Origin of the sequence: Halorussus pelagicus (assembly GCF_004087835.1) — an archaeon.
GTDB lineage: Archaea > Halobacteriota > Halobacteria > Halobacteriales > Haladaptataceae > Halorussus > Halorussus pelagicus.
This window is the reverse complement of the sequence record NZ_CP035120.1, coordinates 55,962-282,143: the sequence shown is the minus strand read 5'-3', so window position 1 is coordinate 282,143 and position 226,182 is coordinate 55,962. Positions and strand designations below refer to the sequence as shown.

Genomic DNA, 226,182 nt, shown 5'->3' with positions numbered 1-226,182 from the left:
CGTCGCCGTCCCGGACGACGGTGGCGGTGTCGGCCTCCATCTCCAGCAGTTTGCGCAGGGCGTCGCTGGCTTGGCCCTTCGAGCGCGCTTCGAGGTAGTTGCCGAGCGTGATGAACACGAGGATGAGCGCGGCAGTGTCGAAGTAGTAACTGCCCGCCACGAGGTCCAGCAGGACCGCGACGCTGTAGAAGTACGCGGTCGAAGAGCCGAGCGCAATCAGCACGTCCATGTTCGCGGTCCGGTTCACGACGACAGCCTTGTAGGAGTTCTCGTAGAACTCCTTGCCGAGGAAATACTGGACCGGGGTTGCGAGACCGAACATGACCAACCCGAGCGGAATGCCGAGGAGGTCGCCTTTGAGCAGGTCGTCGAACAGGAAGTGTTCGAGCATGAAGAAGACCAGCGGTGCTGAGAGGACCGCGCCCAGAAGCGTCAGGTTCCGCTGGCGGCGAATCTCGGCCTTTCGGGCGTCCTGGCGTCGGTCGCCCGAGGTCTCGCCGTCGGCGTCCGAGTCGTTCTCACGGACGGGTTCGTAGCCCGCCGACTCGATGGCGTCGTAGAGCGCGTCGAGGTCGGCGTCGTTGGGGTTGTACCGGACGGTCCCCTCGTCGGTCGCGTAGTTGACCTCCGCGCTCACGACGCCCGGCGTCGCTTCGAGCGCCTGTTCGTTGGTCTCCGAACAGTTCGCACAGGACATCCCGGAGATGCCGATAGTGACCTGCTGGGCCACCGGGTCGTAGCCCGCGTCCTCGATAGCCCCGTAGATGTCGGCCAGCGAGACGACTTCGGGGTCGTACTCGACGGACCCCTCGTCGGTGGCGAAGTTGACGTTCGCCGAGTCGATACCGTCCAACTCGCTCAGGGCGTCTTCGACCGTCCCCGAGCAGTTGGCGCAACTCATGCCTCGTATGTCGAGGTGTGCGGTTCGCGCCATAGTGTCCTCCTTGGAAAAATATACGGGTCCCACATTAATGCGATTTGTCCCTAACAAATATCGGTTAGTATCTCCTGAATTCTTTTCTAGCTAGAGTTCAAAGGCATCTCAATTTTTGTTTCTAAACCATCGCCGCAGGTTCGAGAGGGACGCGACCCGATGTGCGAATGATTCGCACTCGCGTGCACCGACCGTCAGATAGATTGCCGGTAGTTGACTGGCTTGAACTGATGAGGACTGTTGCAGCTCGAACCGGTCTCGACGGCGGTCGAGGCGGGGTATTCGGGCGGGGTGTCTGTGCAAGTACCGAAGGGAAAACGAACGGGGAGAACGCCCCGGAGGAGTCGAGATGAGCGGGAGCGACGACGCGGACGACCCCGAACCGGCAAGTTTCGTGGAGTACGGCATCGAGGACAGGCCGCCGCTCGGCGAGTCGATACTGCTCGGGTTCCAGCACTACCTGACGATGATCGGCGCGACGGTGGCGATTCCCCTCGCGCTGGCGACGGCGATGGGGATGCCCGAAGGAGCGACCGCGCGACTCATCGGCACGTTCTTCGTCGCCTCGGGGATCGGGACGCTGGCCCAGACCACCATCGGGAACCGCTACCCCATCGTGCAGGGGGGCACCTTCTCGATGCTCGCGCCCGCGCTCGCCATCGTCGGCGTCCTGAGCGCGCAGAACGCCGACTGGCAGACGATGTTGCTCTACCTGCAGGGTGCGGTCATCGTCGCCGGAGCGACCGAGATGCTCATCGGCTACTTCGGAATCATGGGGTGGCTCAAGCGGTACATGAGTCCGGTGGTCATCGCGCCGACCATCGCGCTCATCGGCCTGACGCTGTTCAACGCGCCACAGATTACGAACCCGAATCTGGGCGCGCCCGGCACGGGGCAGAACTGGTGGCTGCTCGGCCTGACGCTCGCGCTCATCGTCGGCTTCTCGCAGTACCTCGACGACTACAACCGGGCGTTTCGGCTCTTCCCGGTCCTGCTCGGCATCGGAACCGCGTGGGTCGTCGCCGCGGCGCTGTCGGTGACGGGCGTGTTCGCCGAGGGGTCCGTGAGCTACGTCGCGGTGTCGAGCATCTTCGAGACCCGACTCGTCCAACCTGTCGCGCCCTTCCAGTGGGGCGTCCCGAAGTTCCGCCTCTCGTTCGTCATCGGGATGATGGCGGGGATGGTCGCCTCGGCCATCGAGAGCTTCGGCGACTACCACTCGGTCGCCCGGATGGCGGGCAAGGGCGCGCCGAGTAGCAAGCGCATCGACCACGGCATCGGCATGGAGGGCGTCGGCAACGCTCTCGCGGGCGTGATGGGAACGGGCAACGGCCTGACCTCCTACACCGAGAACGTCGGCGCTATCGGCATCACGGGCGTCGCCTCGCGCTACGTCGTCCAAATCGGCGCGGTCACGATGCTGCTCGTGGGCTACTTCGGACCCGTGGGCCAGTTGTTCGCCACGATTCCCGACCCCATCGTCGGCGGTCTCTACGTCGCCATGTTCGGCCAAATCGTCGCGGTCGGTCTCTCGCAGTTGCAGTTCGTGGACCTCAACAGCAACCGGAACGTGTTCGTCGTCGGATTCGCGCTGTTCGCCGGACTGGCGATTCCGTCCTACATGTCTCAAGTCGGGAGCGCCGACGCCTTCCGCGAGGGGATGGCCAACGTGGCCGTCCTCGGCCCGGCTCTCGGCACGGAACTCGTCTCGACCACCGTCTTCGTCATCGGCGGCACGGGGATGGCGGTCGGCGGCATCGTCGCGTTCGTCCTCGACAACACCATCGAGGGGACCCGCGAGGAGCGCGGTCTGACCGAGATGAAGGCGATGACCGAGGACGACAGCGACTTCGAGTCGTTCTGGGACCGATTCGGCTCCGGCGGTAGCGAGGAGTCGGCGCGGCGCGCCGACTGACCGCGACGCCGTCTCTTTGCCATCGTCGGGCGACTGGAGTCCGTTCGAAACTTCGGGCGACTGACGACTATGAAAGTTCGTTTGAATTACTGCAATCCTAGTGGTTTTATCCGGCGCGAGAGCGCAGTGGGAAGCGACATGCAACAGCAGTCGGCACGCCGGACCGCGACGTTGGACGACTCGCACACCGAGACGACCGAGATTCTGATGCCCGACGACACCAACAACCTCGGCCGGGCGCTGGGCGGGTCGGTCCTCCACTGGATGGACATCTGCGGAGCCATCTCCGCCCGGCGGTTCTCCCGCCGACAGGTCGTCACGGCGTCGATGGACCACGTTGACTTTCTGGCCCCCATCGACCTCGGCGACGTGGTGGTGACGGAGGCCTACGTCTTCGAGACGGGCGAGACCAGCATGGAGGCGAAGGTGAACGTCTACGCCGAGCGCCCGAGCGACGAGGAGCGCCGCGAGACGGCGAGTTCCTTTTTCACGTTCGTTGCGCTTGACGACGAGGAGAACGCCGCGGCGGTCCCGGACCTCCGGTGTCCGACCGACGAGCAGGAGGAGAAACGGGAGCAGGCGCTTGCAGAGCGAGCGCGACGGCGCGAGGCGTTGGCAAAGAAAGAGCGATAAATAGGGGGACGGAGATTACCAGTCTAAGGAGCCGCCGGAGCGGTACTCCGTGACCTGCGTCTCGAAGAAGTTCTTCTCCTTGTTGAGGTCGGTCGCCTCGGACATCCACGGGAAGGGATTATCCGTGCCGTAGGACTCGGGCAGGTCGAGTTGCCGGAGGCGGCGGTCCGCGACGTATTCGACGTACTCGGCGAACTGCTCGGGACCCATGCCCAGAATCTCGTCGGGGCAGGCCTCGCGGGCGTAAATCTGTTCGAGTTCAACGGCCTCCTCAATCATCGCGGCGATTTCGTCGCCGAACTCGTCGGTCCAGACGCCGGGGTTCTCCTCGCGGATGGTGTTGATGAGGTCCACGCCGAACGCGAGGTGGACCGACTCGTCGCGCATGATGTACTCGAACTGCTGGCCGATGCCGACCATCTTGTTCTGGCGCTTGAGTCCGAGCATCATGGCGAACCCCGCGTAGAAGAAGATGCCCTCCATGACGACGTAGAACCCGACCAAATCCCGGAGGAACTCGCGCACGTCCTCGTCGGTCCGGAGTTCGAAGTCGTCGTCGAGGATGGACTCGGTCATATCCACGACGAACTCGTCTTTCTGCTCGATGGACGGTACGTCGTCGTACATCCCGTAGACGTAGTCGGGGTCGAGACCGAGCGAGTCACAGCAGTAGATGAACGTGTCGGTGTGGATGGCCTCCTCGTAGGCCTGCCGCAGGAGGTACTGGCGACACTCGGGACTGGTGATGTACTCGTAGATGGCCAGCACGATGTTGTTGGCGGTCAGCGACTCGGCGGTCGAGAAGAACCCGAGGTTCCACTCGACCAGTCGGCGCTCGGCGTCCGAGAGCGCGTCGCCGTTCCACTGGGTCGCGTCCTCGCCCATCGGAATCTCCTCGGGCACCCAGTTGTTGTCGATTCCGGCGCGGTAATACTCGCGCGCCCAGTCGTACTCGATGGGCAGTATCTTGTTCGGGTCGGTTTTGTCGTCGTCAATAATCATGGTTTACTGACAGGCGTCGCAGGTCGGGTCCTCGACGCTGGGAAGGTCGCTTTCGGGGCTATCCTCGTCGTCGGAATCTGCGGCGCTCGTCTGGCCGCGGGTCTGGGTCTTGCCGTACTGGTCCATGTCGAGCGTGGACTTCTCTATCTGGGACGCGCCGAGCGTCCGCAGGTAGTAGGTCGTCTTGATGCCGAGTTCCCACGCGGTCTGGTACACGTCGTCCAGCATCGACCCGTCGGTCGTCGGGAAGAAGACGTTGTGCGAGACCGATTGGTCTATCCACTGGCCGCGGTGGGCGGTCAGGCGCAACTGGTGGCGCGGGTCGATTTCGAAGGCGTTGCGGTAGAGTTCCCGCAAGTCCTCGGGAATCTCTTCTATCTCCCGAATCGACCCGTCGTGGAACTTGATGCGGTCCACCATCTCTTGGTCCCAGAGATCACGCTCCTGTAGGTCCTCGACGAGGTGGTCGTTGATGACGGTGAACTCGCCGCTCATGTTCGACTTCACGTAGAGGTTCGAGTAGACCGGTTCGATGGACGGCGAGGTGCCCGCGATGGTCGAGATGGTCGCCGTCGGTGCTATCGCCATCGTGTTGGAGTTTCGCATCCCGTGGGTCGCTATCAGGTCACGAACAGCGTCCCAGTCGAGGCGCTCCTCGCGCGGCAGGGGAATCTCGCGGCCGCGTTCCTCCTCCAGCAGGTCGATGGTGTCGTGGGGAAGCAGGTCGCGGTCCCACTTCGACCCCTCGAAGGAGGGGTAGGCCCCGCGCTCGCGGGCCAACTCCGCCGACGTGCGGATGGCGTGATAGGCGACGAGTTCCTGAGACTCGTCGGCGAACTCGACGGCCTCCTCGGAGGCGAACGGAATCCGCTGGTCGAAGAGTGCTTCGTGGAATCCCATCACGCCCATCCCGACCGGCCGGTGGCGCATGTTCGAGCGCTCGGCCTCGTCGGTCGGGTAGAAGTTCAAATCGACTACGTTGTCGAGCATCCGCATCCCGGTCTCGACGCTCTCGCGCAACTTCTCTCGGTTCAGGCCGTCGCCGTCGGGGCTGACGTGCTTCGAGAGGTTGACCGACCCGAGGTTACAGACCGCGTGTTCGTCCTCGCTGGTGTTGAGAGTAATCTCGGTGCAGAGGTTCGAGGAGCGAACGACCCCCTCGTGGTCTTGGGGCGAGCGGACGTTACAGGGGTCTTTGAAGGTGAGCCACGGGTGGCCCGTCTCGAAGAGACGCGTGAGGGTGTCGCGCCACAGTTCCTCGGCGTCAACCGTCTCGTACTGGCGGAGTTCGCCCTCCTCGGCCTTGCGCTCGTACTCTCGGTAGAGTTCTTCGAACTCTTGGCCGTAGGTCCCGTGGAGTTCCGGCACTTCGTCGGGGGAGAACAGCGTCCACTCGCCGCCGTCGCGGACGCGCTTGACGAACAGATCGGGAATCCACGCCGCGGTGTTCATGTCGTGAGTCCGGCGGCGCTCGTCGCCGGTGTTCCGGCGCAGGTCGATGAAGTCCGGGTAGTCGAGATGCCAGCACTCCAGATACGCGCAGGCCGCGCCGCGGCGCTTGCCCGACCGATTGATGGCCGCGGTCACGTCGTTCGAAATCTTGAGGAACGGGACGACGCCGGTCGATTCGACGCCGGTGGACTCGATGAGCGACCCGGACGCTCGGACCGGCGTCCAGTCGTTGCCGAGACCGCCGCTCCACTTCGAGAGTTGGGCGTGGCCCTTGTAGGAGTCGAAGATGCCTTCGAGGTCGTCGGGGACCGTCGTCAGATAGCAGGAACTCAGTTGCGCGTGGGTTGTCCCCGCGTGGAACAGCGTCGGACTCGACGGGACGAACCGCAGTGTTGAGAGCATCTCGTAGAACTCGCGGGCGCGCTCCTCGCGCTCGGCGACCGGTTCGCGCAGGGCGATTCCCATCGCCACGCGCATCCAGAACCCCTGCGGGAGTTCAAGGCGCTCGCCGTCGGCAGTCTTCAGGAAGTACCGCTGGTAGAGCGTATCGAGCGCCATGTAGTCGAACAGGCCGTCGCGCTCGGGGACGAGCGCGTCGGCCATCGCGTCGAGGTCGTAGGCCAGCATGCGCTCGTCCAGCAGCCCCGCTTCGACGCCGCGCTCGATGTTCTGGGCGAACGTCTCCCGGTAGGCCGACGCCGCGGCCGCGGAGTCGAGACCATCCTCGGGCGTCTGCCCGACGACTTCGCGGTGGTACTGCTCGCGGAACAGCGACGCCGCGACACCCTTGAACGCCGGGTCGCGCTCGATGCGGGCGGTCGCGCTCCCGATTGCGGCCTCGTACAGTTCGTCGCGGGAGGCCTCCGCGTAGAGGTTGCGCTCGGTCTCGGTCACGAGTTCCGAGAGCGTCTCGTCGCCGACCGACTCGCAGTCGGCGCAGGCGCGCTCGAATACGGCACGTATCGTCTCCGTGGTGGAAGTCGTAGCTTGACTCATAGGTTGCTCCGGACCGAGGAGGACAGCGTCGAACGCCGCCAGTTCGGCAACAGCGTAGCCACTAATCGGCCGATACAGGCGGTCTACGACGGCGCTCTCCTCGGCTGTACCAACTGCTGTTCGTGCGGACCCGGATAAAGTTTTCCAAGCTGCGTTTCAGAAGAGCAATTATAATTGTATTCAGACGACGAGTGGTGAATCTTCTCGTCGCGCATACGGACAGTCTCGAACTCGTCGGCGAGAAGGGTGCACAGGGTCGGCGTCGCCCGCGACCAGCGAATCGACGGCCGACGACAGCACCGCCTCGGCGTCGGAGTCGAACCACCGAGACAGCACGTCGAGGCGGAAAGAGAGAGAGCGACGGAGACGGCGCTCAGACCGCTCCCTTCAGTTCCTCGTACTGCTCCTCGAAGCGCGCCTTGCAGGACGAACAACAAAACTGGTACAGGTCGCCGTCGATGCGCGAGGATTCGCCCTCGCTGGTGACGGAGTTGCCACACTCGTCGCACTCCAACGCGAACTCGACGCCGCGGGGGTCGGGATGCCACGTCGAATCGGCGAGCAGTCGCACGTCGTACTCTCTGATGTCGTCGGTATCCAGCACCTCGTCCAGCAGAGGTTCGACCGCGCCGTCCTGCAAGCGAGCGTGAAAGACGACGTGCCCGTCGGCGGTCACGAAGACGTGTTCGACGCCGTCGATACCCTCGACGCCGCTCCGGACCGGCGAGAGGTGTCCGGGTTCGACGTGGAGGTCCACGAGGACCGCGACGCCGTCCGAGAGCAGCGACCGGTCCAAGTCCACGGTAAATCGCTCGATGACGCCAAGTTCTCGCAGGCGGTCGATGCGGTCCGAGACGGTGGGCGGCGAGAGGTTCACCGCGTCCGCGATCTCCTTGTACGGTCGGCGAGCGTCCGCGACGAGGAGTTGCAGGATTTCGAGGTCGGTTTCGTCTAGTTCTCGCATTATCAGAAGAGTTGTCTGTCCACGATAGAAACACTTTTCGTCATCTTTCGGCCGTGGGCGGTCGAAAGTAGACAACCGAAGACGAACGGGCGGAGTCGCTGACGCTCAGTCGTCTGCGGTCGGCGCTCCGGCGTCGGCGTCGCGTTCGAGCGTGGCCGCCAACGCGGAGTTCACGTCCACGGTCTCGCCGCGGTCGTCGGTGAGCACCGCGACGGGCGCGGGCCGAGAGAGAAGTCGTGGGGCGCTACGAGCAGGTGCATGGCGGAGCGACGACAAAGAGCGACTGACTCCCGACCGCGGAACCGCGCCGTTCGATTCCTCGAAAGGCTGATTTAACAAGCGACCGGGAGATGCCCCGACCATGTTGAACTCCCCAAAGCGAATGACGCTGGAAGCCCTCCCGGTCGCGGCGATACTGCTGTTCTGGAACCTACTGGCCGGAGTCGCGGAGTTCCAAGGCGTCGCCGGGTCGGTGAGTTCCGCGGGCGTCGTGATGGCCGCGCTCTACGTGGTCGTCCGCGGCGTCTCGCTCGCCGAGCAAGTTCGACCCCCGGCGATGGGCCGCGTGGAAACCGTTCTCGTCGAGAACGCGAGACTCGCCGTTCCCGCCGGAGCGTGGTTTCTCGCGGCGGTGATGGCCGCCGCGGTGGAGCGGTACGTCAACGAAGTACTGTGGCTTCTCTCACCGGTGAAGACCGCGCTCGCGGGCGCTGGTCTCGCCGTCGTCGGTCTCTACGCTGTCGCCGCGGGGTATTCAGCCCTCGGCGGCGAGCGCGCGGCGGGCGGCCGCCCGCACGAGGACTGCGACGCCCCAGGCAAGGGCGGATGCGCAGGACGTTCCGAGGACAGACGCGACGACGCGAGGTAGGCGCGTCGGCGACGGTCGGTTCGGCGAACAGCGTTTTACCCGTCGCCGCCGTCCGTTCTTCGGACTATGGCCGAGTACGACTTCGACGGGCGAGTCGCGTTCGTCACCGGAGCGGCGCGCGAACGGGGGCGTTCCCACGCCTTGCGCTACGCCGAGAACGGGACCGACGTGGTGGCGGCCAACAACTGCGAGACGACCGGCGGCATCGTGGAGTCCATCGGCGAAGAGATGGCCAAAATCGCCGAGCGGTCCGCGCCGGAAAACGTACCGGGCGAAATCGTCAGCCCTGCGGAGGTGAGCGCAGCGTTCATGTGGTTATCGAGCGACGACGCCCGGTTCGACACCGGTATGCCGCTCCCGGTCGCCGCCGGACCGACAGCGGTTTGACGGTGGTTGCTCGTGAACTGGAACCAGTTTCTCGACCGCGAGAGAAATCGCGTCGCGTGGTGGCTCTACCTACTCGCGCTGGGGGTCGGCGTCGCCTACGTCGGCTACTCGTTCGTGGGAACGTTCGTGCTGGGCGTGTTCCTCTACTACGCTGCGCGACCCATCTGCGACCGAGTAGGCGGGTTCATCGACAGCGACGGCGCGGCGGCGGCCCTGACGCTTGCGGGCATCGTGACGCCGATTTTGTTGGTCGTCGGCTACGTCCTGCTGGCGGGCATCCGCGACGCGGCGTCACTCTCGGGGGTGCCGGGGTCCGGACTGCTCGCGCCGCTGGTGAACGTCGAGGGATTCACACAGAGCCAACAGAGCTTCGTGGAGACGCTCCTCGAAAATCCCTCGCGGGTCCAGTCGGTGGACGCCGGACGAGTTCGACAGGTGGCGACCGCCGCGCTGTCCGCGCTCGGGACCGTGGTGAACGTCGGTATCGTCGTCTCGCTGGCGTTCGGACTCGCGTTCTTCCTACTCCGGGACGACGACGACATCGCGGCGTGGTTCCGTGACGAAATGGCTCCCGAGGGGTCGGCGGGCCACGCCTACGCCTACGCGGTGGACGACGAACTGGAGACCGTCTTCTTCGGGAACGTACTCTTCGTCGTCACGATGTCGATTCTCGCGGCCGTCGTCTACTATGGGTTCAACTTCCTCGCGCCGTCCGCGCTGACCATCCCGTTCGCCATTCTACTCGCCCTGCTGACCGGCGTGGCCAGCCTCGTTCCGCTCGTGGTCGGCAAAATCGTCTACGTCCCGCTAGTCGCGTACCTCGCGCTGGTCGCCGCCGGACAGGGCGGTCCCGCGATGATTTACCCTATCGGCCTGCTGGTGGTGTCGTTTCTCGTCCTCGACATCCTGCCCCAGACGTTCCTCCAACCGTACATCTCGGGCAACGAGATTCACATGGGAATCATGATGTTCGCGTACATCCTCGGCCCGATGCTGTTCGGGTGGTACGGCTTCTTCCTGCTCCCGCTCTTTTTCGTGCTGGTGATTCAGGCGGTCCGCATCGTGGTCACCGACCTGCTTCACGGCGAACCCCTCACGCCGGACGTGGACGCCGCGCCCTCGCTCGGGGAACGCGACCTCGGGGAACTGGGCGACGAGGACGAAGGCGGCGACGATGCAGCCTCGTCGTAACCCTCTACCCTCGCACTCCCCCTCTAAGTCGCTCACCCGACTCGCTCGTGGACGAACACCGGCGTCCTCGCCATCTCTGAGGGAAGCGTGTGCGCTCCGGTAGTTGACAGTCCAGAACTTCTCGAACGCGAACCCAGTATTGTACGTCCCGTGCAAAATAGTTAAACGCGTGGAGCGCCAACTTCGACGCGATGAGCGAAGACGAACCCGAATCTATCCGCGAGCAGCAGCGAGACGAACCCCTCGGTGAAGAGAGCAAAGAGGGCGAGAGAAATAAGGACAGTGTCGGCGCGAGCGCCGCCGACGCCGAGGCGGAGACGAAGACGAAGACGAACGAGAACGCACCGACCGAGCCAGTCCACGTCGAGAGCGTCGAGCAGTTCTCGAGCGTGACGACCGAGTACGGCGTGGTGCTGGTGGACTTCTACGCGGACTGGTGCGGGCCGTGCAACATGCTCGAACCGACCCTCGAAGCCGTCGCGCGGCAGACCGACGCCGCGGTGGCGAAGGTGGACATCGACGAGCAACAGGGTCTAGCCGCGCAGTACGGCGTCCGGAGCGTGCCGACGCTCCTCCTGTTCGCCGACGGAGAGCAGGTCGAACAGCTCGTCGGCGTGCAGGACGAAGTGACGCTAACGAGGCTCATCGAGCGATACAGCTAGACGACGGCGCGACGACGGCACCGGCACAGCGAAACGGCGACAGCCCAGTCTTGTCTATCTCGCGCACGGCCCAAAGTCGTTAAGGCGGTCGGCCGTCGATTTCGTGACGATGGGCTTTCATACGTTCGACCCCGAGTCGGCGGACAAACTCGAAGACGACTCTCGCTACAGGTATCTCTCGCACGAGGAGTTGGTGGCCGCACTGGCGCTCGACGCCGACGAGAGCGAGACTGTCGCGGACTTCGGGAGCGGAACCGGGTTCTACACCGACGACGTGGTCCCGTTCGCGGGCGAGGTCAGGGCCGTGGACCTACAGGAGGAAATGCACGAGTTGTACCGCGAGAAGGGCGTTCCTGAGAACGTCTCGCTGGTGACCGCCGACGTGGGCGATCTGCCGTTCGGCGACGGGGAACTCGACGCCGCGTTCTCGACCATGACGTTCCACGAGTTCGCGGGAAGTGGCGGCGGCGACGGTCAGAGCGGGGCCGAAGTGGAAATCGCGCGCGTCCTCCGCGAGGGCGGGCGCTTCGTCGTCGGCGACTGGTCGGCGAACGGCAACGGCGAGCGCGGCCCGCCGGTCGCCGAGCGATACGACCGCGACGAGGCCGTCGAACTGCTGGAAGCCGCCGGGTTCGAGGTCGTTCGCGCGGACGAGCGCCCCGAGACGTTCTTCGTGGTCGCCGAGCGGTAGCGCGGTAACACGGTAGCGCGCGACGGCTACGGACTGGCGAGGACGGACCCGAATCCGTAGCCGACGAGCGAGACGACTTGCCCGAGTGCGAACGTTCCCGCAAGGAAGGACGCGAGGAAACCGAGGTAAATCGGGTCACCGAGCGATTCGACGACCGCGGCGACCGGACCCGCGGTGAGTACGGCCGCGAGCGGAGCGAGACCGACGCCGACGGCGGTAGCCACGGAGAGACCGTTCGCACCGCACCATCCCATTTGCAAGTATATTGGCGGTAGCGAGCGTCGTCAGTATCAGTAGCGAGCGTCGTGCAATTCCCCGGTTCTGACCGATCAAAAGTCGAGTATCCGCGTCGGCGTCGCACCGCAGAACTAAGTCCGTGGCACTCGTGTCGAGTGTTGGTAACGATGGGGGAGCAGAATCCGAGAAAGGGTGGCGCGAGCAGAGGTCGAAATCGAGGGGGTTCCGGAAGTAGACAGGGCGAAACCCTCGGAAGTGCGACCGAGAGCGAGCGCCGAGGCCTGCTGTCACGAGCGAGCGAAGTCGTCGGCGAGACGCTGGGACCAGTCTCGCTACGGCGTCGATGGGTCGGCGGAAACCGACCGTGGCGAGTCTCGGAGTCGGCGTTCCCCGAGGGAGGGACGCTCGACGCGCGCGCTCGGTTTCTAGTTCGGTACGCGGTACTGGCACCGTCGAGTCACAACACTCAGCCGTGGCTGTTCACCGTCGGCGACGGCAAAATTCGACTGTTCGCCGACTTGGACCGATGGCTGACAGTCGCCGACCACGACAAGCGCGAACTGTACCTCAGCCTCGGAACCGCGCTGGAGAACCTGCTCGTCGCGGCGGAGTATTTCGGACTGGGCCACGACGTGACCTACCTGCCGGGGAGCGACAGCGCCCACGCGGCGACGGTTCGACTGTCGGATTCGTCGCCAGTAGGCGGCGAATCCGACGGTGTGTCCGACGAACGAACCGGAAAGACTCGCGACGAGGCAAGACTCTTCGCGGCGATTCCGAACCGTCGAACCAGTCGCGGCCGGTTCCGCGACGGGCCGATACCGACCGCGGACCTGCGAACGCTCTATCGCCACTGCGTCGAGGACGACGTGTCGCTCCAGTTGGTCGCCGACCGCGAGACGCTAGCGAGCATCGCGGACCTGACCGCTCGCGCGAACCGCCGACTGTACGCCGACTACGCCTACCGGCGCGAACTCGCTCGGTGGGTCGGCCGGGGCGCGTTCGGCGATTCGTGGCCCGCGGCGAAGGCTGGGAAAGTCGCAGTGTCCTACCTAAACCTGGGTCGCCAGCGCGCCCGGAAGGACGCGCAAGCAGTACGCAAGGGACCAGTCGTCGCCGTCCTCCGGACCGACGCCGACGACCGGCGGTGCCAGATTCGGGCCGGACGAGTGTACGAGCGCCTGAATCTGCTAGCCACCGCGCTCGGTATCGGGACGCAGCCGGTGAGCGCCCCGCTGGAAGTCGAGAGTCTGCGCAGAGAGTTGACCGATCTGCTCGGACGACCGGACCGCCCGGTCCAGCAGGTGTTTCGACTCGGGTATCCCCAGCGAGAAGACCCGCCTCGACCGTCGCCGCGACGACCGGCCGAGGCGGTACTGGTCGATTAACGTTCCAAACGTATTCCATAGCCAAGGAAAGAACCCCACAGTTTCCGCTGTTTGCGAGCGATGCATGTTCTGCCGGACGCACTTTGCGGGCGAGGTAGTTCCCAGCCAATGCGTTTTCCGATAAGCGCGTTGTCGCACGTCGGACAGAAAGAGGACTTCGACGCGATAAACGTCAAAAAAAGGTGGCGTAAGCGAGTCGAGCACGCCCGAAAGAGCGGCCGGTGGATTTGGAACACCACCGTTTCCGTTGTCTTTGCGGGATAGTTTTGCGCGTAGAGAGCTTCTACGTCGGTTTCAGTCGAACGAGGAGGAAACGAGCGTATCGTATCTCTATCACACCCACCCCATCGTTTCCGCTGTCTTGGCGGTCGAAGGGGGAGGGGAGGGACTGGAGACCCTGCCGGTAGGATGGTTTCGAATACCTCGAAAGCGTTCGTCAAGGACGGTCCCACGTCGAAAACACACCCACCCCACTGTTTCCGCTGTTTGGCGAGAAAAGAGATGAAGGGTAATGAGCGCGGTCCCCGAGAAAGAGCTAGAAAGATTTCTATGACTACTTTCTATAGGCTCAGCCTATTTTCTATTTGCAGTGCGGGTATGGTTATCTTGCTATATATATAAATCTTTCTCTCTATAAGACCCCGTCTAAAACTCACCGACCCTTTCAACCGAAAAGCTCCGGAAACAGTGGGGTGGGTGTGTCTTTAAGTCAATCGAAACATCGGAAACGACGCCCCCGTCTTCTCAGCTGCACACGTAAAAGTATCCGGGACAAAAGAAACAGCGGACGCACCAGTGACCATGTGGCTTTATACTCCCGTCTCTCGAACGACCGGACACCGACAATGTCATCGTTCAGTTTTGACCGGGACAACTCTCTCTACAAGAACCGCGACGCGCTGTTGGAGGAGTACACCCCAGCCAATCTCGTCGGCCGCGACGAGGAGTTGGAGGAGTACCACGCCGCCCTCCAGCCGATAATCAACGGCGAGGCTCCCTCGAACATCTTCCTCTACGGGAAGAGCGGGGTAGGCAAGACCGCGGCCACCCGGTTTCTCCTGAACCGTCTCCAAGACGACGCCGCGAAGTACGACGACATCTCTCTCAACGTCATCGAAATCAACTGCGACGGTCTCAACTCAAGCTATCAGGTCGCCGTGAGGCTTGTGAACACGCTCCGAGACCCGTCCGAGCAGATCAGCAACACCGGCTATCCGCAAGCCCAAGTCTATAGCTTTCTCTGGGAAGAACTCGACAAAGTCGGGGGCACCGTCATCGTGGTCCTTGACGAAGTGGACCACATCAACGATAACTCCATCCTCTATCAGATTCCGCGCGCTCGGAGCAACGGCTACCTCGAAGACGCGAAAATCGGTCTCATCGGTATCAGCAACGACCTGTCGTTCCGTGACTCGCTCTCGGCCAAAGTGCGCTCGTCGCTGTGCGAGAAGGAGGTCTCGTTCCCGCCCTACGACGCCACGGAACTCCAGAAGGTCCTCAGCCAGCGCGAGCAGGTCGCGTTCCACGAGGGCGCGCTCGCCGAGGACGTAATCCCGCTCTGTGCCGCCTACGGCGCGCAGGACGCCGGTGATGCCCGACAGGCCCTCGACCTCCTCCTTGAAGCGGGCGACCTCGCTCGGAAGGAGACCGTCGAGCAGGTCACGGACGAACACGTCCAAGAGGCCCGCGAAAAGCTCGAACGCGACCGAATCATGGAGGGCGTCGCCGACCTGACCGAACACGCTCGGCTTATCCTCTACGCGCTCACGTCGATGGAAGCCGAGGAGGAGACGCCCGCGCGCTCTCGGGACATCCGTCCGCGTTACGAACAACTCTGCAACCACGTCGGGACTGAACCGCTCACCAGCCGCCGGATGCGCGACCACCTCGCGGACCTCGCCATGCTCGGCGTCATCTCCTCGACGGAGAAAAACGAGGGCATGTCCGGCGGTAAGTACCGCAAACACGCCCTGAAGCAGGACCTCCAACTCGTTGTCACCGCGCTTGAAGAGACCATCGAGTTCGCTGGCGTCCATCAGAGCATCCGCCCGTACTACCAGACCAACTTCCAAGACAGCGAGAACTGACGCTCCCGAAATCCACTCACCGACTGCTACCCCGCATCGACTGCTATCCCGCATCGACTGCTACCCCGCACCGACTGCTACCCCGGCGTTTCCGCTGTCTTCTCCTCCTACGCTCCCGACCCGCTTCGTTACTGTCCGGCGCTCCCGGCCCTTCTGTCCGTCTCTCCTGTTCGATTCGATGCTCGCCACACCGGGATTTCCGCTGTCTCGACGGCGACAGCCGAGCGTAACGCTATCGATATTTCCGCGATTCCGTGGAACGTTCCACCAAACGGCTACCCCGGCGTTTCCGCTGTCTTTTGTGGAGTAGCGCTCATCTCCCGGTCGAACTCGTCGGAGAGAGCGAGCGAAGCGCGCCGAGCGAGCGGTCCGGTGTCGAGACGGACAGACAACGGAAACGTCGGGGTGGAGAACGCCGTATTCGGTTTCACATCGACCTTTGTGAGGGAGACGGTCCGACGACCCACGCCTGATAAGCGAGACAGCGGAAACGGCGGGGTTGCTGATAGCAGGTCTCGTAGCCGATTCCGCGAGTCGTATCTCCTGCTGAAGCCGGTTTCGTGGGCATGTCTCCCGGCGAAGTCGGTCCCGTGGACCTCATCTCCCGCAGAAAGAATCGACGCGTATCGAACGATTGGGGTAAAAACGGAGTAAAAGCCCGGATGGCGAAACGGTTACTGGTCGTGTTCGACTTCCAGAATGCGGGAGTCGCATTCCGAGCAACTGACCGCGACGACATCCATCGTCCGACAGCAGGACTCGACGGTGTCCTGTTCCATCTGGATCGCACCGCCGCAGTCGGGACAGGTCTCAAGGAAGATTCGGAGACCGCTCAGGACCCGACTCTGGTTCGTGACCGTCAGGTCGTCCCAGTCGGCGTAACTGTCTTCCAGCACCTTCGCGGCGCCGAGGTCGGCGACGAGTGCCGCGCGCGACTCCCACTGTCCGAGGCGGCCGTCGTCGTACTGGGCGACCATCGCCTCGTCGTGTTCCTCGAACTCAAGTTTCTCCTCTTCAACGTCGAGAACGTCGCTCAGGAGGCTCTTCTCGGACCCATCCTCGTTGATGGACTCCATGTTGTCGTGCCACGCGCTGCGGAACGACTCGGAGAGACAGAGGTCGTCCATCTGCTCGCAGGGTTCGACCGCTCCGGCGTCGGCCAGCACCTCTTCCGGTTCGCGCTCCTCCTCGCTGACTTCGACCTCTTCGTCTTCGAGTTTGTCGAACTTCGCAAGCACCCAGTCCGGGAAGTACCGCTTGGTGAGCGTCGGCGTTCCCGGCACGAGATAGCCGCGGAGGTAAATCGCTGCCAGCGACAGCGAGAACGCCATCGTGCCACCAATCGGCGTGACGACGTACGACACCATCGCGCTCCCGACTGCCGCGATGACGACGTTGACGATGGTACACGGCGTACATCGGTTTTCTCCCGTATACTCCGGTTGTCGGAACTGTTCTATCAACCCTGTCGTTTGCGTACTCATATTACGTACGGTACTCATTTAATCCGTATATATCTGTTGTTAAAGGAAATCGATTGTTTCCGATTACTTCTTTCGACGCGCAACTCGACTTCGTTCTGTCGAGTGGGCAAACGGCTTCCTTTCACCACAGATTAAATTATTCCTAATTGACATAGGCCTCCGTTCTCCCAACCAGAACCCTCACGTCTCGTCGGGCGAGGAAATCTCGCGCCACGGCGATAAGTCCCCGGTCGCACGCTGGAGTCGTAGCGTCACCGCACCGCCGTCGGTGTGATAATCCTCGAAAGTGAGTTCGCCGCCGAACTTGCCGACGATCCAGTGCGAGAGCCAAAGCCCAAGACCGCTTCCGTGGTGGAGGGCGGTCTCCTTGCCCTCGGTCAGGACCTCGCGCTCGTCTTCCGGGATGCCCGGTCCGTCGTCCACGACGGTCACTTCGACCCACTCCCCGTCGTCGCCTGTCACGGAGACCGCCACCCGAACCGAGGCGCAGTCGTCGTTGTGTTCGATGGCGTTCTCGACGACTTCGCCGATGGCGGCTTCGAGCGTCTTATCGGCGTAAACTCGCGCGCTCTCCGGGAGGGTCGTCGTTATCTCGGCCTCGGAGTACGTCTGTCGGAACTCCTCGCAGGTCCGCTTGACGCACTCGGTCACGTCAATTTCTTTCTTCGTGCGGTCCTCGCGGTCGAGCGTCTTGCCGACCTCGCGGGCCTTCTCGCTAATCTCGATGAGTTCGCTCGCCTTCTGCTCGATGACGCGGGCCTCTCGCGCCGCCGCCGGGAACTCCTCGACGATGTTCTGGGCGCGACCCAACACGACGTTGAGGTCGTTGCGAAGGTTGTGCCGCAGAATGCGGTTGAACACCTGTAGGCGCTGTTCGCGCCGGACGAGTTCCTTGCGAGTCTGCACGGAGTCGATGGCGTACGCGACGTTGCTCCCGAACTTCGAGAGGACCCGGCGTTCGGTCTCGCCGAAGGAGTGGCGCGCGTTCGACCAGACGCTGAGGACGCCGTAGGCCTGATTTTCGTAGACGAGCGGAATCGCCGCGACCGAGTGGCGCTCGGTCGTGCCGTCGGCGTCCAGTTCGAAGCCCTCTTCGAGTGCCGCGGCGCGCTCGACCTGTACGGACCGCGTTTCGATGGCTTTCCGAACCGGGGTTCGGTCGCCCGCTTCACGTCCGGTCTCGCCGGAAGCGACTTTCACGGTGTCGCCGTTCTCCTCACCGTCGTCGCCTTCTCCGCCTTCGCCGTCTAAGTCGAGCGCCACTACGTCCAGATAGCGTTGTTCGACTCCCGCCGACACCTGCGGCCGGACCGCCCCCGCGTCCTCGTCCACTTTGCCGACCCACGCGAGGACGTAGGGTTCGGACTCGGCGAGTCGGTCGCAGACGGTCTTCTCGATGTCATCCCGCGAGGACGCCTGCAAAACCGCCTGACTCACGTCCCAGATGAGGTCGTTGACCGCGATCTGGCGTTCGGACAACTGTTCGGCTCGCCGCCGGGAGACGGCGTTCTCGATGCGGTTGGCCAACACCGCGAACTGGTCTTTTCCTTCACCTTTCCGGAGGTAGTCGGTGACGCCCGCAGAGATTGCTTCGCTGGCTATCCGCTCGTTTCCGCCGCCGGTTAGCAGGATGAACGGTACGTCGGGATCGCTCTCGCGGACTTCGTCCAAAAACTCCAACCCGTCCATTCCCGGCATCTCGTAGTCGCTGACGATGCAGTCGAACTGCTCCGCTCCGAGCAGCTTGAGGCCCTCACTCGCGCATTCCACCGTGTGTACGTTCATGTCGTAGTCGTCACTGAGAACGCCAGCGGTGATTCTGGCGAAGAAGTCGTTGTCTTCGACGTGCAGGACACGGTGGCGCGCGTCTGCCATTCTACGTCATGTCGGTTTCACGGCTACCTAATAAATGGTTTCGTTCTTTTAACTTCGCAGAGTGAACTATCAAAATTGATGCCTGCCTATCAGCGGTGATTATGCGGCCGATAACGGTCGGCTCACTCTTTCTCGGGTGACTCTGGAACGTGTCCTCTCGAAAGTGTAGGTCCAGAAATAGGTGACGCCCACGAAACGGCGTTTGCGACGACTTTCTGAATTTCCGGGTTATGATATATCGGATACGTTTCGTGTCCGGGTCGGAAATAGAAAATGCGACCCGCGCCGCGGCGGTAGCAACAGCCGCTCCGGAACACCTCGCCGCCTTCGAACCAACTATTAAATACGAGCGTGTCCGGGGCGGGCACGTCGAAATGTTCGCCGTACATCTCGGTCTCAGGCAGTTCGATGGACTCCTCGATGCCCTCGGCAATCGGATGGCCCGGTTCGACCAACCAGAGCCGTTCTCTCTCGCCGTCGTCGCGCCACTTGAGGTCGCAGGTCGTCCCCATCAGACGCTTGAAAATCTTGGAGAAATGTCCCGAGTGGAGGACGAGCAGACCCATTCCCGAGAGGACCTGCTCGTGAACGCGCTCGACGACTTCGTCTTCGACTTCCTCGTGGGCCTCGTGGCCCCACCACGTCAGCACGTCGGTGTCCTCCAGCACGTCCTCGGTCAGGCCGTGTTCCGGTTCGTCCAGCGTCGCGGTCCGAGGGTCGAACCCCTCGTCGGCGAGGAATCCGGCGATGGTCTCGTGGATACCGTCGGGATACACTTCGTGGGCGGCGTCGTTCTCGTAACCGGACGGGCGACGCAGTGTGTGGTCGCTGTCGGAGTAGATTTGTCAGATAAACTCCGGCGCTAGTGGATACTGCCACGCTTTTCCGATGATAGCTTTTGCCGTTGCGATCACGGGAAGGACGAACGTCGAGAGACTGAGAAGGGCCATGACAGCCAGCAGTATCGGTACCGGAATGGCGAAGACGAGTTCGAGCGCGTCCGGAATTTCGACGCGGTTCGAGAGTTCTACCGCGACGAGTATTCCGATAGCCATCACCAGAAAGACCGGAATGAGGAATAACTGCCAATTTAACGCGTTCCGGGCGTTCTCTCGGGTAAAATCGTCTTTCGATAGCAGGTAAATGAGTCCCGGTCCGACGATTCCGGTTGTGAAGCCGACGAGATGCACGAAGATTCCCAACAGCGACCGCTCCGCGAGGAGTTCCGGTCCCGGTTCCGACGAGTCCGTAGCCGCGGTACGTTCTTGTCTTGTCATCGCTCTATAATTTTGTTGTATCGACTAATATTACTTCGAAACGAACTGCCGAGGGAGCCTCCGCCACAGCCCCTCGTCCCGTACCTTCCGAACGATACGCTCCGTAAAGAGGAGGACGAGACAGAGTACGAAGAGATTTCCGGCGGCTTCCCAGAGTCCGTGATTGTTTTGAACCGGAGCGTCGGTCCCAACGAAGGCCATAACTGCTCCGGCACAAAACAACACTAAACTAAGCTGGAACCCCGCGAGAACTAACGTTCTGATACCGGCTGGATTACGGAGTCGAAGAAAATCCCCGAGAGAGAGCGTATCGAGCGGTGTGTCGTGGTCGAGTGCGCGCTTCCCTTCCGGCGATAAGGGCCAGTTCGACTCCCTGTGGTTGATGTAGTACAGCGTAATCGAGTCGGGATACGTCTCCGCGGCGACGACATCGATTTCGTGGAGTTCGTCGAGTCGATTCCGCACCGTTTCCTTGCTCACGTCCGGTTTGACGAGGGCTTCGAGTTGCCGAGTCGAGAAAAATGGGCGTTCCGACGCGAGCATCGTTTCGACGACGTGACGCTGACTCAACTTTCTGTTGAGATCGGCGTCGAGTCGGCTCTCGATCCACTGTGGAGTAGTTGACATCGCTCGGTTAGTTTCTCCGTGGTAGTGGAGACAACTTAAAGGTTCCAGTGATTTGGCGGGCGCCAAACGGGTGTTTGTGTCCGAAAAATGGGTTTACTCCGTGGATAACTCTCGGGAGCGATGCTGAGACGGGATGCGGGTGGATCGCACGAGGGGGGAACCGCTGTTCGCGTCGAGACCGCGGTTTGCGACCGTCAAACGGCGTTTTGCGTCCGCAAAAACCACGGGAGGTTTATTTTACTACCCTTCGTCGTAACGATTGGAAATGAATCGCCGAACGTATTTGGTCACTGCTGGCGTCACTGCATCGTCCCTCCTCACAGGATGCATCGGAACATCGACGAACGATGGCGGAACCGGCGATGGTTCCGGGTCCGCCACGGAGACCAGTAGCGGAAACGAAACCGAGACTACTTCAGCCACGACGAGCGACGAGTCCGACGACGGTACCATGGTCCCGACAGACATCATCGACACGTACCTCAGTGCGGCCAAAGACGAGGACGTGGACACGCTGTCCGAAGTCGTTCACAGTTCGAGTCCGTTGCAGAGCGCGCTCGACGGCGGAAATGTCATGTTCAAGTTCGCCGATAGCGGTCCCCGTACGAGTTCTACGGTCGCGGTCGCGGACGCGTCCGCGTCTGATATACTCGAACTGGAGTTCGCGTCTCAACAGTTCGAGAAGAGCGAACTCGCCGACACTATCGAGGGAAGTGACGTGATGATGGTCGATGTCGAACTGGAGGACGCGAAGTCGAATGCGCCCGGTACGTGGGTTCTTGCGACGGAGAACGGCGACTGGCGCGTCTTCTGGATCGGGAAGAACGAGCAAGCGCCTGCCAACCTCGACGAAATGTTCGACGAACCGATCAAGGACACGGACGGAACGGTCGTCGATAGAATCGAATACAACAGCTCACAGGAGAACACCGTTGACGTTCACCTGACGGAATCGCCCGGCGTCGAGGCTGATATCATCCGCGTCGAATCGACGGTCGAAGGCCACGTCGCCGAGTTCGACGGTTCGTGGTCGGACTCGTGGGTCGCCGTTCCCATTCACCCCGAAGGCGACCAAATCGTCGTGACCGTGGTCAAGGACGGCACCGAAGAGGTCGTTCACCGCGTTCACTTCGAGCCGTAACCGGCTAGCCGCGACCCACCCTCCAACCGTACTGGTTTCGCAACGAACCCGCTGGCGTTGCTCTCCCGGCGGCGAACCTTTCGGTGTCGCCCGCTTCCCACGAAACGCGGGTCGGTGTCGCCGCCGTCATCGAGGACCGAGCCGTACACACCGCGTAGAACATATAAAAATTACAGTTAGGACGCCGTTACTGCCAATTTATTCAGAACACTCATCACTGATACGAACCGATTTGAACCATGAACGATAAACGCACGACCGCGAGTGGAGGAAACGGCATCGTCTCGAAGTATCTCGGTCAGTTACGAACCGGGAGACGTTTGGTCGCCGACTGTCTCGACGTGATGCGAGCACACCCGAAGATGGCGCTGTTCCCGATACTGTCGATACTCTCCAGTATCGTCTTCTTCGCCCTGTTGTTGCTTCCGTTGCTTTACGGTCTCTCTATCGGGAATGGGGCCGAATACGTCGTTCTCTTCGTCCTCTACTTCACGACGACGTTCGCAAGCACGTTCTTTTCGGCGTCGTTGGTCGTCGGTGCGAAAAAAGCCTTTCACGGCGAAGAGATCAGCCTCTACGCGTGTACGACTGAAGTGACTGGACACCTCGGACCGATACTCGTCTGGTCGCTCATCTCCGCGACGGTCAGCCTCGTTTTGCAGATTGCGGACAACAACGACAACAATCTGCTCAACGCGATCTCCGGTGCCGTGTACGTGCTGTTCTCCGCGAGTTGGTCGATTGTGACGTTTTTCGTCGTTCCCGTGATTGTCTTTGAGGATGTTAGCGTCCGGTCGATGTTCAGGGAAAGCCTGCGAACGTTCAAGCAGGTTTGGGGTGAGACGTTCGGTGCGGGTCTCGGTATTACCTTCATCACGGGTGGGATTGGTCTCTTGCTCGCCGTCCCCTCTTTCGGGGTCGCCCGACTGCTCTTCCCGGACGGGAGCGTCTTGCTGTACGCGCTTTTCGTGCTCCCTGCCTTCGCCGTAACGTACGTTTTCCATCAGACGATTTGGGCGATTCTCAAGACCGCACTCTACCTCTACGCAAAGGAGGAGATGAGACCGAGCCAGTTCGAGAACTTCGACTTCGAGAGCCTCGGCGGCCGCACCGAGTCTCCCGAAAGTGCCAATTAAGAAACCCCGGCGTTGGCAGTTGGTACGCCGCGTCGGAATGTCCCGTAGAACCCCGCCATCCGTATTCGCCGACTCGCGCTCGGGGGTGAACTTCCGCTCGGGCCTCTTTATACGTCTGTACCTTCGAAAACCTCCCGACGGTAGCCTCTTCCCACCCATTAAATTTATATACTTAAGAAGTGTATTTTAGAATGCAAAAATGAGTTCAAATGTAAGCTCCCGCAATGACAATCAGTCAACCATTATGGGTGTGGCGGTTCACATCCTCGGACTCTTTTTCGGGATCTTTGGTACCGGGATTGTGTATCTGCTCTCCGACGCGAGATTCACCAAGGCGAACGCCACGAACGCAGTGAACTGGCAAATCTTTGTTCTCGTGTCGAGCATCGTCTTCGGCCTCATGGCGTTCGGTCTCGAATCGGTATCGGGCCTGTTCGTGATCGTCGGCGCTTTCGGTATCCTGATCGTCGGACTGTTGGACCTCGTCTTCTGCGTTTTAGCGGCCTTCAAAGCGTTGGGCGGGGCGGAGTGGAAGTACCCGATAACGCCGACGTTCCTCTAACCCTGCTCGGCGTCGGCATCGTCGCAGTAGGCAGTCGATTTCGATTCGTACGAACCGAACGTTTCGAAAGGCGAGACACCCTCTACGCGTTTCTACAGTCACGCGATCTCTGAACGACGTTGGACTCCGGAACGCAATACCGACGCTGACGATTGAGCCTCGAAAAATATCGATGAGTGCGTCGCCGCACTACTCCGGTTAGGGTTTTGAGCTCACACAGCCGACCTGCTCGACTGTGTGACGGTCCGAGTTACCGGTTCAACTTCGCATGGGGTTGGAGACGGGGTTACAGCTGAACGTCGATGACGGAACCGCTGACGCAGTAGTCCGTGTACTTGACACAGACTTCGGCGTCGATGCTGAGGGTAACGTCGTAGCCGCCGTCCCACGAAGCGTTGGCACAGATGCCGATGTCGAGCGGAACGCTACCGTGCTTAAAGTCAACACACACGTCCGAGTCGTCCTGCTCGACGCCGAACCCACCGACGGAGACGCAGCTGTTGTCGAGACAGACGACCACGTCGAGCGAGACGGACTGCCACGAGAGGGTCGGGACGACCTTCACCGTCACCTCGTCGCCGCCGATGTAGGGGACCCACGAGGGGACGCTGGCCGAGAAGATGACGATTTCGGGCAGGTCCTGAGTCGTGATCTGGTCGTTGTTCTGGGCCACTTCGGCTCCGTAAACTTGGGCCGACGGGGTGTCGCCTTTGGCGACGGCTTCCCACTTGCTGTGGTCAACCTCTTCCCACGAGAAGTCCTTCTCGGGAATCTTCTCGTTGGACGTGTCGGAACCGCTCGCGGAGGCCATCCCCGGAATACCGGCCGCACCTGCGCTCAGGAGGCCCGCGGTCAGGATGGTCTTTCGACGCGGCATGCTTACGTCGTCGCTACCGTCAATGTCGTTGTCTTGGGACATTGCAAATACCACTAATGCCCATAATAAAATTAAATCATTGTCTGGTTGATTTCCGTTGAACTACCAGAGTTACCGTTACCCGGCCATTTGCTCATATCACGAAACGGAAACGCATCGGACAACGTATCGCGGTTTGACGATTCTCGTCGTACCGGCTGTTCGCGTCGAATGCCGACGCACCGAAGGACCGACGCACGACCTCTTAGAAAAAGCGACGCGTCAGTTGACGACCGCTACGCCGTCTTCGTCGGATTCGTCGTGACCGGCGATGCGCTCTCGATACTGCTGGTAGACGCTTTTGCCCCACGAGACCGCTTCGTCGGCGTCGTTCATCAGGACACCCTGTACGCCACCGTTTTCGTACACCGTAATTCCGACGTACGTTTCCTCGGGGCGTTCCATTATCCACAGCGCGTACGGAAGTGAGTCCTCGACGACGTGGAACTGTATCTGTTCGTGGTCTACCAACGCCTCCATTTGGTCGCCTCTCACGTCCGAGAGTGAGTGGAAGACGGCGTCCTCGATGACGATTTCGACGGTGATTGAATGGTTACGAACGACATCGACGAGCGTTTCCGGGTACGAACAGAGCGCGGTCGGAGCGAGTCCGACCATCCGCTCCGAGGAGTGAAGCAATTCGTTGCGCTTGTCGAGTGCCGCGCCGGGTACGTGCGGGTTCCCCCGATGAATCGTCACGCCGTTGAGGAACCTGCTGCTTATCCCACAGTCGCTCGGTAGGTGATTGAGAATTTCACCGGCGTCGTCGAGACTCCCCGTAATCGACGTGTACTCGGTGTGTTCGGCGAGAGCGAGTCGGCCTTTCGTGGTCGGGTGATACTTTCCGTCACGGCACTCGATACAGTCTACGGCTTTGAGGTCGTCAACGCTGCGGTCGATTGTAGACCGGGACTTCTCCACGAGATCTATCAGTTCTGGCTTCGTACACGACCGGCTGGCGAGGACCTCGAGAACGTCATGTCGTTTATGCAGGACATTTCGGAGTCGTCCCCCTGAGTCCGTGTCGGCCATGTCTTCAAACAACTAATCGAATATGATAGTTTTTCCGATTTGATATAGGAAATAATGTCTCTGCGCGTCGCACCTACTGTCGAAAATCGGCTGGTTCGGTGAACGCTCACGGTGCGGTTTCGCGCTGTCGGTCGCAACCTCGATCTACTCGTCCCGTTACTCGAATATCGCGTCGAGGTCGAGGTCTCGCTCCACGAGTTCGTACTCGTCGTGTTCGCCCGCGCCACTCCGGGCGACGACGCCCTGCCGTTCGAGGTGGTCGAGATGCGCCCACGCCTCGCCCGGCCCGTGCATGATGTGGATGTTCGACAGGTCGCCGAAGAGGTCGGCGCTGACGGTCCACGCGTCGGCGGCGTCGCGCTCGCCAAGAACGTCCAGCACGCGCTCTGTGCGCTCGCGGTGGTGGGTCCGAATCTCGCGCGCTCGCGCCGCGGGGTCCTCGATGGGGTCGCGGTGGCCCGGCCACGCGCGGTCGTACTCTGCGTCAGCGATGCGGGCGAGCGAGTCGAGGTAGGTCCCCAGCGGGTCTTCGACGCGGGGGTCCGCGCCGCCGACGTTCGGGGTGTATTTCGGCAGGAGCGCGTCGCCTGAGAGGAGGTGGGTCTCGCCGTCTTCCGCGAACTCGAACCCGGACAGTCCGTCGGCGTGGCCCGGCAGGTGAACCGCGCGGAGTTGCCCGTCGCCGATGTCGAACGTCTCGCCGTTGTCGAACGTCTCGACGGTCGGCGACTCGCCCTGAATCTCGTCGTGAACTTCGAGGAAGTCGAAGAGTTCGGTCGCTTTTTCCTCGGGCATTCCCCACCGCTCGAAGAGGTTGCGCTCCTCGATTTCTGCCCTGTGGTTCGCTCCGTCGCCCGCGACCATCGGCGCGTCGGCCTCGTGGACGTAGACTGTCGCGTCGCTCTCGGCCTGTATCTCGCCAGCGAGTCCCGCGTGGTCGTGGTGCCAGTGAGTCAGCAGAATTCGGTCGAGGTCGGCGAACTCCCGGCCGTACTCGGCCAGTCCCGCCCGGACCTGCTGGCGCACGTCGTCGGTGGCGACGCCGGTGTCCACCAGCGTCGTCGGTCCCGACTCGCGGTCGAACAGGTAGGCGTCGTTGCGCCCCTCGAAGACGGTGTTCCCGAGTTGAATCCGTTTCACGTTCGTACTCGGCCCCTTCCGGGTAAGTCGTTTTCTCTCTCGGCGTTCTCTCCGGGAGCGCCCGCGGAGAAGAGTTTTATTACTTCCGTAGTAAAAATTCATCCGCAACGTTTATCATAGATACCGCTCGCCCTTCGAGTACCCGATGAGCGAACGACTGGAGCGACGCGAGCAGGACGCCGACCCGGTGAACTGGACGCGAACCGACGACGGCGTCGAAATCTACGACGAACGCAACCCCGACGCGTGGGTACGCATGGAGTTCGTCAGCGGTATCGACCCCGACAAACGCCTCTACGGCATCTGCGACGACTGCGGACTGGTGACCGCACAGCGCGCGCTCCCCTCCGCGAGCATGGCCTGCGGGAACTGCGGTGCGGAGTTCGGCGGGGAGTAGGTCGGACGCTCCCGACTTTCCTAACTTTTCTCGATTCTTCCGGCCGCAACTACTCCACTTTTCTACAGCAATCGGTCGGTGAACGAGACGAACTTCGTCGCCTCCGAAACAGACTCTAACGTGTCAAGTGCATCTCCGTCTTCGTCGGGTTCCGCGCCAATAGGTCCGCGTCCGGTCCCGTCACCAGCGTTTTCACGAATGCCGTCGTCGGAGGTCTCATGGCGCTTCCCAAGCCCACGGGACCCCTCGAAATCGGGGCGGTCGCGGTCGGCGCTGTCGTCGCGCTCCTCGTCGTCGTTCCGCTCGTGCCGGTCGTCCTCGAACTCGTACTGGGCACCGTCCGGGCGTTTTTCGACGCCATCGTTCCCGGCGGACGGATGTACGAGTAGCTCTCCGGTCGATTTTCGGCGTCGTGTTTCGACCCGCGAGCGAAACCCGCACGGAACCCTCAGCGCACTTCGTAGGTGTCGTGTTCCGCGAGGAAGCGCCCGAGGTCGGCGGTCTGGCGGTAGTCTGTCGCCAGCAGGTCCGACAGCGACGCGGCCAGTCGCTCGGCGTCGCCCTCGCCCCACTCGGTCGGTTCGCGGACCGGAATCACCAGAAAGCCCCTGCCCGGAACGTGGTCGCCGTGGAGTTCGGCCATTCGGTCGTTTTCGGTGGTCGTCTCCCCATCCACGGAGTCACCAGTCGAGTCGTCCGCTCTGTCGAGCAGGGCCTCGCGGGCGGCGTAGGTCCGTAGGACGTGGCTGGTCGCGCGCTCGCCGACCGGCAGGAGGACGTGGGCCGCGATGGCGCGCAACTCCGCGTCGAAGAACGGTTCCAGTCGGTCGTAGTTGGTCTCGCTCGGGGCGGTCCCGTCGGGCAGACAGCACATGTGTCGATAGCTGGCGAAGAGGTTTGCGACCGCCGGGTCGTCGCTGTAGGCGTCGCCGACGAGTCCGACCTCGTTTAGCACCGGTTGGAGGCGTTCGCCCGCGGCGCTTCCGGTGAACGGAACCCCGGTCTCTCGGCCGCCGTGGACGCCCGGATGGTCGCCGACGAGGTGGAAGTCGGCGTTCGCGTCGCCGTAGCCGAAGACGGCACTGACGCCCGAGTCGCACTCGTGAGGGCAGGGCGGCCGCATGCCGAACGGGTTGCTCGTTCTGTCCGTGACGTTCTTCACGGGGCCGAGTAGGGCAGTTGCGGTTAAATCCGCCCCGGTTTCGTAGTGGTTACGAGTCGCCCGAAGAGCGAGTCCTCGAACTCGTCGGTTACGTCTGCGCTCATGACTCGACCTTGCGACGCGCCACCATTAAACGTTTCACGGCGTCGCGCGGCGGCAACGACCACGGATTTATGCGCTGGACCTCTTAACGCTCGGGCATGGCCATTCGACCGACCGACTCCCCCGACCCCGCCGAGGGCGGGGATTACGACTACCGCGACGAGGATATCGAGCGCCCCGGCCTGATGGCCGACCTCGACGCGCGCGTCGCGGGCGACGTACGCTTCGACACCTACACCCGGCAGTTGTACGCTACCGACGCCAGCATCTACGAGCAGACCCCCATCGGCGTCGTCTTCCCGACCGACACCGACGATGTGGCGTCGGTCGTCTCCTACTGCGCCGAGCGCGAGATTCCCGTCCTCCCGCGGGGCGGCGGCACCAGTCTCGCCGGACAGACCGTCAACGAGGCGGTGGTCCTCGACTTCACCCGGCACATGGACGGTCTCGTCTCGTTCGACCCCGACGAGGCGGTCGCGCGGGCCGAACCCGGCGTCACCCTCGGCGAACTGAACGCCGAACTCGCGCCCCACGACTTGAAGTTCGCGCCCGACCCCGCGTGGGGCGACAAGAGCGTCCTCGGGGGAGCCATCGGAAACAACTCCACGGGGTCCCATTCGCTGAAATACGGCAAGACTGACGCCTACGTCGAGGAGTGCGAGGTGGTCCTCGCGGACGGGACCGTGACGACGCTCGGCGAGGTCGAAGTCGAGACGCTTCGGGAGGACGGCGACCCCGAGGGCGACCTCGAAGCGCGAATCTACGCCGAGGTGGCCCGGATTCTCGACGAGGAGACCGGCGAAATCGACGCGCGCTATCCGGACCTGAAGCGCAACGTCTCGGGGTACAATCTGGACGTTCTCGCGGCGGAAGCCGAAACTGGCTCCGTCAACCTCGCCAAACTGCTCGCGGGGAGCGAGGGGACCCTCGCGGTCGTCACCGAGGCGACCGTCTCGCTCGAACCCGTCCCCGAGACGAAGGCCGTCGCGCTGTTGACCTACGACGACGTTCTCGACGCGATGGAGGACGTTTCGCCCGTCCTCGAACACGACCCGGCCGCCGTCGAGGTGATGGACGACGTACTCCTCGACCTCGCGTCCGAGACCGACGAGTTCCGCGACGTGGTGGGGATGCTCCCCGAGGGCACCGACTCGGTGCTTCTCGTGGAGTTCTACGCCGAGGACGACGCGGACGGCCGTCAGAAGGTCGCGGACCTCGTCGCCGACCGCGCGCCCGGCGCGACCACCGAGACCGACCCGAGCGACGGCGCGGCCGAGCGCACGGCGGACCCCCACTACGCGGTCGCCGCGATGGAGGCCCACGACGCCGAGGAGCGCGCGAAGTTCTGGAAGATGCGCAAGTCCGGTCTCCCCATTTTGCTCTCCAGAACCTCGGACGAAAAGCACGGCTCGTTCATCGAGGACACCGCCGTTCCGGCCGAGAATCTCCCCGAGTTCGTCGCCGACTTTCAGGACGTTCTCGATGACCACGACACGTTCGCCAGTTACTACGCCCACGCCGGGCCGGGCGTCCTCCATATCCGGCCGCTCGTGAACACCAAGACCGAGACGGGCGTCGAGACGATGGAGTCGATCGCCGACGCCGTGACCGACCTCGTGGTCACGTACGGCGGGTCGGTCTCGGGCGAACACGGCGACGGCCGCGCCCGGACCCAGTGGAACCGGAAACTCTACGGCGAGGACCTCTGGCGGACGTTTCGGGACCTCAAGACCGCGTTCGACCCCGATTGGCTCCTGAATCCCGGACAGGTCTGTGGCTACGACGAGTCGGAGGAGTTGCCGCCACGCGCGCCCGAGCGCGCGAGAATCGTAGATATGACCGAGAACCTGCGCTCGAACGCCGACTACGAGTTCGACGCCGGGTTCGCCCCGGAACTCGCTTGGGACAACGACAACGGCCTGCAGGGGATGGTCGAACTCTGTCACGGCTGTGCGGGCTGTCGCGGCGACCAAGAGACCACCGGCGGCGTGATGTGTCCGACTTACCGGGCCGCCGACGAGGAAATAACATCGACTCGCGGCCGGGCGAACATGCTCCGGCAGGCGATGTCCGGCGACCTACCGGACGAAGAACTGTTCAGCGAGGAGTTCGCCGACGAGGTGCTGGACCTCTGTATCGGCTGTAAGGGATGCAAACACGACTGCCCGAGCGGCGTCGATATGGCGAAGCTGAAAGCCGAAATCGAACACGAGCGCCACCAGCGCGAGGGCGTCGGTCTCCGGACTCGCCTGTTCGCTAACACCGAGACCCTGCTCTCGGTGGGGAGCGCGCTCGCGCCGCTCTCGAACTGGGCGACGAAGCTTCCCGGCGCGCGCGCCGCGATGGAGAAACTGGCCGGAATCGCCAGCGAGCGGAGCCTCCCCGAGTTTCGCCGCGAGACGCTTCGAGACTGGTACGCCGACCGCGGGCCGCAAGTCGGCGCGGCGGAGGCCGACCGCAAGGCAATGGTCCTCGCCGACCCGTACACCAACTACGGCCATCCAGAAGTCGGGAAGGCGGCCGTCCGGGCGCTCGAAGCCGCGAACGTCCACGTCCGCATCCCGAACGACGTGACCGACAGCGGGCGGCCCGCTTTCTCCAAGAGCCTCGTGGATGAGGCGCGCGAGACGGCCCGCGAGAACGTCCGGAAACTCGCGCCCCGAATCGAGGACGGATGGGACCTCGTGGTCGCCGAACCCTCCGACGCGGTGATGTTCCAGTCGGACTACCTCGACCTGCTCGGCGACGATGCGCTCGCGCCCGACGCCGAGCTAGTCGCGGCGAACGCCTACGGCGTCTGCGAGTACGTCGATACGTTCCGACTGGACGAGAACGCCACGTTCGACGCACCCGACGAGACGCTGACCTACCACGGCCACTGCCACCAGAAGGCGACCAAGAAGGACCACCACGCGGTCGGCGTCCTTCGGCGCGCTGGCTACCGCGTGGACCCCCTCGACTCGGGGTGTTGCGGCATGGCCGGAAGCTTCGGCTACGAGGCCGAACATTACTCGATGAGTCGAGCTATCGGCAACATCCTCTTCGACCAGGTCGAGGACAGCGACGGCGAGACGGTCGTCGCGCCGGGCGCGTCCTGTCGCACGCAACTCGGCGACCGCGAGGAGTCGGCCGCCGAGCCACCTCATCCCGTCGAAAAGCTGGCCGCGGCGCTCGCCGGGCGGTGACGAGTCGGGCCTGACGAACTGACAGCAAAATCTCGCGGTCGCTCGACGGCGAACGCGACAGAAGTAGAACAGACAGTCTCGAAGAAGGGGTTACTCTTCGTCGTCGTCGCCGCTGTTCTTGATGTCGTTCAACTGGTCGAGAAGTTCGTCCTGCGAGGCGTCGGAGTCGAACGAAACCTCGCCCTCGTGGGAGTTCTCGTGAACGTTGACGCCGTCGTCTTCGTCGAAGTCGTTTTCTTGGTCCTTCTGCTCGGACTCGTCGTAGCTACCAAAACCCATGTTACAACGAATTCCGTACGGATAGTAAAATCAATCGATGTGCCCTTCTGGAGGGCGAGTCCCGACGGCCGACGACTCAGCCCTCGTTGACCTCCAGCACGCGCCCCGCCGCGATGGTCTGGCCCATGTCCCGGACCGCGAAGCTACCTAACTCCGGAATCTCCGAGGACGGTTCGAGCGAGAGCGGCTTTTGCGGTCGGACGGTGATGACGGCGGCGTCCCCGCTCTGGATGAAGTCGGGGTTCTCCTCCTCGACTTCGCCCGAGGAGGCGTCTATCTTCTGGTCGATGGACTCGATGGTACAGGCGACCTGCGCCGTGTGGGCGTGGAAGACCGGCGTGTAACCGTCGGTGATGACGCTCGGGTGTTGCATCACGACGATTTGGGCGGTGAAGGTGTCCGCCACGCTCGGCGGGTCGTCGGCCGGGCCGCACACGTCGCCGCGGTGGATGTCGTCCTTGCCGACGCCGCGGACGTTGAACCCGACGTTGTCGCCCGGTTCGGCCTGCGGGACCTCCTCGTGGTGCATCTCGATGGTCTTGACCTCGCCGCCCACATCGCTCGGTTGGAACGACACCGAATCGCCCGTGTTCAGGACGCCCGTCTCGACGCGGCCGACCGGAACGGTCCCAATACCGGAAATCGTGTACACGTCCTGAATCGGCAGTCGGAGCGGTGCGTCGGTCGGTGGCTCCGGTTCTTCGAGGTTGTTGAGCGATTCGAGGACGAGTTCGCCGTCGTACCACTCCATGTTCCCGCTGCGCTCGATGACGTTGTCGCCTTCGAGCGCGGAGATGGGAATGAAACTCGCGTCCTCGGTGTTGAACCGGACCTGATTCAGCAGGTCTTCGACTTCGGTGACGACCTCTCGGTAGCGACTCTCCTCGTAGTCCACTCGGTCCATCTTGTTGACGGCGACGATGAGTTCGTTGATGCCGAGCGTCCGCGCGAGGAAGACGTGTTCCTGCGTCTGTGGGGCCACCCCGTCGTCGGCGGCGACGACCAGCACCGCGTTGTCGGCCTGCGACGCGCCCGTAATCATGTTTTTCACGAAGTCGCGGTGGCCCGGCGTGTCCACGATGGTGAAATAATACTCGTCGGTCTGGAACTCCTGATGGGCGATGTCGATGGTGACGCCGCGCTCGCGCTCCTCGGCGAGATTGTCCATCACGTAGGCGAACTCGAAGCCGCCCTTGCCCTTCTCCTCGGCTTCCTCTTTGTGCTGTTCGATGATGTGCTCGGGCACGCTCCCCGTCTCGTAGAGGAGGCGTCCCACGAGCGTCGATTTCCCGTGGTCAACGTGGCCGATGATGGCCAAGTTCTGATGCGGTTTGTCTGGCATGGTTTCCCCCACCGTACGACTCTAGATGTCGTCTCGCAGAGTCAATATAGCTTCCGCCGAAAGCGGTCGGAACCTAAACGTTACTCCGCGTCCGGCGCGTACCACGCCAACGCGACGCCGAGGACCGCGACGACGCCAGCGACCATAAACGCCGGTCGGTAGCCCGCGCGGTCGATTATCGCGCCGCCAGCGATGGGCGCGACGAAGGCCCCGAACAGGCCCACGCTGGTCAGCATCGAGATGGCCGTGGTCCGGACCGCGGGCGTCGTCACCTCGGTCACGTAGGTGTAGAGCAGGCCGATAGAGAGTTGGACCGCGAACCCGGCGACGACGACGAGCGCGATGACCGGGCCAACTTGCGAGACGGCGACGAATCCGACTACGGAGGGCACGGCCGCGACGAACGCCAGCAGGACGACCGGCCTGCGCTCCCCGCCGAACAGTCGGTCCGAGATGAGTCCGCCGCTGGTCCGCGAGACGACGCCGACCGCGGGAAAGAGCGCGGTCAGCAGGCCGCTGACCGCGAGCGAGACGCCGAGGCTATCGTTCAGATAGCTCGGGAGCCAACTGTTCAGGAACAGGTACAGCGAGAACGCCAGAAAGGACAGTCCGTAGAGCGTCCACGCTCCTCGGTTGGTGAACAGGTCCCGGACCTCCGCGCGCGAGGGCGTCGCGGTCTGGACGCCGATGCGCTGGTCCCGCGTCGCCAGCAGGAAGACGGTGACGCCGACCACCGCGATGGCCGCGAAGACGGGGAGCGTGGCGGCCCACCCGAAGGGGTCGGCGAGCAGGGGACTGCCGAACTGGCCCAGCGCGAACCCGACCGGCGCGCTCGCGGTGAACACGCCGACTGCGGTCGCGCGAACGTCGGAATCGACGGCCTGCCCCACCAGATTCGCGCCCGCGTTCCAGACCACGACGTATGAGAACCCGCCCAAGACGCGGGAGGCGACCAGCCACCAGTAGGCCCCCGCGCTCGCGGCGGCCCATCCCCACGCGCCCGCCGCGAGGAGCGCGAGCGCGGCGACTGCGACCACGCGCCGAACGCGAACGCGGTCGAGGACGACTCCGACCGGGACGCTGGCGACAACGGCGGTCAGGTACATCACGCTGACCAGCCACGACGCCGCGGTCGGGCCGACTCCGAGCGAGTCCCTGACCAGCGGGAGGACGCTGGCGGGCGCGATTTCGTACGCGCCCGCCGCCGCCGAGAGTGTGAAGAGTCCGGCGACGAGGCCGACGGTCCGGCGGCGGGAGTTCGAGGCGTCTGCGTCGTCGGTCACGAGGTGGTCTTTTCAGGACAGCTATAAAACTCCGGCTGTGACGGAAGTCTCGGGGCCGGTACCGGACTCTCCACAAGACTATCACGGTTTGAACGGATTTGTTGCCGTTTCGAAGCGCGTAATCTCGCCGACCACGTCGAAATCGTCGTCGAAGCTGTACAGATGCTCCAACCCTTCACGGTTCATATACGCCCCGATTGTCGCGTCACCGAACGAGAGACCGTCGTGTCGCTCGAACAACTCGACGGCAGTCGAGAAGTCGGTTTTCGGCGTATGAACTAACTCGAAACCCGCCGCTTCGTTGAGACGCTCGTAGAATTTGACTGCCACTCGATGCTGTTTGCGCTCGTGGAGGTAGTTCAACGTCTCTATCAGCACGTAGTTCGTGACTCGCATCGTCGGCAGGTCGCCGTGGTCGGCCGCATCGACAATAGCGGTTGCCGCGTCGTGATTCGCGTCTCGGGAACTCACGCGAGCGACGAGGACGTTCGTGTCGATAACCGCGACAGCCATTAGCGTCCCTCGTCGTATTCGTTCTCGACACCTGCAACGTCGTGGTCGTTGGCAACGTCTGTTTTGCCCATATCGACGGCCTCGAAGTCCTCGAACGCTCCATACCGCTGTTTGACCACTTCGACGACGAGGTTGCCGTTGTCGGTAACTGCCCAATCGAGTTTGTCGCCCGGTTGAATGTCGAGTCGATTTCGAATCGCCGCCGGAACCGTGACCGAGTAGTGGTCATTAATCGTCGTCTGCTCTCCGTTTGTTGCCATACGTAACAGTTGTCACTCGACCGTCTTAAACCTCATGTGGGGTCTCATGAGCAGGGAGTCCTCACTCGTACGCCTCCCGAATCCGCTCGAACTGGTCGTCCGACAGCGACACCTCTGTCGCGCCCAGATTCTCGTCTAACTGGTCGGGCGTCCGCGCGCCGACGATGGGAATGCATTGGAACTCGCGCTGGTCGGCCAGCCACCGGAGCGACACCTGCGCGGGCGTGGCGTCGATTTCGTCGCCGACCGCGCGAATCTCGTCCAGCACGTCCCACTGACGCTCGTCGAAGCGGTTCGTCCAGTCGGAGAGGTCGCCGCGCGACCCCTCCGGACCGTCGGCGTCGCCCTCGTACTTCCCGGTCAGAAAGCCGCCTTCCAGCGGCGAGTAGGGACAGACCGCGAGGTTCTGGTCCGCGCACACGTCCAGGTAGTCGCTCACGGGGTCGCGGTAGGCCGCGTTGAATCGGGGTTGGGTGACTTCGAAGCGTTCCAGTCCCTCGGCGTCGCTGGTCCAGAGCGCCTTGGTCAGTTGCCACGCCGCCATCGAACTCGCGGCGAGGTAGTTGACTTTCTCTTTGCGTACGAGGTCGTTCAAGGTCCGCAGAGTCTCTTCGATGGGCGTCTCGTCGTCCCAGCGGTGGATGTAGTACACGTCGAGGTAGTCCGTGCCGAGTCGTTCGAGTGTGCCCTCGATTTGGTCGCGGATGTGCTTGCGCGAGAGTCCCCGGTCGTTGGGACCATCGGCGAACCCGAAATAGACCTTCGAGGCCAGCACGAAGTCCTCTCGGTCGTAGTCCGAGAGCCAGTCGCCGATCCACTCCTCGGCGGTGCCGTTGGGGTCGCCGTAGACGTTCGCGGTGTCGATGAAGTTGACGCCGCGGTCCCACGCGGCGTCGAGCAGTCGGTGGGCGGTCTTCCGGTCGGTCTCGACGGTCCCGTCAGTTTCCTTGGCGAAGCGCCATGTCCCGAAGCAGATTTCCGAGACCTTCGTTCCCGTGGACCCGAGTCTGACGTACTCCATGCTCGTCGTGTCGGTGGGTTCAGCCTTAGTTCTGTGCGCCGACTCCGGTCGCGGTTCGCGGGAATCGGCTCACCGGGTTTCGGGGACTCGCCGACCAGAGCCGAATTCCAAACGCAAAAATGTAGATTAGTTAGTGTATCTCCGACTCACAGTCCAAATATTTTTGATTCACCGCTACTCGTAGCGTTACATGGCGGAGACCGAACCCGACGCTCGCGGGGTCGAATCCCGAGCGAGCGGGTGGCGGCAAACGATTCGAGAGTACGTCAAGTACATTCCGGACGGACAGTCCATCCCCGAGGAGATGTGGCGCACTCGCCACCGGCACGTCCTCATCTTCCTCGTCGCGCACGTGCCCGTCCTCCTCGCGCTGGGTCTCTACGAGGGCACTGAGTCGGTCACGGGCGCGACCATCCCCAGCATTCCGCTCTCGTCGGTGCTCCTCGAACTCGGCGTCGTCGTCGCGCTCGCGCTGTTGGCAAACTGGTCGCGGTTCGAGCGGCGCACCCGGACCGCCCTTGCGACGGCCGGACTGGTGTTCTCGTGTTCGTTTCTTATCCACTTCTCGGGGGGCTTCATCGAAGCGCACTTCCACTTCTTCGTCGTGATGGCCGTGGTCGCCATCTACGAGGATTGGGTTCCCTTCCTGTTGGGAATCGTCTTCGTCGCCGTCCAGCACGGCTACTTCGGGATGATCGACCCGAGTCGCGTCTACAACCACGCCGCCGCCATCAACAACCCGTGGGCGTGGGCGGTCATCCACGCGGCGTTCGTCTTGGCGCTCGCGGCGGCGCTGATGACCCACTGGTACTCGACCGAACGCTCCCGTGAAGAGACCCGAGAGCAACTCGAACGGACCCGCGAGAAGACTGCGCAGGTCGAGACCCTCGAACAGAAGCAGGCGGAACTCGAAGCCGCACGGGCGGAAGCCGAAGAGGCCAAGCGCGAAGCCGAACGCGCCAAAGCCGAGGCCGAGACCCGACAAGAGGAGGTCGAACGACTAAACGACCACCTCGAAACCAAAGCCGAAGCCTACAGTGCCGCCATGGCGCGGGCGGCGGCGGGCGACCTCGCCGTCCGACTCGACGCCGACAGCGAGAGCGAGGCGATGACCGAAATCGCCGAGGCGTTCAACGAGATGCTGTCCGAGACCGAGTCCGCGATGGCCGAAATTCAGTCGTTCGCCCACGAGGTCGCGGCCATCAGCGAGGAGGCCGACGCCGGGACCGAGGAGATAGAGCAGGCCAGCGAGAAGGTCAGCGACTCGATTCAGGGGATAGCCACCGGTGCGGACGACCAGCGCCGGATGCTCGAAGACGCCTCGACGGCGATGAACGAAATCTCGGCGACCATCGAGGAGGTCGCCGCCTCCGCCGAGACCGTCGCCGACACGTCCACCGAGACCGCCGCGGTCGCCGACGACGCCGAGGCGACAGCGCGCGACGCCATCGACAACGCCCGAGCGGTCGAGGACGCCATCGACGCGACCGCCGAGAACGTCGCGGCGCTCGACGACCGGATGGGCGAAATCGGCGATATCGTGGAACTCATCGGCGACATCGCGGGGCAGACGAACATGCTCGCGCTCAACGCCAACATCGAGGCCGCCCGCGCTGGAAGCGCGGACGGCGGCAACGACGGGGAGGGCTTCGCGGTCGTCGCCGAGGAGGTCAAACAGTTAGCCGACGAGACGCGCGAGTCGGCTGGCGACATCGAACAGCTCATCGGCGAGGTGCAGGCCCAAGCGGAGGCGACCGCCGCCGAGGTGCAGTCGGCCCAGCGACACGTCGAGCAGTCGGTCGAGGCGGTCCGAGAGGTCGTCGATGCGTTCGCCCGCGTCCGTGAGAACGCTGAGGAGACCGACGGCGGCGTCCGGGAGATACGCGACGCCACCGACGACCAAGCCCACGCTGCCGAGCAGACGGTGGCGACGGTCGAGGAGGTCGCCGACATCAGTCGGACGACCGCCGAGGAGGTCGAAAGCGTCTCGGCGACCGCCGAGCAACAGGCCTCGTCCGCGTCGCAGGTCAGCGCGAACGTCGAGTCGCTCACCGAGTGGGTCGAGCGACTTCAGTCGCTCCTCTCGACGTTTCAGGTCGGAGACGCGGACGCCCCGACCGAGAGCGCGAGCGCGCCGTCGCGGGTCGATTCGGCGTAGGGCCGCCGCGACGGCGTCCGAATCCATCGTTCGCGCGGTTGATTCTACCCCACTATTTAACGGCGACCGAGAGAAACACTCCCGACATGAGAGCCGCAGTCCTGCGCGAGTACGGCGAGCCACTCGAAATCGAGACTATCCCGGACCCAGACCCCGACGCTCACGGCGTCGTCGTCCGGACTGAGGCCTGTGGCATCTGCCGGAGCGACTGGCACGCGTGGCAGGGCCACGGCGAGTGGGCCGACGACCGAGTGCCGACGGGCCAGATTCTCGGCCACGAACCCGCGGGCACCGTCGTCGCGGTCGGCGACTCGGTTGAGCGATTCGCGGAGGGCGACCGCATCGCGGTGCCGTTCAACCTTGGGCGCGGCGACTGCGAAAACTGCCGGAACGGCCGGGGCAACGTCTGCGAGGATGGACTGGCGCTCGGGTTCGAGCGCGATGCGCCCGGCGCGTTCGCCGAACAGGTCCACGTTCCATACGCCGACTACAATGCGGTGGAACTGCCCGCTGGCGTCTCGCCCGTCGAGATGGCCGGTCTCGGATGCAGGTTCGCCACCGCCTACCACGGACTCGCCCACCGCGCCGACCTGACGCCCGGCGACTGGGTGGCGGTCCACGGCTGTGGCGGCGTCGGTCTCTCGGCGGTCCACGTCGCTGACGCGCTCGGCGCGACCGTCGTCGCGGTGGACCTCGACGATGAGAAACTGGCGAAAGCCCGCGATTTGGGCGCTGACGAGACCGTTAACGCCGAGCGCGTCGTGGACGTACCGGCCCGCGTCCAGCGCGCGACCGGCGGCGGGGCGCACGTCTCGGTGGACGCGCTCGGCGTCGCCGAAACCTGCCGGAACTCGGTGGCCTGCCTCCGCAAGCGCGGCCAGCACCTCCAACTCGGCCTGACGACCGACGAGGAGCGCGGCGAGGTGTCGCTCCCGACGGACGCGATGACGATGAACGAGGTGACGTTCCTCGGGTCGCGCGGGATGCCGCCGACGCGCTACGGCGAACTGCTCCGGATGCTTGAGGGCGGCGTCGTCTCGCCCGCCGAACTGGTGACCAACGAAGTCGCGCTCGCCGACGTACCCGACCGTCTCGCCGCGATGAGCGACTACGGGACCGTCGGCATCGAAGTCGTCACGGAGTTTTGAGCAACATTTTGCGTTACTTCAGACAGCTAAACATTTTTCTTACACTGTTCAATCTGGCTCGTTGTCCGTCACCTCGTCGTCGCGCTTTGCGCCGAACCCGAAGTCCCCGCGCAGGTAGAGGTGGACGCACAGTCCCGGCAGGCCGAGAATCCCGAGTCCGAGCGCCCACGCGAGCGGTCGAGGTTTCCCGCGGCGCGTTCGGTCCCGATAGACGTAGATGGCGACCGGTGGTCCAAGCACGAGGGCCGTGGTGACGAAGCGGACGAGCGACCACGAAGCGTCCGGCATCGTGAAAAATTCTGTCACCCTGATAGATATACGCTCCTATCTGCGCTCCGAATCTAGTCACTTCCGGCGCTAAAGGACCCGAACGACGAAATTGAAAGCGCAAACGCTAACGAAAACGTAAACGCTTATGCAAACGCTACGACGACCCCCAGTCCGAGACGCCCAGTATCACGTCGCAGTCCGGGCAGGTCCAGACTTTCGGCGTGCTAGCGGCGTCTGCCTGCTCCAGTCGGGTGGCCCATTCGCTGATGTCGGACTCGCAGTTCGGACACGTCGCCATGCCGTGAGTTACCACGCTTTTCGGCTTGTAGCTTTGGGCAGAGTCGGCGAGGAGAGTCCCGACGAAAACAACCGGAATTCTACCGACGCGACAGGGACAAAATTATAACTCGGCTACGCGCAACACGTCGGTATGGCCGACCTCCTGCCCTCCAGTCCCGACCCCTCGGCCGGTGACGGGGGCGAACCCAGAGTCGTCGGCGTCGATAGCGACGACGCCGACGACCTGCTCGCGGCCCTCCAGTCCGAGACGGCCCGCGACCTCCTCGCGGCGCTGTACGACGACCCCGCGACGCCCTCCGAACTCGCTGAGACCGCCGATACCTCCATCCAGAACGTCCGGTATCACCTCGAACGACTGACCGACGCCGACCTCGTGGAGGTCGCAGATACCGTCTACTCCGAGAAGGGCCGTGAGATGAAGGTGTATGCGCCCGCCGCAAAACCGCTGGTCGTCTTCGCGGGCGGCGAGGACGACGCGCCCGGTCTCGAATCGGCCCTCTCCAGTCTGCTCGGCGGACTCGGAATTTTGGGTCTGTCGAGTCTCCTTGTCCAGCGACTCTTCGGCGGCCCGAACGCGGTCGTCGGCCCTATTGACGCCGATCTCTCTCGGTCGGGCGGCGAGTCGGCGGCCACGACCACCGTGGCCGAGAACGCGACCGCTCCCGGCGACGCCGCGACGACCCGAGCAGCGGCCACCGAGGCGGAAGGCACGCGGACGACGGCCGAGACGGAGACTGTGGAGACCCAAACCGAATCAGCCCGGACGACCGTCGAAGAGGTCCAGACCGGCGCGGACCCGACCGAGACCGTCGAGCAGGCGACTCGGACTGTCACCGAGCAGGCCGCGACGACGCTGACCGACTCGGGAGCGAGCGAACTCGCCTCGGGCGGTCTCCCGCCGGGGCTGGTCTTCTTCGCGGGCGGCCTCGTCGTTCTGCTCGCGCTCGGCGTCGCGTGGTACCTGCGCGCTCGGTGACGAACCGGATTCGATTCTAAACGTCTAGCGCTAAATTTTCCATCAACATCCCCGGACGTGGGGAAAAACGGTGGGTCTTTAATACGATGCCCGGTGAAATACGACTATGGAACAACTGCTCGAGAGTCGGGAGACCAGCACTGACGGCGTAGACCTTTCCCGCGGCGCGGACGACTTCGAGTCCCTGCTGTTTTGCGGGCGATGCGGGGAGCGGTTTCAGGCCGCAGAGGCCACGGACGACGGCTGGTACTACCGATGTCCGAACGACGACTGCGACGCCGAAGGCATTCACGAAGACCTCTATCCCGTGAAAGACGTGCTTCCGTCCACACACTGAACGTTCGGGTACGGTCCGGCGCTCACCACGTCGCCACGGCCCTGACGGGCGACCCGTCTGCTGCTGCCAGCGCGAGCGGATAGGCTCGCAGTTCGAATCGCTCCGGTAGGTCTCCGAGTCCGGTCAGATTCTCCACGACGAATCGGTCGCTCCCGAGCAGTTCCCGATGGGCGGGTACGCCCGCTGGTTCTCCCTCGTTCGATTCGCTCGCACTCTCCACGCCGGTCTCGCTCGGCGACGGATCGGGACTCAGCGCGTCGAGACCGACGTGCCACCCGCGGTCGGCGCACGCCGCCGCGGCGTCCGCGGTCAGATACGGATGGTCGAGGTATCGGTCGGTTCCCCAGTGGGCGTCCCACCCGGTCCGGAAGACCAGCATCTCGATTTCGGAGTTTTCGTTCCTCTCTCCATTCGCCCTACTCTCTTTGCTCTCGTAGTCGGGTACCGCATCTACACCGATGGGTTCGCGCGCTCCCGACTCCGAGCAGTCTACGACTCGCGCGTCGAAGGCGAACGATTCGATATCGAACGCGTCCAGATTTTTCCCGTCCGGTTCGGTGTGACTCGGCGCGTCGATGTGCGTTCCGGAGTGCGTTCCGAGACGTAGTTCCGTCACGCGATAGCCGTCCGACTCGTGGGTCGCCGCGGGAGAACTCTCTACCTCCGGGTCGCCGGGGTAGACTGTCGCGTCGGTGTCGAGCGACTGCGTGAGGTCGCGGGTGGGCATCTGTCGGTCGTCCGTAACGGCCCGAGCGTCTTGTCTCCGGGGGTCTGTCCTCGTCGCCGACTCCTGAGGAGAGACACCGTACCACACGATACGCATTTATTACCCCGAGACCTACGCCTCATTCATGATGGCGACCACTCACGCCCTGTTCGGCGTCGTTCTCGCAACTGCGACGGCCACCGTCGCGCCCGAGTTCGCGCCCGTCGCGTTCGTCGCGGGGGTCGTCGGGAGCGTCTTCCCCGACTTCGACCTCTACGCGGGCCACCGCCGAACGCTCCACTATCCGGTCTACTACGCGGTCGCCGCGCTCCCCGCAGTCGCACTCGCTGTCGTCGCGCCGGTCGCCGAGACGGTCGCGCTCGCGCTGTTTCTCGCGGGCGCGGCGGCCCACTCGCTCATGGACGTGTTGGGCGGCGGTCTCGAACTCAGACCGTGGCAGGCGGAGTCCGAACGAGCGGTCTTCGACCACTACCGCGGGCGGTGGGTCGCGCCGCGGCGCTGGATTCGCTACGACGGCGCACCCGAGGACCTGCTCGTCGCCGGGGTCTTCGCCGCGCCCGCCCTTGCGGTCTGGACCGGGCCGGAGCAGACGTTCGTCGCCGCGGTTCTGGTCGCTTCGGCGGTGTACGCGTTGGCGCGGAAACCGCTGGCGATGCTGGCCGAGCGCCTAGTTCCGCGCGTCCCGCCGACCCTGCGCTCGCGGCTTCCCGAGCGATTCCGGGACGCGGGCGAGACGGTCCCGACGGTCCGCCGCGGCGACTGAACGCTCATTCTCGGTCGGCCGTCTCTCGACACTCTCCGCGCGTCGCCTCTCGATACTGCTCGCGCGAAATCGTGTAGCGATGGAGGTCCCCGACCTCGCCGTCTCGCGGGAAGAAGTCCCGGAGGACCCCGTCGTGTTGGCCGCCGAATCGCTCGACGTACTTCTCGATGGCCCGCCGGGAGCGTTCGTTTCCGCTTCGGTGGGACGCGCCCACGAGTTCGAGGTCGAGTCGGTCGAACGCCAACTCCAGCAGGGCGGCGGCGCGCTCGCCGGAGTACCCCCGGCCCCAGAACCGCCTGCGGAGCCAGATGCCGAGTTCGGCCGACCGGCGCTCCCAGTCGATGTCGAGGTTCGTCGTCCCCACGAGTTCGTCGCTGGCGCTTCCTTCCTCTCGCTCCTTATTCTCCTCCTCGTCCTCGCGGACGAAGATGGCGTAACTGGCCCGCTCGTGGTCGTCCCACTGCTCTTCGACGCTCACGAGGAAGTCGTGGGTGTCCTTGGGCGTCTCGTGGGGGTCCCACATCGCGTACTCGCTGACCTCGTTCATGTGGGGTGCGCCCGCCCGCATGTGCTGGTAGAGTTTCGGGGCCGAAACCGTGGCCCGAGAGAGGCGCACGAGTCGCAGGCGCTCGGTCTCTATCTCGTGGGGAAACACGACCAGAATTCGGTCTCGGAAGACATGGGTGCTTCGGCCTGCGAGACGCTCGGCCGATATGTGCGAACAGCGTCCTCACGGGACCGCTCGGTAGTCGCTCGACTCCGCGTCGAGGTCGGCGTCGTCGCGCGAAAAGCCAGTTTGGGTGGGTAGTTGTTACAGGATACCAGCCTGGGACGCCAGACACTGACTATCAATCAGGTCGGCGTTCGCATCTTGGTCTCGATAGTTATCAAACTATGCCTTCGTACAAAATTAGACGCACTGGCGAGTTGAAATCGCATGTCCCGGCAATTCGACGGCCACTTTTTACTTTCACTCCGCTTGGCTCACGGCTTTACGCGTGGCCGCCGTGTCCTCGAATATGGCCAGTTCAGCCGCGCCCGCGGGGACCACCGAACTGTTCGACCGACTCTGTGAGGCCATCGCCCGCGAGCAGGGCGGTGCCGACGTGTATCTGAAAGCCGCTCACCTGTTGCGCCGGAACAACGGCGCGTACTCGCTCGTCGGGCTGGAAGCGGGTGGCGAGCGCGCGGTGTACCACTACGAGGGCGTGTTCGCGTCCGCGATTCCCTTCGACGCCGCGGGCGTCCGACGGGACGAGGCCGAGACGCTGGCGCGCAACGAGAACGTCCGCGAGGGCCTGCACGCAGTGGCGTACTCGTGGGTTCGCCCGGCGTACCGGGACTTGCTCGACTGACCGCGGACGCTCTCGCGCTCGCCCGAGAATCGTTTCACGCCTCGGAGCCTACGTTTCGGCCCGACGCCGTCCCCGAACCACCTACGACTAAGAGCCTCCCCGCGAACCCAATCCACTAATGAAACTCCAGAACTCCTTCATCGCCGCGAGCGGGGTCGGCGAGAAGACCGAGCGCAAACTCTGGCAGCAGGGCGTCACCCACTGGGACGACTTCGAGGACGACCTCCTCGGCCCCAAAACGGGCCAGAACGTCCGGGAGTTCATCGCCGCCGCGCGCGACAGACTCGACGCCGGGGACGCCGCCTTCTTCGGCGAGAACCTGCCCAGCGGAAGCCTCTGGCGGGCCTACGACAACTTCGCCGACAGCGTCTGTTTCTTCGACATCGAGACCACCGGTCTCGACAGCGCGCGCCACGACGTGACCACCGTCAGCCTCCACCGCGGCGGCGACACCCGGACCTACGTGCAAGGCAAGGACCTCACCGCCGAGGCGCTCCGCGAGGAGTTCGCCGAGTCGAGCATGCTGGTCTCGTTCAACGGCAAGCGCTTCGACCAGCCCTTCTTGGAGGACAGTTTCGACCTCGACGTGAGGACGCCCCACCTCGATTTGATGTACACCTGCAAGCAGGTCGGTCTCTCGGGCGGCCTGAAGAACGTCGAGCGAGAGGTCGGCATCGACCGCGCCGACGACGATGTGGACGGCCGCGAGGCGGTCCGGCTCTGGCACCGCTACGACCGCGACGAGGACGACGCCGCGCTCGACCGACTCGTGAAGTACAACCGCGAGGACACCGAGAATCTGCGGGACCTGCTCGAACACGTCCACGGGAGCCTCCGGGCCGACGTGTTCGACCCGTACGTGCCCTGAGACTGCCCTCGACGGAATGAGCAACGGCGTTAGAACTAAGGCCTTTGTTCCTGTACATGTACACGTATGGGGACGAAGACTATTAGCCTCGGTGAAGAAGCCTACGAGCGTCTCAAGTCCCGAAAGAGAGAGGGTGAGAGCTTTACTGACGTTGTTCTTCGCCTGACCGAAGAGAACGAAGATGTGCTTCAGGGTTTCGGTGCGTGGAAGGATACCGACCTCCGGAACGCGGTCGAAGAGGGACGAGAAGAGTATGATCGAGACTATGAGAAACGCTACAGTGAACTCTTTGAGTGACTTATACGGTCGGACAGCAGGAGAACCCACCGAACAACGAATATGACTTGTTTCGACAGTAGCTTCCTCATTGATTATTTAGAAGGAACTGAGGACGCGCTAACCTACATTGACGCACATCCGGACGATTCGTTCTACGTACCGAACGTCGTCCTTTTCGAGTTGTATCGAGGCGCAATTAGGACTTCTCGACGGAACGCCGTGGCGGAGTTACGTAACGACCTGAGTTGGTTGGAACCACTTCCATTCACAGCGGACGCGGCACTTGAGGCCGCGAAAATCGAGGCCGAATTAAAGCAGGATGGAACGCCTATCGGGACCCCTGACGTACAAATTGCTGGTATCGTTCGAAATATCGGTGAGACACTTGTTACCAGAGACCGTGATTTCGACGAAGTCGAAGGACTGAACGTGGAATCGTATCCATAGCGTGGCCTTTGTCAAGATATCCTGACGATTGGGGAAGTACGTAACCAACCTACCGGCGCGGGATTGTTCAGACCAAACTACACCCAGTCACGCCGTCCTTTCTACCTGCTCGCCGTCCACACCGTAGAGTCGATACACCACCTCGTCGATAGCCTCTTCCAGCGCCGCGATTCGCTCGTCCAACTCCGCGGCCCGCGCTCGGACCTCTCGGTAGCGCGCCACGTCGTCGGCGACGCGCTCGGGGTCGGGCAAGGTCAGCGCTCGCAGGCGGTCCAACAGCGAGTTGGTCTTGGTCGCCTGCTCGCGGAACCCTGCGAATCCGCCGCCGCGCTCGACGGCGGCCGGAACGAACGCCTCGACCAGCGTACGCTCGGTCGCGTCGGCGTTCGAAACCACCATCGCGGCCACAGGGTCGGTCTCGACGTACCCCCAGCAGTCGGTTTCTCGGTCCTCGCGCTCGCCGTTTGCGGGCTTGTAGCGCGCCGTCGCGGCGAGTTCGAGCGCGCCGGTGTCGTCCTCACGGACTCGGACCGCGCCGACTCGAAGCCCCTCCCGGTCGGCGCTCGTCTCCGCGAGAATCGAGTCGCCGACGCCCGCGGCCGGAACGGAACGCTCTCCGAGCGTCGGTTCCGCGGCGGTCGCTGGGTCCGTCCTCGTCTTCGTCGCAGTCCCCGTCTCTTTCGCCCCTCCGCGCTCGCCGAGATAATCCAGCACGTCGCAGTTGAGCGCGGCGCGCTCGTCGCGGGCCTCACGGACGCGCTCGGTCAGGGTCGCTATCGCGCGTTCCGGGTCGGAGGGCGAGTCCGCCAGCGCGTCCTCGACTCCGTACTCCGCGACGATTTCGGCCACGTCGTCGCCGCCGACCGGCGCGTCCTCGGGGTCGGGCACCGGAATCTGCTCGGCGAACATCGGCTTAAACCGGAGGTAGTCGCCGCTGACGTGGGTGCCGCCGTACACCTGCCGGTAGTAGGTCGCCACGAACTCGGAGTTGAACACGCCGAGTAGGTAGCGGAGCGCGAGGTCGGATTCGTCCCGCGACTGAACGCTGTAGAGGGTGTTGAGCGCGTACAAATCCGCGTCGTCGTGGACCGCCACGGGCCGGTCGCTGATGTCGCGGACGAGCAACTTCTCGCCCTCGAAGCAGTCAGAGGTCCGGAAGTCGGCGTACTCGCCGCGCCCGACCAGCGACTCGTCGTAGCGAATCCGGGTCCCGTCCCAGTCGAGGCGGTACCGGCCGACCGACGCTCCGCCCGCGATTTTCGGGCGGGCGTCCGAGGCGTCCGTGTCGGCGTCCTCGACCAGCAACTTCTCGCGGACGTTGCCGGTGTGGACGCCCTCGGTCATCGTTACGTGGTCGCCGAGTCGGTCGCAGTCGGCCAGCACGTCGCCAGCGAGGTCGGCGAACGCGGGGACCACGTCGAGGGGTATCACCCGGCCGCCGAGTCGGTCCACGAGCGACCGGGGGACCGCGGTTGTCCGGGCCGCCGAGAGGTCGCGGTCCTCGCCGGGGTGGCGAATCCGGATTTCCTCGTCCGGGGTCTGTGAGTTCCTATCACTGCCGTCGTCGTTGCCATCGTCGCCATTGCTGTGCGACGGCGACTCGCCGTAGGTGACGACCACGGGGTAGATGTCGGCGTCGGGGAACACGTCGAGGTTCGAGGCGTCGAGGACCTCCCGGAGACCGTGGTCGTCGAGCAGACGGTCCCGGAGCGCCCGGCCGTAGTCGGTCGTCGTCCACTTGTTCGGGACGACCAGCGAGACTCGCCGTCCGAGGTCACCCGCGAGTTCCGCGAAGGGGACGTAGAGGTCGTAGGCACCCTTCGCGGTGTCGAACTCGGCGCGGTAGTATTCTTTCAGGTCGTCGGGTAGATTCTGACTCCTGACGTAGGGCGGGTTGCCGACCACGGCGTCGAACCCGGCCTCGCTTTCGGGGAGCGGCCACCCCTCGTCGTCGTAGAACACCTCGGGGAACGAGAGCTTCCAGTGGAGGAAGTCGCGCTCGTCGGCGATTCGCTGGGTCTCCGCGAACCACGACTGGTCGGCGAGGTCGGCCCACGCCTCGGCGTCATCCAGCGCCCGGCCCATGCGCTCGTAAGCCCCGGACGGAACGTCGAGACCGAACCGCTCGGCGGCGTGAACGTTCGCCATCGCGGTGAGTCGCTGCCGGAGGTCGTCGCGCCGAATCTCGGTATATCGGCGTTCCATCTCTTTTACGTCTGCGAGGCTTTCGTTCTCGATGGCGACGAACTCCCGGTAGGCGGCTATCAGGTCGTCGATGGCGTCTCCGGGAACGGAGCGATCGGAGGCTCGATGGACGAGCGTATCGAGTCCACCGGCGTCGGCGCGGGTCGCGCCGAACTCCGCGAGACTCGCGTTCGGGCCGGTGTCGCGCGCCATCTCCTCGACCTCGGCCACGTCGGTCCCGGCAAGCGAGTCGCCGCGCACGAGGTGGTGGTCTAAGAACGCCAGCGGTTGCTCGGCCGCCAGCGTCCGGAGCCACAGCGACACCTTCGCCAGTTCGACCGCCATGCCGTTTTTGTCTGCGCCGTAGATGCACTGCTGGGCGACCTGCCTGCGCGCCCAGTGAACGTCCGGCGGGTCGCCGACCGCCTCCGCTTTTGCGGCGTCGCCCGCGCGCTCGACGTACTCCTGATGGGCCTCCACGACCGCTCGCGCGAGGTGTTCGACCGTCTTGACGAGGAAGTGGCCGCTCCCCATCGCGGGGTCCAGCACCGAGAGGTCGAAGACGCGCTCGGCGAACCGCTCGGGGTAATCGGGGTCGGTGGGGTTCAGGTCCGCTCGAATCTCGTCCATTAGAGGGTCGAGCGTGCGCTCGACGACGTACTCCACGACAAACTCGGGCGTGTAGTACGACCCCGTTTTCTTGCGCTTTCCCGTCTCGGTCGTTAGGTAGACCTCGCCCGAATCGACCCGTTCGACGGTCGATTCCTCGGGGGCGTCCTCGGCCGGAACCCACTCCTGCTCGCCGTCCTCGCGGACCGCCGCGAGCGGCCGGTCGGCGAGTTCGAGGTCGTACTCCAGCAGGCCCTCGTAGATGCTTCCGAGGTGGCGCACGTCGAGCGACGAGTAGTCCACGAACGCCCGGCCCTCGCCGCGCTCGCTCTCGCGCCGGGTGAGCAGTTCGACGACTCGCGCGAGGTACGTATCCCCGACCGCGTGCGAGTCGAGGAACGCGGCCGTCTCGCCCGCGTCGGGGTCCGACGTGAACAGGCCGCCGTTGTAGGCCGGGACGTAGAGGTCCTCACGCGGGATGCCACGGGACTCGCTTCCGCGGTCCACGAGCGCGAACAGTTCGTCCAGTCGGTCCCAGAGGGTCGTCTGCCACGACCGGTAGATGGGGTTCGGACTGTCGAGTTCTTCGGCGACCTGACGCTTGAGCGCGTTGAGGCTGTAGCGCGTTCGATACACCTCGTTGTCGGTGTCGAGCAGGTCCCGGCCGTCACTCTCGGCGTACAGCACGAAGATGAGCCGATAGAGGTAGGTCAGCGACGCCTCGTACACCACGTCGAGGTCCAAATCGAGGGCGTCGTCGGGGTCGCCGTCCATGATGTCGCCGACCCCGGTGTCGCCCTCATCCGTGCCACCGTCGCTCGCGTCCGCGACGAACCCCTGCGCGAGGAGCGCCAGCGCGTCGTAGACGTTCTCTCGAAGGTCCTCGCTCAACTCCTCGGCGAAGATGTTGCTCTCGCGGTGGACGCGCTCGACGAACGGCCGGTCTTCGGCGAGGGCGTTCGCGCCCCGCGCTCGGCCCTCCCCGAGGAACGCCTCGCGCCGGAAGAAGAGGTAAAAATACTTGAACGCCTCCACGTCTCCAGTCTCTAGCAGGGTCGGCAGGTCGATTTCGTAGTACGAATCGAGGCGGTGGCTGGTCGGTCCGTAGTAGAGTCGCCACTTCCGACCGTTCGTGAGGATGCCCCGGTTCAGTCCCGTCGCGTCCAGATAGACGTGAATCTGGTAGCTCGGGTTGGTGAAATCGCGGTCGGTGCCGCCGTCGAGCGAGCGACCCCACCGCTTGGCGTCGGCGACGGCGAGCGCGGCGTCGTGGAACGACCGGCCTTCCGACCGGCGCTCGAAGGCGTCTTCGCGGGCGCGCTCGTCGCCGAACAGGGTGTAGTCCGGCCGGAGTCGTTCGCCGCTGACGGGTTCCTCGACGGCCGTCGTCAGCCCCAGCGTCTCGAAGACGGGGTCGAGTAGGTTCTCGCGGAGTTGCCGCTCGTTGTAGTCGGGCGCGAGGTCGGCCTCGCGCCGGTAACGGTCGCGGATTTCCTCGTAGGCCGCCCGAACGTCGGACTCTTCGACTCCGGTCCAGTGGTCGGTTTCCGGGAGATGGTTATCGAGATAGTAGTTCGAGAACAGGTCGCGGTTCGTCCGGTAATCCAGTGTCGTCTGCATACTTTCTACAATCCGGCCTCGAAATTAATCTAGCTCTGAGCTATCTAACTAAAGTACCTTGTTATCTGAGGCGGAGACAACGGCACTACTCGATAAAAAGACACTGTCCGACCGCCTCGAAGACGCTGACCGTTCGTCTCGACGCGATTAACGTCGCCGCGCGCACGCCGCGGCGCGACTCGGCCGCGGACGAACGCCGAGCGGGAACTCTCGGCGCGAGAAACTGAGTAGCTTCGGGCCGAGAGGTAGCTCTTCGATGTAACGACTCACTGTCAGTAAACGGGGTCTTCGCTACTACTCGCTCTCGTCGTCGGGCACGCGGGACACGCGGACGGTCGGAAGCGACCCGAACAGGTGGTCGATTGCGTCCTCGTTGTCGGGTTTTGGGGTCGCGGCGTCGTCGGTGGGCATGAAACTGCAAACGGTCTACTGCCACTTGAAACCCGATTCCGACCCGTACGTTCGACAACGGAGCAATCAGAACGCTCCCGAGAGCTATCGAGCGCTCCCGTACTCCGCTCGCAGATACACCAACACGTCGCCGGTGAGCGACGAGTCGTAGGTCCAGAACCCGCTGAACTCGTTTGGTGCGCGCTCCTCGGCGAGGAGCGCGCAGTCGCCGTCATCGGGCGCGTCGAAGACCACGAACCACGCCCGCCGAATCTCGGCGTTGTCGTGGTTGTGGACGGTCAGCCAGTCGGTCTCGGGTGGTTGCCAGTCCGGCGTGCCGTAGACGTGAACGTCCACCCCTCGGTCGCCGAGTCGTTCGTAGAGGTTCCACTGGTCGCGCAGCAACGACAGGTGCTGAAAGCCCGAGTGGAGTTCCCCCCCGTCCGCGCGCCACGCCTGTTCCTCTATCTCGCGCGAGGCCAGAATCATCCGGTATTTTCCGTAGGCCGTGAAGGTGGTGTCGCTGACGTGCTTGAGAACGTCGGGCACTTGGGTCTCCTCGAAGCAGGTCGCGTCGAGTAGTCCCGACTCGAAGGTGACTGCGCGCCGGAGCGCTTCGAGGTCGGCGGCCGCGAGGAATTCGTCGCCATCCTGTAACACGACGAAATCCTCCGGTCCCTCGGGGAGCGTGGTCTCCTCGACGACGACGTTCTGGACCTCGAAGTGGCGTTCGAGGGCGGCGACCGCGTCCGGGTTCGTCGGGTCGTAGACTCGTAGCGTCCGCCCGGTCCCCGTCACGCCGTCGATGATTGACGAGAGTGTCATTCGGTGCTCTACACAAGAAGTTGCACTGAGGAGTGTTAAAAGTGATAGGTTGGTGCCCGAACCCATACTCCCGTCGAACACGAGACGAACTCTCCGCAAGCGACAGCTATTACATTACACTGTCCTAAGACCCGATTATGTCTACAGGAGTCGTCCTGCTCAACTTCGGTGAGCCTGCGGAACCGACCCGCGAGAACGTCGTCCCCTACCTCGAACGCATCTTCCTGAACAACGCCTCGCTGGAGGAGGCCGACACTGAGGAGGAGAAACACGCCCGCGCCCGCCAACTCGCCGAGCGACGCGCGCCCGGACTTATCGAGGAGTACGAAGAAATCGGTGGCTCCCCGCTGAAACCCCAAGCCGAGGCGCAGGCCGACGCGCTCGCCGCCGAACTCGCCGACCGGGGCTACGACGCCGAAACCTACCTCGGGATGCAGTTCACCGACCCGTTCATCTCCGATGCCGTCGAGGCCGCCCACGCCGACGACGTGGACCAACTCGTCGCACTCCCGATTTACCCGCTGTGCGGGGCCTCGACGACCATCGCGGCCAACGAGGAACTCCGCGAGGCCGCCGACGACCTCGATTGGGACGTGCCGGTCGCCGAAATCACCGGCTGGCACCGCCACCCGCGTTACAACGAGATTCGTGCGGGCAACGTCCGGCGGTTCGCCGACGCCCACAGTCTGGACCTCCACGACTCGGCGACCGAACTGGTCTACTCCGCGCACGGCACGCCCCGACACTACTTGGACGAAGGAAGCCGCTACGACACCTACGTCGAGGAGTTTTGCGAGGTCGTCGGCCGGAAACTCGGCGTCGATTCGTACTCGCTGGGCTACCAGAACCACGAGAACCGCGACATCCCGTGGACCGACCCCGAGGTCGAGGACGTAATCGAGGAGTTGGGCGACGACGAGTCGGTCGAGCGCGTCGTGGTCGAACCGATTAGCTTCATGCACGAGCAGAGCGAGACCCTCTCGGAACTCGACGACGAACTCCGCGAGGAGGCCGAGGAAGCGGGTCTCGACTTCTACCGCGTGCCGGTCCCCCACGACGACGACGGCTTCAAGACCGTCCTCGGCGACCTCGTGGAACCGTTCGTCGGCGAGTTCGAACCCGGCTACTACCAGTACCGCCAGTGCCAGTGTTCGGACTCGCCCGACGCGATGTGCCTGAACGCACCCGTCGAGCGGATATGACGACGAACGATACATCTCGGGTCGGCATCGTCGGTGGCGGCATCACCGGCCTGTCGCTGGCCCACTACCTCGCCGAGCGCGACGTGTCGTTCACCCTGTTCGAGGCCGCGCCCGACCCCGGCGGCGTCGTCCGGAGCGACCGCGTCGATGGCCACGTCTTGGAGTGGGGACCCCAGCGCGTCCGGCGCACCGACCGCATCGATGGCCTGATTCGGGACCTCGACCTCGATTCGGAGGTCCGTACTGCCGACCCCGACCTCCCCATCTGCGTCTACGCCGACGGAGCCGTTCGGCCCGCGCCGTTCTCTCCGGACGAGTTCGGCGAGACTGACCTTCTCTCCGCGACGGCCAAGCGGCAGGTTCTCGCAGAACCGTACACCGACCCCGCCGACCCCGACGAGAGCGCCGCGGAGCTGTTCACCCGGAAGTTCGGCAAGGAGACCTACCGAAACCTGCTCGGTCCCCTCTTCGGCGGCATCTACGGCTCGGACCCCGCCGAGATGCCGGTCGGCCACGCGCTCTCGGGCCTCGTGAAACTCGAAGCGCGCCACGGAAGCCTCCTGAAGGCGGCCATCGAGCGCACCGCGGGCGGACGCGACACGCCTCCGGCAATCTCGTTCGACGACGGACTCCAGCGACTGCCGGAAGCCCTCGCAGAGGCCCACGCCGAGAACGTCCGCTTCGAGACGCCCGTGACGGGAGTTCGAGAGGGCGAAAACGGGAGCTACGACCTCGAAACCCCCGATGGAACCGAGTCGTTCGACCGCGTCGTCCTGACGACGCCCGCGGACCTCACCGCCGACCTCGTGGGCGACCTCGCGCCCGACTCGGCGGCGGCGCTCCGTGAACTGAACTACAACCCGCTCGCCATGGTCTACCTCGAAACCGACCTCGACGCGGCGGGCGTCGAGCCAGCGCTCGGCTATCAGGTCGGCTTCGACGCCGACCTCCGGACGCTGGGCGTCTCGTGGAACGCGAGCATGTTCGACCGCGAAATCGTCACGGTGTTCCTCGGGGGGATGCACGACCCCGAGATGCTGGACGAGAGCGACGAGACGATGGGCGAGGTCGCGGCCGCGGAGTTCGAGCAGGTCACGGGTGCCGACGCGGAGGTCGTGGACGTGGCCCACCACCAACGTGGCTTCCCGGCCTACGACGACTCGTGGGACGCGGTCGAGCGCGTCGAGGTGCCCGACGGCGTCGAACTGGCGACGAACTACACCGCGCGGATGGGCGTCCCGAGTCGGCTTCGGGAGGCCGAAGCCCTCGCGGACGAACTCGCCGAGACGGCCGCCCGGTCGGCCGACAACTAACACGGCGACGGACGCCCTGTCTGTTCTCCTCCTTTCCTGTCGGAGAGTCGAAGATTCTTTCCCGCCGTTCCGTCTCACACCGAACGATGTCTCCCGACCTCTCTCGCCGCCAGCTTCTGGCCTCTGGTGTCGGTGTCGCCGCGCTCGGCGGTGCCAGCACCCGCGTCGATATCGGCTCCATCGAGTCGTGGACGCCCTCGCGGGGAACGTGGTCCCACGACCACTACGACCTCCGGAATCGCGCCGCGAACCCTCACGCCGAACCGCCGACCGACCCGGAAGTCGCGTGGCGCGCCCGCCCGGTCGAGAAGGTCCAGTCCATCGTCGTCGGTCCCGAGCGCGTCTACGTCGGCGGTGAAATCCACGCTGGCGGGCAGGGTGTCGCGGCGCTCGACCGCGAGCAGGGCCGCGTCGAGTGGACCGCGAGCGTCGGCGGCGCGACGCTGGCGCTCCGACGCGGGACGCTCTACGCCGGAGATAGCCGGGGCAAATCGATCGGTCTCACCGCTCTCGACGCCGTGACGGGCGAGCGACGCTGGCGCTCTTCAGTCGGCGATGTCAAGAGTGTCGCCGTCGCGGACGGGACCGTGTTCGCTGGCGGAAACCCCGACCTCGCCGCGCTTGATGCCGACTCGGGCCGAGTGCGCTGGACCGGCGACGGCAGTCACGAGACGTACCCCGCAATCGCCGAGGGGTCGCTGTTCACCACCGCCTACGACGTTCGGCGATACCGTCCGCGGCGCGTCAGCGACGTACTGACCGGCGGCCCGCCGCCGAAAGACTGGCAGGGCGAGGCCGGAGAACGCACGTTCCGCCCGGTCGTCGCCGAGGGTCGCGTCCTCGTCGGGTCAGGGAACTTCTTTTACGAACCGGAGGGCGGCGCGCTCTCTGCGTTCGATGTCGCCTCGGGCGAGCGTCAGTGGACTGCGGTCGAGGTCCCGGACGCGGAGTCGTTAGTCGTGGTCGGGTCGCCCGCGGTCAGAAACGGGCGGTGTTTCTCGTCGCTCCGCCGCGGGGAGGACAGCGAGCGATACCACGCCGTGGTCGCTCACTCGCTTTCCGACGGGACGGAACGCTGGCGCGTCGAGACCGGCGACTGGGTGAGCGCAGTCGCAGTCGGCGACGAGACAGTCCTCGTGGGCACGTCCGGTGACGACGACACGCCGGGCGAGGCACGAAACCGACTCCTCGGGTTCACGCTCGACGGGCGCGAACGATGGTCGTTCGACGCGGGGAGTGCCGTTCGAAGCGTCGCGGCGGTCGGCGGGACGGTGTTCGTCGGGACCGAAAACGTCCCCGAAAACGGCCGAAACGGTGTGCTGTACGCGCTCCGGTGACGGCTGTTCGCTGGCGATTTCGTCTTTCTACTCCTACTCCCAACTCCACTCTTTCGCCGTCTCCACGAACGCCTGCGCGTTCTCGACGGGCGTCTCGCGGTCGATACCGTGCCCGAGGTTCAGGATGTGGCCCTCGGGTCCCGCTTTCTCGATGACCTCTGCGGTCTTCTCGCGGACGAACGCCTCGTCGCCCAGCAGGTAGCTTGGGTCGAGATTGCCCTGCACGGGCGTGTCGCCCAACTGCTCGCGGGCGTCGCGCAGGTCCAGGGTCCAATCGAGGCTCACCACGTCCGCGCCCGAGTCGGCCAGCAGGTCGAGTTTCCCGCCGGGGTTCCGGGCGAAGACGACGGTCGGCACGTCGCAGGCGTCGAAGATGCGCTGGTGGAGCGGTTGGACGAACTCGCGGTAGTCGTCGGGGGTCAGCAGTCCGGCGTAGGTATCGAACAGTTGAATCAGGTCCGCGCCTGCCTCGACCTGATACTCGACGTACTCGACCACCACGTCGGCGAAGCGTTCGAGCAGACTCCGGAACGCCTCGGGGTACTCGACCCTGAACCTGCGAATCGGCTTCTGTTTCTTGCCCGCCGGTTGCCCGGCGACGGCGTACGCCGCGAGGGTGAACGGCCCGCCCGTGAAGCCGATGATGGACGTTTGGTCGCCGACGCTCCGCTGGAGGCGTTCGAGGAGCGCGCCGACGTAGTCCAGTTCCTCGCGCACGTCGGTGTGCCCGTCGGGGACCTCGGAGGGCCGGGTCACGGGGTTCTCGATGACCGGGCCAGTCCCGCTCTCGATGTGGTAGTCCAACCCGAGCGGTTCGAGGACGGTGAGGATGTCCGAGAACATGACGAGACCGTCCGGCTCGAAGATGTCCCACGGCAGGAGGGTGATTCGCTCTGCGACCTCGGGCGTCGAGATGGCCTCCTTGAACGTGTAGTCCTCCCGAATATCGCGGTACTCGGGGATGTACCGTCCGGCCTGTCGCATCAGCCACACCGGCGGTCGCTCGGTTCGCTCGCCTCGTGCCGCGCGGACCAACAAATCGCTCATTACCTCGGGCTTGGGACGGCGGTGGCTAATGGTTTCGGAATCGCGTCTCTCCGGCGTCGAAAATCGCCCGGAAATGTACGGTGATGGACGAGTTCGAAGACTCCGCGACTTCCCGACTCCACGGTTCCGATGCCCACACGCTCAAGTTGTCGGCCTTCGACACGTTCCCCATGACCGAACCGCTCGCGCTCGACGACTTCTACGACCTGACGCTCGTGACCGACCTCGCCGTCTCGCCCGGCGGCGAGCGCGTTGCGTTCGTCGCCGACGAGTTCGACCGAGAGGACGACGAGCGCCGGAGTTCGCTGTTCGTCGCGCCGACCGACGGCTCTCGGGACCCCCATCGACTCACGCGAGCCTCGGACGCGAGCGCGCCGTCGTGGAGTCCCGACGGGTCGAAACTCGCGTTCACCGCGGCCCGCGAGACCGACGCCGAAATCGCGGTGACCCGCGGCGAGTCGGGCGAGGAGACCGAAGATTCCGAGGAGGGAGCGACCGACGCCGACGAACCGAAGGCGCAGGTCTGGGCGTTCGACCTCGAACGCGGCGGCGACGCGCGCCAACTCACCGACTTCGAGGAGGGCGCGCGAGGCTTCGACTGGGGACCCAAGAGCGACCGCATCGTCGTCGCGGCGCGCGACCCCACTGACGACCAGCGTGAGTATCTCCGGTCTCGGCGCGAGGAGGACGGTCCCATCGAGACCGAGCGCCTCCAGCACAAGTTCGACGGGCAGGGCTGGTTGGACGACGTGAGGACCTACCTCTTCGTCGTGGACTGCGAGACCCGCGAGGCGACCCGCCTCGACGACGCCTACGGCGGCGGCGCGCGCGAACCGGCGACCGGGCTGAGTCCCGCGTGGTCGCCCGACGGCGACCGAATCGCCTTCCTCTCGAACCGGACCGAGCGCCCGGACGACAACTACGTGATGGACCTCTACACCGTCGCGCCCGACGGCGGGGACCTCCGGAAAGTGACCGACTCGGACCTGACCGCGGACCGACCGCGCTGGCACCCCGAGGGCGACCGCCTCGCGTTCGTCGGCGGCGACCCGGAGAACGCCTATCGCCCGGCGGAGGTCTACGTGGCGGACACCGCCGGAGACAGCGCTGATTACCGCTCGCGCTCCGGCGACCTCGACCGGACGGTTTCGCGCCACGGCGCGCTCGGGTGGCGCGGCGACGACCTCTACGCCGCGGTCGGCGACGAGGGACTGACCCGACTCGTGCGATTCGGCGCGGACGGCGACCCGAAGCGGACCTTCGACGCGCAGGGGAGAGGCCGGACCGTCGAAGGGTTCGACCTCCGCGGGGGTCGCGCGGTCGTTCTCCTCTCGGACCCCGAACGCGGCGCGGACCTCCACGCGCTCGACGCGGGGGACTTCTCGGAACCGACCGACCTCACCCGCCTCACCGCGCTCAACGACGACCTGCTCGCGGACCGCCACACGCCCGAGTGTCGCCGCGTCACATTCGACTCGGAGGGCGAGGAAATCGAGGCGCTGGCGTACCTGCCCGCCGACTTCGACCCCGAGGACCCGGACCCGCGGCCCGTCGTCGCGTCCGTCCACGGCGGTCCCGTCTCCTACGACGCCCCGACGTTCTCCTTCGAGTTCTCCTACTGGACCGGCCGGGGTCACGTCGTCCTCCGGACGAACTACCGGGGGAGTTCGTCGTACGGCCGCGCGTTCAGCGAGCAGATTCGCGGCGAGTGGGGACCGCGCGAGACCGCCGACGTGTTGGCGGGCGTCGATGAACTACTCGCGCGCGACTGGGCCGACCCGGACCGCCTGTTCGCCACGGGGTTCTCTTACGGCGGAATTACTACGGGCTACCTCGTCGCCGAGACCGACCGCTTCGCCGCGGCGGCGGCCGAACACGGCGTCTACGACTTCCGGTCGGCGTTCGGCACCGACGATAGCCACGTCTGGTGGGAAAACGACTTCGGCCTGCCGTGGGAGAACGAAGAGGGGTACGACGCCGCGTCGAGCATCCTCGACGTGGGAGAAGTCGAGACGCCCCTGCTCGTCACAGCGGGCGGCGAGGACTGGCGGTGTCCGCCCTCCCAGAGCGAACAGCTCTACGTCAGCGTCAAGAAACGAGACGTGCCCGCGAGGTTAGTCGTCTATCCCGAGGAGAACCACAATATCGGGGACCCCGACCGCGCGGTCCACCGACTCCGCGAACTGTCCGACTGGTTCGAGCGCCACGACCCCGAGAGCTGATTCGAATCGGCTCTCGGACTCACTCGTCGCCGTACAGTTCCCGTTGGAGGTTCCGGCGGTGGTACTGCACGAGGTTGTACTGGGTCACCAGCACGGCCGCAACGACCATTCCGGCGGTGAATCCCGCGATTCGAACGATGGGAATCCCGTGGACGTAGCCGTTGAGCAGTTGTGCGAGGGCGAGAAAGACGGGGACGACGGTCGCAATCGTCGTCCGGACTGGTAGGTCGCGGTACATCTCCCAAAACGTCGCGTTGTCGGTGGCGGCCATTCGGTAATTTCCTCTCGACTCTGCGTTTGGGCACGCCCTGATTACCTTTTCGTGTGTTGATTCCGACCGCTTTCTCGGGGTATTCGACGGTCCCGACGTTCCGCACCGTTTCGGCGGGTACTCGAACCTTACGCCGACTGCGCGGCGGATGCCGACGAGTCCTCACAGTTCTCGGGTTCGTAGACGACGTGGTTGCCGTCGGCCCGGACCTCCACGCGACACCCGTACAGTTCGAAGACGACTCGTCCGGTCGTCCCCGTCTCGCCGACGCCTCTGTCCTCGAACAACCGGTTCAACGCGTCGGGGTCCACCACGTCGTAGAGGATGCACTCGTCGGCAAGGCGGTCGCAGTCGGCGACTTCGGTCACGGCCTCGATAATCGTGGTGCTAACGTCTAATCCGCTCGATACTACCCGGTATGCCGCGCGTCCATCTCGGTCAAGCGACGGCGCGCGCTTCGTGAGGTCCTCGGTATCCCGGTTCATGTGAAACTCAGTCCCACCGACTCCCGTCTCGGCGTACCAGTTTGTATGTGTCAAACTATAAAAATCCTCGGTCGAAACACCGGGAACCATCGGTTCGGTGACGAGGTCGGCGTGTGCCCCTCCGGAAAACGTGACCGTACGGCTTCCGAACCGCCGAGACTCACTCTTTCGTCAGAATCATCGCCGTCTCGTCCGTCCCTTCCTCGCTCGCGCCCCTGTCGCTTGCCGCCTTGTCGTCGCTCGTCGTCTCTCCCACACTCGCCGCGAACTGCTCGGCGTGAAGCGTCTTCAGTCGCGTCAGCTCGTCGTCGGTCAGGTCCATCCGGTCGGCGAACTCCTCCCAGACGTGGCTCCTGACGGCGAGGTAGTAGGCCGTCTCGTCCTGCGTCACGAGTGGGTCCTGATGGAACTAGGTCCGGTACTCGTAGACGAGACCGTCCACCGTGACACCCTCCAACGCTCTCACAACTTGCTGGTGGCGCGCGACGAGTTCGCGGTCGGACTCGTCGGTCAGGTCCGGAAACGAATCGAGCGGGACCGCCATCTCACCACTCCGCGACGCTCCCGTCGTCGTGTCGCCAGACGGGGTTGTGCCAGTCTACCTCGCCCGCGCGCTCGCGGACGACCGACTCGTCGATTTCGATTCCGAGTCCGGGTTTCTCTGGTAACTCGACGTAGCCGTCCTCGTACTCGAACACCGAGGGGTCCGCGAGGTAGTCCAGCACGTCGCTCGTCTCGTTGTAATGAATGCCGAGACTCTGCTCCTGAATCAGGGCGTTGGGCGTGCAGGCATCGACCTGCACGCAGGAGGCCAGCGCAATAGGCCCGAGCGGACAGTGGGGCGCGAGCGCCACGTCGTATGCCTCGGCCATCGACGCGATTTTCTTGACCTCGGTGATGCCTCCGGCGTGGCTCAAGTCCGGTTGAATCACGTCCACGGCTTGCGATTCGAACACCTCCTTGAAGTCCCACCGCGAGTACATCCGCTCGCCCGTGGCGATGGGGGTGGTCGTGTGGGCCGCGATTTCCGGGAGCGCGTCGTTGTGTTCCGGCAGGACTGGCTCCTCGACGAACATCGGCTCGTACGGTTCGAGCGCGGCGGCGAGTCGCTTCGCCATCGACTTGGCGACTCGCCCGTGGAAATCGACGCCGATATCCACCTCGTCGCCGACGGCCTCGCGGACCTCCGCCAGACGCTCCTCGGCCTCCCGAATCTTCGCGGGCGAATCGACCCGCTCCAGTTCGGGCGTCGCGTTCATCTTCAGCGCCGTGAAGCCCGCTTCGACCTGCTCGCGCGCGGCCTCGCCCACGTCCGCGGGCCGGTCGCCGCCGATCCACTGGTAGACCCGGATGCGGTCGCGGGCTTTCCCGCCCAGCAGTTCGTAGACCGGCGCGCCGAAGTGCTTGCCCTTGATGTCCCAGAGCGCTTGGTCGATGCCCGCGATGGCCGACATCAGGACCGGGCCGCCCCGGTAGAAGCCGCCCCGATAGAGCGTCTGCCAGTGGTCCTCGATTCGGAGCGGGTCCTCGCCGAGCAGGTAGCCGTCGAGCAACTCCTCGACGGCGGCCCGGACGGTGTGCGCTCGCCCTTCGACCACGGGTTCGCCCCACCCGACGGTGCCGTCGCTGGTTTCGAGGCGCAAGAACAGCCATCTCGGTGGGACCTCGAACAGCTCGTAGTCCGTGATTTCCATGGCCGAGCGTACGAGACCGACCGATTAAATCTCGGGGGAACTGGCAACGGGGTCGGCACCGCCGTCGGAAGGACGGTCCGAGCGACACCTCCCTAAAAACAGATAGAGTTAACAACCACAAATATGAAAGTTCTACCCGATGGACAAGCTCGACGGCGTCTCCTTCCCGACGCTACGGGACCAACTCGACGCGGCCGAGAGCGCGAAGGCAACCAAGCGCCTGATGGTTGCCATCGCGTACAAGGACGGCGTGTCGGTCTCGGTCCTCTCGGAACGGTACGGTGTCCCGGAATCGACGCTCTACTACTGGCTCGACCGCATCGCCCAGAAACCCCTCTCGGAGGCGGTCGAGGACGACGATCGGCCGGGCCGCCCCTCGGAACTCACTGCCGACGAGCGCGCGGCGGTGTTCGACGCGCTCGCGGACGACCCCGCCGCGTACGGGTTCGAGTCTTCGTCGTGGACGCCCGACCTCGTCCGGGAATTCATCGAGCGCGAGTACGGCGTCTCCTACTCTCTCGGCCACGTCCGACGCCTGATTCGGGACGCCGAGGTTCCGGTCTGAGTCGAGGCGGCGAGATGACGCGTCGAGACGTGTCGCAACGTCTCACCGCGCTATCGCCGCGCCGCGACGAGAAGCGCGGCGAACGCACCGAGCGCGACGAGCGTTGCACCGACGCCGAATCCGGGGATGCCGCCCTCGCTTGCGGTGGCCGTGGCGGTCTCACCCCGTAACGCCTCGTCGGTCGTCTTTCCCGCACTGCCCGCGTCGGTCGTCTCTCCCGCACCGCTCGCGTCGGTCGTCTCTCTCGCACCGCCCGCGTCGGTCGTTGTTTCACCCGCGGTCGCGTTTCCGTTCTCGATCCCTGAGCCGCCGATTTTCAGGAGCCAGCCGTCCTTCCCTCCCGCGTCGCCGCCGGTGGTCTGGCCCGCGAGGAGGTAGCCGTCCCCGTGAGCGCGGATGGCGGGCCACGGTTTGTCCCAACCGCTAGTGCCGTAGTACGTCCGCCAGCGGGTCTCGCCCTCGGCGTCGGTCGCCAGCACGGAGCCGTCAACGCTCCCGTTCGGCCCGGCGTCGGACCCGCCGGTGAAGAGGTAGCCCTCCTCCGTGCGCATCGCCGAGTCGAGCCACTGGAGACCCTCGCCGCCGGGCGTTCGCGCCCACTCGACACTTCCCTCCGGACCGAACTTCACGAGCCACCCGTCGCGCGGGCCGGTGCTGTTGCTCTCGGTCTCGCCAGCGAGGACGAACCCGGCGGCGGCGTCGGCGGCTTCTGCGCTCGATTCGGTGCCGTTCGCGGCGTCTGTCACATTTGTTGTGGCTGTCGCGTCCGCGGCGACGGGCGCGGCGGACGCGGCCGCCCACACGTCGTCTCTGCTCGCGCCGCCCGCGGTGGTCTGCCACGCTTGCTCCCCGTCGGCACCGACTCGGAGCGCCCATCCGTCGTCGCTGTCGCCCTCGATTTTCCCGGCGAGGTAGTAGCCCGCGTCGGTCGGCACGACCGCTCGGACGTAGCCGTCACCGTAGCCCTCCGGCGTCGCGTAGCGCTTTTGCCACGCCGTCGAGCGGTCGGCGTCGAGACCGACCGCCCACCCGTCTCGGTCGCTCTCGCCGCGGGTCCAACCGGCCGCAAGATACGTCGTCTCGTTGCCCGCGTCTCGCCGTTCGAGCGCGTAGAACGCTCCCGCGCCGACGGTCCGGTTTTCGCGGACCGCGCCCTCGGAACCGATTTCGACCAGCCAGCCCTCGGCGCTCCCGTCGGCCGTGGCCCGCCCGGCGAGCAGGTAGCCCTCGTCGGTCCGGACGAGTCCCCAGAGTCGGTCGGTGTCGGGACCGCCGAGGCGCTTCTCCCACTGTTTCTGTCCCTCGGCGTCGGTCTTGAGGACCCACCCGTCTCGGTCGTCCTCGCCGGTCCACCCGACGAGCAGGTAGCCGCCGTCGTCGGTTCTAACCGCGTCGGCGAACGTGTCGTCGCCGCTCGTGCCGTAGGTCTCGCGCCACTGCTCTGGTAAGTCGGGCGGTTCGCGGGTCTCGTTCGTCACTGTCGCTTCTCGGTCGGTCGGGCTACCGGTCGCGGCGGCGGGCAGGGCCGCCGCCACGCTCGCGCCGACGAGAATCACCGCCAACGCCGCTGTGAGTCTCCGCATGCGCGTCTGTCGGGACGCTACTCGCTTTGTTATGGGCCGTCTGTCGTCGCGTAGGCGCTACCTGTCGGCGGGAGAGCAGAAGTGACTGACCGCAAAAATGCCGATTCGACTTACGATTCCCGTCTCCACGCGGGCGGTTCGCGGCCCATCCGTCGGAGCGCCGCCGGGTAGCCGAACGCGACGACGAGCGCCGCGATGATTCGCGGCACGAACCCCTCCACGCCCGCCGTCGCCAGCACGGCGACGAGGGCGAAGTACAGCAACATCATGATGAGAAACTGCGGGAGTAACTGCCGCAACGTCGAAGCCATACCGAACGTGACGGACTCCGGGGAGTTAAGTGCTGGTGGTTCGCGCGACGCACCTCGCGTCGCGCTCGAAATCCGTCCCGCACTCGGTCGAAATCCGCCCGCATTCGGTCGGCGTTCGTTCGCGCTCCGCGCTCACTCGAAAATCTTCTCGCGCTCGCGCGACCGGGACCGCGACTTGGACTTCGGTTTCCCGCCGCTCTCGCCGAGTAGCCGCGAGACGAGCAGGTACGCGAGGTACAGCACCACTGCGGCCACCGCAACCGTGACGAGCGTACTTACGACCCACGAGACGATACCGAGGACGAACGTGACGACTTCGGCAACGACCCACAGCGCGACGAGGGCGAGGAGCGCCCATCCGCTGTATCGGAGTAATTTACCCATGCTGTCGTGTTGGTTCTTCGGGGTCTTTAGTCTATGCCTGCGAAGCGGGACCCTCGGTCGCTACTCGAAGTGCGGCACGACCTCCTCACCCAGTCGCTCGACGCACTCGACCATCCGGTCGGTGCCGATTCCGGGGTGGTAGGTCCGGAAGACGAAGTGAACGTCGTCGCCGAGGGCGTCGCGGTACGTCTCCAACTGGTCGATTACCTGTTCGGGCGTGCCGAAGACGGCCTGCTCTTTCAACTCTCGCTTGCGCTCGTCGTCGAGTTCCGCGACTTCCTCGCCGGAGAAAATCTCGGCGTAACGCCGCTGGATGTAGAAGTAGCCGTCCTTCATCTGCTCCCACGCGTCTTCTTTCGAATCGCCGACGAAGCCGTGTTGGAGGACGTAGATTTGGAACTCTCTATCGAGGTTCTCCTCCTCGCGGACGCTTCGGATGTCCTCGACGCGCTTGCGGACACCCGCCACCGAGAGCGCCGAGGGCGCGCACCACGCGTCGGCGACGCGCGCGGCGCGCCGGACCGCGGGTTTCGCTGACCCGCCGTACATCACGGGAATCTCGCCGTCCGGTTTGGGCGTCACGCTCACGTCGGGCGACACGTCGTGGAACTCGGCGTCGTACTCTAACGGTCCCTCCGACCACGCCGCCCGGAGCAGGTCGGTCGTGTCGCGCATGCGCTCGACGCGCTCCTCGCGGGGGACGCCGAACTCCTCGAACTCCGTCGGGTTCGACCCGATGGCGAGACCGAGCGTGAGTCGGCCGTCCGCCAGCAGGTCCACCGTCGCGGCGTCCTCGGCGAGTCGCACGCCGTCGTACAGCGGCGCGAGCGCGATGCAGGTGCCGAGTTTGATGTTCTCGGTCTCGGCCGCGAGCGCGCCGAGCGTCGGCATCGTCGCCGAGAGGTAGCCGTCCGCCGCGAAGTGATGCTCCGAAACCCACGCGCTGGCGAGGCCCGACTCGTCGATGGCCCGGCCGAGCGTCAGCATCTCGTCGTATATCGCTCCCGTCGTCCGGTCGTCGTCGGGTCGCCGCTGGCAGGTGAACAGTCCGGTCCCGATTTCCATACCCCGAGGTCGGCGGGGAGCGCCTTAGTGTTTTGTGCGTGAGATGTCGTCGCCGACGGTTCGGCTCGCGCTACGTCTCGTCTTTCTGGACCGTCTCTCGGCCGATGAAGCGCGGGCGTTCGTCGATAGCGAGGAAGTTGTTCACGTCCTCGCGGGCCTCCTTGGCCTTGCCCTTCTCGGGGTCGTAGTCGCGTGACCCTTCGCTTCCCAGTGCGTCGTAGAGTTTGTCCACGTCCTCGAAGTAAAGTTCCGCGATACCGTCGAACTCGGCGTTCTCTGGGTCCGTGGGCAGGACGGTGGCGTACCGGACCACGCCGTCGATTTCGCGGGCGATGGGTGTGTGGTTGCCCTGCCAGTAGTCCACGAACTCCTCGTGGCTCATCCCCTCTTGGCGGACGAGGAAGGCTGAGTGTTTGTAGAGACCATCCGTGTCACCGTCTACCTCGTCTTTCTGGACGATTTCCTCGCCGATGAACCGCGGTCGGCGCTTGATGTCGAGGAAGTTGTCAACGTCCTCGCGGGCCTCTTTCGCTTTACCCTTCTCGGGGTCGTAGTCGCGCGACCCCTCGCTTCCCAGCGCGTCGTGCAGGTCGTCTAACTCCTCGAAGTAGAGTTCGGCGATGCCGTCGAACTCGGCGTTCTCGGGGTCTGTGGGCAGGACCGTCTGGTAGCGCGCGACGCCCTCGATGTCGCGGGCGATGGGGGTGTGTTCGTTCTGCCAGTGGTCCACGAACTCCTCGTGGGTCATCCCCTCCTGTCGGACGAGCAGGGCGACGTGCTTGTACATGTTTATCCAAACAGTTGGAACGCTCATAAAACTAGTCGGGAGCGAGCGACTCAGTGCCCGCCCGAGGAGGCGTGCAGTCCGACGATGCCGACGACGATGACGCCGATGAATCCGATTCGCGCGAGGTCGGCCGGTTCTTCGAACAGGACGATGCCGAGCGTCGCGGTGCCGACGGCCCCGATGCCGGTCCAGACCGCGTAGGCGGTTCCGACGGGCAAGTTCTCGACCGCTCTCGCCAGCAGGACCATGCTGACCACGAGGGCGAGGACGGTGGCGGCGGTCGGCACCGGTTTCGAGAGACCGTCGGAGTATTCCAACCCGACTGCCCACGCGATTTCGAACAGGCCCGCGACGAGAAGGACGTACCACGACATGTTCGTCGGTAGCCGACTCGTCGTGCTATGTTTTCCGTTCCGCGTCGTCGGACTCGTCGGACTCGCTCTCGTCGTCGGGAAAGGAATCGTCCTCTTGGGTCTCTGGACGCTTCAGCAGTGAGGCTACAAGTGGAGGATTCGCCTGTACGTCTTCAGCGCGATTCTCGACCTCGTGACCCTCAGCATCGTCTCGCTGATAATCGACGTACTAATCGTCGCGTACATCGTGAGCAATGCCAACCATTTCCGGTAGAATCATTGACTCGCCGGTTCGGTGGACCGCCGATTTGGTGGTCCATCGCCCGGCAGTTCGCCGGTCGCGGCGCTCCCAACCGTTCCTTCTCCGCTGTTACCCGAGTCGCTCCCGAAATAGTTAGCATGACCTCCGGCAGGGAGATACAGCGAGCGACCGATGGACGACTCTCTGGCTCATGTAGACCGAATATCGTTCGCATCCCAAAGCGTTTCGAGCGAACTGCCTGCGTCTTCTTGGCACCGTCGCCTCGACCACAATATTTACTTCTCTGTCATTACTAGCGTGATTCGATGTCCTCCAAGCCTGTCCCTCCTCGTTCGTCTCCTCTCGACACTGGGAAGCGCTCGTCGCGCCCGTCGGGGGTTACGGCTATTTGTCTCGTCGAGTTTTTCGGCTTATTCGTCTCGTACACACGACTGCTCGAGTTGTTAGAGAGCGGCGGCTTCGTCGGGATTCTCGCTCTCCTCGGCGTCGGGTTTCTCGCCGCGGAACTAGTCGTGCTGGTGTGCCTCTGGAATCTCCGATTCTGGGGATACAAATGGGGGCTGTGGGTGTTCCTGTTGAGCGGACTGATCGATATCGTTGCGCTCGCACCGCTCGCGCTTCTCTTCGACATCGCTATTGTGTTCTATCTCCTCAGCAACGTCGAGCACTTCGAGTAGCCTAGTCGTCCGCGGACTCACACCTACTTTCATTACTTCCCTCGGCGTAATCGCGTGCATGGGATTTTATCAACGCGATTTCATGGAGGGCACTCGCGGCACGATGGGCGTCGATTGGGAGGAGCGCATCGACTTCCAGCGCATGCGACGCGAGCGCAAGGAGCGGGCGCTCGAACGCTTGCAGGAGACCGAGATGGGGAGCATGCTCCTGATAGACGACCCCAACGTCCGCTACGTCACCGGCCTCGCCATGACCGGTGGGAGCGGGGCCGACCACTACACCCTGCTCACCGAGGACGGCGACGTGGTCCACTGGGACACTGCCGACCACGCAAGCAACCAGCGGTTCAACTGCCCGTGGCTTGACGACATCCGCTACGCGGTCCCCGGACTGGGGAACGTCCCGCGGGCCTCTGGTCGTGACTCGGCGCGCAACTGGCTCAAAGGCAAGATGGCCGACCTCGTGGTCGAGGCGATGGAGGAGTACGGCGTCCACAAGGAACCGATGGGCATCGACGTGGGCAATCAGGCCCTCGTCTCCGAGTTCGAGAACCGGGGCGTCGAGGTTCGACCCGGCGACTGCGCGCAGGTCATGGAGGACGCCCGGAAGGTCAAGACCCGCGACGAAATCGAGTGTCTGCGACAGGTCGCGGCTATCTGCGAGGCCGGATTCCAGCGAATCAAAGAGACCGCCAAGCCCGGCATGCGCGAGTCGGAGGTCTGGGGCGAGGCGACGAAGGAACTCTGGCGACTCGGCGCGATGGCCCAGGGTGGCTACGTCACCTCCGGGCCGAACACCTGGCCCAAGCATCAGGCCAACACGACCGACCGCGTGATTCGGCCGGGCGACCTCGTTTACGCCGATTTCTACAACATCGGTTTCATGGGCTATCGGTCCTGTTACTACCGGACCTTCAGCATCGGCGAACCCACCCAAGCCCAGCAGGACGCCTACAGGAAGGCCCGCGACGACCTCTACGACGTGTTGGAACGCATCGAACCGGGCGCGACGACCGACGAAATCTGTCGGGGCTTCCCCGACGAGGAGGGCGAACAGATGGACTGGTACGGTGCCGACGAGTTCTGGGAGATGACCACGAACCACTGGGCGCACGGACTCGGTCTCCAACTCTACGAAGTGCCGCTCATCTGGCGCGGTCTCTCGCCCGACCACCCCATCGAAATCGAGGAGGGGATGACGATGGCCGTCGAGACGATGCGGCCCGCGGACCGTCAGGGCGTCCGCGTCGAAGAGATGGTCGTCGTCCGCGAGAACGGCGTCGAGATTCTGAGCCAGTGGCCCGTCGAGGAGATGACGACCATCGAGCACTGACCGTTTCGTCTCCTACGACGCCTCGTCCTCAGTAATTGCGTCGTCTTTGACGCTCGGCGCGCCGACGACCAGCATCCGGCCGTCCTCCAGCGCCTCGAACTGCCGTCACGTCTCGGGCAGAATCACGACCACCTCGTTTCTGTCGAGTTCGAAGGTTTCGCGCTCCTCGTCCTCGCTTTCGACGGTCACGAGGAACTCGCCGTCGAGGACGTAGTAGAGTTCTTCCTGCTCCTCGTGGCGGTGCCGGTTGTTCCGCTCGCCCGCCGAAAACTCCCAGACGCTCGGGCGCATCTCCTCGGGTCGAAGCCGATACCCCCGGCCTTCAGGCCGGGTTCGATGTCCTCCACGTCGCGGGTTTCGAGGTCGGCGAGGCTGGTCTTCTCGTACATATCTCGGCGTTCGACGCGCGGCGGGAAAAGGAGGTGGCGGCGACTCGGCTGCCGAGACGAAACGTTACTCCGACTCCGCTTCGGGCGGCAGTACGGTCGAAATCCGGGCGTTCTCTTTCAGTCGGAGTCCGCCGGGAGCCACCGCGAAGGGGACTCGGCCGAGTTCCGTCAGTTCCAGCGTCGGGTGAAACGCGCCGCGCTCGCGCACCGCGTCGCGGGTCTGGACCCGCAGCGCGCGGTCGGTCGAGAACGTCTCGTTGTACTCCACGAGGTACTGGCCGCCCTTCAAGTGCCACCACTGGTACTCGTCGTCCTCGTCGCGCCACACTTTCTCGTGGACCGAGCAGTTCGCGCCGTCGAGTTCGTCGCCGCCGAAATCCACCCTGCCGGGCGTCTCGACTCGAAGCACCTCGTTGACGGTCAGGTCGAGACCGCGGTCGGTAATCTGGGTCTCCTCGTGGAGCAGGCCGGAGACGAGGGTGGTGAGTTCGCTGGGTCGCATGGTCGTCGGGACCGACGAGCGCCAGCGTGAAAAGCGTCCGCGCTCAGTCGCTCGTCTGCGAGTATTTATCGACCCACTCCTGCAACGTGATACCCATCGCGGACTGGGTGATGGCGTTCGAACTCGCGGAGTTGGCGCTCTTCACTAACTCGGCTTCGAGGGTGCGCTTCGGGACTTCGCCGAGGAAGTGGGGAATCGCGCGCTGGACCGCCAGCGGACACCCGACCTCGTGGGCCAGCGCGTACCCCGACAACGAGTGGGGAATCTCGTCGCTGGCGTACCGCGGGTCGGGGTCCAGCAGTTGCTCGTCGTCTACGTACTCGACGTACTCGTAGCACTTGCCCACGTCGTGGAGGAGGCAGGCGGCCCGAATCACGTCGAGGTCGGGGTCCGCGCCGTGAAAGTCGCGTTGCTCCTCGGCGGATTTGACCGCAATGCGCGTGACCCCGCGGACGTGTTCGACGTTCGTGACCTCGTGGATGTTCCACGCGTAGGGGGTGTTCGACACGTCCCGCCACCCGCCGCGTTCGAGACCGAGCGTCCACGCTTCGACCACCTGCTCGCGCAACGCCTCGTCCTCGATGTCGGCGATTTCGGGGAAGGCGTCTCGAACCTGCGCCTTGTAGTCCGGGGCGTTCGTCATACCTTGCCAATCTGTCGGCCGGACCGTAAGCGTTCGTGTCTCGCAGGTGGGATTTTCGAGGTCGGTGCGCCCGTCGAGACGGTTTTTCGGGCGCGAGCGGACTGACTCGTCTGCAAAACGACGGCTACGCCTACCTCCGGCCCTGACTGAGCGGCGGTCGTGCCTTGGCGTTTTTCACCGCTTACGCTCGCGCTCTACACACCGACCTGTTTAATTGACGCCTTTTTTACCATCTCACGCTAACACAATTCCATGAACGAGAATCTCTACGCCGAGTATCCTGAGACTTACGACGCACTCTACGCGTGGAAGGACTACGACGCCGAGGTCGAGTTCGTTCTCGACAGATTCGCGGAGCGTGACACCGACGACGCCGAGAGGTCCGAATTGGAATCCGGCCGAAAGCGCGCGCTCGTCGTCGGATGCGGTACCGGCGAACACAGCAAGCGACTCAGCGCCGAGGGCTTCGAAGTCGTCGGCGTGGACAAGTACCCCGCGATGGTCAAGCGCGCCCGCACAAAGTCTGACGCCGAGTTCCGCGTGGGCGAACTCCCGGACCTGCCCGTCGAGGGGTCGTTCGACCTCGTTTGGTTCCCCTTCACTGTCGTCCAGCATCTTGACGCCGACGCCGTCGCCGAAAGTCTGCGTGCGGCGGCCGATTATCTCGTTGACGGCGGCCTGCTCGTCTTCGACCAGTTCGCCACCGGCCAAGAGGGCACCGCTCCGCGACTCGTGACCTACGACGCCGACGATGGGACCTACGCCAGACTTACCGACGTTCACGAGACTGGCGACTCGACCTTCCGGTGGGACTCGCTGGTCTTCACGCCTGACGGCGAGTTCTTCGCGGACACCCACCGCCTCTACGACCACGACGAGTCGTACCTCGACGGCGTCTGTGCCGTGCTGGGCCTGTCAGTCGAACGCCACGGCTGGTACGACGAGGCGGCCGAACCGGACGAAGACGGGCGCACGGTCTTCGTCGCGCAGTAGCCTACCCCTGCGTCGTCCCGCACTCCGTGCAGGTCAACTCGAAGGACTCCTCCACGAACGCCATGTCGTGGGTCTTCTCGTCCTCGCACTCCGGGCAGTAGGCCCGCGACTGGAGTTCGTCCCAGTCGTGCATCGCGCCGGGCGCGCCGAGCGCCCATCCTTCGACGGTCGCCTCGCCGTCGTTGTACCCCTTCTGGAACTCGCCGGGCGGGAACCGAATCAACTCGCCCGCTTCCACGACGACCTCCTCGCGGTCCAGTCCGACCTCGAACGTCGCGGTTCCGGACTCGACGTAGAACACTTCCTCTTGGTCGTTGTGCCTGTGAAGGCCGCCCGAGAACGACTCCCCGGCTTCCAACTCGAAATAGTTCATGGCAAAGTGTTCGGTGCCGAGGACGCGCGAGACCGGCTTGCGAACGCTGTGGACCTTCATCGGGTTTCGCTCGTTGTCCACGGCGTCGATGGCGACTTTCTCCATGTCGGATACTTGTCGGACGCCGGGGGAAAAAGTTGTTCGAACGGGCGTTCGGTTTTCGAGAATTCCCACGGGTGTGACCAGTAGTAAGGAGGAACTACTCCAACGGCTCTAGCCCTTCCTCAGCACGGAGCGCGCCGATGTACTTCCGGAAGCCCGTTTCGAGGTCGTACTCCGGTTCGTAGCCCAAGTCTTCCTGCGCGCCGGTCATGTCCAACTTCTGGGTCCACGGGAGTTCGCCCTCGTCGCTGACCTCGATGTCGGCGTCGGGCACAATCGACCGGACGGTCTCGACGGCCTCCCGAATCGTGGCGACCTCGCCCCGGACGTTGTAGATGCGCTGGCGCAGGTCCTCCTCGGGCGCGAACGCCGCCTTCCGGAACGCTTGGGCGATGTCTTCGACGTACTGCCAGTCGATGACTTGGTCGCCGTACTCCACCGCGAACGACTCGCCGACCGCTGGCTTCTCCACGATGTCCGCGAGGAACGCCGACCCGCCGGTCTCGCGGTAGGGACCGTACGCGACGGTCGGGCGCAGGCCGACGTGCGAGACCTCGTGGTCCTCGAAGTACACCTTCGCCTGATGCTCGTTGTACTCCTTGGTCGCGCCGTAGAGCGTGTCGGGGTAGACCAAATCGTCTTCGTCCACCCACTCGTCGTCGTAGTTCGCTGGCGGGGCGTACACCGCCGCCGAGGACGCCCACGCCACGCGCTCGACTTGGTCGTCCAAGGTCCGGGCGGCCTCGAAGACGTTGTTCGTGCCCATGACGTTGACCTCGGCCGCGCCGCGAGGGTTGTCCCGCGCGAGGTTGGTCAGAAGCGCGGCGAGGTGGACGATTCGCGTCGCGCCCGACTCCCGGACCGCCCGAATTACGCTCGTTGGGTCCGTAATGTCGCCGCGCTCGACCGCCACGTCGTCGGCGACGCCCAACTTTTCCAGAATCCGGGTGTCGGTCGAGAGGTCGTAGGCCACCACGTCGTGGCCCGCCTCTACGAGGTCCTGTGCGACGTAGGAACCGATGAAACCGGTGCCGCCCGTGACGAGTACGGTCGCTGAGTCGGTCATCGCTCCCAAATGTGTCGGCAACCGTAAAAAAAGTACAGTACGCTAAGGGGTTGGATGGCCGGTTTTCCCCGCCGTTGCAGAGCTAACTTCAACTTATCGCCTCTACCTCGTGTGTTTTACTGGAGTTGTCGCCAGTCGTTCGTTAGGAACGTACCGCACGACAGTTACACCCGTTCAGATATATTATATAAGTAATATCAAATATAAATTGTTAAGTGCTATCACTACAGCGTTACTCATGGGTGTCGTTCACACGACTCACCCAGTGATTCACCATGTCGCTGAACCCACTTCAGATTTGCATCATCGAAATCAGTCCGTCACCGGGCGTCTGCCTGTAGACGGACTGACGACGCACTGCTCAGAACTCGCCGCGAGTTCCGAACCGACCACCGTTTCCTGCGCCGAATCCGGAAGTGAACACGACCGGCGAACTACGTTCGTTCGTCGTATCGAATCGGCAGTGACTCGACGCCGTAAATGAACGAACTCCGCGTCGGTTGGAGGTCGGCGTCGGACATTTTCACGTTCTCGACGCGCTCCAGCAGTTCCGTGAGCGCGATTTTCGCTTCCAGTCGCGCCAGCGGCGCGCCCAGACAGTAGTGAGTACCGTGGCCGAACCCGAGGTGCTGGTTCGGCGAGCGGTCGGGCCGGAACTCGTCGGCGTCCTCGAACTGCCGCTCGTCGCGGTTCGCCGACCCGAGCCAAACGACGATTCGGTCGCCCTCTTCGATGGTCTCGCCGCGCATCGTCACGTCCTCGGTTGCGATGCGGGTCATCGCCTGCACGGGCGACCGGTAGCGAAGAGTCTCTTCCAGCGCGCTCGTGAGCGCGCGCTCGTCGTCCCGCAGTCGGTCGAACAGATTGCCTTCGGCGTCGGCGAACGACCGGACTGCGTTCGCTATCAGGTTCGTCGTCGTGATGTTGCCCGCGACGAGCAGGAGGATGCACATGCCCAGCGCCTCCTCTTGGGAAAGCTGGCTCCCGTCGCTCAGTTCCGCGGTGGCGATTCGGGAGAGCAGGTCGTCTCGGGGGTTCTCTCGCCGGTCCGATATCATCTCGATGAAATACTGAGCCATCTCCATCTGGGCCTGCTGTTGGCGCTCGGCGTACTCGGCGTCGCCCTCGTCGTCGCTCGCGGCCGAGACGAGCGTGTCGGACCACTGCTTGAACCGGTCGCGCTCCTCGGCGGGAACGCCGAGCAGTTCCGCGATGACCGTCACCGGGAACGGGTACGCGAGATCGTCCACGATTTCCATCTCGCCGCTTTCGCTGTCGTCGCCGCCCTCGCGGCCGTCACCGAGGGCGTCGTCCAGTAGATCGCTCGCCAACTCTCGGAAGTGCGGTTCGCGCTCGCGGAGCGTCCGCGGTTGGAACTGGTCGTCCACGACGCTCCGGAGGTCGTCGTGGCGCGGTGGGTCCTGAAGCAGCATCGTGTCGAAGATGAGACCTTCGCCGGGGTTGTCCGGTTCCACGAAGTCGTCAGCGAGTCGCGGGTTCACCGAGAACGTCTCGTCGTCGTCCAGAATCCGCTTTACGTCCTCGTACCGGAATACGTCCCACGACTTGCGCTTGGCGTCGTACCTGACAGGATTCTCGTCGCGCATCTCTCGGTACCAGTCGAACGGTTCGAGCCACGACTCGCGGCTCGCTAACTCCTCGGGAAACGCCTGTAGGCCTTGCGGGTTGGCGGAACTCATACGCTTACCTAAGAACCTCTCCCGCTAAAGGGTCCGGATTAGACAGGGAAATGATATCTCTGGTCGCGGTCGCCGACCTACTCGTGAAGCCCGCCGACTTCCGCGTAGAACGACGACTGCAACTGCTCGGCCATGTCCTCCTCGCGGTCGATTCGCGCGTCGATAACCGTCGGCACGTCGGCGTCCTTCCCCTTGGCAAGCGCCTCGGCCAACTCGTCCGGCGTCGTCGCCCGAATCCCCTCCGCACCGAAGCCCTCCGCGACTTTCACGAAGTCGGTGTCGTGGAACTCGACGCCAGCGATGTCGCCCTCGGCGTCCTGCATCTGGCGCACCATTCCGAGGCTAGTGTCGTTTAGCACGACGAACGTCGGCGCGACCCCCTGCTCGACAGCGATTTCCACGCTGGTCATCGTCATCGTGAATCCGCCGTCGCCTGCGACGCCGATAACGTCCTTGTCGGTCGTGATGGCGGCCGAGACCGCGGCCGGGGTCGCCCACCCCATCCCGCCGACGCCGCCGGAGCCGAAGTAGGTCCGGATGCCCGGCGTCTGGAGGTAGTTCAGGAGCCAGAAGCGGTTGTTGCCCGAGTCGGCCGTGACGATGGTCTCCTCGTCCACGACGGTCTCGATTTCCTTCACCGCGCGCTGGGGTTTGATGGGCGCGCCGTCGTCCTCACACTCCGGCACGCGGAACGACTCGCGGGCCGACTCGGCGCGCTCGCTGGCCCAGTCGTCTCCCGCGCGCTCGTCGGCGTCCGCAGACGCCGACGAGCGCGCTTCCGCGAGTGCCCGCAGGCTCTCTTTCGCGTCGCCGATGAGTCCCACGTCCGCGGGGTACACCCACCCGGCGTTCCGGGTGTCGATGTCGGCGTGAACGATGGTCTGCTCGTCGGGCCTGATGAAACTCGGAGCCTGCCAGTTCGTGTCCATCGGATTCATCCGACAGCCAGCGACGAGCAGGGCGTCGGACTCGCTGACGACCTGATTCGCGCCCTCGTGGCCGAACGAGCCGATGACGCCGCCCGCGAGGTCGTGGGTCTCCGGAATCGTCGATTTCCCGAGGTAGGAAGTCACGACCACCGCGCCGTAGGTCTCGGCGACCTCCCGCAACTCGTCGTAGGCGTGGGCGGCGTGAATCCCGTTTCCGGCGATGACGACCGGGCGCTCGGCGTCGGCGAAGGCCTCGGCCGCTTGCGCTACGTCCTCGTCGGTCGGCGCGCTGTCCCAGTTGCGGACCTGCTCGTCGGCGTCCCAGACCGGCGGAATCGGGTCCTCGGGAACTTCCTCGGTGATGGCGTCGCCGTCGAGGATGACCGCCGTCGGGCCGGGTCGGCCCGCAGTGGCGTGTTTGAACGCCAACTGGACGCTCCGCAGGGTCTCGGTCGGCGAGCGCGGGAACCAGTGTTCTTTCGTCACAGCGTCCAAGATTTTGGGGAGGTCGAGACCGCCGTAGTCTCCGCGGGACTGCTGGTAGGGCGCGAGCGTCGAGTAGTTACCGCGCTCGCTGGCCTCCGTGAGGACGACCATCGGCGACGACGAGAGGCGGGCCTCCATCTGACCGATAGTGCCCAGACTACCTATCCACGGTCCCTGCCCGGCGAGGACGCCCGGATTCTGGGTCAGGCGGCCATACATCTCGGCCATGACGCTCCCCTCCCGCTCGTCGCGCGGCCGGACGACCTCGATGTCGGCGTCGGGGAGTTCGTCCAGCAGTTCGATAACCCGACCGCCGGGGTAGCCGAAGACGCACTCGACGCCGAGGGCTTCGAGGTCGGCGACGAGCGCCTCGTTGGTGTCGGTCATGGAACGAAATGACTCCGGGCGGAGACTTTGTTCTGTCGCTCCTCGAAGGTGTGTGGTGTTCGTGACGACGACCGCGAAAAGTCGGTGAGTGTCCGTCAGGCCAACTCGTCGTACAACTGCTCGGCCGCGGTCCGGACCGCTTGTGCGCTCTCGCGCTCGGGCGACCAGCCGATTGCGCTGGCCTTCTCGATGGAGAGGCGCATCTTCGGCACGTCGCCGGTCCAGCCCCGGTCGCCGCCGGTGTACTCGTACTCGGGGTCACAGCCGACCACGTCGCTGACCAGTTCGGCGATGCGCGTCACCGAGATGGTCGTCCGCGTGCCGAGGTTGTAGATGTTCGTCGGGTCGTCGGTGTTCTCCACGACGTGTTCCATCCCGGCCACGCAGTCCTCGACGTGGAGGTAGGACTTCTCTTGGCGACCGTCGCCCAGAATTTCGAGGGAGTGGGGGTCGTCGAGCAACTTCTCGATGAAGTCCGAGATGACGTTGTTGCGCTGGTGGGGTCCGACGACGTTCGAGAACCGGAACAGCCACGTCGTGAAGTCGTGCGAATGGGCGTACGTCGAGAGCAGGCCCTCGCCAGCCAGTTTACTCGCGCCGTAGGTGCTGACGGGTTCGAGCGGCGCGAAGTCCTCTGGCGTCGGGCGGGGCGCTTCGCCGTACACCGCCGACGAGGAGGCGAACGCGATTTTCGAGAGACCGACCTCGTCCATGCGTTCGAGAATGTTGTAGAGCATCGCGTTGTTGTGCTCGAAGACCCGCCGGTGGTCACCCCGGTTCACGTCCGAGAGCGCCCCGAGGTGGAAGATAACGTCGAGATCTCCGGTGACGACCTCGGCCACGTCGTCGGGGTCGGTGAGGTCGCACTCGGCGAATGCCGCCGACTCGGGCACCCACTCGCGGTTGCCCTTCGAACAGTTGTCGGCGACGAGTACGTCGTTGTCCGCGGCGAGCGACTCGGTGAGGTGGGTGCCGATGAGTCCGGCACCGCCGGTGACGAGGACCGACTTCCCTGATAACTCCATGCCGGAGATAGCGACAGAGCGACGGATATATCTTTACCTTCGGGGTTTCTGCGGTGCGTTTGGTACTTTTTCTCTCGGTTCGAATCCGGGCCGCTCTCCGCTCGCGGGGTCGGTCCCGATGCCGAACCGACCCTTTTTCGACCTCGACCCCCGACTTACCGACGATGACTGCCATCTCCGACGCGCTCCCCGACGGCGAAACCGTCCGCGAGCGCCTGTCGCTACGGACCGGCGGGTCGGTCGCGCTTACCGGCGACTCCCTGCTGGTCGTCACCGGCGAGTCGTCGGGCGACCCCGACCTGACTCGGGTCGCGCTCGACGACGTGGTCGAAGTGACCGTCGAGAAATTCGACTACTTTCTTGCCGTCCTGAGCATCCTGCTGGTCAGTTACGGTCTCTACTCGGTCCCGAAGAGCGCGCTCCTCGGGGCCGCGTTCGCGGTGTTCGGGACCGCTAGCCTCTACTGGACGTACCGCAAGCGCGGGAAGGCCCGCATCAAGGTCGAAGGGCGCGCGAAGCCTATCTCCGTCTTCCCGGCCGACACCGAGGCGTTCACCGACGCGCTCCGGTCGCTGTTGGACCTGGAGTCGGGCGAGTCGGCGACCGGAGGCGCCGAGTCCGAGTAACTTCTCCCCGTCCTTTCCGGTCCCGCGCTTCCTCCCCTGCCCCTTCCCCGTCGTTTTTGACCCCTGCCACGCAAACCCCTGCCATGACCGACCCGGACCCCGACCGCTTCGCGTCCAGACGCTCGACAGTGTACGCGCCCAACGGCGTCGTCGCCACCAGCCAACCGCTCGCGGCCGAAGCGGGCGTCGAACTGCTCCGCGAGGGCGGCAACGCCTTCGACGCCGCGGTGGCTACCGCCGCCGCGCTTAACGTCGTGGAACCGACGAGTACCGGTCTCGGCGGCGACGTGTTCGCGCTTTACCGGACCGCCGACGGCGAGGTCGGCGGGATGCGCTCCTGCGGGGGCGCGCCCGCCGAGGCGACCATCGAGAACGTCCGCGCGGCGCTGGAAGACGACCCCGACTCCGCGGACTACTACCCCGAGTCGCGGGGCTACGCGACCGACGCCGACGAGGACGCCGGAATGCCCTTCCTCGGTCCCCACGCGGTCACGGTGCCCGGCACGGCTCGCGGGTGGGAAGCCACGGTCGAGGAACTGGGGAACCGCTCGCTCGCGGACGCGCTCGGTCCGGCCATCGAGTACGCGACCGAGGGGTATCCCGTGTCGGAGATTATCGCCTCCCACTGGACCGGCGCGGAGGAGTTGTTCACCGACGACCACGCCCGCGAGGCCTTCCTGAAGCAGGGCCGCGCGCCGGAGGTCGGCGAGCGCATGACTCTGGCGCGACTCGGCGAATCGATGCGAAAGATAGCCCAGCAGGGCGCGGACGTGGTGTACGAGGGCGACATCGCGGAGGAAATCGCCAGCGAAGTGCAGGCGAAGGGCGGGTTTATGACCGTCGAGGACCTCGCGGACTTCGAACCGGAGTTCGTCGAACCGGTCTCGACGACCTACAACGGCGCGGAAATCTACGAACTCCCGCCGAACAATCAGGGTCTCATCGCGCTCGAAGCCCTGAACATCGCCGAGGAAATCGGCGCGGGCGACTACCCCATCGACTCGCCCGAGCGCGTCCACTACTTCGCGGAGGCGACCAAGCGCGCGTTCCACGACGGCCACCGCTACATCACCGACCCCGAGTACGAGGAAATTCCGCCGCTGGCGTCCGAGTCGTGGGCCGAATCTCGCGCGGAGGGAATCGGCGAGACGGCCGACCACGAGGTGACCTTCGGCGTTCCGGATTCGCACGCCGAGGACGCCGACACGGTCTTGCTCACCGTCGCCGACGACGAGGGGAACGTCGTCTCGTTCATCAACTCCCGATTCGCCGGGTTCGGGTCGGGACTCGTCGCTGGCGACACCGGAATCGCGCTCCAGAACCGCGGGGCCTCCTTCTCGCTGGACCCCGACCACCCCAACAGCCTCGAACCGGGCAAGCGACCGTTCCACACCCTGATTCCGGGTCTCGCCAAGTTCGGGGCGGACGACTGGGCCGCCTTCGGCGTGATGGGCGGGTACATGCAACCGCAGGGTCACGTCCAAGTGATATCGAATATTGTGGATTACGACATGCCCCTGCAGGCCGCGCTGGACCACCCGCGCTGGCGCTACCGCGAGTCCGGCGAGTTGGCCGTCGAGGGACGACTGGACGGCGCTACCCAGTCGAAACTCGCCCGGAAGGGCCACGACGTGCGCGTCCTCCCGCCAGTGATGTTCGGCGGTGCCCAACTCACCCGAGTGCAGGGTCTCGACGCCGGAGACCCCGTTATCTCGGGGGCGACCGAACCTCGGAAGGACGGGAACGCGACGGGCTACTGACCGGCCGGGGTGCGCTCGGTGTGTCGGTTTCGAGACGCGCTAAGTGGTCCTCTCAGAAGGCGCGTGCGGGCGCGACGCGGTGTGCGTCGCGCCTATCCGCGCGAGGGCTGAGCATCGGCGCGAACGAAGTGAGCGAGAAGCGCAGGCGGTTGGGGAGGGTGAGGCTGATGCGGTGCCGTGCGGCTAGCGGTATGATTTGCTCAAGCCTGAAGCTAGCTTCCTACTTGTTCTTACGACCATCTCGGCTACGCGACCGACTTTTTGGGGCGGTAGCTAGCTCTTCTCGTAGAAGTGGAACGGTCGTGCCCCCATAAACCTCACTCTACTCCCTCCTGACTTTCTCGCTGGTCTCTTTCTTCTTGTCGCTTCGGTGACGTTCCGATACGCGTCCGAACCATTTCCCTGACCTTCCGCGGCCCGACGAGTGCGATAATAACGCCCAGAATGGTAAAAAGGGTCCCGAGAACGAGGAGAATCAGTTCGAGGTACTTCCGCAGAAACTCTTCTCCTGCGACGATGCCAGCGTCCAGCGCACAGGACGGCGGACACTCGACTCGCAATTGTGCGATTTCGGACACAGTATGATTCGATGTATTTCCAGCGATAGAGAAGTCGTAATCGACTTCCGTGATTATCTCTCTCTTTCCCGTCTCCGGCACGTCCGAAACGACGACCGTGTACTGCACGACCTCGCCCGGTTCTATCTCCTCTAACGCGAACCCATGTCCCCATCTTTTGCCGCCGTCCCAAGAGCTATCTAACGGTTTCATTCCGATTCGATTATCGGTCGGAATCAGCAGGCTCGGACCGATGGCAGACATGTTGTCTTCCTCACTCCCGTCGTGCTCAATGTATACTATCACGTTCCTCATCGCTTGGTCGTGCTGGGCCGGATTAGCGATACAGATCACAAATAGCTCGCTCTCGCCGCGGACGACCTGACGCTCCTGCGGCGCGATGCTGAGTTGCAGAATCGGAACCCCTTGCTTCGACGGTGAAGAGGCCACACCCGTGACCGATTCACCGCATGTTTCGTCGGTTTCGGAGCCGATTTCCGGCGTCGCGCTCGCGGTCCCCGTCGTTCCGAGCGCGGCGACGACCAAGAGCGTAACGAGCGCCGCCGACAGTCGTTTTCGAGTCATTTGTTCACCCAACTTACCAACTACCACTGTTCCTGACGAGTATCTAATCACTAGTTCGTGGCACTAGTCTCGCTGAGAAATCAGGCGGTCTCGATTGATACATCGCGGAAATCGTCGAATCGACCGACGAGATAGCGAATTGTGCGGAGAGAAATCGAGAAGGTCGCCGACCGACCCACGAACCAAACTGACGCCGACCGAACCCTATCGACCGCGGAGGTCGCCGTCGGGGTCACGCCCGAACAGCACCGCCGCGAACGCGAGCGGCGAGAGCAGGGCGATTAGGATGCTCCCGCCGACGGCGTACTCGTTGGCTGACAGGGAGACGCCGCCGGATTCGCTAGCCCCGGACGCCGCCTCGCTTCCGACGACGACTGCGCCCTTCATACCCATGACCTTGTGGGGCGTACAGACGTATTTCGTGACGCCCTCCTCCTCGAAGGTCTGCTCGAAGGTGTGGCCTTGGTCGCCGGACATCTCGCTCTCGAACGACCCGTCGTCGGCCGAGACGTTGTGCGAGCCGCCGTTACCGGTCCACTCCCAGACGACCGTCGTGCCGGGGTCCACCCGGACCGCGGCGGGACCGAACGCGAACGCGCCGTCGTTACCTTCCGCGCCGACCTCTATCGTCACCTCCGACTTCCCGGTCTCGTCCACGATGCCGTCATAGTTCGAGACGCCCTCGAACCACGATTCGAGACCCGAGTTGGCGGTCGCCGACCCCGCCAGTCCGGTCCCAGCGGCGGTGGTCGCGGTCATCGCAGCCAGTCCTCGCATCGCGTCGCGTCGTGACAGATCTTGTGTCATAGCTTATCCCTCGTATCCGGCGTATTCCATCAGTTGCTTGAAGATGTCGGTGTCCATCGCCTCCTCGTAGACGACGCCGCTGAGCATCCCGCCGGGGTAGCTCCGGCCGTTCATGACGTGGTTGACCTTGTGGCAGTGCATCAGGTAGATGCCGGGGTCGGCGTTGGCATCGAACTCGATGGTGTGGCGCTCGGCGGGCGCGATGTTGGTCACGTCCTCGCCGTGCTGTGCGGCCTCCGGAATCGTGCCGCCGTCCTTCTCGACCTTCCGGAAGCGGTGGTTGTGGATGTGCATCGGGTGGGACATGTAGCCCGCGTTGACCATGTGGAGTCGGACCGTCTCGCCCTGCTTGACGATAATCGGCGACCCGTCCTTGGGGTGGAGCGTCCGGGGCGCGGACTTCCCGTTGATGGTGAACACGTCGGGGTTGCGCTTGCGGGGATTGTAGCTCGCGCTCTCGCCAGCCATCATCCGGGAGAGCGACGAATCCCATTCCCGGATGGTCATGAAGTGTTCCTTGTCGGCGGGTTCGTACCCCTTCGGGTCCACGCGCAGGATGCCGAACATGCCCATCTCGATGTGGCGGGGCGTCTGGAAGTGACAGTGATAGAGGTGGGTGCCGGGGACGTTCGCAGGTACCTGATACGTGTGTTTCTCCCCAGCCTCGACCGTGATGCCGGTCGTCGTGGGCACGCCGTCGTTTTTCCACGTCTTCTGGACGCCGTGGAAGTGGACGGTGTGGGGCCGCTTGCCGTCGGTGTTGTCGAGCGTGACCTCCATATCCTCGCCCTCGGTCGTCCGGAGGATGGGTCCGGGGACGCTCGGGGCGCGGTCGTCGGCCTGGAACGCCCAGACCCGCGGGAGTTGGACGGGACCGCCCATCGTGTCGAGGGGGTGGACCTCGTGTCTGGCGGGCGCGGACTTGAGCGTGACTTTACCGCCTTGTTCGTCAACGTTCACTACTTCGGGGGGACTCGTGGTAGGCAGAGAGTTCTGAGAGTTCATGGCCTGCTGTTGGGTCGTCTTGGGGTCCTGACTGCTCGGTGCGGTACAACCGGCAGTGGCGGCCACGCCGCCAGCACCGGTCGCTTTCAGAAAGTCGCGTCGAGACGGGCCGTCGCCGGGTGCGCCGATGTCGGTCATTGTTACAGTTGCGACTTAGAACGACTACTTAAAGAGCGCCGGAGGTGATTCCCAACGGCTGGGACGGGAATCGAACGTGTTCGGTATGAGGTGAGTTCTCACCTCTCGGGAATACGTTCTAGAGCGCCCGCACCACCGAAGTCGAACCAATTATGTAGCGCCTTTGGAAACGTTCGACTAGATGGTTCGAGACCCGGCGGGTATCGAGGACGCCCCCGATCTCCAAACGCTCCTCGACGCGCTCGACGACCCGGACTGCCGGGCCATCGTCAAACGAATCGACGAACCGATGACCGCGAGCGAAATCTCGGACGCGACCGACATCCCGCTCTCGACGGTGTACCGGAAACTCGAGATGCTGACCGAGGCGTCGCTGCTCTCGGAACTCACCGAGGTCCGGAGCGACGGCCACCACACGACGCGCTACGACCTCGATTTCGAGGACGTGAACCTCTCGCTCACCGAGGACGACGAGTTCGACGTGACCGTCACCCGGCCGTCGCGGAGCGCCGAGGAACGCCTCGCGGACATGTGGTCGGAGGTACGAAAAGAAACATGACCGAATATCTGACCTTCGTAACGTCGCTGGTAGTGGCGCTCAAGACCCTCACGCTCTCGCTCGGCGGACTCATCACCTTCTTCGCGTTCAAGGCGTACCGCCGAACCGACTCCCCGGCGCTCCGGGCGCTCGCGCTCGGGTTCGGCGTCGTCACGCTCGGGGCGTTTCTGGCGGGCATCGCCGACCAAATCGTCGGCATCGAGCGCGAGGCGGTCCTCATCATCGAGAGCACGCTGACCGCGGTCGGATTCGGCGTCATCACCTACTCGCTGTACGTCGAGTAGCGCTTGTTCCCCGGCGATTTCTCCCGATTCGACCTCCGCGAACTCTCCTCACTCGACCCCCGCGACTCATCCGAACAGCTCCGACTCCTCGTAGAAGAGATAGAGAGCGAGACCGATGAACGCGACGCTGACTGCGCCCGTCAGCAGACCCATCTCCCGATACGCCATCCCGCCGAGTAACCAGAGGACCCCGAGCGTGGCGACGTACACTGCCGCGAGCAGGTAGACCATCGCGCGCCAGTACCCCGTGAAGAACAGCAGCACGCCGACAACGAACAACGCCGCCACGATGAAGAACTGCTGTTCGTCGCCCACGACCCCGAGGTAGACGTGGATGCCCGCGAGGACAACCGCCAGTACCGCGGCGAGCCAGTCGAACACCGTCTCTCGCTCGCCGTGTCGCACACGTCCGATACTCATGCGTACAGTACGGCCCGACCCGTAAAGTGTTCATTCCCCGCTCACACCGTCGCGCTCCGGTCGGCGACCACCGTGCGCCCGCCGCCCGCCAGCGCGACGACGGTCACTGTCGCCCGGAGTCGGGCGCGCTATCGCTCGACGGCCGGTACGGCGTCGCCGTAGGCAGTTCTTTCTGTGGACGAGGCGACGTTCAGGTTACGCTAGATTTCCGATTCTCTTAGCGCGCTCATCTCAAACACGGGATACGAACGCTCGTTTTACCAAACGCCGGATATCACATTATAAATAATTAAATACATATGTCATAGCGTGGTCCTTCTATCCGCATGTCCGAGAAATCCAACATGTCTCGGCGGTCGTTCCTGAAAGCGACCGGTGGGGCGGCATCGGCTGTCGCGGTTACGGGGACAGTGGCGGGTCAAGAGACGACGACGGGCCAAGACGGCGGGCAGGACGGCGGCGCAGAGGGGACACTCAATCTCATCAACACCGGGACGATGAGTACGCTCGACCCCATCAAGGCGACTGACACCGCCTCGGGGACGGTCATCCAGCAGATGTTCGACGCGCTGATGAACTATCCGGACGGCGCGATAGCGGTCGAGACCCAACTCGCGCAGGGGTACGAGCGGTCCGACGACCTCACGACGTACACGTTCAACCTCAAGCAGGGCGCGCAGTTCCACGAGGACTACGGCGAGGTCACCGCGCAGGACCTCATCTACTCGTGGGAGCGGTTGGCCGCTTCCGAGGAGTCTCGACGGGCGTACTTCATCCTCGACTCCATCGGCGTCGCCCACGAAACTGACGGCGACGGTAACTACCAGCCGGGAACACTCGCCCTCGAAGCGGTTGATGACTACACGCTCCGGGTGACGCTCGAAGAACCGTTCCACGCTACGCTCCCGATACTGGCGTACACGTCGTTCGCGGCGCTTCCGGAGGGAATCCTCGGAGACATTCAGGGCTACGATGGCGAGATGGAGTACCAGACCTTCGCCACTGAGAACCCAATCGGTGCCGGGCCGTTCCAGTTCGAAACGTGGCAGCCCAACGACCAAGCGGAGGTTTCGCGGTTCGAGGACTATCACGGGCAGGCCGCGCAGGTGGAGGCGGTCAACTGGCGCATCATCGAGGACGACAACGCCATCTACACTTACGCGATGAATCGGAACGCGGACTACTTCCCGATTCCGACGCCGTTCTACGACCCGAATAAGGTCAGCGTCGAGAACACCGACGATCAGGGCCGCGAGATAGGGACCTACGGGCCGGTCCGGAACGGCGCGACGGTGAACTACCTCGCGGTAGCGACCATCAACGCGTTTTACATCGGCTTCAACACGGATCAGGTCGAGAAACCCGCGCGGCAGGCCGCCGCGTACGCGATGAACCAAGGGCAGGTCATCGACCAGATTTTCAAGGGTCGTGGAGAGGCCGCGTATCATTTCACGCCGCCGAACATCTACCCCGGCGGCCCGGACGCCTACAACCAGCACGCCCAGCAGAACTACCCGTACGGCTACAACCAGACCCAGATCCAGCAGGCCCGACAGGTGATGGAGGAGGCGGGCTACGGCCCGGACAACCAGTACCAGTTTACCTTCACCATCTACTCTGGGTCAGATACGTGGCAACAGACTGCACAGCTCTTGCGCGACCAGTTGGCCAGCGCGCACATCTCGATGAACGTCGAGAGCGCACCGTTCTCGACCCTGCTCCAGCGGGGCCGCGAGGGGAACCTACAGGCCTACTCGCTCGGGTGGGTCATGGACTGGCCCGCGCCTGACAACTTCCTGCAACTGCTCAACCCGCCACAGACCGACACCTCGCAGGACGCGCCCATCTCCTACGTCAACTGGTCGGACACCGAGGCGGCCCAGCGCGCGACCAGCGCCTACGAGCAGGTTCAGGACAACCCCGCGCCGACCGACGAGGCCGAGGCGGCCCGCAACGAGTCGTACATCCAGATGGAGGAAGCTAACTGGGAGGACGTGGTGTTCCTGCCGGTTTATCACGAGACCGACGAGCGGTTCTGGTACGGCAACCTCGACATCTCGGCGTTCGGTGCCGCGGGACCGAGTCGCCAGATGTACAACACGACGAACATAGACTAACCGGCCTGACTGAATTTTTTCGCGGAAGTACGTAAGTGGGGAGGAGTGCTCCCCTAATCGACAATGGTATGCACGGTGTCAGACGCACGCAGCGGCTGGTATGGGGCACCAGCATTTGTACCGAGGAAACCCACCTGCTTTATCTCACTCACTGGGTAATTCACTCAGCCTTTAGTTACTAATATAAAAATACACCGCTGATTTATATTTCCATTTTGGGTGGTTTCTTGTGGAACGGGTAACTACGTATCGCCATGCGCTCCGGTCCCGCTGACCTTCAGAAGTGCCTTCGCACGCGAAGCCACTTTCTGGCTCGTCTCCGCCACCCTCGCCAGAAATGCGAACTGGCCGACGACCTCGAGGAATCGCGCTCGACCATCGACCGCGCGCTCCGCGAACTCGAAACCGCCGGGTTCGTCGAGCGCGCCGACCGCGGCTATCAGACGACGCTGACCGGCGAACTCGCGTTCGAGACGTATCGGCGGTACGTCGCGCGACTCGACGGACTCCTCGCCGCCAGAGACGCGCTCGTGCCCCTGCCCACCGACGCGGCGCTCGACGGCGCGCTCTTCGAGGATGCGACCGTCTCGCTCCCGACGCAGTGTTCGCCCCACGCCCCCGTCGAGTCGTTCGAGGCGCTCCTCCGTGACGCCGACCACGTCCGCGTGTTCGCCACGGCGGTCATCCCGGCGTACGTTGACATCTTCCACGAGCAAGTCGTCGAGGAGGAGATGACCGCCGAGGTCGTCTCCGCGGAGGGCGTCCTCGACTGGATACTCTCTCGCCGGGAGGACCAACTGGTCGCCATCGCCGGGAGCGACGGCGTCACGCTCTCGGAGAGCAGCGCCGACCGGGCCTTCAGCCTCGTGGTCGCCGAGTGCGAGGACGCGAGCGAGAGCGAAGCGTCCGACAATGGCGGCGCGTCCGAGAAGAATGACGATGCGTCCGCGGGCACGCCCGCGGATGCGTCCGCTCGACCGCCTGAAGCAGCGCGAACGTCTCCGGACGCGCCCGAAACGCCAACCGACGACCTCGTACACACGTCCAACGCCTCCGCGTCCGAGCGCCCGCGCGCGAGCGACGCCGACCGCTCGCGCAAGACCCGTGACCCCCATCACCCGACGAAGCGCGTCGGGACGATGATCTACGACGAGGGGCGACTGGCGGGGTTCGTTCACACCGACGCCCGCGCGGCGGTCGCGTGGGGCGAGGCGGTCTTCGACCGCCTCGCCGACGACGCGACGCAGTTGGGCGCGGCCGTCGAGAGTTGAGACGCGTCGAAGGGAAAATCGTACACTGAGACTCCAGTACAACGAGCGAGACGCGACCGACCGTCTCCACGAGCTATTCGACCGACCGCTACAGCGGGGTCCAATCAGTTCTGAGACCTCGGTCGGGAACGTGCCACCGTTGCTGTGCGTCGTGCTCGTCAGCGTTGGCCGTTCGGAGTTCGATGGCCGCATCGACGGCTGGAACGAGCGACTGGACGCGCTCGGTGTCGTAGTCGCTGGGGAGGACGTAATGGGCCATCCCATTGTTGTCCCGGACGTGACCGCCGACCATGTCGAGACAGCGTCGGACCACGCTCTCGCCGTGATGCTCGACCAGCGGCGTGAGCGAGTCGATGCCGACCCGGAGGTCCGCGGGGTCCAGTCCCCCGGAGTGGTGCGCCACGTCCCGAATCGCCTCCGTGAGTCCCGACTGGAGACCGCGCAGGTGCGGGTCGGCCACGCAGGTTTCCCGAATCTCTGCGAGGTCGGACTGTGCGGCGCTCTCGGTGGTGACCGACCGCGGCGTGCCCGCGTGGTTCAACAGGCGCGTCGTCTCGGCCAGCGGCCGCGGGACCGTCTCGGCGTCGGGTAGTCGCTCGGTGACGCTCTGGGTCGTGGCGTCCGTGACCGCAAGCACCCGGTAGCGAAGCATCTCGGGGTCGCCCAGTAGCTGACTGCTCGCGCGGGTGAACACCTCTTGGGGCGCGTCCCCGACCACCAGCAGGGTACAGCCGGTCGCTTTCAACTCGTTCAACACGTTTCGGAACGCGGTCACTTCGCGGTCGGGCGGCCCGTCGTCGGCCCCTCGTGGAGTGGAGCGGTCCGTCGTCATGGCTATTACCATTTCTGACGTTCTCCCCATCCGTTTATAAATTTACCTCCTGATACTTACTGGATATAATGGCCTTCTTTTCTTCTACCAGAAAATATTTCCGTTTCTAGGCTCGCCGGAATCTCTCTTTCCGAATCGTCGCCCGGCCGCTGGCTCACCGCTCTGACGGGGTAGACGAGTTGGGCGACTCGGGCGGGGCGACCACGTCGGCGTCGGTCACGCCCTGCCCGTCGAACTCGGCGACGAACGCGTCGAGTCGGTCGGGGTCGTCCGCACCCGGAAGTCGCCGGTCCGCCGTCAGGCACTCTGCGTTGACGTTCAACCGGTCGCAGACGTGGTCCGCGGTCGCCTCCGCCATCCGCCGGTACGTGGTCAGTTTCCCGCCGACGACGCTCACGAAGTTCTCGATGCCGTCGTCAGTGTGGTCTAACCGGAAGAACCCGCGGGAGATACCTCGGCCGCCTCGCTCGTCCTCGTCTGGCCCGTACAGCGGCCTGACGCCCCACCAAGTGCGAACCGTCGGCGCGTCGGCGACCGGCGGGAGCATGGCGGCACACTCCGCGACGGTCTCCGAGAGTTCCCACTCCTCGGTCGAGTAGTCGTCGGGGTCTTCGACGCCGACGCTGGTGGTTCCGAGAACGACCTCCGAGTCGTGGGGCACGACGATGTCGCCGTCGTCCGGTGCGCGACACCGGTTCAGAACCGGGCCGAGACGGTCGTACTCGACGGATACCATCACTCCCCGCGTCGGTCGCATCTCGACGCTGACACCGGCCATCCCGGCGACTTGTCCGGCCCACGCTCCCGCCGCGTTAACGACGTAGTCCGGTTCGATTTGGGCGTCCACGGTCCCGCCGACCTGCACCGCGGTGATGCGCCCGTCGGCGACGGTAATTCCTTCGACGGGGGCGTGCGGGTGAATCGTCGCCCCGTGGTCGCGGGCGTCGGCCGCGTTGGCCGCGACCAGTCTGGAGGGGTAGACCACGGCGTCGGGAACCTCCATCGCCCGTTCCACGTCCGCCGCGAGGTCCGGGACGGCCGCGCTGGCGGCTTCGGCGTCGAGGGTCTGGGTCGGAATCCCGATTGCCTCGCAGGCGTCGCGCTTCTCCTCGAAGTACGCGGGGTCGTCGTCGGCGAGTTGGACGAACAACCCGCCGGTGTCGCGGATACACTCTCCGGCGATATCGGTGAGAATGCGGTTCTCCTCGATGCACTCCTCGGCCCCGACCGGGTCGGACTCGGCGTAGCGCGCCCCGCTGTGTAACAGGCCGTGGGACCGACCGGAGGTTCCGCCGGTGAGACCGCCCCTCTCGACGAGCGTGACGTTTACCCCGCGAAGCGCGAGGTCGCGGGCGATTCCGGTCCCGGTCGCACCGCCGCCGATGACGAGCGCAGTCGTCTCCATACGGATACTTCGGGCGCGCCTGTAAGTTTTTGACGGCGTCAGAACCCGCGTCGAATCTCGTCGGCGACGCCCGCGCTCGTCTCCGGGGTCGCCCGCGCCGTCGCGCCGACGGCGACGTACTGGCCGAGTTCTTCGTTGAGCCAGTCGGCCGAAATGTCGCGGTCCTCGTCGTACTCGCCCAGTTTCCGGTCGGCGTATTCGAAGGTGCCGACCTCCTCCGAGAGAACGTACTGGCCGAGGTTCGAGTTCCCGCTCGACGCGAGCGCGTCCTCGAACGCCTCGATGGCCGATTCGCGTATCTGCCGTACATCGGAGGCACTTTTGATGGTCGCGTGGTCGCCGTTGGCGACGCGCTCGCGCAGCGACTCGAACCCGCGGGCGCTGACCAACGTCTCGTAGACCGAGAGGACGACCTGCGCACGCTGGCCCGTCGCCTGTTCGTCTTCGAGTCCGTCGGCGTAGTCCAGTTCCCGATACAGCTCGCCCAGCGCGGTGGCGACCGGAGTCCCCTCGATGTCTCGCTCGACGAACGACGACGGCTCTCGGAGGTTGCCGTCCGGGAGGGCCGCCAGACGGTCTTCGAGGGTTCGGACCAGCGACTCCCCGACGGCGGTCATCTCCGACCGAATCGGGCGCGGGTCGGCGAGCGACGATTCGTACCGGTCGTAGAGATATTCGGCGTCGGCCAGCGCGGCCCGCGCTCCTTCGAGCGCCCCCGCACATTCGCCCACCCGTATCGGATTCTCGAGTCCTCGCCCGTATCGCTCGCCCGCGCTCCCGATTCGACGCCCGGCGAAGGCGACCAACTCCTCGATTTTCCCGTGGACTAGCACCGCCCGAATCGGCTCGTCACCGACGTAGCGCCACCGACCGCGAAAGGTCTCGATAGCGTCCCGAGTTCGGGGAATACGCTCTCGAACGTCTGCGAGCGCGAGTCCGGCGTCGATGGCTTCCCACGCCGCCGCGAGCGCTCGGGCGCTCTCGCGGGCCTCGCGGAGACTTTCCATCGCCTCGACTGGCGAGGGCGCGCTGGCAGCGTCGTCGAGCGCCCCAGTCGCCTCCTCGTGCATCTTCGAAATCTCATTCCGAATCGCGCCGTTGGGAATCTCCGTCGTGTCGAACGGCGTCGGAACCGGTTCGAGGCGGTCACGGACCGCCGCAGTCGTCTCGTCCAGTTGCGATTGCTCGACGGTAATCGGTATCCTTTCGGGTACCGTCGGCGGGACCGTCGAGAGTGCGTCACTCAGCGCTTCACCCTCGATTTCCGGCGATTCGTCTTCCCCGGAGAAGACGCCGATATCGCCGACTCCGTTGCACCCCGCCAGCGTCGCCGTTCCGGCGAGCGCGAGGAACCCGCGGCGGGTCGCGCGGCCCGCGTCCGCGGTGGAGCGGTCGCTCGTCATCGGTTCCCCTCCGTCGTGGTCTCGGTGCCGTTCGTCCCGGTTCCGGTACTATTCGTCGCGGTTCCGGTACTATCCGTCGTGGTCCCGGTGCCGTCCGTCGTCCGCTTCGGGCCGAAGTCGGGCCGGTCGGTCGTCGTTTCGTCGTCCGGTCGCCGTCGCGGGCGGCATCCGCTACTACTCCACCCGGACCCGTGGCCCCGAATTGCCTCCGGGTCGAGTGCCTCCGGGATTCGAATCAGCCACGAGACACCGTCCTTCGCCTCGGCGCGACAGGACGTGTCGGGGTCGCGGTAGTAGCTCCCGTAACTGGTGTCGATTTCCGTCTCGGACCATGTGACCGAGCAGAGTTCGAGGGAGTGACACTCTCTGACCGAGTGATACTCGACATAGATTGTCTCTCCGTCGAAGTCGGTGTCCGCGACGAACTGGCGCGCTTCGGCCGCGCCGTCCACGTCGGCGACCCACAACCGGTCGGCGGTCTCGGCCGACGCGACAACTCCGCGGCGTCGCGCGGCGTCCGGTGGTTGGTCACTTGACGGTGCCGTCGTCGTATCTCGTTGGTCCTCGCTCGGTACCAGAACGGTCGGTTCCTCCTCGGACCGTCGGAGGGCGAAGTGGTCCGGTACCGCCCCGGTGGGTCTCCCCGAGGAGTGGTCCGAAACTCTGGTCGCCGTTCTCTCCGTCGAATCGCTACATCCGGCGAAGCCGACGAGGAGGCCGACTGCGCCGTGGAGGAGGTGTCTGCGTGTGCGGGAAACCATGTCCGTAACTGGTCTGCGAGACTTCCTCAATCCTCTGAATCTGCTGTGTCGTTGAAACGTCGGTGGGCAGTCTTTGGCGGACAAACGACGAACCCCTCGATAGCTCGAAATATTTTGAGACGATTGCGGAGTTCGTCACGTCGTCACGCGCTGGACAGACCGCACTGCGACTCAAAAACTCCTACGACCGCGGAAAAGCGCGGGTGGCGACGGGGCTAGCTGACGGCGGGAAGAAGGCGGCGGAGCCGCTGGTCCAGCGGGCGAAGTCGGTGGCGCTCGCGTATCGTTGCCCGATTAGACAGTCGGAGTGCTAGGTGTCGCCTCGGCGTCGAAAAGCGAGAGAATCTGCTCCGAAGCCTCGACGATTTCGGTCTCCGAAGTCTCGCCGCGGAACGAGATTCGGTGTTCTGACCAGTTGAAGTAGAACTTCGCGTCCGGAGTCGCTTCGATTCGGACGTAGCCCGCGTACAGCTTGTGGTTGCTCTCGAAGTACGGTGAAACGATGTCGCTCTCTCGGAGGTCCCCGGAGCCTTGGAAGTGAATCGTATTGACCTCCGCTACGGTTTCATCGCGGAACCAGACCTGCGTGTACGCGTCGGCGAGTCGTTCTCCGAACTCGCTTCGAAATTCGCCGTCGAAGCTCGGCTTCTGCGATTCGGGTTCTTCTGTCTTCCAATCGAGTGCGTGCCGAAGAAGGTTGTAGATGCCACCTGCCCGTTTGTCGGTGTTGACCCGAATTGCGATTACGTCGCTTTCGGGCCGGAATACGGCGACGGCAACGATTTCCGTGCGCTCCTCTCCCTCGACGGTGAAGTGTCGAGAGACGGGCACGTAAAGGAGCGAATCGGTCAGGACCGACCCAGCGATCTGAATCGTTCCGGTCTCGTTATCTGGCGTTTGTTGGTCGTTTAGCGCGATTCGACCGGCGAACTCGTCTAACGGTTCCGTTATCGGTTCCGCGCTCTCGAAGTAATTGACGCGTTGAAATCCACTGATACCGAACTCGGTCCGGAACTTCGACCACTGACTGTCGGGTATCGAATATCGGACTAGCGTTCCGTTGGTTTCTCTGCTCTGTTCGGCGAGTCCCCACTGGAAGGACTCGTGGAGATACGACTTCTCTCGAAGACAGACCTGAGCCTCAGACATTTTTGTAGGCATATAAAATCAGAGAAGAACAATGATAAATCTTCCTTTAGATGGATTAGACAACGGTATCTCTTCGTTATCCTCTGTCGAATGCGGTCAGGGACGAACAGATTCGAAGGAGCGGCGTCGGCGTCGATTCTCGGGGATATCTACGGATGGCTCCCACCGTTTTTTTCTGATTTTTCGTGCCACGACGACAGCGCGGCCGCAAAAATAAGCCCGTCGAGCGTCGTAGCGAGGTGTAAATTAATACCTTTGACATCCTATCCAATTTTTTTCTATGAAATATTTAGAAAATTAGATAGTTGTCGGCGCTCGATACACATTTGTGATGGCAAAAACCGAAAACCTCACCGAATGGCTCGTGAACAACCCGAAGCTGATGGGCGCGCTCTGGGCGATGATGATTCTACTGTCACAGGTCGGAAATGTGGTTGCCCAAGGAGCAGGCTCACGAATCGGACCTTAAAGATTAAGATAATCTTCCGTCCACAGTAACTCGCTGTCAACTATTACTGGCTCTGACCCGTCTTCGAATGTTTCTTGAAACTCGTTGATGGTTACTCGCTCCCCGGTACCTCTTCCTACTGCAACGTGCTGGGGGTCAGTATGGTCAATGTATGTCCGTAATGTGGAGCCGATGTCATAAATTCGAGATGGGTACGAGCATGTTTCTACTGTTATCTCGTTACCACTGATTTCTTCGTCTGACTCTTCTGTGATATGGAAAATAGTTGGAACACCGGTCTCACACTGTGCGAGCGTCACGCCGGGATCACCGAGAACGACGTACTCTCTCCCGAGCGACGTGTGTTCGCGCACGATGGTCATCGCGTGGCCGATGCTGAATCCGTGATGAAACAGTCGCGCCAGCGTCTCCCCGACCTCGACAGCGCCCTCGTTCCAGAGGTCGCCGAGGCTCACGACGGCCGCGCTCGCGCCAGCCTCGATTAGCGAGACGCCTTGGTCGTGCGAGCGACAGCCGTTGAGAAGCACCGTGGTTGCGCCGGTTTCATCAAGGGTATTTGCGTCGAGAATCCCGTCCGAACACTGGAAACCGAGACCGTCGATGTGGCCGACGAAGTGGAACATGTCGGTGTCCTCGGCGAGCAGGTCTCGGAGTCGGGCAGTCGAAACGTCGAACTCGCAGGTGACGCTGGCCCGCAACTCCTCGCGGTCGGCGTAGATTTCGGCGGCCGAGTCCCACTCCTCGCGCATCTGCTCGTCGTTGCAGACCACCGTGATTTCGACCGTACCGTCCTCCGAGGCGGTCGATTCGTGTTCGAATGCCGGTTCGAGCAGTTTGGTTCCCTCAAGCGGCGTCCGGTCGCCTATCCACGCCTGTTCGAGGGCGTTGGTCTCCGGGAGCGAGATGTAGTCCCCCACGTCCGGCACGCCCCGCGCCGCGGCCGCGTCGGCCTCGCTCTCACCGTCGCAATCGCTCTCGTCGTCTCGTTCGTTGTCGGCGTCCGCCACGCCTTCGCAGTGATTTCGCTTGGTCGAGCGCACGCGACTGGCCGTCCGGACGAAGGCGTCCAGCGCATCGCTGGTCTTCTTTTGGGTCTCCGTCGGCGACCACTCCTCCTCGGGTTCGGGCTTGACCTGCACCAGCGAGAGGTCGTTGACGACGTAGGGCAGGAATCGCGCGGCGTCGGGACCGGGGGCGGTCTCGACGTGCGTGACCCGGTGCCACGGCGTCTCGATGGTCTCGTAGGTCTCGTCGGGCACCGCGAGGTACGCCGCGAGTCTGTCGGCGGGCGAGGCCTCGTACAGCGCCTTGAAGTCGAACTCCGCGACGGACTCCAGCGCCGCGCGCTCGTGGAGTTCGTCCGGGTAGAGTCCCTCGGTTCTGGTCACGCAGTCGAGCAGAAAGACGCGCTTGAGAATCTTTTCGACGGACTCGCCGACGGCGGTCACGTCGTCGCCGAGGAATCGGTCGATGCCCGAGTCGGTCGTCAGACGAGCGCTCTCGCCGGGGACGACCGCCGCGCCGAGGTAGTAGGCCAGCGGCGCGACGGTGTAGACGTGACCGTACTCCGCGGGGACCGAGATTTCGATGCCGGTGTCGGGAGTCTCCAGCGCGTCGGGAATCGACAACTCCTCGCCACGCTCGATTCGCGGCGGGTGGCCTCGAAGAGTGGGCCACGCTCGCTCTGGACTGGTCGTCTTCAGCGCCGAGGAGAACGCGGACACCGCTTGCATCATCGCCTCGGGGTCGTCAGGGACCGTAATCGTCGCCGCGGGGGAACTGTGGTACGACCGCGCGCCGACCGTGACGGCGGTCTCCTCGTCGAACTCGATTTCGACGCTATCGTCGCTCGCGTCGATGGTTATCTCGCCGGTCGTCCGCAGGTAGACTTTGAGAGGTGAGTGGAATTCGAGCAGGTACTCGTCGTCGGGGAACTTCCGCGTGGTCGGCAGGTCGATGGACGCCCGATGGTCGCCATCGGGCGTCCGAACCTCCGTCGGAACCATGTAGGGAAAGCGGAGTCGCCCGGCGCGAATCCGGCACGCCGTCGAGACCGGGAAGGCGAACTCGTCGGGGTCGGCGTCGGTCGGGTTCACCGCCGAGTCGGTCAGCACCGAGAAGTGCCGGGTCTCGATGGGATCGACGATATCGAGACCAGTCTCGTCGGACAGCGGACTGAACGTCGGGTGCATAGACATTAGGTGCGGCCTCCTGAACTGTCCGTTTCATATCGGTGACCCGGTAAAAACCCTCGGTCGCGTCGAGGGGCATTGTTCAGATTGATAGTTGAGCGACACCGTTCGACACCGAATTTCTCCAAGATGGAAACAGTATATGAGAGTGATAATTCAGCCGCATGCAGGTGGATACTGAGCTTCATCAGCGGTTCCGGTGTCGCCTCTCGCTCCACAAAATCGAACTCGATCCAGTCGCTACACTCGTTGAGGCGGCTGAATTCTGGCATAGGAGCCAAGAATTCCAACCGCCTCATCCTTCAATCCATATCTGAACAGTTCCAATACGGTATTTCATTTGCATTTTATCCAAAGTGTGCTCTGCACTAATATTATTCAATTAACATATATGCCTGCCGTCTATCTTCTCCTTCCATGACGGATCCTGTTGAAGAAGTACGATGGACAGACGCTGAACTAGATAAGCATCGTCAGATTGCTGAAAATAATTTCATCGAACAGCGAATGGAACAGGGTGTAGAAGACTATCTTGAGGTCTATCATCAAAAAGAATCTGCTGTGCGTAAGTTCTTCGAGCGAACGGACGATCTACGGAACTTATCCGGTGACCTCTTCGTTCGGAACCCGGACTTCACTACGCCTGCTCGTCACGTTACTGCACCACCGATTAGTCAAGACGACCTTGATACTATCGTTGGTGAAAATATTTCAAAGCGAAAGACCATCCCACGCGACGCGGCTGATGAGGGAGTATGGGTCATTGAACAACTGATTGACCCTGAACGGTTCCCCTGGATCGAAGACGAGAGACCCCCGACAGACGAAGAACGGGAGATTGCAATCAAAGCAACTGCTGGCATTTGGGCAGTTAAACGAACGCAGACGAATCGTAGAAATGACCCCGCACAAGAACAGGAAGAGCACATCTTGGAGACGTTGAAATCCGCTGGGCTACGAGAGAAAAGCATTACGCGAATTCAGTCACGAGAGGAACTGGATCAACTTCCGGCAGGGTGTGTTGCACACCAAGTCTATGTACGGAGTTCAGAGGCAGATATCACGGTGAGGCTACAGGACGGACGTCTTCTAGCAATCGAAGGGAAAGTGTCTAACAGTAGCCTGAATAGCATCAAGAGATTGATTCACGAAGTTGGTGACAAAGCGAGTAATTGGAGAGAAGAATTCGGCGATAATGTCGTCCCAGCTGCTGTACTTTCAGGTGTTTACGACCGAAAACACCTGAAGGAAGCCCAAAACGACCGAGATATCCTCATCTTCTGGGAGCATAATCTAGATTCACTCGTCAATTTCGTGGAACAGACCACATAGAATCAAACGAAGAACTATCGGAGAATCTGCTCTAAGTAGGCGTCAATCTCAGCAACTACCGATTCGGGGTCGGACTCGCCACTTCGAGCAGATTCTCGAAGATGATCAAATAACTGAGCGAGGTCTGTAACTGTTTCAGGGTCTAGTTCACGAGGGTCAAGCACCGGAACGGTTTCGAGTTCATTTGGTTCGATTTTATCCATCCCCGTACTGTAGGTTCGACCGCTCCGTCGCACGACCTCGTCGGCAAATCCACTATTCAAGTACGCTAACAACGCCTTCAACTCAGAATCTTCCAGATTCACATCTTCGTAGATTGCATGTAAGTTATTCAGGCTTCTTGCACAGGTTTCGTTCAGGATAAATCGGCATCCGCCACGAGACATATACGTCACGAGAATCGGTGCTGGATCACGACGGTCAACGACATACCACGGATTACGGTTTTGCGCTAAGTAGCTGTCGTCAGCCTGCACGTCGTCGCTTACCCCGTACTTTAGATACTCGACGACGTTCGGGTTCGAGTGCGGGTTCGGATTCTCTTCTACCGAGGTATCGCCCGTGTATTCGCTTAGACGAGCGTTTCCCTCTGTCTCTCGCTGTTTCTGATACTCTGTCCAATCCCAATCGAGATCTTCGAGATGGTACAACAACCAGACTTCATCACCCTCCTTGCGTTGGCGGTTCCAGTCTTCTTCCTGGTAGTCTAAATACGGAACGCTCCGGGAGTTCCGGATTAGTGGTGACAGATACTCTTCTTCGAGTTCCCATTCCTCAACATCTTCCTGAGTCAAGCAGAAGTAGGAGTTCGCTCCCGTGGCAATCCCACGATTCACCGTTGCGAGTTCCGTCAACGGTGTCAACTGGCCCGTTTCGATATCTAGCGGATCAAATAACTCAGTCCACTTGTCCTCAGCCTCCAATTGGTCTTGCTGTACGACATTCACGAACCCCCACTCAGTTTTGCCTTCAATGCTATCTGTAATCGCGTTCGACAATACCTCTTTTCCGGGGTAGTCATCGACGCGGATGAACCGCGTCAATTCGTCGGACCCTCCATCGCTCTCCCGTTCGAGGAAACTCACGAGACTCGTCGTCATCGCTTCATCGAATACCGAACTCTCGTCTCGGTCGAACAGAACGAGTGCTTTGATGTCGTACTCGTCTATTAAATACTGTTTCAGCGACTCTCCGTACCCCGTTTCCAGAAATTCGCTCGGAGTGATAAACGAGGCACGACCATCCGGTTTCAGGAACTTGGCTGCGTGGTAGTAGAAGTACGCGTACATCGTCGACAACGCACTCACATCTCGCCCGAGTTCCGCTTCGACCTGTGAGTTGATTTGGGTCTTGTACTCGCCAGATAGTTCGTGATGACGCGTGTACGGTGGATTTGAAATGACGCCGTCGACTTCTCGGTCCAAATCGTCCGGTGTAAGATTCAGAAAGTCGCCAGCACGGAGATTATGAGGGCCACCTGGATCAAGTAGGTGTAGCGAGGTGGCACCCATTACGAGCGCCAGTTCGTTCAGGTCCGCGCCATGAATTTCGTCAAGCGTCACCGAATCGGATTTGCTTCGCTTTTGTCGGTAGGTCGCTGTAGATAGTGCTCCGGCACCCATCCCTGGATCAAGTACCTGTTCATCACCTGTCGGTGTAATCCACGCTGCCATCAGGTCCGCAATCGCCGTCGGCGTCCGAAATTGGCCTAACTTCCTTCGGGACTCCTGCGGAGTTAGCGATTCGAAGAGGCCGCCAATTTCCTCTGCAGGTTCATCGACGGCTATTAGCCGGTATCGAGCCTCGACCAAGTCGGCAAGTTCAGTGCGCTCTACAGTCCAAGCGACTTCGTCTAGAACGTACTCGCCGAACGCCGGGTCATCCGTCGTTTCTTCCGCAGTTTGGAACGCCTCTCTGAGGTTCGAATCTAATTCGGGGAGGCGATCACACTGGTGGTACTGTTCGTATATAGTAGCCTTCAGCAGCACGTTGAACGCTGCTTGACGAGCGACGACCACTAGCGGCTCGTCAAGACGGTCAAGCCCTTGTAGCTCGCACCACTCATCTACCTCGCTGTGGATTTCCGGAGGGACCCCTTCATCGAGTTGCTGGTAGATCTTCTTGGCAGCAGCCTCGATAGTCGTTTCGAGGGTGACGGGGGTACTCATTCGTCAGTCGTCTTGTCTTCTTCCCAGTCGTCGAGAATACGATTAATGAGGTCATCGAAAGACTCGTCCATATTCCCGTGAGATTTGAGGCGCTCGTGGGTTTCTTCGTATATTTTGATGTTTTTGTAGTCCGGCATTGGTCCGTTGGGGACTAGTTCGACTGAGGCCCACAATGTATCTTGTCCATCGTTTGTGTGCTGAGTGTGCTGAGCAAACTCCATATTCTAGAGACACCGTATGTTTTCAAGGCTAGAAAAGGTTTCCATCGATACAGCTATGAAATAGATTGATAGAGGGCGGCTGGCTGTACCCCGTCGCTCGATGTCTCGACGACCACGCCCGAGGGCCCGGTCCACTCCACCGCGGTCAGCAAGGACGACATCGAGGTCCGCTACTACGACTCCGACGCCGAGACCGTGTACGTCGAGCAGGTTCTCACGGGCCTGCCGGAGCGAGGGGGACGTGTTGTTGGTTCGGCCGAGACTCGTACAACGGTCATTGCGTCACGGTCTACGCGTATCGGACCGCTGGGCATGGCGGGTGGAACCTCCCGCGGGTGTACTGTCCGGGAAGAACCGCCAGCAACACCTCGACCAACTACTCGCCGTCCGAGGGAAGGTTGTCGGCACCGACCCCGTGTTGCCGTTCGCCGAGGTTGCGGCCTTCCAGTGCACCCATGACAACTGTGGCGCGATTACCTATGCCGAGCAGCCTATGGAAGTGTGGTCCCACCGTACGCCTGCGAGGAGTGCGAGCGGAAGAGACAAGAATCCCAGTAACAATTTTTCGGGAACACCCATGTACTCCTCCTTCTTGAACTTCAGCATAACGCGAATGCAACCCGGCGAGGAGATCACGTTCACGATCAAAAATAAAATTGAGATGGCTGGAGAAGGCTGGGATAGCAACGGAATAGAACACACGATTGTTGCTCCAGACGAAGACCCTGCAGACGATTCGGGCGGCTAAGAATGTCAACGATAATTACGTCGCCACCGGGGTCGGTAAACGGCGAAGGCCTTCGTTTTCGGATGCCTTCCGCAAGGCACAGTTCATCCCAATCTTAACACGACCCGTCGGACGACCCAACTCGCTTACCCGTCGTCGCTCTCGCCGACTGCGCCGTCCCGATCATCCTCGCCGTCTCCATCATCTACTCGCTCCATCTCGACCGACCCCGCGGGCACGCGATATCGCCGGAGGAGTCGCTTGGACGCGTCGGCGGCGTCCACGCTTCGGTCAACGGCGTAGGCCGAGTACGTCAGTTCCTCTCGGGTCACGTCCACGACGGCGTAGCCCCAGTGACTGCTGTCGAACCACTCGACGTGCGGGTTCTCCGCCCGGAGCGCGCTGACGAGCGTGTCGGTTCCCGTGTCGGGCAACTGCCCGCTCGCCACGAGGTTGTCGCTACTGACTGCGGGAGCCATGAACTCGACGCCGACGCGCTCGCCGCGGTCTCCCTCTCCGTCGCCCCTGCCGCTCCCCTCCGCAGTCAACTCGTAGCTAGTCAGCAGATAGCCCGCGAGATAGCTGTGCATGTCGCCGGTCAGCGCGACGACGTTCTCGGCGTCGGCGTCCGCGAGACTCGACAGGACGCGCTCGCGCTCGGTTCGATAGCCGTCCCACGCGTCGGCGTTGACCGTGATGCGCCCGTCCTCAAGAAACCGGAACGCGGTCGCCAGCACCTCGTTGCCCCAGAGTTTCCACCGGGCGTTCGAGTCGGTCACGCCCTCCGTGAGCCACCGCCACTGGTCCTCGCCGAGCATCGTCCGGCCGGGGTCCTCGACGGCGGTTTCGACCGGCACGGCGACGGTCTTCTCGTCCGCGCCCGGCGGGTTCGAGCGGTACAGTCGCTCGTCGGTCACGAACAGGTCCGCGAGGTCGCCGAACTCGAACGACCGATAGAGCCGGAAGTTCTCCCGGATGGCGTCGGGAGCGAGTTCTTCGCCGGACGGTTCGTATCGTGCTCGGACCGGGACGTACTCGGTGTAGGCCCGAATCCCGCTGACGTACAACTGGCGCATGAACTCCGGGTCGTCGCCGCGCGGGTGTTTCTCGGTCGCTGGCGCGTCGGCGTCGTAGTCCCACCACCTGTCGCCGACGATTTCGTGGTCGTCCCAGGTGTGAATTAGGGTGTGATTGCGGAGCGCGCGCCGGAGCAGTTGGTCTGAGCGATACCGCCGGTAGAGATACCGGAAGTCGGCGAGTCCGTGGGCCTTCTCGTTTCCGGTCGGGAGGTCGAGCGACCGGTCGCCGACGCCGTCGCCGCCCTCCTCATAAATGAAGTCTCCGAGGTGGACCAGAAAGTCAACGTCCTCGTCGGCGATGCGGGCGAACGCGCCGAAGTAGCCGTGGAGGTAGTGGTTGCACGAGGCCACCGCGAGACTGAGCGAGTCGGGACTCGCGCCCGGTTTCGGGAGCGTCCGACACCACCCGACTTCGCTGGCCGCGCCGTCGTAGACGAATCGGTAGGCGTAGCGCCTGTCCGCGCTCAACTCGCCGTCCACGTCCACCGTCGCGGTGTAATCGCGGTCCGGGCCGACCCGCTCGGCCGGGACTTCGCCGCGGTAGACGGCGTTTTCGAACGCCTCGCTCTCGGCGACTTCGACGCCGAGTCTCGTCTCCTCCGAGTACGCGTCGGGGTCGAGTCGCGTCCAGAGCAGGACGCCGCTTGGTGTCGGCCCACCGCTGGCGACCGAGTGGGGAAAGACCGACCGCGCCTGCTCGCGGTTGATTTCGAAGCCGTCGGTTCCGTCGAGCGAGTCCGGAACGAGTCGCGGGACCGTGGCGTCGGCCGCAGCGAGCGCCGACAGCGTGGTCCCGAGCGTGGCCGCGCTCGCCGCTTTCAACACGTCGCGCCGCGTCCTCTGTCGCTCTGACACGCACGTTTCCACGCTATCGGCGCGCATATAGCTGCGGGCTAGCACACCTACCCTCCGCTCCGGATGTGTTAATTATTATCACCTAACCGTATTATTTATGTACTGGTCCCCTCATGGCCCTTATATGGAACGCGCACTCGCCGTCGTTGATGCCGAGGAGTCCACGAAGGCGTTGGTCCGCGAGGCGGGGGAAATCGCCGCCGCCGTGGACGCCGAACTGGTATTGCTCCACGTCACGACCAACGACGAGTACGAGAAGACCCGCCAAACGATGGAGTCGATTCCGACCGACGCAACCGGCTACTCCGCCGAGAAGGCCCGCGAAGGAGCCGAGAACTTCGCGGCCGACGTGGGCCGCGAGGTGCTGGAGGGCATCGATGTCGAGTGGGACGCGGTCGGCGCGCTCGGCGACGAGCAGAGCGAAATCCTCGACGCCGCCGAGGAACGCGACTGCGACCACCTGTTTATCGCGGGCGAGAAGCGCTCGCCCACCGGCAAGGCGCTGTTCGGCGACCTGACCCAGTCGATTATCCTCAACTTCGGTGGCCCGGTGACGGTCGTGACGGAGTAGAGTCGGGGTTTGGCTTTGTGTTCTTTCTGGGTATAGTCGTGCCGAGCCGCGTCTGTGGACTCGGTAGCGGAAGTGGCGAGTCGTCGGAGCTAGCTTCAGGCGTGAGCAACTCATAACGCACAGCACCGCCCACGACGGCTACGTCCTCCCCACGCGCCGAGAAGTCCGCAAAATCGACCGCTACCCACCGAACGCCCCACTTGCTCGGAGGCCAACGACTTTCCCCACAGCCCCCGAATAGCCGGTCATGAGCCTCTACGAGCGGGTCGCGGACCTGCCTTTGACCGTCGAGGGCGTCGCGTACGAGCGCCGCGAGCGCGAGACGACCAAGTTCACCCGCGCGACCACACTCGTCTCGCTGTCGGGCGATGGCGAGGTCGGGACGGGCGAGGACGTGACTTACGACGCCGAACTGCATCCCATCCCCGATGAGTTCGACCTCGCTGGCGAGTACACTCTCGACTCGTTTTCGACTGAAATCGGGCGTCTCGACCTCTTTCCCGACGAGCGCGATGTTGACGACCACTTCCGGCACTACCGGCGGTGGGCCGTCGAGAGCGCGGCGCTCGACCTCGCGCTCCGGCAGGCCGACACCGACCTCGGCGCGTTGGTCGGCCGCGAGTACGACCCCGTGCGGTTCGTCGTCAGTCCCGTCCTCGGCGACCCGCCGAGCGCCGACCGAATCCGCGCGTGGCACGACCGGGACCCCGACTTGGAGTTCAAACTCGACGCCGACGAGGGGTGGACCGACGACCTGCTCGCAGACCTCTCGGGCGAGGGCGTCCGCGTGGTGGACTTCAAGGCCTACTACGAGGATAGCGAGGTCGCGGGGGAGCGCGGATGCCGACCTCTATCGGCGAGTCGCCGAGGCGTTCCCCGACGCGATTCTGGAGGACCCCGCGTGGACCGACGAGACGGCCGAAGCCCTCGCCGACGCCCGCAATCCCGTCTCGTGGGACTACCCGATAACTGGCGTCGGGAGCGTCCGCGACCTGCCCATCGACCCCGATTGGCTGAACATCAAGCCCTCGCGGTTCGGGTCGGTCGAGTCGTTGCTCGACACTATCGAGTTCTGCGAAGCGAACGGGATTCAGATGTATGGCGGCGGCCAGTTCGAACTCGACGCGGGGCGTCGCCACCTCCATTTGCTCGCGTCGCTGTTCTACCCTGACTGGCCAAACGACGTGGCTCCGACCGCGTACAACGACTCCGAAGCACCCGAGAATCTGCCGCCGAGTCCTCTCGCTATCGGGGACGTTCGCGGATTCAGGTGACTGGCCGGTCGCTCCCGATTCTCTCCTGTGGCTCGGCCCTCTTTTTACGTCGTCGAAATCTCGAAGCGGGCGCCGCCCGTCTCGCTCTCGCAGACGCGGACGTTCCACTCGTGGGCGTCCACGATGCTACTGACGATAGAGAGACCCAGTCCCGACCCGTCCTCGGCGGTCGTGTGGCCGTGTTCGAAGACCTTCTCGCGCTCTTCGGCGGGGATGCCCGGCCCGTCGTCGGCGACGTAGAACCCGTTCGAGCTATCGAACGCGGTGTGTGACTCCTCGGAACTGGGGTCCGGAATTGACTCCTCGCAGGGCGTGACGCCGTCGCCCAACCGGCCGACTGAGACGGTCACGTCGTCGCCCGCGTGTTCGACCGCGTCGTCGTCCGCAGGACGACTGCTCGTGGAGCCGTGCTCCACGGCGTTTCGAAACAGGTTCTCGAACAGTTCCTTCAAGCGCCCCTCGTCGGCCTCGATTTCGCCGAGACCGTCGCCCACGTCGATGGTCGCACCGCCGGTCGAGACCGTGCCCCACGAGTGTCTGACGATGGTTTCGAGGTCCAGCGTCTCGGTCTCGCTCACGTCTTGGCCCTGCCGGGCGAGTTTCAGCAGGTCCTCGATGAGCGACTCCATCCGTTCGAGCGCCGACACGGTCTTCTCGAAATGTTTCTCGTCGCCGGTCTCGCGGGCGAGGTCGAGGTGGCCCTGCGCGACGTTGAGCGGATTCCGCAGGTCGTGGCTGACGACACTGGCGAACTCCTTGAGACGCTCGTTCTGGCGCTCGACCTTCTGCTTGCGCTTTCGACGCTCGGTTACGTCGCGCGCCGACCCGAGGTGGGCCTTCCGGCCGTCGTAAGAGATTGCCTGCACGCTCAACTCGACGTAGCGTATCTTACCCTCCTGGGACCGGATGCGCAACTGGTAGTGGGGCGAGTCTCCCTCGGACTCGCGGCGCTTGATGAGTTCCCGAACGCGGTCGCGGTCGTCCTCGTGGACGACGTTCCAGATGGGCATTCCGAGCAGCTCCTCTTCGCTGTACCCCGTCATCTCCGAGACGCGGTCGTTGACGAACCGGAACTGCTTGCCACTGTGGATGAAGATGGCGTCGTGGCTTCCCTCTACCAGCGTCCGGTATTTCTCCTCGCTCTCGCGGAGCGCCGACTGGGAGTCGATGCGCGAGATGACCGCCGTGACGTGACTCATCAGCACCTCGGCGAGTTCGAGGTCGTCCTCGTCGAAGGCCATCGCCTCGCGGGACCCGGCCTGAAAGACGCCGTAGTCGCCGAGAGGCACGCTGAGGATGGACCGGTACTGCTCTTGGACCGGGTCGGCCTCGTTCATCGTCCGAACGTCCTGAATCAGAAACGATTCGCCGTTCTGGAACGTCCGCCCGGCGAGTCCCTTGTCGGCCTCCAGCGCGTCGTAGCCGTCGTTTGGCATCTCGGTCGAGGTCGCTTTCGGAACGAGATACCCCTCCTCCACTACGTCGATACCGCAGATATCGAACTCCAAAATCCCCTCTGCGGCGTCCACGCCGAGGCGGTAGACCTCCGCCTCGCTGGTACAGGTCTCCATTTCGGAGGCAATCTCGTGCAACTCCTCTATCTTCCGTTTCTCTTCTCGTAACTGTTCGGTCATGCTCGTTTTTGGGTCTCTGCCGGACCTTCTCGCCCGCGCTCCGGTCCGCCCTCCGTTCGCATTCGTCTGATTACTCGTCTACTGCGGTCAAAATAAGTTTCCCCATGCCGCTGGCTGTAGGTTCGTCGGGACTCCCACTCGCCCGACTCCGCGTCGGTCGTCCAACATGCGTCGATGCCAGCGGGAACACCCCGCGGCGGAGCGGTTCGTATCCTTCCGGCCACTGCCCAGTTAATCCAACCCATGTCGCGGTCTCTGTACCGCGATATTATGTCCCACACCTAAAAATACGTGTCATTTGCGCCGCGGCGACGCCACCGTTCGCGTATTTCGTCGGCGATGACCTGAATCGCCCCGCACTCGTCGGAGAGTTCCGACGCCGAACTACCAGACCATCTGTCCGTCATCGGTCACGGTCCCGACGTAGAGCAGGTGGGCGTACGGCACGAACGCGATGAACTCGCCGCTCTCGTCGAAGAGTTCGACGCCGTAGTCGCCTTCCTCGTAGTCCTCGCACTCTATCTGTTCGCCGTCGGTGATCTGTGCTTTGAACATCGCCGATATATTGGCAACGCCGTCGGGCAAATGGTTGTCGGCGAACCGCGAGACGACTTCCCCGTCGCCGACCGTTTTTTGCTCCGGGACGCGACCCGGTTTCCATGACCGACGAAGTCGAGCGAGCGCAGGCCCGCGAGCGCGCCGCGGAACTGCTTGCGGACGCGGGCATCGTCCTTATAGACGACGAGCGTGACAGGATGGAAGTCGTAGAGTATGGTCTCGCCGACCTCGAAGCGGTCGGGGGACCGAAATCGTCGTCTACGTCAACGACGACCGCCACTGCGCGAAGGAACTCGTCCTGTTCCCCGGCCCGAAAATCGACCGGATGGCAGGGAGTTGCTGACTTTCTCGACTCATCCCCGAACCCTCGCCACCACCCTGTCCCCGACCCACAGCGCGCCGAACGCGATGGCGGTCAGCGCGAAGTGATTGCCGACCAGACTCGTCACGATGCCGATAGAGTAGGCCGCGCTGTCCAGTTCCAGCGTCGGGAGGGTCCCCCAGTGCCACTGCAACGCATACCACGCCGTGAGCGCGCCCGCGCCGAGGTGCGGGGCGTGTCGAACGCCCGCCGTGGCCACGCTCGACCCCTCGAACTCCCGGAAGGCGTCAGCCCGGAAGATGAAGGGCACGTAGAGGAAGACGAGGGCGTAGACGAAACTCGACCCGAGGACGCTCTCGGCGCCCTGCGCGTACTGGCCGACGATGACGAGGACGACGGAGACGACCAGCGTGACGAACGAGTACATGAAGACGGCGTAGCCAAACACCAACAGGTACGCGCCGTGGCGTCGCGCTCGCTCGGTACACCGGTAGGAGTTCCGGACCGCCACTGACGACGTGAGCAGAAAGAGGAGCAGTATCGCGCCGACCGACCCGGTCGTCGCTCCGGTCTCGGCCGCGGCCTGCTGGAACCTGATGAGGTACACCGAGAGCGCGCCGAAGATGCCGATGACAGTGAACAGTTGGTGGTTCGACTCCAGAAACTCCTCTATCGACGGCGGTCGCTCGTCGGTTTCGTCACCGTGTACCTGCGCGGCGAGTTCGCCCCAGCGACCCATGGGTAGACGACCCTAATCGGCGTGCATAAACCCGGCGTAACCGGGATAGTACAGGTCAGCTACGGTATCTGTAGCCGTTCCGGGACGAATACTGAGCGATTAGTCCGACGAGGCTTCGGCCGAACTCGTGGCCGGTTCGGACTCCGAGTCGGCGGAGTCCGCGGAGTCGGCGTTCGATTCGGGGTCCTCGCCCCGAAGCAGTCGCTCGGCCCGGTCGCGGTCCTCGGGATAGCCCACGTCAACGCGCCAACCGTCCATCCGGATGGCGTCGATGGTGCGGCCGCTCTGGATGAGCAGGTCGATGGCCTCGCTGATTTCGTACTCGCCGCGATTCGACGGTTGGACGAGATGACACGCGTGGAAGATGGCGGGCGTGAACGTGTAAAAGCCCGTCATCACGAGATTGCTCGGCGGGTCCTCGGGCTTTTCCACCACATCGGTAATCTCGCCGTAGTCGTTCGTGTCACAGACCCCGTAGCGGTCGGCCTCCTCGTAGGGCACCTCCTCGGTCAGGAACGCCGCGTCCGCCCGGTCTTCCTGTTGTCGCTTCTTCACGTCGCCGAGATTCGCGTCGAAAACGTTGTCACCGAGCATCAGCATGAAGTCGTCCTCGATGTGTTCCTCAACGGTGAGCAAGGCGTGTGCGAGACCTTTCTGCTCGCGCTGGTGAGAGTACGTGATGGGCACGCCCTCGAACTCGTCGTCGTAGTGTTCGATGATGTCCTGCTTGCGGTAACCCACCACGACCACGAACTCGTCGGCCCCCAATTCGGCCAACTGCTCGAAGCAATGGGTGAGGATTGGCTTCCCGTCGATTTCGACCATTCCCTTGGGCTTGTCGTCGGTCAGCGGCCGGAGGCGAGTGCCCTTTCCGGCGGCTAAAATAACGGCTTTCATGTTCCCATCCCCCACGGACACGTCCACTCGGTATTAGAAAAAATCCTTGGCCAATTTGAATGCCCTAACGAACGGCAAAATCATGGTTGTAAATACCTAACTCGGGCGTCGCCCGAAGGACTAAGCCGTCATATTCCTAACCAACCTGCATGTGGCCTTGGGGGCACCTCGCGGTCGGCTATCTGTTGTACTCGTTTTTCGTCCACGCGAGCGCCCGGCGCGCACCTGACGGGTACGCGACCGTCGCGCTCGCGCTCGGGACCCAGTTTCCGGACCTCGTGGACAAACCGCTCGCGTGGACGTTCGGCGTCCTTCCGAACGGGCGGTCGCTGGCCCACTCGCTGGTACTCGCGCTCGTTTTGCTCGCGCTACTCGTCGTTCTGTTCCGGCGACTCGACCGCGGGACCATGGCGACGGCGTTCGCCGTCGGCTACTTTTCGCACCTGTTCGGCGACGCGCTCGACCCACTTCTCGCGGGCGATTTCTACTCGCTGGGATTTCTCGCGTGGCCGCTGGTCGCGCCGATACAGTACGAGACCGAACAGAGCTTCGTGGCGCACCTACAGGAACTCTCTCCGGCGGCACTCGTCAGCGACGAGGGCCTGTTCGCGCTCCTGATGGTCGTTCTCTGGCTCTACGACGGTGCACCCGGACTCCGCGTCGTCGCGGCGATTCCCCAGTGGGTCGGTCGCCGTCTGTCGGTCTGACCGGCTGAGAGCCGGTGTATCGGCCGCCAGCGGATTTATGCCATTCGTCGTAGAGTACCCGTTGGGGGAGAAAAACAGTGAGCCGCAAGCACGTAGCCGTAGCTATCATGCTCGTTTTCGGAACGGTGTTCGGGGGAGCGGTCACCACTCTCGGGGCGACGGGTCCCGAGACGGCGGCCGACCAGTCGCCGCCCAACGAGCTGATGGCGCAGAATCAGACGGAAGCAAACACGACGGTCACATTCGATAATCAGACATCTGACGGGACCGTCGTCACGATTTCGCAGGTAACGCTGGCCGACGGCGGTTTCGTCGTCGTCCACGACGAGGAACTGCTCAACGGGTCGGTCCTCGGTAGCGTCCGCGGGGTCTCGGAGTACCTCGAAGCGGGAACTCACGAGAACGTCGAGGTGACGCTCGACGAACCCATCGAGGAGTCCCGGACCCTGCTCGCGCTGGCGTATCAGGACACGAACGACAACCAGACCTTCGACTTCGTGGACTCGCAGGGCGCTGAGGACGGTGCCTACACCGTGGACAATCAGGTCGTCGCGGACGAGGCCGCGGTGACGGTCGAAGGGACTGACGGGACGCCGACGGAGGTGCCACCGGAGACGGAAACACCGACGGAGACGCCGACTACGACGGAGGAACCGCCCGAAACGGAAACGCCGACTGAAACTACTACGACCGAAGAACCGCCGGAGACGGAACCGCCGACCGAGACGCCGACTGAAACGACTACGGCTGAGACGCCGACGGAGACGACCACGACAACCGAGACGCCGACCGAAACTACCACGACGGAAACACTGACCGAAACTACCACGACGGAAACGCCGACCGAGACGCCGACCGAAACGACTAGCACAGAGACGACTACGACAACTGAGACGCCGACCGAAACGACCACCACAGAGACGACTACGACAACCGAGACGCCAACCGAAACGACCACCACAGAGACGACCACGACTGAGACGCCGACCGAGACGCCGACCGAGACGACGACAACCGAAAAACCGGCCGAAACCACAACGACGGAAACGCCGACCAAGGCCACCACGACAACCGAAGCGGCCGAACCGTCCGTGCCCGAGCAGACGATTCGGTTCCGCATCGACAACGTGCGGGTCAACGAGTTCTCGTTCGTCGTCGGTGACGCCGACGACGTGGACCGTACGGTGGTCGTCGAGGACCGCTTGGTCAGCGACCAGACGCTCCGCGTGGACCTCACGAAGATTCTGAGGGGGGCCTCCGTCGAGGAGAGCGTCGGCGAGGCCGCGAGCGAGGACCGACAGGTCGCTCGCTCGGACCGCCAGAACGTCCGGTTCGTCTTCCGGAACGTCTCGGTGCAAAACGTCGAGTTCGTCGTGACCGCGCCCGAGGATGCAGAGTTCGACCTGCCCGACGAGATGATGCCCGACACGACCACGACGGAAACGACGACCGAGGAAACGACTACTGAGACGACAACGACGGAAACGACTACTGAGGAACCGCCGGAAGAGACGACTACGACTGAGACGACGACGGCGGAAGAGACGCCGACCGAAACGACGACCACGGCGGAACCCGCGGCCGAACCGTCGCTTCGCGTGGTCTCGATTGCCGCGCCCGAAACGATAGTGCTGGAAGAGGGCGAACTCGTCGTGAACGCGCAGGTTCGCAACCCGAGCGAGCAAATCCTCACGGACACCGTACAGCTTCGCATCGACGGGACCGTCATCGAGGAACAGCGAGTGGAGGTTGACCCCGGCGAGTCCGCGCAGGTCCAGTACCGACTGGACGAGTCCGACCTCGGACTTGACTCCGGCGAGACCTTCCTCGACGTGCTGACCAGCGACTTCGGCAAGTCGATTCAGGTGACGGTGCAGGACGCGCCGCCGGAGAACGGTGACGACGATGACGAGGACTCGAACTGAGCCACCGCACCCCGAGCGGACGGACTGAATCGGGACCGACCGGGCGACCACGGGGGTCGCCCTGATTCGTCTCGGACCGCCTAGAAATTCAAAGAATTTCTTTGTTTTACAAGGACATCGAAACGTTGATAATCCGCGGTCGAAGCCTTTCGACTGCGCATGGCACGCGAGCGACTACAAGCAGACGACGAGGCAGAGACATCGCTACTCGACAGACGGTCCTATCTGAAACTCGCCGGGTCCGCCGCGGCGGCGGTCGCCGCGGGGTCCGGGGGTGCTTCCGCGGCCGAACCGGTCGGCTTCGGCGAAGGCGGGTACGGCCAGATGTCGTTCGGTGGCGGTGCCGCGGCGTCCGCGCCGACCGTTGACAGATTCGACGTGTCGAAGAGCGAGCAACTGGGCGACGACCGCATGTTTTCAGTCCGGTGGGCCGTCGCCGATTCCGACGGCGACCTCGACGTGGTGGAGGTCGTCGTCCACGAGGGCGCGGCCGACGTGAACTTCTCGGTCACCGACGTGAGCGGTCAGCGCGGGTCCGGATGGGACCTCTTCCAGTTCCCGGTCGGTAGCACGCTCGACGTGACGCTCCGAGCCAAAGACGAGGGCGACAGGGTGGTCAAGGAGTCTCAGTCGATTACGCTATAAGCTACGAGCCTCGGTCGCTCCGCTCGGCGGGGTCGGGATTCCTCGGCGAATCGGTCTCGACGTACGAGGCGGTAGTCGGGGCAGAACAGCCGTTCGTCGGTCTCCTTCGACGCGACTCGGGGGTTCACCGAGGTCCGCGACAGCGCGACGTGGTGGTCGCTCCGGGTCGAGCAGTCCCCCGCATCGAGCGCACGCGTCGGTGTCGGTATTGGCGTCGGTGTCGATTTCTCCCATCGAGACGACTCCCAACGCTGAGTCACAAAACGGTTGGTTCCGAAAGAGGTCGTCAGAAAGCGACTCACCGGACCGCCGTCACCGCGCCAGTTGGTCGATGCCGACGGTCCGAAGCGTCCGCCAGCCAGCGACCGCGGCCGCCAGCGTGCCGATGACCAGCGCGATGGCTCCGCCGAGCGCCAGCACCGACCCCGGCGCCTGCACCAGTCCCTCGAAGCCGACGATTTCGGCCGCGACGAAGTTCAAGCCGACCACGAACGGCGGCGTGACCGCGACCCCGAGAACCCCGCCGAGAGCGCCCAGCAGGACGCCCTGTCCGGCGACCATCGCCACGAGCGTCTTCGAGGAGACCCCGAGCGCGGTCAGGGCCGCAAGTTCCTCCTTCTGCTGGAAGACGACGATGGAGAGAACGTTGAGCGTGAGCGCGAACCCCGCGACCACCGAGAGGACGACCAGCGCGCCCCCGACCGCGATGACGACCGCGTTGTGCTGGAGGACCGCGCGCATCTGCTCGTCGTTCGTCCGAATCGTGTAGTCGGGGTACTCCCGCTGGAGGCGCTGTTCGACCGTGCTCACGTCCGCGCCGTCGTTCACGTTGACCGTGATGAACGTCGCTTTGTCGGTGCCGGTGGTGCCCGTGATTCGCTGGAGTTCGCCCAGATGCATCGTCGTTGTCGGCGCGCCTAGAAAGCTGGAGAACGTCGGCGAGATGCCGACGACGGTAAACTCGTGGTTTTTTGCACTCTCGACGGACCCGCCTATCTGGAGCGTGTCGCCCACACCCACGTCGTACATCTCCGCGGTGCGGGTGTCGATGATGACCGAGTAGGTCATGTTCCCGTCGTAGTCGCCGCCCGCGTAGTGCTGGTCGTACGTGTGGAACCCTTCGCCCTCGCTGATTTCGACGGCACCGCCGCCGCCGGGGACGCCGACCCCGACGAGCGTCTGCATATTCCCGGAGCCGTTCCCCACGTAGACCGCCTGAAACGCCATCGGAACCGACGACTGGACCGCGTCGAGCGATTCGATGTCGCCCGCCGTCTCGTGGGCGTCGGTGATGGACGTGCCGAACCCGCCGGGACCGTCCGAGAGCGACCCGCCCGTGACCCAGAGGTCCCGGCCTGAGGCGTCGAACTTCTGCTGGCCGGTCTCGAAGACGCCGTAGCCGAGGCTCGCCAGCAGGGTGGTCGAGAGGACCGCCACCGCGATGCCGACCACCGCGAGGACGGTCCGTGCGCGGTCGTGGCGGAGTTGGGCGGCCGCGACCGAGGCGGCGACCCGAAGCCGACTCATCGGTTTACCTCCACGGCGGCCCGCTTTCGGGCCGCCGCGATGAGTCGGGTTCGGAGAAGTTCGCTCATCGGTTTACCTCCACGGCGGCCCGCTTTCGGGCCGCCGCGATGAGTCGGGTTCGGAGAAGTTCGCTCATCGGTTTACCTCCACGGTGGCCCGCTTTCGGGCCGCCGCGATGAGTCGGGTTCGGAGAAGCTTGCTCACCGAATCACCTCCGTGACGCCCTCGGTGCGGCCCTCCATCGCCAGCAAGTACGGCGCGACGAGAATCCCGATGAACGCCGAGACGCCGAGTCCGTAGACCACCAGCAGGGGGTGGAAGGTTGCGATTGGGACGGGCGCGATGGCCCGCGTGGCGGCGTAGTTGGTAATCGCGGTCGTCCCGTACGCGAGGACGATGCCGAGCGCGCCCCCGACGAGCGTGAGCGCGAGCGCCTGCACGACGAGCAGGACCGCGCGTGCGCGCCGCGAGAACCCGATGGCCGTCAGGGTCGCCAACTGCTCGCTGTCGGCCTCGACCTGCAACCCCTGCGTGGTGGCGACGAACAGCGTGCCGACGACGACGGCGATGAGCAGGGCCGCCAGCCCCATCGCCAGCGGCAGGTCCGAATCGACCGAGTTCTGTGCGGTGAATCCCGAGCGCGTCACCGCGCTCGCGCCCGCGAACCGCTCTTCGAGCGAGGATTCGAGACCGCCGACGTTCGACTGGACAAGAATCTGGTCGGCTTGGTCGCCCGACTGCGCGCCGGTGATGGCCTGTAGCTCGCTCAGGTGGACTAGCATCACGGGCATCCCCGAGAGACCCGACTCGACGGCGGCCTGCTCGGCGGCCGTGACCTGCCACTGTCGGTCGCCCGACCCGGCGATTGCGCCGCTGGCCGAGATGTTGGCGCTCTCGTTGACGCCGAGTCGCTGGGCCGCGCCGGACGAGAGGACGGCCTCGCCGGTCCACTCGCCGTCGTAACTCCCGTTGGCGTAGTAGGGGTCTCCCGGAGCGAGCGGCGCGGTCGGGAGTCCGGCCACTCCGTCGAGTTTCGGCGACCCGACGACGCCGACGCCGAGAACGTACTCGCTTCCCCCGCCGTCGGTCTCCACTTTCAGGACCGAAATCCCGACCGGAGTCGCGTACTCGATGCGGTTGTCGGCGTTCAGCGCGTCGCCCTTGGCGTGAACGTCGCCGAGTTTGGCCGAGTCGGTCGAGACGACCATCGTGGACGCGCCGCCGGACTCGGGCACGACCCAGTAGTCCACCGCGTCGCCCCGGACCGTGGTCCCCTGCACGAGACCGAGACCGGTCGCGGTCACGACGAGCATGAGCGCGACGGCGATGGCGACGCCGAGGACGCTCACCGCGGTCTGGCGCGGCGCGGTCCGTGTCGCCTTCGTGGCGGTCCGGCGGAGCGCGACCCCAACGAGACCGAGCCATCGCCTCACTGCGGACATCGACGCACCTCCTCGCGCATCCTCTCACGCATCCTGCACCTGCCCGTCGCGCAGACGGACCACGCGGTCGGTCCGGGCGAGCGCCCGTTCGTCGTGCGACGCGATGACCACGGCACGCTCCTCGGCGAGGTCCCCGAGCAGGTCGAGGATGACCGCGCCGGTGTCGGTGTCGAGTTCGCCGGTCGGTTCGTCGGCGAAGACGACGAGGGGGTCGCCAGCGAGCGCCCGCGCGACGGCGACGCGCTGTTGCTCGCCGCCGGACAGCTCGCCGGGGCGGTGGCTCTGGCGGTCGCCGAGACCGACCTTCTCCAGCAGGTCGGCGGCCTGCTCGCGGCGCTCGGACTTGCCGAGACCGCGCTCGACCAGCGGGAGCGCGACGTTCGCCCGCGCGGACAGCGACGGCATGAGGTGAAACCGCTGGAAGACGATGCCCACCTGCTCCAGTCGCAGTCGCGTCAGTTGCTTCTGGGTGAGCGACGACACGTCCTCGCCCGCGAGCGTGACCGTCCCCTCGGTCGGCGCGTCCAGTCCTGACAGCAGGTGAATGAGCGTGGACTTGCCGCTCCCGCTCGGTCCCGACAGGCCGACGAACTCGCCGCGCTCGATGGTCAGCGACATGTCTTTGAGCGCCGTCACCGTCGGGCGCTCCTCGGCGTCGTCGCCGAACGAGAACCACCCGCCACCACCGCCGCGTTCGTATCTGCGGGTCACGCGGTCGCACTCGACGACCGCTTCGCTCCGTTCCGATTCCTCCGTCGCTGTACGTGTACTCGCGTCCATCAATCCCCCACCAGAACGGACGTGAAGAACACGCCGACGCACTTATCATTTCAGGCCCTCTGTCCCGCGAAGCGGTTAAATCAACCCGGAGCGAGCGTGTCGCCCTCGCCCACCAGTTTTGCCGGTCGAAATCGTCATCGGCCCTCGCGGGTGTTCATAGGAACGAAAGACCGCTGGTACGAGAACGCGACGCTCTACGCCATCAATGTCGAGACGTTCGCCGACGCCGAGGGCGACGGCGTGGACTGACTGACCGACTCGACTATCTGGACAGACGAAGATGGAAGTGGCTCGTGGCGCTTCGAGTTAGGTCGGGACGGATTCTGCGGGGTGCGGGTCGAGAGCGGGGTGTAGCGGACAGGTTTCCGCAGAAAACGTCACTCGGTGTCGTCGGGAAGCGGGTTGAGTACGCCGTACCAGAGTCGGTACGCCGTCGTCGCGGCGAGCGCGCCGACGTGGAAGTTCTTCGAAGCGTTCTCGGAGTCGTCGGACCGCCGTCGCACGGCGAAACCCCACCCGCTCCACGCGAGGTGCGCGAGGAACCACCGACTGCGTCGGCTTCGTATTCCGGCCACGTCGCGGTCTCGCGCCCAGTACCGAACGAACTGGCCGACGCCACCGGCGGCGATGTCGGACGGCGAGACGCTGAGTGCTTCGTCGTCCTCAGAGGCTCGTCGCCACAGCGGAAACAGAGCCAAGAGCATGACTCCGGCCCCGACGAACTCCACGACAGCTATCGTTCGTCTACGTACCATATTTCGACATCTTTCGAAGCTCTCAATAAAGTTGTGTCGTCTGTCAACTGCTCCGTTCGCAGAAATCGGTCTCAGAAACCCTGTGAGGGACCGACAGAATCGGGACGCGCCGCCTCACTCCACCGACTCAGTACCCCTTCCCGAACTCGTCTTCCAACAGCGCGACGTTGCGCTTGTTGGCTTTCCACACCGCGTCGATGAGCGTTCCGAGGACCGGAATCGACCCGGTAGCGGCGTCCACGCCGACGTTGAGCAGCATCTTCAGCACGGTGTCGCGGGACGCGCCCATCTGCGCGCCCTCGGCGACGATGTACAGCGAGATGGCCGCCGAGAGGGTGTCACCGCCCACCGGCAGGATGCCCAGAATGGGGTCCAGCCCGATTTTGTAGTTGATAACGGGGAGTTCGACGGCCTCGTCCAGCAGGTCGGCGATGATCCGAACGCGCTCCATCCCCGGCGGTTCCTTCTCGACCGATACCTCTATTTTCGCGCCGTGTTCTTGGGATTCGGGTTCCATGCGTGTGAGTGAGGGCACGGGCGGGGAAAGCTTTGCTGGCTTTTCGAGGTCGAGACCGCCAGCGGGTCTCAGCGGTACCCGAGCGTTTCCAGTTGTCGCTCGACCGCGGGGCTGACGGATTGGGTCGCGTCGAACTCCTCCCAGTCGTCGGGCAGACTCCCGAGCAGTTCCTCGCGCTCGTGGTCCGGAATCGCCCGGAACTGTTCGCCCGGTTTCGACCGCTCGACGCCGAAGCGGACCGACTCGCAGATGGCCGTCCGGTCGGCCGGAATCTCGGACTGCCACGCTCGCCCCGTGGCCTCGTCAGTGAGGCGGGAGTCGGCGACGGTCGCTTCGAGGAGCGTCGCGTCGAAGCGGTCGGCCAGCACCGCGAGCGCGTCGTACTGGTGGAATAAGCCGGTCTGTGGCGACTGGTCCACGAAGGAGTCCCACGCCTCGGCGTCGGTCGTCGTCTCGACGCGGACCGTCATCTCTCGGGCGTCCTCCCCTCGGCGACTGGACTCGCTTCCGCTGGCGGTTCGGCGTCCAGCACGTCGTAGTACGCCGCGGTCGTTCGCTCGACGGTCCGGTCCCACGAGTAGCGGTCGGTGACGAGCGAGCGACCCGCCGCACCCATCCGCTCGCGGCGCTCGTCGTCGGCCAGCAGTTCGCCGACCGCCGACGCCAGCATCCCCGGCGACTCCGGTGGTACGGTCAGGCCCACGCCGTCGAGGACCGATTCGAGCTGCGGCAGGTCGGTGGTCACGACTGGCGTCTCGCAGGCCAGCGATTCGAGGACGGTCCGCGGGAACCCCTCGCTCAGACTCGGCAGGACGAAGACGCTGGCCGCGCCGTACTCCGCCGGAAGGTCCTCCTGGGAGCGCCACCCCGCGAAGGTTACGCGGTCGGCCACGCCGCAGTCGGCGGCGTACTCCTCTAACGACGCCCGGAGCGGGCCGTCGCCGACCACCCGGAGCGTCAGGTCGGGAAACTGCTCGCGCAACTCGGCCATCGCTTCCAGTAGGACCCCGACGCCCTTGCCGGGTTTCAGTCGCCCGACGAACAGTAGTGTGTCGCCGTTGTCATTTCTCTCCCCGGCCCGTTCGCTCTCGTCGCTCTCTACCGGCCGGAACGTCGTGCAGTCGATGCCGTTCCGAACGACCGCGACCGGCGTCTGAACGCCGTAGGACTGCAAGCGGTCGCGGTCGGTCTCCGAGTAGCAGAACACGCGTTCGGCGGCGTCGAACGTTTTCCGGCCGACGGTGCGGAGGTGGACCTCCTGAACCCACCGGTTCGCGGTCTGGGAGAACAGGCCGTGGTTGGTGACGACCAGCGCCGCGTCGGTCAGCGAGGCGACGAGCGCGGCCACGTTTGACGAGAAGAATAGGTGGGAGTGGGCGTGAACCACGTCGTACTCGTCGGCGAGGTCCCACAGCGACTTGGCGAGTCCGGGGACGATGCTGTTGTCCACGGGACTGGCCACCTCGCGGTGGCGCTTCAGCGCGTAGCCGTCGCGGACCGCCGTCCGCGGGAGCGACCGGTCGCCGTGGTCGGACGTGAGGACCGTCACGTCGTGGCCCATCTCGGCCTGCTTCTTCGAGAGACTGTGGACGTGCAGTCCGAGTCCGCCGGGGACCTCCGGGTGGATGTCGCTGGTCACCCGGAGAATCCGCAGGGGTCGCTCTCGGTTCCTTGATGCGTCGCGTCTCGGTGTCGGGTCTCGCCTGTCGGTCATCGTTGTGACTGCTCTCTCTTGTTGGCGCTCCGGTCGTCTCCGGTCGTGTCGGTCGGCGCGGCGGCGCGTTCGCGCCGACGCGCCACGCGCTCGCCCTCGGTCGTTCGGTCGGCGTCGCTCGCTCGACGGTCGGCCCGGCCGCGCGACGACCGTTCCAGCAGTCGTCTGGCGACCAACTGGACGATTCGCCCGAGGACCGCCGCGCCGTGGCGGACCGGGTTGTACGTCTGGCCGTTGTGAACGTCGTACTGGACGCGTATCGGGCGCTCGGCGATGGTCAGGTCGTTGCGGTTCGCGGCGTCTAGCATCTCGGTTTCGACGGCCATCCCGTTCGTCCGGACGGTGATGTCCTCGACGGCGTCGAGCGACAGCGCCCGGAACCCGCTCTGGGTGTCCGTGACCGAGACGCCGAACAGAAACGCGATGCTCCGGTCGAGGACTCGCTGGCCGACCCGCCGGTAGAACGGCGTCTCGGAACCCATCCCTCGCCGGAGGTATCGGCTTCCGATGACCACGTCGGCACCGCCGTCGAGGACCGGTTGGGCGACGGCGGGGATGTCTCGGGGAAGGTGCTGTCCGTCGCCGTCGAGCAGGACGAGCGCAGAACACGACCGGCGCTCAGCGTAGTCGAAGACGCTCTTCAGGGCGGCCCCTTTCCCCCTGTTGGTGGAGTGTCGAACAACGAGTGCGCCCGCTCGCCGCGCCAGTTCCGCGGTCCGGTCGGCGCTCCCGTCGTCCACGACGACCACCTCATCGACGTACTCGGTCGCCACCTCGACGATTTGGGCGATGGTCTCGGCCTCGTTGTACGCGGGGATGCCCGCGACGATGGGGTCGGTCCCCTGTGCGCGGACGTTGTCTCTCTTGACTGCGGGGACCACATAGGAATCTCGCGCACGAAACGTCGAGAGGCTTCGCGTGTAGTCGATTCGGCCGTCTACGCCCTCCGAGAGGACGAGTCCGGGGTAGTCGTTACTGCGAGCGGCCGCGGCCAGCGCGACGCGCAGGTCGTCGTCGTTTCCGTTGTCAGGACGGACGACGGTTCCGTCTTCGTCCCGGAGGAACTCGGCCGTCTCCTCGCGGTCGGGCGCGACGAAGACCTCGTACCCGAGGTCACTGGCTCGCCGGACCGCACGCTCGACCGATTCGCCGTTCGACTCAGTCGCTATCAGACCGATAGCCGGGCGCGAATCGCGGCGGTCGCGCTCGACCGACTCCGGGTCCGACGATAGTACCCCCATTTCCCCATCTCCTCGCGTGAACCGTGGATTCTCGCGTCCTTTGTTATCTGGCCACTATCGTCCCCGGCCGAGAGCTACAATCCGCGATACGGGTCGGAATTTCGCGTTTCCATCGAGTATTCCGTCGTTTCTCGACTCGTTCCGGTGGCGGTCGTCGTCCGGGGACGCTGGCGTCACGAACCGCCGCGCTCGCTCCCAACCGGACCCTTTCGGGAGGTAATGGCTCGTTTTCTCGGTCGTCGTTTCCCGGCCGACGAGCGACGCTTCGGGGGCGAACGAGCGACCGCCCTCGCTAGGCACCACGCATAAACGTGATGACGGTGTGTAGGCTCTCTATGCAGACGCTCGCCGAGGTGCTCCCGTACCCCCCGAGTTTAATCATCAAGAAACTGAACAGCCTCTACTTCACGCGCATGGACCGCCGCGAGTACAACACGCAAGGGACGAACGTCTTCGCGGAGGACTGGGACAGCCTCGTCGTCCTCGACGCCTGTCGGGACGACCAGTTCCGCGCGGCGAACACGCTCTCGGGCGACATCGAGACCAAGATTTCGCGGGGGTCGAACACCTCTGAGTTTCTGAAGGCCAACTGCGACGGCCGAGACCTCTCGGACACCGTCTACGTCACGGCGAGTCCGATTTACTACTACCACCGCGACGACATCGACGCCGAGTTCCACGAAGTCGTCAACGTCTGGAATGAGGCGGGGTGGCACGATGACGCGAAGACGGTCCTGCCCGAGACGACCACTCGGTACGCGCTCGACGCCGCCCAGCAGTATCCGAACAAGCGCCTCCTCGTCCACTACATCCAACCGCACTACCCCTTCATCGAGTCGGACACCGAGTTCGACAAGAAGCATCTCCACGACGACGCCGAGAACCAGAAGAGCTTCTGGCACGAACTCAACCACGGCCGACTCGACATTTCGCGTCGCCGACTCTGGGACCTCTTCGAGGAGAATCTCGAACGCGCTCTCCCGCACGTCGAGGAGTTGGTCGGCGAACTCGACGACCGGACCGTCGTGACCGCCGACCACGGAAACATGTTCGGCGAGCGCGCTCGCCCGATTCCCCACTCGTTCTACGGTCATCCGCCGAAACTCTACACCGACTCGCTGGTCCGGGTGCCGTGGCTAGTTCAACAGGCCGACGAGCGCAGAGAAATCGTCAGCGGCGAGTCCCGCGCGAACGCCGATGCCGACGGCATCGACGACGAAACCGTCTCGGACCGACTCGCCGACCTCGGTTACGTCGAGATGTGAATCCGGGCGCGGGCCGACCGTACGTCAGACCCGCCCCAGACGCGGTGAGCGCGCTATATCTGGTTGGCGGTGACGTTTCCGTCCGTGACGACGATTTCACTCTCAGCGCCGGTGCTGGTGTCCTTGACCACTATCCCGCGGGCCTCTCCGGCGAGCCACATCCGGCCGTTTCCTTCGTCGTAGGCGAACCCGCCGTCGTTCTGTGGACCCTCGAACTGGCGGACGAGTCCGTTGTTCCCGGTGAGCGTCGAATCGTCGTGGCTGTTGAAGTGGACGATACCGTTGTCCACCACGTAGGCGTTTGAGGTGGCGGTCCCCGAGACGCTACTCCCGCCGCCGGTCTGGTAGTGACCGTTGTTCTTGACTTTCACGTACTCCTCGACGTTGCCGTCGCCCGCGTCGATGGTCTGGCGAGTCGCCACGCGGCCGTTGTACGCGATGATGAATCGCTTCGCGCTCCCGCCGGACTGGCAGTTGACCAGTCCGAGTTTGTCGGTGTGGTAGTTGGCGACGTGTGCGCTCTCGTTGTCGAGACCGCCTGCCTCGGTGTTGCTGGTGAACTCGAACCCGCGCAGTTGCATGGTTCCGACGCCACCCGACACGGTGAACGACCCGATTTGGCAGTTGCTCGGCGAGGACTGATTGCCCTCGATGGTTATCGGGACGCGCTCGCCCTTGCTACTCTGCGTGGGCGACTCCGTCCAGTTTGCGACGTAGGGCGGGACGACGACGTGTTCGTCGTACGACCCGTCGCTGACGTTGATATTGACCTTGTGGCGGATGAGCCACGGGAACTCGTTCTCGATGGCGGCCTGGATGCTGTCGTAGTCGCCGCCGCTCCCGACGCTGACGCTGATGCTTCCGGTGCTGACGAGCGGACGACTCCCGTCGTAGTTCTCCGGCGAACTTGTGGCGGTGCTGTCGCTGGAACCGGGGTACGGGAGGCTCGTCCACTGGCTTCCGTCGCCGATGAAGCGCTCGCCGGAGTCGGTGGCGAGGAACTTCGCGCCCTGCTTGGGTTCGTACTCCGAGCGGTTCTGGGCGGCGTCGCGGATTTCGACGTCGGAGTCGAGCGCCGCGAAGTTCTCGTTGATGGGGATGTGCCAATCGTTCGCTCCCTTCGAGGGAGTCTGATATTTATGATTCTCTGTCATAGATGCCAACTCGTTCGACCCGCCGCTGGACTGCCGGGCGCTCTCCCACTCGCCCCGACCGCACTCCCACATGGAGGGCGTCGTACCCGAGCAGTCTGCGACGGGGTTACGGGAACTCGGTTTGCAACACCTCTTCATCAATCTTCCGTAACAATATTCGGATATTTAGGTATCTAGGAGTAATAAATTCCTATCGTAGGAAATAGGCTGTTAAAAGCTATGATTAGTATCCTACTCGGTCCCACCGCCTCTCGGCCGGTACTTACATGCAATCGCGGGGCGTACCGCGGTCGTCGATGCTCCGACGCCACGAGTTCCTGCTCGCTCAGGTGTCGTGGATGCTCCTCGGCGTGGTGGGACTCGCGCTCTTCGGTCTCATGTCCCTACAAGCGTTCGCGTTCGTTACGTTCGTCGGCTTTCTGGCGCTGGTGGCGCTCACGGCACCCGCGACTCGCTCGCCCGAGTGGCGACGCCGCCTGAAGTGGTTCGTGTTGCTCGTCGTCGTCGCGTTCGGATACGCCGTCTTCCACCGCGTCGCGGGGAAACTGTGACTCGCAAGAAATGGTCACCGCTCCAGCCATCGGTCGCCGCCGTGGACGAACGTGACGGTGTCGTCGGCCCGAAGTCGTCTTTCTCGCCCGCCGTCGAGTCGGAGGTTCCCCTCGCCGCTCACGATTCGGAGCGGTCGGTCGGCGACCAGCGTCACCGCCGCACCCCTGTTTCCGCCCCGAATCGCCGTGAGACGCGACCCCTCGGGCGTCGAGACGCGGACGAGGGCGGCGGTGGCCTCGACTCCGGCGTCGCGGGGGCGCGCCCGCCGAAAGCGTCCTCTCTCCGCCCCGCGAATCGGGGTCACGCTCGCTCTCGGAGTCGGGGTTCTGGGTCTCCGGGGGCGGTTCCCGGTCGGTGGGTTCGTCGGCGTCGTTCCGCGAGCATCCGGCCAGCGACGCCGTCAGCACCGCGGCGACGCCGTCAGCACCGCGGTGACGCCGTCAGCACCGCGGCGACGCCGAGATACGCGCGGCGGTCGAGCGATGGCATGTGTCCTAAACCGGGTACGTGACCGACGACAATAAGCGGGCGGCCCACCCCGATGAAGCGGATAGCCGACCCAGCGACGGACGCGGCGCGCCCGGAGCGTGTATAAGAAACCCGTCTATTTATGGAGCGAATAACGCTCGCGTCGGCTATCAACGGGGTGCAACTTCTATAACGAGACCAGTCGTGGCGGTTATACTAGCGATATGTCTTTACACGAGGGGTCGGTGGCCGGAGCGGTAGTCCCCGCGATTTCCCACCCGAGTTCGCTCGCATGCGCGCGGTCGCTGAGTCGCCGGGGACTCCGGTCCGTCCTCGTCTCCGAGGACGAGTCCACCGAGGCGTTCCGGTCGCGGTACTGCGACGAGTCGCGCGTCGTGCCGTCGCCGTCTCGGAACGCCGTCGCGTACACGGAGGCGCTGTTGGCCGTCTCGCGCCGCGAGGACGTTCGGACCGTCCTGCCGGTCCGCGAGAAGGACGTGTACGTCCTCTCGAAGTACCGCGAGGAGTTCGCCGACCACGTCGGCACGCCGTGGCCGGAGTTCGACACGCTCCGGGCGGTCCAAGACCGGATTCGACTCTACGACGCCGCCTGTGAGGTCGGCGTCCCGACGCCCGAGACGCACCTGCTGACCGACTGTGCGGACTGGTCGCGCCCGTGGATTCTGAAGGGCCGGTACTCGGTCCTGCCGACCGACCGCGGCGAGCAGGGGGCGACGACTCCCGAGGGCGAGTCCTACGGACTCGCCCGACCGCCGACGACGCGGTATCTCTCGGTGGGCGAGCACCCGGACGTGGACCGGACGGTAGCGGACATGCACCACGTTCCAATCGTGCAGGAGTATCTGGGTTCGACCGACGAGTACGGCTTCTTCGCGCTCTACGACGAGGGTGAGGCCGTCGCAACGTTCCAGCACCGCCAGATTCGGGGGGTCCACTACAGCGGCGGCGCGAGCGCGTTCCGGCAGGCGGTCTCGATTCCGGAACTGGAGCGACTCGGGACGCGACTGCTCGACCACCTCGACTGGCACGGTGTGGCGATGGTCGAGTTCCTGCGCAACCCCGAGACCGGCGACTTCGAACTCATGGAGGTCAACCCGCGGTTCTGGTCGTCGCTCCCGTTCACCGTGCAGGCGGGCGCGGATTTCCCGTACTACGCGTGGTTGCTGGCGAACGGCGAGCGCGAGCGCATCGACTGCGAGTACGAGGTCGGTGCGGCGGGCCACCTCCTGAGCGGGGAAGCGAGCCACCTGTTGAGCATCCTCCGCGACGACGTTCCGCTGGTCGAGCGTCCGTCGTTCGCGGCGACGGCGGCGGAGGTGGCGACTTCGCTGGTTCGCCATCCGCGCTTCGACTACCTCGACCTGACCGACCCCGCGCCGTTCGCCCGGTACGCGGGCAACCGCATCGCGGGACTGGCGACCCGACTCCTCGGTCCCGACGTGGAGGCAGACTCGCCCCCGGTGGCGGGCGACCCGCCCCAATGTTCCCGACTGGAGGTAAACGACCCCGACTTCGAGCGATGAGTTGGAACTCACCCGCAGAACTCCGAGACGGCGTCGTCCAGTTTCTCCGGGCGCGACTCGGCAACGTCCGGGCGTTCCGGCAGTTGAGTTGGCGGGTCGGCGGGACGCTCCACCACACCGCCCCGCGGATGCTCGGCCAGTCGCAGTCTGGGCGGTCCGGGCAGTCGCCGCTTGGGCAGCTCGGGCAGTCGTCGGCCGCCGACGCCGGGTGGACGGCCTCGCCCGCAACCCCGTGGCACACCGGCGAGACGATTCCGACGTACCCCTACCGCGACGCTCCGTTCGACCCGCTCGCGCTCCGGCCGTCGCCGGGCGTCGCCAACCCAATCCTGACGGCCCGCGACGTGACCGATTTCGGGCGGGCGGGCGGCGTGGCCGACCCGTTCCTCTTCGTTACGTCCGCTGGCGAGTGGCACATGTTCTTCGAGGTCTTCAACCGGGACGCCGACCCGACCGCCGTCATCGGGCACGCGACCAGTCCCGACGGCGGGTCCGCGTGGGAGTACGACCGGGTCGTGTTGGGGACCGACGTACACCTCTCCTTTCCCTACGTGTTCAAGTGGGACGGCACCCACTACCTCGTTCCCGACCCGTGGGACAAGGGGTCAGGAACCGCCGATATTCGGCTCTACGAGGCCCGCGAGTTCCCCTACGACTGGACCGAGGCGGCGACGATACTGTCGCTCGACGACGCCGTGAGCGACACCGTGGTCTTCCGGTGGGACGACCGCTGGTGGGCCGTCGCGGGCGACGAGCGCGACCTCTACGCGTTCCACTCGCCGACGCTCCGGGCCGACGACTGGGAACCTCACGCCGGGAACCCGGTCGTTCGGGACCGACCGCGCGCGGCCCGGCCCGGCGGTCGGCCAATCGTCTGCGAGGACCGCATCGTCCTCTTCGTTCAGGAGTGCATCTCGGGCTACGGCGAGCAGGTCCGGGCCTTCGAGATTACGGCCCTCTCGCCGGAACGCTACGCTGACGCGGAACTCGACTCGTCGCCGACGGTTCGGGCCGACGACTCGTCGGTCGGGTGGAACTCCGGGAAGATGCACCACGTCGATCCGTGGTTCGACGGCGAGCGGTGGCGGTGCGCCGTGGACGGCAACATCGGTCTCGGCCGGAGTGTCTTCGGCCACAACTGGTCTATCGGAATGTACGAGAGCGCGGCGTCGGTCCCGCAGTCCCCAGAGTCGCGCGAGGAAACGAATCGGCTCAGTCCCGACTCGTTGCGGTGAATCCTCCGGTCGCGCCACCGACGCTCTCCCGGTATATCTCGCCGTACGCCGCTTCGGTGCGCGCCACGTCGAACAGTTCCTCCGCGCGCTCGTAGCCCGCCCGACCCATCTGGTGGCGCGTCTCGGCGTCCTGTAGCGTCGTCATCGCCTCGGCGAGGGCCGCCCTGTCGCGGGTCGGCACGACGAACCCCGTCTCGCCGTCGGCCACGATGTCGGCGGCCCCGCCGAACGCCGTCGAGACGATTGGGAGTTCGGCGGCCATCGACTCGATGTACGTTATCGGGAACCCCTCCGAGAGCGAACTCGACACGAAGGCGTCGGCCCTCGCGTAGTAGTCCTCCACGTCGCTCTGGTAGCCTGTCACTGAGACGTTCGCCGCGATGCCGAGGCGGTCGGCGGTCTCTCGCAGGGTCTCTTCGAGGTCGCCCCACCCGACGAGGTAGAGGTGCGAGTCGGGGTGTCGCTCGACGACGCTCGCCATCGCTCCGAGGAGGTCGCGCTGGGCCTTGCCGGGGATGTACCGGCCGACGTGGAGGTACGTCGTTTTGCTCGTCTTCTCGTCGGGGTCGCGCGACCGGACCGCCTCGCGGAACTCGCGCACGTCGATGCCGTTGTGGACGACGCGCCACCGGTCGCCGCCCGGCGGCCACCGCCCGGCGTAGCGTTCCGCGACGGCCTCCGAGACGGCCACCGTCGCCGCGTCGAGGAGTCTGGTCGCGCGCTCGGCCGCGAGGACGGCCGGGTGGCTGTTGTCGCCCAGGTTGTGGTGCGTACTGACGACCGCCGCGTCGGTGGCGAGACCGGCCAGTCTGGCGACGACCTGTTGCCACGGCAGGTGCGCGTGAAGCACGTCCACGTCGTTGGCGCGGACGTACCGGGCTAACGTGGCGGCCGCCCGCGGGTCGAAGGTCCGCGCTCGGCCGACCTTCGCCGTCGGGACGCCCTTCGCCTCGAACGCCGGTTCGAGCGACGTTTCCAACTCCTTGACGTAGCTTACGGCATGCTTCACATTGCTCTCAGCATGCTCTACCATGTTCAGAAGCAGATTCTGCACGCCGCCGTCGCCGAGCGCGGGGACGACGTGACAGACGCGGAGTTCGCCCGCCTCAGCGTCGCCCTCGGCGCGACTGTTGGACGTTCCGCCGGGAGTTCGTCCGCGCGAGGGTGTCCCCGCCACGGTCAGAGCTTGTACCCGAGCGACCGCAGTTGCTCGTCCACGGCCTCGGTGTCGTAGTCGTCGCGGGCCGACGCCGCTTCGCCGACGATTTCCTTGCGCTCGCCGTTCTGGTGGACCTGCCACGGGACCGTCACGAGTTCGTCCACGTACACGCCGTCGGGGTGGCCGTAGTAGCTGATTGGAATCGGCTCGGTCCGCTCGCCCAGCAGTTCGCCGTGGTCGGCGGTGACGACGTTCTTGCCCTGCAACTCGGTCAGCAATCGTTCGACCTCCTCGGCGACGAGGTCGAGATTTTCGCGGTACGCGCGAACGATTTCCTCGCGGCTCACGTCGTTGTTCTCGATGGTCTGGTAGAGCGCGCCGTCGTGGTCCAACCGCTGGCCGGTCGGCCCGAGATACGGCTGGTGGGGTTGCATGTAGTGGACGAGGAGACGCTTGTTCGGGTACTGCTCGGTGGCGTCGAGCGCGGTCTCCGTGACCGTCTCGGGCCGACTCGTCAGGCCGTCCACCGCGTCGCGCTCGACGTGGATGAACTCGTGGACCTCCGCGTCGATTTCCTCTTTGAGGCTGGCGAACCAGCCGTTCGCCGACACGTACACCACGTCGTCGAGCGTCCGCCCCGCGAAGTTCCCCCGGATGAACTGGTGGGTCGTGCTGGCCCGCGACGTTCGGGTTTCGAGCGTTCCCGGCAGGTCGGTCCGGCGCTCGAACTCGTCGTAGCGACAGGCGTCGAGGACGACGAGGTTGTCCCAGTCCTCCTCGAAGATGTCGATTCCCTGCGGGTTGTACCGGACCCCGAAGCGTCGCTGGGCGTACAGTCGGTTCAGTTCCGAGATTATCTTCGAGGGGTACCGTAGCCCAGTGCGCAAACTCTGTAAGTCGTACATGGAGTTCAGTTCGGCGATAGGTCGTCGTCGCGCTCGCCCCGATTCGGCTTCGCCTTCGAAACCCCCAGACCGCGGTCTCGGGTGCGAACGGTACGGTTCGGACAGGAGTTCGACGAGCATCACTATCAATGTAGTGCCCGAAATCGGGGGCTGCCTTCGCTCCGGAGTCGTTCATCTCGCGTTTCCGCTTCGAGTCGTGACACTCGGTCGGCGACGCCGCCGATAGGCGGGCCATTACTAAGTGGCGCTCTCGCCTCTGTGTCTCCGTGACGCGTATCGCCTTCGTGGAACCGTACTACGAGAGCGTGACGGGCGCACAGCAGTCGATGCTCCCGTTGCTCACCGACACCGACTCGTTCGACGCGACGCTGGTCGTCCCGAGCGAGGGCGCGCTCGCGGCCGAGGCCCGCGAGCGCGGCGTTTCGGTGGACGTGGTTGGTCTCCCCTCGAAACTCGACCGGCCGGGCGACGAACTGCTCGACGCGCACCCGGCGTCGGTTCTCGACACCGCCACCGGCGTGACGACGTATCAGCGCCGAATCCTGCGCTACCTCCGCGAACGCGACTACGACGCCGTCTACTGCAACAGCCTGAAGGCTGTCGTCCTCTTCGGCCCGGCGGCGAAGCTCCTCGGGATACCGATTCTCTGGTACGTCCGCATCGACACCCCGATTTCGGTCCTCGACGCACTCGCGCACGCGCTCGCCGACCACGTTATCACCATCTCGGAGGGGACCAAGACTCGATTCGACGGGGCGCTGACCCGCGACGGGAAGGCGACGACCATCTACACCGGCGTCGATTTGGACGAGTTCTCGCCCGCCAACGCCGACCCGTCTGGATTCCCCTTCGCCGACCGCGACGGGCCGGTCATCGCCGAAGTCGCCACGATTCAACCCCGGAAGGGCCAGCACCACCTCGTTGACGCGGTGGGGAGCGTCGCCGACTCGCTGGACGACTTCGAGTTGGTCTTCGCGGGCGAGGCCTCCGACGAGGCGTACAAGCACGGGAGCGACTACGGCGAGACCATCCGTCGGCGCGTCGCGGACGCAGGCATCGCCGACCGAACCACTGTCCTCGGGTGGTGCGACGACGTGCCCTCCCTGCTCGCGGCAATCGACATCTTCGTTCTGCCGTCGTACAACGAGGGGCTTCCCCGGAGCATCTTGGAGGCGTTCGCGCTGGGGGTCCCCGTCGTGGCGACGCCAGCGGGCGGCACCCGCGAACTCGTCGCGCACGGCGAGAACGGTCTCGTCGTCCCGAAGGGGTCGGCCGACGACCTCGCGGCGGCCCTCGCCCGACTCGGGAGTGAACCCGACCTGCGCGAGCGGATGGGTCGCAACGCCCGCGAGACGGTCGTCCAGTGGTTCAGTCAGGAGCGATACGTCGAGAACTTCGAGACGTATCTGGCCGAAGAAGTGCTGTAACCGGCTTCTCCAGCAGGGCGGCCGAGCGCGCGCTGGCCAGCGCGCGCTCGGCCACCGCGCTTGCAGACCCATTCCTCGATTCATTCGCCGACTCGTTTACCGCTCCGTCCGCTCCGTCCCCTCCACCCATCGCGCCCGCCTTATAAACGTGGAACGTGTCGCTGGCGTACACCTTGCCGAGCGACCGCTCGGCGTTCATCGCGTCGGTGTAGCCCTCCAGCGGCTCGAAGTTCGTCCACGTCGGTGGCCCACGCATGACTGGTTGGTCGATGGTTCGGCGGTTGACGACGAAGTAGTTCATCCGGTAGCTGTCGTCGGTCTCGGCGTTATCCAGTTTCTCGTAGGTCTCCGGTTCGATTCGCTGTAAGTTCGTGACGTAGGGTTCGCCGAACTGGATGCCCGAGTGGGCGACGACGGTGCCGAACGTGTGGAAGTCGGTCGTTATCTCCTCGCCGGTTCGGTAGTCGTAGAGCCACGCCGTCAGCGCGTTCGCGGCGTCCTCGTTCACGTACTGGCGCTGGGTCTCGTTGGCGTACTCGTAGCCCACCGCGAACGAACTCGTCAGTAGGAGGACCGCGAGCGCGGCGGGCATCGCCTTGCGGAGCGACGCCGCGGGAACGAGGTCGCCCAGCGACGCGTCGGCGTAGTAGTACAGCGCTACCGCCGGGAAGACCAGTTCGACGTACCGAAGCTGGATGCCCGACCCGACCAGCGAGTACAACAGTAGGTCCTCGGAGTAGGTCGCCAACAGCGACACGGCGAGCAGTTCGCGGGCGTTCCGGAACACGAACGACGGCCCGGAGCGAATCAGCCGCGAGAGCGGGACCAGCGCGCACGGTATGGCTATCACGACGAACGTGAGGACGTTGCCCAGTTGCAGGAGGCGCGGCGCTTCCGAGACGGCGACGTACTGGCTCTCGACGGTGACGGGGTCCGACGCCAGCACGGACGCGAGCGCGAACACCGAGTAGAGGATGTTCTCGCCGGTCAGCGGGAAGTCCACGAGCAACTGGTTGTAGAACTTGTTGTTGTACGCGAACAGCAGGACGACGAAGGTGAGTTCGAGGGCGACCAGTCGCGCGACGGTCCGCCGGGTGATGGTCAGGTCGCCGCGGTACAGTCGCCGGAACAGCGCCAAGAGGACGAGGAAGCCGACCCACGTCACGGCCCAGACCTCCATCGGCGGCGCGAACAGTTTCACCCCGAGGTAGAACAGCATCGAGAGCAGGCCGAACCGGTATCGGTACTTCTCGAAGTCGTTGAGGAAGAGCGCGGTGGCGAACACGAACAGAAGGAAAAACAGCTTTCCCATCTCGTAGGCCCGGAAGTGGTAGGTGTCGGCGAACACCAGCAGGAACATCGGCACCGTCGCCAGCGCGGCCACCCTCCGGTTGTCGAAGAACAGGCGGACGAAGGGGTAGATGAACAGCGGACTCACCAGCGGGATGACCGGGAGATAGAGCGCGTCCACCAGACTCCCGCCGAGGACGGCCTGAAGCGACCGCAGGTAGTACGCGCCGAAGGGGAACGACGCCGTCGCCTCCATCAGGAAGAGGTCGTTGCGGACGTGGGTGCTGAGGACGCCGAGGCGCGCGAAGGTGAACCCCGAGAGCGCGCCACGGTACGACCAGAGGTACACCGCGTTCAGCACGGCGACCGACCCGAGTATCAGCAGTATCTTGACCGCGTTCGCACGAGTTGCGACCCGTCCGGTCTCGGTCCGCGCGCCGGTTCGGGTCGTCCAACTTGACGGGAGCCAACTCACGGCGACCACCTCTCCAAGCGCCCCGTGGGGAGCGTCCCGAGGACGCGCGTCCGGAGTGGACGGAACAGCAGTATCAGTCCTCCGTAGGTCGCCGCGCCGAGCGCGATGACCGCGAGCAGTTCCCACAGTGTTCCGACGCCGATGCCCGAGCGCGCGACGAACACGACCCCACCCATCACGCCAGCGGAGACGACGCAGTATTTCAGCTCCGTGACCGGGAACCGCACCGCGACGTGCCGCGAGAGGAATCGCACGTCGAGCGCGGTGCCGACGAACGCCGAGACCAGCGTCGCCGTCGCCGCGCCGAGTAGCCCGAACTGGAAGACCAGCACCGCGTTCAGGACGACGTTCGTCACGGTCGCCGAAACTCCCGAGATGGCCGCGAGTCGCGGCTGGTCTATCGCGCCGAGCGCCCGGCCGAAGACGACGCCGACGCCCCTGACCAGCGTGAACCCCATCAGTACGACGAACGCGACGCGGGCGATGCCGAACTCGGTCCCGAATACGAGTTCGAGGATGGGTTCGGCGAGCAGGGCGGTGCCGACGAACGCCGGAATCAGGAAGAACACCGACGGCGTGATGACCGAGGTGAGCAGGCTCTCGATGCGCCCGTGGGCGTCCTCGCCGCTCCACTCGCTGATTTGGGGGAAGATGCTCTGGGCGATGACCTTGCTGAACAGCAGGACGAACGTCGTCACCCGCCACGACACCTCGTAGGCCCCGACGTGGGTCTGACTGAGGAAGAAGCCGATGAACACGATGTCGAGCCAGTTGCCGACGTAGCCCTGCACCGAGGTGACGGCGTTGTACTTCGAGTAGTCCACCAGCGAGCGCGCGCGCTCGGCGGAGGGTCGGCCGAGCGGCGTCGAGACCTTCCACGTCCCCCAGACGAGAACGACCGCGAACCCGCCCAGCAGGCCGTAGACAAGCCCTTCGACTTCCCAGTCGAGGTACACCAGCGCGCCCCCGCCGAGTATCCAGACCGCCTTCTGGGCGAACTTCAGGGTCGCGGTCTCCTCGACCCGGAGTTCGCCCTTTAGCACGCGCATCATCAGCCACGAGAACTCCCGGAGGACGACCCCGACCGCGAGGTACAGCGCCAACTCTGCGCCGATGTACTCGTTCAACTGCCCTCGGAACGCGAAGATGCCCGCGACGGCGGCCAGCGCGAGACCGACCTTCAGCACCAGACCGGTGGTGAGGATGTCCGGCGGACGCTCGCCCTCGCTGATGCGCTTCTCGACGGCCCCTCTGAGACCGAAGTCAGCGGGGACCATCAGCATCTCCAACACTGCCTGAAAGAGGAAGAACACCCCCATCGTCGCGGCCCCCAACTCTCTGGAGAAGAAGACGAGACCGCTGGCCACGAGCGCCGACCCGCCGAGTTGCGCGAGGTAGAGTTTCGCCGTCGAGCGAGCGATGTCCACTCACGACCACCTCCCGAGCGTTTGGGGAGCGTCCGTCTCCGGCGCGGTCGTTCCCGCTTGACCGCTCGCCTCCGCTCCGCCCTGCGTCCCGTTCAGCCAGAGGTGGACCTCGCGCTCCGCGTTCTCGACGCTCGGGTCGGCCGGTGGCTCCCCGCGGTAGAGCAGGTAGGCGAGTCGCAACCTGTCGCCGCGCATCCGCGCTCGCGGGACGTGGCGCGTCTCCCACGACTCGCCGGGGACCACGCGGACTCCGTACCGGGCGAGTTCGCGCTCCGCGACGACCGTCGTCGCGCTCGGCGGTCCCGTCACCCGCTGGAGTTGGGCGACTACGGTGTACTCCGCCGGGTCGCCCTCGCCGTTTTCGACGCCGACGACCAGCGGATTCCGTCGCGCCTCCGAGAGCGTGTCGGGGTAGTTGTCGGCGACGAGCGCGCCGTCGTCGTTCTCCGCGAGGAGGTAGAGTTCGGTGTCGCCCGCGTCGCCGGACTCGGTAGTGACGGCGTAGGCGGTGCCCCCGGCCGCGAGGACGAGGCTCACGACCACGAGGACGTTGAGCGCGGCGTCCACCTTCGTCTCCGGACCGAACAGCTCGGCGCGAGCGGCCGTGACGCTCGCGCCGAGCGTGCCCGCGAACCGCTCGCCCTCGGGCAACTGCTCGCGCCGCCGGACGGCAACGAGCGCGTGACCGAGCGTGAACGCGCCGACCGAGGCGACCAGCGAAGACGTTCCGAGACCGCCCGCCGAGCGGTCCAGCGCGAGCGCGACGGCCGCGACGACGACGATGCTCGCTCCGACCGAAAGCCCCAGTCGCTCCACGCCGTCTAACTCGTGGCGCAGGAACACGCCGGGGTCGCTCTGCGCGTCCTCCTCGGGGTCGTCCGAGGGGGTTCCCTCCGACTGCTCCGACCGCCCAAACTGCCCGGCCGAGAGCGCGACCTGATTTTCGGGAAAGAGCGCTGAAACGAGCGCGTACCCCGGCAGAACCAGCAGGAACGGCAGACCCAGCACCGCGCGAACCGGGGTCGCTCGGACGGCCGGGACGAACAGCGCCAGCACCGCCAGCGCGTCGAGCGCCGCGACCGCCGCGAGGTCGGCCGGTAGCCGTCCGACTCGCCGGGGCAGATGCGGTCGTCCACTCATCGGCGTGGGTTCGACGTTCTCCCACAAAAGTGGTCAGGCCGTAACGCCGAGAAATCGCCCAATTCTCCCCCGTGTGACCGTTAGAGATATGGTGAGAACCGCCGACAATGGCTACGATGCGTCGCCCAAACGTGCTGTTCGTCGTGTTAGACACCGCCAGAGCCGCGACGGTGTTCGGCGACGACGCCGAGGCGGTAGCGCCGCGACTGGCCGAGTTCGCCGACTCGGGAATCAGGTTCACGAACGCGACGGCGAACGCGCCGTGGACGCTCCCCTCCCACGCCTCGATGTTCACCGGTTGGCGACCCTCGGACCACGTCGCCCACGCCGGGCGCAAGGACTACGACGCCGGAGACCACTCGCTCCCCGCCAGACTCGGCCGGATGGGGTATCGGACCGCGGCGTTCTCGAACAATCCGTGGATTTCGCCGAGTTTCGGCTTTGAGGGCTTCGAGGAGTTCTCGCCCTGCTGGAAACTGTTCTTGGAGGGCGCGGACCTCGCGTCCATCGCCAAAATCGAGGCGCGGTCCGACCAACTCCGGGAACTCGCCTCGGAACTGCTGTCGCCGAGCGCCCCGAAGACGGTCGCAAACGCGCTCTACATGCAGTTTCTTCGGGAGACGTACGACTCGGGGGCGCGCCGGACTGTTCGCCGAATGAAGACGTGGTTCCGGTCGCGCGAGGGCGACCGGCCGTTCTTCGCGTTTGCTAACTTCATGGAACCCCATTTGGCCTACGACCCGCCCGAGCGGTTCCAGCGCGAGTTCCTGACCGACGACCAGATAGCCCGCGCCGAGACGATAAATCAGGACGCGTGGGCGCACATCACCGGCGCGGACGAGCGGACCGACGCGGAGTTCGAGATTCTGACCGGGATTTATAAGGCCGAAATCCGCTATCTCGACCACCGACTCGGGCAATTGTTCGACTTCCTCGACGAGTCGGGGGAACTCGACGACACCGCCGTCGTCGTCGTCGGCGACCACGGCGAGAACGTCGGCGACCACGGCCTGATGGACCATCAGTATTGTCTCTACGACACGCTGGTCCACGTCCCGCTAATTGTCAGTCTCCCCAGCGAGGACCGACGAGTCACCTGCGAGGACGCCGTGGAACTCCGTGACCTCTACCCGACCGTCCTCTCGCTCGCCGGGATCGACCCGGCCGCGCTCGACGCGCCCACCTCGCGGAACGTCCTCGCCGACGGCGAGGACGTCGGTTCCGACCGGGAGTTCGCGGTCAGCGAGTACCTGCACCCCCAACCCGAAATCGACGCGGTTCGGGACCGCTACGACGAGGTGCCCAACGACATCTCGACGTTCGACCGGGCGCTCAGAGCCGTCAGGACGCCCGCTTGGAAGTTCATCGAGGGGACCGACCGCACCGAGGAACTGTACGACCTGACCGCCGACCCCGCGGAGTCCCGGAATCTCGCGGCCGAGCGCCCCGACATCGCCGACCGACTCCGCGAGCGTGCCCGCGAGGAACTCGGTCCGCTCGACTACCGAGCGGGCGGCGAGACCGACATCGAGGCGGGAACCAAACGGCAGTTGGAGGAGTTGGGCTATCTCTGAGTGGTCCCGATGAGTCCGAGCGAGACGGTTACGCGGCGATTACGCCGAGATATTTTCCACGGGCGACCGCGTAGCCTCGGCGTCACGATGGACGCCCCCGAATCGCCACACAGTCGCGGCGCGGTCCGCGCGACCGCAGAAGCGGTCGCGCCGACTGCGGACTCTTCGACCGCCGTCGCGCTATCCGCGAGGTGGAGTCCCACGCCGTCCTCCGGGAGGCGACCCCGTGCCGACTGACTTCGACCTCTCGATTCCGCAGATAGTCCTCGCGGCCCTCGCGGCGTCGGTCCTCGTCGTCGCGGTGCTGGCCGGAAGTTCGTCGTCGGCCGCGCTCAGTCCGTACAACGACGACTGGGACGGCGCGAGCGACTTCCGGGCGCTGGCGAGCGAGCGGGGTGAGGTCGTCCTCGCGCACGAGACCGGCGCGTACGACTCGGGGGCCGCGGACGGGACCGTGGCGTTCGTGCTGTCGCCCGACTCGGGGTACGCCTCGTCGGAACTCGTGGGCGTGAGCAGGTTCGTCAGAAACGGCGGCACGCTGGTCGTGGCGAGCGATTCGGACTCACACGCGAACGAACTGCTCGGCGTGCTGGGCGCGAGCGCGCGCCTCGACGGCCGCCCGCTCCGGGACCCGCGGTCAAACTACCGCACTCCGGCGATGCCGGTGGCCTCGCGCGTTCCGAACGCCTCGCTCCGGGCCGGTAGTTTCGCGGGACTCCGGACCGGAGCCAGTGACGCTGCGGACTCGGTGACACTGAACCACGGTACCGCGGTCGAACCGAACGGCGCGACGGTCGTCTACAACACCTCTGGCTACGCTTACCTCGACGCCGACCGGAACGGGCGACTCGGCCCGAGCGAGAATCTGACCTCCGCGCCGGTCGTGACCGCCGAGCGACTGGGCGCGGGCCGGGTCGTCGTCGTCTCGGACTCGTCGGCGTTCATCGACGCGATGGTCGAGGAGGGTCGCAATCGGGCGTTCGTCGCCGCGCTCCTGTCCGGCCACGACCGAGTGCTGTTGGACTACTCGCACGCCGCGGGCCTGCCGCCGCTGGTGGTCGCCCTGCTGGTCGTCCGCGAGTCGGCGTGGCTCACGCTGGCGGCGGGCGTCGCGGTCGTCGGGATTTTGGGGGTCTGGTCGAGACGCCCGGACCTGCTCTCGGCGGCGACGGCGACGCTCTCCCGGCAGTGGCAGCGCGCGTCCGGCGGCGGAATCGTCGGTGGATTCAACGGTGAAATCGGTGAGAGGAGCGAGGGTCCGGCGGTCGGCATCCGCCCGACGCGAGACCAGTTGGTCGCGCACCTCGAACGCAGGCATCCCGACTGGGACCCCGAGCGCGTCGAGCGAGTCGCGGCGGCGCTCCACCGACGCCGCGACCGGTAGGGTGTCTCGGAGGAACGCGCCCAGTATCCGGGAGTAACCCCGCGAGTTATCCGACTCCGCGTGGTGAGGGTGGACGATGACCGAACCGGCCGCTATCTACGAGGACCTGCGAGACCGCACGGGGACCGTGTTGGTCGGCAACGAGACCGTCGTGGAAGGACTCACCATCTCGCTGCTGACGCGGGGCCACGTCCTGCTGGAGGGCGTGCCTGGAGTCGCCAAGACGACCATCGCGCTCCTGTTCGCCGAGGCGACCGGGATGGACGCCAACCGCATCCAGATGACGCCCGACATCCTCCCGGCGGACATCACGGGGACGAACGTCTACCGGGAAGCGACCGGCGAGTTCGACCTCCAGCGCGGCCCGGTGTTCGCCAACCTCGTCGTCGCCGACGAGATAAATCGCGCGACGCCCAAGACCCAGTCGGCCCTGCTCGAAGCGATGCAGGAGGGCGCGGTCACCATCGAGGGAGAGACGCTATCGCTCCCCGAACCGTTCTTTGTCGTCGCCACCCAGAACCCCATCGAGATGGAGGGGACCTACGAACTCCCCATCGCCCAGCGCGACCGCTTCCAGTTCAAGTTCACCGTGGGGATGCCCGACGCCGAGGAGGAGATGGCCCTGCTCGACCGGTTCGACGAGTCGCCGGACCTCGGTCCCGACGACGTGTCGCCGGTCGTCTCGACCGCGGAGATTCTTGATGCCCGCGAGACCGTCGCGGACGTACATGTCGAGCGCGCCGTCAAGGAGTACCTGCTCGATTTGATCGGCGCGACCCGCGAGAGTCCGGACCTCGAATACGGCGCGTCGCCCCGGACCGCGCTCTCGTTTCTCCACGCGACGAAGGCCCGCGCCGCGATTCGCGGGCGCGACTACGTGATTCCCGACGACGCGAAGGCGCTGGCCGACCCCGTGCTCGCCCACCGCCTGACCCTGAGCGCCGAGGCGGAACTGAGCGACGTGTCCGTCGCCGACGTGGTCGCCGACGTGGTGGCCGCCGTCGAACCGCCGGGCGGTCCCGACGAGACGCCCGACTCGGACGCGGCGGGCGAACCGGAGACGAGTGCTGGCGAGTCGTAGCGCGCGTTTCACGCCTCCGCTTCTTCGTCCTCTTTCCTTTCCACTTCTTCTTGCGCTTCCGCTTCTGACTCCACTTCCGCCCTGTCCGCCCGCACGCTCTCGGGGTCCCACTCGCAGGTCACGACGAAGTCGGCCCGGCCCTCCGCGGGTGTCACCTCGACGGTCACGGGCGCGTCGAGCGCGTCGGCCAGTCCGACCGCGAGGAACGAGACGGCCGGGTTGTCGAAGCGGTCGAGCGCGCCGTAGACGCTCCCGGAGAGTTCGACGGCGACCCTGCCGCGCTCCGCGTCGGTCTCGGCGGTCGCGCTCTCGACCAGTTCCAGACTCTCGACCAGCGCGTCGGTCAGTTGCGAGGCGACCCCGGCCGGAGTCGCGGCGAGTTCGTCGGCCATCGCCGACTCGAACTCGCGGTGGAGCGACCCGCCGGTCGGCACCATCGAGACGCCGCGTTCGCGCTCGTCGTCCGTGACCACGAACAGCGAGTCGAGGGCTTCGGGGTCCGGAACCGCGTAGTTGCGGCGCTGGGGCACGAAGAGTCGCACGTTCGAGAACTCTTCGCCCGTCGCCGGTGCGGGCGCGTAGACGCGCTCGTCCCGCAGGCCGAGTTCGCCGACCAACTCCGCGCCGGTCGCCGCGACGGCCCGGTAGACGCGCTCGCCGGTCTCGGCCGCGACGAACTGCGCGGGCGTCAGGTAGTAGGTCAAGAGTGCGCCGAACATCCCGGTCCCGCCGAGCGCGAACAGGACCTCTCGGGCGCTCGGGAACGCCACCGCCCCGAGGACTGCGACTAGTCCGACCCCGAGAAGCCCCGCCGCAGTCTGGCGGTAATCGCTCCGCCGGGCGCGGAGGTACTCCTCGCGGAGGCGCGCGTTCTCCTCGGTTAGCAGTTCCACCTGCGCCGCGAGGTCTTCGACGCGCTCCTCGGGGTCCGCGCCTGCGGACTCATTCCCGTCCTCTTGGCCGTCTCCGTTCCACCCGAGCGGGTCGTTCCGGTCGAGTCGCCCGTCGTTACTCATCGCCACCACCCGCCGAGTCGAGCGTCACGAGTTGGTACCTGTGCAGGCCGTAGCCGCCGAGTCCGGTCGCCGCGACCACTGCGAGTCCGGCCGTTCCGAGACCGAGCGCCCCCTGACTGGTCGCCCACGCGAGCGCCGCGCCCGCGGCCGCGCCGCCCGCCGCGACGACCACCGGACGACCCGGCGCGGCGAGGCGGCCCGCCGGAGCGAGCAGGACTCCGAGCAGGCAGGCTTCCACGACCGCGAGTTCGACGAGGCTCCCACTTCCGACGAGCGCCGCGAGCGCGACGTTGCCGAGCGCGAAGGCGTAGGTCGCCGGGAGCGCGACCCAGACCGCCAGCAGTGCCGCGGCCGCCGCGATGCCGGGCGCGCCAGCGAACAGGACGAACGCGCCAGCGGCGAGGAGGACGCTGGCCCCGCCGAGGCGACTTCGCTCCGCGAGGTCGCTCCGGTCGGTGAGGCGATTTCGGTCCGGCGTCGAATCGGCGACTCCGGCCATCACTCGCTCGCCTCCGCGGACCGGCGGCGCGCGCGGTGGTCCGCCAGCAGTCGGGACAGTTGGTCGCCGGGCGCGACTTCGAACGCCGCGACGCCCCGCTCGTTGGCGAGTTCGCGCCGGAATCGCTCGAAGTCGGCGTATCGCTCGTAGGTCGCTTCCGGGTCGGCGCTCTCGCGCTCGAAGAGGACGGTCGGCGTCAGAAAGGCGAGGACGGTGCCGTCGCCGCGGGCCGCGGTCCGCACCGCCGCGCGGGTCCGGGCGTGGTTCGAATCGTCGGTCAGGACGACGGTGGTCACGCTCCCCGATAGTCGAGAGAGGGCGGTCCGGACCGCGCCGTAGAGCGGGTCGCCCTCGATGCGCGCGACGTAGGGGTCGGCCGCCGAGAAGAACGGTTCCAGTCGCTCGGCGTAGGCCGAGTCGTCGCCCCGGAGCAGTCGGGCGCGCTGGCGTGCGACGGCGGGCGAGGTGCCCGCTGGCGCGCGCTCCGAACAGGCGCGCTCGCCGAAGTCGTCCCCGTCCCCCGGTGCAAATTCGCGGAGTCGGTCCTCGATTTCGGCGTACGTCTCCTCGTTGGCGGCGGGCACGCGATTCGCCACCAGTCCCTCGTCGCCGACCGCGTAGAGACCGAGCGGTTCGCTCCGCTGGCGGGCGTACTCCACCACGCCGAGCGCGAACCGCCGGAGGTAGTCGAACGTCTTCGCGCCCGCAGGCCCGGTCGCCATCGCGCTCCGGCAGTCGAGTAGCAGGACCGTGCGGCGCTCGGCGGTGGTCTCGTAGGTACGGACGTAGGCCCCGTCGGAACGTGCGGTCGCCTTCCAGTCGATGTTGCGCACCGCGTCGCCGGGGACGTACGACCGGAGTTCCGCGAAGTCGAGACCGACGCCGCGCTCGCCGGTGTCGAGGTCGCCGTAGGGCGTGTCGATGACGTCGCCGCCGGACCCGACGTGGAGGTCCCGAGGCCCGCGCGCGTCCACCGTCACGGTCGCCGTCTCGCCCGCCGCGAAGCGTGCGGTGAACCGCTCGGAGTCGTCGGTCGCCCGAACGGTCGGTCGGCCGAAGCGAAACTCTCCGGCAAGCGGACAGCGCGCCTCGAACGTCGCCGTCGCCTCGCGCTCGCCCGCCGGAAGCGTCGCCGTCGCGTTCGCGTCGTCGGTCTCGACGCCGACGGGAACGTCCGCCTCGATGTCGAGTCCGAAGGGCGCGGGGTCGGGCAGTGTCGCGTCGAGCGCGACCTCTACCGAATCGTCCTCGCCGAGTCGGTCGCGCTTGGGCGATTGGGTCATGTCGAGCGAGGCGGCCGCCTCGGTGACGGCCCGGACGAAGGCGTACTGGCGCGCGACGAGCCAGCCGCCGACACCCGCCGCCCCGACCAGCAAGAGCGGTTCCGCGAACAGCGCGGCCGCTCCGGTCGTGGCGACGACGAGTCCGAACTCTCCCCAGTAGCCGCGAGTAACCCCCATCGAAACCACGCACGACGCATCCGTAGTTCAAGCTATTGGTGGTGCTGATACGGTCTAGTTACGCGAAACCGGCAGACGGTGGTACGTAGTTACGCGAAACCGGCAGACGGTGGTACGATGAACGGCGTGAATTCGCCCGTCTTACTCAACACCTCGACAAAGCTGCAGGCATCCGTACCGTTCGATACCGGCCAAAGAGACGCTGTATCGCTAGTCTATTCGAGAACTGCGTAACTAGACAGTGCCAGCGGACGTCGAACGCCCTGACGGGCGTCGCCGTCCGCTCATCCTCCCAAGCTTCTTCTAAATCTGTTTCTAAGTCCTGTTTGAGTAGATCTGCGAGCATCTTTAGACCAGAAATTCCACGACCTGCTCGTTTCTCAGACTGTCTCAACTAGACAGCGCGTATTGGATGAAAAAGTAGAGAACACTGTGGAGTGACCGAGCAACGTACAAAGGTAAAGTGCCTTTGACGCGAACATGCTGATATGACTGACGTGGAGATCGACGATGTTGACAAAGCGATTCTGCATGCACTCCAAGAGGACGCTCGAAACATGTCGTCCGGAGACATCGCGGAGCGGACCGGTACCTCCGACAGTACTGTCCGCAAGCGCATTCAGCGTCTCGAATCCGACGGCGTAATCAAAGGATACAGCGGCAGCATCGACTATCAGAAATCAGGCTATCCGCTCCGAATGCTGCTTTACTGTACCGCTTCGATTCCCGAACGTGGTGATATCGTTCCCGAGATTCTGAACATCGATGGGGTGGTGTCAGTCCAGGAGTTGGTCACTGGTGAACAGAACCTCCTTGTCACTGCAGTGGGCGAGACGGACAGCGACATCACACCGGTCGCACAGGAACTTCTCGATATGGGACTTACCGTTGCCGACGAAGTCCTCGTTCGGAGCCACGAGACGACACCCTTCCACAAGTTCAATTCTGAGACCCATACAGAAGACGATTCCTAGACGAGGACACGTTTAACGTCCAACTCGGTCGCGCGACGAACGACGGCCTGTACTGGGTCAACTGACCCCGTCAGATTGTCAGAATCACCGTCGAGGACGAGAAGTGCTGCCCGTCGGTCGGGAGCGATGATACCACAGTTGAGTCCAACGATCTCGGCACCAGCCGTCGTCGCCATCCGTAATACCTCTCGGGCAGTCACGTCGAACTGTTTCGCCGTGTACGCCATCTCTCGGAACATCGACGGGGGGTTCAACATGACGTTGTCGGTCCCGAGAGCGACTGTCGTGTGGTCCAGTAATTCCCGTACTGGCGGGGTTCCGGCGTCGAGAACGGTGTTCGCTCGCGGGCAGATCGCAATCGGAACTGACTGGTCTGCAACTCGTTCAAGGTGTTCCTGTCCTGCATGTACCATGTGGACGAGGAGATCCGGCTCCAGATCGAGTGCGGGATGAATGTCCGTTGGGTCCGGTTCGCCAGCGTGGATGGCAAACGGGACGTCGCGTTTCCGGCAGGCAGTACGCTCTTCAGCGAAATCATCGTCGCTCGCACCGGAAGCCCCGTATCCGTCGGCGACATCAAGAACTGATCGCTCGCCGCTCCCGAAAATGAAGGGGTCGGCATCGACTGATTGTGCTGCCTCCCGAAGTGCGCGTGCCCCGGCGGTTCCGGACTCCCGGAAATCCAGACAAGCGGCCGTGCCGGTTCGTTGCATAAACCGGAGCGACCGGCGCATCGCCGACAGGAGGTCCGAACGGGTAGCACCTGCCAATCGTCGGTGTTTGAGACTGTCCGGCGGTGCTACTGCCTCGTCCAGTGACAGTCCGACAGCCGCTTCCTTTGCGACGGAGTCACCCAGATGCGTATGAGCGTTGACGAAAGCTGGCAGTATAATATCGGTTGATGTCGTTTCTGCCTCCTCAATACTCTGGATCTGCCCGTCTTCGACGACGACACGACCACGAATCGGCTCGAACGACCGGCCGGTAAGAACGGTCCCTGAGAGTGTTTCCATATCGGTACTCCGGAACAGATAACGATATGGTTTTCTGTATACGAATATCGAACGGTTTCGGTAACGTAATACCGGTTCAATACTAAATCGGTCGAAGGAAGCCGATGGAGACAGTAGTGGATCCGAGCGGAGGTGGCATACAATAGAATGACCGGGAACGATCTTGAATCTGTCATCGAGTCAGTCCCAGACCGGAGCGACCGTGGACACGAATCGGATACGCAAACGGCACTCGTCGTCTCGTGCTCGATGAGCAGTTGCAAACTTCGGGGACCGCTCTGGCCAGTCGATGCTACCTGGAACGTCGTTGGAGTTCAGACTCTCGGGAATCAGACACAGGAACGATACGAGGAAAAAACGATTGTAGACAGCAACATCGAACACCCCAGACAGCAGTACGATATCACAGTAGTCCTCGTTGTGGGACACACGAAGTGTGAGGTTCTCGAAGACGCCTACGAGCGGTGGGTTGCACCCGATTCAGAGTCACCTGACGGGATCGAAGCACGGTTGGATCCACTCCGTTCGATCGTCGGAGATGGGTTCGAAGAGGGAGTTGTGGCGGAGTCGTTGCCGCTTAACTCGTTGCAGTATCGACTCGTCGAGTACAACGTTCGCCGACAGGTCCAGTTTCTCCACCAGGCACTCCCCTCGTCGGTCACGGTCGCTGGCTACGTTTACGATCAAGATGGAGCGTACAGTTCGTTCCCCGACAAGCGATATCTGGTCGCGTTCGACGGTGCGACAGACCCGACCACAGTCCGAGATCGTCTCCCCGAAGACGCGTCGGTACGGGTCGCAAGCCTCCTGACCTGACCCGCGACTGTCTGTTCCCCCGCATTGCTGGGCGAACTATTAGGTTCTATGCTGGCGGAAAAGCGAACAGAATGTGAAAATAGATGGATTTAACAACCACTCTGTTCATTTAGAGTAGTAACTGCGACCAGAAGCGTCCCACAAGCGATTGTCTCCGGTGGCGCAATGGGTCGTACGATGGGCTGAACGATGTCAGGACAGAGTTCGAAACCGACGGTCGGAGCGCTCCCGGACACGACGGTGGAATCACCGTTCGTGCCCGTTGTACTAACGTGGCTCGTGTGGTCGCTGTTCACCGCGAGTGTCGCCGTCCTCATCGCCAGAGTCAGGTTTGATGGTGTGTGGGAAATTCCCGGCTTGGTTGCCATAGACGGCCTGACCGTCCTCATGTGGGTGGTGGTCACCTTCTTTAGCGGTATTGTTCACAGCTACTCCCGCCGCTACATGGCTGGTAGCACTCACAAAACGCGGTTCTTCATCGCTGTGTTCGGTTTCACCGTAACTGTGATGGCGCTCGTCGCGGCCGACCACGTCGCACTGTTCGGGTTCCTGTGGATGGCGATGGGCCTGGTGATGGCGGAACTCATCGGTGTGATCGAGGGCTGGAAACAGGCACAGGCGGCGAAGACAGTCGCTCGCAAGTATTTTCTCGCTAGTAGCGTCTTGCTGGGTGTTGCGCTGACGGCGCTGTGGTGGACGACCGGTGCGACGACGATCTCCGGAATAAGCGCGGCCACCGACACGCTTGGTGGTCCGGTGTGGCTGCTCGCTGCCGGTATTCTCGTGCTCGCGGCGATGATCCAGTCCGCGCTAATCCCGTTCCACACGTGGCTGCTCACTTCGATGACCGCACCGACCCCGGCGTCTGCGTTGATGCACGCCGGATTCGTCAATGCGGGCGGCATCCTGCTGGTCCGCTTCGCCCAGGTCATCACGGTCAACTCTACGCTCATGCTCGCAGTCGTCGCCGTCGGCGCGGCGAGTGCGTGCGGCGGAAAGCTCTTGAAATCGGTCCAAACGGACATCAAAGGCAAACTCGGCTGCTCGACGGTCGGCCAGATGGGCTTTATGATCATGCAGGCTGGACTCGGCTTCTTCGGGGCCGCGATTACCCACCTCATCCTGCATGGATTCTACAAGGCCTATCAGTTCCTCAGTTCGGGCGAGCAGATCGAACACAAGAGTCCGAGCGAGACCACCGAGCACACGATCGGCGATATGACGAGTGCCGTCGGTTTTGTCGTGGCGTTGCTGACCGGCCTCGCCGGTGGCGTGGTGTTCACGGTGCTGACGGGGAAGGGAGCACACGTCGATAGTGGTCTCCTGTTGACCTTTTTCGTCGTCTTCACCACGCTCCACGCGGCCCGCAGTGCGGTCCAGCACACTTCACTTCCGACACTTGTCCGCTATGTGGCCGTCCCGCTTGTGTTCTTCCCGGCCATCATTATCTATGCCGTTGTCTACGAAGGCGTCTCGGATCTCCTTGCGGTCAGCACGGCGACGACCGAGCTGACCCTACTCCACGGCATTATCGCCGTCAGCTTCGTCGGCGTCTACGTCGCCATCGAGACCGGAATCCACGAACACAGCCAGCGTCTCTACGTGGCACTGCTGAACGTCACCCAACCGTCATCGAACACCCTATTGAATTCCCCGGAGGACTACAATGAGTACTGAATCTGCTATCCACGACAGCATCGACGAAGCAGCGACCACCGTCAGCTCCGTCTGGCCCATCCACTCGTTCGTGACGGCCAACCCCCTTTCGGGGTTCGAGGACCAGCCGTTCGGGGAGGCCGTCGAGCAGGCCGCTACGCTGTTGGGCGGCCGTGGCTACCCCAGCGCCGAGACGTTCAGGACGGCGCTGGAACGCGGCCAGATTGACCCGGAATTCCTCGGAGCGGAACTCGCCGAGGCAGGTTACGAGGACGACCCCGAAACGCTACTCGACCGCATGGCCGACGCGGCCGACGCCGAGGACAGTGACGCGGACACCGCCACAAACCATGTGGACCAGGTGCTGACAAAGTGGCTGTCTGCCTTCCTCGACGAGGACAGTGCCCACTGGTCGATGCCGAACCGCGAGGCGGGGTTCTACACTGCTTTCAGGAACATGGTCGAATACGATAGCGCCGTCCCCGACGAAGGCGTCGTCGCCGACCTGCCTGAAACGCCGATTGTGGCTATCGAGGCAGTTCTGGAGCCATATCCGGAAAATCAGTGGGTGCCCATCTTTGAGGAGCAACTGGCCGCACTCTCGGGCTGGACCGGGTTCATCAAACAGCGTTCCGAGGACGAGGGCGTGTGGCAGTCGAAGTACCCGATTTCGCTGGAAGGGTACCTTGCGGCGCGTCTGGCACTGCTGGATGCCGTCGGCGCTACGATTGAACCGGACGACGACCTTGACGACGCGAACCCGGCAGACGAAATCGCTCAGGCGTTCTTGCGTGCGTGGGAAGCGACCTACCGCAATGACCTCGTTGGAACCATCGCAGGTGAGAGCCAGTCGATGGACGACGGCGAGACGTCGGGACGCCCGGACGCCCAGTTGGTCTTCTGTATCGACACTCGCTCGGAGATTATCCGTCGTCACATCGAGGCAACGGGCGACTACGAGACCCACGGGTACGCTGGCTTCTTCGGCATCCCGATGGAGTATCAGGGGTACGACGCCGATGTGTCGGTCGATGCCTGCCCTCCGATCCTCAACCCACAGCATCACATCACTGACTTCCCGACCGATGACGACACGCAGGCACGCTACAACCGCTGGTCCGGCATCCGCGAGGCTGCCGACGAAGTGATCGAGATATTGGAGGCCAACGCTGCCAGCGCCTACGGCTTCGTCGAGACTGCCGGGAGCGGCTACGGTCTCTCACTCGCGGCCCGGACGCTCGTTCCGGGGCGCGTTCACGACCTGTTCGACGCTGCCGCCGAGTTGGTGCCCGACGAGCGCGAGTTCTGTGAGCCGCTCGTCCATCACCAGCATACCTACTCTGGCGACCTGCCGGTGGGGCTGACCCACGAGGAGAAAGTCGAGTATGCTGCGACTGCCTTCGAGCTGATGGGTTTCAAGACGTTCAGTCGCCTCGTCGTCTTCACGGGCCACGCCAGCGAGACGGCAAACAATCCCTACGATTCGAGCCTAGACTGCGGTGCCTGTGCGGGCAACCCCGGCGGCCCGAGTGCTCGCGTCCTCGCAAAGATCTGTAACGACGAGGCTGTCAAGGCCGAACTCCGGGACCGTGGGTTCGCCATCCCCGAGGACACGGTCTTTGTTGCCGGAGAACACAACACAACGACCGACGAAGTGGACCTGTTCGCGGACGACGTGCCCGAGAGCCACGCGGACGACCTCAATCAGTTGCGTATGGACCTCGCAACGGCTCGTGAGAACTCGACTGCCGAGCGCGCCGAGGCGATGGGTGCCGACGCCTCGACCGGCGTCAGCGAGACGGAACGTCGTGCCGCCGACTGGGCCGAGACACGTCCCGAGTGGGGGCTAGCGGGCAACGCTGGCTTCGTCATCGGCCCACGCGAGTTGACAAGCGGTTGTGATCTCGACGGGCGCACGTTCCTCCACTCGTACGACTGGTCAACCGACCCCGATGGAGACGCGCTCGAAGCAATCTTCACTGGTCCCATGGTCGTCACCCAGTGGATCAACACCCAGTACTACTTCTCGACGGTTGACAACGCCGTCTACGGCAGCGGGTCGAAAGTGACCCAAAACCCGGTCGGCAATATCGGCGTCTATCAGGGCAACGGCGGCGATCTGATGACCGGTCTCCCGCTCCAGTCGCTGACGACCGCAGACGACGAACCGTATCACCAACCGCTCCGCCTCTCGACGGTCGTCCACGCGCCGATTGAGCGGGTCACCGACATCCTGACCGACCACGAGGAACTGACCAAGATTCTGGACAACAACTGGCTATCACTCACGGTCGTCGATCCAACTCAGGACCACAGCGCCTTCCACTACGAGGAGTCTTTGGACTGGATACCAGTGACCGAACAGACCGAAGCACCCCCGGAGATGCCGAACACTCGGACTGTCGCAGACGACTAGCCGATCCGTAATCGCACCGGACAGAACCGGTGGGTTGTTCTGAGTTTCAACTGGGCCCACGAATCCGACTTCCTCCGACCCTCTTTTCGCCACGGAAATCGGAATCGCGCCGAACGTGTGTTCTGCGAGGTAAAACGACGAACGTCTTCGCTTTCGAATGCGTTCCGCAACGCCAAGATAGAAACAGTGGAATCGTGGTTACAAGCCGTCGCCGTCTGCCACAATTCATGCCAAACTTAACGACCATCGCTGGACCCCAGTGACGCAACCAACTCTCCGACATGCCTGTCGATGGAGTGGACTCCGGAACGGAGGCACCTCCGTTCAGATTCACGACACCACAATAAGGTGTCTATCAGTATGGATGTTATGGTGCCCAACAATACAGATGCTATTGCGCCGATACCGTGTTGGAGAACCGCGGCCCAGTTTCTACTCGGGAACGTCCCTCTCTGCCGACCTGTACTTGACCCACCACTTAAACGAGAGCTTCCACAGGGATAACCGAAATAACACCGAGATAGCGTCCGGTTTCCAGTTGAACACTCGGCGTGGTATAAGACGGCTGCCGCTGAAACAGCGTTTGGAGGAGAAAGACCGTGAGTGAACTCGTCGTACTGGCGTTCGACGGCAAGGAGAAGGCATTCGAGGCCCGAGAAAAGTTGATAGAACTACAGAAACAACAGCTGATAACGCTACGAGACGCGGCCGTAGTCGTGCGAAAGGAGGGCGGCGGAGTCGATATCAAGCAGGCCCAGAGCCTCGTCGGGGCGGGTGCGCTCGGCGGTGCGTTCTGGGGGATGCTCATTGGACTCCTGTTTTTGGCACCGTGGCTCGGTCTGGCGCTCGGAACGATTACCGGGGCACTCTCCGGCAAGTTCTCCGACTACGGTATCGACGACAAGTTCATTAAGGAGGTCGGTGATACCATCGAACCCGGAGACTCTGCGCTGTTCTTGCTGGTCGAAGACGTTGTCGCCGACCGCGTTATCGAGGAGATGAAGCAGTTCGACCCCGAGGTCGTGCGGACCAATCTCTCCAGAGAAGACGAGCAGAACCTCCGAGAGGCCTTCGCAGCGGGAGAAATCGAAGCCTGACCTCACCCGTCGGGGTTTTGCAGCGGCGTCCGACGGTTCAACGAGCCACGTCTCGACGACACCGTCCTCGATCTCTTCTACAACACGATGGGGGCCTGCTCGTCGCTCTCTTCGGGACGGCCTATCTGACCGGCGTCTCCGACCAGTTGCTAGGACGACTCCAGTCGGCAGACCGGTGATTCACGCGTCATAGGCGTGATCTTCGAGTGTCTTCAGGTCCACAGCATCTAATACTGCCTCGTTGGTCGCTTCGAGAATCACAGGCGGGACGGTCGTCTCCGGGAGGCGTTCGGTCCGCGTGGCTTCAAGCGCCTCAACCCACCGTCCAAGACAGAGACACCAGCGGTCGCCCGGTTCGAGTCCGGGAAACTGTAGCTCCGGACGCGGCGTCACGAGGTCGTTTCCCTGTGCTTTGCTGAACGCCAGAAACTCCTCAGTCATCACCGCACAGAGTTCGTGTCTCCCCCGGTCGTCGGGATGAGTCACACAACAGCCGTCGCGTTCGTAGCCTGTCGTCGGGTCGGTACTACAGGTGGCAAGCTCTCCGCCGAGGACGTTCCGTTCGGACATACTAGTTGGTCGTGTCGTGGGGACAAAAGCCTCTCCGTGTGACTGTTTTCGTGACGCTCTCGACAGATGATGAGTTGTTTCGAGCACTCGTTACTTCTCGGAATAGTAGCGGAGTGGTCGAGGAGTGACTCTCAGACGACGGACGCTCGTTCTGCGGAACAGCTTCCGAAACCGCCAACAAAATGTAAGCCGAGATACCAATCCTCAGCTAAAACGCTGAGTATGATTATCAACCACTGAGACGTAATGTGGGAAGATATAAGGGTTCAAGCTATGGATTCATACATGAGCGAAAACGATAGTGATGGTCGAGAGCGAATCTTGACCGGCGTTCCGGGCGTAGACGATATTCTCGGCGGCGGATACCTCCCCGAATCCGCCACACTCGTCCGGGGACCACCCGGATCGGGCAAGTCGATTTTCTCGTTGCACTTTCTCGCCGCTGGCATTGACGCCGACGAGACAGGACTGTACATCAACCTCGGCGAACCCGAAGATTACATTCGGGACACTGCTCGGCATTTCGGCGTCGATATCGACGCGCTCCATTTCCTCAACCTCTCCGCCTCCGGCGACCAGTTTCAGAGCGAAGAGACGTACACCCTATTCGAGTCCAGTGAAGTGGAAACACCCTCGCTCGTCGAGAACATTCGCACAGAGATTCAGGAGATCGAACCAGATCGCGTCGTCGTGGACCCGGTCACCGAGTTCCGGTATCTCGCTCCAGACGAACACCAGTTCCGCTCACAGATTCTGGGTCTCGTAGAGTTCCTCAAAAGCGAGGGAGCGACGGTCCTGCTCACTTCGCAGGCTGCCGAATCGATGCCCGACGACGACTTGCAATTTCTGGTCGATGCCGTCATCAACATGGAGGAAGATCCGGGTCGCCGGACGCTCCACGTCTCGAAGTTTCGTGGGTCGTCGATCAGGTCTGGTCAGCACGCGCTCCAAATCACCGACGAGGGTATGCAAGTGTGGTCACGACTCGACCCCAACCGTCACGAGCGCGAACACACCCCGACGAAACTCTCCTCTGGCGTCCCCGAACTGGACTCGCTGTTGTCGGGAGGTATCTCCACCGGGACGATAACGTTTCTGAGCGGGCCGACAGGCGTCGGCAAGACCACGACTGGTCTCCAGTTCATGAAAGAGGCTGCGGGGCGGGGCCAACACTCGGTCCTGTACAGCTTCGAGGAGGACCGAAACACTCTCTTCGAGCGTGCGGAAGCCGTCAACATCCCCGTAACCGACATGATCGACCGGGGGACGCTCACCGTGGAAGTGATAGGGCCGGAGGAACTGACCATCGACGAATTCACCCACCACATCCGAAGCGAAGTCGAAGACAACGACGCGGAGATCGTGATGATCGACGGGACCAACGGCTTCGGACAGTCGCTCCGCGGCGTCGGCACGGACCCGATGCAGCATCTCGTCAAGATCGGGCGCTATCTCCGCAACATGGGCGTGACCGGTCTCGTCACGAACGAGGTCCACCAGATCACCGGTGAGTTTCGCGCGACCGACCAAGGCATGAGCTATCTCGCCGACAGTATCGTCGTCCTGCGCCACGTCGAGTACAAGGGTTCGCTCCGGAAGGTGATCGGCGTTCTCAAGATGCGCACCAGCGATTACGAAAACCAACTCCGGGAACTGGAGATCACCGAACACGGGCTACGCGTCGGGGAATCGCTCCCGGAACTCCGTGGGATTCTTACTGGAACACCGACGTGGGATGACGATGAGGCCTGAATCACCGACGCCCGTTCCCGCTGACCGACTCGGAACAGAGTCATCACCAGTCCGAATCCTGCCGATACTCTCGCATACGGGCAATCAACGGGTGCTCGCCAACTGGGTGCAGACACAGGAGCAGTACGAAATCGTCTCGGGGGACCACGCTGAACTCTCAGCGGCCGAGTTCGATATCGCTATTCTCGACGAACACTCGCTCCGTGAGTACGACACCGAGATTCGGGGGCGAAAGGCCGATGCCGAGACCGTTCTCCCGGTACTCCTCGTGAGTTCCGACACCCCTGCCAATACGCTCGATACTCCAGACCGGACCGAGATAGAGCCGTCGCTCCGGCAAATCGTCGATGAGATTCTGGCGACACCGATCGACATTGCGGAATTGCGCAGCCGACTCGACTCGCTTGCTCGCATCAGAGCGCAGTCAATCGCGCTAGAGCGCAAAACCAACCAACTCCTGTTGTTGAATCGCATCACTCGCCACGATATCCGCAACGAGATGAACGTCGTCATCGGCTGGACCGAGCAACTCGCCGACCACACCGACGACGCGGGCGACCAGATACGCCAGCGGGTCTTGGACAGCGGTCAGCACGTCGTGGGTCTTACCAAAGCGGTCCGGGAATTCATCGAGACACTCAAAACGGCCGGTGAACCGGACTTGCAAGCGGTTGACCTCACGGACGTGGTGACCGACGAACTCACGAAACGCCGCGAAACGTTCGAAGCTGCCGATTTCGTCATCGACGGCGAGATTCCACCAGTGGATGTCCGTGCGAACGACCTCCTCGCGTCGGTGTTCAGAAACGTGCTGAACAATGCAGTCCAGCACAACAACAGCGAGACGCCCCGCGTGGAGATCGGGGTAGTGGACGGTCCCGAGAGGGTCGCTATCACGATTGCTGACGATGGTCCGGGTATCCCGCCGGACCAGCGAGACGCCGTCTTGGGCCGAACTGACCGGGGACTCGACCACCCTGCCGCAGGTCTCGGTCTCTATCTCGTCGATACACTCGTCACCAAGTATGGCGGGACACTCCGTATCGGCGATGCCGAACTGGGTGGGGTCGCCGTCGAGATTGAACTCCTGAAAGAGCCAACCACCGGAACGACGAAGACGGATCATGACTCCTGAAAGGACAACCGAATCTCGGAACCGCGTTCTCCCCCTCGTTTCGGATTCGGGCAATCGCCAGTTGCTCGTAGAGTGGCTTGACGGTCACCCCTCGTACGAAACTGTGGACCTCGCGGAAGGAATTGACGAGACCGCCTTCGACGTGTGTATCCTCGACAAAGCAGCCTTCGAGGAGCATCTTGATGCGCTTCAGGCGAAGAAAACGGCGACCGCTCCCGTCTTGCTCCCGTATCTCCTGTTGCTTCCCGAATCCAATCCGGAGATCATCGACATGGATGCTGGCCGGTTGGCCGACAACGTGGTCACGGAAACAATCGACGAACTCGTCGCCCTGCCGATTCAGCAGGCCGAACTACACTGGCGGTTGTCGGCGCTCCTTCGCCTCCGCGAGCAGTCTCTCACGTTACGGGAGCGAGAGAGGGAACTCGAACGGCAGGTCGATCTGTTCGAGAAGGCTCAGGATATTGCAAACGTCGGAGCGTGGGAGTACGATATCGATGCCGAAGAGCTGTGGTGGACCGACGAGGTGAATCGCATCCACGCGCTCCCAGAAGATACGACGCCGTCTCCGGAACGGAGCCTCCAGCAGTTCCATCCCGAGGACCGACCGGTCATCGAAAACGCATTCGAAACGGCTGTCGAAGAGGGCGAACCATACGATCTCGAACTCCGGTTCATCGACGCGGAGGACCATAACCGGTGGATTCGAACGAGAGGTGAACCGCAGTACGAGGACGGGGAACTGACCCGCGTTCGGGGGACGATACAGGACATCACCGAACGCAAGGAGCGCGAACGCGACCTCCAGCGCATCGAGCAGGCGGTCGAATCAGCTGGCCACGCAATCTTCATCACCGACCCGGACGGGTACATCGAGTACGTCAATCCGGCGTTCGAAGAGATAACTGGGTTCGCCCGGTCAGAAGTCGTCGGTGAGACACCACGCGTGTTGGACTCCGGAGAAATGCCGGACGTGTATTTCGAGAACCTCTGGAGTACCCTTCGCTCGGGCGAGGTGTGGGAAGAGGAGATTATCAATCGCCGAAAGAACGGCGAAACGTACACCGCGATGCAGACGATTGCACCGGTAACTGACGGCGACGAAATCCACGCGTTCGTGGCGGTTCAGGACGATATCACGGAACTCAAAGAGCGAGAGAAGACACTCAAGCGGCGAAAACAGGCAATCGATGAAGCGCCAGTCGGCATCAGTATCTCCGATCCCGACCGAGAGGACAACCCGCTAATCTACGTGAACGATGCGTTCGTGGAGATGACGGGCTACCTGCGTGAGGACATCCTCGGGGAGAACAGTCGATTCCTTCAGGGCGAGAACACCGACCCGGACCACGTCGCCAGTATCCGGGAAGCGATGGATGCTCAAGAGCCGGTTTCTGTCGAGATCCGCCACTATCGCAAGGACGGAACGGAGTTCTGGAACCACGTCAAATTCGCGCCCGTGCGGGATGATGCTGGTGATGTCGTCAGCTACGTCGGATTTCACCAAGATGTGACCGAGCGAAAACTACGCCAAAAGCAGTTAACGGTCCTCGACCGGGTGTTACGCCATAATCTGCGCAATAGTATGAACGTGATTCGGGGACGGGCCGAGCGGATTCGTTCCGAGACCTCAAGTGAGGTTGGGGAGTCCGCCGAGAGAATCATCGATACGAGCAATCGACTGCTTGGACTAGCCGAAAAGGAACAGCAGATAACGGAACTGTTGCAGGAGGAACCCACGTACGGAGAGATCGAAGTACGTGACTGTCTCCATCATATTGCTTCGACTATCGGATCGGAGTACCCGGACGCGACAATTGCTGTTGACTGCCCCGAGGAAGTGACTGTACGGACTACGACACGATTCAAGCAGGCGATCAGAGAACTCGTCACGAACGCGATTGTTCACGACGACTCGTCGTCGCCCGAAGTCACTGTCACCGCGACTCGGACCGACGAGACCGTTCGCGTCGAAATAGCCGATACCGGGCCACCCATCCCGGAGATGGAGCGGAATCTACTGGTAGACGAAGCGGAGCAAACACCGCTGTACCACGGGAGCGGTCTCGGGTTGTGGCTCGTGAAGTTGATCATCACTCGGTCAGATGGCATCATCACCGTCGAGGAGAATTCGCCAGTCGGCAACGTCGTCAGAATAGAACTCTCGCGTTGACTGTTCTCTCAGGCTCGACCAGTGCTGAGTACCCGTCCTGTACTCAACGCGCCAACTGAAACCGGTCTTTCGCTGAAGCTGTAGACAGTGCCTCGACCGCGCGTCCGTATCCGGCAAACGTAACAGTTCGCTAACTTTGAGGGGGCACTGTTCAGATAAGCCTCGAAGAATGAGGCGGTTGGAATTCTTGGTGCCTATGCCAGAATTCAGCCGCCTCAACGAGTATAGCGACCGGACTATCACTCTCGGATACTGTTTCTGTCTTAGAGAGGTTTGGTGTCGAACGGTATCATTTAACGATCCATAATTGGGTGCAGAAAGCCGATCTACAGCCGACTGACGGCAAAAACCCGAATCACGTTGCGGTCGATGAAACCGTGATTCAACTCAATGATCGGCGCTACTGGCTGTACGTCGCGGCCGATCCCAAAACTAACGAATTCCTCTACCTCAAGCTCTATCCGACACGAACTATTGTGCCGTGGTTACAAGCCGCGCCCTTCAGACTCCATGTTACCAAATACCGTAATCTGGGCGACTGGTCCCCAGTAGAGGTATTACGCTCGCCGCGGTAGCAGTTGTCCGTGAAGGGGGTCGATGGGGAGCGACTGAGGAGCGTCGCCGTCACGCTGGCGCTACTGCTCGCGGCCGCGAGCGGCGCTCTCGCTGCGAGTGCGCATGAGGGCGACGACGCCGACTCTCGGTCGGGCGTCGTCTCCGCTCAGGAGACGACGACGGCCGCGCCCGGCGAGAACGACAGCACAAACGCGACGGTCGAACACCGCAATCCGGGCCGGGTCGGCGAGACCAACGCCAGCGACGTCGAGTCGTGGCTTCAAGACCGGATGGTCGAGCGTCTCGTCCGGAGCATCGACGTGAGCGAGCGCGATTCGGAGCGCGCCCGCCGACTCGTCGGCAACGACTCGCAGTTCGAGGAGTTCGCCGACAAGTACGCCGAACTGAAAGGCGAGGCGTCGAGCGAGGACCGGAACCTCTCGGACCTCGACGGCGTGGGTGCGATTCAGAGCGCGTTCCTCGCGGACGTACGGGACTACCGGACGGCGCTCCGACGCTATCAGCGCGTCCGCGAAAACGAGACCGTCGAGCGCGAGCGCCGACTCGCCCACGAACTCGAACGCCGCCTCGCGGCGGTCAATCGGTCCTCGGTCGCGCTCCAACGAAGCTACGCCAACGTCTCCTCGGAGGGCAACGCCACCGCGAACGCGACCCGGCAAATCGAAACCGTCCGCACAGACGTGCTGGCGACCCAGCGAACCGTCCGGAACCAGACGCTCGTCCGGACCGATCTCTCCGTCGAGACCGTCGCGCCGAACGGGTCGTTCACCGACCGCGTGACGCTCCGCGGGCGACTCCTGACCGCCGCGAACGCGAGCGCGATTTCCGACCGGAACGTCACGCTCCGAATCGAGAACCGGAGCGTCGAGGCGCGGACGAACGAGACCGGCCACTTCGAGGTCGCCTACCGACCGACGCTCACGTCGGTCGGCGACCGGAACCGCACGGTCCGGTACCAACCCGCGAACGCCTCGCGGTACCTCCACGATAACGCGAGCGTCCGGTTCGGCGTCGAGCGCGTGAACCCCGAATTCGAACTCACGAACTACACGCAGTCGGCCGGGTTCGGCGACTCGCTGGCGGTCGAGGGTACCGTCACGGCCGGGAACGTCACCACGGGCGAGGTGCCGGTCGTCGCCACGCTCGCGGGATTCCCCATCGGACAGGCGACCACGGGACCGAACGGGTCGTTTGCGCTGACGACGACGGTCCCGGCGAACCTCTCGACCGGCGAGCGACCGGTCCGGGTGCGACTCGCCGACCCGCGATTCCGCGCGGCGAACGCCACCGTCTCGGTGGCCGTCGAACCGACCGCGACCGACCTCTCGACCGAGGCCCGGCGGGCGAACGGAAGCCTGCTCGTCTCGGGTCGCCTGACGACCGACGGCGGGACGCCGCTGGGCAACCGGACGCTCCAGTTGGCGGTCAACGGGACCGCGGTTGGAACCGTCACGACGAACGCGACCGGCGGGTACGCCGGAGTCGTCCCCGTGCCGTCGTCGGTGAGCGATAGCCCGAGCGCCCGCGTCCGGGCGGCCTACTCGCCGGTCGGCGAGAACCTGAACGCGAGCAGTGCCGCCGACATCGTGACCTTCGAGCGGACCGAGCGCGGCCCGTTCGACTATCCGCTGGTCCTGCGCGTGGCGGGACTACTCGGTATCGCGGCCATCGGCGTCGTCCTCGCGCGGCGACTCGGCGGAAACGACTGGCGCTTGCGCGACGACTCGACGCCGGGGTCCTCGGAGTCGCCGGAGGCGGACCTCTCGGCGACGATTCCGGCCGACACCGGCCGGTCGGCCGACGCGCTCCTCGACGCGGCGACCGACAGGGCGGCCGACGACGCCTACGACGCCGCGGCGCTGTTGGCCTACGCGGCCGTCCGGAAGCGACTCGACGGGTCGGTCGGTCGCGCCTCGGCGGAGACCCACTGGGAGTTCTACGCCGACTGCCGGGAGGCGGGCCTGCGCGAGGACCGCTTGGCGGACTTAGAGCAGTTGACTGAGACCTACGAGCGCGCGGCGTTCGCGGCGGAGTCGGTGTCGGAGCGCGAGGCGGGCGACGCAGTCGAGTCGGCGCAAACGTTCGACTCGGACGACGAGAGCGACAACTGACAGTCCCACGCACCCACGAACCGTCCGTTCGACCACGCGCAACCACAAAAAGAAATCGGCGGCGCCGTCCGACTCTGCGGCCGTTGGGAATTGCCCGCCCTTCCGCGTCCGCCCACCTTTTTACCACGTACCGACGACTACCCCCCATGGAGTACACCACGCTCGGCGACACCGGCACGGAAGTGAGTCGAATCTGTCTCGGCTGTATGAGTTTCGGGTCCAGCGACTGGCGACCGTGGGTGTTGGACCCCGAGGAGGGCGAGGAGATAATCGAGCGCGCTGTCGAGTTGGGCATCAACTTCTTCGACACAGCCAACATGTACTCGAACGGCGAGAGCGAGCGCGTGCTTGGCGACGCCTTGGAGGGCCGACGCGACGAGAGCGTCGTCGCCACGAAGTGTTACTTCCAGATGGACGAGGACAACCCCAACTCGGGCGGTCTCTCGCGCAAGGCGATAGAGCAGGAGTTGGAGAACAGCCTCGACCGCCTCGGCATGGACACCATCGACCTCTACCAGATTCACCGCTGGGACGACGACACACCAATCGAGCAGACCCTGCGCGCGCTGGACGACGCGGTGCGCCGCGGAAAGGTCCGCCACGTCGGGGCCTCCTCGATGTGGGCACACCAGTTCGCCGACGCCCTGCACGCGAGCGACCGCCTCGGACTGGAGCGGTTCCAGACCATGCAGAACCACTACAACCTCGTCTACCGCGAAGAGGAACGCGAGATGCTTCCCCTCTGTGAAAAAGAGAACGTCGGCGTCATGCCGTGGAGTCCCCTCGCTCGGGGCTACCTGACCCGACCGTACGAGGAAATCGACGCGACGACGCGCGGCGAGACGGAAGACCACATGTACGACCACCCCTACCGCGAGGGCGGCGGGAAGGAGGTAAACGAGCGAGTGCAGGAACTCGCCGCCGAGAAGGGCGTCACGATGGCACAGATTTCGCTGTCGTGGCTGCTGCACAAAGACTGGGTGGACGCGCCTATCGTCGGTACCACCAGCGTCGAACATCTGGAGGACGCGGTCGAAGCCCTCGATATCGACCTCTCGGCCAGCGACCTCGCGTATCTCGAAGAATCCTACGAACCCGTGCCGGTGTCGGGCCACGACTGAGCGACGGGGACCTTCCCGCCAATTTCGAAACTCACGATATTCAGTTACTCGGAAAACTATTTTCCAACAAGCATTTATAGGTATCATACGAAGACTGCGCTCATGCGACGCCGCGAATTCATCGCCGGTACCGGCCTCGTAGCCGCCTCCGCCATCGCTGGCTGTACCGGAAACAAGTCCCCGCCGCCCCGGAAGTCGAACGTCTTTCAGAGTATCGAAGCCCGAAACGGAAAGCTTCAGGTTGACATCGAAGACAATACGTGGGTCATGTCCCGACTTGACGACGACGACCTGAACGACCTCGCGGACCCCGGACAGGTCGGGGGTCTCAACCCCGTCGGAAGCGCCAGCGCGAAGGGCCGGGGCGGCGGCGGTGGCCGCGGAGCCACGGGTCGCGCCACCGGAGGGTACGGCAGTGCGCCGAAGACCGGACACGGCCGCGCGTGGTGGCACGGCGGCGCGTACGCCAATACGTGGTACGACGACCACGACGACGACGTGACGAAATACGGCGTCGGCGTCGCTGCGCTCGGCGTGGCCTTCCTCGGGAACGACTTCGAGGTGGAAGACGACGCGCCCGGCGCGGGACCGGTTCCGTGGGATTGTCGAGTCACGGACCCCAACGACACCGAGACCTGCGCTATCGAGAACGACGGCTGGTACCGCGTCGGTGCGGAACTTCGAGGCCGGAACGGCCACGACTTCGACTGGGAGTGCGTGGACCTGAAAGTTGACGACGGCGTCGCCACCGACGGGTACGAGGTCGAAAAGCAGTGGAAAGTCTCCCCGCGGATTTGACTCCGCGAACCCCAGTATCGCCGACGCGACGGATTAGCGGTCCGCTCTAACCCATGTCGAAGCCCTCTGCTCGAACGAAGACGCTGACCCTGCTTGCCATCACGTACGTCGTTTCGTTCTGTAGCTTCGCGTATGAGTTCGTCTACTCGGAGCTGTTGACCGTGATGTACGGCGGGACCGTCACCCAGTACGTTATCACGGTAGGGCTGTACTTTTTCAGCCTCGGCATCGGGTCGGCGGTCTCCGACGACTTGCAGGGCGACGCGCCCTCGAACTTCTTCCGGACCGAGGTGTATCTCGCCGCGGTCGCTCCGGCCGGGTTCATGCTCATCGTCGGCCTGAACAGCGTGGCGATTCCCGAGACCGTACCCTCGGAACTCGTCTGGGTCGTCGCCAGACTCCCCGCGATTGCGGTCGGGTTCCTCTCGGGATTCGAACTCCCCCTGCTGACCCGGATGGTCGAGCAGACCGACGAACCGGGTCGGCTCCTCCCCGCCGCCGTGACCGAGGGTTTCGGTCGCCTCTACGGTCTCGTCCTCGGGGTCTTCGGCCTGTTCTGGAGCGTCGAGCGAACCGCGGGCGAGCGAAGCGGTCTCTCGGTCGTGCTGGCGATGGACTACGTCGGCGGCCTGTTTGGGGCCGTCGTCTACGCGAAGGTCCTCTACCCCCGACTCGGACTCGTCCCGACCATCTTCGTGCTGGCACTGCTCAACGCCGTCACCGCGCTCGTCTTCGTCGCCCGGTTCAGCGAGCGCCCGTGGGGACTGTTCTCCGGGGAGCGCCGCAAACTGGCGAGTCGAGAGTCGGCCGCGCTCCTCGCGGTCTGTCTCCTGTTGACCGCAGGGTACGCGGGCGCGGTGGCCAACCACCGACAGGTGGACCGCGAGGTGACGGAACTCTACCTCGAACAGCAGATAGAGTCGGAGTACCAGCGGGGCGCGATGGACGCTGAGATAACGGACCAGTGGACCACCGAGTACCAACACGTCGTCCGGTACGACCGGACGTGGACCGGCGCTGGCGACAACCCGTACTTCGCCGAGGAGTCCGAGCAGTGCCTGCGCCTCGGGACCGCGGTCCAGCTCTGCGAGAGTTGGGCCGACTCGTACCATCAGGGCCTCGTGGACGTACCGATGTCGCTGACCGACCGCGGTCCCGAGACGAACGTCCTCGTCGTCGGCGGCGGCGACTGGATAGCCATCGACCGCCTCCGGCAGTACAACGTCAGCGTGGACCATGTGGACCTCGACGGCGAGTTCATGGCTCACGCCAAAAACGACTCGTTCTACGCGCGCTGGCACGACGATGCCCACGAGTACGACCGCCTGAACACCACGGTCGGCGACGGCTACGCCTACCTCGGGGACACCGACGAGAGCTACGACCTCGTGCTGTTGGACATTCCCGGCGCGACCGACGACGACCTGCTCAAACTCTACTCGAAGGAGTTCTACGACTCCATCCGGCGACATCTCGAACCGGACGGCGTCGTCGCGGCGTGGGCCTACTCCCAGTACGGTTACCCCCAGCACAACAAGGCGTATCTGAACACGGTTCGGGAAGCCGGATTCGACCGCTACGCGCCCTACTGGGCGTGGGAGGACGTGGACCGCGACGGCGAGAGCGAGCGCGTCGAGCAGTTTTACGTCCTCGCGCCGGGCGAGCGCGAGTCGTTCCCCGACCCCGGCTCGACCCGCGCGACCGACTACGTCCGAGCGCACGCCGACCGCTACCGCGACTTGCAGTGGCGCGCGGTCCCGCGCTACAGCGGCGTGGAAGTCAACTCGCTGTTCCACCCGAACTACGACATCATCGTGGACACCTGACCGATAGACAATTTACAAGAACTACCCATGCCACCTACCGACCCCCCGAATCGCCGCACCGACGCCCCGAACCTCCACTTCGCGTACGCGAGTAGCGAACCGAATCTGGAGGTGTTCGACGTGAAGCGCGTCGTGCCGAGCGAACTCTGTGGCGAACCGGCGGCGCTGACCGTCATCGGCGAGTCCCACTACGTCGGCGTCCCGGCGCTCGACTTTCACGAAATCTGTTCGTGTAAGCCCGTCTCGGGCGACTCGACCGCGGTGACGCCGCTGGAACTGGGCGTCGAGCGCGAGTTCGCCTTCGAGACCGACCGCCTGCGCGTCGAAACGCTCGCCGAGGTCCGACCCATCGAGGCGTTCCCCGGCCAGGAAGAGGCCGACGCCGCCTTCCGGTTCGGTCCCGACGCGTGGACGACCATCACGCTCGACCCGGCCGGTTCCGGCGAGCGCGCGGCCGCGACCGACGAGTCGGTCGCGGACGCCAGCGGGACCTACGAGACGTACCACACCTACCCCGAACACGGACTGGCGGTCTACACGTTCACCGAACTTCACTCCGCGCGACGAGCGCGCGAAGCGCAGACGCAGTGCGACGAGATAACACCGACACCCCAAACCGATGACTGACCAGCAGGAAACCTACGACGGCGACGTAACGTTTACCGGCCACGAAGACGCCCCGGTCGCGCTCCGGGACCCCGCGGACGTGTTCCTCCGGACCGACAGCGTGGCGGGCGACCTCGAAGTCCGGAACGCCGAGTACGTCTTCGCACACCAACCGACCGGCGACGCGAATCCGGGCGACCCCGAGACGGTCGTCAGCGGCGACATCGAGGACGGGTACGCCGACCCCGGCGGCGTGACCGGCGACGCGGTGGTCGCGGACGCCGAGGACGTGTTCGTCACGGCCGGAACCGCGAGCGGCGACTTCTCGGCCGTCGCGCCCGAGAACGTCTACAGCGACGACGTGGAACCGCCCCGCGACCCCGACGACTACGACGTGTCGCTTACCGGGTGGAAACAGGAGGGACGCGCCAGCGACCCCGACGCGGGCGTTCGCGTCACGGGCGCGCACCACGAGGTCACCGTCGAGAAGGCCCGGACCGACCTCGACGTGTACGTCGTCGGTCACCACCACGACATCGAGATTACGGGCCGGAGCGCCGCCGTCTCGGTGTATCTGCTCGGCTACGACAACACCGTGACGCTCGGGCCGTACCTCAATAGCGAAGTCGTCGCCGACACCGGATTGGACAACGAAGTGGTTGAAGAACCGTATCCCGTCGAAGACCTCATCGAGACTTCGAAAGACGAGGCGTTCGACCGCGCCGGGTTCGGCCGCCGGAAGGTCACCTATCAGGTGCCCGCCGAGAGCGACGAGTGGTGTCCCAACTGTGGGGAACCCGCCGACGCCGTCGTCGCGCGCCACCAGATGGAGGCGTTTTTCGTCTTCGGCCACCCGCTCAAGACCTACGACAAGTCTACCAACCCCGCCAAAGAATGCGAACACTGCTCGCGGAGCGCCTTCGACGCCAGTCTCACAGAGCGCGAGCGCAAGGACGTGTTGAAGTAAAATAGAGTCAACAACTTTCGGGCTTCGAACAGCCTCCGAACAACCTAATCTATATATCGGAGGGGTGAACAATGAGGGTACGTGTGACTACTTGCCGCGTACCGCTCTCCAACCGAACTCTCCCCCAAGAGAGACCTTCGACGCCTTGCTAACACTATGGCACAAACGACAGAACGGACGGCCGCCGACGCCACGGCGACCTGCCGGTACACCTTCGACCCCGCGAAACGGACCGACGCCCACCTCCAGACGACGTGGGAGTGTCCCCACGAGGCCCACGGCGACAGCGACTACTGCCCGTTCCACATGTCCCGCGACGAGCGCGCGAGCAACGACGTTTCCGCCGAGGAAATCGTGGCCCAAATCAAGGAGAATCTGCGCTCCGGGGGAGTGCGCGCCAACGAGTACGTGGGCGCGGACCTGCCCCACCTCTCGCTGACCTATCAGGATATCGACGGCGGGAACAACCACGTCCTCAACTTCCAGTACGCCGATATCGAGGGATTGGACATCACCCACGGCCACCTCGAACAGGGCCTGAACCTCCGCGGTGCGACCGTCGGCGCGCTGGAGTTCGAGAGCGCGACCATCGACGGAACGCTCGACGCCGCCGACCTCTCGGTCGAACGTCGCTTCTCGGCCTACGAGACCACGTTCCGAGAGGACGTGACCCTACAGGACGCGAGTTTCCACGCCGAGGTTGACTGCGACGAGACGACGTTCGGCGACGACACGACTTTCGCTGGGGCGACCTTCCACGGCGTCGCCCACTTCCGTAATGCCGAGACCACAGGCACTAGCCACGTCCTCGACGACAACATCTCCTTTGCCGACGTGGAGTTCCGCGACGACGCGAGTTTCCGGCAGGCGACCTTCAAGTACGTCACCTTCGAGAACGCCGGGTTCCACGCCGAGTCGGACTTCGAACACGTCGAGTTCGAGGGCGACGCCCAGTTCGGCGACGTCGTTTTCGACCGGATGGCCGACTTCGACGAGGCCCGGTTCCACGACGACGCCTGCTTCAAGGACGCCCGGTTCAAGCAGCTCGCGGAGTTCCGCGGCGTCGAGTTCAACGGCGGCAGTCGGACGACCAACGACGACGTGACCTTCGAGGCCGCGACGTTCGAGGACGAGGCCGACTTCAAACTCGCGCGCTTCCGGTTCGCCGATTTCAAGGACGCGACGTTTCAGGGCGCGTTCAACCTCGACCGCGCGCAGTTCGACGCCAGAGCCGACTGTCACCGAATCGAGGTCGGCGGAACCGCCATCTTCGAGCGCGTCGCGTTCTTCGACGGCGTCAACTTCGACGGCAGTCGCTTCGAGGGCGACGTGCGAGGCGTCGATGCGGAGTTCCACGGCGATGCCGACTTCATGGCGACGACGTTCCGGTCGCGCGTACGATTCACCGAGGCCCGCTTTCTGGAGGACGCCAGTTTCCGGGAGGCGACGTTTCAGGACGACGCCGTCTTCCGCGGCTCCATCTTCGAGGGCGAGGCCAAGCACCTAGAGGAGAACGCCTGCTTCGACGAGACGACCTTCGAGGCGCTGGCAGATTTCCAGTCGTCGAGTTTCACCAACGGGTCGTTCAAGGACGTGACGTTCCACGACGAATCGAACTTCCGAGAGTCGGAGTTTCATAACGGCGTAGAGTTCCGGGTCCAGTCGGGCGGGAGCGCCGACACCTACGTTGACCTGACGGAGGCGACCATCGTGGGCGGAACCATCGTCATCGCTGCCGAGAGCGCGGTCATCTACGACCTGACGAAAGCGACGCTCGGCGACGTTCGACTGGAGAGCGAAGGGAGCGACCACGAACTGCTCGACCACTTCCGGTTCTGCCTGACGGACTTCGACCACTTCGACTTCAGCGACCACCACGCCTACCTCGAACGCAACGACTGGAACGTCCACGACTTCCTCGGTGACGAGTCGTCGGGGCGCTACGACGTGGAGATGACCAGCGAAGTCGTCGAAGAGACTTACCGGAAGGCACAGGACAGCGCTGACGCAGTCGGCGACACGCCCGCGATGCGCGAGTTCGAGTTCAAGCGCTACTGTTACAACCGCAAGAAGAACCTGGATATCGTCTTCCGAGAATACTCGTTAAACACATGGGGCCGCGTAAAGAAGGCCTCCAGCGTCGGACTCAACTTCTTCATGCAGTTGACCTGCGGGTACGGCAACCGCCTGCCCCGCATCGCGGCGCTCACCTTCCTCCTCCCGGCGGTGTTCGGCGGTCTCTACGTCCTCGGCGGCCCGCTGCAGACCCAAGCCGGAGTCATCTGGAACGCAGACCAACCCGCGACGACGCTCTTCGAAGGTCTCTACTACAGCTACATCAGCTTCAGCACCATCGGCTACGGCGACATCGGACCGGTGGGCTGGCTGGCGAAGATTCTGGCGGCGAGTCAGGGGATGTTGAACGGCCTGTTCTTCACCCTGCTCACGTTCACGCTGTTCAAGCGGGTGCTTGGCGGGAACTGAGGCGCGGTTCGGCGCACTCACCGCGGTCGATTTTTGGGATGCGCTCGTCGCTACTGTTCGACTGGCAAAAATCACTCCTCGAATACTTCGTCTACCGAAAAAACCGTCGCGTGAGAGTCGAAGAGTTACGCCTCGACTTCGTTCCACTCGGAGTCGTCGTCATCGTCGCTCAGCAGTTCGGGCTTCCCGAGCGGGAGCGACCCGAACAGCGCGTAGTGGACCGCGAACCCGAGCGCGAGCAGTCCTACCAGACCGTACAGTCCGCGTTTGAGCTTCGAAGCCATGCGCAGTCGTACGACCCGCGCCCAAATGAGGACACCGATTTGTCGAGCGCGCTATCGACAGTCGAGTCTCAGTCGGCGCTCGGCGTCTCCGCCGTTTCCACGGGTCGCAACTCAGCGCTGAAGTGGCGGAGTTCGGCCATCTCGGGTTCCTCGGTGATTTCGAGACCGGACACGTCCCCGTGGTCGCGGCGCTCGGCGACGCGCTCGAACGTCTCGGCGACGTGTTCGAGGTGGTCCGTGCCGTAGGTCCGGCGGGGTAGCGACAGGCGGACCAGTTCCGGCCGGTCGGTGTCGGGGAACGCGAAACTCCCTAACTCGACGCCTCGGACCGCGCCCTCGCGGTAGAGTTCACAGACCAGCGCCTGACCGGGGAACTGCGAGGCCGGAATCTCGGGCAGGAACTCGGCGGCGTTCACGTACACCGCGTGGCCGCCGGTCGGGCGCTGGACCGGCACGTCGCGCTCGGCCAGCATGTCGCCGAGTCGCTGGACCTGTCCCACTCGGTCGGCGATGTACGACTCCTCGACCGCTTCGCGGAGTCCGACCGCCATCGCCTCCAAATCCCGGCCAGCCATCCCGCCGTAGGTCGTGAACCCCTCGTAGAGGATGGCGCGCTCGCGGGCCTTCGCGTGCAGGTTGTCGAGTTCCGGGTCGTCGCGCAGGGCGACGAACCCGCCGACGTTGACCAGCCCGTCCTTCTTCCCGCTCATGACGAGCGCGTCGGCGTAGGAGAGCTGTTCGCGGGCGACCTCGGCGACTGACTGGTCAGAAAATCCGTCCTCGCGCTCTCGGACGAAGTAGGCGTTCTCGGCGAACCGGCAGGCGTCGATGACGAACGTCGCGTCGAGTTCGTCGGCGACCTCTCGGGCCGCTCGGACGTTCTCGACGCTGACCGGTTGACCCGCCAGCGAGTTATTCGTCAGCGTGAGCAGAACCGCAGGGACGTTCTCAGCGCCGACCTCGTCGGCCAGTTCTCGGACCTGTTCAACGTCGATGTCGCCCGCGAACTCGCGGTCGCCCGCGAGGGCGTCCTCGTGGGGACAATCGACCGGTTCGGCCCCGTTGTTGGTGATATGGGCGCGCGTGGTGTCGAAGTGGGTGTTGTTCGGTACGTAGTCGCCGTCTTCGACCAGCGAACCGTAGAGGACGTTTTCGGCCCCGCGACCCTGATGGGCGGGCAGGATTCGCTCGAAGCCCATCACGTCTGCGACGGACTCCTCTAACCGTTCGAAACTCTCGCTCCCGGCGTAGGCCTCGTCACCCGACATCATCGCGGCCCACTGGGACTCGCTCATGGTCCCGGTGCCGCTGTCGGTCAGCAGGTCAACGAACACGGCGTCGGAGTCGAGATTGAAGACGTTGTACCCCGCCTGTTCGAGTTGGTCCTCGCGTTCGTCGCGGTCGGGAAGGCGAATCGGAGAGACGACTTTCGACTTGTAGGCTCGCATATCCGGCCAGTCGGTCTCGCGTGACGTATTACTTCCGAGACAATTTTGGCCGTAGATGGCCGCTTGCGGCGGATATCGACCGAAACTGCACATCGACCACCGGACCAGTCGCTCGGCGATTCGCCTCGCTCTCGCTGGCCGCTTGCGTTATCGTTTACGCAAACGTAAACGTATGCGAAACTCCCCCCCACTTCCGCGAGGTCGCCGAGAAGTACAGCAAGAAGTGTTGATTGGTCGCGCTCGTTTCCGAAAGCGCAAGCCCCATCTCACCGAATCGCCCCTTTCACACCACTCATTACCTCGGCGTGCGACTGACTCTCTATGAACGTAGACCGCGAGCGACTGCGGCGAGACATCGAGCGAACCGCCGCGTTCGGTGACATCGACGCCGAGGAGGGCCGCGGGCGGACCGTCCTCGCTGGCACCGAACCCAACCGCGAGGCCCGCGAGAACTTCGCGGACCGACTGGACGACGCCGGACTCGACGTGCGAGTCGATGCCGTGGGCAACATTGCGGGGCGGTGGGTCCCCGAGAGCGCCGACCCGAGCGCCGCCCCGGTCGCGGCCGGAAGCCACCTCGACTCGGTGCCGGAGGGCGGCATCTTCGACGGTCCGCTCGGCGTCTACGCCGCGCTCGAAGCCGTCCGGGCAATGAGAGAGGCGAGCGTCGAACCGGAGCGCCCGGTCGAAGTCGTTTCCTTCACCGAGGAAGAGGGCCAGCGGTTCGCGTCCGGACTCCTCGGGTCCTCGGTCGCGGTCGGCGAGCGGTCGGTCGAGGAGGCTCTCGCGCTCGAAGACGACGACGGGACCGCGCTGGAGACCGCCCTCGCAGACATCGGCTTTCGGGGCGAGGGTCGCCTCGACGCCAGCGAATGGGACTCGTGGCTCGAACTCCACGTCGAGCAGAGCGAGCGACTGACCGACGCCGGGGTCTCGGTCGGCGTCGTCACCGCAATCACGGGCATCACCCACTGCGAAGCAATCCTCCGCGGCGAGGCGAACCACGCGGGCGCGACACCGATGGGCGACCGGACCGACGCGCTCGCGGCGGCCAGCGAGTTCGTCCTCGACGTGGAACGGGCCGCCAACGAGGTCGCGGCGACCGACAGCGAGACCGCGGTCGGCACCGTCGGGAGTCTCGACGTGCGCCCGAACGCGACCAACGTCGTGCCCGGCGAAGTCAAGGCGGGCGTCGATATTCGGGACGTGGACCGCGGCGCGATGCGGGAACTCGTCGCCCGCGCCCGCCGGAGCCTCGCGCGTCTCGAACGCGAGCGCGGCGTCGAGACCGAGTTCCGGCGTCCCTTCGACCTCGAACCGACGCCGATGAGCGACCGCGTCCGTGGGGCGGCCCGCGACGCGGGCGCGGCGGCCGGTATCGAGACGCTGGAGATGCACTCGGGCGCGGCCCACGACACGATGCACGTCGCGGACGTGACCGACGCGGGCCTGCTGTTCGCGCTTTCGAAGGACGGCATCTCGCACAACCCGAAAGAGTGGACCGACTGGAAAGACTGCGCGACCGCGACGCGGGTGCTGGCGGGGGCGCTGGCAAACCTCGCGGGGGCGTAGGTTCCCCGTCGTCTCACGAACACTTACCTTTCCGACGCGCGAGCGTTCGACCGTGACGCTACTTCCAGACCACACCGAGCGATTCGTCCGCGCGATGGTGCCCGAACGCGACGACACCCTCCGAGAGATGGAGAGCCACGGCGAAGCTATCGGCTTCCCGACGGTGGGTCCCGCAGTGGGTTCGTTCCTGCGACTCGCGGCCCGGATGGTCGATGCCGAGCGAGTCTTCGAGTTCGGATCGGGGTTCGGCTACTCGGCCTACTGGTTCGCCGAGGCGCTCCCCGAGGACGGCGAAATCGTCCTGACCGAACACCACGCCGACGAACTCGCCGACGCCCGCGAGTATCTGGCCCGTGGCGGCTACGCCGACCGAGCGGTGTTCGAGGAGGGCGACGCGCTCGAAACCGTCGAGCGCCACGACGGTCCCTTCGACGTGGTTCTCGTGGACTGCCACAAGGACGGCTACCCCGACGCCCTCGACGCGGTACGCGACAAAGTCGCGGAGGGCGGCGTCGTCATCGCCGATAACGCGATGGAGAGCGGGATTCAGGACTTCGAGACCATCCTCGCTATCCTCGAAGGCGACGACCCCGAGGACGTAGACGACCAGACGCGAGGCATCGCCGACTATCTCTCGACGGTCCGCGACGACCCCGACTTCGAGACCGCCGCGCTTCCGCTCGGCGAGGGAATCGCCGTGAGCGTTCGGACGTGAGCGAACTAGATATATTCCTTCGTCTAAACAGAGAAATTTATATGTATAGGGATGAAAGAGAAATAAAGAGACGCGATGACCACGGACCGTTACGGCGCTCGCCGGTCGAACGCGCCGCCGAACGACGAGTTCACCGACTTCCTTAGCCTACTAAACGAGCTTAAATCCACGGGCTGTACCCTGCTCGTCGTCGGCGACGCCCGACGGAAGCTGTTCACGCGCGCGAGCGCCAGTCTGCTCGGGAACGGAAACACGCTGCGCTACCGCCTGCTGGCGGTTACGGACGCGAGTTCCGGGAGCGTCGAGCGGCGACTTCCGGACCCCGACGAGTCGCCGTTCTCGCTGGCCCGCACGACGAAGATAGCTAACTACGAGGTGACGCCCCGCGCCGTCGCCGAGGCCGTCCCGCGCGACGAGGAGTTCGAGGAGATTCCCGAGACGCACGTTCCCGACGCCCGAATCGACGGTCTCCGGTCGGAACTCGTCTCCGGCATCGAGGAGTTTGCCCGCCACACCGATGGGTTCCGGCCCGCGGAGTTGCGGGTCGGCGTGGACTCGTTGGGCACCCTCCTCGACCACCACGGCGAGGACGCGGTTCGGGACTACTGTCGGACTGTTGGGCGGCGCGTCCGCGAGCACAACGGGATGGCTCACTACGTCCTCCGAGATGCCCACGGGAGCGAGCGCGTCCAGTCGCTCGCGGCCGAGGTTGACGCGGTCATCGAGATTCGACCGGTGAACTCCGAGACTGACGACCACGACGCCGAACAGCGCTGGCACGTTCCCGACCGGGGGACGACGACAAACTGGGTCCGGCTCTGAGGCGTCGTCTCTCGGCAGTCGTGGCCGCCGGGCAGTCGTAGCGACGCCGACCGACCGCCACCGCCTATCGCTCGCGCCGACTACCCGGTTTCGGCTCGACGTGTGGTTTCGCCATCAGGTCTTCGAACCGCCGGTCGTCCAACCACTCCAGCAGTTGGACCAACTGGTCGCTCGCGGCGTCGAACAGTCGCGCGCCCTTCTCGGGTGTGGCGTCGGTCTGGTCGCCCAGCACGCCGTTGTCGGTGTTGTCGATGGAGTCGTAGAAGTCGCGCGCGCCGTGGACGGACGCCTCCTCGTTGCTCCACTCGACCAGTCCGCCGTCGCGCGCAGCCTCCAGTTCGTCGGTCTTCACGTTCTCGGGGTCGAGATGCATCATCATCGCCGTCTCCTTCGGGCCGCCGTGGGGACCGTTGTGCTCGAAGAGGTCGTTCACGAGTTGGGGGATGGACTCGTCCCACATCCACTCGACGGCGTAGGCCACCTCGTCTTCGCGTAGTCTCCGGCCGACCTCCCGGAGGTGGGTCTGATTGCCGCCGTGGGCGTTGACGAAGACGATGCGGTCGATGCCGTGGTACGCGAGATTTCGGGAGAAGCTCTCGACGTAGTCGCGGAACTCGGGCGCGTCGGCCCACATCGTACCGTGGAACTGCTTGTGGTGGACGCTCACGCCGACGTTGACCGTCGGCGTGCAGAGGAAGTCGGTCCTGTCGGTGGCCTCGCGGGCCAACCCCTCCGCAATCGTGTGGTCGGTCGAGAGCGGCAGGTGGGGTCCGTGCTGTTCAGTGGAGCCGAGCGGGACGACCGCCAGCGACTCCTCGGCGACGTAGTCGCTCAACTCCGGCCACGTCTGGTCTGCAAGATACATATCGCAACGCGGGGAGCGAGCGCGTAAAGTTCTTGCCCGCGTTCGGTCGCCGCCGCGACCGAACGCTCACCGGCTCTCGGGGCGGTTACCTCGCGGTAACCACGTTTCACCGGCGTTAGCAAACGTATAATCCGGTGGCGTTCCATAGTTGGAACACATGACTGACTGTCTCGACGACAACGCCCCGCCGAGCGCGAAACTGGTCGTAAAAGTCCTCGAATACAACGACGACGCCCTGACCCAACAGCAGATTAGCGACCGAACCCGACTCTCGCCCCGGACGGTCCGGAGTTCCATCAAGCGCCTGAAAAACCAGAACGTCATCGAGGAGCGCGTCTACATCCCCGACGCCCGCAAGCAGTTGTACGCGCTCACCGACTCCGTCCAAGAGTGCCTTCAGGCGAGCGAGGCGACCCCCGAGAGCGCCGAGGCGGTCTGAGAGACGGCGACTCGCCGGTTGAAACTCCTTTTTTCTCACCCTTCAGTCGTCCGCCGACGGATACTCCCGGTCGAGTTCCACGCCTTCCAGCGGCGCGCCCTCGACCTCGTGGGTGCCGACCGGCGGCCGGTTCACTTCGGCGGCTAGAGAGGATTCCACGTCGGTCCCGCCCTCGATTTCGGTCATCTCGCCGTCGGCGTCGCGGGCGTCTTGGTCGATGCGCATCGAACAGAACTCCACGCCACACATCGAGCAGAATCTGGCCTCCTTGTAGTTGTCGCCGGGGAGCGTCTGGTCGTGAGACGACCGGGCGCGCTCAGGGTCCAGCGCGAGGTCGAACTGGCGCTCCCAGTCGAAGCTGTAGCGCGCTTCGGAGAGAGCGTCGTCCCAGTCGCGCGCGCCCTCCCGGCCGTTCGCCACGTCGGCGGCGTGGGCCGCGATGCGGTAGGCCGCCAGTCCCTCGCGCACGTCCTCGGCGTCGGGCAGTCCGAGGTGTTCCTTCGGGGTGACGTAGCAGAGCATCGCGGCCCCGGCGCGGGCCGCCTCCGTCGCGCCGATGGCGCTCGTGATGTGGTCGTAGCCCGGTGCCACGTCGGTCACGAGCGGGCCGAGGACGTAGAAGGGCGCGCCGCCACAGACCTCTCGCTGGCGCTCGACCTGTCCGGCGATTTGGTCCATCGGAACGTGGCCCGGTCCCTCGACCATGACCTGTACGCCGCGATCCTGCGCGATTTCGGTCAGTTCGCCGAGCGTCTCCAACTCCGCGAACTGGGCCTCGTCGCCCGCGTCCGCGACGCTTCCCGGCCGGAGACCGTCGCCGAGGCTGAACGTCACGTCGTACTCCGCGAACACGTCGCAGATATCCTCGAACTCGGTGTAGAGGGGATTTTGCATCCCGTTGTCTTCCATCCACTGCGCGAGGATGGACCCGCCGCGCGAGACGATGCCGGTCGTCCGGCCGTCGGTCAGCGGGAGGTGTTCGGCGAGGACCCCGGCGTGAATCGTCATGTAGTCAACTCCCTGTTTGGCCTGCTTTTCGATAACGTCCAACAGGAGTTCGCGGGTGATGTCTTCGACGCTCTCGACCCGTTTGACGGCCTCGTAAATCGGTACCGTGCCGAGCGGAACCGGCGAGTGTTCGACGTTCGCCTCCCGAATCCGGTCCAAATCTCCGCCCGTGCTGAGGTCCATCACGGTGTCCGCGCCGTAGTGGACGGCGGCGTGTAGCTTCTCTAGCTCCTCCTCGACGCCGCTGGCCTCGTCGCTGTTGCCGATGTTGGCGTTGACCTTCGTGGAGAACTCCTGGCCGATTATCATCGGGTCGAGTCGGTCGTGACCGACGTTCGCCGGAATCACGGCTTCTCCCGCCGCGACCTGCTTGCGGACGAACTCGGCGTCGATCTGCTCGCGTTCGGCGACTCGCTCCATCTCGTCGGTAATCGTTCCGTTCCGGGCACTCCGTAACTGCGTCATGGATTACTAGGTTATACCACTGAATAATAAACTCTGGGTTCGAGGGCGGGTTTTGGTGGCGGCGCTCCGCAGAAGAAAGACTCCCGTGAGCCGCGAGAAGACACCGAGCACAACACCGGCCGTGACCTGCGGAAGGTTGAGCAGTTGCAAGGTGTCTACGAGAAGGCCGACACCGCGCTCGGCGTTCTAACGAGTCCGCCTTTGACCGCACCAAATCCTTGTTCTAATCCCTTCGCTCAGGGAGTAGTCAACAGTACTCAATTACCTGCTCTTCGCCCAAGGACGTAGACGAGAAGTGCAACGAGGATAGCACCGAGGAACGATTCGACGGTTGCGACCATCTTCCCCATACCTATCGGCATCAGTCCGCCATTACTTGGAGCCATAAATCTGGTCGCGCTAAAATAAATCGTATTTGTGTACGTGACTAGTGAGTGCTGAAGGGGATACTGGATGACGTTACCATCATTTAGTCGTAATCCCCATATCGGGTACAGTACTGCACTTAGTACCACGAGCGCTATCGACGTCCCCACGACATGCTTCGGACTCTCAACGTATAACGTCAGCCAGCGGGAAACCGCGAGACGGAACCAATTCACGGTCTCGCCAGTCACCAGCGAGAGTTTTCGCTCGACGTGCTTTTCCTGAATTCGATATTTTTGAATGTGGTCTGGAACCGAGTTTTCCTGCAGTAGTCGCTGATACCGACGGTAGATACGCTGTGACCGGATTAAGTGGATACGCTGTTCAGAGGAGGATCGTTGCATCAAACGAGTCGAAAAGCGTTGTAGGGCGAACCCAATTCGGTTCAAGCGACTCTCATTTTGGCATTGGGTCTGATCGCCAGCGGTGCTGTTAGCGGCCAACCGGTCTGCCTCACAGTCGTACCAACAACGCTCGCCTAACTCAGTTTGCTCGTTGATAAGAAGGTTTCGAAGATCGGCACCAAAAAGTTTCGCTCCAGTCAGGTCTGCTCCTCGCAAATCGGCTTCGCTTAGGTCTGCAAATTCGAGATTACTATCTCGCAGATCCGTATCACGGAGGTCAGCACCGACCAAACTGCACTCTTCGAAGTTAGCTTCCGAAAGATCTGCATCTTGAAAATCATCGCGGTCCAAATTACTGTTTCGGAAGTTCGTTCCGTTGCACGACGCATTTTTAAGAGTACCTTCCGGAAGATTGACTCCCCGAAGGTCAGCCCCGTCCAAGTTCACTTTCTCGATGACCGCGTTTTCAAAATCCGTGTTTCTAAGGTTCGATTCCTCGAACTTTACTCCCTGTATGGTTGCGTGTCGAAAGTCGGCCCACTCTAAATTAGTGTTTTCGAACTCAACATTAGAGATAGTTGCGTGCGTGAAATCCGACCCGCTGAAATCCGACTCTACAATCACCGAGTTCGAAATATTGGCCTCGTTGAAATCCCCGAACTTGACAACTGTATTCTGTATGTTGAGTTGTTTGACTTCGCTGTACGAAACATCGGGTTCCGTGATGGAAGAGTCACGAATCGTCGCTCTGTAAAGTTTTGTCTCGGCAAGTACCTCACTTGGGAGACGCACGTATTCCAGATTTGCGTCTCGAAAATCTGCGTGCGTAACGGTAGCGTGCTGAAGATTCACGTCGGAAAGCGTCGTTCCGCGACAGTCAGTATTTTCCAGATTTGCGTAACGTAAATCTGCGTTTTTAAGCTTCGCCTCGGATAAATTCGCTCGCCGCAGGTCTGCTTCCATTAAAACAGCACCAGTAAAATCCGTATCGTAGAGATCTGCCCCTTCAAATGTTGTTCTACGAAAGTAACTGTCCCTAAAATCTGACTCGTTCAGACCGCATTCTCGAAAAGATATTTTGTCGTCTATCAACATTCCGCTGAGAACTGCACCGTGTAACTCCTCCGGTTCGTCTGACCGAATCGCAACTAAATCGTTGACGTCCTTCCGTTCTGATTTAATATGCCATAGACACTTTCTCGCCCCTTCGTGAGAGTTTTTCGAGCACTGCCAGTTTCGTAAACTCTTCAATCGACGAGAGTGCTCTCGAAAGCGGAACTTACACTCTCCCCTAGATTCATTAAACTTGTTTCCTTTTTCTAAATTAATATGCACATTCACAATATAGTATATCCACAGTAATAAACTTAATTACGGCAGATAAAGTACCGGTACCACTCGAAGAAAGCTACGAGTAGTGTCACTCGCCAGTATCCGAACAGATAAACGGCTAAATCTGGAGAAAGCTAGACGATGGACAAGTGGAAGCGCCGAACGCTCTACTACCTCTCGACGCTCGCGGTCGTCTTCCTCGGCTACGCAGTCGTCTACGACTACGGAATGGCCGTCTACGAGGGCCACTCCCAGCCGTTCTACCAGTCGCTACAGGTCGTCGTCGAGACGTTTACGACGACGGGGTACGGCTCCGACGCGCCGTGGGAGACCCCGGAGATGAGCCTGTTCGTCATGGTCATGGACCTGACTGGGGTCGTCCTCATCTTCATGGCGCTCCCCGTCTTCGTCGTCCCGCTGTTCGAGGACGCAATTTCGACGACGCTCCCGACCGCGGTCGAAGACCTCGAAGATCACGTCGTCATCTGCACGTACTCGCCGCGGGCCGGGTCGCTTATCTCCGAGTTGGAGTCGCGCGACGAGGCGTACGTCCTCGTGGAACCCGACCGCGAGACCGCGCTGGACCTCTACGAGTCGGGACACTCGGTGATTCACGGCGAACCCGACTCCATCGAGACGCTGAACGCCGCGAACCTCTCGTCGGCGACCGCGCTGGTTGCCGACGCGGGCGACGAGACGGACGTGAGTATCGTCCTCACGGCCCGCGAGGCCGACAGCGACGTGCGAGTCGTCAGCGTCGTGGAGGACCCCGAACACGAGACCTACCACGAACTCGCGGGCGTGGACGAGGTGCTGTCGCCCCGGCGACTCGTCGGTGAGAGTCTGGCCGACAAGGTGACGACGGCCGTCTCGACGGAACTCGGGAACGCGGTTGAACCCGGCGAGGACTTCGAAATCGCGGAACTCTCCATCCAGCGCGGGAGCGAACTGGTGGGGGCGACGCTTGCCGAGAGCGGTATCCGTGACCGCTTCGGCGCGAACGTCATCGGGGCGTGGTCACACGGGGAGTTCGAGACGCCGCTCGCTCCGGAGGCGAAACTCGATGTCGGGATGGTCCTGCTCGTCGCCGGGCGAGAAGCCCAACTCGAACGCCTCAAGGGGATGGCCCGCTCGCAACCGCACCGACGACGCCGCGGGACGGTCGTGGTGGTCGGCCACGGCGAGGTCGGTTCGACCGTCACCGACGCGCTCGCGTCGGCGAACGTCTCCTACACTGTCGTTGACATCGAGGACAAACCCGGCGTGGACGTGGTCGGCGACACGACCGACCCCGAGACGTTGGAACAGGCGGGCATCGAGGACGCCCGAACGGTCGTGTTCAGCATCGCCGACGACACCCTGACGGGGTTCGGGACGCTGGTCGCGCGCGACCTCAATCCCAGCGTCGAGGTGCTGGCCCGCGCTGAGAAGACCGAGAACGACCGAAAGCTCTACCGCGCTGGTGCCGACTACGTGCTGGCGCTGGCGACCGTCTCCGGCCGGATGCTCGCGGCCACCATTCTGGACGGGGAGGAACTCATCTCGATGGACAAGCAGATCGAAATCGTCCGAACGGCCGCCCCGAAAATCGCCGGACAGACGCTCGCAGAGACCGATATACGCAGTCGAACGAGCTGTACCGTCGTCGCGGTCGAACGCGACGGGTCGGTCCTGACCGGCGTCGGACCGGAGTTTCGGTTCCAGCGCGACGACGACGTTATCGTCGCGGGGACCGAGGAAGCGGTCGGTCGGTTCGCCGCGCTGGCGAACTGAGCGCCGCGAAGGTCGCTTGGGTCAGTCGCCCGGCGAAGACGCCGCAAGGAACTTCCGTTTCCGCTGGCGGTTGTGGCGCGTTCGCGGGGCTAGGCTCTCTTTATCCCGGCGCAAGCGAAGCCTACCGTCACAAGATACTTATCGGATTTCGCCGAACTTCCGACGAGCGCCCGCACAACCGTTCGAGAAGCGATTGTGCGGGAGGGGGCAGATGGGGAAAACATGACACGAATACGCAAGAGTGTACTGCTGACAGCACTGCTGGTCGTCAGCGCGTTGACGGCGGGCGTGACCGGTGGTGCAATGACGGGAGCCGAAACGACGTATCAAGCGCAGGACGACGGTGTCAGCGACGCCGCCGTCGATTCCGGCGAAGTGTTCTGGCAGGGGCAGTTCCTCCGATTCTCCGGTAACGAGACCGACGCGGGCGAGGTGTGGGCTGTCCGGCGCGTCGAAGACGGAGAGACCGGGTCGCTCGTGACCGAAGTTCTACTCGACGGGAGCGCGTCGGCGGTGTTCAGCACGAGCAGTCTCGACGGCGAATTCGTCGTCGTCAACCAGAACGACGACCCCGTCGTCTTCGCGGACGGAACCGCACAGGGCACCGCGAGCGCGGGCGAGGCAAGCTTCGAGGTCGCCAACCAGAGCGTCAACGCCACGGTCGCGGACCGAACGGTGCTGAACGACGACAGCGCCGACGCGCGGACCGACCTCCGCCTACAGTCGAATCGGGCGGGCTACAACTTCTCTCTGTTCTCCGAGCAACTGAACGACTCGCAACTCGCGGAGATTTTCCAGTCCGTCGCAGTCCGCGACGGACAGGCGGTCTCGACGCGCGCCGCGAGCAGCGACGCCTACTACGAGGCCAACTTTTCGGGCGTCGAACCCGGAAGCTACGACATCTCCGTGATTACGGCCGACGGTGCCGCCGAGGACAGCGCCACGGTAACCGTCGCCGAACCGACGGAGGGAACCGCCTCGCTCGGCAATGCGACCTACACCGAGGAGCGCGGTGACGTGGTCCGGTTCAACGTCACCTTCGACGGGACCGACCGAGCGACGGTCCGGCTCGGGTCCCAACAGGTCAACTACATCTCACGGTTCACCGTCGTGGACCGGAACGGCGACGGCGAGGCGACCGTCGAGTTCGACACCTACCGGGCGGGCCTCTCGCCCGACTCGCCGGGCATCTCGGCGGTCGGCGAGGACAACGTGACCGACTTCCGGTTAGAGACCGACCCGATTCCGGGCCGCCTCGACGTGGCGACGTACCCCATCGAGGTGACGGTCGGGACGACTCGCACCGCGGTCGGGTCCGTTCTCCTGAACGACCGCTCGACCGAGGGCATCCAGATGTGGACCGCGCCCGAGTCGGCAGACGCGAACAGCGTGGCCCAAATCGGCGAGGTGGCCACGCAGGACAGCGACGTGGCGTTCCAAGACTGGGCCATCGTGCAGGTGCAGGCGTCCGGTCTCTACAGCTACGTCCGGAACATGCCTGACCTGAACGACGACTCGACCGGCCTGTCGATGAGCCTGACGCGACTCGGTGGGATGAACGTCCCGCCGACCGACGTGTCGCTGGACCGCGGACGACTCGTCGTGGACGAGTCGAACAATCAGTTCTTCGTCGTCTTCGACTCCGAACGGTTGGAGGAAGGCGCGCGCTATCAGGCCAACTTCACGATTTCGGGAGACAACCCCTACGTCACCGAGCAGAACGCGACCTCGCTGGTGACGAACTTCACGGTGGTCACTCGGTCGGCGTCGTTCGACCGACCGGTCGAAGTCCCCGCGGGGCAAGCGACCATCTCCGGGGACAGCACGCTCGCGCCCGGTTCGGAACTGAACGTCGAGGCCGTGAACACCGGCCAGTCACCCTTCCTCAAGCGCCAGGGCGCGACGGTCGCCGAGGACGGTACGTGGGAGGCATCGTTCGACTTCTCGGACGTGGAACCGAACACGAGTTTCAGGGTCTCCATCGACGAACCCTCCGTCCGCACGACCGGCGTAGTCGTTGAGGGCGACGGCGCGGCCGAGACCGAAGAAACCACTCCGGCCGAGGAGGGTGACGAGGAAACGACTACCCCGGCCGAGGACGGCGAAGCGGCCGCTGGCGGCGAAGAGACCACTCCGGCCGACGACGCAGATGGAGCAGTCGCTGACGGCGAGGAGACGACCGAGGAAGACGCCGGGGCAGGTACCGAGACCGAGGCGGCTGCCATGGGTGAGGCGAACACCGTTCGTGCGCCCGGATTCGGCGTCGGAACGTCGGTCCTCGCGCTCGCGGCGGTCTTGTTGGCGGGCGCGGCGCTCGTCGCGTGGCGGCGCTGACAGACACCGATACGCGCGGTTTCTTTTCGCGGCGACGAGTCGCCGAGTCGTAACTGCCAATTACTGTCGGTTCAACTGTGGCTTCCGACTGAACGCACGCCGCGTTTTTTGCCCGCGCTCGTCGGATAGTCGCCATGACCACGACCGGAGACATCGCCGACTTCGCACTCGGTCTCGACTTCGAGGACTTCGACGACGACACCGTAGACGAACTGAAAAAGCGAATCGTGGACTCGCTGGGCATCGCCGTCGCGGCGATGGATGAAGAACCTGTCTCCGTCGTCGGCGACACGGTGGCGGAGTTCGGCGGCGAGGGATGTACGCTCTGGGGCGGCGAGCGAGCGGAGGCAGACTCGTCCGCCGAGGACCCGAACCCCGAGCGCGCGACCGCCTCGCCGCCTGACGCGACGATGTACAACACGGCGCTGGTCCGCTATCTCGACTACATGGACTCGTTTCTCGCGCCCGGCGAGACGCCCCATCCGAGCGACAACATCGCGGCGGTACTCGCCTGCGGGGAGTACGCCGACGCCTCCGGAGAAGACCTGATCACCGCGGTCGGCGTCGCCTACGAGGTGCAGGGCGCGCTCGCGTGGAACGCACCGGTCCGCGAACGCGGGTGGGACCATGTCACCCACACCGTGATTTCCGCTGCTACTGGGGCGGGGCGGGTTCTGGGACTGGACCGCGAGCAGTTGCGCTCGGCCGTCGGCATCGCGGGCACCGCGCACAACGCGCTTCGGGTGACTCGAACCGAGGGCATCTCGGAGTGGAAGGGCATCGCGTCGGCCAACGCCGCCCGAAACGCGGTCTACTCGGCGTTTCTCGCCAAACACGGGATGGACGGGCCGAAGAACCTCTTCGAGGGACAGAACGGCTGGAAACAGGTCGTCTCGGGCAATTTCGAGGTCGAACTCACGCCCGCCGAGCGCGTCCACGACGTGATGACCAAGAAGTACGTCGCCGAGACGTACGCCCAGTCGGCGGTCGAAAGCGTCATCGAACTCGCCGAGCGCGAGGACATCGACTCCGAGAACGTGGAGAAAGTTCGCCTCGACACCTTCGCGGGCGCGAAACTCATCATTGGCGGCGGCGAAGGAAGTCGCTACGAAGTCGAAACGAAGGCTCAAGCCGACCACTCGCTCCCGTACATGCTCGCCGTCTCGCTCATCGACCGCGAGATGGGCAACGACCAGTACGAACCCGAGCGCATCCGCAGCGAGGACGTGCAGACGCTCCTCCGAGAGGTGGAGGTCTCGGAGGACCCCGAACTCACGGACAGATTCGAGGCGGGCGAGATGCCCGCTGTGATCGCCGTCGAGATGGCCGACGGGACGACCTACCTCGTGGAGAAAGACCACTTCGAGGGGCACCCAAACGACCCGATGTCGTGGGACCGAATCGAGCGGAAGTTCCACGAGACCGCAGGGGAGCGCTACGACGAGAAGAAGCGCGAGGCAATACTCGGGACCGTCCGAGAGTTGGAGGAGACGGACGCCTCGGAGTTAGTCGCGCTATTGGACTGACGAATCGCACTTGCAACGACCGAACACGTTCGGGCTAATTCATTCCCCCGAGCGAGACCTCTCTTCGAGTATGACCGCATCCAGCGACGACCGCAACCACGACGTGGACCTCGACAGCGACGTGAAACCCATTACCGACCACGTTCACGACAACTCGTGGTCGGCCAACCTCGAAACGCCCCAGCACGCCGAGCGCCGGGACCTCGTGGTCGAGCAAGCCCGGCAAGCGGTCGAACACACCGCTGGAGGCAACCACGTTAACCTCGTCACGCACGGCGACCACGGCCATCCCGAGACCTATCTCTACGACGCGCTGGTGGAGACGTTCGGCGACGCCCTCTCGTGGGAGTACGTCGAGCAGTGTGGCTGTGGCGGTCATGTCACTCGCGTCTACGTCGAGTAGTGCGTTCGATGAGGACGAGCGCGTTTGACCGTTCGACTTCGAAAGCGCGCCCGCCCCGTTTCGTTACTGGCGGACGTAGAGCAACACGACCCCGACGACGATGAACAGGAGGCCCCACCACAGCGAGTCCCACGGGAGAACTTTCAGTAGGAGCGTGACGATGCCCGAGGATATCAGCGACCATCCGGCCGTCGTTTGGTAGGTCACGGCGGGCGTACGGGGTCGAGGCAATTGACTCCTTGGGCCGTCGGGGGAGTTCGCTCGGCGACTGGCCTACGGACCGGTTAGAGTCCTGCGCACGGACCGCTCAGAGACCGGCGTACGGACCGCCCTTCGCCTCGGCAAGTCGCTCGACCTGTTCGTCCGAGAGGTCGATATCGGCGGCCGCGAGGTTTTCGTCTAGCTGTTCGATGGTGCGAGCGCCGACGATGGGCGCGGTCACGCCGTCACGGTGCGAGAGCCACGCGAGCGCGGTCTGGGCGGGCGTCGCGTCAACCTCGTCGGCAACCGCGTCGAGTTCGTCGTGGAGGTCGAAGTTCTCCTCGGTGAGATAGGCGTCCTCGAAGCGACTGGACTCGGCGGCGCGCGACTGGCCGGTCAGGCCGTCCTCGCGCGAATACTTGCCGGTGAGAAAGCCCTGTCCGAGCGGACTCCACGGACAGACTGCGAGGTCTTCCTGACGGGCCATCTCCAAGTAGTCTCCCTCGATTTCGCGGTCCACGAGGTTGTATCGCGGCTGGAGGACGGTGAACGGCTCCCAACCCTCTGCGCGAGCGATGGCGTTGGCCTTCGCCACCTTCCAGGCGTTCGGGCGGAGCGTCGAGGCCCCGAGGTAGTTGACCTTCCCCGACTCGACGAGCGCGTTGAGCGTCTTCATCATCTCGCGGGCGGAGGTCTGGTCGTCCCAGCGGTGGATGTAGAGCACGTCCACGTAGTCGGTGTCGAGGCGGTCGAGGATGGCGTCGGCACGGTGCCGAAGATTCTTCCGGTTGGTGCCCCGACTGTTCGGGTCGTCGTCCCGAATCTGCCAGTAAATCTTCGAGGCGATGGTGTATCGCTGGCGGTCGCGGTCTTCCAGCCAGTTGCCGATCCACTCCTCGGCCTTCCCGCCGCCGTACACGTCGGCGGCGTCGATGTAGCGCCCGCCAGCGTCGGCGTAGGCGTCGAGCAGTTCGTAGGCGCGCTCCTCGCCGATTTCGACGTTTCCTTCCTCGGTCTCTTTCCCGAAGCGCCAGGTTCCGAACTGGAGTTCGCTGGTCTGGAGACCGGTTCCACCCATCTGAACGAAGTCGAGGTCGGGTGACTCGCTGTCAGTCATTCCGTTCGTCGCTACGCGTGTCGGTCCCAAAAGGGTTCAGCAAGCGGCAGACGAGGACGCGCTTCCGACTCGGTCGCGGTTTCCGCGCGTCCGAGAGTGGCGAACCGATGTGGCCTTCGAAATCGCCAACGAGGTCGGCGTCGAGAACTGCGTGTTCGAGGCGACTAACCCGGCGGTGTTCGAGTGGTACATCAAGAACTGCGGCCCGGAGGTCAACCGGTTCGTGGATATTACCCAGATAGTCGAGTTAGAGTGCATGCGGTCAGTCTGTGGGGCAAGAAGCGTTCGTAGGTCTGGGTCCCGTGGTACGACCGAGCGTGACGGAAGGCGACACTATCTCCGAGGGCACCGCGGCCACTTCCGGCGATTTTTGCGCCTATATGAATCGGACCCTTACAGAGCAAGGGTTCAACTGTTTTCAGTCGCTAAGTCTCCTTCCTCAACGAGCAACGTAGACCGAAGGCCGAGTAGCGCTAACGAGAGCGACGCTCTCGTTCGCACATCAGAACGCAAAACGTTCTGAGGACGCAGTAGGGGGAGGATACAGCCCGTCATCGTCTTCGAGATACTCCGCGACGACCGGCCCATAGGCCCACCGCCACCTTTATGTCTATCCAATGTATATACATAGGTGATGGATACGTTTGAGATCGAAGGTGAAGAAGTTCTTGGCGGTACTGCAAAACCGTCGGGAAATAGCGCCCACGTCATCGTTCCCAAACGCTGGCGTGGCGCTGACGTGAAAGTCGTCCGCGTTTCCGAACCCGATTCAGACGAATAGCCTATGCACTACAACTACAAGTATCGACTCGGCCCACCGGAAGCCCTCACTGAGACGCTTCTGCACCACGTCGATACTTGTAGGCAACTCTACAACCACGTCCTCTACAAACTCAACAAGGCAGACGAGATTCCAGCACGCTACAAGGTACAGGGGACACTCCCCGACCTCAAATCGTGGTGGGACGAACTCGGAGACGTTCACTCAAAAGTGTTGCAGATGGTCGTCAAACGCGTCTACGACAACCTCTCCACGCTCAAAGCGCAGAAAGAGAACGGACGCGGTGTTGGAATGCTCAAGTGGAAACCTCCTCGAGAGTATCGGTCGCTCACCTACAATCAGTCCGGCTTCAAACTCAAGAATACGAGTGGTCGGCCTGTCCTGTGGTTGAGCAAAATCGGTGAGATTCCGATTCACCTTCACCGCGACATCCCCGAGAACGCGACCATCAAACAAGTCACGGTCAAGCAAGAACCTACGGGCGAGTGGTTCGCCACGTTCGGTATCGACGTGGACGAAGACCCTCCCGAGAAACCGGAGAATCCAGAACGAGTCGTCGGAATTGACGTTGGAATCCTGAAATACGCACACGATACTGACGGAACCGCGGTCAAGTCGCCGGATTTCTCCGACGAGCGCGAGCGGTTGGAACGCGCCCAGCGCGAACTTTCGCAGAAGGAACACGGCTCGAACAATTGGGAAGAACAGCGTAAGACGGTCGCTCGACGACACGCCGACCTGAAGCGCAAGCGTCAAGATTTCCTCCACAAGTTGTCGAACTACTACGCCCGCAAGTACGACCTTGTAGCGGTCGAGGACTTGGACGCGAAGGCACTGGTCGAACTCCCCGGCAACTCTCGGAACCGAGCCGGAGCCTCGTGGGGAACATTCCTCCGAATGCTCGAATACAAGTGCGAACGCGAAGGGACACACTTCGTCGCCGTAGACCCCCGAGGTACGACCAAAGAGTGCATGTCGTGCGGAATGGAGACGGACAAGCCATTATGGGTACGTGAACACTCGTGCCCGTCATGTGGGTTCAAGGCAGACAGAGACGCGAATGCGTCGTGGAACATCCTTTCTCGCGGTCTCGAAGATGTAGGAGTGGGATACTCCGAATCAACGCCTGTGGAGACTGCGCTCCCTGCGGATACACCCGTATCTGCAAAGCGCGTCGTGGAAACAGGAAGCCCCATCCTCACGGAGCGAACCGCGTCAGCGGTGAGCGAGTAGGATGAGGTAGTTCATCAAAAGAACTTAGGTTCGTGAACCTAATCGTACCATCATGACGCGTGTCGGGATACAGAGGGGTGACGGACGACCCCGCTACGGATGAAGTTCAGCTATCAGCATGCGAACCCGTCGTCCGGCGGCGGTTCGTATCTTCTCCGATTTCGAGACTCGACGCTCGACCCGACTCCCTGCATCCTCGTGGACTCGGGAGTCGGCGTCGATTTAGACTCGCTTCTCGCGGACGACGAGTACCTCGCGGCGGTGTTGCTGACTCACGCGCATCTCGACCACTACGCCTCGCTCGCGGACTCCTTGCGGGACGGCGCGCCCGTGTACGTCGCCGAACCAACCGCGAACGTCCTCGAAAGCGTCCTCACGGAGGGAGAGAAGAACTACAAAATCGGCGCGACCGAATCCGTGTCCGACGCCATCGAACCGCTCGACGGGTGGCAGACCATCGTGCCGGAAGTCGAGGTCACGCCGGTTCCGGCGGGTCACACGCCCGGCGCGGCCGGGTTCCTCGTCCGGTTCCACGACGGGTCGCGCGCCAAACATCTGCTTTTCACCGGCGACTTCACGGACCGCCGCGCGGCGGGGTACTCGGGCTTTCAGTCGGATCTCCCCGTCGATGTAGACGTGCTGTTCGTCAACGTCTCCACGACCGACGATTTCGAGGAGACGCTGACCGACTCGCTGTTCACGCTCCTCGAACGCTCGCAGGCCGGGTCGGAGACGCTCGTGACCGCCAGCGCGCTCACGGCGGTCCACTACGCCTATCTACTGGGCCACCTCGGCGAGCGACTCGGCGAGACCGTCCCCGTGACGCTGGCCGGGCAGGCCGCGAAACTCTACCGCGACTTCGGCTACGACGTGCCGAACGTCGAACCGGTCGCCGTCTTCGACTCGCCGGGCGAACTCCTCGAACGCGGGACCGTCACCTTCGCGGGACCGGAAGTTCCCACGGAGGGGAGCGCGCGCCGCCTCTTCGGGACCATCGAGGACGACTCCTCGGCCACGCTCGTCCAGTTGACCGCGGGCGCGACGACGCCAGTCGAAACCGCCTCCTGTACCGTCTACGACTACGAAGTCGTCAACCATCCGCCGATGTCGGTCATCGACGAGTTGGTCGCCAACCTGAACCCCATCCACGTCGTCGCCGGTCACGGTCCGCGGCGCGTACTTCGGAACTTCCGGGGGCGCTACGACGAGCGGTTCGTCTGGGCCAGCAACGACGACCGCGAACAGACCCTCTACGAGGGCGGCCGCTGGTCCCCGCCGCCGTGGTTGAGCGAGACCGCCGTCCAGTCGATATTCGCGCAGGACTGGCAGACCAGCGGCGGCCGCTTCGGGAACCTACTCACCGAGTCCGACCTGCAACTTCCGACGGTTTCTCGCGCCGACGAAACGGACCTCGAAGCGGAGGGTGTCGGCGTCGAACGCCTCGAAGACCGATTCGGCGGGCGCGACGACGAGAGTGAGGTCCCGACGGGACCCGACGATTCTGCTGCGTCGTCGCCCGCCGCGGCGGACGACGACACGACCGGGCCAGAGACCGAGGCCGCCACCGAATCGGGACAAGCGACGGCAGAATCGGAACCAGCGACCGAATCGAAACCGGAGGCGGCGGACGCGTCCGTGCCCGCCGAGACGATTGCCGACGACCATCCCGCGGTGAACGACGACGAGACGTTCCGCCGCGAAGTCCTCGGCCGACTCGACGCCCTCGCGTCCGAGACCGGGGGAACGCCGGTCCGCGCTCGCGTCGTGGACGGCGGCGAGGACGTGACTATGCTCCGATTACTGGGCGAGACAGACCTCGACCATGGCGACGAAGTGACAGTCGTCCTGTCGGACGACGGCGAGGAGTGAGCGCGAGTCAGGGAGCGAGTCGGTAGCTTTTCGGTCGTCGCACTGACAGTCTCCGACGAATGGCTCCCCCGACGCTCAGTCTCTTCGGCGTCCTCCACGCCGACCGCCCGGCGAAGGTCCGGGCGGAGTTGGCCGACTTCGCCGACGACGCGGACGCGCTGTTCATCGAACAACCCGAGACCGAGATTACGCTCCGGACGTTCGGCCGGGTCGCCCTCCGAACGCCGACGTTCTTCCTCGGCATGTTGCTTCAAATCGTCGCCTTCGAGCCGCTGTACGCTCTCCTGCACCGAGAGTACGACGAGGCGGAGGCTATCGCCGTCCGGCGGGTCGCTGCCGACCGAGACCTCCCGGTCCACGAGGTGGACGACCACCCGGCCCTCTACATGAGCAGGGCGGGACCGCGCTGGATTCTGGCTAACTGGCTGGCGCTCGCGGCGTTCGCGTATGCTTTCGGAACGGCACTCGCCGCGCTGGTCGGCGTCCTCGCGGTCGCGGTCGGCGCGACGGTTCTGACCCAGTGGCTCGACCGCCGTCTCTGGGTCGTTGCCGCGATTCCCGCGACGGTGGGACCCTTCGCCTTCGCGGCGACGAACGGTCTCTTCTCTATCTACCCCATCACCGCAGTGCTGATCTTTGTCGGGGCGTCTGCGGGCCTCCTCACCGAGTACCGGAACGGTCACATGGTCGATAGGGTTTCGGTTATCTCCGAACGCGAGGAGTACGAGCGCGCCTGTCTCGTCACGGGGAAGGCCCACCTCGCCGGACTCCTCGATCTCGCGGCGGACGCCGACCTCTCGATTTCCCGGATGCACGTCTCGCGCTGGCTCAGAACCTCCGACGACGTGACCGAAAACCCAGATTCCGAGTCGTTTGGCGGGCGCTCGCCGGTCGGTTGGTTCACCACTGCGTTCGGTCTCACTCGCCCGGACCCGAAGCGCGAGACCGAGACCGACGTGTTCGGCCAGCGGATGGTCGCGGCGATACTCGACCTCGCGTTTGCGGCCGTCTCAGGCGTCGTCGGAAGCTTCGTGTTCGCGGTCGGCGTCGTTCTCGTGCTCGGCGAGTCGGCCTCCGTCCCCGCGCTCGTCGTCGGAATGGTCGTCTCTCCGCTGCTGTACTTCCTCGTCTGGGAGGCGTCGCTCGGGCGCACGCCGGGCAAGTGGCTGCTCGGACTGGTCGTCGTCTCGGAGGACGGCTCTCCGGCATCTTTTTCGTCGGTCCTCGCCCGGAATCTGCTCCGGCCGCTGGACTTCGCACCGTTCTACGTGTTGGGGTTTCTCTCGATGCTGGCGACCGACCGCGCACAGCGCGTCGGCGACATGGCGGCCGGTACCGTCGTCGTCAGCGCCGAATGACCGATTCGGCCGTCGCTCGGGAGCGTTCGTTCGGACTCGGCCCGGACCCGTCGGTCGCGTCGCTCTTGGCGATTCGGTGAAGGGCGAAAAGGGAGTCGTTCGGGAGCTGTCAGTTCGCGGGGTTATGCGATGATTGACGACTTCTCGCCGAGGTGTTCGGTCTCCCACTCGCGGCGAGCCGCGATTTCACGGCTTCCGCGGTCGGTAAGCGCGTAGTAGTTGGTGCGCCGGTCGCGCTGACCCTTGTCCACGAGTCCTTTATCGACGAGGGTGTCGAGATTCGGGTAGAGGCGACCGTGGTGAATCTCTTTCTCGTAGTACGATTCAAGCTCGTCCTTGATTGCGAGGCCGTGTGGCTCGTCTTTGCCCGCGATGACGTACAACAGGTCCCGTTGGAAACCAGTCAGGTCGTGCATGTGTTACGATAGTCGATAGTTCCCCTGTAATTATAAGCTTGGTGGCCGCTTAATTCAGTTTTTTACCCAAAACCGGCAAATAGGCGTGCTATCTTACGAAGGTGTCATCGTGTCTTAAGGTATCACACCGCGCGATTGGACGCGCCCGCTGTCGAATTTCGTTTCAGGCGGTGCATAACAATGACCGTAACCGAGGTATCGCCGGTAACGACTGCCGGGCCACGCTCCGGCGGAGAGACCACTATGAACGACCCGTTTCTCAATACGACGGCGCAGGTCAACCGGTACGGTCGCACAGTCTCGCGGTCGTCGCTCGGCGCGGGCCGGAACGACGGCGGACCGAATTGGCGAGTTTCCCCCGATGGAGGGCGACGATGAAGGTCCTCAATCTTGTCTCGAACGAGGACGCCCGCTTCTTCGAGCAACAGCGGACGGTGCTGGAACGCCGCGGCGTCAACTGCGAGACGATGAAACCGCCGGGCGACCACGTCGCCCGCGAGGACATGACCGAACGGACCGCTGGCGACTACCTCAAGTTCGTCCCGCAGGTCCTCACCGAGTCGCGGGAGGGCTACGACCTCGTCCACGCGAACTACGGCTTGACCGCGCCGATGGCGCTGGCCCAACTCCGACTCCCGGTCGTCCTCTCGCTGTGGGGCACCGACCTGATGGGCGAGTACGGATGGCTCTCGAAGCGCTGTGCGCGCCACTGCGACGCGGTCATCGTCATGTCCGAGGAGATGGCGCGGGAACTCGGCCAACCCTGCCACGTCATCCCCCACGGCATCGACATGGACCGGTTCGCTCCCCGGCCGACGGCCGAGGCCCGCGCGGAGGTCGGTTGGGACCCCGACGCGCGCCACGTCTTGTTCCCGTACCCGCCGTCCCAAGACGTGAAAGACCATCCGCGCGCGCATCGCATCGTCGAACGCGCCAGCGAGCGCGTGGACGCCGACGTGGAGTTACAGGTCGTCTACGGCGTCCCCCACGCCGAGGTGGCGACGTACATGAACGCCGCCGACGCGCTCGTGCTGACCTCGAAGCGCGAGGGGTCGCCCAACTCGGTGAAGGAGGCGATGAGCTGTAACCTGCCCGTCGTCTCGGCCGACGTGGGCGACGTGCGCGACCGCCTCGACGGCGTCTCGCCATCGACGGTCTCGGACGACGACGAGGAACTCGCGGCGGGGTTGGCCGACGTGCTGGCCGACCCGCGGCCCTCCGACGGCCGCGAGGCGATTCGGGACATCAGTTTGGACCGCATGGCCGAGCGCATCGAAGGCGTCTACGAGTCGGTGACGTGACGACCCGAGGCAGGGTCGAATCTGCTCCGAACTAACAGTATCGTTATGTGACTGTATCACTCTGGTCCGGGTATGGAACCGCTACCGATGCTCGTTACGGTCGGCGTCTTCGTCAGTATAGCGTATATACTTCTTCGCTCGTACTGGAAGGGAATCGACGGGTTCAACCGGGAACTGTTCGATTGACGGCTTCGACCGTCGGGTCGCTAGCTCTCCAACTCCACGCTCACCGTCTCCCCGCTCCGAGCGGACTCGTAGGCCGCTTCGGTCAGCGCAGTCACGGCGAGTGCGTCTCTGGCCGTCGCCGGTAGCGTCTGGCCGGTCTCGCCCTGCCACCGCTCGCGGGCGGCCTGAGACATCCGTGTCGAGTTCACTACGAGGGCGTCGTTCAACCGTCCGGCCGCTTTCGGGGACTGTCGGCGTGAATTTTCAGGGTTCTCGTGAAATCCTCCACCGAGCTACGTTTCCTTCCCGAGGTAGTGATACAGGATTGGTGCGAGGACGACGGCCGGTACGCTCCCGAAGAGAATCGGCGCGATTCCCGTCGGGTCCGGGGCGAACAGAAACCCGACGCTGAATCCGACGAAGAGCGCGAGGATGACGGAGAGGGCGGCGTGGTCGGAACGCATGACCGAATCTTGTTGAATCTATTTGATAAGTTTGGCGAAAACAGAACTCCGCCCGAAACGGTCGGCAACAACGCACTTCCGCCCGGTCGCCGTTGGCCGATGCATGGCAACCATCGTCGCCGTCGAGGCTGACGGCGGAGCAGTGCTGGCCGGGGACCGACGACACACCGCGGGCGGGACCGTGGCCAGCGACGACAAGCGCCACGTCTTCGACTTCGGAGCGGTCGGCGCGGCCGCGGTGAGAGCGTCCGACGGCGTGGGAGAACCCGGCGGTGCAGGGGACGCCGAAACCACCGGGAGCGCCGGAGGAATCGACGAGTTCCGGCGCAGACTCGAAACCGAAGTCGAGTTCCACGAAACCGAACGCGGCGAGGCGATGGGCGTCACGCGACTCGCCACCGTCGCCAGTCGAATCGCCGACGACGAGGGCGTGGAGGCGGTCGTCGCGGGCCGCGACGACGACAAGAAAAACGATAGGCAGCCCCGAATCCGGGGTCTCCGGAGCGACGGGTCCATCCTCGGCGACAACGTGGCCGCCTTCGGGTCCGGCGCACAGTTGGCACTGGGGGTCCTCGAAGGCCGTGAGGAGGGGCTTTCGCTGGACGACGTGGCGGAACTCGCGCGCGAGGCCATCGACACCGCGGCCGACCGCGACACGGACACCGACACAGAAATCGATACCTATCGACTGGCCGACGACGACTGAGCGCCCCCTCGGTCGCTAGCCGGACCTCCTGCGCGTTGATTTAAGTAACTAGAGGAAGTAGTTCTGCGTGAACATGACACAAGTCGAAATCGAGTACTGCGTCCCCTGCGGGATGCTCGACCGGGCACAGGACGTACAGCACGCGCTCTTGGAGGAATACGGCGAACGCCTCGACTCGGTGGCCCTCGTGACTGGCGACAGCGGCGTCTTCGAGGTGCGCGCCGACGGCGAGACTATTTTCGACAAGGAAGAAGACGAGTTCGACATGGACGCCATCGTGGCGTCGGTCGGCGAGAGCGTGTCGGCGTCGGCCTGAGTCCGCGAGCGCCAGCGGTTACGCTCGCCCTGACGCCGCCGCCCGGTCGTCGGCACACGAAACCGAGTTGAAGATTTATCACTGACCCCGTGGTCTTCCCCCCGGAGGCTACGGAATGTATATCAGCCAGTACGGGAGTTATTTCGGAGTTACAGGTGTCGTCAGCGCCGACGGCAGGCACCGGTTGAACCGCGCGAGTGAGGGGTCGAGATGAAACTGGCGATGGTCGGATTCGGGCAGGCCGGTGGCAAAATCGTGGACAAGTTCATCGAGTACGACCGACGCACCGGCGGCGAGGCGGTGCGCTCGGCCGTCGCGGTCAACACCGCGAAGGCCGACCTCGCGGGTCTCGACTACGTTCCCGAGGAGAATCAGGTTCTCATCGGCCAATCGCGGGTGAAAGGCCACGGTGTCGGCGCGGACAACGAGCTGGGCGCGGAAATCACTGAGGAGGACATCGACGAGGTGCAGGGCGCGGTGGATAACGTACCCATCCACGACATCGACGCCTTCCTCATCGTCGCGGGGATGGGCGGCGGCACGGGGTCAGGCGGCGCGCCAGTCTTGGCGAAGTATCTCAAGCGCATCTACACCGAACCGGTGTACGGTCTCGGCGTCCTCCCCGGCAGAGACGAGGGCGGCATCTACACGCTGAACGCCGCGCGGTCGTTCCAGACGTTCGTCCGCGAGGTGGACAACCTGCTCGTCTTCGACAACGACGCGTGGCGCGAGGCGGGCGAGAGCGTCGGGTCGGGCTACGACCGCATCAACGAGGAAATCGTTCGGCGGTTCGGCATCCTCTTCGGCGCGGGCGAGGTCTCGGGCGACGACGAAGTCGGCGAGAGTGTCGTGGACTCCAGCGAGATTATCAACACGCTCGACACCGGCGGCGTCTCGACCATTGGGTACGCCGAAGAGAGCGTCGAGAACCCCTCTGGGGGCCTGCTCTCGCGGTTTAAGAGCAACGGCACCGAGGAAGTGGACTCGACGCACGCGACTAACCGCATCACGAGTCTGGTTCGAAAGGCCGCACTCGGACGACTCACCCTTCCCTGCGAGATAGACAGCGCCGAGCGGTCGCTGTTGGTCGCCAGCGGGCCGCCCGAGTACCTGAACCGCAAGGGCGTCGAGAAGGGCCGCAAGTGGCTCGAAAATCAGACCGGGTCGATGGAGGTCCGGGGCGGCGACTACCCGGTCGGCGGCGCGGAGCAGGTCGCCGGGGTCGTCCTGCTGTCCGGCGTCTCGCAGGTCCCGCGTGTCGAGGAGCTACAGGAGGTGGCCGTCGAGACGCAGGACAATATCGACGAGATTCGGTCTCAGAGCGACGAAAGTACGACCGACCTCATCGAGGACGAGGACGGCGAGTTGGACCCGCTGTTCTGAGTCGTCGCTTCTGCGTGATTTCGGGCTACTCGCCGCCGTTTCCGGTGGCGTCGTCGGACCGTTTCTCGTCGCGCTCTCCTTCGCCCAGCACTTCGAAGACGATGACGCCGTCGTTCTCGAAGACGGTCCGGTACGTCGGCGAGAGGTGCATCGACATCGCCAGTTTGCTCGTGCGCTGGTACTGCATCCCCCGAACCGTGAACGTGCCTTTCGGCAGGTAGATGTAGTCCGGGCGCACGCCCTCGTTCGAAAGCGTCTGTGACATGCACTGGGCGCTGTTGCACGAGGACACGTCCTGGAAGAGGTCCAACTGTCGGGTGTACGGTTCGTGGCCCTTCCACTCGACGCCCCACGGCCCGACCAGCATCGTCCGGTGGGTCTGCTGTGGGAACCACTCGGCGGCGTCGCCCTGCACGACGAACGTCGCGCTTGAGGCGGTGTTTCGCTCGGCCCACTCCATCGCCTCCACGTCGTCGTGGTCGATGAACTGCGGGAGCGATGGACTCCCGGCGTGGGCGTCCACGTCGCCCGTCGCGTACATCGCGCCCCCGGCCAGCCCCACCGTCGCTATCAGGACGAGCGCGGCCGTGACCGCCCCGCGGCGACCCACGCGGAACCGGGACTGCGCGTCGAGTCGCGCGCCGACGAACTCCAGCAGGAAGACGGCGGTGATGAACGACCCGACGAGCATCGAGAAGCGGGCCTTTCCGACGACGACGGTGACCGCGACGAACCAGACCGGGAGGAAGAACCGCCGCTCGTTCAGGAGGTAGACGATTCCCAGAAGCGGCACCACCGACAGCACGCTCCCGACGAAGAGGCTCTGGAGGTCGATGTGGAGGAGTGCCGACAGCGACGGGACGCCGCCGCCGATGCCGCCGTGGGTGCCCGCCGCGCCGGTGAACACGTCGATGCCGTGGTGAGCCATTACCTGCGTCCACCACGGCGCGGCCAGCAGGATACCGCCGACCCCGACCACCGCGCCGCGCGCGAGTCCCCAGAGCGTGCGGTCGAAGTGGAGGTAGAGCAGGACGTACGACAGCGCGAAGAAGACGGTGTACACCGGGTGGGTCAGCACCGTCAGCGTGAACAGCGCGAGCGAGGGGACGACCCACCGCTGGTCGCGGTCGCGGTAGAGGCGCAGTCCGGCGTAGATGCCCGCAAGCGAGAACAGGAACGCCGGTGCCCGGACGATGCCGCCCGCCGAGATGTGCCACTGCAAGAGCGGCGGACTCACCGCGGCGACGAGACTGGTCAGGGCCGCCTGCGGGCGCGAACCCAGTAACTCGCGGGCGAACAGGTAGAGCGGAACGAGATACGCCAGCGTCACGACGCCCGGCAGGAACCGGGAGATGGCGATGGGGTCGAGACCGGTCAGGTCGCCTATCGCCGCGACGACGTAGAACATCAAGGGTGGGTAGGCAAAGGGGACGCCGCCCTCCGTGTAGTGGGGAATCGTCTCGGGGAGCGCGTACCCAGCCTCCGAGATGCGCTCGGCGATGAGGAGATACAGGCCCGCCCCGAACGAAGGGTAGGAGTGCGAGCGCAGGTAGACGTAGAACAGTACGACTCCGGACAGGAACGCGGGCGCGAGCCAGAGCACGTCGCGTTTCCACTGCTGGTCGCGTACCGTCGTCTCGTGTGATACGTTCTGCTCGGTCATAGAGGACTCCCCGCGTCCAACCGGACGCTGGTCTTGCCCTCCGTTGTGTTCGGGGGTCCTTTGTTATCCAGTGGCTATTCGGGTCGGGGTGGTCGGTGGCGAGACCGCGTTCGTCGTTACCGCTCGCGGGCGACGTTCAATCGCGGCTTTCGACGCGAAGGGGTCAACGCGACGGCCCGATTCGAGCGATTGCGCGCAACGCGCAATCGCCCGGTAAGTGGTAGATACCACTCGTAGCGGAGCGCGTCGGCGGGGCTACTCGTACCGGAACCCGGCGGTGAGACTACTCGTACCGAAGCGCGTCGATGGGGTCGGTGTGGGCCGCGTCCCACGCCGGGTAGAGTCCGGCGAGGACGCCGACGAGGACGCCGACGACCACCGACGCGACGAACCAGATGGGTTGGAAGGCCAGCGGCAGTCCGATGGCTTGGGCACCGGCGTAGCCGCCAGCAATGCCGACGACCGCGCCGAGCGCCGACCCGAGGACGCCGAGCATCACGGCCTCGACGAGGAACAACTGGAGCACGTCGCGGTTCTGCGCGCCGACCGCCTTCATGATGCCGATTTCGCGGGTCCGCTCGGTGACGGAGACGAGCATGATGTTGGCGATGCCGATGGACCCCACGATGAGCGAAATGACCGCGATGCCGGTGATGTAGGCGGTAAACGTGCTGGTCAACTGCCGGACCTGCCCGATTATCTGGTCCTGCGTCGTTACCTCGAACTGGTAGGACTGGGTCTTGAGTCGCCGGGCGTCCGACTCCTGCCCGAGATAGTTGTAGACCTGTCCCTGCACGGCATCGACCTGACCGGGCGAGTCGGCCTTGACCAGAATTCGGCCGTAGACCAACTGCTGGCGCTGCAGCGTCGGACTCAACGACGTTCGCAGGTAGTACGATTCGGCGGGCGCGTAGATTTGGGGTTGCGCGCCACTCCGACTGAACCCGAGGACTTCGCCGCCGCCCGTCGCTTCCACGATTCCGACCACCGTCGCGTTCAGTCGCTGGCCGCCCGCCGCCCGCGTGAACGAGATGTTCGACCCGACCGTCACGTTGTCGCCGAACATGCGGGTGGCCGGTCGGTTCAACACGACCTCGCGCTCGCCCGTCTCGAACGGTCGCCCCGAGAGAAACTGGATGTTCCGAACCGCGAAGTACCCCGGCGAGGAGACCGTGACGAACTGCCGCCCGACACTGGAATTGTTGTACGTCACCGACGAGGCGGCGATGCCGCTCTCCGGGACCGCGATTTCGACGCCGGAGAGCTGTCGTATCTGTGCCACGTCGTGCTGAGTGAAGACGACGGAGCCGCCGCCCCCGCCGAGCGACGGGATGCGACTGTCGCCCGGCGACTGGGCGGTCACGTACATCGTCGCGGCGTTGCCACCAGCGACGGTGCTGACGATGTCCTGCTGGAGACTCGCGCCCAGCGTGACGAACGTGATGACCGCCGCGACGCCGATGATGACGCCGAGTGTCGTCAGCGTCGAACGAAGCTTGTGCTCGCGGATGTTTCGCCAACTGATTCGTGCGCCCTCGATGATATCCATCGTGTTGTCTCGGTTCTCCGACCGCCCGCCGTTCTGTGACGGGATTCCATCTCCGAGGACGACGGCGAGTAGCAAAAACCCCCGAACCGAAATGCCGCGTTACCGGCGGTTTAAGCGGTGCCAAAGGCATTCCCGTGAGAAGCGCGACCGTGAAGCGTTTCCCCGAAGCTACAACCTGTTGGGCGACGAACCACCAACGTCATGAATAGAACCAATCCCGCCACTGGCGAATCGCTCGAACCGATTTCCGACGACTCCGCAGAGGACGTGGAGGCCGCGCTCGACCGGGCCACCGAGACCTTCGAGGAGTGGAAAGACGTGCCCATCAGGAAGCGCCAGCAACTGCTAGAGAACGCCGCCGACGTGCTTCGAGCAGACGAAGAGGAGTTCGCCGAACTGATGACCAGAGAGATGGGCAAGACGCTGGCGTCGGCCCGCTCGGAGGTCCAGAAGTGCGCATGGGTCTGTGACTACTACGCCGAGAACGCCGCCGACTTCCTCCAGACCGAGCGTCGGCCCGGTCCCGCCCACGCCGAGACGACGGTCTCCTACGAACCGCTCGGGCCGATTCTGGCGGTTATGCCGTGGAACTTCCCGTTCTGGCAGGTGTTCCGGTTCGCCGCACCCCATCTGACCGCGGGCAACGTCGGCCTGCTCAAGCACGCCTCGAACGTACCGGGGTGCGCCGAGGCGATTCAGGAGGTCTTCGAGCGAGCGGGCTATCCCGACGGCGTCTTCCAGAGTCTCATCATCCACTCCGACGAGGCCGAACAGGTCATCGAGGACGACCGCGTGCGGGCGGTCACGCTCACGGGGAGCGCCCGCGCAGGTCGTTCCGTGGCGAAAACGGCGGGCGAGAACCTGAAGAAGTCGGTCCTCGAACTCGGCGGGTCAGACCCCTTCGTCGTGCTGGACGACGCGGACCTTGACGCGGCCGCGGAGACCGGCGCGACGGCCCGGACTATCAACGCCGGACAGTCCTGTATCGCGGCCAAGCGCTTCGTCGTCCACACCGACGTGTACGACGAGTGGGTCGAGAAGTTCGTCGCCGAGATGGACGACCTGACGGTCGGCGACCCGACCGACGCCGACACCGACCTCGGACCGCAGGCCCGCGAGGACCTGCTGGAGACGCTTCACGAGCAGGTCGAGCGGACCGTCGAGGCGGGCGCGACGCTCGAACTCGGCGGCGAACCGCTCGACCGGGAGGGCTTTTACTACCCGCCAACCGTGCTGACCGACGTGCCCCGCGATTCGGCCGCGGCCTGTGAAGAAGTGTTCGGCCCTGTCGCGGCGGTCTTCGAAGTCGAGAGCGAGGAAGCGGCCATCGAATTGGCCAACGACACCCACCTCGGTCTCGGCGCGTCGGTCTGGACGCAGGACGTAGAGCGCGGCGAGCGTATCGCCCACCACATCGACGCTGGCTGTGCCTTCGTCAACGAACTCGTGAAGTCCGACCCCAGAGTCCCCTTCGGCGGCGTGAAAGACTCGGGCTACGGCCGCGAACTGGCCGAACACGGCATCGAGGAGTTCGTGAACAAGAAGACGGTGTGGGTGCAGGAGACCGACGCGAGCGAGGAGGACGTGGACGTGACCACCGAGTAGTTCGACCTACTCGCGCCGTCGCTCGCGCATCTCGCCGACCGGCAGGCCGAGCATCCCGACGAGTAGCGCCCCGGCGGTCCCGAGCGTGAGGGTGTCGCTAAGACCCGACGCGACGAACGCGTGCGGGGAAAGTGTCCTGTCGTCGCGCTCTCGATTTCGGCGTCGTTCATCATGAACCCGCCGTCGCCCGTGGCGACGACGTTCGAGTCCCGCGACGAGAACCGCTGCGGTGTTCATCGACCCGGAGTACGAGGTCCGACCTCGTAGGGCTGATTGCGGACTTCCTGTCCGCTCGCTCGGCGAGAAGGGTTCGCACACCGGCCGAAAATTTATCCCGGATAGCGAACAAGAACCGGTCACGGTCGTACGATGCTCTCTCTCCTCACCCGTTGACCGGACGCCCGTCCGCGGCCGCGAGTCGGAAATTCGCCCGCAGTCTCCTTCGCACTGCATTCGTCGTCATCAACGCCGCCCGCGCCGTCATCGATGCCGCCTCGTCGCGCTCGCAGGGCGTCGTCCGGTTCGGTCCGTGACGCAGTCGCCGCACAGCGACCGCCTCGGAATCAGTCGGGGTACCGACGAGTAACCGTCCGCGACCCAGTCGCGGGACCGCAGGAAACCGAACCCATGCAATCAAAAGACCATTCATCGCACGACCGAGACAGCGCGAATTGCTCACGAACCGACGCCGCCGACTCAGCGACGACCTCCGCCAGCAGACGGACCGCAGTCGTCGCCGAGCGAACAACCGACGAAGCGCCTGACACGACCGAAATTCGAAAGTTAACAGAAGCCGCGGGCTACGAAGTCGTCGCCGAGCGCACCCAGACTCGGCCGCCGGACCCCGCGCTCCAGTTCGGCCGGGGGAAGGCCGAGGAGTTGGCCGAGACGGTCGCCGAGACCGACGCGAGCGCCGTGGTCTTCGACAACGACCTCACGCCGACCCAGACGGTCGAACTGGCGCGGCTGTGTCCCGACGGAACCGAGGTGCTGGACCGCCACCGACTCGTCCTCGACATCTTCGGAGAGCAGGCCGGGAGCGAGCGCGCGAGTCTACAGGTCGAGCGCGCGACGCTGGCCTACGACCTCCCCCGGATTCGGGAGCAAATCACCCGCGAACTCGCGGGCGAAAACCTCGCTCACGACGAGCAGGGCGGCCAGCGCGTCCGCGACGTGGAACGGCGAATCGACGAGGTGGACCGGAAACTCGCCGAACTGGGCGACGACGCCGCGGTGCGCCGCGAGCGCAGGCGCGAGGAGGGCTTCGAGTTCGTCGCGCTGGCGGGGTACACCAACGCCGGGAAGTCCACGCTCCTGCACCGCCTCGCCGACGACCTCGATTTCGAGGCTCAGGACTATGACGATGGCGGCGGCGACCTCGACGGCACCGCCGAAATCGAGGACCGACTGTTCAAGACCCTCGACACGACGACTCGCCGGGCGACCGTCGAGGGCCGCCGAACGCTCGTCACCGACACCGTGGGGTTCGTGGACGATCTACCCCACGAACTGGTCAAGTCGTTCCACGGCACGCTCTCGGCGACCGAATCGGCCGACTGCGCGGTAGTCGTCGCCGACGCCAGCGACGCGCCCGCCGACCTCCGCCGGAAACTCGCCACCAGTTTCGACCTACTCGCGGACGCGAGGGGCACGGTCGTCGTGGCGCTGAACAAGTCCGACCTGCTCGATAGCGACGAACTCGCCGAGTGCGAAAGGGTAGTCGCGGAGGTCGCGGAGAACGCAGAATCAGTCGAAGTGGCCGACTCGCTCGCGGTCAGCGCGGTCGAAGGCCGAAACCTCGACGCGCTCGAAGCGCGCGTCGCCGACGCCCTGCCGGACCTGCGCGAGACCGAACTCGTCCTGCCGAACGGCGACGACGCGATGAGCCTGGTCTCGTGGCTCTACGACCGCGCGAACGTCGAAGACGTGCGCTACCGGGGCGACGAGGTGGAAGTCGCGTTCGCGGCGAAGGAAGCGGTGATCGAGAAAGCGAAATCGAGGGCACGAGACCTCTAGAGGGCGTCGGCCAGCGGCGCGAGCGCGTCGTTGTCTGCGAGGGTCCGGAGCGACGACTTCGGCAGTTCGTCGCGGGGCCGTATCAGCGTCGGCGCTTCGGGACCGGGACGCATAAATCTCGATCAGAGGAAGCGACTGTACTTACAGGCCGAAAACCGGAGTTCGCTCCCGCGGGCGGTCAACACGCCGTCTCGACACTTCGGACAGCGAGTAACCGAGGTCACGCCGGTGCGCTCGCCGTTCGCCGCGACCGCCCGGCGGAGCCACCGGAGTTCGTCTTCCAGTCGCTCGATTCGGGTTTCCAGTTCACGCATGCGCTTGACGCGGCGTCGCGGAGACCGCCCTTCGGGTGCGTTGGTAGTCACGAGTTATCACACGCTCTGCTACGCCGGGAGTCGTCCTAACCGTTGCTCTACCTGCTGTTCGGCTTGGAGGTCGCCGGACTCGGCGAGCGAGCGCCGACCGAAGAGTTGACCGAGACCCCACGCGAACGTGGGTTCATGACCGACGACCTGCTCGAACTCGACGGCGCGGCCGGGGGCGGCCAACTGCTCCGGACCGCGCTCTCGCTCTCGATGGTCGCCGACCGACCGTTCCGGATGGTGAACATCCGGAGCGACCGCCCGACGCCGGGTCTCAAGCCACAGCACCTCGCGGCGGTCCGGGCCGCGGCGCGACTCTGCGACGCCGAAGTCGAGGGCGGCGAACAGGGGACCGAGGAACTGACCTTCCGGCCGGGGTCGCCGACCGGGGGCGAACTATCGGTGGACATCGGAACCGCGGGGAGCGTCACCCTGCTGTTCGACGCGCTCCTGCCGGTCGCGCTCCGACTCGACCGGCCGCTGGCGGTCACCGCAACCGGCGGGACCGACGTGAAGTGGTCGCCGACGACCGACCACTACCGCCGGGTCAAACTCCCGCTGGTGCGAGAGACGGGCGTCCTCGCCACCGTCGAGCGCGACCGCCCCGGCTTCTACCCGGCGGGCGGCGGCGAGGCGACGCTGTGGCTCGCGCCCGCCTCGCGCTCGGACCTGCGCGAACTCGACCTGACCGAACGGGGCGACCTCACTGGCGTCCGCATCCTCTCGACGGCGTCTGCCGACCTCGCGGACGCGGATGTGGCCGAGCGGCAGGCCGCGAGCGCGGCCAAGCGCCTGCGCGAGGCCGAGAGCGTTCCCGACGAAATTTCCGTCACCGAGCGCACCGTCTCGTCGGTCGAAAGCGCCTCGCCGGGGTCCGCGCTCGCGGTCGTGTTGAACTACGAGGAGACGACCGCAGGGTTCGACGCGCTCGGCGAGCAAGGGAAAGCCGCCGAGCGCGTCGGCAACGAGGCGGCCGAACGGGCGCTCGCGTTTCTGGAACGGGGTGCCGACCGCGCCGGATGCGCCGCGTCCGGCGCGGTCGATTCAGTCGATTCGCCCGCCGAGGCGGGTGCGACTCCGGCGGTCGATTCCCACACCGCCGACCAACTCGTCGTCTTCCTCGCGCTGGCCGGGGGCCAGATAGCGATTCCGGAGGTGACAAACCACGTCGAGACCTGCGTCGCCCTCGTGAACGAGTTCGGCTACTCGGTCGCAATCGAGGAGCGCGGCGGCGACCGGCCGCCGCTGTTGACCGCGCCGGGACAGTGACGGAACTCAGACGCGAGCGCGGACTCATCGAACGCGGCGGTAGTCGTACTGCCCGCGGACGTTCTCGTGGAAGTACGACCCGTGAGAGCGGGCGCTCAGAAACGCCTCGTACGTCGAGTGGGCCACCTCGGCGTACCGATAGATGCCGCCGCTCTGGAACTCGATTTCGAGCGCCTTCTCCTCGTCGTCGTAGCCGATGGACCGGATGGAACTCGACGCGACGGGCGTCCGGGTCTCGGCGACGCACGCCAGTTGCTCGTAGGGGACGTAGCCGACGACCCGGTCGGCGTACGAGAGGACGACGCCGTTGCGGCCCTCCTCCAGTTCGTCGCACTCGATTCGCTCGCCTCCGAGCGTGATGGCCTTCATACCGGGCGTACGACGCCGAGCAGTTCAATTCGTCGGCCGAACGAGAAGAAAGAGAAGGAGAACGAAAAGCACAAACAGAACGAGGAGGTCGGCGGGCAGTACACCTACGCCTCTCGCGCGCCTATCGGACACTCATGCCCAAAGTCTACAGCGAGTACGATGGTGGCGCGGACGTACAGTACGCCGGTTGCATCGAGTGCGAAACGGTCATCGACCTGTTCGAGACCCATCCGATGTTCGAAGACGAGAGCGTCTCGGAGGTCGGCGACGTTGCCGTCCGGACGTATCATTTCTGTAGCGACGACTGTCTGGGCCGGTGGAAGCGCCAGCGCGACAGTGGCCAGTGAGGACAGCGAGAGAAAGCGAACGCGATTCTCAGGCGATGCGGCGTCTGACGCCGTTCGAGATTCGCCTGCGGTTGTAGAGGAGTTCGCCGAGAGTCCACACGACCAACAGGAGTCCGGCGACGACCGCGCCAACGAAGTCCCACGGACCCATCCAAACCGGTCGGACCCACGGCGCTATCTTCGACCACTGGGTGGCGAACGACCCGACCGGTTCGGAGACGGGCGTTCCGGCGAACGCGGCGGTCAGCCACTGCGAGAAGGTCAGTTTGTCGCCGGTACCGGGCGTGAGACCCGCGCTCCCGGTGAGGTCGTAGTCGCCTTCCGCGTTCTGGTCGGCGGCGGTGGGCCGGTCGTCGGTGCCCATCGCCTCGTCGCCGTAGGTCATGCGCTCTACGTCGTAGGGTGCCCACGGCGAGTAGAACTCCCAGACGATTTCGCCCTGGGAGTTGACTTCGAGGACGCGGTGGTTGTTCGAGTCCACGATGAGGGTGTTGCCGTTGGGCAGGCGGTCGGCGTCGCGGGGCCAGTTGAAGCTCTGGCGCGACCCGACCTCCCACGTCCGCTTCCAGTCGGCGTCTTCACCGCCGCGCTTGGCGTACTCGACCACGCGGTCGCCGTGGCTGTCGGCGACGAGGATGGTCGGTGTCCCGTTGTCACTCTCCATGTAGGTCGGGTTGTGCTGTTCGTTCATCACGCTGTAGTCGTCGTCGCTCCCGAGGCGCATGTCGATAGCCTTCGTGGAGCGGTTGACGACCATCACTTGGTCCATGTTCCGGGGCGAGAGGAGATACTGGCTCTCGGCGATTTTGTCCACGTCGTTGACGTGGGTCCAGTCGGAGTTCTTCGCTTTCTCGGCGGCGAAGGTGCCGCCCTGCTTTTTCGTCCAGTCAGTGTGGTCGCGGAACTGCCACTCCCAGACGACTTCGTCGGTCCCGCGGTCGTAGATGAAGATTCGGTCCTCGTTGACGTCGTCCTCGGGGTCGTAGTTGCGCATGTTGGCGACGAGCAACTGGTCGCCGTTGATGAGGTCAACGTCGTGGGTGTCGTGGGCCTCGTCGAAGCGCTCTCTCCAGACGATTTCGTCGGCCTGCGGGTCGTACTCGTAGATGGTCGTCCCGCCTTTGCGGGTGCCAGTGACGAGGAGGTTACTCCCGTTGACCGGGTCCACGTCGTAGAACCACGTCACGTCGAGTTCGGACCCCTCGTGAATCCACTGCACGTCGCCGCGGGGACCGACGCCGACGAGACGGGCGGGCTTCTTACCGTTCGCTTGTCCTTGGAACTTGAAACCCTGAATGGAGATGACCGTCGTCCCGTTCGCGGGTGATTCGATAGTTCCCTTCTGGAGGTCCGTATCGCTCGGTTCGTGTGTGAGGGCGGAGACCGCGGAGGGGGCGAGCAGCGAGGCAACGACCAACAGCACCACGCCGCGTACCAACCAAGGCCGCGAGAGTCGCAACTTCGACTCGTTCGACATACAACCGCAATACAGTCAGCCGAGATATATGGGTTTTGTCCTCTTTCCCGCAGATGGCGCGGGTAAACTAAGTAACGTCAGCGGGGATACCGTCCGGACTAGATTTAAGCCGACCGCTGTCGGGGTCCACGCGGGGAGATGTTTCGAGATAGAACCGACGCCGGGCGACAACTCGCCGAATTACTCGACGACTACGACGTGACCGCCGACGTAGTGCTGGGGATACCGCGGGGCGGTCTCCCGGTCGCGCGCGCTGTCGCCGACGCCCTCGGGGTTCCCTTGGACGTGGTGGTCGCGTCGAAAATAGGCGCACCGAACAACCCGGAACTCGCGGTCGGCGCGGTGGCCAGCGACGGATCAATCTGGCGAAACGACGACCTCATCGACCGCCTCGGGGTGGACGACGAGTACGTCGAGCGCGAACGCGACTCGGAGACCGAGACCGCACGGACGAAACTGGAACGGTACCGCGGCACCGACGAACTCCCGGATGTACAGGGCAGGCGCGTAGTCATGGTGGACGACGGACTTGCCACGGGCGCGACGACCATCGCGGCGCTCCGGCAGGTGAGGGCCGCGGGCGCGAGCCACGTCGTCCTCGCCGTGCCGGTGGGGTCGCCCGACGCCGTCGAGCGACTGCGGGCCGAGACCGAGGAGGTCGTCGCCGTCGAGACGCCGCCGCACTTCGGCTCGGTTGGGACGTTCTACGAGTCGTTCAAGCAGGTCTCCGACGAGGAGGCGATGTCGTACCTCGAACGCTGAGTCCGCCGAGACGCGAGCGCGTCTCGGCAGAGCGCTCACCGAGTCAGAGACACTCTTCCCGAAGCCAGAATTGTATGAGTTTCAAAATACTGCTTTCGGAGAGAAACCGGACCTAAAGTTCGAGTATAGGTGGCTTAAGAGTCGCTAAGACGGAGTTTCGACGCCGACACTTGCCGGACCGATTTCGGCCGGAATTGCCGCGTTTGCGTGCAAGATATTCACACGACGCCGAAACCTTTAAGTCTGTTCTGGCCTTACTCGTAGTTAGGAAGCGAGGCCGGAGTATTCTTTCTCCGCTCCGAGCCTCACCCATCCACCCCATCATGACGAGTACACGCATCCAGAGCTACGACGAACAGACCAGCGTAACTGAACCGGAGCGAACCGACGAGGCCGAGACCGAACGCGAGGACGAACAGGTATGCCCCGAGTGTGGCGGCGCGGTCACCGCCGACGAGGAACACGGCGAGACAGTCTGTAGCGAGTGCGGTCTCGTCGTCGAAGAGGACAACGTGGACCGCGGCCCGGAGTGGCGAGCGTTCGACTCCAGCGAGAAGGACGAGAAGTCCCGCGTCGGCGCGCCGACGACCAAGATGATGCACGACAAGGGTCTCTCGACCAACATCGGCTGGCAGAACAAGGACGCCTACGGCAACTCCCTCGGAAGCAAGCAGCGCCAGAAGATGCAGCGGCTTCGCAAGTGGAACGAGCGCTTCCGCACGCGTGACAGCAAGGAGCGCAACCTCAAGCAGGCGCTCGGCGAAATCGACCGGATGGCCTCCGCGCTCGGTCTCCCCGAGGACGTACGCGAGACGGCGTCGGTCATCTATCGGCGCGCGCTCGACGAGGACCTCCTTCCGGGCCGCTCCATCGAAGGCGTCGCCACCAGCGCGCTCTACGCCGCGGCCCGGCAGACCGGGACGCCCCGGTCCATCGACGAGGTGGCCAACGTCAGCCGAATCGACGAGATGGAGTTCAAGCGGACCTACCGCTACATCGTCCGCGAACTGAGCCTCCAGATTCAGCCCGCGGACCCCGAGCAGTACGTCGGCCGATTCGCCAGCGAACTCGGCATCTCCGACGAGGCGGAACGCCGCGCCCGCGAACTGCTCCGGACGGCCAAGCGACAGGGTCTCCACAGCGGCAAGTCGCCCGTGGGGCTGGCCGCCGCCGCGGTGTACGCCGGACCGCTCCTGACCAACGAGAAGGTCACGCAGGCCGAGGTCAGCGACGTGGCGCAGGTGAGCGAAGTGACGATTCGGAACCGCTACCACGAACTGCTCGAAGCCTCCGACGACGGCGTCGTCGCGGCCTAAGTCGGCCGTTTCTCGGCGTCGAATCGGCGACTAGCTTCCGCCACGCGGCCGGTCCGGTCGTTTAGACGAACTCGACGTTCTCGAACTGGAACCGGGTCCCGCCGCCGGTCCCGTCGGTGATTTCGACCGTCCACCCGTGGGCCTCGGCGATGCGCGCGACGATAGCCAGTCCGAGTCCCGTTCCGGATTCGGACGTAGTGTAGCCGGGGTCGAACACCGACTCGCGTTCGTCGTCCGGGATTCCCTGCCCGTCGTCCTCCACGTAGAAGCCGCGTCCGTCGAGTCGGCCGACCCTGACGGTCGTGACCCCGGCGTCCCTGTCCTCCGCGGTGAGCGCCGACCGACGGTCGGCCGGAGCGTCGTATTCCCCGGTATTTTCGGACGCTTCGGGGGACCCGTGTTCGACGGCATTTCTGAAGAGATTCTCGAAGACCCGTCGTAAACGGTCGGGGTCGGCCCGGATTCGACCGGCGTCGGCAGCGGTGAACTCGACCGCCTCGGACTCGACCATCCCCCAGCATTCCGTTGCGAGGTCGGCGAGAGAGACCGATTGGGTGTCCGAGACGGTTCGGCCCTCGCGGGCCAGCGTCAGCGTATCCTCGACGATGGACTCGATTCGGCCGAGCGCGTCGGCGACTACGCCAAGGTGTTCGCTATCGGACTCCTCACGGGCCAGCGACAGTCGCCCCTCGGCGACATTGAGCGGATTCCGCAGGTCGTGGGAGATGATGTCCGCGAACTCCTCGAATCGGTCGCGCTGTCGGGACAGTTCGGTCTCGCGCCACTCGCGTTCCAGTTCGTAACTGACCCAGTTGCCCATGAGTTCGACGAGCGTGATCTCCCAGTCCGAGAACGGGTCGCGCCGGGGTTCGTCGTTGTAGAAGCAGAACGTACCGTACACGTCTCCATCGACCAGTACCGGCGTCCCGACGTAACACTTGATGCCCTGCTCGGCGTAGCCCGCCCGGTCCGTGAGACCCGGCGCGTCCTCGGTGATGTCCGCCGCGACCAGCGTCTCCTCGGTGACGATTGCCCGTTCGCAATGGGTCTCGGCTAACGGTTGGGTGTCGCCCGGCCGGGCCTCTCCGTCGATGGGGTGAGCGAACTCGAAGACGTACTCGTCGTCCGTCACACGCGAGAGCGCGCCGTAGTCGGTGTCCAGCGCGTCGCTACCGATGGCCAACAGCGACTCGATTTTCTCCTCGAACGACGCCGACTTGTCCGCGATGACTCGGTAGACGCGCTGGAACACCTCGTCGCGTCGTCGCAGGTCGGCTTCGAGTCGCTTCCGCTCGCTGATATCTCGGAAGTAGACCGATAGTCCCGTCTCGGAGGGGTACACGTGAACGTCGAACCACGCGTCGAGCGGTTCGTAGCGCTCCTCGAAATTGACCGCCTTCTGGGCCGCCATCGCTTCGTGATACTTGTCGTAGAACCGCGTATCGACCGCTTCAGGGATGGTTTCCCAGATGGATTCGCCCTGGAGGTCATCGTTCGCCACCTCGGAAGCGGCCGCCGGACGGAGAATCCCTTCGGCGCGTTCGTTGACGTAGGTGAACCGCCACTCGTCGTCCAGCGCGAAGAAGGCGTCCGTCATCCTGTTGAGTATCTCTTCGTATTCTCTCATCCTGTGAAACTACTCGTTGTACCCCTTCTCATGTCCCACCCCTTTGTGGCTTTCGTGTAAATGTGTATTTTTCGTCACTTTTGTCGGCCGGGACGAGACCGGCGATACCTATTTTCCCGTTCCTGCCGTAGCTCCGTGCGGTGAGCTACCGATGTCCGGAAAGAAACTCCTGATGGTCGTCGGCGACTTCGGCGAGGACTACGAGATAATGGTACCGTTTCAGGCCCTGCAAGCGGTTGGTCACGAGGTAGACGCGGTCTGTCCCGAGAAGGAAGGCGGCGACACTGTCAAGACCGCCGTCCACGACTTCCGGGGCGACCAGACCTACGTCGAATCGCGCGGCCACGACTTCGAGTTGACCGCGACGATGAGCGAGGTGGACCCCGCAGAGTACGACGGACTGGTCCTCCCCGGCGGGCGCGCGCCGGAGTACCTCCGGACGTACGACGAGGTTCTAAAAGCGGTTCGACACTTCTTCGAGGAAGACAAACCGGTCGCGGCCATCTGTCACGCGGCCCAGATTCTCGCGGCCGCAGACGTTATCGCGGGCCGGACCTGCGCGGCTTACTCGGCGCTCGAATCCGACGTGGAGGGCGCGGGCGGCGACTACTACGACGGCGTGACGACCGACGGAAACCTCGTGACGGGCCGCGACTGGAGCGACCACGTCGAGTGGCTCTCGCAGTTCCTCGACCTGCTGGGAACCGAAATCAGCCACGGCGGGGCGATGGAGACCGAAGCGGCCGAAGACTGAGCCAGCAAGGGAACTACGCCCTCGGAATCAACGCCGAACTGACCCCGACCCACGCTGGCTCGTGACGAATCGGCACCAAGTTTCTCGGTGGTCAACGACGTAGTCGGCTCGGGGGGAGACCATGACAGTCGAAGACATCGCCAGAGACGACGTAGTAACGACCCGAGCGAACGCATCGATAGCCGACGTAGCGGTGACGATGCGCGAGGAGAACGTCGGAAGCGTGGTCGTGACCGAGGACGACCAACCGACGGGAATTGTCACCGACCGCGACGTGGCGCTCCAAGTTGTCGCCGACGACAAGAGCGACCTGACCGCGGCCGACGTGATGACAACCGACCCGGCGACGATACCCGGACGCGCGGGCGTGTTCGAGTTGACCGACGCCATGCGCTCGGCGGAAGTCCGGCGAATGCCGGTCGTAGACGACGACGGGAATCTCGCGGGCATCGTCGCTCTCGATGACCTGAATCGCCTGCTCGTCAACGAGTTGGACAACCTCGCGGACGTAATCGAAAGCGAGTCGCCGTCGTACTGACACGCTACCGCAAACGCGACATTTTTATCGGGTGATTGTCTCGCCAAGGGTATGGTGAGTCAGTCCGCACTACTCGATTCCCTCCACGGAATTTCCGCTCGTATCGACGGAGAGATGAGCGAGAAGGACGTGGAGAACGCGTTTCTCAACGAGGACTTCTATACGACGCTGGGGTACTCGGGTGCGGGCCACGATCTGCGGAGCGAGTGGAAGCTCCCGGACGACCGGCGACCCGACTACGTGACGCTGGATGACAACGAGTCGGTGACGGCGGTCTACGAGTTCAAAACCTCGGGGAGGAGTCTGACACCGCACGAAGACCAGCTTTTCCACTACGTAGATACGTTAAAAGCGGACTACGGTATCCTGACAAACGGGTCGGAGCTTCGACTGTACAAGCGCGAAGACCACGAACGACTGCTCTCCATTTCGCTTGAACAAGCGTCGAAGAGCGACGCCGCGAATCTCGTTTCGGCGCTCGAAAAGCCCGAGTGGGACATCACGGACCCGGCGAGCGTCGAGACGTATCTTGATACGCTCGATTCCGTGGAGCTGGACGGCGAACTCGGGCGTGAACACTTCTTCGATACGTTCCGCCTCGAACCAGACAGTCCGTTCGCCGACCTCGTGACCGCGATGGTCGATTTGCTCCGAGAACTCCGCGACGAGCAGGAGACGAAGTTCGTGAAGGGCGCGTACGACTTCTGGGAGGCGAGTTACGCCAGCGAACCCGACGACGTACCGCCATCGTGGGAGGAGTTCATCGACGGCGAGCAGTCGCTTCGGGACTTCATGTTCTGTCTGGAGAGCGGCCACGCGCTGTTGGCGCGGTTGCTGTTGGCCAAAGCGACCGAGGACCACGACTTCTTCCCCTCCGAGAAGGGGCTTCGACGGTACTTCGACGAACTCGGCGGCTTCAACGACGAAATCAGTCTCGACGCCTACCCGGTTGCGGCCAACGGGATGATAGAGGAGATGCGAAACCAGTTGGTCGAAAGCCTCTTCGAGGACGACATCTTCATTTGGTGGTCCGACGGGTACGCCGAACAGACCGCCAGCCAGCACGACAACCCGTACAGCCGATTCGAGGACGTTGCAAAGGAGGGAAGCGACGTTTCGAGAGTGAGTCAGGCGACCAGAGAGCGGTTCAGTCGTGCCGTCTCGGAGGTCATCTTCTCGGTGCTGAAGTTCGACTTCTCGCGCATCGATGGCGACCCGCTTGGTAATCTCTACCAGCGATACTTCGACCCCGAAACGCGAAAGGCGCTCGGCGAGTTCTACACGCCCCAACCGGTCATCGACTACATCATGGACGGTGTGGACTACGACGTCGGGGTCTCCGAAGAGCGCATTATCGACCCTTCCTGTGGGTCGGGAACGTTCCTCGTGGAAGCCGTCGAGCGGTACATCGCGGACGTGGAACGCTACCACGACGACCCCGACTGGGCGGACCACCTCACGGAACTCTGCACGCGGCCCCACGTCGTCGGACTGGACATCCACCCCTTCGCGGTCCTGATGGCCCAGATTCGATTCATGGTGACGATTCTACCCAAATATCGGGAGGCCAAGCGGGAACGCGACGACTTCACGATTCGGCGTCTGCCGATTTTCCGGACGGACACGCTCCGCAACGAGCGCGAACTGACGGGCATCAATCTGGGCGACGACGGGATGAAACAGATGACCCTCGACGCGACGACGGAAGACAACCAAGACGTGAAGATTCCGGTCCCGCTTCCCGTCGAAGTGGACGAAGACGAAGTGGCCGAGTCGGAGCGCGAAGGCGATTTCCTCGTCCAGCGCATCCGGATGCCGTTGTTCGATACGGTGCGAGTCAACGCCGAGATACGGAACTTCGGCGAATACTTCGCGGCGTTACAGGGCGTCCTCGACGTGGTGAAGTACCACATGCACGAGGAGATGTGGGAGTACCGCGGCGGACTCGCGGAGGGCATCGACCGCTACACCGACCGCGATTACGACGGCATCGAGGAGTTTTTCGAACCGTACGTGCAGGATATCCTCGACACGGTGGAGTACCTGCGCGTCGAACACGGCGACGGTCGCCTGTTCAAGATGTTCGAGGACACCGTGCTGTCGCTGGTCGTGAAAAACTACATGGAGTACGATTACGTGGTCGGAAATCCGCCGTACGTCAGAATCCAAAACCTCCCCGACGAGCAGAAAGCGATTCTCGACGAACTGTACGAGTCTACTACCGGCAACTACGACATCTACTGTCCGTTCTACGAGCGCGGACTCGACTGGTTGGCCGAAGACACGGGACGACTCGGGTTCATCACCCCGAACCAGTTCATGGTCACGGACTACGGCGAAGGGATTCGAAACGTGATGCGCCGGGAAGCGACCGTGCAGGAGGTCTACGATTTCCGCGACTCGGGTGTGTTCGCCGACGCGACGAACTACCCCGCAATCGTCATTCTGGAAGACGAGGACGACGAGACGGCCCGCGCCGACAACGATATTCGGTCCGTCCGCGTAAAGGCGAACGTCGAGGACGACACCGGGCGAGCGCTGGACGAGGAAATCGTCTCGGCCGTCCGCGACCACCGCGACGAACCGGGCTACAGCGACGACTACATCGACGTGTTCGACTTCCCGCAAGGCGAACTGGGAGACGGGTACTGGTCGCTGATGCCGCCCGAAGAGCTAGCGGTTTTCCGGAAGTTGGAGGAAAACAGCGACGATAGAATCGGTGAAATAACAGATTCAGTATTCGCTGGGACGCAAACAAGTGCAAATAAAGTCTATGTGGTAACACCGACGAATGCAGACCGAATTGAACCCAATGAAGGCGGTAATACTGTTCAAATCGTTCCTTCAGGTGAAAACAAGGAGTACGAAATTGAAACCGACTTGCTTCGACCTTGGCTAGATGGGAAAGATATCCAACGATGGCAAGCAGATTGGTCGGGACAACACGTAATTCTCCCATACAAAATCGAAAAGACCGACGATGGAAAGTTAGAATCTACACTACACTCAGAAGGGTATCTGCGTGAAAATCTTCCATTGACTTGGGATTACTTTGAAGAACATAAGGACAAGCTAGAAAGCCGTGAAAGTGGAAAGATGGAGGGACAGGAAGACTGGTACAGCTTCATTTATCCTAAAAGTCACGACCGATTTGAGCGACCGAAGACTATCGGTGCGCACATCTCAGAAAACGCCCGATTCATGATTGATGATACTGGTGTATGGTACTTTAAAACAGCTTATGGGCTTCAGCCACTACCTGAGATTGAAGACTTGACAGAGGTTATCGCGGCAGAATTGAATTCAAAAGCACTTGATTTTTATTTCAAGCATATCACAACTGTCAAAGCTGGGGGTTTCTACGAGTATCGCGCTCAATACCTCGAACAACTTCCTTGTATCACAGAAGATAAAAACGGTTATTTCGATACTATTCAAATTAGTGGAGACAAGATTGTAGAAACCATTGATTTAGACAACAAAACCCAACGCTTCCCCGAAGCCTACCTCGGCGACTACGACGGCCCGTTAGGCCACATCGACTACGAGTGGCAGACCCGGCGGTACCCGGTGGATGCCGACATTCAGCAACTCGCGGACGGCCGATTCGCCGTCACCGCCGGGCGCTCGGACGAAATCACCGACCCGCTCATCGACCGCGGCGACCGCGAGGAGAACAAGCGCCGCGCGAAGTACGTCCACGCCGCCGTTGACGGCCGGAACATGAAGAGCGGCGAGGAACAGACGATTCCGATTCCGACGACGAGCGAGGGCGTCGAGCAACTGCTCGGCACGCTGGAAGCCGACGAGCGGACCGTTGCGGAGACCGACATCGAGCAACTGGAGGCCGACATCGACCGCGCGGTCTACGACCTGTTCGACCTGACTGACGACGAGCGCGCGGTCATCGAGGAGTATCTGGAAGTGTTCTGACGCCGCGTTCGAGCATGCGTCGGTGGGGATGTTCACGACCGCCCGAACTCGCCGTTACGTATTTTCCGGCGTCCGTGGTAGCCCCGTGCATGAACTACGACGAGTTCATGGGACACGTTCAGAATCGACTCGAACTGCCCGACACCGGCCGAGCGGTCCGCGCGACGCGCGCGGTCCTCCAGTCGCTCGGCGAGCGTTTGCAGGCCGGAGAGGCCCAAGACCTCGCGGGACCGCTCCCGATGGAGGTCGATTACTACCTCGAATCGGCCGACTCGGGCCAGCGATTCGACTACGACGAGTTCGTCAGTCGGGTCGCCGACCGCGCGAATGCCGACCGCGCCGACGCCGCCTACTACGGGAAAGTTGTGGTCGGTCTCGTCAGCGAACGCGTCCCGGCGGGCGAAATCGAACAGGTCCGCGCCCAACTGCCCGCGGAGTTCGACGACCTGTTCGCCCTCGTGGACCCCGAGGAAGTCGAGGAGTAGGCGTCTCAGTCGGCGGCAACAATACCGTATCGCACGGCCGCCGATTCGACGGCCAGTCGGTTAAAGCGACAGCTCCAGCTCGGGCATCTGGACGAACGCGGTCTCGTACCCCTCGTGGCGCGCGACCTGCGGCGGGGCGTCGACGGTTAGAGTCAGCGAATCGCCCGACTCGACACTCTCGACGGCCGCGCCGTAGTGATAGCCCAGTTGGGGGTCCAGCGCGGCCCGGAGAATGTCGTCGTACACCGACGACCCGCCGCGGGTCAGCGTCGCGGACAGCGACATGAACGGCAGGGGGTAGCGGTTGTACGGCGTCCGGGACGAGACAGCCAGATACGACTGGCCATCGGGCACGAAGTGGGGCGACTCGTCGGGCGCGAACACCGCGAAGTCGGCGTCCCCGCTGGTCCCCGTGGCGAGGACGTTCGGTAGGTCGTCGCGCTCGGGAACCTGCGCGAGGGGCATCTTCATCTCCATCGGTTCGATAGCTCCCGCATCGCCCTTCTTGTCAGGGAGTTGTTTGAGCGAGAGGTCGCCCAACTTGCCGCGACGGTGTTCGAACTCTACCTCGATGGTCGTCCCCTCGCCGAACGCGCCCCGTAACTCGCCCATCCGGCGGGCCTGCATCGCGCTGACCGAGAGCCTCGCGGTGTAGGTCCCGTTGCCGTCGAGTCGCACGTTGTCGCCGAAGTGATAGCCCATATTCTGGGAGAGCATGGGCCAGAGCCGACGCGAATCGATTTCCTCGCCACCCTTCAGAATCGTCGCGCGAATCTCCGAGGTCGGCAGAACCGTCCCGGTCTCGGAGTCCCAGAGCGTCGCCATCAGGTGCGCGGTGGCGTCCTCGCCGACCTGCGCCAAGTTCAGGTCGGTGCCCGTTATCGTCCAGAAAGCGTGGGGGAGACTGTACATCAGACCGACCTTGTACCGACCGTCGCCGCCCATCCCGACCATCGTCATCCCGTCGATGTGCGAGGGGTAGTACACCTTCTCGGTGCGGTCCTCGACGGTCGTGAACCGGCTCTGGGCGGACGACTGAGTCTCGAAGGTCCCCATACACCCCGCGAGGCCAGCGAGTCCGAGCGGTCCGGCGGCCCGGAGAAGGTCGCGTCGTTGCATTGGCGGATGGTTGTGGCGTCGGAGAAATACGGGTTCTGGTTCGGGCTTCGAAACGGGGTGTCGGTGAACCTATCGGTCACAAATCATCACGGAACAGCGGCGACTCCTCGTCGCCACAGTCCGAGCGCCCGCAGACTCCGGCCTCGTCGCCCGCCCGCTCGACGCCCGCGCTGAGCGCGGACAGTTCCCAGACCGCTTCGTGGCCGGTCTCCCGGCGGTGGGTTTCGATGCGCTCGCGGGCCGCGCCGAGGTTGCCGAACGACTCGTCGAGGTCGCAGTCGGGACACGTCACCGTCGCGCGCTCGTCGGTCATCGTTTCGAAGGAATGGTCGCGGGTGGTAAAACTGCCTCGTTCGGACTATCTCCGACACCGAGATTCACTCGCGCCGAACGCCGTGACGAAGCACACCTACGCCCTCGACTTCGACTTCCACGTCGTCGCCGTCTTCGAGGGCCGCGACGCCCGCGGGCGTCCCGGTCGAGACCACGTCGCCCGGTTCGAGCGTGAGGTAGGTCGTAATCTCCTCGATGAGTTCCGGCACCGACCAGATGAACTCGTCGCGCGAAGACCGCTGGCGGGTCTCGCCGTTGACGCGCAACTCGACGCTCGCGTCGTCGGGCACCTCCTCGGGCGTGGCGAGGACGGGACCGAGCGGCGCGGAGTTGTCGAACGCCTTGCCCCGGACCCAGTTCTGCTCGCGGTCTTGGTCGTCGCGGTTCGACACGTCGTCCATGCAGGTGAATCCCGCGACGTACTTCATCGCCTCCTCGGCGGCGACGTTCCGGGCCTGCTCGCCCATCACGACCGCGAGTTCCGCCTCGTGGTCCACGCGCTCCTTCCCGGCGGGGAGACCCACGGTGTCGCCGTGGGCCGCGAGCGCGTTCGGGGGTTTGAGAAAGAGGAGCGGGCGCTCGGGCGGTTCCTTATCGCGCTCGGCGGCGTGGTCGGCGTAGTTCAGCCCTACGCAGACGATTTTCGAGGGGTCGCTCGGCGGGAGGAGTTCGACCGCGGACTCGTCGTAGATTCGGTCGGCGGCCTCGATGCCGTCGTCGGTCCACTCGCCCGTGCGGGTGGAACCCGCGGGGTCGCGGAATCGTACTTTTCGCATGTGAAGGGGTGTGTCTGGGGAGCGTAAAGAGGTTCAGGAATCCGCAACTGCGTGGGGTTCTTCGTGAACTGATACCGACGCCGCGAGAAGCGATGGGCAGTAGACGGTACCTCTCGGACTACCGAGACGCCGCCTGCGAGACTATTTCGACGTTCGTGAACTCGAAGCGCGCCCCGCCAGCGTCGCTCTCCGCGACCCGACACTGCCAGTCGTACGTGTCGGCGAGTCGCTTGACGAACGTGAGACCGAGACCGATGCCGGTCTCGTCGGTGGTGTACCCCGCCTCGAACACCTGTTCGCGCTCGGCCACGGGTATCCCCTCTCCGTCGTCGGCGACGTAGAATCCGTCCGGAAGGTCGCCGACGCTGACCGTAACCTCCGACCCGCCGTGTTCGACCGCGTTCGAAAACAGATTTTCGAGCAGGTGACGCAGGTGAATCGAGTCGGTCTCGACGGTTCGGTCGGTTTCGACCACGAGTTCCGCGTCGGCCGCACCCATCTCCGCCCACACCTCGGCGGCCGCGTCGGTCAGCGAGACCGGTTCCCAGTCGATGACAGACTTCGTCCCTCTCGCGGTGACGAGGATAACGTCGATTATCGCCTCGATGCGGTCGAGCGCGACTGCTACCTCCTCGGCGGCCGACTCGTCTCCCTCGGCGGCCTGTTCCTGATAGAGTTGGGCGATGTGTAGCGGGTTGCGGAGTTCGTGGGCGACCATACTGGCAAACGAGTCGAGGCGGTCGTTCTCGCGCTGGCGTTCGAGTTCCGTCCCGACCCACTTGCTCAGGAGATTGACGAAGGTGACTTGCCAGTCGGAGAAGTCCTCGACGCGCGCCTCCATGTCGTAAAAACAGAACGTGCCGTACACCTCCTCGCCGACGGACACCGGCGCGCCGAGATAGCACGAAATCCCCCACTCGGCGTTCCCCGACTTGTCGGCCAGTTCCGGCGCGTCCGACTCAACGTCGTTCAACACCAACGTCTGTTCGGTCGTGACTACGCGTTCGCAGTTCGTCGCTTCGAGCGGTATCGAGTCCCCCGGATGGAGGTCGGCGTCGTCCGGGGCGACGACCGCCTCGAAGACGTACGTCTCTCCCTGCACGCGAGAGAGGGTCGCGTAGTCGATTCCCAGCGTCTCTCGAACGACATCGAGGAGTGCGTCGAGTTGCTTGCGGAACGACATGTCGGAGTCCGCGATGATGTCGTAGGCGCGACGCAGAGCGCGTTCGCGTTCTTCGAGTTCGCCCTGATGGCCGACCCGCTGGGTGACCTCACGGAAGCAGACGGTGAGTCCCGTCTCGGAGGGGTACGCACGGACCTCGAACCGCGCGTTCAGCGGTTCAATATGCTCCTCGAAGGTCGTCGGCGTCTGGGTCGCCATCGCCCGTTCGAACTTCCGCTTGAACCGTGGCTGGACCGCGTCGGGGATCGCGTCCCAGACGATGGTGCCACGGAGGTCGCCCCCGTCGCGTTGAAAAAGGCGTTCAGCCCGTTCGTTGAGGTAGGTGAATCGCCACTCCTCGTCGAGGGCGTACACCGCGTCGGTGATTCGCCCGAAGACCTCCTCTAGGTCGGTGTCGAGAGGCGGCGGGTTTGGTCCTCGGTCGTCGCTCATTCAGTTCGCTATTGAGTTAGCTCATTGAAGACTCTTGATACTTGGAAAAGGCGTCGAAGTGACGCCGAACGGCGACGAGTCGGGAGATTACGCTCAGTTCTTCGGTTTCGGCGTCGGAAGCGACCGCTTCTCGCGCGGCGGGAGCAGGAAATTCCCCCGGCGAAGTACCTCCATGTACTGCAAGATGCCGTTGTTGTTCGTCTGGCCGACCGCCGACCGCTCGGCGAGGTCCTCGCCGTTCATCGCGTCGCGGGTGTCCACGAAGTCCGAGATGGTGCGCTGGAGCGAGACGAAGTGCAGGCCCGCCCGCCCGTCGTCCGTCGAGTCGAAGTCCCGGCGAATCATCAGTGGCGACCCGTCGTCGTCGCGCGCACGGGCCGACTTCTGGGAGTGGCCGACCATTCCCTTCGTCCGGGCGTGGTCCTCCGCGTGGGCGGGACAGCCCTTTTGTTCCATCTGCGCGGAGTCACCGAGGTTGTCGCCCGCGCCTTCCACGAGGTCCTCCTCGGCGTGGACCGGGCAGAACATCTTGCCGACGCGCTGGGAGCGACTGTCCTGCTCGTACCACTGTTCGAGATTCAGCCGAATCTTCGAAAGCTGGTGGGTCGTCCCGCCCGCAAACGGCCCGTCCCGAATCGTCACGCGGTCCTCGCTGGCCTGATTTTTCTGGAAGCCCGACTTAAAGCCCATGTAGAGGGGCGCGTCCTCGGAGACCGGGCCGGAGTCGGGAATCCCGTCCACGTCCTGATTCTCCGCGGGCAGGCCCTCGCCGATGAATCCCGTCCGGCGCTCGGCCCGCTCGAAGACCCCCGAGAGGTCCGCGTCCATCTCGACGCCGTTGGCCGTCGCCTGCTCGCCGAGCAAGGCCTGCTCGGCCGCCAGCACGACCTCGGCGTGGTCGCTGGCGAGGTGGACAACGGCGTCCTGTCGGTCGAGTTCGGGGTCCTCGAACGGCGCGAGCGCCCGCGGGTCCTGCAAATCGACCGACTCCGGGAGGTCGTCGTCGAACCGCTCGAAGTACGACGGCGAGTAGCCCACCGTGAACAGCAGGCCGTCGTTGCCCCGCTCGTAGGCGCGTTCGAGACTCCGGAACGCCGACTCCGCGGTCTCCCGGTCTTCGTCGCTCGGCGTCCCTTCGCCCGCGTAGTTCAACAGGAGGAGGACCCGATGGCGAGGCGCGACGACGTTCCCGTGGTCGTCCCGATTCAGGTACTCGTCCCACGCGTGCTGGCGCGAGGGGAGCGTCGAGAGGTCGTCCGGGCCGGTGGCCACGTCAAGGTCGTCGCCGCCGCGGCTCAGGCAGGCCGACAGCGCCGACGCGCCCCCGATTGCGACCGCGGCCTTGGCGAACTGCCGCCGGGAGATGCCGCGCTCGTCGCCCGGTCCACCGCTCCGTCCGGCGTCTCGCGCTCCCGATGTCCTCCCTCCGGATTCGCTTTCTCCGGGTTCGCTCGGTCCGGTATTCTCCATTGGCGAGTTCTTAGAACGCGACGCGAAAGGGGGTTCTGGTTCGGGCGTCGAAATGGGAGATTGGTTCCGCAGTCTCGGAGTTGTTCGAACCGACTTCATCGGAGAAATCCCCGCTCCGTTACCCAAACGTTCAATCCCATCGACCGTGTTCGTCCGATTAGGCCCACCGTGTCCGAGACAGAGAGCGAGGCAGTCGTCGAGGTGGAGTTTCGCGTCACCGACGACCGATACCCGCTGGTGGCGATTCCGGACCGACTCGACTGTCGAACGCGAGTCGAACAGATAGTTCCGCGGGGCGACGACACCTACGCCATCTTTCACTACTTCTCGGGCGCGACCGCGGAGGGCGTTCTTGGCGCCATCGAGGAGTACGACGGCATCGAGGCCCGAACGATGGACGACCGCGACGACGGCGGCGTGGTGGAAGTCCTCGTCTCCGAACCGGACGACCACTTCGTCGTGACGCTGACCGACGCGGGCGCGATTCCCCGCGAACTCCGGAGCGAAGGCGGCGAGGCCCGCATCGTCGCGGAGGTGCCGACCATCTACCGCGTCTCGACGATCATCGACCAGTTTCTCGACACCCATCCCTCCGCGGAGGTCGTCGCGCGCCGCCAGAAAAACCACGACGTGCCGGTGTTCACCCGCCGAGAGTTCGCGCAGGCCGTCGAAGAGCGATTGACCGACCGCCAGCGCGAAGTGCTGGAAGCGGCCTTCGTCGCGGGCTACTTCGACTGGCCGCGGGGCAAGTCCGGCGAAGAGGTCGCGGCCGAACTCGGCGTCACCAGCACGACGTTCTCACAGCACCTCCGGGCGGCCCAGGGCAAGATAGTCTCCATCCTCGTCGGCGAGTGGGGCGAGAGGTGAGTTACGGACCGCTGTTCGCGTGGGTCGTCTATTTAGGGTCCTTCTTCGACCAGTCCATCCACTAACTTCGTGAACCGGTCAACCATGCGCTCGGGGAGCGAGGGTGTGACCTCGCCGAGCAGTTCGGCAGTCGCCTCAGGGCGCGCTGGTTCGAGGTAGACGCGGTTCCCCTCGCGGCGTTTCGCCACGAGGTCGTCGCCGCTCAGGTTGTCGAGATGCCACTCGACCGTACTCCGGGCCACGCCGAGTTCGTCGGCGAGCGCGGCGGGCGTCGTCTCGCCCGCGTCGAGCAGGTGGACCAGCAGGTCGCGGGCGGTCTCGCGCCGGAACACGGCGAGCGCCGACCGCTCCCAGTCGTCGTAGCCCGGCGGGTAGATGTGGGTCCGCCCGCGAATCTCGTCGGTGACAACCGAATCGCCCTTGCGGAGGCGCTTGAGGTGGTACTGGACCTGTCCGGGCGCGAGGTCGAGGTCCCGGACGACCGCGTTGAAGTGGACGCCGGGGTTCGCCCGGACGTGGTCGGCGATGGTGCGGCGAGTCGCGTTCATCGGTCGTCGCCTCCATCTCGGTCGGGGTTCGGGGACCGCTCGCCGCCGTCGCTCCTGAGCGAGCGCGATTCCCCACTACGGTCCGCGAACTTGCGGACCCGCCGAGCGTCGTAGACGGCGGCGACGACCAGCGCGGCCATCGCCGCGTCGAGACCGTGTTCGAGCAGGTGGTGGGACCCCGGCGCGACCATTCCGGTGAGCGACAGCACCGCGACGCCGGTTCGGGCCAGCAGGGTCGCCAGCGCCAGCGTCACCAGCAGGTACGACCGCGAGCGCCGCCGGAGGAGCGCGGCCAGCGCGAGACCGACGAGGACTGCCGACCCGAGACCCGCCAGCGCGAGCAGGGCGACGAACCCGAGGTCGGGGGTCGCGCCGTGCCCCGCATCGAGAGGCGCCAGCGTCCCCGCCTTGCGAAGCATATCCGTCGTTTGGGCCGGTAGCGATTTACGAGTTCGGTTCGGCGACGACCGCGGAGAACGACTCGACGACAACCGAGTTGGAGGTTCCAGAGAGTGTTTCATCTCGTCGGCCGCGGACGCGACCCGGCCAGCGGTCGGCGCGTGAGCGAAACAACGGAAACGCCGGTGTCACGCGAGGCGCGGGTCCGGAGATTCGACCTCGGTACCACACCGCGGACACCGGTAGCGCGCGCCCTCCTCGGAGACGAACGTCCGAGTCAGGCCGACGTACCGGCAGTTCGGACACCGCCGAATCGGGAGGCGAATCACGTCGGGAGAACGCGACGGACCGGCAAAAATCGGTCGAGCGAGAGCGCGACGAACGTTGGGGTAGTGGTCTCCGCCCGGAAACTGGCAAAGTCGGCCGCTCGCGCCAACACTTATTTGCGAGAAAAGCGAAACCGATACCATATGCCCACAGTCGCAATTATCGGCGGCGGTCCCGCCGGACTCAGTGCCGGACTGTTCACCGCGAAGAACGACCTCGATACCGTCGTGTTCGACACCGACGAGACGTGGATGCACAAGGCCCACGTCTACAACTACCTCGGCATCGAGGAAGTCGGCGGCACCGAGTTCGTGGAGCAGGCCCGCGAGCAGGTCGAGAGCTTCGACGCCGACCTCCGCGTCGGCGAAGAAGTCACCGGCGTCGAGCGCGACGGCGAGGAGTTCGCTGTGACGACCGACGACGGCGAGTACGACGCCCAGTACGTCGTCTTCGCCACGGGAACCGACACCGAACTGGCCGAGCAGTTGGGATGCGAGACGACCGAGGGCGGACTAATCGACGTGGACCTCAACATGCGGACCAGCGTCGAGAACGCCTACGCCGTCGGGTCGATGATACGCGACCAGAAGTGGGAGGCCGTCATCTCGGCGGGCGACGGCGGCGCGGCCGCGCTCCAGATTATGAGCGAGGAAGCGGGCGAACCGGTCCACGACTTCGACGTGCCCGAGTGAACTGGACCGAGACCGTCGCGCTCGAAAAGCCGTCGTTTCTCGCTTCTGCAACCGTTCGAACTCGCGGAACGCATTTCAACCGAGTTACCCGTTGATAGGGAAGCATTCCGAAGAGACGGGACGAGGAAAATGGCAACGCAAAACTCGACGTTCGCGGAGACCACCGAACTCTGCGAGGAATGTGAAAAGTCAACGCCCCACGACGTGACCATCGAAATTCAGACCGAGAGCAAAAAGCAAAACAACACCGAGTTCTCGCGCGAACCGTACCGTGTCACCGAGTGCATGGAGTGTAACGAGATGACTGCCAAGCGGATGAACGACGCCTAATCGAGGGATTTCGGCGACTCGACGCCCGTACTGCCGCGAAAATCGGTCTCGTTTTCTCGTCACGAAGAAATCGACGCGAGGTATTTCTGTATATCGGAATAAAGTTTATTCGTTCCGCTCGAACGCCTCGGCGAGTTCCGAGCGCATGAACTCCCGGCGAACCTTCCGGGACCGTTCTTCGGTCAGGTAGTTCGAGAGGACGACGCGCGGGTCGCTGCTCCCCTGCTCGGCCGCGATATCCTCCAGTCCCTCCAGTACGGCTTCGAGAACCGACGTGTAGGTGTCGTACCAGTAGCGCCGACAGAGTTGCGGACTCGGGCGCTCGCCGTCGATTTTCTCGGGCAGGTCCGCGCGCTCGGCCAGCGTCCGGAACCACGACCAAATCGTCTCCCGAGTCGCGTGCGGGTCCGCGCCTTGCGACGAGGGGAAGAGATAGCCCGACCAGTCTTCGCGGTCGGCGAGCGCGTCCAGTTGGGCGTCGAGCGCGTCCAGTCCATAGACGAGGTTGACCTCGCCCGGTCCGTTCTTTCGCTCCGCGAACGTGACGTAGGGGGCCTCGGCCTCGCCCACGTCCCGGACGAACTGGGAGACGTGGAGGCTGGCGACCTCGTTCGCCCGGAGACCCCACGCCGCGAGCGCAACGACCAGTAGGCGCTCGCGCGGCGAGTCGGCGGCCTCGACGAGCGCGCGGACGTGAGCGTGCGAGAGCGGTGCCGGGTCGGAGGGGTCGGCCTGCCACTTGAACTCGTCGTAGAGACCGGTCGCGGGGTTGACCGCGGCGAGTCGGCGGCCGACGAGATGCTGGTACCACCCGTCCACGACGCTGCGGACGCGGGTCTTCGTCGCGGCGCTGTACTCCTGTTCGTTTATCCGGTCGAAAGCGGCGTAGCAGGCGTGAACGACCTCGTGGGTCGGCGTCTCGGAATCGCGGGCGACCGGCGAGAGGAGGTCGTCGGTGCCGTTAGCCTCGCGGTAGGCCTTGACGTAGAGGTTCAACCGCCTGCGCTTGGTCTCGATGCTCGACTCACGGAGCGAGTGGCGACGGCGACGCCGGTCGAGAAACGTCTCCAGCGCGTCGCGCGTCTCGTCGTGGTCGGTCGCCCAGTCGTACTCCTCGTCGTCGCCGAGTCCGAGGTCCTCGCGCCAGAACTCGCCGAACGAGCGGTCGTGATGGCGGCGAAGTGCCGCGAGGAACGCCCGGAGTCCCTCATCGCGGAACCACTGGTGGGTCGGCCGGTCGGTCTCGGGGTCCCGGCCCTCCGCGCGGAGTCGCGGCGCGACGATGTCCCAGTAGAGGTCCCGAAAGTCGGCGAGCGAGCAGGTCGGCCAGCGCACGTCCGCGAACGGATCGGACGACGATTCCGTCACGATTTACCCCGCCTGATCGTACCTTCAGTGGTGAGTCGAGCGTTGCGGGAAAACGGAGAGAGAAGCCCCCGCGACGAGTTGAACGCCGATTTTGAGACGGCCATAGTTCTCCGTCTCGGAGGTTCTATGTTATTACTTATGATTCTGTGGGGATAACGGTCCGCTGTGGACTGTTAGGCCCACGGAAAATTGGGCGGTATTGGAGCGATAATTTGTAAACTCTATGTCGCTATATAGAATCTGAATCGTCGATTATCGCAACGTCAAAACGATAACTTTGATACGGCCATTTATTCATGCAAACCTGTTCAAATGCAATCCTTCACGTTTTGATGCAGGAATCAGACAAGATTCTGCTTGAAATGCGAATTCATTCCACTTAGAACAAAATAACAGAATACTATCTGAGAATTTCATCTTTTAATTTATATTTTCTACCGCCACAAAGTATATAATATGTTAATTAGTTATCATCAATGCAGATGAAAGAGAATAATACGATCTCGAATGTAACACGAAGAAAAGCGATGGAAAAAGTTGCTGCTACTGGGTTCTCTATTGCTGGATTCTCAGCGATAGGGGGAGCATCTACCGAGAGGAGAAACACCATTGGAACTAGAGCCGATACGAGTCCAGAGTGGCAAGATAGCTCTATTGACGACGTTACAGTGTGCGGCCCTGACCGCTGCGCATATGGTGAACACACATATATCGCACACACAATGACGGTCCAATATTACGGTACCGTACCACGCGAAGACCCCAACGGTGACTTTAAATATGGTCACGTCTACCGGGTCGCTGGACGTGGCAAGTCGGGCGGATACAATACGAATCAGAATGAAACCAAAGAGGACGCAGGAAATTCACCACACTTGACTGGTCATGCAATAAATATTAAAAACTTCGGTGAGGAAGTATGGACCCCCGACAGTGACCAAAGTCAGGGCAAACTCGGTGCCAAACCAGCCGAGCAAAATAATTCAATGGATAAGACGGAGCGTGCTGAGAACATCCTTGAGACGCTCGTCGGTGCTGCCCCTGGTATCGGGACAGTCAAGGATGCTGACCAACTTGCAAAAAATCTCTGGGTTGACGACAGCACGACGGTAAACCGCGACTTTGAGTGGCAACTTGATTCCATTGCGGGAATTAACTATGAAGTGACCAGTGGAACAAGTCATCACGTTGAATTCGAGGTCCGGGTCGAACCGGGAGTAGACATCGATGGACAGGCAGTTTCGATCTCATTCCTTGGTGATAAACTCGCCGCTGAGAGCCCGACAGGTACGCTCTTTAATCTGCAAGCGACAACACCCGATAAATCTGCAAGTTCCCTACAGGAAGCAAACGATGCGGGCCTAAACGCCCAGTCGATGACGGCAACGCAATCGATAGACGATTCACCGATTAACCTCGGCTCAGGACCCGCAGACTTCCGCATCATTCCAGACTCATACGACCACTCTGCTGAACCGTTCCACGAATAAGAAGCCACCTTTCTTGTGCTACTTTTCTGACCCGTCAGACGCTTTGTGCCAGCCTTCTATTTCGCCATCTTCAGTAATGCGAATTTCATATTTATACTGGCCTGAGACGCCATCATCATTTAGATGGAGCGTAGACCACTGTTCATTCCCGTCTAAACGAACCTTTGCTGTGAATGCTTCTGTTTGTGATTTCCAAGTAGGTTTAACAGCAGTTACATGCCCTGATTTGCTATTACTGATGGTTTGGGCACGGAGTTCATACTTTTTATTAACAATTCTTTCGTTTTCGTGAAATAGTTGAAGAATAAGTGTATGCTTCTTACTATCGATGTTCCGAAGTGTTATTCCAACCAACTTCCCAGTTGGTGAAGATTGTTGTAACGAGCTGAGACACCCGTTCGTTATACTTAGCATGCCTGTCGTTCCTGCGAGCAATACATCTCGTCTGGAGAGCATGGCCATTACACTATTTATTAGTTATGGAGTAGTAAGAAAATATCGGCTTTAATGAGAGAGAATATATTTCAACAAAAGAAAACTTTGAACAAAATTTTGATTTCTAGAACCATTTAAGCGATGAGGAAGTGATTGGACCCATCCTCGGTAAGAAGTCGAGATCGGTTCGGAGAAAAGAGGTTAGCTCGGCGTCAATTCGACGACTCAGACCAGCGTCTCCGGTCGGTCACCGAGGTAATCGAAGACGGCCCCAAGCGTGAACCCGTACGCGAAGTGGCCGCCGAGCGTAAACAAGAGGTACAGCGCCAGCGCGAGTCCGGTGTACTCCGAGTAGAACGCGGGGGCGAACCCGGTCCACAGCACGAACCCGAACGGGAGACCCTTCAGCGCGAACCTGTCGCCCGGCAGGTACGAACCGATGGACGCGAACAGGAGCGGCCACATCACCATTCCGCCGAGGAGAAACAGGACGTAGCCGACGGCCGCGGGGTTCGACTCGAACAGCGCGCTCAGACCGGTAAGTTCGGCCAGCGTGGCGAACTCGTTGATGTCGAAGACGCCGAGCGACGCCGCGATGAGCAGGCCCACGGTCAGCGACCCCGTACCCACCAACCCACCGACCGCACCGATGAGTCCGTCGGTAACGATACCCCATAGGTTGTCGAAGTCGGGTTCCGCACCCTCGGTTACGTCGTCGGGTAGCTCCGTCGTGTATTCTGATTCGTCCCCACTCATGATAAGCGGTACCACCCCACAGTGCAAAAGCGTTCCCGTTATATCACGAAAATTTGTGGGAAACCGATAAGTACACGAACGATGTTATCATACATCATGAACCCGTCGGTCGGAGAGCTACCCCTCGCCGTCGGAGCGTTCGGGCCGCTCCAGTCGGGACTCGTACCGAAGGGAACGCGGGTCGAGGTGTTTCGCCAGATATTCACGGTGTTTCTGGTGTTGGGAACGCTCGTGGGCGTCGTCGTCGTCGGCTACATGGTGTACAACGCCTACAAGAACCGGGATGGCGGCGGACGAGCGGTCAACGACGAAGCGACGATGGTGGGCGAACTTCCTTCCGGCGGTGGCGGCGGGCGGAAACTGTTCGTCTCGTTCGGACTGAGTACGATTATCGTGATTTCGCTCATCGCGTGGACCTACGGGACGCTGCTGTACGTCGAGGACAACCCGCCCGGCGAGAGCGACGAGGAGATGGAAATCGAAGTCGTCGGGTTCCGGTTCGGGTGGGAGTTCATCTATCCGAACGGGCACACGTCCAGCACCTTGCGAGTGCCGGAGGGCGAGACGGTTCACCTCCGCGCGACTTCCGAGGACGTGTTCCACACGTTCGGCGTCCCCGAGTTACGGGTGAAAACCGACGCCATTCCGGGCCAGACCACGGAGACGTGGTTCGTCGCCAACGAGACGGGGACCTACGAGGCCAGATGCTTCGAACTCTGTGGCGCGGGTCACTCCTACATGACCGCCGAAATCGTCGTGATGGACTCCGCCGAGTACCGGTCGTGGTACGAGAACGTGTCGAGTCCCGAGAGCGCGTCGAGTCCGAATAGCTCTGCGCTCGTCGCGCCCACAGGCGCGACGAGCGCACCCGCGAGCGTGGCCGGAGAAGATTCACCGCGCGCTCCGTGGAATGTCCCGCAGAGCGCCCGAGAGGTGGTCGCATGAGCGACGACGCGGATCCGACGACTGACGGCGGGTACGCCGACGCGACCCACGGGACCGACCGCCATCACGACCTGCCCGACCCCGCGAGCGTCAAGCGATGGCTTGTCACGACCAACCACAAGGACGTGGGTATCCTCTACACCGTCACAGCGCTTTTTTTCCTCGTGTTCGGCGGCGTGCTGGCGCTGTTGATGCGCCTTCAGCTCTGGACGCCGGGAGTGAGCCTCCTCGAACCGCTCCAGTACAATCAGGCCGTCTCGGCTCACGGTTTACTGATGGTGTTCTGGTTCCTCTCGCCGTTCGCGTTCGGGTTCGCCAACTACGTCGTCCCGCTCCAAATCGGCGCGAAGGACCTCGCCTTCCCGCGGTTGAACGCGCTGTCCTACTGGCTCTATCTCTTCTCGGGAGTGCTGTTCGGCGTCTCCTTTTTCCAAGGGGGAACCTTCTCGGGCGGGTGGACGATGTACGCACCGCTGAATCTGCCGGTTTACACGCCCAACATCGGCGCGAGTACCGCGGTACTGGCGCTGGTGATGTTCACGGCGTCGGTGACAGTCGGGTCGGTGAACTTCCTGACGACGATACACCGGATGCGCGCCGAGAGGTTGACGCTCCGCCGGATGCCCCTGTTTACGTGGACGATTCTGCTGACGACGTGGATGATGCTGTTCGCGTTTGCCGCGCTGTTGGCGGCGCTGATGATTCTCTCGGCCGACCGCCTGCTCGGGACGACCTACTTCGCGGCCACGGGACACGCAGGGTCGTTGCTCTGGGCGCACCTGTTCTGGTTCTTCGGCCACCCCGAGGTGTACATCGTCTTCTTCCCGGCGCTCGGCGTGATGGCCGAGTGCTTCCAGACGTTCACGGGCAAGCGCCTCGTCGGGCGCAAGTGGTTCATCGCGGCGATGGTACTGGTCGCGCTCCAGAGCTTCCTCGTCTGGATGCACCACATGTTCCTGACGAGCATCAACCTCCATATTAAGACGCTGTTCATGGCGACGACCATCGGCATCTCGCTCCCCTTCGACCTGATGGTGTTCGCGCTCATCTACACGCTCGTCAAGGGGAAGGTGCGATTTACGACGCCGTTCCTGTTCTCGTTCGGCGCACTCGTGCTGTTCATCCTCGGGGGAATCACGGGCGTCTTCCTCGGCGCGGTCGTCCTCGACTACGAGTTCCGGGGCACCTACTGGGTCGTCGCGCACTTCCACTACGTGATGGTCGGCGGCGTCACCGCGCTGGTGGGCGGTCTCTACTACTGGTACCCGAAGATGACGGGGAAGATGTACGACGAGTTCTTAGGGAAGGTCCACTTTGCGCTGTACTTCGTCGGGTTCAATCTGCTCTACTTCCCGATGTTCGTGGCCTGGGAGACGCCGCGGCGTGACTTCGTCTACCCCGAGGCGTTCGTCGGGTGGCACCAACTCGCCACCGTCGGGGGATTCCTGTTGGGCGCGTCGTTCCTCGTGATGTTCTACAACCTGAGCCGAAGCCTCTGGACCGGCGAGGAGGCCCCAGACAACCCGTGGCGGTACTCGACGACGACCGAGTGGGCGATTCCCTCGCCGCCGCCCC

The 226,182-nt window shown here is 64.0% G+C and carries 211 protein-coding genes and 8 pseudogenes (2 of these 219 running past the window's edge); 106 read left to right on the top strand and 113 right to left on the bottom strand.

Annotated features, from left to right (window positions below):
- Window positions 1-934 carry the start of a heavy metal translocating P-type ATPase gene (locus tag EP007_RS16490; RefSeq protein WP_128478859.1) on the bottom strand. 1,634 nt of this gene lie to the left of the window's left edge, so the window shows 934 of its 2,568 coding nt (coding positions 1-934); its start codon is at window positions 932-934; the stop codon falls past the left edge of the window.
- A 349-nt stretch (window positions 935-1,283) separates the two neighbouring features.
- Here EP007_RS16490 and EP007_RS16485 point away from each other — a divergent pair, with 349 nt between their 5' ends.
- A complete protein-coding gene (locus tag EP007_RS16485) occupies window positions 1,284-2,849 on the top strand; it encodes a uracil-xanthine permease family protein (RefSeq protein ID WP_128478858.1) in 1,566 nt (521 codons plus the stop codon).
- A gap of 138 nt (window positions 2,850-2,987) precedes the next feature.
- Window positions 2,988-3,482, top strand: coding sequence for an acyl-CoA thioesterase (locus EP007_RS16480; protein ID WP_128478857.1), 495 nt, complete (start codon window positions 2,988-2,990; stop codon window positions 3,480-3,482).
- 15 nt (window positions 3,483-3,497) lie between these two features.
- On the opposite strand, the gene EP007_RS16475 is transcribed toward EP007_RS16480, so the two are convergent.
- A complete protein-coding gene (locus tag EP007_RS16475; protein WP_128478856.1) occupies window positions 3,498-4,484 on the bottom strand; it encodes a ribonucleotide-diphosphate reductase subunit beta in 987 nt (328 codons plus the stop codon).
- Window positions 4,485-4,487: 3 nt separating this feature from the next.
- Window positions 4,488-6,932 (bottom strand): ribonucleoside-diphosphate reductase subunit alpha, encoded by a 2,445-nt coding sequence (locus tag EP007_RS16470; RefSeq protein WP_128478855.1) that lies wholly within the window; start codon window positions 6,930-6,932, stop codon window positions 4,488-4,490.
- Here EP007_RS16470 and EP007_RS17700 point away from each other — a divergent pair.
- On the top strand, window positions 6,924-7,070 hold the full coding sequence (locus EP007_RS17700; protein WP_166035696.1) for a hypothetical protein: 147 nt from the start codon (window positions 6,924-6,926) through the stop codon (window positions 7,068-7,070). The two genes, EP007_RS16470 and EP007_RS17700, sit on opposite strands and share 9 nt — an antisense overlap.
- 235 nt (window positions 7,071-7,305) lie before the next feature.
- On the opposite strand, the gene EP007_RS16465 is transcribed toward EP007_RS17700, so the two are convergent.
- Entirely contained in the window at window positions 7,306-7,896 is a 591-nt protein-coding gene (locus EP007_RS16465; RefSeq protein WP_128478854.1) for an AsnC family transcriptional regulator, read from the bottom strand.
- 361 nt (window positions 7,897-8,257) lie between these two features.
- On the opposite strand from EP007_RS16465, the gene EP007_RS16460 reads away from it, so the two are divergent.
- The 5 genes from EP007_RS16460 to EP007_RS16440 all read left to right on the top strand — a co-directional run bounded on the left by EP007_RS16460 (window position 8,258) and on the right by EP007_RS16440 (window position 11,695).
- Window positions 8,258-8,764 (top strand): hypothetical protein, encoded by a 507-nt coding sequence (locus EP007_RS16460; RefSeq protein WP_128478853.1) that lies wholly within the window; start codon window positions 8,258-8,260, stop codon window positions 8,762-8,764.
- 66 nt (window positions 8,765-8,830) lie between these two features.
- Complete coding sequence (locus EP007_RS18335) at window positions 8,831-9,151, top strand: hypothetical protein (protein ID WP_208023618.1); 321 nt, start codon at window positions 8,831-8,833, stop codon at window positions 9,149-9,151.
- Between the two features lie 12 nt (window positions 9,152-9,163).
- The gene (locus EP007_RS16450; protein WP_166035694.1) at window positions 9,164-10,342 is read left to right on the top strand and encodes an AI-2E family transporter; all 1,179 of its coding nucleotides are present in this window, start codon (window positions 9,164-9,166) and stop codon (window positions 10,340-10,342) included.
- 191 nt (window positions 10,343-10,533) lie between these two features.
- Window positions 10,534-11,004, top strand: coding sequence for a thioredoxin (trxA, locus tag EP007_RS16445; protein ID WP_128478851.1), 471 nt, complete (start codon window positions 10,534-10,536; stop codon window positions 11,002-11,004).
- Window positions 11,005-11,113: 109 nt separating this feature from the next.
- On the top strand, window positions 11,114-11,695 hold the full coding sequence (locus EP007_RS16440) for a class I SAM-dependent methyltransferase (RefSeq protein WP_128478850.1): 582 nt from the start codon (window positions 11,114-11,116) through the stop codon (window positions 11,693-11,695).
- A 26-nt stretch (window positions 11,696-11,721) separates the two neighbouring features.
- Here EP007_RS16440 and EP007_RS16435 read toward each other — a convergent pair whose 3' ends face one another.
- On the bottom strand, window positions 11,722-11,919 hold the full coding sequence (locus EP007_RS16435; RefSeq protein WP_128478849.1) for a hypothetical protein: 198 nt from the start codon (window positions 11,917-11,919) through the stop codon (window positions 11,722-11,724).
- Window positions 11,920-12,099: 180 nt separating this feature from the next.
- Between EP007_RS16435 and EP007_RS16430 the strand changes: the two genes are divergently transcribed.
- Both EP007_RS16430 and EP007_RS16425 read left to right on the top strand, forming a co-directional pair.
- Window positions 12,100-13,320 (top strand): Acg family FMN-binding oxidoreductase, encoded by a 1,221-nt coding sequence (locus tag EP007_RS16430; protein ID WP_128478848.1) that lies wholly within the window; start codon window positions 12,100-12,102, stop codon window positions 13,318-13,320.
- Window positions 13,321-14,165: 845 nt separating this feature from the next.
- The gene (locus tag EP007_RS16425; protein WP_128478847.1) at window positions 14,166-15,407 is read left to right on the top strand and encodes an orc1/cdc6 family replication initiation protein; all 1,242 of its coding nucleotides are present in this window, start codon (window positions 14,166-14,168) and stop codon (window positions 15,405-15,407) included.
- A gap of 674 nt (window positions 15,408-16,081) precedes the next feature.
- Here the strand turns inward: EP007_RS16425 and EP007_RS16420 are convergent.
- From EP007_RS16420 to EP007_RS16400, 5 genes are all read right to left on the bottom strand, one after another.
- Window positions 16,082-16,891 carry a hypothetical protein gene (locus EP007_RS16420; RefSeq protein WP_128478846.1) on the bottom strand — a complete coding sequence of 270 codons (810 nt, stop codon included), beginning with the start codon at window positions 16,889-16,891 and terminating at the stop codon, window positions 16,082-16,084.
- 180 nt (window positions 16,892-17,071) lie between these two features.
- A complete protein-coding gene (locus EP007_RS16415) occupies window positions 17,072-18,766 on the bottom strand; it encodes a response regulator (RefSeq protein ID WP_128478845.1) in 1,695 nt (564 codons plus the stop codon).
- Between the two features lie 122 nt (window positions 18,767-18,888).
- A complete protein-coding gene (locus EP007_RS16410) occupies window positions 18,889-19,584 on the bottom strand; it encodes a ThuA domain-containing protein (RefSeq protein WP_128478844.1) in 696 nt (231 codons plus the stop codon).
- Between the two features lie 27 nt (window positions 19,585-19,611).
- Window positions 19,612-19,968 carry a DUF4870 domain-containing protein gene (locus EP007_RS16405; protein WP_166035692.1) on the bottom strand — a complete coding sequence of 119 codons (357 nt, stop codon included), beginning with the start codon at window positions 19,966-19,968 and terminating at the stop codon, window positions 19,612-19,614.
- A 105-nt stretch (window positions 19,969-20,073) separates the two neighbouring features.
- Window positions 20,074-20,670: a hypothetical protein gene (locus EP007_RS16400; protein WP_128478889.1), complete on the bottom strand. Its 597-nt coding sequence runs from the start codon at window positions 20,668-20,670 to the stop codon at window positions 20,074-20,076.
- A 451-nt stretch (window positions 20,671-21,121) separates the two neighbouring features.
- On the opposite strand from EP007_RS16400, the gene EP007_RS16395 reads away from it, so the two are divergent.
- The 3 genes from EP007_RS16395 (at window position 21,122) to EP007_RS16385 (ending at window position 23,509) form a co-directional block, all read left to right on the top strand.
- The gene (locus EP007_RS16395) at window positions 21,122-21,811 is read left to right on the top strand and encodes a hypothetical protein (protein WP_128478842.1); all 690 of its coding nucleotides are present in this window, start codon (window positions 21,122-21,124) and stop codon (window positions 21,809-21,811) included.
- A gap of 239 nt (window positions 21,812-22,050) precedes the next feature.
- Entirely contained in the window at window positions 22,051-22,947 is an 897-nt protein-coding gene (locus EP007_RS16390; protein WP_128478841.1) for a DUF6159 family protein, read from the top strand.
- Between the two features lie 250 nt (window positions 22,948-23,197).
- The gene (locus EP007_RS16385; RefSeq protein ID WP_166035690.1) at window positions 23,198-23,509 is read left to right on the top strand and encodes a DUF4870 domain-containing protein; all 312 of its coding nucleotides are present in this window, start codon (window positions 23,198-23,200) and stop codon (window positions 23,507-23,509) included.
- A gap of 286 nt (window positions 23,510-23,795) precedes the next feature.
- Here EP007_RS16385 and EP007_RS16380 read toward each other — a convergent pair whose 3' ends face one another.
- From EP007_RS16380 to EP007_RS16370, 3 genes are all read right to left on the bottom strand, one after another.
- Window positions 23,796-24,428 carry a hypothetical protein gene (locus tag EP007_RS16380; protein ID WP_128478839.1) on the bottom strand — a complete coding sequence of 211 codons (633 nt, stop codon included), beginning with the start codon at window positions 24,426-24,428 and terminating at the stop codon, window positions 23,796-23,798.
- A gap of 219 nt (window positions 24,429-24,647) precedes the next feature.
- Entirely contained in the window at window positions 24,648-25,457 is an 810-nt protein-coding gene (locus EP007_RS16375; RefSeq protein ID WP_128478838.1) for a helix-turn-helix transcriptional regulator, read from the bottom strand.
- Between the two features lie 156 nt (window positions 25,458-25,613).
- Window positions 25,614-26,597, bottom strand: coding sequence for an MBL fold metallo-hydrolase (locus EP007_RS16370; RefSeq protein WP_128478837.1), 984 nt, complete (start codon window positions 26,595-26,597; stop codon window positions 25,614-25,616).
- 145 nt (window positions 26,598-26,742) lie between these two features.
- Here EP007_RS16370 and EP007_RS16365 point away from each other — a divergent pair, with 145 nt between their 5' ends.
- Both EP007_RS16365 and EP007_RS17695 read left to right on the top strand, forming a co-directional pair.
- On the top strand, window positions 26,743-26,994 hold the full coding sequence (locus EP007_RS16365) for a hypothetical protein (RefSeq protein WP_128478836.1): 252 nt from the start codon (window positions 26,743-26,745) through the stop codon (window positions 26,992-26,994).
- Between the two features lie 218 nt (window positions 26,995-27,212).
- A complete protein-coding gene (locus EP007_RS17695) occupies window positions 27,213-27,383 on the top strand; it encodes a hypothetical protein (RefSeq protein WP_166035688.1) in 171 nt (56 codons plus the stop codon).
- A gap of 59 nt (window positions 27,384-27,442) precedes the next feature.
- Here the strand turns inward: EP007_RS17695 and EP007_RS16360 are convergent, their stop codons facing one another.
- Window positions 27,443-28,156: a uracil-DNA glycosylase family protein gene (locus EP007_RS16360; protein ID WP_128478835.1), complete on the bottom strand. Its 714-nt coding sequence runs from the start codon at window positions 28,154-28,156 to the stop codon at window positions 27,443-27,445.
- A 200-nt stretch (window positions 28,157-28,356) separates the two neighbouring features.
- On the opposite strand from EP007_RS16360, the gene EP007_RS16355 reads away from it, so the two are divergent.
- Window positions 28,357-31,443: an FAD-binding and (Fe-S)-binding domain-containing protein gene (locus EP007_RS16355; RefSeq protein ID WP_128478834.1), complete on the top strand. Its 3,087-nt coding sequence runs from the start codon at window positions 28,357-28,359 to the stop codon at window positions 31,441-31,443.
- A 90-nt stretch (window positions 31,444-31,533) separates the two neighbouring features.
- On the opposite strand, the gene EP007_RS16350 is transcribed toward EP007_RS16355, so the two are convergent.
- From EP007_RS16350 to EP007_RS16325, 6 genes are all read right to left on the bottom strand, one after another.
- Complete coding sequence (locus tag EP007_RS16350) at window positions 31,534-31,722, bottom strand: DUF5786 family protein (protein ID WP_128478833.1); 189 nt, start codon at window positions 31,720-31,722, stop codon at window positions 31,534-31,536.
- A 76-nt stretch (window positions 31,723-31,798) separates the two neighbouring features.
- Complete coding sequence (gene tuf / locus EP007_RS16345) at window positions 31,799-33,064, bottom strand: translation elongation factor EF-1 subunit alpha (protein WP_128478832.1); 1,266 nt, start codon at window positions 33,062-33,064, stop codon at window positions 31,799-31,801.
- Between the two features lie 80 nt (window positions 33,065-33,144).
- Window positions 33,145-34,347, bottom strand: coding sequence for an MFS transporter (locus EP007_RS16340; RefSeq protein ID WP_128478831.1), 1,203 nt, complete (start codon window positions 34,345-34,347; stop codon window positions 33,145-33,147).
- Between the two features lie 81 nt (window positions 34,348-34,428).
- Window positions 34,429-34,860, bottom strand: a complete 432-nt coding sequence (locus EP007_RS16335; protein WP_128478830.1) for a type II toxin-antitoxin system VapC family toxin — start codon at window positions 34,858-34,860, stop codon at window positions 34,429-34,431.
- A complete protein-coding gene (locus EP007_RS16330) occupies window positions 34,860-35,120 on the bottom strand; it encodes an AbrB/MazE/SpoVT family DNA-binding domain-containing protein (protein ID WP_128478829.1) in 261 nt (86 codons plus the stop codon). Before EP007_RS16330 ends, EP007_RS16335 begins: the two co-directional genes overlap by 1 nt.
- A gap of 61 nt (window positions 35,121-35,181) precedes the next feature.
- Window positions 35,182-36,141 (bottom strand): aldo/keto reductase, encoded by a 960-nt coding sequence (locus EP007_RS16325; RefSeq protein ID WP_128478828.1) that lies wholly within the window; start codon window positions 36,139-36,141, stop codon window positions 35,182-35,184.
- A gap of 190 nt (window positions 36,142-36,331) precedes the next feature.
- Between EP007_RS16325 and EP007_RS16320 the strand changes: the two genes are divergently transcribed.
- Together EP007_RS16320 and EP007_RS16315 are read left to right on the top strand one after the other, a co-directional pair.
- Window positions 36,332-38,299, top strand: a complete 1,968-nt coding sequence (locus EP007_RS16320) for a methyl-accepting chemotaxis protein (protein WP_128478827.1) — start codon at window positions 36,332-36,334, stop codon at window positions 38,297-38,299.
- A gap of 86 nt (window positions 38,300-38,385) precedes the next feature.
- Window positions 38,386-39,447: a zinc-dependent alcohol dehydrogenase family protein gene (locus tag EP007_RS16315; protein WP_128478826.1), complete on the top strand. Its 1,062-nt coding sequence runs from the start codon at window positions 38,386-38,388 to the stop codon at window positions 39,445-39,447.
- A 48-nt stretch (window positions 39,448-39,495) separates the two neighbouring features.
- Here the strand turns inward: EP007_RS16315 and EP007_RS16310 are convergent, their stop codons facing one another.
- Complete coding sequence (locus EP007_RS16310; protein ID WP_128478825.1) at window positions 39,496-39,735, bottom strand: hypothetical protein; 240 nt, start codon at window positions 39,733-39,735, stop codon at window positions 39,496-39,498.
- A gap of 136 nt (window positions 39,736-39,871) precedes the next feature.
- Window positions 39,872-40,015, bottom strand: a complete 144-nt coding sequence (locus EP007_RS17690) for a hypothetical protein (RefSeq protein WP_166035686.1) — start codon at window positions 40,013-40,015, stop codon at window positions 39,872-39,874.
- 132 nt (window positions 40,016-40,147) lie between these two features.
- Between EP007_RS17690 and EP007_RS16305 the strand changes: the two genes are divergently transcribed.
- Both EP007_RS16305 and EP007_RS16300 read left to right on the top strand, forming a co-directional pair.
- The gene (locus EP007_RS16305) at window positions 40,148-40,993 is read left to right on the top strand and encodes an ArsR/SmtB family transcription factor (RefSeq protein WP_128478824.1); all 846 of its coding nucleotides are present in this window, start codon (window positions 40,148-40,150) and stop codon (window positions 40,991-40,993) included.
- Window positions 40,994-41,099: 106 nt separating this feature from the next.
- Window positions 41,100-41,330 (top strand): zinc ribbon domain-containing protein, encoded by a 231-nt coding sequence (locus tag EP007_RS16300; RefSeq protein WP_128478823.1) that lies wholly within the window; start codon window positions 41,100-41,102, stop codon window positions 41,328-41,330.
- A gap of 22 nt (window positions 41,331-41,352) precedes the next feature.
- On the opposite strand, the gene EP007_RS16295 is transcribed toward EP007_RS16300, so the two are convergent.
- Window positions 41,353-42,057, bottom strand: coding sequence for a cyclase family protein (locus EP007_RS16295; protein WP_128478822.1), 705 nt, complete (start codon window positions 42,055-42,057; stop codon window positions 41,353-41,355).
- 124 nt (window positions 42,058-42,181) lie between these two features.
- Here EP007_RS16295 and EP007_RS16290 point away from each other — a divergent pair, with 124 nt between their 5' ends.
- Window positions 42,182-42,820, top strand: a complete 639-nt coding sequence (locus EP007_RS16290) for a metal-dependent hydrolase (RefSeq protein WP_128478821.1) — start codon at window positions 42,182-42,184, stop codon at window positions 42,818-42,820.
- Between the two features lie 4 nt (window positions 42,821-42,824).
- On the opposite strand, the gene EP007_RS16285 is transcribed toward EP007_RS16290, so the two are convergent.
- On the bottom strand, window positions 42,825-43,475 hold the full coding sequence (locus EP007_RS16285; protein WP_128478820.1) for a GNAT family N-acetyltransferase: 651 nt from the start codon (window positions 43,473-43,475) through the stop codon (window positions 42,825-42,827).
- 364 nt (window positions 43,476-43,839) lie between these two features.
- Between EP007_RS16285 and EP007_RS16280 the strand changes: the two genes are divergently transcribed.
- The 4 genes from EP007_RS16280 (at window position 43,840) to EP007_RS18310 (ending at window position 45,769) form a co-directional block, all read left to right on the top strand.
- On the top strand, window positions 43,840-44,175 hold the full coding sequence (locus EP007_RS16280) for a hypothetical protein (protein ID WP_128478819.1): 336 nt from the start codon (window positions 43,840-43,842) through the stop codon (window positions 44,173-44,175).
- Between the two features lie 118 nt (window positions 44,176-44,293).
- Entirely contained in the window at window positions 44,294-45,043 is a 750-nt protein-coding gene (locus EP007_RS16275) for a ribonuclease H-like domain-containing protein (protein ID WP_128478818.1), read from the top strand.
- A gap of 66 nt (window positions 45,044-45,109) precedes the next feature.
- Window positions 45,110-45,340 carry an antitoxin VapB family protein gene (locus tag EP007_RS16270; protein ID WP_128478817.1) on the top strand — a complete coding sequence of 77 codons (231 nt, stop codon included), beginning with the start codon at window positions 45,110-45,112 and terminating at the stop codon, window positions 45,338-45,340.
- A 42-nt stretch (window positions 45,341-45,382) separates the two neighbouring features.
- A complete protein-coding gene (locus EP007_RS18310; protein WP_128478816.1) occupies window positions 45,383-45,769 on the top strand; it encodes a type II toxin-antitoxin system VapC family toxin in 387 nt (128 codons plus the stop codon).
- An 87-nt stretch (window positions 45,770-45,856) separates the two neighbouring features.
- Here the strand turns inward: EP007_RS18310 and EP007_RS16260 are convergent, their stop codons facing one another.
- On the bottom strand, window positions 45,857-50,182 hold the full coding sequence (locus tag EP007_RS16260; RefSeq protein ID WP_128478815.1) for an Eco57I restriction-modification methylase domain-containing protein: 4,326 nt from the start codon (window positions 50,180-50,182) through the stop codon (window positions 45,857-45,859).
- A gap of 495 nt (window positions 50,183-50,677) precedes the next feature.
- The gene (locus EP007_RS16255) at window positions 50,678-51,397 is read right to left on the bottom strand and encodes a DICT sensory domain-containing protein (protein ID WP_166035684.1); all 720 of its coding nucleotides are present in this window, start codon (window positions 51,395-51,397) and stop codon (window positions 50,678-50,680) included.
- A gap of 137 nt (window positions 51,398-51,534) precedes the next feature.
- Here EP007_RS16255 and hemH point away from each other — a divergent pair, with 137 nt between their 5' ends.
- The 3 genes from hemH (at window position 51,535) to EP007_RS16240 (ending at window position 55,249) form a co-directional block, all read left to right on the top strand.
- On the top strand, window positions 51,535-52,599 hold the full coding sequence (hemH, locus tag EP007_RS16250) for a ferrochelatase (protein ID WP_128478813.1): 1,065 nt from the start codon (window positions 51,535-51,537) through the stop codon (window positions 52,597-52,599).
- On the top strand, window positions 52,596-53,912 hold the full coding sequence (gene hemG / locus EP007_RS16245) for a protoporphyrinogen oxidase (RefSeq protein WP_128478812.1): 1,317 nt from the start codon (window positions 52,596-52,598) through the stop codon (window positions 53,910-53,912). The genes hemH and hemG overlap by 4 nt, the downstream gene beginning before the upstream one ends.
- An 86-nt stretch (window positions 53,913-53,998) precedes the next feature.
- Entirely contained in the window at window positions 53,999-55,249 is a 1,251-nt protein-coding gene (locus EP007_RS16240; protein WP_128478811.1) for an outer membrane protein assembly factor BamB family protein, read from the top strand.
- 33 nt (window positions 55,250-55,282) lie between these two features.
- Here EP007_RS16240 and hemE read toward each other — a convergent pair whose 3' ends face one another.
- Entirely contained in the window at window positions 55,283-56,296 is a 1,014-nt protein-coding gene (gene hemE / locus EP007_RS16235; RefSeq protein ID WP_128478810.1) for a uroporphyrinogen decarboxylase, read from the bottom strand.
- A gap of 170 nt (window positions 56,297-56,466) precedes the next feature.
- On the opposite strand from hemE, the gene EP007_RS16230 reads away from it, so the two are divergent.
- Entirely contained in the window at window positions 56,467-58,518 is a 2,052-nt protein-coding gene (locus tag EP007_RS16230; protein WP_128478888.1) for a S9 family peptidase, read from the top strand.
- Window positions 58,519-58,537: 19 nt separating this feature from the next.
- On the opposite strand, the gene EP007_RS16225 is transcribed toward EP007_RS16230, so the two are convergent.
- The 5 genes from EP007_RS16225 to dgoD form a co-directional block, all read right to left on the bottom strand.
- Window positions 58,538-58,789 (bottom strand): hypothetical protein, encoded by a 252-nt coding sequence (locus EP007_RS16225; protein ID WP_128478809.1) that lies wholly within the window; start codon window positions 58,787-58,789, stop codon window positions 58,538-58,540.
- Between the two features lie 128 nt (window positions 58,790-58,917).
- Window positions 58,918-59,274 carry a HalOD1 output domain-containing protein gene (locus tag EP007_RS16220; protein WP_128478808.1) on the bottom strand — a complete coding sequence of 119 codons (357 nt, stop codon included), beginning with the start codon at window positions 59,272-59,274 and terminating at the stop codon, window positions 58,918-58,920.
- Window positions 59,275-59,434: 160 nt separating this feature from the next.
- Window positions 59,435-59,665: a hypothetical protein gene (locus EP007_RS16215; protein WP_128478807.1), complete on the bottom strand. Its 231-nt coding sequence runs from the start codon at window positions 59,663-59,665 to the stop codon at window positions 59,435-59,437.
- 18 nt (window positions 59,666-59,683) lie between these two features.
- Complete coding sequence (locus EP007_RS18215; protein WP_281062945.1) at window positions 59,684-59,818, bottom strand: hypothetical protein; 135 nt, start codon at window positions 59,816-59,818, stop codon at window positions 59,684-59,686.
- A gap of 1 nt (window position 59,819) precedes the next feature.
- Entirely contained in the window at window positions 59,820-60,968 is a 1,149-nt protein-coding gene (dgoD, locus tag EP007_RS16210; protein WP_128478806.1) for a galactonate dehydratase, read from the bottom strand.
- A gap of 139 nt (window positions 60,969-61,107) precedes the next feature.
- On the opposite strand from dgoD, the gene EP007_RS16205 reads away from it, so the two are divergent.
- Window positions 61,108-61,533, top strand: a complete 426-nt coding sequence (locus EP007_RS16205) for a helix-turn-helix domain-containing protein (RefSeq protein WP_128478805.1) — start codon at window positions 61,108-61,110, stop codon at window positions 61,531-61,533.
- Window positions 61,534-61,583: 50 nt separating this feature from the next.
- Here the strand turns inward: EP007_RS16205 and EP007_RS16200 are convergent, their stop codons facing one another.
- The 6 genes from EP007_RS16200 to sugE all read right to left on the bottom strand — a co-directional run bounded on the left by EP007_RS16200 (window position 61,584) and on the right by sugE (window position 66,037).
- Window positions 61,584-63,116, bottom strand: coding sequence for a hypothetical protein (locus EP007_RS16200; protein ID WP_128478804.1), 1,533 nt, complete (start codon window positions 63,114-63,116; stop codon window positions 61,584-61,586).
- Between the two features lie 110 nt (window positions 63,117-63,226).
- Window positions 63,227-63,427: a hypothetical protein gene (locus EP007_RS16195; RefSeq protein WP_128478803.1), complete on the bottom strand. Its 201-nt coding sequence runs from the start codon at window positions 63,425-63,427 to the stop codon at window positions 63,227-63,229.
- Between the two features lie 132 nt (window positions 63,428-63,559).
- Window positions 63,560-63,811: a hypothetical protein gene (locus EP007_RS16190; protein WP_208023617.1), complete on the bottom strand. Its 252-nt coding sequence runs from the start codon at window positions 63,809-63,811 to the stop codon at window positions 63,560-63,562.
- A 60-nt stretch (window positions 63,812-63,871) separates the two neighbouring features.
- Window positions 63,872-64,876, bottom strand: coding sequence for an LLM class flavin-dependent oxidoreductase (locus EP007_RS16185; RefSeq protein ID WP_128478802.1), 1,005 nt, complete (start codon window positions 64,874-64,876; stop codon window positions 63,872-63,874).
- 70 nt (window positions 64,877-64,946) lie between these two features.
- Window positions 64,947-65,663 (bottom strand): EthD domain-containing protein, encoded by a 717-nt coding sequence (locus EP007_RS16180; RefSeq protein WP_128478801.1) that lies wholly within the window; start codon window positions 65,661-65,663, stop codon window positions 64,947-64,949.
- Between the two features lie 50 nt (window positions 65,664-65,713).
- Window positions 65,714-66,037, bottom strand: a complete 324-nt coding sequence (gene sugE, locus EP007_RS16175; RefSeq protein ID WP_128478800.1) for a quaternary ammonium compound efflux SMR transporter SugE — start codon at window positions 66,035-66,037, stop codon at window positions 65,714-65,716.
- Here sugE and EP007_RS18210 point away from each other — a divergent pair.
- The 3 genes from EP007_RS18210 to EP007_RS16165 all read left to right on the top strand — a co-directional run bounded on the left by EP007_RS18210 (window position 66,036) and on the right by EP007_RS16165 (window position 68,288).
- Window positions 66,036-66,158 carry a hypothetical protein gene (locus tag EP007_RS18210; protein WP_281062944.1) on the top strand — a complete coding sequence of 41 codons (123 nt, stop codon included), beginning with the start codon at window positions 66,036-66,038 and terminating at the stop codon, window positions 66,156-66,158. The genes sugE and EP007_RS18210 overlap by 2 nt on opposite strands.
- Before the next feature lie 425 nt (window positions 66,159-66,583).
- Window positions 66,584-66,955 carry a hypothetical protein gene (locus EP007_RS17685; protein WP_166035682.1) on the top strand — a complete coding sequence of 124 codons (372 nt, stop codon included), beginning with the start codon at window positions 66,584-66,586 and terminating at the stop codon, window positions 66,953-66,955.
- A 58-nt stretch (window positions 66,956-67,013) separates the two neighbouring features.
- Window positions 67,014-68,288, top strand: coding sequence for a M24 family metallopeptidase (locus EP007_RS16165; protein WP_128478798.1), 1,275 nt, complete (start codon window positions 67,014-67,016; stop codon window positions 68,286-68,288).
- 105 nt (window positions 68,289-68,393) lie between these two features.
- Here EP007_RS16165 and EP007_RS18025 read toward each other — a convergent pair whose 3' ends face one another.
- The 3 genes from EP007_RS18025 to EP007_RS16150 form a co-directional block, all read right to left on the bottom strand.
- Window positions 68,394-68,579 carry a cupin domain-containing protein gene (locus EP007_RS18025; protein WP_243700494.1) on the bottom strand — a complete coding sequence of 62 codons (186 nt, stop codon included), beginning with the start codon at window positions 68,577-68,579 and terminating at the stop codon, window positions 68,394-68,396.
- Between the two features lie 162 nt (window positions 68,580-68,741).
- A complete protein-coding gene (locus EP007_RS16155; protein ID WP_128478797.1) occupies window positions 68,742-69,179 on the bottom strand; it encodes a dCTP deaminase/dUTPase family protein in 438 nt (145 codons plus the stop codon).
- Window positions 69,180-69,222: 43 nt separating this feature from the next.
- Window positions 69,223-69,822, bottom strand: coding sequence for an HD domain-containing protein (locus EP007_RS16150; protein ID WP_128478796.1), 600 nt, complete (start codon window positions 69,820-69,822; stop codon window positions 69,223-69,225).
- Window positions 69,823-70,074: 252 nt separating this feature from the next.
- Between EP007_RS16150 and EP007_RS16145 the strand changes: the two genes are divergently transcribed.
- The gene (locus EP007_RS16145; RefSeq protein ID WP_128478795.1) at window positions 70,075-70,815 is read left to right on the top strand and encodes a class I SAM-dependent methyltransferase; all 741 of its coding nucleotides are present in this window, start codon (window positions 70,075-70,077) and stop codon (window positions 70,813-70,815) included.
- Between the two features lies 1 nt (window position 70,816).
- Here EP007_RS16145 and EP007_RS16140 read toward each other — a convergent pair whose 3' ends face one another.
- The 5 genes from EP007_RS16140 to EP007_RS16120 all read right to left on the bottom strand — a co-directional run bounded on the left by EP007_RS16140 (window position 70,817) and on the right by EP007_RS16120 (window position 76,883).
- Window positions 70,817-71,293: a cupin domain-containing protein gene (locus EP007_RS16140; RefSeq protein ID WP_128478794.1), complete on the bottom strand. Its 477-nt coding sequence runs from the start codon at window positions 71,291-71,293 to the stop codon at window positions 70,817-70,819.
- Between the two features lie 94 nt (window positions 71,294-71,387).
- Window positions 71,388-72,356 (bottom strand): NAD-dependent epimerase/dehydratase family protein, encoded by a 969-nt coding sequence (locus EP007_RS16135; RefSeq protein ID WP_128478793.1) that lies wholly within the window; start codon window positions 72,354-72,356, stop codon window positions 71,388-71,390.
- A 434-nt stretch (window positions 72,357-72,790) separates the two neighbouring features.
- A complete protein-coding gene (locus EP007_RS16130; RefSeq protein ID WP_128478792.1) occupies window positions 72,791-74,056 on the bottom strand; it encodes a cytochrome P450 in 1,266 nt (421 codons plus the stop codon).
- Window positions 74,057-74,133: 77 nt separating this feature from the next.
- Entirely contained in the window at window positions 74,134-75,858 is a 1,725-nt protein-coding gene (locus EP007_RS16125) for a thiamine pyrophosphate-binding protein (protein WP_128478791.1), read from the bottom strand.
- Window positions 75,859-75,953: 95 nt separating this feature from the next.
- Window positions 75,954-76,883: an NAD-dependent epimerase/dehydratase family protein gene (locus EP007_RS16120; protein ID WP_128478790.1), complete on the bottom strand. Its 930-nt coding sequence runs from the start codon at window positions 76,881-76,883 to the stop codon at window positions 75,954-75,956.
- 164 nt (window positions 76,884-77,047) lie between these two features.
- Between EP007_RS16120 and EP007_RS16115 the strand changes: the two genes are divergently transcribed.
- Complete coding sequence (locus EP007_RS16115) at window positions 77,048-77,509, top strand: hypothetical protein (RefSeq protein WP_128478789.1); 462 nt, start codon at window positions 77,048-77,050, stop codon at window positions 77,507-77,509.
- A gap of 83 nt (window positions 77,510-77,592) precedes the next feature.
- Window positions 77,593-79,269, top strand: coding sequence for a gamma-glutamyltransferase family protein (locus tag EP007_RS16110; protein ID WP_128478788.1), 1,677 nt, complete (start codon window positions 77,593-77,595; stop codon window positions 79,267-79,269).
- A 317-nt stretch (window positions 79,270-79,586) separates the two neighbouring features.
- On the opposite strand, the gene EP007_RS16105 is transcribed toward EP007_RS16110, so the two are convergent.
- From EP007_RS16105 to EP007_RS16095, 3 genes and pseudogenes are all read right to left on the bottom strand, one after another.
- Entirely contained in the window at window positions 79,587-80,411 is an 825-nt protein-coding gene (locus EP007_RS16105; RefSeq protein WP_128478787.1) for a hypothetical protein, read from the bottom strand.
- Between the two features lie 327 nt (window positions 80,412-80,738).
- A pseudogene (locus tag EP007_RS16100) lies at window positions 80,739-81,218 on the bottom strand (halocyanin domain-containing protein); the annotation flags it as partial.
- Between the two features lie 3 nt (window positions 81,219-81,221).
- Entirely contained in the window at window positions 81,222-82,361 is a 1,140-nt protein-coding gene (locus EP007_RS16095) for a multicopper oxidase domain-containing protein (RefSeq protein ID WP_128478785.1), read from the bottom strand.
- Window positions 82,362-82,542: 181 nt separating this feature from the next.
- On the opposite strand from EP007_RS16095, the gene EP007_RS16090 reads away from it, so the two are divergent.
- Window positions 82,543-82,920, top strand: a complete 378-nt coding sequence (locus EP007_RS16090) for a winged helix-turn-helix domain-containing protein (protein WP_128478784.1) — start codon at window positions 82,543-82,545, stop codon at window positions 82,918-82,920.
- Entirely contained in the window at window positions 82,917-83,204 is a 288-nt protein-coding gene (locus EP007_RS16085) for a DUF7521 family protein (protein ID WP_128478783.1), read from the top strand. The genes EP007_RS16090 and EP007_RS16085 overlap by 4 nt, the downstream gene beginning before the upstream one ends.
- 66 nt (window positions 83,205-83,270) lie before the next feature.
- On the opposite strand, the gene EP007_RS16080 is transcribed toward EP007_RS16085, so the two are convergent.
- Window positions 83,271-83,624, bottom strand: coding sequence for a hypothetical protein (locus EP007_RS16080; RefSeq protein ID WP_128478782.1), 354 nt, complete (start codon window positions 83,622-83,624; stop codon window positions 83,271-83,273).
- 326 nt (window positions 83,625-83,950) lie between these two features.
- Between EP007_RS16080 and EP007_RS16075 the strand changes: the two genes are divergently transcribed.
- Together EP007_RS16075 and EP007_RS16070 are read left to right on the top strand one after the other, a co-directional pair.
- Window positions 83,951-85,741 carry an ABC transporter substrate-binding protein gene (locus EP007_RS16075; protein WP_128478781.1) on the top strand — a complete coding sequence of 597 codons (1,791 nt, stop codon included), beginning with the start codon at window positions 83,951-83,953 and terminating at the stop codon, window positions 85,739-85,741.
- Between the two features lie 254 nt (window positions 85,742-85,995).
- Entirely contained in the window at window positions 85,996-87,012 is a 1,017-nt protein-coding gene (locus EP007_RS16070; protein ID WP_128478780.1) for a helix-turn-helix transcriptional regulator, read from the top strand.
- An 88-nt stretch (window positions 87,013-87,100) separates the two neighbouring features.
- Here the strand turns inward: EP007_RS16070 and EP007_RS16065 are convergent, their stop codons facing one another.
- From EP007_RS16065 to EP007_RS16045, 5 genes are all read right to left on the bottom strand, one after another.
- Entirely contained in the window at window positions 87,101-87,856 is a 756-nt protein-coding gene (locus tag EP007_RS16065) for a DUF7504 family protein (protein WP_128478779.1), read from the bottom strand.
- A gap of 142 nt (window positions 87,857-87,998) precedes the next feature.
- Window positions 87,999-89,249 carry an FAD-dependent oxidoreductase gene (locus EP007_RS16060; protein ID WP_128478778.1) on the bottom strand — a complete coding sequence of 417 codons (1,251 nt, stop codon included), beginning with the start codon at window positions 89,247-89,249 and terminating at the stop codon, window positions 87,999-88,001.
- A gap of 38 nt (window positions 89,250-89,287) precedes the next feature.
- A complete protein-coding gene (locus EP007_RS16055) occupies window positions 89,288-90,652 on the bottom strand; it encodes a hypothetical protein (RefSeq protein ID WP_128478777.1) in 1,365 nt (454 codons plus the stop codon).
- Window positions 90,649-91,413 (bottom strand): hypothetical protein, encoded by a 765-nt coding sequence (locus EP007_RS16050; protein WP_208023616.1) that lies wholly within the window; start codon window positions 91,411-91,413, stop codon window positions 90,649-90,651. The genes EP007_RS16055 and EP007_RS16050 overlap by 4 nt, the downstream gene beginning before the upstream one ends.
- A 294-nt stretch (window positions 91,414-91,707) precedes the next feature.
- Entirely contained in the window at window positions 91,708-92,562 is an 855-nt protein-coding gene (locus EP007_RS16045) for a hypothetical protein (RefSeq protein WP_128478776.1), read from the bottom strand.
- Window positions 92,563-92,893: 331 nt separating this feature from the next.
- On the opposite strand from EP007_RS16045, the gene EP007_RS17680 reads away from it, so the two are divergent.
- Window positions 92,894-93,031: a DUF7503 family protein gene (locus EP007_RS17680; protein ID WP_166035680.1), complete on the top strand. Its 138-nt coding sequence runs from the start codon at window positions 92,894-92,896 to the stop codon at window positions 93,029-93,031.
- Here the strand turns inward: EP007_RS17680 and EP007_RS16040 are convergent.
- Both EP007_RS16040 and EP007_RS18020 read right to left on the bottom strand, forming a co-directional pair.
- Complete coding sequence (locus EP007_RS16040; protein ID WP_128478775.1) at window positions 93,028-95,229, bottom strand: hypothetical protein; 2,202 nt, start codon at window positions 95,227-95,229, stop codon at window positions 93,028-93,030. The genes EP007_RS17680 and EP007_RS16040 overlap by 4 nt on opposite strands.
- Window positions 95,230-95,309: 80 nt before the next feature.
- Window positions 95,310-95,495, bottom strand: a pseudogene (locus EP007_RS18020) (IS6 family transposase); the annotation flags it as partial.
- A 145-nt stretch (window positions 95,496-95,640) separates the two neighbouring features.
- Between EP007_RS18020 and EP007_RS16035 the strand changes: the two are divergent.
- On the top strand, window positions 95,641-96,555 hold the full coding sequence (locus EP007_RS16035) for a XamI family restriction endonuclease (protein ID WP_128478774.1): 915 nt from the start codon (window positions 95,641-95,643) through the stop codon (window positions 96,553-96,555).
- Between the two features lie 14 nt (window positions 96,556-96,569).
- Here the strand turns inward: EP007_RS16035 and EP007_RS16030 are convergent, their stop codons facing one another.
- Together EP007_RS16030 and EP007_RS18375 are read right to left on the bottom strand one after the other, a co-directional pair.
- Window positions 96,570-98,723, bottom strand: coding sequence for an HsdM family class I SAM-dependent methyltransferase (locus EP007_RS16030; protein WP_128478773.1), 2,154 nt, complete (start codon window positions 98,721-98,723; stop codon window positions 96,570-96,572).
- The gene (locus EP007_RS18375) at window positions 98,720-98,860 is read right to left on the bottom strand and encodes a DUF7557 family protein (RefSeq protein ID WP_449405022.1); all 141 of its coding nucleotides are present in this window, start codon (window positions 98,858-98,860) and stop codon (window positions 98,720-98,722) included. The genes EP007_RS16030 and EP007_RS18375 overlap by 4 nt, the downstream gene beginning before the upstream one ends.
- Window positions 98,861-99,263: 403 nt before the next feature.
- Here EP007_RS18375 and EP007_RS16020 point away from each other — a divergent pair, with 403 nt between their 5' ends.
- The gene (locus tag EP007_RS16020; protein WP_128478771.1) at window positions 99,264-99,692 is read left to right on the top strand and encodes a hypothetical protein; all 429 of its coding nucleotides are present in this window, start codon (window positions 99,264-99,266) and stop codon (window positions 99,690-99,692) included.
- Between the two features lie 125 nt (window positions 99,693-99,817).
- Here the strand turns inward: EP007_RS16020 and EP007_RS16015 are convergent, their stop codons facing one another.
- Window positions 99,818-101,605, bottom strand: coding sequence for an alkaline phosphatase D family protein (locus tag EP007_RS16015; protein WP_166035678.1), 1,788 nt, complete (start codon window positions 101,603-101,605; stop codon window positions 99,818-99,820).
- A gap of 124 nt (window positions 101,606-101,729) precedes the next feature.
- Here EP007_RS16015 and EP007_RS16010 point away from each other — a divergent pair, with 124 nt between their 5' ends.
- Both EP007_RS16010 and EP007_RS16005 read left to right on the top strand, forming a co-directional pair.
- Complete coding sequence (locus tag EP007_RS16010) at window positions 101,730-102,176, top strand: universal stress protein (RefSeq protein WP_128478769.1); 447 nt, start codon at window positions 101,730-101,732, stop codon at window positions 102,174-102,176.
- Window positions 102,177-102,423: 247 nt separating this feature from the next.
- A pseudogene (locus EP007_RS16005) lies at window positions 102,424-103,450 on the top strand (hypothetical protein).
- A 44-nt stretch (window positions 103,451-103,494) separates the two neighbouring features.
- On the opposite strand, the gene EP007_RS16000 reads toward EP007_RS16005, so the two are convergent.
- The 4 genes from EP007_RS16000 to aglF all read right to left on the bottom strand — a co-directional run bounded on the left by EP007_RS16000 (window position 103,495) and on the right by aglF (window position 107,600).
- Complete coding sequence (locus EP007_RS16000; RefSeq protein ID WP_243700493.1) at window positions 103,495-105,084, bottom strand: PAS domain S-box protein; 1,590 nt, start codon at window positions 105,082-105,084, stop codon at window positions 103,495-103,497.
- 384 nt (window positions 105,085-105,468) lie between these two features.
- Window positions 105,469-105,639: a hypothetical protein gene (locus EP007_RS17675; protein WP_166035676.1), complete on the bottom strand. Its 171-nt coding sequence runs from the start codon at window positions 105,637-105,639 to the stop codon at window positions 105,469-105,471.
- A gap of 356 nt (window positions 105,640-105,995) precedes the next feature.
- Window positions 105,996-106,703: a hypothetical protein gene (locus EP007_RS15995; protein ID WP_128478768.1), complete on the bottom strand. Its 708-nt coding sequence runs from the start codon at window positions 106,701-106,703 to the stop codon at window positions 105,996-105,998.
- A gap of 99 nt (window positions 106,704-106,802) precedes the next feature.
- Window positions 106,803-107,600 (bottom strand): UTP--glucose-1-phosphate uridylyltransferase AglF, encoded by a 798-nt coding sequence (aglF, locus tag EP007_RS15990; RefSeq protein ID WP_128478767.1) that lies wholly within the window; start codon window positions 107,598-107,600, stop codon window positions 106,803-106,805.
- 149 nt (window positions 107,601-107,749) lie between these two features.
- Here aglF and EP007_RS15985 point away from each other — a divergent pair, with 149 nt between their 5' ends.
- From EP007_RS15985 to EP007_RS15975, 3 genes are all read left to right on the top strand, one after another.
- Window positions 107,750-108,307: a metal-dependent hydrolase gene (locus tag EP007_RS15985; protein WP_128478766.1), complete on the top strand. Its 558-nt coding sequence runs from the start codon at window positions 107,750-107,752 to the stop codon at window positions 108,305-108,307.
- 107 nt (window positions 108,308-108,414) lie between these two features.
- Entirely contained in the window at window positions 108,415-110,232 is a 1,818-nt protein-coding gene (locus EP007_RS17830) for a DUF7282 domain-containing protein (protein ID WP_208023615.1), read from the top strand.
- A gap of 159 nt (window positions 110,233-110,391) precedes the next feature.
- Window positions 110,392-110,877 carry a hypothetical protein gene (locus EP007_RS15975; RefSeq protein WP_128478765.1) on the top strand — a complete coding sequence of 162 codons (486 nt, stop codon included), beginning with the start codon at window positions 110,392-110,394 and terminating at the stop codon, window positions 110,875-110,877.
- Between the two features lie 312 nt (window positions 110,878-111,189).
- Here EP007_RS15975 and EP007_RS15970 read toward each other — a convergent pair whose 3' ends face one another.
- From EP007_RS15970 to EP007_RS15935, 8 genes are all read right to left on the bottom strand, one after another.
- A complete protein-coding gene (locus EP007_RS15970; RefSeq protein ID WP_128478764.1) occupies window positions 111,190-112,404 on the bottom strand; it encodes an ABC transporter permease in 1,215 nt (404 codons plus the stop codon).
- Window positions 112,405-112,604: 200 nt separating this feature from the next.
- Complete coding sequence (locus tag EP007_RS15965; RefSeq protein WP_128478763.1) at window positions 112,605-113,846, bottom strand: ABC transporter permease; 1,242 nt, start codon at window positions 113,844-113,846, stop codon at window positions 112,605-112,607.
- Window positions 113,847-113,870: 24 nt separating this feature from the next.
- Complete coding sequence (locus tag EP007_RS15960; protein WP_394346053.1) at window positions 113,871-114,629, bottom strand: ABC transporter ATP-binding protein; 759 nt, start codon at window positions 114,627-114,629, stop codon at window positions 113,871-113,873.
- A 374-nt stretch (window positions 114,630-115,003) separates the two neighbouring features.
- Window positions 115,004-115,381 carry a hypothetical protein gene (locus EP007_RS15955; protein ID WP_128478761.1) on the bottom strand — a complete coding sequence of 126 codons (378 nt, stop codon included), beginning with the start codon at window positions 115,379-115,381 and terminating at the stop codon, window positions 115,004-115,006.
- Window positions 115,382-115,508: 127 nt separating this feature from the next.
- Window positions 115,509-115,898, bottom strand: coding sequence for a DUF4112 domain-containing protein (locus EP007_RS15950; protein WP_243700492.1), 390 nt, complete (start codon window positions 115,896-115,898; stop codon window positions 115,509-115,511).
- A 68-nt stretch (window positions 115,899-115,966) separates the two neighbouring features.
- Window positions 115,967-116,368, bottom strand: coding sequence for a hypothetical protein (locus EP007_RS15945; protein ID WP_128478760.1), 402 nt, complete (start codon window positions 116,366-116,368; stop codon window positions 115,967-115,969).
- Entirely contained in the window at window positions 116,365-117,612 is a 1,248-nt protein-coding gene (locus EP007_RS15940; RefSeq protein ID WP_128478759.1) for a glycosyltransferase family 4 protein, read from the bottom strand. The genes EP007_RS15945 and EP007_RS15940 overlap by 4 nt, the downstream gene beginning before the upstream one ends.
- Window positions 117,609-118,853, bottom strand: a complete 1,245-nt coding sequence (locus EP007_RS15935) for a glycosyltransferase family 2 protein (RefSeq protein WP_128478758.1) — start codon at window positions 118,851-118,853, stop codon at window positions 117,609-117,611. The genes EP007_RS15940 and EP007_RS15935 overlap by 4 nt, the downstream gene beginning before the upstream one ends.
- Window positions 118,854-119,188: 335 nt before the next feature.
- Between EP007_RS15935 and EP007_RS15930 the strand changes: the two genes are divergently transcribed.
- On the top strand, window positions 119,189-120,118 hold the full coding sequence (locus EP007_RS15930; RefSeq protein WP_128478757.1) for an alkaline phosphatase family protein: 930 nt from the start codon (window positions 119,189-119,191) through the stop codon (window positions 120,116-120,118).
- Window positions 120,119-120,171: 53 nt separating this feature from the next.
- On the opposite strand, the gene EP007_RS15925 is transcribed toward EP007_RS15930, so the two are convergent.
- Complete coding sequence (locus EP007_RS15925) at window positions 120,172-121,344, bottom strand: hypothetical protein (protein ID WP_128478756.1); 1,173 nt, start codon at window positions 121,342-121,344, stop codon at window positions 120,172-120,174.
- Between the two features lie 224 nt (window positions 121,345-121,568).
- Between EP007_RS15925 and EP007_RS15920 the strand changes: the two genes are divergently transcribed.
- Complete coding sequence (locus EP007_RS15920) at window positions 121,569-121,823, top strand: hypothetical protein (protein ID WP_128478755.1); 255 nt, start codon at window positions 121,569-121,571, stop codon at window positions 121,821-121,823.
- Window positions 121,824-121,837: 14 nt separating this feature from the next.
- Here EP007_RS15920 and EP007_RS15915 read toward each other — a convergent pair whose 3' ends face one another.
- Window positions 121,838-122,128 (bottom strand): hypothetical protein, encoded by a 291-nt coding sequence (locus EP007_RS15915; RefSeq protein ID WP_128478754.1) that lies wholly within the window; start codon window positions 122,126-122,128, stop codon window positions 121,838-121,840.
- Window positions 122,129-122,516: 388 nt separating this feature from the next.
- On the opposite strand from EP007_RS15915, the gene EP007_RS15910 reads away from it, so the two are divergent.
- Together EP007_RS15910 and EP007_RS15905 are read left to right on the top strand one after the other, a co-directional pair.
- Window positions 122,517-123,836 carry a carboxylate--amine ligase gene (locus EP007_RS15910; protein ID WP_243700491.1) on the top strand — a complete coding sequence of 440 codons (1,320 nt, stop codon included), beginning with the start codon at window positions 122,517-122,519 and terminating at the stop codon, window positions 123,834-123,836.
- Window positions 123,833-125,071 (top strand): glucosamine inositolphosphorylceramide transferase family protein, encoded by a 1,239-nt coding sequence (locus EP007_RS15905; RefSeq protein WP_128478753.1) that lies wholly within the window; start codon window positions 123,833-123,835, stop codon window positions 125,069-125,071. The genes EP007_RS15910 and EP007_RS15905 overlap by 4 nt, the downstream gene beginning before the upstream one ends.
- Here EP007_RS15905 and EP007_RS15900 read toward each other — a convergent pair.
- Both EP007_RS15900 and EP007_RS15895 read right to left on the bottom strand, forming a co-directional pair.
- Window positions 125,049-126,248: a glycosyltransferase gene (locus EP007_RS15900; RefSeq protein ID WP_128478752.1), complete on the bottom strand. Its 1,200-nt coding sequence runs from the start codon at window positions 126,246-126,248 to the stop codon at window positions 125,049-125,051. The genes EP007_RS15905 and EP007_RS15900 overlap by 23 nt on opposite strands.
- A gap of 2 nt (window positions 126,249-126,250) precedes the next feature.
- Window positions 126,251-127,135, bottom strand: a complete 885-nt coding sequence (locus EP007_RS15895; RefSeq protein WP_128478751.1) for an alkaline phosphatase family protein — start codon at window positions 127,133-127,135, stop codon at window positions 126,251-126,253.
- 266 nt (window positions 127,136-127,401) lie between these two features.
- On the opposite strand from EP007_RS15895, the gene EP007_RS15890 reads away from it, so the two are divergent.
- Window positions 127,402-128,562: a glycosyltransferase gene (locus tag EP007_RS15890; protein ID WP_128478750.1), complete on the top strand. Its 1,161-nt coding sequence runs from the start codon at window positions 127,402-127,404 to the stop codon at window positions 128,560-128,562.
- Here the strand turns inward: EP007_RS15890 and EP007_RS15885 are convergent.
- From EP007_RS15885 to EP007_RS15875, 3 genes are read right to left on the bottom strand one after another with little or no spacing between them, the layout of a single operon-like run.
- Window positions 128,504-130,327, bottom strand: a complete 1,824-nt coding sequence (locus EP007_RS15885) for an LTA synthase family protein (RefSeq protein ID WP_128478749.1) — start codon at window positions 130,325-130,327, stop codon at window positions 128,504-128,506. The genes EP007_RS15890 and EP007_RS15885 overlap by 59 nt on opposite strands.
- Window positions 130,324-131,754 carry a flippase gene (locus tag EP007_RS15880; RefSeq protein WP_128478748.1) on the bottom strand — a complete coding sequence of 477 codons (1,431 nt, stop codon included), beginning with the start codon at window positions 131,752-131,754 and terminating at the stop codon, window positions 130,324-130,326. Before EP007_RS15880 ends, EP007_RS15885 begins: the two co-directional genes overlap by 4 nt.
- The gene (locus tag EP007_RS15875) at window positions 131,755-132,894 is read right to left on the bottom strand and encodes a DUF1616 domain-containing protein (RefSeq protein ID WP_128478747.1); all 1,140 of its coding nucleotides are present in this window, start codon (window positions 132,892-132,894) and stop codon (window positions 131,755-131,757) included.
- A 107-nt stretch (window positions 132,895-133,001) separates the two neighbouring features.
- On the opposite strand from EP007_RS15875, the gene EP007_RS15870 reads away from it, so the two are divergent.
- From EP007_RS15870 to EP007_RS15860, 3 genes are all read left to right on the top strand, one after another.
- Window positions 133,002-134,468, top strand: a complete 1,467-nt coding sequence (locus EP007_RS15870) for a sulfatase-like hydrolase/transferase (protein ID WP_128478746.1) — start codon at window positions 133,002-133,004, stop codon at window positions 134,466-134,468.
- 226 nt (window positions 134,469-134,694) lie between these two features.
- Window positions 134,695-135,852, top strand: a complete 1,158-nt coding sequence (locus tag EP007_RS15865; RefSeq protein ID WP_128478745.1) for a DUF4350 domain-containing protein — start codon at window positions 134,695-134,697, stop codon at window positions 135,850-135,852.
- A gap of 76 nt (window positions 135,853-135,928) precedes the next feature.
- On the top strand, window positions 135,929-136,933 hold the full coding sequence (locus EP007_RS15860) for an AAA family ATPase (protein ID WP_128478744.1): 1,005 nt from the start codon (window positions 135,929-135,931) through the stop codon (window positions 136,931-136,933).
- 8 nt (window positions 136,934-136,941) lie between these two features.
- Here the strand turns inward: EP007_RS15860 and EP007_RS15855 are convergent, their stop codons facing one another.
- From EP007_RS15855 to EP007_RS18370, 4 genes and pseudogenes are all read right to left on the bottom strand, one after another.
- Entirely contained in the window at window positions 136,942-137,949 is a 1,008-nt protein-coding gene (locus tag EP007_RS15855; RefSeq protein WP_208023624.1) for a hypothetical protein, read from the bottom strand.
- Complete coding sequence (locus EP007_RS15850) at window positions 137,942-138,448, bottom strand: hypothetical protein (RefSeq protein ID WP_128478743.1); 507 nt, start codon at window positions 138,446-138,448, stop codon at window positions 137,942-137,944. The genes EP007_RS15855 and EP007_RS15850 overlap by 8 nt, the downstream gene beginning before the upstream one ends.
- Window positions 138,448-139,908: a DUF58 domain-containing protein gene (locus tag EP007_RS15845; RefSeq protein ID WP_128478742.1), complete on the bottom strand. Its 1,461-nt coding sequence runs from the start codon at window positions 139,906-139,908 to the stop codon at window positions 138,448-138,450. The genes EP007_RS15850 and EP007_RS15845 overlap by 1 nt, the downstream gene beginning before the upstream one ends.
- Window positions 139,909-140,149: 241 nt before the next feature.
- Window positions 140,150-140,254 (bottom strand): annotated as a pseudogene (locus EP007_RS18370) (IS6 family transposase); the annotation flags it as partial.
- 142 nt (window positions 140,255-140,396) lie between these two features.
- Between EP007_RS18370 and EP007_RS15835 the strand changes: the two are divergent.
- Window positions 140,397-140,882 (top strand): Lrp/AsnC family transcriptional regulator, encoded by a 486-nt coding sequence (locus EP007_RS15835; RefSeq protein ID WP_128478741.1) that lies wholly within the window; start codon window positions 140,397-140,399, stop codon window positions 140,880-140,882.
- Here EP007_RS15835 and EP007_RS15830 read toward each other — a convergent pair.
- Window positions 140,879-141,895 carry an amidohydrolase family protein gene (locus EP007_RS15830; protein ID WP_128478740.1) on the bottom strand — a complete coding sequence of 339 codons (1,017 nt, stop codon included), beginning with the start codon at window positions 141,893-141,895 and terminating at the stop codon, window positions 140,879-140,881. The genes EP007_RS15835 and EP007_RS15830 overlap by 4 nt on opposite strands.
- A 147-nt stretch (window positions 141,896-142,042) precedes the next feature.
- On the opposite strand from EP007_RS15830, the gene EP007_RS15825 reads away from it, so the two are divergent.
- The 5 genes and pseudogenes from EP007_RS15825 to EP007_RS15805 all read left to right on the top strand — a co-directional run bounded on the left by EP007_RS15825 (window position 142,043) and on the right by EP007_RS15805 (window position 147,880).
- Complete coding sequence (locus EP007_RS15825) at window positions 142,043-142,711, top strand: carbonic anhydrase (protein ID WP_128478739.1); 669 nt, start codon at window positions 142,043-142,045, stop codon at window positions 142,709-142,711.
- 189 nt (window positions 142,712-142,900) lie between these two features.
- Entirely contained in the window at window positions 142,901-144,388 is a 1,488-nt protein-coding gene (locus EP007_RS15820; protein ID WP_128478738.1) for a proton-conducting transporter transmembrane domain-containing protein, read from the top strand.
- Window positions 144,378-146,783, top strand: coding sequence for a DUF2309 domain-containing protein (locus EP007_RS15815; RefSeq protein ID WP_128478737.1), 2,406 nt, complete (start codon window positions 144,378-144,380; stop codon window positions 146,781-146,783). The genes EP007_RS15820 and EP007_RS15815 overlap by 11 nt, the downstream gene beginning before the upstream one ends.
- An 87-nt stretch (window positions 146,784-146,870) precedes the next feature.
- Window positions 146,871-147,023, top strand: a pseudogene (locus EP007_RS18010) (IS6 family transposase); the annotation flags it as partial.
- Window positions 147,024-147,382: 359 nt separating this feature from the next.
- Window positions 147,383-147,880 (top strand): DUF1269 domain-containing protein, encoded by a 498-nt coding sequence (locus EP007_RS15805; RefSeq protein ID WP_128478736.1) that lies wholly within the window; start codon window positions 147,383-147,385, stop codon window positions 147,878-147,880.
- Between the two features lie 180 nt (window positions 147,881-148,060).
- On the opposite strand, the gene EP007_RS15800 is transcribed toward EP007_RS15805, so the two are convergent.
- Window positions 148,061-148,450: a DUF2237 family protein gene (locus EP007_RS15800; RefSeq protein ID WP_128478735.1), complete on the bottom strand. Its 390-nt coding sequence runs from the start codon at window positions 148,448-148,450 to the stop codon at window positions 148,061-148,063.
- A 285-nt stretch (window positions 148,451-148,735) separates the two neighbouring features.
- Here EP007_RS15800 and EP007_RS15795 point away from each other — a divergent pair, with 285 nt between their 5' ends.
- The 11 genes and pseudogenes from EP007_RS15795 (at window position 148,736) to EP007_RS15745 (ending at window position 163,999) form a co-directional block, all read left to right on the top strand.
- Window positions 148,736-150,202 (top strand): ATPase domain-containing protein, encoded by a 1,467-nt coding sequence (locus EP007_RS15795; protein ID WP_128478734.1) that lies wholly within the window; start codon window positions 148,736-148,738, stop codon window positions 150,200-150,202.
- Window positions 150,192-151,337 carry a sensor histidine kinase gene (locus EP007_RS15790; protein ID WP_166035674.1) on the top strand — a complete coding sequence of 382 codons (1,146 nt, stop codon included), beginning with the start codon at window positions 150,192-150,194 and terminating at the stop codon, window positions 151,335-151,337. Before EP007_RS15795 ends, EP007_RS15790 begins: the two co-directional genes overlap by 11 nt.
- Complete coding sequence (locus tag EP007_RS15785) at window positions 151,327-153,510, top strand: PAS domain-containing protein (protein ID WP_128478732.1); 2,184 nt, start codon at window positions 151,327-151,329, stop codon at window positions 153,508-153,510. Before EP007_RS15790 ends, EP007_RS15785 begins: the two co-directional genes overlap by 11 nt.
- Window positions 153,511-153,743: 233 nt before the next feature.
- Window positions 153,744-153,983 (top strand): annotated as a pseudogene (locus EP007_RS18005) (IS6 family transposase); the annotation flags it as partial.
- A gap of 111 nt (window positions 153,984-154,094) precedes the next feature.
- Window positions 154,095-156,197: a hypothetical protein gene (locus tag EP007_RS15775; protein ID WP_128478731.1), complete on the top strand. Its 2,103-nt coding sequence runs from the start codon at window positions 154,095-154,097 to the stop codon at window positions 156,195-156,197.
- Between the two features lie 146 nt (window positions 156,198-156,343).
- A complete protein-coding gene (locus tag EP007_RS15770) occupies window positions 156,344-157,318 on the top strand; it encodes an aldo/keto reductase (protein ID WP_128478730.1) in 975 nt (324 codons plus the stop codon).
- A gap of 102 nt (window positions 157,319-157,420) precedes the next feature.
- Entirely contained in the window at window positions 157,421-158,116 is a 696-nt protein-coding gene (locus EP007_RS15765) for a hypothetical protein (RefSeq protein WP_128478729.1), read from the top strand.
- A gap of 53 nt (window positions 158,117-158,169) precedes the next feature.
- Window positions 158,170-159,942, top strand: a complete 1,773-nt coding sequence (locus EP007_RS15760) for a spermidine synthase (protein ID WP_128478728.1) — start codon at window positions 158,170-158,172, stop codon at window positions 159,940-159,942.
- Window positions 159,943-159,969: 27 nt separating this feature from the next.
- Window positions 159,970-160,569, top strand: a complete 600-nt coding sequence (locus EP007_RS15755; RefSeq protein WP_128478727.1) for a DUF2617 family protein — start codon at window positions 159,970-159,972, stop codon at window positions 160,567-160,569.
- Complete coding sequence (locus EP007_RS15750) at window positions 160,562-161,515, top strand: hypothetical protein (RefSeq protein WP_128478726.1); 954 nt, start codon at window positions 160,562-160,564, stop codon at window positions 161,513-161,515. Before EP007_RS15755 ends, EP007_RS15750 begins: the two co-directional genes overlap by 8 nt.
- Before the next feature lie 156 nt (window positions 161,516-161,671).
- Window positions 161,672-163,999 carry a pentapeptide repeat-containing protein gene (locus tag EP007_RS15745; protein ID WP_128478725.1) on the top strand — a complete coding sequence of 776 codons (2,328 nt, stop codon included), beginning with the start codon at window positions 161,672-161,674 and terminating at the stop codon, window positions 163,997-163,999.
- Window positions 164,000-164,124: 125 nt separating this feature from the next.
- On the opposite strand, the gene EP007_RS17670 is transcribed toward EP007_RS15745, so the two are convergent.
- Window positions 164,125-164,283, bottom strand: coding sequence for a hypothetical protein (locus tag EP007_RS17670; RefSeq protein ID WP_166035672.1), 159 nt, complete (start codon window positions 164,281-164,283; stop codon window positions 164,125-164,127).
- Between the two features lie 68 nt (window positions 164,284-164,351).
- Window positions 164,352-165,731, bottom strand: a complete 1,380-nt coding sequence (locus tag EP007_RS15740) for a tryptophanase (RefSeq protein ID WP_128478724.1) — start codon at window positions 165,729-165,731, stop codon at window positions 164,352-164,354.
- A 321-nt stretch (window positions 165,732-166,052) separates the two neighbouring features.
- On the opposite strand from EP007_RS15740, the gene EP007_RS15735 reads away from it, so the two are divergent.
- The 3 genes from EP007_RS15735 (at window position 166,053) to EP007_RS15725 (ending at window position 168,840) form a co-directional block, all read left to right on the top strand.
- Complete coding sequence (locus tag EP007_RS15735; protein WP_128478723.1) at window positions 166,053-167,303, top strand: M20 family metallo-hydrolase; 1,251 nt, start codon at window positions 166,053-166,055, stop codon at window positions 167,301-167,303.
- Between the two features lie 94 nt (window positions 167,304-167,397).
- Entirely contained in the window at window positions 167,398-168,018 is a 621-nt protein-coding gene (locus EP007_RS15730) for an O-methyltransferase (protein ID WP_128478885.1), read from the top strand.
- Between the two features lie 75 nt (window positions 168,019-168,093).
- Window positions 168,094-168,840: a DUF7504 family protein gene (locus EP007_RS15725; protein ID WP_128478722.1), complete on the top strand. Its 747-nt coding sequence runs from the start codon at window positions 168,094-168,096 to the stop codon at window positions 168,838-168,840.
- A 64-nt stretch (window positions 168,841-168,904) separates the two neighbouring features.
- On the opposite strand, the gene EP007_RS15720 is transcribed toward EP007_RS15725, so the two are convergent.
- Entirely contained in the window at window positions 168,905-169,705 is an 801-nt protein-coding gene (locus EP007_RS15720) for a creatininase family protein (protein WP_128478721.1), read from the bottom strand.
- A gap of 157 nt (window positions 169,706-169,862) precedes the next feature.
- Between EP007_RS15720 and EP007_RS15715 the strand changes: the two genes are divergently transcribed.
- Window positions 169,863-170,144 (top strand): winged helix-turn-helix transcriptional regulator, encoded by a 282-nt coding sequence (locus EP007_RS15715; protein WP_128478720.1) that lies wholly within the window; start codon window positions 169,863-169,865, stop codon window positions 170,142-170,144.
- A 42-nt stretch (window positions 170,145-170,186) separates the two neighbouring features.
- Here EP007_RS15715 and thiC read toward each other — a convergent pair whose 3' ends face one another.
- The gene (gene thiC, locus EP007_RS15710) at window positions 170,187-171,617 is read right to left on the bottom strand and encodes a phosphomethylpyrimidine synthase ThiC (protein ID WP_128478719.1); all 1,431 of its coding nucleotides are present in this window, start codon (window positions 171,615-171,617) and stop codon (window positions 170,187-170,189) included.
- A gap of 257 nt (window positions 171,618-171,874) precedes the next feature.
- On the bottom strand, window positions 171,875-173,482 hold the full coding sequence (locus EP007_RS15705) for a pentapeptide repeat-containing protein (RefSeq protein ID WP_128478718.1): 1,608 nt from the start codon (window positions 173,480-173,482) through the stop codon (window positions 171,875-171,877).
- Between the two features lie 378 nt (window positions 173,483-173,860).
- Here EP007_RS15705 and EP007_RS15700 point away from each other — a divergent pair, with 378 nt between their 5' ends.
- From EP007_RS15700 to EP007_RS15685, 4 genes are all read left to right on the top strand, one after another.
- The gene (locus tag EP007_RS15700) at window positions 173,861-175,492 is read left to right on the top strand and encodes a potassium channel family protein (RefSeq protein ID WP_128478717.1); all 1,632 of its coding nucleotides are present in this window, start codon (window positions 173,861-173,863) and stop codon (window positions 175,490-175,492) included.
- A 222-nt stretch (window positions 175,493-175,714) separates the two neighbouring features.
- Window positions 175,715-177,826 carry a DUF7827 domain-containing protein gene (locus tag EP007_RS15695; RefSeq protein WP_128478716.1) on the top strand — a complete coding sequence of 704 codons (2,112 nt, stop codon included), beginning with the start codon at window positions 175,715-175,717 and terminating at the stop codon, window positions 177,824-177,826.
- Between the two features lie 134 nt (window positions 177,827-177,960).
- On the top strand, window positions 177,961-179,352 hold the full coding sequence (locus tag EP007_RS15690) for an MmgE/PrpD family protein (RefSeq protein ID WP_128478715.1): 1,392 nt from the start codon (window positions 177,961-177,963) through the stop codon (window positions 179,350-179,352).
- Window positions 179,353-179,422: 70 nt separating this feature from the next.
- Window positions 179,423-179,755 (top strand): CGCGG family putative rSAM-modified RiPP protein, encoded by a 333-nt coding sequence (locus tag EP007_RS15685; RefSeq protein ID WP_128478714.1) that lies wholly within the window; start codon window positions 179,423-179,425, stop codon window positions 179,753-179,755.
- A gap of 63 nt (window positions 179,756-179,818) precedes the next feature.
- Here the strand turns inward: EP007_RS15685 and EP007_RS17665 are convergent, their stop codons facing one another.
- Both EP007_RS17665 and EP007_RS15680 read right to left on the bottom strand, forming a co-directional pair.
- Window positions 179,819-179,962 (bottom strand): hypothetical protein, encoded by a 144-nt coding sequence (locus EP007_RS17665; RefSeq protein WP_166035668.1) that lies wholly within the window; start codon window positions 179,960-179,962, stop codon window positions 179,819-179,821.
- A gap of 100 nt (window positions 179,963-180,062) precedes the next feature.
- A complete protein-coding gene (locus EP007_RS15680) occupies window positions 180,063-181,073 on the bottom strand; it encodes an aldo/keto reductase (RefSeq protein WP_128478713.1) in 1,011 nt (336 codons plus the stop codon).
- An 88-nt stretch (window positions 181,074-181,161) separates the two neighbouring features.
- On the opposite strand from EP007_RS15680, the pseudogene EP007_RS18000 reads away from it, so the two are divergent.
- The 5 genes and pseudogenes from EP007_RS18000 to EP007_RS15655 form a co-directional block, all read left to right on the top strand.
- A pseudogene (locus tag EP007_RS18000) lies at window positions 181,162-181,364 on the top strand (phosphosulfolactate synthase); the annotation flags it as partial.
- Window positions 181,365-181,707: 343 nt separating this feature from the next.
- On the top strand, window positions 181,708-181,854 hold the full coding sequence (locus EP007_RS15670; RefSeq protein ID WP_394346056.1) for a DUF2080 family transposase-associated protein: 147 nt from the start codon (window positions 181,708-181,710) through the stop codon (window positions 181,852-181,854).
- Window positions 181,855-181,857: 3 nt separating this feature from the next.
- Window positions 181,858-183,087: an RNA-guided endonuclease InsQ/TnpB family protein gene (locus EP007_RS15665; protein ID WP_128478711.1), complete on the top strand. Its 1,230-nt coding sequence runs from the start codon at window positions 181,858-181,860 to the stop codon at window positions 183,085-183,087.
- 99 nt (window positions 183,088-183,186) lie between these two features.
- Window positions 183,187-184,956: an MBL fold metallo-hydrolase gene (locus tag EP007_RS15660; protein WP_128478710.1), complete on the top strand. Its 1,770-nt coding sequence runs from the start codon at window positions 183,187-183,189 to the stop codon at window positions 184,954-184,956.
- Window positions 184,957-185,015: 59 nt separating this feature from the next.
- The gene (locus tag EP007_RS15655; RefSeq protein WP_128478709.1) at window positions 185,016-186,314 is read left to right on the top strand and encodes an RDD family protein; all 1,299 of its coding nucleotides are present in this window, start codon (window positions 185,016-185,018) and stop codon (window positions 186,312-186,314) included.
- Between the two features lie 122 nt (window positions 186,315-186,436).
- On the opposite strand, the gene EP007_RS15650 is transcribed toward EP007_RS15655, so the two are convergent.
- Window positions 186,437-186,730 carry a PadR family transcriptional regulator gene (locus tag EP007_RS15650; protein ID WP_128478708.1) on the bottom strand — a complete coding sequence of 98 codons (294 nt, stop codon included), beginning with the start codon at window positions 186,728-186,730 and terminating at the stop codon, window positions 186,437-186,439.
- Window positions 186,731-187,104: 374 nt separating this feature from the next.
- On the opposite strand from EP007_RS15650, the gene EP007_RS15645 reads away from it, so the two are divergent.
- On the top strand, window positions 187,105-188,031 hold the full coding sequence (locus tag EP007_RS15645) for a glycosyltransferase (RefSeq protein ID WP_166035666.1): 927 nt from the start codon (window positions 187,105-187,107) through the stop codon (window positions 188,029-188,031).
- Between the two features lie 206 nt (window positions 188,032-188,237).
- Here EP007_RS15645 and EP007_RS17660 read toward each other — a convergent pair.
- Both EP007_RS17660 and EP007_RS17655 read right to left on the bottom strand, forming a co-directional pair.
- Window positions 188,238-188,351: pseudogene (locus EP007_RS17660) on the bottom strand (Gfo/Idh/MocA family protein); the annotation flags it as partial.
- A gap of 138 nt (window positions 188,352-188,489) precedes the next feature.
- Window positions 188,490-188,660 carry a hypothetical protein gene (locus tag EP007_RS17655; RefSeq protein WP_166035664.1) on the bottom strand — a complete coding sequence of 57 codons (171 nt, stop codon included), beginning with the start codon at window positions 188,658-188,660 and terminating at the stop codon, window positions 188,490-188,492.
- A gap of 103 nt (window positions 188,661-188,763) precedes the next feature.
- On the opposite strand from EP007_RS17655, the gene EP007_RS15640 reads away from it, so the two are divergent.
- The 3 genes from EP007_RS15640 (at window position 188,764) to EP007_RS15630 (ending at window position 191,065) form a co-directional block, all read left to right on the top strand.
- Window positions 188,764-189,366 carry an Ntn hydrolase family protein gene (locus tag EP007_RS15640; protein ID WP_128478707.1) on the top strand — a complete coding sequence of 201 codons (603 nt, stop codon included), beginning with the start codon at window positions 188,764-188,766 and terminating at the stop codon, window positions 189,364-189,366.
- 73 nt (window positions 189,367-189,439) lie between these two features.
- The gene (locus EP007_RS15635; protein ID WP_128478706.1) at window positions 189,440-189,682 is read left to right on the top strand and encodes a SelT/SelW/SelH family protein; all 243 of its coding nucleotides are present in this window, start codon (window positions 189,440-189,442) and stop codon (window positions 189,680-189,682) included.
- A gap of 210 nt (window positions 189,683-189,892) precedes the next feature.
- Entirely contained in the window at window positions 189,893-191,065 is a 1,173-nt protein-coding gene (locus EP007_RS15630; protein WP_128478705.1) for a tubulin/FtsZ family protein, read from the top strand.
- A gap of 25 nt (window positions 191,066-191,090) precedes the next feature.
- Here EP007_RS15630 and EP007_RS15625 read toward each other — a convergent pair whose 3' ends face one another.
- Together EP007_RS15625 and EP007_RS15620 are read right to left on the bottom strand one after the other, a co-directional pair.
- On the bottom strand, window positions 191,091-192,728 hold the full coding sequence (locus EP007_RS15625; RefSeq protein ID WP_208023623.1) for an ArnT family glycosyltransferase: 1,638 nt from the start codon (window positions 192,726-192,728) through the stop codon (window positions 191,091-191,093).
- A gap of 283 nt (window positions 192,729-193,011) precedes the next feature.
- Window positions 193,012-194,277, bottom strand: coding sequence for an ABC transporter permease (locus tag EP007_RS15620; protein ID WP_128478704.1), 1,266 nt, complete (start codon window positions 194,275-194,277; stop codon window positions 193,012-193,014).
- Between the two features lie 201 nt (window positions 194,278-194,478).
- Here EP007_RS15620 and EP007_RS15615 point away from each other — a divergent pair, with 201 nt between their 5' ends.
- Window positions 194,479-195,882, top strand: coding sequence for an NAD-dependent succinate-semialdehyde dehydrogenase (locus tag EP007_RS15615; protein ID WP_128478703.1), 1,404 nt, complete (start codon window positions 194,479-194,481; stop codon window positions 195,880-195,882).
- Window positions 195,883-195,888: 6 nt separating this feature from the next.
- Here the strand turns inward: EP007_RS15615 and EP007_RS15610 are convergent, their stop codons facing one another.
- On the bottom strand, window positions 195,889-196,119 hold the full coding sequence (locus EP007_RS15610; protein ID WP_128478702.1) for a hypothetical protein: 231 nt from the start codon (window positions 196,117-196,119) through the stop codon (window positions 195,889-195,891).
- A gap of 390 nt (window positions 196,120-196,509) precedes the next feature.
- Between EP007_RS15610 and hflX the strand changes: the two genes are divergently transcribed.
- A complete protein-coding gene (hflX, locus tag EP007_RS15605; protein ID WP_128478701.1) occupies window positions 196,510-197,898 on the top strand; it encodes a GTPase HflX in 1,389 nt (462 codons plus the stop codon).
- A gap of 122 nt (window positions 197,899-198,020) precedes the next feature.
- Here hflX and EP007_RS15600 read toward each other — a convergent pair whose 3' ends face one another.
- Complete coding sequence (locus tag EP007_RS15600; protein ID WP_128478700.1) at window positions 198,021-198,212, bottom strand: hypothetical protein; 192 nt, start codon at window positions 198,210-198,212, stop codon at window positions 198,021-198,023.
- A 93-nt stretch (window positions 198,213-198,305) separates the two neighbouring features.
- Here EP007_RS15600 and rtcA point away from each other — a divergent pair, with 93 nt between their 5' ends.
- The gene (gene rtcA / locus EP007_RS15595) at window positions 198,306-199,529 is read left to right on the top strand and encodes an RNA 3'-terminal phosphate cyclase (protein WP_243700501.1); all 1,224 of its coding nucleotides are present in this window, start codon (window positions 198,306-198,308) and stop codon (window positions 199,527-199,529) included.
- A 24-nt stretch (window positions 199,530-199,553) separates the two neighbouring features.
- Here rtcA and EP007_RS15590 read toward each other — a convergent pair whose 3' ends face one another.
- A complete protein-coding gene (locus EP007_RS15590) occupies window positions 199,554-199,898 on the bottom strand; it encodes a KTSC domain-containing protein (RefSeq protein ID WP_128478699.1) in 345 nt (114 codons plus the stop codon).
- 134 nt (window positions 199,899-200,032) lie between these two features.
- On the opposite strand from EP007_RS15590, the gene EP007_RS15585 reads away from it, so the two are divergent.
- Window positions 200,033-200,245: a DUF7576 family protein gene (locus EP007_RS15585; protein WP_128478698.1), complete on the top strand. Its 213-nt coding sequence runs from the start codon at window positions 200,033-200,035 to the stop codon at window positions 200,243-200,245.
- Window positions 200,246-200,273: 28 nt separating this feature from the next.
- Here the strand turns inward: EP007_RS15585 and EP007_RS15580 are convergent, their stop codons facing one another.
- Window positions 200,274-201,722 carry an arylsulfotransferase family protein gene (locus EP007_RS15580; protein ID WP_128478697.1) on the bottom strand — a complete coding sequence of 483 codons (1,449 nt, stop codon included), beginning with the start codon at window positions 201,720-201,722 and terminating at the stop codon, window positions 200,274-200,276.
- Window positions 201,723-201,860: 138 nt separating this feature from the next.
- Here EP007_RS15580 and EP007_RS15575 point away from each other — a divergent pair, with 138 nt between their 5' ends.
- Together EP007_RS15575 and EP007_RS15570 are read left to right on the top strand one after the other, a co-directional pair.
- Window positions 201,861-202,484: a phosphoribosyltransferase gene (locus EP007_RS15575; protein ID WP_128478696.1), complete on the top strand. Its 624-nt coding sequence runs from the start codon at window positions 201,861-201,863 to the stop codon at window positions 202,482-202,484.
- Between the two features lie 323 nt (window positions 202,485-202,807).
- The gene (locus tag EP007_RS15570; RefSeq protein WP_128478695.1) at window positions 202,808-203,800 is read left to right on the top strand and encodes a transcription initiation factor IIB; all 993 of its coding nucleotides are present in this window, start codon (window positions 202,808-202,810) and stop codon (window positions 203,798-203,800) included.
- 61 nt (window positions 203,801-203,861) lie between these two features.
- Here EP007_RS15570 and EP007_RS15565 read toward each other — a convergent pair whose 3' ends face one another.
- Window positions 203,862-205,427, bottom strand: coding sequence for a GAF domain-containing sensor histidine kinase (locus tag EP007_RS15565; protein ID WP_128478694.1), 1,566 nt, complete (start codon window positions 205,425-205,427; stop codon window positions 203,862-203,864).
- A gap of 151 nt (window positions 205,428-205,578) precedes the next feature.
- On the opposite strand from EP007_RS15565, the gene EP007_RS15560 reads away from it, so the two are divergent.
- The 4 genes from EP007_RS15560 (at window position 205,579) to EP007_RS15545 (ending at window position 211,137) form a co-directional block, all read left to right on the top strand.
- Complete coding sequence (locus EP007_RS15560) at window positions 205,579-206,181, top strand: DJ-1/PfpI family protein (RefSeq protein WP_128478693.1); 603 nt, start codon at window positions 205,579-205,581, stop codon at window positions 206,179-206,181.
- A gap of 121 nt (window positions 206,182-206,302) precedes the next feature.
- Window positions 206,303-206,719 carry a CBS domain-containing protein gene (locus EP007_RS15555; RefSeq protein WP_128478692.1) on the top strand — a complete coding sequence of 139 codons (417 nt, stop codon included), beginning with the start codon at window positions 206,303-206,305 and terminating at the stop codon, window positions 206,717-206,719.
- Between the two features lie 51 nt (window positions 206,720-206,770).
- The gene (locus EP007_RS15550; protein ID WP_128478691.1) at window positions 206,771-210,652 is read left to right on the top strand and encodes an Eco57I restriction-modification methylase domain-containing protein; all 3,882 of its coding nucleotides are present in this window, start codon (window positions 206,771-206,773) and stop codon (window positions 210,650-210,652) included.
- An 89-nt stretch (window positions 210,653-210,741) separates the two neighbouring features.
- Complete coding sequence (locus EP007_RS15545; RefSeq protein WP_128478690.1) at window positions 210,742-211,137, top strand: DUF2267 domain-containing protein; 396 nt, start codon at window positions 210,742-210,744, stop codon at window positions 211,135-211,137.
- Between the two features lie 60 nt (window positions 211,138-211,197).
- Here the strand turns inward: EP007_RS15545 and EP007_RS15540 are convergent, their stop codons facing one another.
- The 5 genes from EP007_RS15540 to EP007_RS15520 form a co-directional block, all read right to left on the bottom strand.
- Entirely contained in the window at window positions 211,198-212,256 is a 1,059-nt protein-coding gene (locus EP007_RS15540; RefSeq protein ID WP_128478689.1) for an iron transporter, read from the bottom strand.
- A gap of 76 nt (window positions 212,257-212,332) precedes the next feature.
- The gene (locus EP007_RS15535; protein ID WP_128478688.1) at window positions 212,333-212,569 is read right to left on the bottom strand and encodes a DUF7542 family protein; all 237 of its coding nucleotides are present in this window, start codon (window positions 212,567-212,569) and stop codon (window positions 212,333-212,335) included.
- A gap of 64 nt (window positions 212,570-212,633) precedes the next feature.
- Window positions 212,634-213,365 carry a fumarylacetoacetate hydrolase family protein gene (locus EP007_RS15530; RefSeq protein ID WP_128478687.1) on the bottom strand — a complete coding sequence of 244 codons (732 nt, stop codon included), beginning with the start codon at window positions 213,363-213,365 and terminating at the stop codon, window positions 212,634-212,636.
- A 118-nt stretch (window positions 213,366-213,483) separates the two neighbouring features.
- Window positions 213,484-214,980, bottom strand: coding sequence for a sensor histidine kinase (locus EP007_RS15525; protein WP_128478686.1), 1,497 nt, complete (start codon window positions 214,978-214,980; stop codon window positions 213,484-213,486).
- Window positions 214,981-215,073: 93 nt separating this feature from the next.
- Window positions 215,074-216,450, bottom strand: a complete 1,377-nt coding sequence (locus EP007_RS15520; protein WP_128478685.1) for a DUF7405 family protein — start codon at window positions 216,448-216,450, stop codon at window positions 215,074-215,076.
- 168 nt (window positions 216,451-216,618) lie between these two features.
- On the opposite strand from EP007_RS15520, the gene EP007_RS15515 reads away from it, so the two are divergent.
- On the top strand, window positions 216,619-217,317 hold the full coding sequence (locus EP007_RS15515; RefSeq protein WP_243700500.1) for a bacterio-opsin activator domain-containing protein: 699 nt from the start codon (window positions 216,619-216,621) through the stop codon (window positions 217,315-217,317).
- A gap of 32 nt (window positions 217,318-217,349) precedes the next feature.
- Here EP007_RS15515 and EP007_RS15510 read toward each other — a convergent pair whose 3' ends face one another.
- The 3 genes from EP007_RS15510 to EP007_RS17650 all read right to left on the bottom strand — a co-directional run bounded on the left by EP007_RS15510 (window position 217,350) and on the right by EP007_RS17650 (window position 218,593).
- A complete protein-coding gene (locus tag EP007_RS15510; protein ID WP_128478684.1) occupies window positions 217,350-217,865 on the bottom strand; it encodes a winged helix-turn-helix transcriptional regulator in 516 nt (171 codons plus the stop codon).
- Window positions 217,862-218,284, bottom strand: coding sequence for a DUF7471 family protein (locus tag EP007_RS15505; protein ID WP_208023622.1), 423 nt, complete (start codon window positions 218,282-218,284; stop codon window positions 217,862-217,864). The genes EP007_RS15510 and EP007_RS15505 overlap by 4 nt, the downstream gene beginning before the upstream one ends.
- A 168-nt stretch (window positions 218,285-218,452) precedes the next feature.
- Window positions 218,453-218,593, bottom strand: a complete 141-nt coding sequence (locus tag EP007_RS17650) for a hypothetical protein (protein ID WP_166035662.1) — start codon at window positions 218,591-218,593, stop codon at window positions 218,453-218,455.
- 141 nt (window positions 218,594-218,734) lie between these two features.
- Here EP007_RS17650 and EP007_RS15500 point away from each other — a divergent pair, with 141 nt between their 5' ends.
- Together EP007_RS15500 and EP007_RS15495 are read left to right on the top strand one after the other, a co-directional pair.
- On the top strand, window positions 218,735-219,283 hold the full coding sequence (locus EP007_RS15500) for an NAD(P)/FAD-dependent oxidoreductase (RefSeq protein WP_128478683.1): 549 nt from the start codon (window positions 218,735-218,737) through the stop codon (window positions 219,281-219,283).
- A 129-nt stretch (window positions 219,284-219,412) separates the two neighbouring features.
- The gene (locus tag EP007_RS15495; RefSeq protein ID WP_128478682.1) at window positions 219,413-219,613 is read left to right on the top strand and encodes a DUF7835 family putative zinc beta-ribbon protein; all 201 of its coding nucleotides are present in this window, start codon (window positions 219,413-219,415) and stop codon (window positions 219,611-219,613) included.
- A 105-nt stretch (window positions 219,614-219,718) separates the two neighbouring features.
- On the opposite strand, the gene EP007_RS15490 is transcribed toward EP007_RS15495, so the two are convergent.
- Window positions 219,719-220,981, bottom strand: coding sequence for a tyrosine-type recombinase/integrase (locus tag EP007_RS15490; protein ID WP_128478681.1), 1,263 nt, complete (start codon window positions 220,979-220,981; stop codon window positions 219,719-219,721).
- Between the two features lie 476 nt (window positions 220,982-221,457).
- Between EP007_RS15490 and EP007_RS15485 the strand changes: the two genes are divergently transcribed.
- Complete coding sequence (locus tag EP007_RS15485; protein WP_128478680.1) at window positions 221,458-222,471, top strand: hypothetical protein; 1,014 nt, start codon at window positions 221,458-221,460, stop codon at window positions 222,469-222,471.
- An 18-nt stretch (window positions 222,472-222,489) separates the two neighbouring features.
- Here EP007_RS15485 and EP007_RS15480 read toward each other — a convergent pair whose 3' ends face one another.
- Both EP007_RS15480 and EP007_RS15475 read right to left on the bottom strand, forming a co-directional pair.
- Complete coding sequence (locus EP007_RS15480) at window positions 222,490-222,933, bottom strand: hypothetical protein (RefSeq protein ID WP_128478679.1); 444 nt, start codon at window positions 222,931-222,933, stop codon at window positions 222,490-222,492.
- A 198-nt stretch (window positions 222,934-223,131) separates the two neighbouring features.
- Window positions 223,132-223,662 carry a DUF6789 family protein gene (locus tag EP007_RS15475; RefSeq protein ID WP_128478678.1) on the bottom strand — a complete coding sequence of 177 codons (531 nt, stop codon included), beginning with the start codon at window positions 223,660-223,662 and terminating at the stop codon, window positions 223,132-223,134.
- Window positions 223,663-223,758: 96 nt separating this feature from the next.
- Here EP007_RS15475 and coxB point away from each other — a divergent pair, with 96 nt between their 5' ends.
- The gene (coxB, locus tag EP007_RS15470) at window positions 223,759-224,607 is read left to right on the top strand and encodes a cytochrome c oxidase subunit II (protein ID WP_128478677.1); all 849 of its coding nucleotides are present in this window, start codon (window positions 223,759-223,761) and stop codon (window positions 224,605-224,607) included.
- Window positions 224,604-226,182, top strand: the 5' portion of a protein-coding gene (locus tag EP007_RS15465; RefSeq protein ID WP_128478676.1) for a cbb3-type cytochrome c oxidase subunit I. The gene runs 962 nt beyond the window's last position; the window shows 1,579 of its 2,541 coding nt (coding positions 1-1,579); the start codon lies at window positions 224,604-224,606; its stop codon lies off the right edge, out of view. The genes coxB and EP007_RS15465 overlap by 4 nt, the downstream gene beginning before the upstream one ends.

What these genes read in the sequence shown, in the direction of transcription:
- EP007_RS15785 (WP_128478732.1), top strand. Translation starts at nt 151,327, where the DNA reads ATGACTCCTGAAAGGACAACCGAATCTCGGAACCGCGTTCTCCCCCTC.
- EP007_RS15715 (WP_128478720.1), top strand. Translation starts at nt 169,863, where the DNA reads ATGACTGACTGTCTCGACGACAACGCCCCGCCGAGCGCGAAACTGGTC.
- EP007_RS17685 (WP_166035682.1), top strand. Translation starts at nt 66,584, where the DNA reads ATGTCCTCCAAGCCTGTCCCTCCTCGTTCGTCTCCTCTCGACACTGGG.
- EP007_RS15620 (WP_128478704.1), bottom strand. Translation starts at nt 194,277, where the DNA reads ATGGATATCATCGAGGGCGCACGAATCAGTTGGCGAAACATCCGCGAG.
- EP007_RS15730 (WP_128478885.1), top strand. Translation starts at nt 167,398, where the DNA reads ATGGTGCCCGAACGCGACGACACCCTCCGAGAGATGGAGAGCCACGGC.
- EP007_RS18375 (WP_449405022.1), bottom strand. Translation starts at nt 98,860, where the DNA reads ATGCCGGACTACAAAAACATCAAAATATACGAAGAAACCCACGAGCGC.
- EP007_RS15985 (WP_128478766.1), top strand. Translation starts at nt 107,750, where the DNA reads ATGTGGCCTTGGGGGCACCTCGCGGTCGGCTATCTGTTGTACTCGTTT.
- EP007_RS15790 (WP_166035674.1), top strand. Translation starts at nt 150,192, where the DNA reads ATGAGGCCTGAATCACCGACGCCCGTTCCCGCTGACCGACTCGGAACA.
- EP007_RS16375 (WP_128478838.1), bottom strand. Translation starts at nt 25,457, where the DNA reads ATGGCCGACACGGACTCAGGGGGACGACTCCGAAATGTCCTGCATAAA.
- EP007_RS16380 (WP_128478839.1), bottom strand. Translation starts at nt 24,428, where the DNA reads ATGTCCCAAGACAACGACATTGACGGTAGCGACGACGTAAGCATGCCG.
- EP007_RS15625 (WP_208023623.1), bottom strand. Translation starts at nt 192,728, where the DNA reads ATGACCGAGCAGAACGTATCACACGAGACGACGGTACGCGACCAGCAG.
- EP007_RS15870 (WP_128478746.1), top strand. Translation starts at nt 133,002, where the DNA reads ATGGCTACGATGCGTCGCCCAAACGTGCTGTTCGTCGTGTTAGACACC.
- EP007_RS16295 (WP_128478822.1), bottom strand. Translation starts at nt 42,057, where the DNA reads ATGCCCACCCGCGACCTCACGCAGTCGCTCGACACCGACGCGACAGTC.
- trxA (WP_128478851.1), top strand. Translation starts at nt 10,534, where the DNA reads ATGAGCGAAGACGAACCCGAATCTATCCGCGAGCAGCAGCGAGACGAA.
- EP007_RS15920 (WP_128478755.1), top strand. Translation starts at nt 121,569, where the DNA reads ATGCTCCGACGCCACGAGTTCCTGCTCGCTCAGGTGTCGTGGATGCTC.
- EP007_RS16335 (WP_128478830.1), bottom strand. Translation starts at nt 34,860, where the DNA reads ATGGCTGTCGCGGTTATCGACACGAACGTCCTCGTCGCTCGCGTGAGT.
- EP007_RS16095 (WP_128478785.1), bottom strand. Translation starts at nt 82,361, where the DNA reads ATGACCGACATCGGCGCACCCGGCGACGGCCCGTCTCGACGCGACTTT.
- EP007_RS15875 (WP_128478747.1), bottom strand. Translation starts at nt 132,894, where the DNA reads ATGAGTGGACGACCGCATCTGCCCCGGCGAGTCGGACGGCTACCGGCC.
- EP007_RS15815 (WP_128478737.1), top strand. Translation starts at nt 144,378, where the DNA reads ATGAGTACTGAATCTGCTATCCACGACAGCATCGACGAAGCAGCGACC.
- EP007_RS16440 (WP_128478850.1), top strand. Translation starts at nt 11,114, where the DNA reads ATGGGCTTTCATACGTTCGACCCCGAGTCGGCGGACAAACTCGAAGAC.
- EP007_RS16390 (WP_128478841.1), top strand. Translation starts at nt 22,051, where the DNA reads ATGAACGATAAACGCACGACCGCGAGTGGAGGAAACGGCATCGTCTCG.
- EP007_RS15475 (WP_128478678.1), bottom strand. Translation starts at nt 223,662, where the DNA reads ATGAGTGGGGACGAATCAGAATACACGACGGAGCTACCCGACGACGTA.
- EP007_RS16030 (WP_128478773.1), bottom strand. Translation starts at nt 98,723, where the DNA reads ATGAGTACCCCCGTCACCCTCGAAACGACTATCGAGGCTGCTGCCAAG.
- EP007_RS16320 (WP_128478827.1), top strand. Translation starts at nt 36,332, where the DNA reads ATGGCGGAGACCGAACCCGACGCTCGCGGGGTCGAATCCCGAGCGAGC.
- EP007_RS15930 (WP_128478757.1), top strand. Translation starts at nt 119,189, where the DNA reads ATGCAGACGCTCGCCGAGGTGCTCCCGTACCCCCCGAGTTTAATCATC.
- EP007_RS16010 (WP_128478769.1), top strand. Translation starts at nt 101,730, where the DNA reads ATGGAACGCGCACTCGCCGTCGTTGATGCCGAGGAGTCCACGAAGGCG.
- EP007_RS17680 (WP_166035680.1), top strand. Translation starts at nt 92,894, where the DNA reads ATGGCAAAAACCGAAAACCTCACCGAATGGCTCGTGAACAACCCGAAG.
- EP007_RS15830 (WP_128478740.1), bottom strand. Translation starts at nt 141,895, where the DNA reads ATGGAAACACTCTCAGGGACCGTTCTTACCGGCCGGTCGTTCGAGCCG.
- EP007_RS16400 (WP_128478889.1), bottom strand. Translation starts at nt 20,670, where the DNA reads ATGTCAACTACTCCACAGTGGATCGAGAGCCGACTCGACGCCGATCTC.
- tuf (WP_128478832.1), bottom strand. Translation starts at nt 33,064, where the DNA reads ATGCCAGACAAACCGCATCAGAACTTGGCCATCATCGGCCACGTTGAC.
- EP007_RS16430 (WP_128478848.1), top strand. Translation starts at nt 12,100, where the DNA reads ATGGGGGAGCAGAATCCGAGAAAGGGTGGCGCGAGCAGAGGTCGAAAT.
- EP007_RS15765 (WP_128478729.1), top strand. Translation starts at nt 157,421, where the DNA reads ATGCGACGCCGCGAATTCATCGCCGGTACCGGCCTCGTAGCCGCCTCC.
- EP007_RS15505 (WP_208023622.1), bottom strand. Translation starts at nt 218,284, where the DNA reads ATGCTTCGCAAGGCGGGGACGCTGGCGCCTCTCGATGCGGGGCACGGC.
- EP007_RS16480 (WP_128478857.1), top strand. Translation starts at nt 2,988, where the DNA reads ATGCAACAGCAGTCGGCACGCCGGACCGCGACGTTGGACGACTCGCAC.
- EP007_RS16415 (WP_128478845.1), bottom strand. Translation starts at nt 18,766, where the DNA reads ATGGCAGACGCGCGCCACCGTGTCCTGCACGTCGAAGACAACGACTTC.
- EP007_RS16485 (WP_128478858.1), top strand. Translation starts at nt 1,284, where the DNA reads ATGAGCGGGAGCGACGACGCGGACGACCCCGAACCGGCAAGTTTCGTG.
- EP007_RS15485 (WP_128478680.1), top strand. Translation starts at nt 221,458, where the DNA reads ATGCAGATGAAAGAGAATAATACGATCTCGAATGTAACACGAAGAAAA.
- EP007_RS16330 (WP_128478829.1), bottom strand. Translation starts at nt 35,120, where the DNA reads ATGGCAACAAACGGAGAGCAGACGACGATTAATGACCACTACTCGGTC.
- EP007_RS16180 (WP_128478801.1), bottom strand. Translation starts at nt 65,663, where the DNA reads ATGTACAAGCACGTCGCCCTGCTCGTCCGACAGGAGGGGATGACCCAC.
- EP007_RS16220 (WP_128478808.1), bottom strand. Translation starts at nt 59,274, where the DNA reads ATGAACCGGGATACCGAGGACCTCACGAAGCGCGCGCCGTCGCTTGAC.
- EP007_RS17690 (WP_166035686.1), bottom strand. Translation starts at nt 40,015, where the DNA reads ATGGCGACGTGTCCGAACTGCGAGTCCGACATCAGCGAATGGGCCACC.
- EP007_RS15575 (WP_128478696.1), top strand. Translation starts at nt 201,861, where the DNA reads ATGTTTCGAGATAGAACCGACGCCGGGCGACAACTCGCCGAATTACTC.
- EP007_RS18310 (WP_128478816.1), top strand. Translation starts at nt 45,383, where the DNA reads ATGACTTGTTTCGACAGTAGCTTCCTCATTGATTATTTAGAAGGAACT.
- EP007_RS16270 (WP_128478817.1), top strand. Translation starts at nt 45,110, where the DNA reads ATGGGGACGAAGACTATTAGCCTCGGTGAAGAAGCCTACGAGCGTCTC.
- EP007_RS15685 (WP_128478714.1), top strand. Translation starts at nt 179,423, where the DNA reads ATGACCGCATCCAGCGACGACCGCAACCACGACGTGGACCTCGACAGC.
- EP007_RS15545 (WP_128478690.1), top strand. Translation starts at nt 210,742, where the DNA reads ATGAACTACGACGAGTTCATGGGACACGTTCAGAATCGACTCGAACTG.
- EP007_RS16075 (WP_128478781.1), top strand. Translation starts at nt 83,951, where the DNA reads ATGTCCGAGAAATCCAACATGTCTCGGCGGTCGTTCCTGAAAGCGACC.
- EP007_RS16035 (WP_128478774.1), top strand. Translation starts at nt 95,641, where the DNA reads ATGACGGATCCTGTTGAAGAAGTACGATGGACAGACGCTGAACTAGAT.
- EP007_RS15820 (WP_128478738.1), top strand. Translation starts at nt 142,901, where the DNA reads ATGTCAGGACAGAGTTCGAAACCGACGGTCGGAGCGCTCCCGGACACG.
- EP007_RS15955 (WP_128478761.1), bottom strand. Translation starts at nt 115,381, where the DNA reads ATGGTACGTAGACGAACGATAGCTGTCGTGGAGTTCGTCGGGGCCGGA.
- EP007_RS15905 (WP_128478753.1), top strand. Translation starts at nt 123,833, where the DNA reads ATGAGTTGGAACTCACCCGCAGAACTCCGAGACGGCGTCGTCCAGTTT.
- dgoD (WP_128478806.1), bottom strand. Translation starts at nt 60,968, where the DNA reads ATGGAAATCACGGACTACGAGCTGTTCGAGGTCCCACCGAGATGGCTG.
- EP007_RS15770 (WP_128478730.1), top strand. Translation starts at nt 156,344, where the DNA reads ATGGAGTACACCACGCTCGGCGACACCGGCACGGAAGTGAGTCGAATC.
- EP007_RS15925 (WP_128478756.1), bottom strand. Translation starts at nt 121,344, where the DNA reads ATGTGGGAGTGCGGTCGGGGCGAGTGGGAGAGCGCCCGGCAGTCCAGC.
- EP007_RS15975 (WP_128478765.1), top strand. Translation starts at nt 110,392, where the DNA reads ATGGCACGCGAGCGACTACAAGCAGACGACGAGGCAGAGACATCGCTA.
- EP007_RS15520 (WP_128478685.1), bottom strand. Translation starts at nt 216,450, where the DNA reads ATGGAGAATACCGGACCGAGCGAACCCGGAGAAAGCGAATCCGGAGGG.
- EP007_RS16085 (WP_128478783.1), top strand. Translation starts at nt 82,917, where the DNA reads ATGACCGAATATCTGACCTTCGTAACGTCGCTGGTAGTGGCGCTCAAG.
- EP007_RS15525 (WP_128478686.1), bottom strand. Translation starts at nt 214,980, where the DNA reads ATGAGCGACGACCGAGGACCAAACCCGCCGCCTCTCGACACCGACCTA.
- EP007_RS15580 (WP_128478697.1), bottom strand. Translation starts at nt 201,722, where the DNA reads ATGTCGAACGAGTCGAAGTTGCGACTCTCGCGGCCTTGGTTGGTACGC.
- EP007_RS16080 (WP_128478782.1), bottom strand. Translation starts at nt 83,624, where the DNA reads ATGAGTATCGGACGTGTGCGACACGGCGAGCGAGAGACGGTGTTCGAC.
- EP007_RS16195 (WP_128478803.1), bottom strand. Translation starts at nt 63,427, where the DNA reads ATGGCTTCGACGTTGCGGCAGTTACTCCCGCAGTTTCTCATCATGATG.
- EP007_RS16470 (WP_128478855.1), bottom strand. Translation starts at nt 6,932, where the DNA reads ATGAGTCAAGCTACGACTTCCACCACGGAGACGATACGTGCCGTATTC.
- EP007_RS15965 (WP_128478763.1), bottom strand. Translation starts at nt 113,846, where the DNA reads ATGTCCGCAGTGAGGCGATGGCTCGGTCTCGTTGGGGTCGCGCTCCGC.
- EP007_RS16425 (WP_128478847.1), top strand. Translation starts at nt 14,166, where the DNA reads ATGTCATCGTTCAGTTTTGACCGGGACAACTCTCTCTACAAGAACCGC.
- EP007_RS15855 (WP_208023624.1), bottom strand. Translation starts at nt 137,949, where the DNA reads ATGAGTAACGACGGGCGACTCGACCGGAACGACCCGCTCGGGTGGAAC.
- EP007_RS18025 (WP_243700494.1), bottom strand. Translation starts at nt 68,579, where the DNA reads ATGCGCCCGAGCGTCTGGGAGTTTTCGGCGGGCGAGCGGAACAACCGG.
- EP007_RS15560 (WP_128478693.1), top strand. Translation starts at nt 205,579, where the DNA reads ATGTCCGGAAAGAAACTCCTGATGGTCGTCGGCGACTTCGGCGAGGAC.
- EP007_RS15630 (WP_128478705.1), top strand. Translation starts at nt 189,893, where the DNA reads ATGAAACTGGCGATGGTCGGATTCGGGCAGGCCGGTGGCAAAATCGTG.
- EP007_RS16205 (WP_128478805.1), top strand. Translation starts at nt 61,108, where the DNA reads ATGGACAAGCTCGACGGCGTCTCCTTCCCGACGCTACGGGACCAACTC.
- EP007_RS15660 (WP_128478710.1), top strand. Translation starts at nt 183,187, where the DNA reads ATGAAGTTCAGCTATCAGCATGCGAACCCGTCGTCCGGCGGCGGTTCG.
- EP007_RS15480 (WP_128478679.1), bottom strand. Translation starts at nt 222,933, where the DNA reads ATGGCCATGCTCTCCAGACGAGATGTATTGCTCGCAGGAACGACAGGC.
- EP007_RS15705 (WP_128478718.1), bottom strand. Translation starts at nt 173,482, where the DNA reads ATGTTGATAGACGACAAAATATCTTTTCGAGAATGCGGTCTGAACGAG.
- EP007_RS17675 (WP_166035676.1), bottom strand. Translation starts at nt 105,639, where the DNA reads ATGTTCAAAGCACAGATCACCGACGGCGAACAGATAGAGTGCGAGGAC.
- EP007_RS16145 (WP_128478795.1), top strand. Translation starts at nt 70,075, where the DNA reads ATGAACGAGAATCTCTACGCCGAGTATCCTGAGACTTACGACGCACTC.
- EP007_RS16050 (WP_208023616.1), bottom strand. Translation starts at nt 91,413, where the DNA reads ATGGTTTCCCGCACACGCAGACACCTCCTCCACGGCGCAGTCGGCCTC.
- EP007_RS16310 (WP_128478825.1), bottom strand. Translation starts at nt 39,735, where the DNA reads ATGCCGGACGCTTCGTGGTCGCTCGTCCGCTTCGTCACCACGGCCCTC.
- EP007_RS16365 (WP_128478836.1), top strand. Translation starts at nt 26,743, where the DNA reads ATGAGCGAACGACTGGAGCGACGCGAGCAGGACGCCGACCCGGTGAAC.
- hflX (WP_128478701.1), top strand. Translation starts at nt 196,510, where the DNA reads ATGCAATCAAAAGACCATTCATCGCACGACCGAGACAGCGCGAATTGC.
- EP007_RS15645 (WP_166035666.1), top strand. Translation starts at nt 187,105, where the DNA reads ATGAAGGTCCTCAATCTTGTCTCGAACGAGGACGCCCGCTTCTTCGAG.
- EP007_RS15895 (WP_128478751.1), bottom strand. Translation starts at nt 127,135, where the DNA reads ATGTACGACTTACAGAGTTTGCGCACTGGGCTACGGTACCCCTCGAAG.
- EP007_RS15665 (WP_128478711.1), top strand. Translation starts at nt 181,858, where the DNA reads ATGCACTACAACTACAAGTATCGACTCGGCCCACCGGAAGCCCTCACT.
- EP007_RS15745 (WP_128478725.1), top strand. Translation starts at nt 161,672, where the DNA reads ATGGCACAAACGACAGAACGGACGGCCGCCGACGCCACGGCGACCTGC.
- EP007_RS16465 (WP_128478854.1), bottom strand. Translation starts at nt 7,896, where the DNA reads ATGCGAGAACTAGACGAAACCGACCTCGAAATCCTGCAACTCCTCGTC.
- EP007_RS16260 (WP_128478815.1), bottom strand. Translation starts at nt 50,182, where the DNA reads ATGCAGACGACACTGGATTACCGGACGAACCGCGACCTGTTCTCGAAC.
- EP007_RS16230 (WP_128478888.1), top strand. Translation starts at nt 56,467, where the DNA reads ATGACCGAACCGCTCGCGCTCGACGACTTCTACGACCTGACGCTCGTG.
- EP007_RS16140 (WP_128478794.1), bottom strand. Translation starts at nt 71,293, where the DNA reads ATGGAGAAAGTCGCCATCGACGCCGTGGACAACGAGCGAAACCCGATG.
- EP007_RS15585 (WP_128478698.1), top strand. Translation starts at nt 200,033, where the DNA reads ATGCCCAAAGTCTACAGCGAGTACGATGGTGGCGCGGACGTACAGTAC.
- EP007_RS18210 (WP_281062944.1), top strand. Translation starts at nt 66,036, where the DNA reads ATGTTCGTCGGTAGCCGACTCGTCGTGCTATGTTTTCCGTTCCGCGTC.
- EP007_RS16065 (WP_128478779.1), bottom strand. Translation starts at nt 87,856, where the DNA reads ATGGTAATAGCCATGACGACGGACCGCTCCACTCCACGAGGGGCCGAC.
- EP007_RS15825 (WP_128478739.1), top strand. Translation starts at nt 142,043, where the DNA reads ATGACCGGGAACGATCTTGAATCTGTCATCGAGTCAGTCCCAGACCGG.
- EP007_RS16300 (WP_128478823.1), top strand. Translation starts at nt 41,100, where the DNA reads ATGGAACAACTGCTCGAGAGTCGGGAGACCAGCACTGACGGCGTAGAC.
- EP007_RS17670 (WP_166035672.1), bottom strand. Translation starts at nt 164,283, where the DNA reads ATGGCTTCGAAGCTCAAACGCGGACTGTACGGTCTGGTAGGACTGCTC.
- EP007_RS15670 (WP_394346056.1), top strand. Translation starts at nt 181,708, where the DNA reads ATGGATACGTTTGAGATCGAAGGTGAAGAAGTTCTTGGCGGTACTGCA.
- EP007_RS15910 (WP_243700491.1), top strand. Translation starts at nt 122,517, where the DNA reads ATGTCTTTACACGAGGGGTCGGTGGCCGGAGCGGTAGTCCCCGCGATT.
- EP007_RS15970 (WP_128478764.1), bottom strand. Translation starts at nt 112,404, where the DNA reads ATGAGTCGGCTTCGGGTCGCCGCCTCGGTCGCGGCCGCCCAACTCCGC.
- EP007_RS16315 (WP_128478826.1), top strand. Translation starts at nt 38,386, where the DNA reads ATGAGAGCCGCAGTCCTGCGCGAGTACGGCGAGCCACTCGAAATCGAG.
- EP007_RS16200 (WP_128478804.1), bottom strand. Translation starts at nt 63,116, where the DNA reads ATGCGGAGACTCACAGCGGCGTTGGCGGTGATTCTCGTCGGCGCGAGC.
- EP007_RS16060 (WP_128478778.1), bottom strand. Translation starts at nt 89,249, where the DNA reads ATGGAGACGACTGCGCTCGTCATCGGCGGCGGTGCGACCGGGACCGGA.
- hemH (WP_128478813.1), top strand. Translation starts at nt 51,535, where the DNA reads ATGTCTACAGGAGTCGTCCTGCTCAACTTCGGTGAGCCTGCGGAACCG.
- EP007_RS15590 (WP_128478699.1), bottom strand. Translation starts at nt 199,898, where the DNA reads ATGAAGGCCATCACGCTCGGAGGCGAGCGAATCGAGTGCGACGAACTG.
- EP007_RS16395 (WP_128478842.1), top strand. Translation starts at nt 21,122, where the DNA reads ATGGTCCCGACAGACATCATCGACACGTACCTCAGTGCGGCCAAAGAC.
- EP007_RS15950 (WP_243700492.1), bottom strand. Translation starts at nt 115,898, where the DNA reads ATGGAACCCGAATCCCAAGAACACGGCGCGAAAATAGAGGTATCGGTC.
- EP007_RS16130 (WP_128478792.1), bottom strand. Translation starts at nt 74,056, where the DNA reads ATGAGTTCCGCCAACCCGCAAGGCCTACAGGCGTTTCCCGAGGAGTTA.
- EP007_RS16350 (WP_128478833.1), bottom strand. Translation starts at nt 31,722, where the DNA reads ATGGGTTTTGGTAGCTACGACGAGTCCGAGCAGAAGGACCAAGAAAAC.
- EP007_RS16040 (WP_128478775.1), bottom strand. Translation starts at nt 95,229, where the DNA reads ATGTCTATGCACCCGACGTTCAGTCCGCTGTCCGACGAGACTGGTCTC.
- EP007_RS15510 (WP_128478684.1), bottom strand. Translation starts at nt 217,865, where the DNA reads ATGAACGCGACTCGCCGCACCATCGCCGACCACGTCCGGGCGAACCCC.
- EP007_RS18215 (WP_281062945.1), bottom strand. Translation starts at nt 59,818, where the DNA reads ATGGCGGTCCCGCTCGATTCGTTTCCGGACCTGACCGACGAGTCCGAC.
- EP007_RS15935 (WP_128478758.1), bottom strand. Translation starts at nt 118,853, where the DNA reads ATGGGGGTACTATCGTCGGACCCGGAGTCGGTCGAGCGCGACCGCCGC.
- EP007_RS16355 (WP_128478834.1), top strand. Translation starts at nt 28,357, where the DNA reads ATGGCCATTCGACCGACCGACTCCCCCGACCCCGCCGAGGGCGGGGAT.
- hemE (WP_128478810.1), bottom strand. Translation starts at nt 56,296, where the DNA reads ATGAGCGATTTGTTGGTCCGCGCGGCACGAGGCGAGCGAACCGAGCGA.
- hemG (WP_128478812.1), top strand. Translation starts at nt 52,596, where the DNA reads ATGACGACGAACGATACATCTCGGGTCGGCATCGTCGGTGGCGGCATC.
- EP007_RS16115 (WP_128478789.1), top strand. Translation starts at nt 77,048, where the DNA reads ATGACTGCCATCTCCGACGCGCTCCCCGACGGCGAAACCGTCCGCGAG.
- EP007_RS16290 (WP_128478821.1), top strand. Translation starts at nt 42,182, where the DNA reads ATGATGGCGACCACTCACGCCCTGTTCGGCGTCGTTCTCGCAACTGCG.
- EP007_RS15650 (WP_128478708.1), bottom strand. Translation starts at nt 186,730, where the DNA reads ATGCACGACCTGACTGGTTTCCAACGGGACCTGTTGTACGTCATCGCG.
- EP007_RS16325 (WP_128478828.1), bottom strand. Translation starts at nt 36,141, where the DNA reads ATGGAGTACGTCAGACTCGGGTCCACGGGAACGAAGGTCTCGGAAATC.
- EP007_RS15680 (WP_128478713.1), bottom strand. Translation starts at nt 181,073, where the DNA reads ATGACTGACAGCGAGTCACCCGACCTCGACTTCGTTCAGATGGGTGGA.
- EP007_RS15700 (WP_128478717.1), top strand. Translation starts at nt 173,861, where the DNA reads ATGGACAAGTGGAAGCGCCGAACGCTCTACTACCTCTCGACGCTCGCG.
- EP007_RS15725 (WP_128478722.1), top strand. Translation starts at nt 168,094, where the DNA reads ATGACCACGGACCGTTACGGCGCTCGCCGGTCGAACGCGCCGCCGAAC.
- EP007_RS16110 (WP_128478788.1), top strand. Translation starts at nt 77,593, where the DNA reads ATGACCGACCCGGACCCCGACCGCTTCGCGTCCAGACGCTCGACAGTG.
- EP007_RS16045 (WP_128478776.1), bottom strand. Translation starts at nt 92,562, where the DNA reads ATGTCTGAGGCTCAGGTCTGTCTTCGAGAGAAGTCGTATCTCCACGAG.
- EP007_RS16000 (WP_243700493.1), bottom strand. Translation starts at nt 105,084, where the DNA reads ATGACCGAACAGTTACGAGAAGAGAAACGGAAGATAGAGGAGTTGCAC.
- EP007_RS15565 (WP_128478694.1), bottom strand. Translation starts at nt 205,427, where the DNA reads ATGAGAGAATACGAAGAGATACTCAACAGGATGACGGACGCCTTCTTC.
- EP007_RS15795 (WP_128478734.1), top strand. Translation starts at nt 148,736, where the DNA reads ATGAGCGAAAACGATAGTGATGGTCGAGAGCGAATCTTGACCGGCGTT.
- EP007_RS17695 (WP_166035688.1), top strand. Translation starts at nt 27,213, where the DNA reads ATGGCGCTTCCCAAGCCCACGGGACCCCTCGAAATCGGGGCGGTCGCG.
- EP007_RS15735 (WP_128478723.1), top strand. Translation starts at nt 166,053, where the DNA reads ATGAACGTAGACCGCGAGCGACTGCGGCGAGACATCGAGCGAACCGCC.
- EP007_RS15635 (WP_128478706.1), top strand. Translation starts at nt 189,440, where the DNA reads ATGACACAAGTCGAAATCGAGTACTGCGTCCCCTGCGGGATGCTCGAC.
- EP007_RS16165 (WP_128478798.1), top strand. Translation starts at nt 67,014, where the DNA reads ATGGGATTTTATCAACGCGATTTCATGGAGGGCACTCGCGGCACGATG.
- EP007_RS15530 (WP_128478687.1), bottom strand. Translation starts at nt 213,365, where the DNA reads ATGCGAAAAGTACGATTCCGCGACCCCGCGGGTTCCACCCGCACGGGC.
- EP007_RS15740 (WP_128478724.1), bottom strand. Translation starts at nt 165,731, where the DNA reads ATGCGAGCCTACAAGTCGAAAGTCGTCTCTCCGATTCGCCTTCCCGAC.
- EP007_RS16255 (WP_166035684.1), bottom strand. Translation starts at nt 51,397, where the DNA reads ATGACACTCTCGTCAATCATCGACGGCGTGACGGGGACCGGGCGGACG.
- EP007_RS16240 (WP_128478811.1), top strand. Translation starts at nt 53,999, where the DNA reads ATGTCTCCCGACCTCTCTCGCCGCCAGCTTCTGGCCTCTGGTGTCGGT.
- sugE (WP_128478800.1), bottom strand. Translation starts at nt 66,037, where the DNA reads ATGTCGTGGTACGTCCTTCTCGTCGCGGGCCTGTTCGAAATCGCGTGG.
- EP007_RS15535 (WP_128478688.1), bottom strand. Translation starts at nt 212,569, where the DNA reads ATGACCGACGAGCGCGCGACGGTGACGTGTCCCGACTGCGACCTCGAC.
- EP007_RS16460 (WP_128478853.1), top strand. Translation starts at nt 8,258, where the DNA reads ATGTTGAACTCCCCAAAGCGAATGACGCTGGAAGCCCTCCCGGTCGCG.
- EP007_RS15945 (WP_128478760.1), bottom strand. Translation starts at nt 116,368, where the DNA reads ATGACGGTCCGCGTCGAGACGACGACCGACGCCGAGGCGTGGGACTCC.
- EP007_RS15750 (WP_128478726.1), top strand. Translation starts at nt 160,562, where the DNA reads ATGACTGACCAGCAGGAAACCTACGACGGCGACGTAACGTTTACCGGC.
- EP007_RS15995 (WP_128478768.1), bottom strand. Translation starts at nt 106,703, where the DNA reads ATGGGTCGCTGGGGCGAACTCGCCGCGCAGGTACACGGTGACGAAACC.
- EP007_RS16070 (WP_128478780.1), top strand. Translation starts at nt 85,996, where the DNA reads ATGCGCTCCGGTCCCGCTGACCTTCAGAAGTGCCTTCGCACGCGAAGC.
- EP007_RS16155 (WP_128478797.1), bottom strand. Translation starts at nt 69,179, where the DNA reads ATGCGACCCAGCGAACTCACCACCCTCGTCTCCGGCCTGCTCCACGAG.
- EP007_RS15640 (WP_128478707.1), top strand. Translation starts at nt 188,764, where the DNA reads ATGGCAACCATCGTCGCCGTCGAGGCTGACGGCGGAGCAGTGCTGGCC.
- EP007_RS15690 (WP_128478715.1), top strand. Translation starts at nt 177,961, where the DNA reads ATGACCACGACCGGAGACATCGCCGACTTCGCACTCGGTCTCGACTTC.
- EP007_RS16225 (WP_128478809.1), bottom strand. Translation starts at nt 58,789, where the DNA reads ATGGCCGCCACCGACAACGCGACGTTTTGGGAGATGTACCGCGACCTA.
- EP007_RS15760 (WP_128478728.1), top strand. Translation starts at nt 158,170, where the DNA reads ATGTCGAAGCCCTCTGCTCGAACGAAGACGCTGACCCTGCTTGCCATC.
- EP007_RS15695 (WP_128478716.1), top strand. Translation starts at nt 175,715, where the DNA reads ATGACACGAATACGCAAGAGTGTACTGCTGACAGCACTGCTGGTCGTC.
- EP007_RS15940 (WP_128478759.1), bottom strand. Translation starts at nt 117,612, where the DNA reads ATGACCGACAGGCGAGACCCGACACCGAGACGCGACGCATCAAGGAAC.
- EP007_RS16420 (WP_128478846.1), bottom strand. Translation starts at nt 16,891, where the DNA reads ATGAGTACGCAAACGACAGGGTTGATAGAACAGTTCCGACAACCGGAG.
- EP007_RS15800 (WP_128478735.1), bottom strand. Translation starts at nt 148,450, where the DNA reads ATGTCCGAACGGAACGTCCTCGGCGGAGAGCTTGCCACCTGTAGTACC.
- EP007_RS15600 (WP_128478700.1), bottom strand. Translation starts at nt 198,212, where the DNA reads ATGCGTGAACTGGAAACCCGAATCGAGCGACTGGAAGACGAACTCCGG.
- EP007_RS16305 (WP_128478824.1), top strand. Translation starts at nt 40,148, where the DNA reads ATGGCCGACCTCCTGCCCTCCAGTCCCGACCCCTCGGCCGGTGACGGG.
- EP007_RS16280 (WP_128478819.1), top strand. Translation starts at nt 43,840, where the DNA reads ATGGCCAGTTCAGCCGCGCCCGCGGGGACCACCGAACTGTTCGACCGA.
- EP007_RS17830 (WP_208023615.1), top strand. Translation starts at nt 108,415, where the DNA reads ATGCTCGTTTTCGGAACGGTGTTCGGGGGAGCGGTCACCACTCTCGGG.
- EP007_RS16105 (WP_128478787.1), bottom strand. Translation starts at nt 80,411, where the DNA reads ATGACTCGAAAACGACTGTCGGCGGCGCTCGTTACGCTCTTGGTCGTC.
- EP007_RS15655 (WP_128478709.1), top strand. Translation starts at nt 185,016, where the DNA reads ATGGCTCCCCCGACGCTCAGTCTCTTCGGCGTCCTCCACGCCGACCGC.
- EP007_RS15555 (WP_128478692.1), top strand. Translation starts at nt 206,303, where the DNA reads ATGACAGTCGAAGACATCGCCAGAGACGACGTAGTAACGACCCGAGCG.
- EP007_RS16055 (WP_128478777.1), bottom strand. Translation starts at nt 90,652, where the DNA reads ATGACGAGCGACCGCTCCACCGCGGACGCGGGCCGCGCGACCCGCCGC.
- EP007_RS16135 (WP_128478793.1), bottom strand. Translation starts at nt 72,356, where the DNA reads ATGACCGACTCAGCGACCGTACTCGTCACGGGCGGCACCGGTTTCATC.
- EP007_RS15755 (WP_128478727.1), top strand. Translation starts at nt 159,970, where the DNA reads ATGCCACCTACCGACCCCCCGAATCGCCGCACCGACGCCCCGAACCTC.
- EP007_RS15845 (WP_128478742.1), bottom strand. Translation starts at nt 139,908, where the DNA reads ATGGGGGTTACTCGCGGCTACTGGGGAGAGTTCGGACTCGTCGTCGCC.
- EP007_RS16275 (WP_128478818.1), top strand. Translation starts at nt 44,294, where the DNA reads ATGAAACTCCAGAACTCCTTCATCGCCGCGAGCGGGGTCGGCGAGAAG.
- EP007_RS18335 (WP_208023618.1), top strand. Translation starts at nt 8,831, where the DNA reads ATGGCCGAGTACGACTTCGACGGGCGAGTCGCGTTCGTCACCGGAGCG.
- EP007_RS15550 (WP_128478691.1), top strand. Translation starts at nt 206,771, where the DNA reads ATGGTGAGTCAGTCCGCACTACTCGATTCCCTCCACGGAATTTCCGCT.
- EP007_RS16125 (WP_128478791.1), bottom strand. Translation starts at nt 75,858, where the DNA reads ATGACCGACACCAACGAGGCGCTCGTCGCCGACCTCGAAGCCCTCGGC.
- EP007_RS16120 (WP_128478790.1), bottom strand. Translation starts at nt 76,883, where the DNA reads ATGGAGTTATCAGGGAAGTCGGTCCTCGTCACCGGCGGTGCCGGACTC.
- EP007_RS17655 (WP_166035664.1), bottom strand. Translation starts at nt 188,660, where the DNA reads ATGCGTTCCGACCACGCCGCCCTCTCCGTCATCCTCGCGCTCTTCGTC.
- aglF (WP_128478767.1), bottom strand. Translation starts at nt 107,600, where the DNA reads ATGAAAGCCGTTATTTTAGCCGCCGGAAAGGGCACTCGCCTCCGGCCG.
- EP007_RS15495 (WP_128478682.1), top strand. Translation starts at nt 219,413, where the DNA reads ATGGCAACGCAAAACTCGACGTTCGCGGAGACCACCGAACTCTGCGAG.
- EP007_RS16190 (WP_208023617.1), bottom strand. Translation starts at nt 63,811, where the DNA reads ATGGGTAAATTACTCCGATACAGCGGATGGGCGCTCCTCGCCCTCGTC.
- EP007_RS15835 (WP_128478741.1), top strand. Translation starts at nt 140,397, where the DNA reads ATGACTGACGTGGAGATCGACGATGTTGACAAAGCGATTCTGCATGCA.
- EP007_RS15570 (WP_128478695.1), top strand. Translation starts at nt 202,808, where the DNA reads ATGACGAGTACACGCATCCAGAGCTACGACGAACAGACCAGCGTAACT.
- EP007_RS15860 (WP_128478744.1), top strand. Translation starts at nt 135,929, where the DNA reads ATGACCGAACCGGCCGCTATCTACGAGGACCTGCGAGACCGCACGGGG.
- thiC (WP_128478719.1), bottom strand. Translation starts at nt 171,617, where the DNA reads ATGACGCAGTTACGGAGTGCCCGGAACGGAACGATTACCGACGAGATG.
- EP007_RS15500 (WP_128478683.1), top strand. Translation starts at nt 218,735, where the DNA reads ATGCCCACAGTCGCAATTATCGGCGGCGGTCCCGCCGGACTCAGTGCC.
- EP007_RS15615 (WP_128478703.1), top strand. Translation starts at nt 194,479, where the DNA reads ATGAATAGAACCAATCCCGCCACTGGCGAATCGCTCGAACCGATTTCC.
- coxB (WP_128478677.1), top strand. Translation starts at nt 223,759, where the DNA reads ATGAACCCGTCGGTCGGAGAGCTACCCCTCGCCGTCGGAGCGTTCGGG.
- EP007_RS16150 (WP_128478796.1), bottom strand. Translation starts at nt 69,822, where the DNA reads ATGACGAACGCCCCGGACTACAAGGCGCAGGTTCGAGACGCCTTCCCC.
- EP007_RS16475 (WP_128478856.1), bottom strand. Translation starts at nt 4,484, where the DNA reads ATGATTATTGACGACGACAAAACCGACCCGAACAAGATACTGCCCATC.
- EP007_RS16090 (WP_128478784.1), top strand. Translation starts at nt 82,543, where the DNA reads ATGGTTCGAGACCCGGCGGGTATCGAGGACGCCCCCGATCTCCAAACG.
- EP007_RS15540 (WP_128478689.1), bottom strand. Translation starts at nt 212,256, where the DNA reads ATGCAACGACGCGACCTTCTCCGGGCCGCCGGACCGCTCGGACTCGCT.
- EP007_RS15850 (WP_128478743.1), bottom strand. Translation starts at nt 138,448, where the DNA reads ATGGCCGGAGTCGCCGATTCGACGCCGGACCGAAATCGCCTCACCGAC.
- EP007_RS16185 (WP_128478802.1), bottom strand. Translation starts at nt 64,876, where the DNA reads ATGGAAATCGGGACCGGACTGTTCACCTGCCAGCGGCGACCCGACGAC.
- EP007_RS15610 (WP_128478702.1), bottom strand. Translation starts at nt 196,119, where the DNA reads ATGAACACCGCAGCGGTTCTCGTCGCGGGACTCGAACGTCGTCGCCAC.
- EP007_RS15720 (WP_128478721.1), bottom strand. Translation starts at nt 169,705, where the DNA reads ATGTATCTTGCAGACCAGACGTGGCCGGAGTTGAGCGACTACGTCGCC.